General features: G+C 72.4%; 182 protein-coding genes, 17 tRNA genes, 1 other RNA gene, 4 pseudogenes and 2 riboswitches. Of the genes and pseudogenes, 106 read left to right on the forward strand and 98 right to left on the reverse strand.

Features of this window, described 5'->3' with window-relative positions; all coding sequences use genetic code 11:
* Nucleotides 1–420: 420 nt before the first annotated feature.
* On the reverse strand, nt 421–978 hold the full coding sequence (locus ACGFS9_RS08865) for a MarR family winged helix-turn-helix transcriptional regulator (protein ID WP_393251660.1): 558 nt from the start codon (nt 976–978) through the stop codon (nt 421–423).
* A 183-nt stretch (nt 979–1,161) separates the two neighbouring features.
* On the opposite strand from ACGFS9_RS08865, the gene ACGFS9_RS08870 reads away from it, so the two are divergent.
* Nucleotides 1,162–2,436 (forward strand): MDR family MFS transporter, encoded by a 1,275-nt coding sequence (locus ACGFS9_RS08870; protein WP_393251661.1) that lies wholly within the window; start codon nt 1,162–1,164, stop codon nt 2,434–2,436.
* 138 nt (nt 2,437–2,574) lie between these two features.
* On the opposite strand, the gene ACGFS9_RS08875 is transcribed toward ACGFS9_RS08870, so the two are convergent.
* Nucleotides 2,575–4,224 (reverse strand): SpoIIE family protein phosphatase, encoded by a 1,650-nt coding sequence (locus tag ACGFS9_RS08875; RefSeq protein WP_393251662.1) that lies wholly within the window; start codon nt 4,222–4,224, stop codon nt 2,575–2,577.
* A gap of 130 nt (nt 4,225–4,354) precedes the next feature.
* Entirely contained in the window at nt 4,355–5,719 is a 1,365-nt protein-coding gene (locus ACGFS9_RS08880) for an NAD(P)/FAD-dependent oxidoreductase (RefSeq protein WP_393251663.1), read from the reverse strand.
* Nucleotides 5,720–6,091: 372 nt separating this feature from the next.
* Here ACGFS9_RS08880 and ACGFS9_RS08885 point away from each other — a divergent pair, with 372 nt between their 5' ends.
* Nucleotides 6,092–6,865: a TetR/AcrR family transcriptional regulator gene (locus ACGFS9_RS08885; protein ID WP_393251664.1), complete on the forward strand. Its 774-nt coding sequence runs from the start codon at nt 6,092–6,094 to the stop codon at nt 6,863–6,865.
* A 462-nt stretch (nt 6,866–7,327) separates the two neighbouring features.
* On the forward strand, nt 7,328–9,520 hold the full coding sequence (locus ACGFS9_RS08890; protein ID WP_393251665.1) for a sigma-70 family RNA polymerase sigma factor: 2,193 nt from the start codon (nt 7,328–7,330) through the stop codon (nt 9,518–9,520).
* Between the two features lie 293 nt (nt 9,521–9,813).
* Here ACGFS9_RS08890 and ACGFS9_RS08895 read toward each other — a convergent pair whose 3' ends face one another.
* Nucleotides 9,814–13,230, reverse strand: a complete 3,417-nt coding sequence (locus ACGFS9_RS08895) for a BTAD domain-containing putative transcriptional regulator (protein ID WP_393251666.1) — start codon at nt 13,228–13,230, stop codon at nt 9,814–9,816.
* A gap of 249 nt (nt 13,231–13,479) precedes the next feature.
* Nucleotides 13,480–15,591, reverse strand: a complete 2,112-nt coding sequence (locus ACGFS9_RS08900) for an asparagine synthase-related protein (RefSeq protein WP_393251667.1) — start codon at nt 15,589–15,591, stop codon at nt 13,480–13,482.
* A gap of 828 nt (nt 15,592–16,419) precedes the next feature.
* On the opposite strand from ACGFS9_RS08900, the gene ACGFS9_RS08905 reads away from it, so the two are divergent.
* From ACGFS9_RS08905 to ACGFS9_RS08920, 4 genes are all read left to right on the forward strand, one after another.
* The gene (locus ACGFS9_RS08905; protein WP_393251668.1) at nt 16,420–17,844 is read left to right on the forward strand and encodes an MFS transporter; all 1,425 of its coding nucleotides are present in this window, start codon (nt 16,420–16,422) and stop codon (nt 17,842–17,844) included.
* 112 nt (nt 17,845–17,956) lie between these two features.
* On the forward strand, nt 17,957–19,162 hold the full coding sequence (lhgO, locus tag ACGFS9_RS08910; RefSeq protein ID WP_393251669.1) for an L-2-hydroxyglutarate oxidase: 1,206 nt from the start codon (nt 17,957–17,959) through the stop codon (nt 19,160–19,162).
* A gap of 401 nt (nt 19,163–19,563) precedes the next feature.
* Complete coding sequence (gene trmB, locus ACGFS9_RS08915) at nt 19,564–20,400, forward strand: tRNA (guanosine(46)-N7)-methyltransferase TrmB (RefSeq protein ID WP_393251670.1); 837 nt, start codon at nt 19,564–19,566, stop codon at nt 20,398–20,400.
* A 96-nt stretch (nt 20,401–20,496) separates the two neighbouring features.
* The gene (locus tag ACGFS9_RS08920) at nt 20,497–21,828 is read left to right on the forward strand and encodes a PrsW family intramembrane metalloprotease (RefSeq protein ID WP_393251671.1); all 1,332 of its coding nucleotides are present in this window, start codon (nt 20,497–20,499) and stop codon (nt 21,826–21,828) included.
* Between the two features lie 85 nt (nt 21,829–21,913).
* Here ACGFS9_RS08920 and ACGFS9_RS08925 read toward each other — a convergent pair whose 3' ends face one another.
* From ACGFS9_RS08925 to ACGFS9_RS08945, 5 genes are all read right to left on the reverse strand, one after another.
* Complete coding sequence (locus ACGFS9_RS08925; RefSeq protein WP_393251672.1) at nt 21,914–22,861, reverse strand: aldo/keto reductase; 948 nt, start codon at nt 22,859–22,861, stop codon at nt 21,914–21,916.
* Nucleotides 22,862–23,039: 178 nt separating this feature from the next.
* Complete coding sequence (locus ACGFS9_RS08930) at nt 23,040–24,080, reverse strand: M23 family metallopeptidase (protein WP_393251673.1); 1,041 nt, start codon at nt 24,078–24,080, stop codon at nt 23,040–23,042.
* A 9-nt stretch (nt 24,081–24,089) separates the two neighbouring features.
* A riboswitch (cyclic di-AMP (ydaO/yuaA leader) is annotated at nt 24,090–24,245 on the reverse strand.
* A 215-nt stretch (nt 24,246–24,460) separates the two neighbouring features.
* On the reverse strand, nt 24,461–25,621 hold the full coding sequence (locus ACGFS9_RS08935) for a PP2C family protein-serine/threonine phosphatase (RefSeq protein WP_393251674.1): 1,161 nt from the start codon (nt 25,619–25,621) through the stop codon (nt 24,461–24,463).
* A 216-nt stretch (nt 25,622–25,837) separates the two neighbouring features.
* Nucleotides 25,838–25,911: transfer RNA gene (locus ACGFS9_RS08940), tRNA-Met, on the reverse strand.
* 104 nt (nt 25,912–26,015) lie between these two features.
* On the reverse strand, nt 26,016–27,176 hold the full coding sequence (locus ACGFS9_RS08945; protein WP_393251675.1) for a dihydrofolate reductase family protein: 1,161 nt from the start codon (nt 27,174–27,176) through the stop codon (nt 26,016–26,018).
* An 88-nt stretch (nt 27,177–27,264) separates the two neighbouring features.
* Between ACGFS9_RS08945 and ACGFS9_RS08950 the strand changes: the two genes are divergently transcribed.
* Together ACGFS9_RS08950 and ribA are read left to right on the forward strand one after the other, a co-directional pair.
* On the forward strand, nt 27,265–27,774 hold the full coding sequence (locus ACGFS9_RS08950) for a MarR family winged helix-turn-helix transcriptional regulator (RefSeq protein WP_393251676.1): 510 nt from the start codon (nt 27,265–27,267) through the stop codon (nt 27,772–27,774).
* Nucleotides 27,775–27,933: 159 nt separating this feature from the next.
* Entirely contained in the window at nt 27,934–28,587 is a 654-nt protein-coding gene (gene ribA, locus ACGFS9_RS08955) for a GTP cyclohydrolase II (RefSeq protein WP_393251677.1), read from the forward strand.
* A gap of 76 nt (nt 28,588–28,663) precedes the next feature.
* Here the strand turns inward: ribA and ACGFS9_RS08960 are convergent.
* The 4 genes from ACGFS9_RS08960 to ACGFS9_RS08975 form a co-directional block, all read right to left on the reverse strand.
* A tRNA-Lys gene (locus tag ACGFS9_RS08960) sits at nt 28,664–28,736 on the reverse strand.
* A gap of 121 nt (nt 28,737–28,857) precedes the next feature.
* Nucleotides 28,858–30,393 carry an amino acid permease gene (locus tag ACGFS9_RS08965; protein WP_393251678.1) on the reverse strand — a complete coding sequence of 512 codons (1,536 nt, stop codon included), beginning with the start codon at nt 30,391–30,393 and terminating at the stop codon, nt 28,858–28,860.
* Nucleotides 30,394–30,586: 193 nt separating this feature from the next.
* Entirely contained in the window at nt 30,587–32,746 is a 2,160-nt protein-coding gene (locus tag ACGFS9_RS08970; protein ID WP_393251679.1) for a DEAD/DEAH box helicase, read from the reverse strand.
* A 206-nt stretch (nt 32,747–32,952) separates the two neighbouring features.
* On the reverse strand, nt 32,953–33,495 hold the full coding sequence (locus ACGFS9_RS08975; protein WP_393251680.1) for a hypothetical protein: 543 nt from the start codon (nt 33,493–33,495) through the stop codon (nt 32,953–32,955).
* Nucleotides 33,496–33,752: 257 nt separating this feature from the next.
* Here ACGFS9_RS08975 and ACGFS9_RS08980 point away from each other — a divergent pair, with 257 nt between their 5' ends.
* From ACGFS9_RS08980 to ACGFS9_RS09050, 15 genes are all read left to right on the forward strand, one after another.
* Nucleotides 33,753–34,103 (forward strand): metallopeptidase family protein, encoded by a 351-nt coding sequence (locus ACGFS9_RS08980; RefSeq protein ID WP_393251681.1) that lies wholly within the window; start codon nt 33,753–33,755, stop codon nt 34,101–34,103.
* Between the two features lie 133 nt (nt 34,104–34,236).
* Entirely contained in the window at nt 34,237–35,850 is a 1,614-nt protein-coding gene (locus ACGFS9_RS08985) for a metallophosphoesterase (RefSeq protein WP_393251682.1), read from the forward strand.
* Nucleotides 35,851–35,930: 80 nt separating this feature from the next.
* Nucleotides 35,931–36,003: transfer RNA gene (locus ACGFS9_RS08990), tRNA-Glu, on the forward strand.
* A 49-nt stretch (nt 36,004–36,052) separates the two neighbouring features.
* Nucleotides 36,053–36,127, forward strand: a tRNA-Asp gene (locus tag ACGFS9_RS08995).
* Between the two features lie 24 nt (nt 36,128–36,151).
* Nucleotides 36,152–36,225 (forward strand) — tRNA-Phe (locus ACGFS9_RS09000).
* 481 nt (nt 36,226–36,706) lie between these two features.
* Nucleotides 36,707–37,006 (forward strand): hypothetical protein, encoded by a 300-nt coding sequence (locus ACGFS9_RS09005; RefSeq protein WP_393251683.1) that lies wholly within the window; start codon nt 36,707–36,709, stop codon nt 37,004–37,006.
* Nucleotides 37,007–37,011: 5 nt separating this feature from the next.
* Nucleotides 37,012–38,421 carry a putative T7SS-secreted protein gene (locus tag ACGFS9_RS09010; RefSeq protein ID WP_393251684.1) on the forward strand — a complete coding sequence of 470 codons (1,410 nt, stop codon included), beginning with the start codon at nt 37,012–37,014 and terminating at the stop codon, nt 38,419–38,421.
* A gap of 212 nt (nt 38,422–38,633) precedes the next feature.
* Entirely contained in the window at nt 38,634–39,104 is a 471-nt protein-coding gene (locus tag ACGFS9_RS09015; protein ID WP_393251685.1) for a hypothetical protein, read from the forward strand.
* Entirely contained in the window at nt 39,101–39,763 is a 663-nt protein-coding gene (locus tag ACGFS9_RS09020) for a hypothetical protein (RefSeq protein WP_393251686.1), read from the forward strand. The genes ACGFS9_RS09015 and ACGFS9_RS09020 overlap by 4 nt, the downstream gene beginning before the upstream one ends.
* Nucleotides 39,760–40,458 (forward strand): hypothetical protein, encoded by a 699-nt coding sequence (locus tag ACGFS9_RS09025; RefSeq protein ID WP_393251687.1) that lies wholly within the window; start codon nt 39,760–39,762, stop codon nt 40,456–40,458. Before ACGFS9_RS09020 ends, ACGFS9_RS09025 begins: the two co-directional genes overlap by 4 nt.
* Nucleotides 40,459–40,573: 115 nt before the next feature.
* A tRNA-Asp gene (locus ACGFS9_RS09030) sits at nt 40,574–40,648 on the forward strand.
* 24 nt (nt 40,649–40,672) lie between these two features.
* Nucleotides 40,673–40,746: transfer RNA gene (locus ACGFS9_RS09035), tRNA-Phe, on the forward strand.
* A gap of 113 nt (nt 40,747–40,859) precedes the next feature.
* Nucleotides 40,860–44,837, forward strand: a complete 3,978-nt coding sequence (hrpA, locus tag ACGFS9_RS09040; protein WP_393251688.1) for an ATP-dependent RNA helicase HrpA — start codon at nt 40,860–40,862, stop codon at nt 44,835–44,837.
* 95 nt (nt 44,838–44,932) lie between these two features.
* Nucleotides 44,933–45,007: transfer RNA gene (locus ACGFS9_RS09045), tRNA-Asp, on the forward strand.
* Between the two features lie 381 nt (nt 45,008–45,388).
* Nucleotides 45,389–45,592 carry a DUF6274 family protein gene (locus tag ACGFS9_RS09050; RefSeq protein ID WP_393251689.1) on the forward strand — a complete coding sequence of 68 codons (204 nt, stop codon included), beginning with the start codon at nt 45,389–45,391 and terminating at the stop codon, nt 45,590–45,592.
* Between the two features lie 464 nt (nt 45,593–46,056).
* Here the strand turns inward: ACGFS9_RS09050 and bldC are convergent, their stop codons facing one another.
* A complete protein-coding gene (gene bldC, locus ACGFS9_RS09055; protein WP_003949541.1) occupies nt 46,057–46,263 on the reverse strand; it encodes a developmental transcriptional regulator BldC in 207 nt (68 codons plus the stop codon).
* Between the two features lie 739 nt (nt 46,264–47,002).
* Nucleotides 47,003–47,851, reverse strand: a complete 849-nt coding sequence (locus tag ACGFS9_RS09060; protein ID WP_393251690.1) for a hypothetical protein — start codon at nt 47,849–47,851, stop codon at nt 47,003–47,005.
* 222 nt (nt 47,852–48,073) lie between these two features.
* Here ACGFS9_RS09060 and ACGFS9_RS09065 point away from each other — a divergent pair, with 222 nt between their 5' ends.
* Both ACGFS9_RS09065 and ACGFS9_RS09070 read left to right on the forward strand, forming a co-directional pair.
* Complete coding sequence (locus ACGFS9_RS09065) at nt 48,074–49,168, forward strand: Leu/Phe/Val dehydrogenase (RefSeq protein WP_393251691.1); 1,095 nt, start codon at nt 48,074–48,076, stop codon at nt 49,166–49,168.
* Between the two features lie 301 nt (nt 49,169–49,469).
* Nucleotides 49,470–49,724: a DUF3073 domain-containing protein gene (locus ACGFS9_RS09070; RefSeq protein ID WP_164369483.1), complete on the forward strand. Its 255-nt coding sequence runs from the start codon at nt 49,470–49,472 to the stop codon at nt 49,722–49,724.
* 154 nt (nt 49,725–49,878) lie between these two features.
* Here the strand turns inward: ACGFS9_RS09070 and purM are convergent, their stop codons facing one another.
* The 6 genes from purM to purS form a co-directional block, all read right to left on the reverse strand.
* Nucleotides 49,879–50,979 (reverse strand): phosphoribosylformylglycinamidine cyclo-ligase, encoded by a 1,101-nt coding sequence (purM, locus tag ACGFS9_RS09075; RefSeq protein ID WP_393251692.1) that lies wholly within the window; start codon nt 50,977–50,979, stop codon nt 49,879–49,881.
* 43 nt (nt 50,980–51,022) lie between these two features.
* Nucleotides 51,023–52,549 carry an amidophosphoribosyltransferase gene (gene purF, locus ACGFS9_RS09080; protein WP_393251693.1) on the reverse strand — a complete coding sequence of 509 codons (1,527 nt, stop codon included), beginning with the start codon at nt 52,547–52,549 and terminating at the stop codon, nt 51,023–51,025.
* A gap of 347 nt (nt 52,550–52,896) precedes the next feature.
* Nucleotides 52,897–53,694 (reverse strand): sterol carrier family protein, encoded by a 798-nt coding sequence (locus tag ACGFS9_RS09085; protein WP_393251694.1) that lies wholly within the window; start codon nt 53,692–53,694, stop codon nt 52,897–52,899.
* A 97-nt stretch (nt 53,695–53,791) separates the two neighbouring features.
* Complete coding sequence (purL, locus tag ACGFS9_RS09090) at nt 53,792–56,050, reverse strand: phosphoribosylformylglycinamidine synthase subunit PurL (protein WP_393251695.1); 2,259 nt, start codon at nt 56,048–56,050, stop codon at nt 53,792–53,794.
* Nucleotides 56,047–56,727: a phosphoribosylformylglycinamidine synthase subunit PurQ gene (purQ, locus tag ACGFS9_RS09095; RefSeq protein ID WP_393251696.1), complete on the reverse strand. Its 681-nt coding sequence runs from the start codon at nt 56,725–56,727 to the stop codon at nt 56,047–56,049. The genes purL and purQ overlap by 4 nt, the downstream gene beginning before the upstream one ends.
* Complete coding sequence (purS, locus tag ACGFS9_RS09100; protein WP_393251697.1) at nt 56,724–56,987, reverse strand: phosphoribosylformylglycinamidine synthase subunit PurS; 264 nt, start codon at nt 56,985–56,987, stop codon at nt 56,724–56,726. The genes purQ and purS overlap by 4 nt, the downstream gene beginning before the upstream one ends.
* Before the next feature lie 360 nt (nt 56,988–57,347).
* Here purS and ACGFS9_RS09105 point away from each other — a divergent pair, with 360 nt between their 5' ends.
* From ACGFS9_RS09105 to ACGFS9_RS09140, 8 genes are all read left to right on the forward strand, one after another.
* Nucleotides 57,348–57,665, forward strand: a complete 318-nt coding sequence (locus ACGFS9_RS09105) for an Lsr2 family protein (protein ID WP_393251698.1) — start codon at nt 57,348–57,350, stop codon at nt 57,663–57,665.
* A gap of 143 nt (nt 57,666–57,808) precedes the next feature.
* Nucleotides 57,809–57,880, forward strand: a tRNA-Gly gene (locus ACGFS9_RS09110).
* A 79-nt stretch (nt 57,881–57,959) separates the two neighbouring features.
* Nucleotides 57,960–58,035, forward strand: a tRNA-Gly gene (locus tag ACGFS9_RS09115).
* A 253-nt stretch (nt 58,036–58,288) separates the two neighbouring features.
* A complete protein-coding gene (locus ACGFS9_RS09120) occupies nt 58,289–59,308 on the forward strand; it encodes an ABC transporter ATP-binding protein (RefSeq protein WP_393251699.1) in 1,020 nt (339 codons plus the stop codon).
* Entirely contained in the window at nt 59,305–60,111 is an 807-nt protein-coding gene (locus ACGFS9_RS09125) for an ABC transporter permease (RefSeq protein ID WP_393251700.1), read from the forward strand. Before ACGFS9_RS09120 ends, ACGFS9_RS09125 begins: the two co-directional genes overlap by 4 nt.
* Before the next feature lie 20 nt (nt 60,112–60,131).
* Nucleotides 60,132–61,619 (forward strand): sensor histidine kinase, encoded by a 1,488-nt coding sequence (locus tag ACGFS9_RS09130; protein WP_393252072.1) that lies wholly within the window; start codon nt 60,132–60,134, stop codon nt 61,617–61,619.
* 4 nt (nt 61,620–61,623) lie between these two features.
* A complete protein-coding gene (locus ACGFS9_RS09135) occupies nt 61,624–62,259 on the forward strand; it encodes a response regulator (protein WP_393251701.1) in 636 nt (211 codons plus the stop codon).
* A 23-nt stretch (nt 62,260–62,282) separates the two neighbouring features.
* A tRNA-Gly gene (locus tag ACGFS9_RS09140) sits at nt 62,283–62,355 on the forward strand.
* Between the two features lie 342 nt (nt 62,356–62,697).
* Here ACGFS9_RS09140 and ACGFS9_RS09145 read toward each other — a convergent pair.
* From ACGFS9_RS09145 to ffs, 6 genes are all read right to left on the reverse strand, one after another.
* Nucleotides 62,698–63,597, reverse strand: coding sequence for a phosphoribosylaminoimidazolesuccinocarboxamide synthase (locus ACGFS9_RS09145; RefSeq protein WP_393251702.1), 900 nt, complete (start codon nt 63,595–63,597; stop codon nt 62,698–62,700).
* 137 nt (nt 63,598–63,734) lie between these two features.
* Nucleotides 63,735–65,267 (reverse strand): N,N-dimethylformamidase beta subunit family domain-containing protein, encoded by a 1,533-nt coding sequence (locus tag ACGFS9_RS09150; protein WP_393251703.1) that lies wholly within the window; start codon nt 65,265–65,267, stop codon nt 63,735–63,737.
* Nucleotides 65,268–65,620: 353 nt separating this feature from the next.
* Entirely contained in the window at nt 65,621–67,756 is a 2,136-nt protein-coding gene (locus ACGFS9_RS09155) for a hypothetical protein (protein WP_393252074.1), read from the reverse strand.
* Nucleotides 67,757–68,128: 372 nt separating this feature from the next.
* On the reverse strand, nt 68,129–69,382 hold the full coding sequence (gene purD, locus ACGFS9_RS09160) for a phosphoribosylamine--glycine ligase (RefSeq protein WP_393251704.1): 1,254 nt from the start codon (nt 69,380–69,382) through the stop codon (nt 68,129–68,131).
* 429 nt (nt 69,383–69,811) lie between these two features.
* Nucleotides 69,812–72,100 (reverse strand): DNA polymerase III subunit gamma and tau, encoded by a 2,289-nt coding sequence (locus ACGFS9_RS09165; protein WP_393251705.1) that lies wholly within the window; start codon nt 72,098–72,100, stop codon nt 69,812–69,814.
* Between the two features lie 370 nt (nt 72,101–72,470).
* Nucleotides 72,471–72,569: signal recognition particle sRNA small type (ffs, locus tag ACGFS9_RS09170), an RNA gene on the reverse strand.
* Between the two features lie 71 nt (nt 72,570–72,640).
* On the opposite strand from ffs, the gene ACGFS9_RS09175 reads away from it, so the two are divergent.
* Nucleotides 72,641–72,728 (forward strand) — tRNA-Ser (locus ACGFS9_RS09175).
* 79 nt (nt 72,729–72,807) lie between these two features.
* Here ACGFS9_RS09175 and ACGFS9_RS09180 read toward each other — a convergent pair.
* Nucleotides 72,808–73,542 (reverse strand): annotated as a pseudogene (locus tag ACGFS9_RS09180) (tyrosine-type recombinase/integrase); the annotation flags it as partial.
* Between the two features lie 554 nt (nt 73,543–74,096).
* Here ACGFS9_RS09180 and ACGFS9_RS09185 point away from each other — a divergent pair.
* From ACGFS9_RS09185 to ACGFS9_RS09195, 3 genes are all read left to right on the forward strand, one after another.
* Complete coding sequence (locus ACGFS9_RS09185; RefSeq protein WP_393251706.1) at nt 74,097–74,567, forward strand: hypothetical protein; 471 nt, start codon at nt 74,097–74,099, stop codon at nt 74,565–74,567.
* A 235-nt stretch (nt 74,568–74,802) separates the two neighbouring features.
* The gene (locus tag ACGFS9_RS09190) at nt 74,803–75,216 is read left to right on the forward strand and encodes an Imm10 family immunity protein (RefSeq protein ID WP_393251707.1); all 414 of its coding nucleotides are present in this window, start codon (nt 74,803–74,805) and stop codon (nt 75,214–75,216) included.
* Between the two features lie 329 nt (nt 75,217–75,545).
* The gene (locus ACGFS9_RS09195; protein WP_393251708.1) at nt 75,546–76,160 is read left to right on the forward strand and encodes a hypothetical protein; all 615 of its coding nucleotides are present in this window, start codon (nt 75,546–75,548) and stop codon (nt 76,158–76,160) included.
* Between the two features lie 267 nt (nt 76,161–76,427).
* Here ACGFS9_RS09195 and ACGFS9_RS09200 read toward each other — a convergent pair.
* The 6 genes and pseudogenes from ACGFS9_RS09200 to ACGFS9_RS09225 all read right to left on the reverse strand — a co-directional run.
* Nucleotides 76,428–76,598, reverse strand: a pseudogene (locus ACGFS9_RS09200) (site-specific integrase); the annotation flags it as partial.
* A gap of 309 nt (nt 76,599–76,907) precedes the next feature.
* Nucleotides 76,908–77,309: a PIN domain-containing protein gene (locus tag ACGFS9_RS09205; protein ID WP_393251709.1), complete on the reverse strand. Its 402-nt coding sequence runs from the start codon at nt 77,307–77,309 to the stop codon at nt 76,908–76,910.
* On the reverse strand, nt 77,306–77,530 hold the full coding sequence (locus ACGFS9_RS09210; protein WP_393251710.1) for a hypothetical protein: 225 nt from the start codon (nt 77,528–77,530) through the stop codon (nt 77,306–77,308). The genes ACGFS9_RS09205 and ACGFS9_RS09210 overlap by 4 nt, the downstream gene beginning before the upstream one ends.
* Nucleotides 77,531–77,934: 404 nt before the next feature.
* Nucleotides 77,935–79,863, reverse strand: a complete 1,929-nt coding sequence (locus tag ACGFS9_RS09215; RefSeq protein WP_393251711.1) for a copper resistance protein CopC — start codon at nt 79,861–79,863, stop codon at nt 77,935–77,937.
* Between the two features lie 65 nt (nt 79,864–79,928).
* Complete coding sequence (locus ACGFS9_RS09220) at nt 79,929–80,813, reverse strand: GNAT family N-acetyltransferase (RefSeq protein ID WP_393251712.1); 885 nt, start codon at nt 80,811–80,813, stop codon at nt 79,929–79,931.
* Nucleotides 80,800–82,869, reverse strand: a complete 2,070-nt coding sequence (locus ACGFS9_RS09225) for a penicillin acylase family protein (protein WP_393251713.1) — start codon at nt 82,867–82,869, stop codon at nt 80,800–80,802. The genes ACGFS9_RS09220 and ACGFS9_RS09225 overlap by 14 nt, the downstream gene beginning before the upstream one ends.
* 129 nt (nt 82,870–82,998) lie before the next feature.
* Here ACGFS9_RS09225 and ACGFS9_RS09230 point away from each other — a divergent pair, with 129 nt between their 5' ends.
* Nucleotides 82,999–83,592 (forward strand): HhH-GPD-type base excision DNA repair protein, encoded by a 594-nt coding sequence (locus ACGFS9_RS09230; RefSeq protein ID WP_393251714.1) that lies wholly within the window; start codon nt 82,999–83,001, stop codon nt 83,590–83,592.
* Between the two features lie 11 nt (nt 83,593–83,603).
* Nucleotides 83,604–83,735, forward strand: a complete 132-nt coding sequence (locus tag ACGFS9_RS09235) for a hypothetical protein (RefSeq protein ID WP_393251715.1) — start codon at nt 83,604–83,606, stop codon at nt 83,733–83,735.
* A gap of 469 nt (nt 83,736–84,204) precedes the next feature.
* Here the strand turns inward: ACGFS9_RS09235 and ACGFS9_RS09240 are convergent.
* A pseudogene (locus tag ACGFS9_RS09240) lies at nt 84,205–84,611 on the reverse strand (helicase HerA-like domain-containing protein); the annotation flags it as partial.
* 90 nt (nt 84,612–84,701) lie between these two features.
* Here ACGFS9_RS09240 and ACGFS9_RS09245 point away from each other — a divergent pair.
* Together ACGFS9_RS09245 and ACGFS9_RS09250 are read left to right on the forward strand one after the other, a co-directional pair.
* Complete coding sequence (locus ACGFS9_RS09245; RefSeq protein ID WP_040251609.1) at nt 84,702–84,998, forward strand: type II toxin-antitoxin system VapB family antitoxin; 297 nt, start codon at nt 84,702–84,704, stop codon at nt 84,996–84,998.
* Between the two features lie 89 nt (nt 84,999–85,087).
* Nucleotides 85,088–85,747: a LytR C-terminal domain-containing protein gene (locus ACGFS9_RS09250; protein WP_393251716.1), complete on the forward strand. Its 660-nt coding sequence runs from the start codon at nt 85,088–85,090 to the stop codon at nt 85,745–85,747.
* 87 nt (nt 85,748–85,834) lie between these two features.
* On the opposite strand, the gene upp is transcribed toward ACGFS9_RS09250, so the two are convergent.
* Nucleotides 85,835–86,470, reverse strand: a complete 636-nt coding sequence (gene upp, locus ACGFS9_RS09255) for a uracil phosphoribosyltransferase (RefSeq protein WP_393251717.1) — start codon at nt 86,468–86,470, stop codon at nt 85,835–85,837.
* Nucleotides 86,471–86,609: 139 nt separating this feature from the next.
* On the opposite strand from upp, the gene ACGFS9_RS09260 reads away from it, so the two are divergent.
* The 8 genes from ACGFS9_RS09260 (at nt 86,610) to ACGFS9_RS09295 (ending at nt 91,907) form a co-directional block, all read left to right on the forward strand.
* On the forward strand, nt 86,610–86,792 hold the full coding sequence (locus tag ACGFS9_RS09260; protein WP_393251718.1) for a hypothetical protein: 183 nt from the start codon (nt 86,610–86,612) through the stop codon (nt 86,790–86,792).
* Nucleotides 86,793–87,235: 443 nt separating this feature from the next.
* Nucleotides 87,236–87,775, forward strand: a complete 540-nt coding sequence (locus tag ACGFS9_RS09265; RefSeq protein ID WP_393252076.1) for a hypothetical protein — start codon at nt 87,236–87,238, stop codon at nt 87,773–87,775.
* Nucleotides 87,776–88,180: 405 nt separating this feature from the next.
* Nucleotides 88,181–88,612 (forward strand): tRNA adenosine(34) deaminase TadA, encoded by a 432-nt coding sequence (gene tadA / locus ACGFS9_RS09270; RefSeq protein WP_393252078.1) that lies wholly within the window; start codon nt 88,181–88,183, stop codon nt 88,610–88,612.
* A 100-nt stretch (nt 88,613–88,712) separates the two neighbouring features.
* Nucleotides 88,713–88,800: transfer RNA gene (locus ACGFS9_RS09275), tRNA-Ser, on the forward strand.
* A gap of 175 nt (nt 88,801–88,975) precedes the next feature.
* Nucleotides 88,976–89,155 (forward strand): hypothetical protein, encoded by a 180-nt coding sequence (locus tag ACGFS9_RS09280; protein WP_393251719.1) that lies wholly within the window; start codon nt 88,976–88,978, stop codon nt 89,153–89,155.
* A gap of 28 nt (nt 89,156–89,183) precedes the next feature.
* The gene (locus ACGFS9_RS09285) at nt 89,184–89,477 is read left to right on the forward strand and encodes a Dabb family protein (RefSeq protein ID WP_393251720.1); all 294 of its coding nucleotides are present in this window, start codon (nt 89,184–89,186) and stop codon (nt 89,475–89,477) included.
* A 320-nt stretch (nt 89,478–89,797) separates the two neighbouring features.
* The gene (locus ACGFS9_RS09290; RefSeq protein WP_393252080.1) at nt 89,798–90,766 is read left to right on the forward strand and encodes an RNA polymerase sigma factor SigF; all 969 of its coding nucleotides are present in this window, start codon (nt 89,798–89,800) and stop codon (nt 90,764–90,766) included.
* Between the two features lie 244 nt (nt 90,767–91,010).
* Nucleotides 91,011–91,907: an RNA polymerase sigma factor SigF gene (locus ACGFS9_RS09295; protein ID WP_393251721.1), complete on the forward strand. Its 897-nt coding sequence runs from the start codon at nt 91,011–91,013 to the stop codon at nt 91,905–91,907.
* A 485-nt stretch (nt 91,908–92,392) separates the two neighbouring features.
* Here ACGFS9_RS09295 and ACGFS9_RS09300 read toward each other — a convergent pair whose 3' ends face one another.
* The gene (locus ACGFS9_RS09300) at nt 92,393–92,590 is read right to left on the reverse strand and encodes a hypothetical protein (RefSeq protein WP_393251722.1); all 198 of its coding nucleotides are present in this window, start codon (nt 92,588–92,590) and stop codon (nt 92,393–92,395) included.
* A 368-nt stretch (nt 92,591–92,958) separates the two neighbouring features.
* Between ACGFS9_RS09300 and ACGFS9_RS09305 the strand changes: the two genes are divergently transcribed.
* The 3 genes from ACGFS9_RS09305 (at nt 92,959) to ACGFS9_RS09315 (ending at nt 96,914) form a co-directional block, all read left to right on the forward strand.
* Nucleotides 92,959–93,456 (forward strand): MarR family winged helix-turn-helix transcriptional regulator, encoded by a 498-nt coding sequence (locus ACGFS9_RS09305; RefSeq protein ID WP_393251723.1) that lies wholly within the window; start codon nt 92,959–92,961, stop codon nt 93,454–93,456.
* 20 nt (nt 93,457–93,476) lie between these two features.
* Nucleotides 93,477–96,002: an MFS transporter gene (locus ACGFS9_RS09310; protein ID WP_393251724.1), complete on the forward strand. Its 2,526-nt coding sequence runs from the start codon at nt 93,477–93,479 to the stop codon at nt 96,000–96,002.
* 90 nt (nt 96,003–96,092) lie between these two features.
* Complete coding sequence (locus tag ACGFS9_RS09315; protein WP_393251725.1) at nt 96,093–96,914, forward strand: YceI family protein; 822 nt, start codon at nt 96,093–96,095, stop codon at nt 96,912–96,914.
* A gap of 7 nt (nt 96,915–96,921) precedes the next feature.
* Here the strand turns inward: ACGFS9_RS09315 and ACGFS9_RS09320 are convergent, their stop codons facing one another.
* On the reverse strand, nt 96,922–97,650 hold the full coding sequence (locus ACGFS9_RS09320; protein ID WP_393251726.1) for an ANTAR domain-containing protein: 729 nt from the start codon (nt 97,648–97,650) through the stop codon (nt 96,922–96,924).
* A 154-nt stretch (nt 97,651–97,804) separates the two neighbouring features.
* Between ACGFS9_RS09320 and ACGFS9_RS09325 the strand changes: the two genes are divergently transcribed.
* On the forward strand, nt 97,805–98,275 hold the full coding sequence (locus ACGFS9_RS09325) for a PPOX class F420-dependent oxidoreductase (RefSeq protein WP_393251727.1): 471 nt from the start codon (nt 97,805–97,807) through the stop codon (nt 98,273–98,275).
* 43 nt (nt 98,276–98,318) lie between these two features.
* Here ACGFS9_RS09325 and ACGFS9_RS09330 read toward each other — a convergent pair whose 3' ends face one another.
* From ACGFS9_RS09330 to ACGFS9_RS09360, 7 genes and pseudogenes are all read right to left on the reverse strand, one after another.
* Nucleotides 98,319–99,092 (reverse strand): TetR/AcrR family transcriptional regulator, encoded by a 774-nt coding sequence (locus ACGFS9_RS09330; protein WP_393251728.1) that lies wholly within the window; start codon nt 99,090–99,092, stop codon nt 98,319–98,321.
* Nucleotides 99,093–99,470: 378 nt separating this feature from the next.
* The gene (locus ACGFS9_RS09335; RefSeq protein ID WP_393251729.1) at nt 99,471–101,744 is read right to left on the reverse strand and encodes an ArnT family glycosyltransferase; all 2,274 of its coding nucleotides are present in this window, start codon (nt 101,742–101,744) and stop codon (nt 99,471–99,473) included.
* Complete coding sequence (locus tag ACGFS9_RS09340; RefSeq protein ID WP_393251730.1) at nt 101,741–103,273, reverse strand: glycosyltransferase; 1,533 nt, start codon at nt 103,271–103,273, stop codon at nt 101,741–101,743. Before ACGFS9_RS09340 ends, ACGFS9_RS09335 begins: the two co-directional genes overlap by 4 nt.
* Before the next feature lie 13 nt (nt 103,274–103,286).
* The gene (locus ACGFS9_RS09345) at nt 103,287–104,927 is read right to left on the reverse strand and encodes a sensor histidine kinase (protein WP_393251731.1); all 1,641 of its coding nucleotides are present in this window, start codon (nt 104,925–104,927) and stop codon (nt 103,287–103,289) included.
* Nucleotides 104,924–105,664: a response regulator transcription factor gene (locus tag ACGFS9_RS09350; RefSeq protein ID WP_393251733.1), complete on the reverse strand. Its 741-nt coding sequence runs from the start codon at nt 105,662–105,664 to the stop codon at nt 104,924–104,926. The genes ACGFS9_RS09345 and ACGFS9_RS09350 overlap by 4 nt, the downstream gene beginning before the upstream one ends.
* A gap of 292 nt (nt 105,665–105,956) precedes the next feature.
* Nucleotides 105,957–106,837: pseudogene (locus tag ACGFS9_RS09355) on the reverse strand (amidohydrolase family protein).
* Between the two features lie 742 nt (nt 106,838–107,579).
* Nucleotides 107,580–108,455: a DUF2797 domain-containing protein gene (locus tag ACGFS9_RS09360; protein WP_393251735.1), complete on the reverse strand. Its 876-nt coding sequence runs from the start codon at nt 108,453–108,455 to the stop codon at nt 107,580–107,582.
* 122 nt (nt 108,456–108,577) lie between these two features.
* Between ACGFS9_RS09360 and ACGFS9_RS09365 the strand changes: the two genes are divergently transcribed.
* Entirely contained in the window at nt 108,578–109,102 is a 525-nt protein-coding gene (locus tag ACGFS9_RS09365) for a hypothetical protein (protein WP_393251737.1), read from the forward strand.
* A gap of 201 nt (nt 109,103–109,303) precedes the next feature.
* Here the strand turns inward: ACGFS9_RS09365 and ACGFS9_RS09370 are convergent, their stop codons facing one another.
* From ACGFS9_RS09370 to ACGFS9_RS09380, 3 genes are all read right to left on the reverse strand, one after another.
* Nucleotides 109,304–109,720, reverse strand: coding sequence for a DUF6234 family protein (locus ACGFS9_RS09370; protein ID WP_393251739.1), 417 nt, complete (start codon nt 109,718–109,720; stop codon nt 109,304–109,306).
* 196 nt (nt 109,721–109,916) lie between these two features.
* Nucleotides 109,917–109,989, reverse strand: a tRNA-Arg gene (locus ACGFS9_RS09375).
* Nucleotides 109,990–110,247: 258 nt separating this feature from the next.
* Nucleotides 110,248–110,338, reverse strand: a tRNA-Ser gene (locus tag ACGFS9_RS09380).
* Nucleotides 110,339–110,505: 167 nt separating this feature from the next.
* Here ACGFS9_RS09380 and ACGFS9_RS09385 point away from each other — a divergent pair.
* Both ACGFS9_RS09385 and ACGFS9_RS09390 read left to right on the forward strand, forming a co-directional pair.
* Entirely contained in the window at nt 110,506–111,078 is a 573-nt protein-coding gene (locus ACGFS9_RS09385; protein WP_393251740.1) for an SSI family serine proteinase inhibitor, read from the forward strand.
* Nucleotides 111,079–111,403: 325 nt separating this feature from the next.
* Nucleotides 111,404–115,831, forward strand: a complete 4,428-nt coding sequence (locus ACGFS9_RS09390) for a PAS domain-containing protein (RefSeq protein ID WP_393251742.1) — start codon at nt 111,404–111,406, stop codon at nt 115,829–115,831.
* 480 nt (nt 115,832–116,311) lie between these two features.
* Here ACGFS9_RS09390 and ACGFS9_RS09395 read toward each other — a convergent pair whose 3' ends face one another.
* From ACGFS9_RS09395 to ACGFS9_RS09405, 3 genes are all read right to left on the reverse strand, one after another.
* The gene (locus tag ACGFS9_RS09395; protein ID WP_393251744.1) at nt 116,312–117,988 is read right to left on the reverse strand and encodes a long-chain fatty acid--CoA ligase; all 1,677 of its coding nucleotides are present in this window, start codon (nt 117,986–117,988) and stop codon (nt 116,312–116,314) included.
* Between the two features lie 626 nt (nt 117,989–118,614).
* Nucleotides 118,615–119,169 carry a SigE family RNA polymerase sigma factor gene (locus tag ACGFS9_RS09400; RefSeq protein ID WP_393251746.1) on the reverse strand — a complete coding sequence of 185 codons (555 nt, stop codon included), beginning with the start codon at nt 119,167–119,169 and terminating at the stop codon, nt 118,615–118,617.
* A gap of 787 nt (nt 119,170–119,956) precedes the next feature.
* Nucleotides 119,957–120,265 (reverse strand): hypothetical protein, encoded by a 309-nt coding sequence (locus ACGFS9_RS09405; RefSeq protein ID WP_393251748.1) that lies wholly within the window; start codon nt 120,263–120,265, stop codon nt 119,957–119,959.
* A gap of 381 nt (nt 120,266–120,646) precedes the next feature.
* Between ACGFS9_RS09405 and ACGFS9_RS09410 the strand changes: the two genes are divergently transcribed.
* From ACGFS9_RS09410 to ACGFS9_RS09425, 4 genes are all read left to right on the forward strand, one after another.
* A complete protein-coding gene (locus ACGFS9_RS09410) occupies nt 120,647–121,522 on the forward strand; it encodes a bifunctional DNA primase/polymerase (RefSeq protein WP_393251750.1) in 876 nt (291 codons plus the stop codon).
* 492 nt (nt 121,523–122,014) lie between these two features.
* On the forward strand, nt 122,015–122,320 hold the full coding sequence (locus tag ACGFS9_RS09415; RefSeq protein WP_393251752.1) for a hypothetical protein: 306 nt from the start codon (nt 122,015–122,017) through the stop codon (nt 122,318–122,320).
* 258 nt (nt 122,321–122,578) lie between these two features.
* Complete coding sequence (locus tag ACGFS9_RS09420) at nt 122,579–122,842, forward strand: hypothetical protein (protein WP_393251753.1); 264 nt, start codon at nt 122,579–122,581, stop codon at nt 122,840–122,842.
* A gap of 74 nt (nt 122,843–122,916) precedes the next feature.
* Nucleotides 122,917–123,183: a hypothetical protein gene (locus ACGFS9_RS09425; protein ID WP_393251754.1), complete on the forward strand. Its 267-nt coding sequence runs from the start codon at nt 122,917–122,919 to the stop codon at nt 123,181–123,183.
* Nucleotides 123,184–123,498: 315 nt separating this feature from the next.
* On the opposite strand, the gene ACGFS9_RS09430 is transcribed toward ACGFS9_RS09425, so the two are convergent.
* From ACGFS9_RS09430 to ACGFS9_RS09450, 5 genes are all read right to left on the reverse strand, one after another.
* Nucleotides 123,499–124,134 carry a hypothetical protein gene (locus ACGFS9_RS09430; RefSeq protein ID WP_393251756.1) on the reverse strand — a complete coding sequence of 212 codons (636 nt, stop codon included), beginning with the start codon at nt 124,132–124,134 and terminating at the stop codon, nt 123,499–123,501.
* Nucleotides 124,135–124,830: 696 nt separating this feature from the next.
* Nucleotides 124,831–126,014 (reverse strand): IS3 family transposase gene (locus tag ACGFS9_RS09435; protein ID WP_393251757.1). Its coding sequence is split into 2 segments (ribosomal slippage): nt 124,831–125,724 and nt 125,727–126,014, totalling 1,182 coding nucleotides; the frame shifts between segments, so codons are not numbered across the junction.
* 251 nt (nt 126,015–126,265) lie between these two features.
* Nucleotides 126,266–126,640, reverse strand: coding sequence for a hypothetical protein (locus ACGFS9_RS09440; RefSeq protein ID WP_393251758.1), 375 nt, complete (start codon nt 126,638–126,640; stop codon nt 126,266–126,268).
* A gap of 288 nt (nt 126,641–126,928) precedes the next feature.
* Nucleotides 126,929–127,195, reverse strand: a complete 267-nt coding sequence (locus tag ACGFS9_RS09445; protein ID WP_393251759.1) for a DUF6959 family protein — start codon at nt 127,193–127,195, stop codon at nt 126,929–126,931.
* 135 nt (nt 127,196–127,330) lie between these two features.
* Nucleotides 127,331–127,816 carry a hypothetical protein gene (locus tag ACGFS9_RS09450; RefSeq protein WP_393251761.1) on the reverse strand — a complete coding sequence of 162 codons (486 nt, stop codon included), beginning with the start codon at nt 127,814–127,816 and terminating at the stop codon, nt 127,331–127,333.
* 250 nt (nt 127,817–128,066) lie between these two features.
* On the opposite strand from ACGFS9_RS09450, the gene ACGFS9_RS09455 reads away from it, so the two are divergent.
* Nucleotides 128,067–128,381 carry a hypothetical protein gene (locus tag ACGFS9_RS09455; protein WP_393251762.1) on the forward strand — a complete coding sequence of 105 codons (315 nt, stop codon included), beginning with the start codon at nt 128,067–128,069 and terminating at the stop codon, nt 128,379–128,381.
* A gap of 1,149 nt (nt 128,382–129,530) precedes the next feature.
* On the opposite strand, the gene ACGFS9_RS09460 is transcribed toward ACGFS9_RS09455, so the two are convergent.
* From ACGFS9_RS09460 to ACGFS9_RS09480, 5 genes are all read right to left on the reverse strand, one after another.
* Nucleotides 129,531–129,833 (reverse strand): hypothetical protein, encoded by a 303-nt coding sequence (locus ACGFS9_RS09460; RefSeq protein WP_393251764.1) that lies wholly within the window; start codon nt 129,831–129,833, stop codon nt 129,531–129,533.
* Nucleotides 129,830–130,573, reverse strand: coding sequence for a GntR family transcriptional regulator (locus ACGFS9_RS09465; RefSeq protein ID WP_393251765.1), 744 nt, complete (start codon nt 130,571–130,573; stop codon nt 129,830–129,832). Before ACGFS9_RS09465 ends, ACGFS9_RS09460 begins: the two co-directional genes overlap by 4 nt.
* Complete coding sequence (locus ACGFS9_RS09470) at nt 130,570–130,794, reverse strand: hypothetical protein (RefSeq protein WP_393251766.1); 225 nt, start codon at nt 130,792–130,794, stop codon at nt 130,570–130,572. The genes ACGFS9_RS09465 and ACGFS9_RS09470 overlap by 4 nt, the downstream gene beginning before the upstream one ends.
* Nucleotides 130,795–130,996: 202 nt before the next feature.
* Nucleotides 130,997–131,137, reverse strand: a complete 141-nt coding sequence (locus ACGFS9_RS09475) for a hypothetical protein (protein ID WP_393251768.1) — start codon at nt 131,135–131,137, stop codon at nt 130,997–130,999.
* Between the two features lie 171 nt (nt 131,138–131,308).
* On the reverse strand, nt 131,309–131,587 hold the full coding sequence (locus ACGFS9_RS09480; protein ID WP_393251769.1) for a hypothetical protein: 279 nt from the start codon (nt 131,585–131,587) through the stop codon (nt 131,309–131,311).
* Nucleotides 131,588–131,665: 78 nt separating this feature from the next.
* Here ACGFS9_RS09480 and ACGFS9_RS09485 point away from each other — a divergent pair, with 78 nt between their 5' ends.
* Both ACGFS9_RS09485 and ACGFS9_RS09490 read left to right on the forward strand, forming a co-directional pair.
* Nucleotides 131,666–132,421: a GntR family transcriptional regulator gene (locus tag ACGFS9_RS09485; protein ID WP_393251771.1), complete on the forward strand. Its 756-nt coding sequence runs from the start codon at nt 131,666–131,668 to the stop codon at nt 132,419–132,421.
* Nucleotides 132,422–132,461: 40 nt separating this feature from the next.
* Complete coding sequence (locus ACGFS9_RS09490) at nt 132,462–132,809, forward strand: hypothetical protein (RefSeq protein WP_393251773.1); 348 nt, start codon at nt 132,462–132,464, stop codon at nt 132,807–132,809.
* A 150-nt stretch (nt 132,810–132,959) separates the two neighbouring features.
* Here the strand turns inward: ACGFS9_RS09490 and ACGFS9_RS09495 are convergent.
* Both ACGFS9_RS09495 and ACGFS9_RS09500 read right to left on the reverse strand, forming a co-directional pair.
* Nucleotides 132,960–133,046, reverse strand: a tRNA-Ser gene (locus ACGFS9_RS09495).
* A gap of 63 nt (nt 133,047–133,109) precedes the next feature.
* Nucleotides 133,110–134,606, reverse strand: coding sequence for a S1C family serine protease (locus ACGFS9_RS09500; RefSeq protein ID WP_393251774.1), 1,497 nt, complete (start codon nt 134,604–134,606; stop codon nt 133,110–133,112).
* Between the two features lie 256 nt (nt 134,607–134,862).
* Here ACGFS9_RS09500 and ACGFS9_RS09505 point away from each other — a divergent pair, with 256 nt between their 5' ends.
* The 3 genes from ACGFS9_RS09505 (at nt 134,863) to ACGFS9_RS09515 (ending at nt 137,659) form a co-directional block, all read left to right on the forward strand.
* Nucleotides 134,863–135,675, forward strand: a complete 813-nt coding sequence (locus tag ACGFS9_RS09505; protein WP_393251776.1) for a glycerophosphodiester phosphodiesterase — start codon at nt 134,863–134,865, stop codon at nt 135,673–135,675.
* 223 nt (nt 135,676–135,898) lie between these two features.
* A complete protein-coding gene (locus ACGFS9_RS09510; RefSeq protein WP_393251777.1) occupies nt 135,899–136,441 on the forward strand; it encodes an ATP-binding protein in 543 nt (180 codons plus the stop codon).
* A gap of 252 nt (nt 136,442–136,693) precedes the next feature.
* Nucleotides 136,694–137,659, forward strand: coding sequence for a DUF5926 family protein (locus ACGFS9_RS09515; protein ID WP_393251778.1), 966 nt, complete (start codon nt 136,694–136,696; stop codon nt 137,657–137,659).
* 233 nt (nt 137,660–137,892) lie between these two features.
* Here the strand turns inward: ACGFS9_RS09515 and ACGFS9_RS09520 are convergent, their stop codons facing one another.
* Together ACGFS9_RS09520 and ACGFS9_RS09525 are read right to left on the reverse strand one after the other, a co-directional pair.
* Nucleotides 137,893–138,477, reverse strand: a complete 585-nt coding sequence (locus tag ACGFS9_RS09520; protein ID WP_393251779.1) for a hypothetical protein — start codon at nt 138,475–138,477, stop codon at nt 137,893–137,895.
* A gap of 56 nt (nt 138,478–138,533) precedes the next feature.
* Nucleotides 138,534–139,199 carry a bifunctional DNA primase/polymerase gene (locus ACGFS9_RS09525; RefSeq protein WP_393251780.1) on the reverse strand — a complete coding sequence of 222 codons (666 nt, stop codon included), beginning with the start codon at nt 139,197–139,199 and terminating at the stop codon, nt 138,534–138,536.
* Nucleotides 139,200–139,680: 481 nt separating this feature from the next.
* Between ACGFS9_RS09525 and ACGFS9_RS09530 the strand changes: the two genes are divergently transcribed.
* Together ACGFS9_RS09530 and ACGFS9_RS09535 are read left to right on the forward strand one after the other, a co-directional pair.
* Nucleotides 139,681–141,186 (forward strand): PP2C family protein-serine/threonine phosphatase, encoded by a 1,506-nt coding sequence (locus ACGFS9_RS09530; protein ID WP_393251782.1) that lies wholly within the window; start codon nt 139,681–139,683, stop codon nt 141,184–141,186.
* Nucleotides 141,187–141,285: 99 nt separating this feature from the next.
* Nucleotides 141,286–142,767 (forward strand): aminopeptidase P family protein, encoded by a 1,482-nt coding sequence (locus ACGFS9_RS09535; RefSeq protein WP_393251783.1) that lies wholly within the window; start codon nt 141,286–141,288, stop codon nt 142,765–142,767.
* 85 nt (nt 142,768–142,852) lie between these two features.
* Here ACGFS9_RS09535 and ACGFS9_RS09540 read toward each other — a convergent pair whose 3' ends face one another.
* Complete coding sequence (locus ACGFS9_RS09540) at nt 142,853–143,308, reverse strand: ATP-binding protein (RefSeq protein ID WP_393251785.1); 456 nt, start codon at nt 143,306–143,308, stop codon at nt 142,853–142,855.
* A 255-nt stretch (nt 143,309–143,563) separates the two neighbouring features.
* On the opposite strand from ACGFS9_RS09540, the gene ACGFS9_RS09545 reads away from it, so the two are divergent.
* The 9 genes from ACGFS9_RS09545 to ACGFS9_RS09585 all read left to right on the forward strand — a co-directional run bounded on the left by ACGFS9_RS09545 (nt 143,564) and on the right by ACGFS9_RS09585 (nt 154,038).
* Nucleotides 143,564–144,394, forward strand: a complete 831-nt coding sequence (locus ACGFS9_RS09545) for a hypothetical protein (protein WP_393251787.1) — start codon at nt 143,564–143,566, stop codon at nt 144,392–144,394.
* Nucleotides 144,395–144,597: 203 nt separating this feature from the next.
* Nucleotides 144,598–145,341: a YcnI family protein gene (locus ACGFS9_RS09550; RefSeq protein ID WP_393251788.1), complete on the forward strand. Its 744-nt coding sequence runs from the start codon at nt 144,598–144,600 to the stop codon at nt 145,339–145,341.
* Between the two features lie 201 nt (nt 145,342–145,542).
* Nucleotides 145,543–146,193 carry an SCO family protein gene (locus tag ACGFS9_RS09555; RefSeq protein WP_393251790.1) on the forward strand — a complete coding sequence of 217 codons (651 nt, stop codon included), beginning with the start codon at nt 145,543–145,545 and terminating at the stop codon, nt 146,191–146,193.
* A 62-nt stretch (nt 146,194–146,255) separates the two neighbouring features.
* Entirely contained in the window at nt 146,256–146,690 is a 435-nt protein-coding gene (locus ACGFS9_RS09560; protein ID WP_393252082.1) for a copper chaperone PCu(A)C, read from the forward strand.
* Nucleotides 146,691–146,703: 13 nt separating this feature from the next.
* Nucleotides 146,704–148,857: a copper resistance CopC/CopD family protein gene (locus tag ACGFS9_RS09565; RefSeq protein WP_393251791.1), complete on the forward strand. Its 2,154-nt coding sequence runs from the start codon at nt 146,704–146,706 to the stop codon at nt 148,855–148,857.
* An 8-nt stretch (nt 148,858–148,865) separates the two neighbouring features.
* Nucleotides 148,866–150,212 carry an iron uptake transporter deferrochelatase/peroxidase subunit gene (efeB, locus tag ACGFS9_RS09570; protein WP_393251793.1) on the forward strand — a complete coding sequence of 449 codons (1,347 nt, stop codon included), beginning with the start codon at nt 148,866–148,868 and terminating at the stop codon, nt 150,210–150,212.
* A gap of 107 nt (nt 150,213–150,319) precedes the next feature.
* Nucleotides 150,320–151,255, forward strand: coding sequence for a prephenate dehydratase (gene pheA / locus ACGFS9_RS09575; protein ID WP_393251794.1), 936 nt, complete (start codon nt 150,320–150,322; stop codon nt 151,253–151,255).
* A gap of 654 nt (nt 151,256–151,909) precedes the next feature.
* A complete protein-coding gene (serS, locus tag ACGFS9_RS09580; RefSeq protein WP_393251796.1) occupies nt 151,910–153,187 on the forward strand; it encodes a serine--tRNA ligase in 1,278 nt (425 codons plus the stop codon).
* Complete coding sequence (locus tag ACGFS9_RS09585; RefSeq protein WP_393251798.1) at nt 153,184–154,038, forward strand: HAD family hydrolase; 855 nt, start codon at nt 153,184–153,186, stop codon at nt 154,036–154,038. The genes serS and ACGFS9_RS09585 overlap by 4 nt, the downstream gene beginning before the upstream one ends.
* A gap of 439 nt (nt 154,039–154,477) precedes the next feature.
* Here the strand turns inward: ACGFS9_RS09585 and ACGFS9_RS09590 are convergent.
* The 6 genes from ACGFS9_RS09590 to ACGFS9_RS09615 form a co-directional block, all read right to left on the reverse strand.
* A tRNA-Ser gene (locus ACGFS9_RS09590) sits at nt 154,478–154,564 on the reverse strand.
* A 276-nt stretch (nt 154,565–154,840) separates the two neighbouring features.
* On the reverse strand, nt 154,841–155,104 hold the full coding sequence (locus ACGFS9_RS09595) for a hypothetical protein (RefSeq protein WP_393251799.1): 264 nt from the start codon (nt 155,102–155,104) through the stop codon (nt 154,841–154,843).
* 148 nt (nt 155,105–155,252) lie between these two features.
* Nucleotides 155,253–155,972, reverse strand: a complete 720-nt coding sequence (locus ACGFS9_RS09600) for an ABC transporter permease subunit (RefSeq protein ID WP_393251801.1) — start codon at nt 155,970–155,972, stop codon at nt 155,253–155,255.
* A gap of 10 nt (nt 155,973–155,982) precedes the next feature.
* Complete coding sequence (locus tag ACGFS9_RS09605; RefSeq protein ID WP_393251802.1) at nt 155,983–156,894, reverse strand: ABC transporter ATP-binding protein; 912 nt, start codon at nt 156,892–156,894, stop codon at nt 155,983–155,985.
* Nucleotides 156,891–157,796 (reverse strand): ABC transporter permease subunit, encoded by a 906-nt coding sequence (locus ACGFS9_RS09610; RefSeq protein ID WP_393251804.1) that lies wholly within the window; start codon nt 157,794–157,796, stop codon nt 156,891–156,893. Before ACGFS9_RS09610 ends, ACGFS9_RS09605 begins: the two co-directional genes overlap by 4 nt.
* A complete protein-coding gene (locus tag ACGFS9_RS09615) occupies nt 157,786–158,802 on the reverse strand; it encodes an ABC transporter ATP-binding protein (RefSeq protein ID WP_393252084.1) in 1,017 nt (338 codons plus the stop codon). Before ACGFS9_RS09615 ends, ACGFS9_RS09610 begins: the two co-directional genes overlap by 11 nt.
* A 256-nt stretch (nt 158,803–159,058) precedes the next feature.
* On the opposite strand from ACGFS9_RS09615, the gene ACGFS9_RS09620 reads away from it, so the two are divergent.
* The 5 genes from ACGFS9_RS09620 to ACGFS9_RS09640 all read left to right on the forward strand — a co-directional run bounded on the left by ACGFS9_RS09620 (nt 159,059) and on the right by ACGFS9_RS09640 (nt 165,965).
* The gene (locus tag ACGFS9_RS09620) at nt 159,059–159,901 is read left to right on the forward strand and encodes a M24 family metallopeptidase (RefSeq protein WP_393251806.1); all 843 of its coding nucleotides are present in this window, start codon (nt 159,059–159,061) and stop codon (nt 159,899–159,901) included.
* Nucleotides 159,898–161,667, forward strand: a complete 1,770-nt coding sequence (locus ACGFS9_RS09625) for an SDR family oxidoreductase (protein WP_393251808.1) — start codon at nt 159,898–159,900, stop codon at nt 161,665–161,667. The genes ACGFS9_RS09620 and ACGFS9_RS09625 overlap by 4 nt, the downstream gene beginning before the upstream one ends.
* A 189-nt stretch (nt 161,668–161,856) precedes the next feature.
* Nucleotides 161,857–162,954 (forward strand): MerR family transcriptional regulator, encoded by a 1,098-nt coding sequence (locus ACGFS9_RS09630; RefSeq protein WP_393251809.1) that lies wholly within the window; start codon nt 161,857–161,859, stop codon nt 162,952–162,954.
* 175 nt (nt 162,955–163,129) lie between these two features.
* Nucleotides 163,130–163,678 carry an RNA 2'-phosphotransferase gene (locus ACGFS9_RS09635; RefSeq protein WP_393252086.1) on the forward strand — a complete coding sequence of 183 codons (549 nt, stop codon included), beginning with the start codon at nt 163,130–163,132 and terminating at the stop codon, nt 163,676–163,678.
* A gap of 268 nt (nt 163,679–163,946) precedes the next feature.
* Nucleotides 163,947–165,965 carry an NHL repeat-containing protein gene (locus ACGFS9_RS09640; protein WP_393251811.1) on the forward strand — a complete coding sequence of 673 codons (2,019 nt, stop codon included), beginning with the start codon at nt 163,947–163,949 and terminating at the stop codon, nt 165,963–165,965.
* Between the two features lie 139 nt (nt 165,966–166,104).
* Here ACGFS9_RS09640 and ACGFS9_RS09645 read toward each other — a convergent pair whose 3' ends face one another.
* A complete protein-coding gene (locus ACGFS9_RS09645; RefSeq protein ID WP_393251812.1) occupies nt 166,105–167,016 on the reverse strand; it encodes an LLM class flavin-dependent oxidoreductase in 912 nt (303 codons plus the stop codon).
* Between the two features lie 404 nt (nt 167,017–167,420).
* Between ACGFS9_RS09645 and ACGFS9_RS09650 the strand changes: the two genes are divergently transcribed.
* Nucleotides 167,421–168,290 carry an HAD hydrolase family protein gene (locus ACGFS9_RS09650; RefSeq protein ID WP_393251814.1) on the forward strand — a complete coding sequence of 290 codons (870 nt, stop codon included), beginning with the start codon at nt 167,421–167,423 and terminating at the stop codon, nt 168,288–168,290.
* A 113-nt stretch (nt 168,291–168,403) separates the two neighbouring features.
* Here the strand turns inward: ACGFS9_RS09650 and ACGFS9_RS09655 are convergent, their stop codons facing one another.
* The 5 genes from ACGFS9_RS09655 to hisC form a co-directional block, all read right to left on the reverse strand.
* Nucleotides 168,404–169,447 carry a peptidoglycan DD-metalloendopeptidase family protein gene (locus ACGFS9_RS09655; RefSeq protein WP_393251815.1) on the reverse strand — a complete coding sequence of 348 codons (1,044 nt, stop codon included), beginning with the start codon at nt 169,445–169,447 and terminating at the stop codon, nt 168,404–168,406.
* Between the two features lie 555 nt (nt 169,448–170,002).
* Nucleotides 170,003–173,545 carry a thiol reductant ABC exporter subunit CydD gene (gene cydD / locus ACGFS9_RS09660; RefSeq protein ID WP_393251816.1) on the reverse strand — a complete coding sequence of 1,181 codons (3,543 nt, stop codon included), beginning with the start codon at nt 173,543–173,545 and terminating at the stop codon, nt 170,003–170,005.
* A gap of 60 nt (nt 173,546–173,605) precedes the next feature.
* Nucleotides 173,606–174,613, reverse strand: coding sequence for a cytochrome d ubiquinol oxidase subunit II (gene cydB / locus ACGFS9_RS09665; protein ID WP_393251817.1), 1,008 nt, complete (start codon nt 174,611–174,613; stop codon nt 173,606–173,608).
* A 20-nt stretch (nt 174,614–174,633) separates the two neighbouring features.
* Complete coding sequence (locus ACGFS9_RS09670; RefSeq protein WP_393251819.1) at nt 174,634–176,142, reverse strand: cytochrome ubiquinol oxidase subunit I; 1,509 nt, start codon at nt 176,140–176,142, stop codon at nt 174,634–174,636.
* A 327-nt stretch (nt 176,143–176,469) separates the two neighbouring features.
* The gene (hisC, locus tag ACGFS9_RS09675) at nt 176,470–177,546 is read right to left on the reverse strand and encodes a histidinol-phosphate transaminase (RefSeq protein ID WP_393251820.1); all 1,077 of its coding nucleotides are present in this window, start codon (nt 177,544–177,546) and stop codon (nt 176,470–176,472) included.
* A 467-nt stretch (nt 177,547–178,013) separates the two neighbouring features.
* Here hisC and ACGFS9_RS09680 point away from each other — a divergent pair, with 467 nt between their 5' ends.
* The 3 genes from ACGFS9_RS09680 (at nt 178,014) to ACGFS9_RS09690 (ending at nt 181,514) form a co-directional block, all read left to right on the forward strand.
* Nucleotides 178,014–179,126 (forward strand): LacI family DNA-binding transcriptional regulator, encoded by a 1,113-nt coding sequence (locus ACGFS9_RS09680; RefSeq protein ID WP_393251822.1) that lies wholly within the window; start codon nt 178,014–178,016, stop codon nt 179,124–179,126.
* Nucleotides 179,127–179,312: 186 nt separating this feature from the next.
* A complete protein-coding gene (locus tag ACGFS9_RS09685; RefSeq protein WP_393252089.1) occupies nt 179,313–180,467 on the forward strand; it encodes a metallophosphoesterase in 1,155 nt (384 codons plus the stop codon).
* Between the two features lie 183 nt (nt 180,468–180,650).
* Entirely contained in the window at nt 180,651–181,514 is an 864-nt protein-coding gene (locus ACGFS9_RS09690) for a hypothetical protein (RefSeq protein WP_393251824.1), read from the forward strand.
* Nucleotides 181,515–181,655: 141 nt separating this feature from the next.
* On the opposite strand, the gene ACGFS9_RS09695 is transcribed toward ACGFS9_RS09690, so the two are convergent.
* Together ACGFS9_RS09695 and ACGFS9_RS09700 are read right to left on the reverse strand one after the other, a co-directional pair.
* Nucleotides 181,656–183,164, reverse strand: a complete 1,509-nt coding sequence (locus tag ACGFS9_RS09695) for a VWA domain-containing protein (RefSeq protein WP_393251825.1) — start codon at nt 183,162–183,164, stop codon at nt 181,656–181,658.
* Nucleotides 183,165–183,336: 172 nt separating this feature from the next.
* Nucleotides 183,337–184,224 (reverse strand): LysR family transcriptional regulator, encoded by an 888-nt coding sequence (locus ACGFS9_RS09700; RefSeq protein WP_393251827.1) that lies wholly within the window; start codon nt 184,222–184,224, stop codon nt 183,337–183,339.
* Nucleotides 184,225–184,441: 217 nt separating this feature from the next.
* Between ACGFS9_RS09700 and ACGFS9_RS09705 the strand changes: the two genes are divergently transcribed.
* Both ACGFS9_RS09705 and ACGFS9_RS09710 read left to right on the forward strand, forming a co-directional pair.
* A complete protein-coding gene (locus tag ACGFS9_RS09705) occupies nt 184,442–184,804 on the forward strand; it encodes a DUF1801 domain-containing protein (RefSeq protein ID WP_393251829.1) in 363 nt (120 codons plus the stop codon).
* A gap of 5 nt (nt 184,805–184,809) precedes the next feature.
* The gene (locus tag ACGFS9_RS09710; RefSeq protein ID WP_393252091.1) at nt 184,810–185,196 is read left to right on the forward strand and encodes a VOC family protein; all 387 of its coding nucleotides are present in this window, start codon (nt 184,810–184,812) and stop codon (nt 185,194–185,196) included.
* Between the two features lie 90 nt (nt 185,197–185,286).
* Here the strand turns inward: ACGFS9_RS09710 and thiC are convergent, their stop codons facing one another.
* The gene (gene thiC / locus ACGFS9_RS09715) at nt 185,287–187,107 is read right to left on the reverse strand and encodes a phosphomethylpyrimidine synthase ThiC (RefSeq protein ID WP_393251830.1); all 1,821 of its coding nucleotides are present in this window, start codon (nt 187,105–187,107) and stop codon (nt 185,287–185,289) included.
* A riboswitch (TPP riboswitch) is annotated at nt 187,100–187,256 on the reverse strand. Its footprint overlaps the gene before it by 8 nt.
* A gap of 71 nt (nt 187,257–187,327) precedes the next feature.
* Between thiC and ACGFS9_RS09720 the strand changes: the two genes are divergently transcribed.
* Entirely contained in the window at nt 187,328–188,989 is a 1,662-nt protein-coding gene (locus ACGFS9_RS09720) for a YibE/F family protein (RefSeq protein WP_393251832.1), read from the forward strand.
* An 87-nt stretch (nt 188,990–189,076) separates the two neighbouring features.
* On the opposite strand, the gene ACGFS9_RS09725 is transcribed toward ACGFS9_RS09720, so the two are convergent.
* From ACGFS9_RS09725 to ACGFS9_RS09740, 4 genes are all read right to left on the reverse strand, one after another.
* Nucleotides 189,077–189,514, reverse strand: coding sequence for an SsgA family sporulation/cell division regulator (locus ACGFS9_RS09725; RefSeq protein WP_393251834.1), 438 nt, complete (start codon nt 189,512–189,514; stop codon nt 189,077–189,079).
* A 98-nt stretch (nt 189,515–189,612) separates the two neighbouring features.
* Complete coding sequence (locus tag ACGFS9_RS09730) at nt 189,613–190,350, reverse strand: IclR family transcriptional regulator (protein WP_393252093.1); 738 nt, start codon at nt 190,348–190,350, stop codon at nt 189,613–189,615.
* Between the two features lie 534 nt (nt 190,351–190,884).
* Entirely contained in the window at nt 190,885–191,097 is a 213-nt protein-coding gene (locus ACGFS9_RS09735; RefSeq protein WP_393251835.1) for a DUF5326 family protein, read from the reverse strand.
* A gap of 165 nt (nt 191,098–191,262) precedes the next feature.
* Entirely contained in the window at nt 191,263–191,580 is a 318-nt protein-coding gene (locus ACGFS9_RS09740; protein ID WP_393251837.1) for a cupin domain-containing protein, read from the reverse strand.
* Nucleotides 191,581–191,663: 83 nt separating this feature from the next.
* On the opposite strand from ACGFS9_RS09740, the gene ACGFS9_RS09745 reads away from it, so the two are divergent.
* From ACGFS9_RS09745 to ACGFS9_RS09765, 5 genes are all read left to right on the forward strand, one after another.
* The gene (locus ACGFS9_RS09745) at nt 191,664–192,041 is read left to right on the forward strand and encodes a phage holin family protein (protein ID WP_393251838.1); all 378 of its coding nucleotides are present in this window, start codon (nt 191,664–191,666) and stop codon (nt 192,039–192,041) included.
* A gap of 9 nt (nt 192,042–192,050) precedes the next feature.
* Nucleotides 192,051–192,542: a low molecular weight protein-tyrosine-phosphatase gene (locus ACGFS9_RS09750; protein ID WP_393251840.1), complete on the forward strand. Its 492-nt coding sequence runs from the start codon at nt 192,051–192,053 to the stop codon at nt 192,540–192,542.
* Nucleotides 192,539–193,735 carry a cystathionine gamma-lyase gene (locus ACGFS9_RS09755; protein WP_393251841.1) on the forward strand — a complete coding sequence of 399 codons (1,197 nt, stop codon included), beginning with the start codon at nt 192,539–192,541 and terminating at the stop codon, nt 193,733–193,735. The genes ACGFS9_RS09750 and ACGFS9_RS09755 overlap by 4 nt, the downstream gene beginning before the upstream one ends.
* Before the next feature lie 220 nt (nt 193,736–193,955).
* Entirely contained in the window at nt 193,956–194,861 is a 906-nt protein-coding gene (locus ACGFS9_RS09760; protein WP_393251843.1) for a LysR family transcriptional regulator, read from the forward strand.
* Nucleotides 194,862–194,965: 104 nt separating this feature from the next.
* Nucleotides 194,966–195,448: an NUDIX domain-containing protein gene (locus tag ACGFS9_RS09765; protein ID WP_393251844.1), complete on the forward strand. Its 483-nt coding sequence runs from the start codon at nt 194,966–194,968 to the stop codon at nt 195,446–195,448.
* A gap of 27 nt (nt 195,449–195,475) precedes the next feature.
* Here the strand turns inward: ACGFS9_RS09765 and ACGFS9_RS09770 are convergent, their stop codons facing one another.
* The gene (locus ACGFS9_RS09770; protein ID WP_393251846.1) at nt 195,476–197,251 is read right to left on the reverse strand and encodes a globin domain-containing protein; all 1,776 of its coding nucleotides are present in this window, start codon (nt 197,249–197,251) and stop codon (nt 195,476–195,478) included.
* A gap of 735 nt (nt 197,252–197,986) precedes the next feature.
* On the opposite strand from ACGFS9_RS09770, the gene ACGFS9_RS09775 reads away from it, so the two are divergent.
* The gene (locus ACGFS9_RS09775; protein ID WP_393251847.1) at nt 197,987–198,853 is read left to right on the forward strand and encodes a GNAT family N-acetyltransferase; all 867 of its coding nucleotides are present in this window, start codon (nt 197,987–197,989) and stop codon (nt 198,851–198,853) included.
* Between the two features lie 98 nt (nt 198,854–198,951).
* Here ACGFS9_RS09775 and ACGFS9_RS09780 read toward each other — a convergent pair whose 3' ends face one another.
* Nucleotides 198,952–199,371, reverse strand: coding sequence for a heme-binding protein (locus ACGFS9_RS09780; protein WP_393251848.1), 420 nt, complete (start codon nt 199,369–199,371; stop codon nt 198,952–198,954).
* Between the two features lie 100 nt (nt 199,372–199,471).
* Nucleotides 199,472–200,680 carry an MFS transporter gene (locus ACGFS9_RS09785; RefSeq protein WP_393251849.1) on the reverse strand — a complete coding sequence of 403 codons (1,209 nt, stop codon included), beginning with the start codon at nt 200,678–200,680 and terminating at the stop codon, nt 199,472–199,474.
* Between the two features lie 139 nt (nt 200,681–200,819).
* On the opposite strand from ACGFS9_RS09785, the gene ACGFS9_RS09790 reads away from it, so the two are divergent.
* A complete protein-coding gene (locus ACGFS9_RS09790; protein ID WP_393251850.1) occupies nt 200,820–201,308 on the forward strand; it encodes a MarR family winged helix-turn-helix transcriptional regulator in 489 nt (162 codons plus the stop codon).
* Between the two features lie 9 nt (nt 201,309–201,317).
* A complete protein-coding gene (locus ACGFS9_RS09795; RefSeq protein ID WP_393251852.1) occupies nt 201,318–201,770 on the forward strand; it encodes a GNAT family N-acetyltransferase in 453 nt (150 codons plus the stop codon).
* 160 nt (nt 201,771–201,930) lie between these two features.
* Here ACGFS9_RS09795 and ACGFS9_RS09800 read toward each other — a convergent pair whose 3' ends face one another.
* The 3 genes from ACGFS9_RS09800 to dnaB all read right to left on the reverse strand — a co-directional run bounded on the left by ACGFS9_RS09800 (nt 201,931) and on the right by dnaB (nt 206,072).
* Nucleotides 201,931–203,316 carry a serine hydrolase domain-containing protein gene (locus tag ACGFS9_RS09800; RefSeq protein WP_393251854.1) on the reverse strand — a complete coding sequence of 462 codons (1,386 nt, stop codon included), beginning with the start codon at nt 203,314–203,316 and terminating at the stop codon, nt 201,931–201,933.
* 210 nt (nt 203,317–203,526) lie between these two features.
* Entirely contained in the window at nt 203,527–204,429 is a 903-nt protein-coding gene (locus tag ACGFS9_RS09805; RefSeq protein ID WP_393251856.1) for a DUF3626 domain-containing protein, read from the reverse strand.
* Between the two features lie 167 nt (nt 204,430–204,596).
* On the reverse strand, nt 204,597–206,072 hold the full coding sequence (gene dnaB / locus ACGFS9_RS09810) for a replicative DNA helicase (RefSeq protein WP_393251857.1): 1,476 nt from the start codon (nt 206,070–206,072) through the stop codon (nt 204,597–204,599).
* Nucleotides 206,073–206,531: 459 nt separating this feature from the next.
* Here dnaB and ACGFS9_RS09815 point away from each other — a divergent pair, with 459 nt between their 5' ends.
* Nucleotides 206,532–207,869 carry an MATE family efflux transporter gene (locus ACGFS9_RS09815; RefSeq protein WP_393251858.1) on the forward strand — a complete coding sequence of 446 codons (1,338 nt, stop codon included), beginning with the start codon at nt 206,532–206,534 and terminating at the stop codon, nt 207,867–207,869.
* Nucleotides 207,870–208,058: 189 nt separating this feature from the next.
* On the opposite strand, the gene rplI is transcribed toward ACGFS9_RS09815, so the two are convergent.
* The 4 genes from rplI to rpsF form a co-directional block, all read right to left on the reverse strand.
* Nucleotides 208,059–208,505, reverse strand: coding sequence for a 50S ribosomal protein L9 (gene rplI, locus ACGFS9_RS09820; RefSeq protein ID WP_217457141.1), 447 nt, complete (start codon nt 208,503–208,505; stop codon nt 208,059–208,061).
* A gap of 18 nt (nt 208,506–208,523) precedes the next feature.
* Nucleotides 208,524–208,760 (reverse strand): 30S ribosomal protein S18, encoded by a 237-nt coding sequence (rpsR, locus tag ACGFS9_RS09825; RefSeq protein ID WP_003949403.1) that lies wholly within the window; start codon nt 208,758–208,760, stop codon nt 208,524–208,526.
* A gap of 58 nt (nt 208,761–208,818) precedes the next feature.
* The gene (locus ACGFS9_RS09830; protein ID WP_393251859.1) at nt 208,819–209,415 is read right to left on the reverse strand and encodes a single-stranded DNA-binding protein; all 597 of its coding nucleotides are present in this window, start codon (nt 209,413–209,415) and stop codon (nt 208,819–208,821) included.
* Between the two features lie 77 nt (nt 209,416–209,492).
* Nucleotides 209,493–209,783, reverse strand: a complete 291-nt coding sequence (rpsF, locus tag ACGFS9_RS09835) for a 30S ribosomal protein S6 (RefSeq protein ID WP_005482942.1) — start codon at nt 209,781–209,783, stop codon at nt 209,493–209,495.
* A gap of 288 nt (nt 209,784–210,071) precedes the next feature.
* Between rpsF and ACGFS9_RS09840 the strand changes: the two genes are divergently transcribed.
* From ACGFS9_RS09840 to ACGFS9_RS09850, 3 genes are all read left to right on the forward strand, one after another.
* Nucleotides 210,072–210,383, forward strand: coding sequence for a hypothetical protein (locus ACGFS9_RS09840; RefSeq protein WP_393251861.1), 312 nt, complete (start codon nt 210,072–210,074; stop codon nt 210,381–210,383).
* Between the two features lie 164 nt (nt 210,384–210,547).
* Complete coding sequence (femX, locus tag ACGFS9_RS09845) at nt 210,548–211,669, forward strand: peptidoglycan bridge formation glycyltransferase FemX (protein ID WP_393251863.1); 1,122 nt, start codon at nt 210,548–210,550, stop codon at nt 211,667–211,669.
* Nucleotides 211,670–211,797: 128 nt separating this feature from the next.
* Nucleotides 211,798–212,829: an alanine racemase gene (locus ACGFS9_RS09850; protein ID WP_393251864.1), complete on the forward strand. Its 1,032-nt coding sequence runs from the start codon at nt 211,798–211,800 to the stop codon at nt 212,827–212,829.
* Nucleotides 212,830–212,935: 106 nt separating this feature from the next.
* On the opposite strand, the gene ACGFS9_RS09855 is transcribed toward ACGFS9_RS09850, so the two are convergent.
* Together ACGFS9_RS09855 and ACGFS9_RS09860 are read right to left on the reverse strand one after the other, a co-directional pair.
* Entirely contained in the window at nt 212,936–214,447 is a 1,512-nt protein-coding gene (locus ACGFS9_RS09855; RefSeq protein WP_393251865.1) for a glycosyltransferase family 87 protein, read from the reverse strand.
* A 121-nt stretch (nt 214,448–214,568) separates the two neighbouring features.
* Nucleotides 214,569–217,277: a transglycosylase domain-containing protein gene (locus ACGFS9_RS09860; protein WP_393251866.1), complete on the reverse strand. Its 2,709-nt coding sequence runs from the start codon at nt 217,275–217,277 to the stop codon at nt 214,569–214,571.
* Between the two features lie 374 nt (nt 217,278–217,651).
* Between ACGFS9_RS09860 and ACGFS9_RS09865 the strand changes: the two genes are divergently transcribed.
* From ACGFS9_RS09865 to ACGFS9_RS09880, 4 genes are all read left to right on the forward strand, one after another.
* Complete coding sequence (locus ACGFS9_RS09865; RefSeq protein WP_393252095.1) at nt 217,652–218,335, forward strand: PadR family transcriptional regulator; 684 nt, start codon at nt 217,652–217,654, stop codon at nt 218,333–218,335.
* Between the two features lie 43 nt (nt 218,336–218,378).
* Nucleotides 218,379–219,461, forward strand: coding sequence for an inositol-3-phosphate synthase (locus ACGFS9_RS09870; RefSeq protein WP_393251867.1), 1,083 nt, complete (start codon nt 218,379–218,381; stop codon nt 219,459–219,461).
* Between the two features lie 87 nt (nt 219,462–219,548).
* Nucleotides 219,549–220,811, forward strand: a complete 1,263-nt coding sequence (locus ACGFS9_RS09875; RefSeq protein WP_393251868.1) for an MFS transporter — start codon at nt 219,549–219,551, stop codon at nt 220,809–220,811.
* Nucleotides 220,812–220,910: 99 nt separating this feature from the next.
* Nucleotides 220,911–221,438, forward strand: a complete 528-nt coding sequence (locus ACGFS9_RS09880; RefSeq protein ID WP_393251870.1) for a hypothetical protein — start codon at nt 220,911–220,913, stop codon at nt 221,436–221,438.
* Nucleotides 221,439–221,529 lie beyond the last annotated feature (91 nt).

Consider the following 221,529-nt stretch of genomic DNA (forward strand, 5'->3'; position numbering starts at 1 on the left):
CCTCTCGGGCTTTCCTCCGGGCAGTTTCCCTTCGGTCTTGCGTTTCCGACTCTATCAGACCGTTTCCGTATCCGATTTCCTCGGTGCTTTCCAGGTTCCCGCTTCCGCGTTTCCCTTTCCGGCGAGTCCGACTCTATCAGATCCTTTCGGGCCTGACTCCCAGTCAGCGGGCTTTGCCTTCGCGGCTGTTGGGCCGTTCCGACGTCCCAAACGTTAGCGGATTCCCCCGGCAGTTCCTAATCGGGCCGCCGGCTCCGAATCGAATTCAATTCGGGCACGCCGAATGAGACCCGGGTGGGAGATCGTGCTGATGGTTTGGGTGCCGCATCCGCGGCGGATGTGCTGTCGCAGAACCGTTCCGGCCCCGTGGCAACTCGAAGAACCTTACGGACCGGGGGGAGCAGTGTCAACCCCAGGCTGTCAAGATCTTTCTTCGAGGTCGCTGAGCCGGCCGCCGGAGTCCGGCTGCGCGTCCTCGACCCTGCGCAGGAGGCGGGTCAGCACCTCTCCCAGGGCGCCGCGCTCCTCTCCGGAGAGGTCCTGCAGCAGGTCCTCCTCGAAGACCGTGGCCATCCGCATCGCCTCCAGCCACTTCTCCCGCCCCTCGTCCGTCAACTCGACGATGACGCGGACCCGGTTCGACTCGTCCCGCTCACGGGTGACGAGCCCCTCGCCGACCATGCGGTCGATCCGGTGGGTCATGGCGGCCGGGGTCAGCCCGAGGCGCTTGGCCAGCTCGCTCGGGCCCAGCCGGTACGGGGCGCCGGAGAGCACGAGGGCCTTGAGGACCTCCCACTCGGCGTTGCTGATGCCGAGGGCCGCGGTCTGGCGTCCGTAGGCGACGTTCATCCGCCGGTTCAGGCGGGACAGCGCCGAGACGATCTCCTCGACCTGGGGATCGAGGTCCTGGAACTCCCGCTGGTACGCGGCGATCTGTTCTTCGAGTGTCGGCTCGCTGACGCCGGAGGTATCGCCCATGGCCCGAGTATGGCACGGCGCCGCTTGGCGTCGAAGTCCTTCGGGGTGTACAGTTCAACATCTAACTTTAGCTTCGAAGTCTTCACCCCTACATCCATGCGAGGGAACGTGTCTCCGGCACGTCTCCTCCCGGGCGGGGGTGCGGGGGCTTCACGACCAAGGCAGGTGAAAGTGACCAGGGCGATGGGCGCAGCGATGCGCCGGATTCACGTGGGCAACGCACTCAGCGCGTTCGGGCTCGGCTTTACCGTCCCCTTCCTCTACGTCTATGTGGCGCAGGTGCGGGGACTCGGCTCCATGACGGCGGGCATCGTGCTCGCCGTCTTCGCCGTGGCCGCTCTCGTCGTGCTGCCGTTCGCGGGGCGGGCGATCGTCCGCCGCGGTCCGCGGCCGGTGCTGCTCACGGCCCTGGGCACCGCAGCCGTCGGAGCGCTGAGCCTCGGACTGGCGGGCGGCACGACGACCGTCCTGCTGTCGGCCGCGGCGCTCGGTGCGGGTCAGGCCGTGATGCAGCCGGCGCTGGCGACGATGATCGTGGACTGCTCGACGGCCGAAACCCGTTCGCGGGCGTTCGCGATGCAGTTCTTCCTCCAGAACCTCGGTCTCGGTGTCGGGGGTCTCATCGGCGGCCACATCGTCGACACCAGCAGCACGGCCTCGTTCACGCTGCTGTTCGCGATCGAGGCGGCGATCTTCCTGCTGCTCGTGGTGATCATGGCGACCGTGCGGATGCCGCACGCGCCGCGGATCGCGCAGGACGCTCCGCGGGGCGACGGGGGCGGCTGGCGGCAGCTGCTGGGCAACCGGGCGATGGTGCAGCTGTCCGTGCTGGGGTTCGTGCTGTTCTTCGCCTGCTACGGCCAGTTCGAGTCGGGTCTGTCCGCCTACGGCGTGGAGGCGGCCGGCATCTCCACGTCCGCGCTGGGCACGGCGATGGCGGCGAACACGGCGATGATCGTCGTGGCGCAGTTCGCGGTGCTGAAGTTCGTCGAGCGGCGCAAGCGGACCCGGGTGATCGCCGCGGTCGGGCTGATCTGGGCGGTGGCCTGGCTCGCCGCCGGTTACGCCGGTCTCGGGCACGGCAGCCAGACCATGGCGACGGCGGCCTTCGTCTCGACGTACGCGCTGTTCGGGCTCGGTGAGGCGATGCTGTCGCCGACCGTCGCCCCGCTGGTGGCCGATCTCGCGCCGACGGGTCTGGCGGGTCAGTACAACTCGGCCTTCGCCCTGGTGAAGCAGCTCGCGCTGGCCGTGGGTCCGGCGGTGGGCGGCCCGATGGGCGCCTCGTGGCACGGCCCCTATGTCGTGGTCTTCCTGCTGTTCTCGCTCGGCATCACGGTGCTCGCCGTGCGGCTGGGGCGGCAGCTCACGCCGGTGCAGAACCAGCCGTGGCTGGCGAGGAGCCGGGTGGTCGCGCAGGGCGGGGCTCCGGCCGAGCCCCTGCCGGCGAACGCCTGACCGCCGCGGTCCGCGAGCCGGGGCGCGCTCCCCCGGGTCGTTCCGGTCCGGGGGCCGGGCTCCGGCGCCCCGGGCCGCCGTGCGGAACACGAACGGCGGTCCGGACGGGCCTGCCCGAACACCCGCGTGCCCCGCGGCTCAGTGCGCCGTGCGCGGCAGGGTGAACTCGCACCACACGGCCTTGCCGCCGCCCGGTGTCCGGCGCGAGCCCCACGTGGAGGCGATCGTGGCGACGATGGCGATGCCGCGCCCCGCCTCGTCCGCGGGTTCTGCGCGGCGCCGCAGCGGGAGGTGGTCGTCGCCGTCGGTCACCTCGATGATCAGCCGGCGGTCGGTGCGGCGCAGCCGCAGCCGCATGGGCGGGGTGCCGTGCTGGAGGGAGTTGGCGACGAGTTCGCTGGCGGCCAGCACGCCGAGGTCGTGCAGCTCGGTGGGGAACCGCCAGCTGGTCAGGACGCCGGAGGCGAACGCCCGCGCGCGCGGGGTGGCCTCCACCCCGCCGAGCAGTTCCAGGGCGGCGTTGCGGAAGAGCTCGCCGTCGTGGCCGGTGCGGGAGGGGTGCTGGAGCACGAGCACGGCGACGTCGTCGTCGTGCTCCGCGGTGACACCGGCCGCGCGGACCAGCCGGTCGCAGACCACCTGGGGCGTCCCGGTGGCCCCGGCCAGGGCGCGCTCCAGGGACGCGATGCCCTCGTCGAGGTCCTCGTCCCGGCGCTCGACCAGACCGTCGGTGTAGAGGACGGCGGTGGAGCCGGGGCCGAGGGGCAGCGAGCCGGAGGCGTGCATCCAGCCGCCGGTGCCCAGCGGCGGCCCGGTCGGCTCGTCGCCGCGGTGGGTGGTGCCGTCCTCGTCGCGGACCAGGATGGGCAGGTGGCCGGCCGAGGCGTACACCAGCCGGCCCTCGTTCGGGTCGTGGACGGCGTAGACGCACGTGGCGATCTGGTTGGCGTCGATCTCGGTGGCGAGGCCGTCGAGGAGCTGGAGGACCTCGTGGGGCGGCAGGTCGAGTCGCGCGTAGGCGCGGACGGCCGTGCGGAGTTGGCCCATCACCGCGGCGGCCCGGACCCCGCGCCCCATGACGTCGCCGATGACGAGCGCGGTGCGGCCGCCGCCGAGGGTGATGACGTCGTACCAGTCGCCGCCGACGGCCGCCTCCGTGCCGCCGGGCAGGTAGGTGGCGGCGATGCGCAGGTCGTCGGGCTCCTCCAGTTCCTGCGGGAGCAGGGAGCGCTGGAGCGTCACGGCGGTCTCGCGCTGGCGGCGTTCGCTGGTGCGCAGCCGCTCGGCGGCCTCGGCGTGGTCGGTGACGTCGGTGGCGAAGATCAGCACCCCGCCGCCGTGTCCGTCGGGGGACTCGTCCACGGGGGTGCAGGTGAAGGTGTACGAGCGGCCGGTCGCGGCCTTGCGCGACTTGACCGTGCGGGGTCTGGCGCTGCGCAGGACCTGGTCGAGGAGGGGCAGCAGGCCCAGCTCGTCCAGTTCGGGCAGTGCTTCCCGCGCGGGCGCGCCGAGGGGCCGGGCGCCGAACGCCGTGGCGTAGGTGTCGTTGACGTAGGCGACGCGGTGGTCGGAGCCGTGTACGAGGGCGACGAGCGCGGGGACGCGGTCGAGGACCCCGCGGACGGGGAGTTCGTCGACGGCGAGGCCGGGCGGGCCGTCGCGCCGCTCGGCGCGGGCCGCGGGAACGGAGCCTTCCCCGCGCCGGTCCGGGGCGTCCGTGTGCTCGGTCCGCGCTGCGGCGCGGCGCTGCGTTCCGGGGAGCCGGGCGCTCCAGCGCGTGAAGTTCACAGTGGGGAAAGCCTCGTGTTAGAAGGGCGAGCGGTGCACCCGCCCACAGTCGTGGACCAGTCTGGCAGTGCGAGCGGCCGGTCCGGCATCCTTCAGACGCCGGACCGGCCGGTGCAGTTCCTGCGTCCGGTCAGGACGACCCCTTCGGGTCGGTGGGAGGCTTTCCACCGGCCGCGAGTTCGAACTCCGCACGGGGGTGTTCGAGTGAGCCGAGGGACACGATCTCCCGTTTGAAGAGTCCCGCCAGCGTCCATTCGGCGAGCACACGGGCCTTGCGGTTGAAGGTCGGCACCCTGCTGAGGTGGTAGACGCGGTGCATGAACCAGGCAGGATAGCCCTTCAGCTTGCGTCCGTAGACGTGTGCGACACCCTTGTGCAGGCCCAGCGAGGCGACCGAGCCCACGTACCGGTGGGAGTACGTCTCCAGTGGTTCGCCGCGCAGCGTGTGGGCGAGGTTGTCGCCGAGGACCCTGGCCTGGCGTACGGCGTGCTGGGCGTTGGGCGCGGTCTCCCTGCCCTCCTCCGCCGTCACGTCGGGGACGGCGGCGGCGTCGCCCGCCGCCCACGCGTGCGGGGCTCCGTCGACGGTCAGCCGGGCGGTGCACCGGAGCCGGCCGCGCTCGTTCCGCGGCAGGTCGGTCTCGGCGAGGACCGGGTGGGGTTTGACGCCGGCCGTCCAGACGACGGTGCGGGTGGGGAAGCGGGCGCCGTCGCTGAGCACGGCGACCCGGTCGGCGCAGCTGTCGAGGCGGGTCTCCAGGCGGACGTCGATGTTGCGGCGGCGCAGTTCGGTGACCGTGTACCGGCCCATCTCCTCGCCGACCTCGGGGAGGATGCGGTTCGACGCCTCCACGAGGATCCATTTCATGTCCTCGGGACGGATGTTGTGGTAGTAGCGCGCCGTGTAGCGGGCCATGTCCTCCAGTTCGCCGAGGGCCTCGACGCCCGCGTAGCCGCCGCCGACGAAGACGAAGGTCAGGGCGGCGTCGCGGATCGCGGGATCGCGGGTGGACGAGGCGATGTCCATCTGCTCGATGACGTGGTTGCGCAGCCCGATGGCCTCTTCGACCGTCTTGAAGCCGATGGCGTACTCGGCGAGTCCGGGGACGGGCAGGGTGCGGGAGACCGATCCGGGGGCGAGGACCAGTTCGTCGTAGGTGATCTGCTCCTCGCCCGCGCCCTCCTCCTCGGTGGCGAGGGTGGTGAGCGTCGCGGTGCGCTTGGCGTGGTCGATGCGGCGCACCTCGCCGATGACGATCCGGCAGCCGTCCAGGACGCGGCGCAGCGGGACCACCACGTGCCGCGGGGAGATGGAGCCCGCGGCGGCCTCGGGAAGGAACGGCTGATAGGTCATGTAGGGGTCGGGGGAGACCACGACGATCTCGACGTCTCCCCGTCTGAGTTCGGCCTTCACCTTCTGCTGGAGACGCAGAGCGGTGTACATCCCGACGTAGCCGCCGCCGACAATGAGAATGCGCGCACGTTCCTTCACCATCCCATGACGCACCTCTCTCCGGAGTTTGTCCACAGCCCCGGCAATGTGTGTGACCGGTCGCGGACAACGTGCAGAGTTGGCCGATTTGCCGGAGTCCCGGACGGAAGGCCAGGTCAGGGTGGGTGAGGGGGGTACGCGGAGGGGGAGCAACCGGTACGTAACCGGCCCGTACTCCGATCGGGGGGCGCTCCGTGCGGAACCTGCCCCTTCTGAATTGACCCCCACTCAACTATGTTCGTGTGTCGACGGGGTGTAGGGGGATGCGCTCGGTGGGCCGGCACGAGGGCCCGCGCACAGGCTTGTTCCACGCGCTCCGGCAGTCGATGGCGGGGAGAGTCTCCGGGGGGAGACGTCATTACCGGGGGAACACTCATGCATATTCAGGACTCTCATTGGTCCACCGCGGCCGCCGTCGCGCCCGGTGGCGCGGGGGGCCCGGCGGGCGGGGGCGGGCGGGGTCCGGTGGACGGGCCGCGCACGACACCGCTGCGGGTGGACGCCCAGCGCAACCTGGAGCACGTGCTGCGGGCCGCGCGCGAGGTGTTCGGCGAACTCGGCTACGGCGCGCCGATGGAGGACGTGGCGCGTCGCGCGCGGGTCGGTGTGGGCACGGTGTACCGGCGCTTCCCGAGCAAGGACGTCCTGGTGCGGCGGATAGCCGAGGAGGAGACCTCCCGGCTGACCGACCAGGCGCGCTCCGCGCTCGGCCAGGAGGACGAGCCGTGGTCGGCGCTCTCGCGTTTCCTGCGGACGTCGGTGGCCTCGGGTGCCGGCCGGCTGCTGCCGCCGCAGGTGCTGCGGGTCGGGGTCGCGGAGGACGGTCCGGAGGCGGACGGGGCCCGGGTGCCGCAGCAGCGGTCCCAGCTCGCGCCGGAGCTGCGGCTCGTGGAGCAGCGCCCGGTTCCGGAGGACGAGGTGATCGCGGAGGTGGACGACGCCGGCGCGGCGGCCCTGCTGGAGGTGGTCGGCCGGCTGGTCGACCGGGCGCGTGCGGCGGGCGAGTTGCGTACCGACGTCACCGTGGCGGACGTGCTGCTGGTCATCGCGACGGCGGCGCCCTCGCTGCCGGACCCGGCTCAGCAGGCCGCCGCCTCTTCACGGCTGCTCGACATCCTGCTGGAGGGCCTGCGTTCGCGTCCGGCCTGACCGCCGGCTCCGGGTCTCGCCCGGGGCGCCCGCGGCCCTCGCCCCTGTCTTTCTCCGGGCGAGGGCCGCTCCCGCGCCCGGTCGCGCGCGGGAGCCGCCGCCTCGCTCGGGCGCTCTCGTCCCCCGGTGACCACCACCCGGGGCGGCCACGCCGCGGACCCGGCACCCGACGCGCGGACGGAACGCTCGCGCGGATGCGCCGCCGGGGCACCCGGGGGTTTCCCGCGCACACCGCCCCGCATCACCACCCGCGCGGGGCACAGGACGCGGGCACCGGGCGCCGGGCGCTGTCGCCCGGGGGGCGACCGGTGAGCCTTCCCCGAAAGGGTGAGCACCAGCACGGCCGAACGGCTCAAACCCCTCGGACGAGTGGTCGATCCGTACGAACGGGTCCCGCATGGGAAGCCTGTGGCACGCTGGCCCGGTATTCGGGTCCGAGTGTGCAGGCGGTGGCTTTCCGCGATGAGCGTTGACGGACGGGACGAGTCCCTCGGTGACGGTGGCGCCGACGGCGGGACGGAATCCGGCGGCCCGCTCCCGCACCAGGTACCGGGCCAGGGCGGTCCCCGTGGCGGCACCACCCGGGTTCCTCAGCCCGGACCCCCCGCCGACGCCCCTCCCGGCGCCCACCAAGACCCCGGGCCGGCCTCCGCCTCCGTTCCGCACCCCGCCTCGGGCACCGGCGGGCCGCCGGACGACGGACCCGCCGCCGGGGACCCGACGTCCGCCGGCCCGGACGGCGCGCCCGTGCCCGGCCCGGCGGCGCCGCCGGCGGCCGAGTCGGGCGAGGGCCGGCCGACCGGGCCCTTACCCGCCGCTGCCGAGGGACCCGACCCGAGCGTGCCCGCGCAGCGGGACCGCTTCGACCGGCGCGGCCCCGGCGTCCTGCCGCCCCCGGTGGACCTGCCGCCCCCCGACGCGGACCTCATCGAGCGGATGCGCGCGGGCGACGACACCGCTTACGAGGAGCTGTACCGACGGCACTCCGGCGCCGTCCGCCGCTACGCGCGCACCTGCTGCCGCGACGCGCACACCGCCGAGGACCTGACGGCCGAGGTGTTCGCCCGGATGCTCCAGGCCGTCCGCGGCGGCAGCGGCCCCGAGCACGCCGTCCGCGCCTATCTGCTCACCACCGTGCGCCGGGTCGCGGCGCAGTGGACCAGGACCGCCCGGCGCGAGCAACTGGTCGACGACTTCGCGGTGTTCGCCGCCCAGGCCGCCCGCGGTACCGAGGTCCGTGACGACGACACCCTCGACCTCGGCGCGGACGTCCTGGCCCTGCACGAGGCCGAGCAGTCGATGGCCATGCGGGCGTTTCGTTCGCTGCCCGAGCGGTGGCAGGCGGTGCTGTGGCACACCGAGGTCGAGGACGAGTCGCCGAGCGAGGTCGCCACGCTCTTCGGCCTCGACGCCAACGGCACCCGCGTCCTCGCCAGCCGCGCCCGCGAGGGTCTCAAACAGGCCTACCTCCAGGCGCACGTGAGCGCGACGCTGACCACGGACGAGGAATGCGCGCGCCACGCCGACCGGCTCGGCGCCTACGCCCGCGGGGGCCTGCGCAGCCGGGCGGAACGCGGACTGCGCAAGCACCTGGAGGAGTGCGCCCGGTGCCGGCTGGCCGCGGGCCAGATCAAGGAAGTGGCCGGCGGCATCCCCGCGGCCGTCCCGGTCGCGGTGATCGGCTGGTTCGGGGCCGCCGGATACGCGAAGGTCGCCGCGCTGGTCGCCGGAGGCGCCGGAGCGGGCGCGGCCGGAGCGGCCGCGGCGGCGGGCGCGGGCTCGTCGGGCGCCGGCGGCGCGAGTGGTGGTGGCGGCGCCGCCGTGTCCGAGGGGATCGGCGCACCGGTCAAGGCGGGGATCGCCGCCGGCGTCGTCGCGGTGGCCGCGGCGGTGGTGGCGCTCGCTCTCGTGGGTGACGGGAAACCGGCCGGGCACCCCGAGGCCCGGCCGCCCGCCTCCCCCGCCGTCGAGGCGCCCGTCCCCTCCCCCGAACCGCCGGAACGGACCCCCGCGCCCGCCCCGCCCGCCGTACGCGCGGCGCCGCCCGCGCCCACCCCGCCCCCGGCGCCGCGGCCGGAGCCGCGGCCGGAGCCGTCCCCGCGGGTGAAGCCGAAGCCGGCCCCGGCACCGGCCCCGACGCCCACCCCCGCACCGCCGGAGCCCACGCCGCCGCCGACGCCCAGCCCTTCCCCACCCTCGTCACCCCCGGCGCCTCCCGCACCGGCCGTCTACCGGTGGAGCGAGTTGGACTACGACGTCGCGGGCGACCACACCCGGCCCGAGATGCGGCTGGGCGGGAGCGGCTGGGTGTGGCAGCGCGACGGCCTCTCCATCGGGGGCACCGCGTACGCGCACGGTGTGACCGTCCACGGCAGGTCCTCCGTCACCATCGACCTCAACCGCGACTGCACGGCCTACGACGCCCTGGTCGGCGTCGACGATCTCGCCCACGGCCTGGGCCGGATGCGCTTCTCGGTGATCGCGGACGGCGTCCCGCTCTGGCGCTCCCCCGTGATCGAGGGCGGCGACCGCGCGGTGCCCGTCCACGTGGACCTCACCGGCCTGCGGACGATCCGGCTGGTCGTCGAACCGCGCGGCCCGTTCGCGGCGGCCGCTCCGGCCGACTGGGCGGAGTCGGCGTTCCGCTGCCGGTGACTCCCCCCGTGCGCGCCCCCGGTGGAGGCCGGCCGGCGGGAACGGACCGTACGGGGTGCGGCGGCGGGCGGGAGGCGCCGCGGGGACGGGGGCCCGCCGGCCCCGGGCGCCCGCCGACGCGTCGACCGGCCGGTGCCGCCACGTCCCGATCCGCGTGCCGCGCGGCGCCCGCGGCGCCACCGCCACCCGCACGAGAACGCCGGCGCGGCACCCGACCGCCGCGCGGCGCCCGGACCCGCGTGCCGTTCCCCGGCACCGGCTCCGAACGGCCCCGGCGTCCTCGCGGGACCCGGTCACCCGGCGGGGTGGTCCGCCAGGAGGGCGGCGAGCTCGTCGCGGACGTCCTCCTTGGTGGCGGCGGAACCCCTGGCCCGCTCCGCTTCGTAGGCGTCGGGGCCGAGCGCGGCGAGCGCCGCCGCCTCGGTGCGCCGCGCCTCGGCACGTTCCCGAGGGGGCCGCGGGTGGCCCCCTCGCCAGCGGGTGCCCGCGGCCATCAGCCGGGTCGCGGCCGGGTGCGCGCCCAGCTCGCCGAGGAAGCGCGCCGCGGTCTCCACGAGACCGGCGACCACGACGTCGGCGCAGTGCTCGTCCACCGCCGCGCGGACGGCGTCGCACACCGTCCGCAGTCCCTGCGCCGGACCCGACTCGGCGGCCGTGAGCAGGGCGTCGACCCAGCGCAGCCCGGCCGTGAACTGCGGTGGCGGAGTGCCGCGCGCCGCGTCCTCGCACGCCGTGCGCCACAAGGAGCGCGCCAGCTCGGTGCGGCCGTCCTCCAGAACGACCCGGGCGCGCAGCAGATGGACGAACGCGCGGGAGTCCGTCACGCCGTACCGGTCGGCGGAGGCGCTCGCCTCGTCGAGCAGGGCCAGCGCCTCGGCCGGCTCGCCCGCCTGGTGGGCGACCTCGGCGAGCCGCGCCTGGAGGAACGGTGTCTCCGCGAACGCCCCCACCTCGACGGCGAGTCGCAGCGCCTCGGCGAACTCCTCGCGCGCCTCGCCGAACCGGCCCCGGGCCATGGCCGCCTCACCGGCCGCGCTGCACACCTGGGCGCGCATCCAGCGGTCGCCGACGCGCCGGCTGAGCACGCGCAGTTCCGCCAGGTCGTCGTCCACGCCGGGCATGCCGCCCGGCGCGTCCACGGCGACGTGGGTGCGGAACATCAGCGCGACGCCGATCTCCCACGCACCGCCGTAGGCGCGGCAGTTGGCCACCGCCGCGTCCAGCGCGAAGCGCATGTCCTGCGTGACGCCGAGGAAGTACGCGGCCAACGGCCAGATGATCCCCGGCATGCGCGCCGCGTCCGGACCGCCCTTCTCGAAGTGGGCGCGTACGTGCTCCACGTACTCCCGCGTCCGCTCGTCCCTCCACTCGTCCAGCGGGACGGCGTCCACCTTCAGGAAGAGGTGGAACATGCGCAGCCGCATCCGCATCGCGTGCAGCGGGTGCCGCTCGTCGCGCGCCGGGTCGTCCAGCAGACGGGCGACGGGGTCGACGGCGTCCGGTCCGGCCGGCGGGCCGCCGACGGCGCAGCCGGTGCCGCCGACGGCCCGGGTGTCGAGCCGTGCGCCGAGCGTCAGGACGCGTTCGGTCCACTCCATTCCCTCACGGCGGAAGTTGCGCAGCCACCAGAACCAGCCCATGGCGAGGACGAGGGCACCGGCCTCCTCCTCGTCCCCGGCGACGAGCGAACGGTGCAGGGCCGCCCGGATGTTGTCGAGTTCGGCCTCCACCCTTCGCATCCAAGGGAGTTGGGCCCCCGAGCGGAGCAGCGGCTCGGCCTGCTCCGCCAGGGAGCGTGTCCAGGCGCGGTGCCGCCGCTCGGCCGCCGCGAGCCGTTCGGGCGCCTCCGCGGCGCGCTCGCGCGCGTACTCGTGGATGGTCTCCAGCAGCCGGTAGCGCATCGCGCCGGCCGGTGCGTCCTCCGGGCTCCCGCCCCCTGCGCTCCGGGCACCAAAGGACCCGCCTTCCCCGCCCGGTCCGCCGTCGCCGCCCTCCGCCGGGCCGTCGGGCGTGGCGACGACGAGGGACTTGTCCACGAGGGCGCCGACGAGGTCGGCGGCGGGTCCGGTGCACACGGCCTCCGCCGCCGCCAGGTCCCAGCCGCCGGCGAACGCCGACACCTCGCGCAGCACCGTGCGCTCCTGCTCGTCGAGCAGGTCCCAGGACCAGTCGACGACCGCCCGCAGGGTCTGCTGGCGGGGCAGCGCCGTGCGGCTTCCGGACGTGAGGAGGCGGAAGCGGTCGTCGAGCCGGTCGGCGATCTGCCGCGGGGTGAGCAGCCGCAGGCGCGCGGCGGCCAGTTCGATGGCGAGCGGCAGGCCGTCGAGCCGGCGGCAGATCTCGTCCACGGCGGCCGGGTCGGGGACGGTGGCCGCGCCGCCGGGGCGGACGACCGCGGCTCGCTCCAGGAACAGCCGGCGCGCGGAGCCGGGCCGGAGTGGTTCGACCGGGCGCACCATCTCGCCGGGCACGCCGAGGGGTTCACGGCTGGTGGCGAGGATCGTGAGGCCGGGGCACCGGGTCAGCAGCGTCTCGGCGAGGCGGGCCGCCGCCTCGACGACGTGCTCGCAGTTGTCGAGGACCAGAAGCAGACCGCGCGGGGTGCAGTGCTCGACGAGGAGGGCGACCGGGTCGGCCCGCGCCACCGCCGTCTCATGGGTGATCAGCGCGGTCTCGCGCAGGCCGAGGGCGCTCACCACCGCGCCCGGCACCGCCTCGGGCCGGTCGAGCGGCGCCAGTTCGACCAGCCACGCCCGCCCGAGCGCGGCGGCGGCCTCCTCGGCGAGACGGGTCTTGCCCGAACCGCCGGGCCCGGTCAGCGTGACCAGACGGGCCCGGCCGAGGTCCGAACGGATCGCCGCGACCTCGGGCCCGCGCCCCACGAACGAGTTCAGCCGGGGACGGATGTTGCCCGTCCGCCCGTCCCGGGACGGGCGGACGGCGCCGGGCGCCGGTCCGGTGCCCGCCGCGTCGGCCGGCCCGTCCACCTGCTCCGGCGCGCCCAGCAACGTGGTGTGCAGGGCGCGGAGTTCGGGGCCGGGGTCGGTGCCGAGGCCCTCCGACAGCGCGCGCCGCACCTCCTCGTACGCGGCCAGTGCGTCGGCGCCCCGGCCCGCCTCGTGCAGGGCGCGGACGAGCAGCGCGTGCAGCGCCTCGTCGTAGGGGTGGCCGGCCGTCAGTTCCCGCAGTTCCGGGAGGACGTCCCCGGCGCGCCCGAGCCGCAGCTCGGCCTCGACGCGGCTGCGTCTGGCCTCCCGTCGCAGGGCCTGCGGTCGGGTCGCCGCCGTGCGGTCGGCGAGGTCCGCGAGGGCCGGGCCCCGCCACAGGGCGAGGGCCTCGCCGAGGCGGGCCGCGGCGGTGGCGGCGTCGTCGTGGCCGAGTGCGGTCCGGCCCCGCGCGACCAGGTCCTCGAACACGTACAGGTCGACGTCGTCGCGGCCGGCGCGGAGGCGGTAGCCGCCGGGCTCGGAGGTGACCGTGTCCCTGCCGACGGCCCGGCGCAGGCGGCCCACCAGCGCCTGGAGGGCGGCCGGGGCGTCCCGGGGCGGCCGGTCGCCCCACACCTCGTCGATCAGGGTGTCCGGGCCCGCCGTCCGGCCGGGGCGGCGGGCGAGGGCGGTGAGCAGCGCGCGGACCCGGGGGCCGCCGACGGTGACCAGGGCCCCCCGGTCGTCCTCCACCTGGGTGACCCCCAGAATCCTGTACCGCACGCCCCCATTCTCACCGGCGGGGCCGCGCCGGGTCACGGCATCCCCGCGGCGAGCCACCGGCGGAACGCCCTCGCGGGCGGGAGCGCCCCGGGCCGCACCGCCGGTCCGCCGAAGGCCGGCCCCGCCCTCCGGCCGGCCGCCGTCGTCGACGTCCCGCCCGGTCGGCCGCCCACCCGGGGCGCTCCCGCCGGGACGGCGGCGTCGGGTGGACGCGCGGCGGGCCCCGGCGCGCCGCCCGCCGCGTCGCGGTCACCCGCGCTGGACGACCGCCCCGGTCGCCGTGCCCGATCCCAGTGCGCGCCCCTGCGGCACGATGCCCGCGGGAACGGCGCGCTGGCGGGCCGGCGTTCCCGTCCAGCACGTGCCGCGCCGCGCGAGCAGGCGCCGCAGCCACAGTTCGAGCGCCACCAGGTCGGCGAGCCCGTCGAGCGGTAGCGGCTCTCCTTCGGCGGCGGCGCGCAGCGCCTTGCGGACGACGCGGGCCTCGACCAGCCCGGCCTGCGCGAGCAGCGGGGTGTCGAAGAGGGCGATCAGGGTGTCGGCGGCGATCCGCAGGCCCGTGCGCGCGGCGGCGGCGGAGGAGGCGTGGGAGGGAGCGCCCCACCCCGGGGGGAGGTCCGCGACGCCGGCCCCCTCCAGCACGGTGCGCAGGATCGCCGCCCGCGCCCCGGGCTGCACCCGCAGTGCCTCGGGCAGCGCACGGCAGGCACGGACGACCTGGTTGTCCAGGAACGGCGTGTGCAGCCGCTGGAAGCGGATCTCCGCGGCCTGCTCCAGGATGCGGACGTCCGCCGCGTGGCGGGCGAGCGCGGCCCGCGCGCGGTGGTCGCCGGGCCGCTGGCCGGGTCCGATCATCGGGCGTCCCCCGCCGCCCTGAAGGCGAACCGATACTTCGGCCAGGGCCTCACCGGTCAGCCACCGTGCGGCGGGTCCGGGTCTGGCCCAGCCGAGCGCGGCGAGCGAGGCGCCGACCGCTCCGCCGGGCTCGTCGAAGCGCCGCTGGAGCAGGCGCTCGGCGAGGTCGTCGATCCCGGTGCGGTAGGGGGTGCGGGCGAGTTTGCGGGCCGCGCCGTACACCCGGGCGGGGACCATCACCGAGCCGTCGGCCTTGGTCAACGCGGCGACGGGGCGCACCAGATGGCGCCGTTTGCGGTCCATCAGCAGGTCGGCGAGCCGCGCGGGGTGGGCGTCGAGGACCTGGCGCGCGCCGTAGCCGGTGAAGTGGTCGGCGCTGCCGGCGGCGAGCCGCGCACGGTGCCGGGCGGCCGTCACCAGGGTGGGGGCGGGCTCGTCGGTCAGCGGGCCGTCCAGGTCGGCGTAGGGGAGCGTCTCCTCGCCCCCGGCGACGACGACGTGGTGCAGCCGGGGGTTCGCGGCGAGCGTGCCGGCCCGCTCCAGTTCGGCCTCGCGGCCCTGGACGGCGAGGTCGTTGAAGGTCACCGCGAGCAGCCGCTCGCCGGCGCCGGTGCCGTGCCCGAGGACGGTCCCGGGCGCTCCGGGCAGCCCGGCGGCGAGCAGGGCGAGGGTCCCGGAGGCGGGCCCGCCGGAGAGGTCGGCGCCGATCCCGGGGACGGGCATCCCGCGCGCGGCTCGCCGTTCGGCCGGCCCCATGCCGGGCACCGGCCCGGGGTCCACGTCGGCGCCGGGGACGTGGCGGGGCGCGGCGAGGCGGGTGCGGACGGCTTCCACCAGCGCGTCCCGCACGGCGTCCACGGCGAGTTCGGGGTCGGCGGCGGGAGCGGCCACGGCGAGGGAGGCGACGGGTTCGTAGCCGGCGATCTCCCGTGCTCCGGCGCGCAGGATGAGGGTGTGCCCCGGCGGGATGCGGCGCACGCCCTCGTACGGGGTGGAGTCGTGCACCGCGGCCGGCACGTCGGGGGCGGCGAGCAGCGCGGCGAGGTGGCCGAAGTCGAGGTTGGCCTCGACGAGGTCGGCGAGCGGGAGCGCGGCGGTCGCGTACGCCGTGCCGCCCGCCCACGGGGTGTGGAACACGGGCCGGGCCCCGGCGAGGTCGCCGCAGACGGTGACCCGGCGGCCGACCTGGACGACGGCGGTGTAGCTGCCGGGCCAGTTGGTGAGATGGCGCAGGGCTCCGCCGCGTGCGGCGAACAGGCCGACCCGCAGCTCCTCGTCGGAGGCGCCGCAGGTGCCGAGGACGGCGATGCGGTTCCCGGCGTCGGCCTTCACCACGCGCACCTCGTCGGGGCGCCAGTCACCGACGGCCCACAGCGGATCGGGGTCGCCCCACAGCAGTTGGGAGCCCACCGGGTGCACGGTCTCGCCGTCGTTCCCGGTGGCGCCCGCCGAGCCGATCCCCTGCGCTCCGGCGACGGCGCTGCTCCACCCCACCAACCACCGCATCGCCGCCTCCACAGGCTGTGGACAACCAGTGCCCGTACGAACTCGGCACCATGCTGCCACGAAGGAAGCGCGCGGGAGGGCCCCTGCGGCGGCTTGCGCTCCCCGAAGTGCGCCCCCGTGCCGCCGATCGCGCCGCCGCGGCGCGCCGACCGCACCTCCCGCACCGCGCCCGAGGGGCACGTGGACGGGGCCACCGGACCGGAACGCCGCTCGGGACCGAACGGGCGGCGCGGGTACCGTCGTTGGCGCGGGGGCGGGCTCGGCACGGCCGGGCTCCCGGCGCGTCGCGAGTGCGGCCCGGCCGCCGTCCGGCCCCTGCCGGGTCGACGTGAATGCGCCCCCGGTACGCTCCCCGAAGACGCCTTTCGCGCCCTCAACTGTCGTGGTGGGACGGCTGATCCCCGGCAGGAGCGAGCATCGGTTTTCAGCCAAATCGACGCTCGATGGACACGTTCGGACACGCTCCGTACAGGCCCTGCGCACCACTTCGGCATCGCACAGTCCGGGAGGCGGAGTGCGCCTCCCGGACCGGTCCGCCGCCCGCGGGGATGTAGGCGGCGGTGTCCCCCAGCCCACCGGATCCAGTACAGCGGGCCGACCCACGCACGATCCATGGAAGCGCTTCCGCGAGGGCCGGAGAAGAGCGCACGCACAGGCGCACGGCCACACACCAGGAGCACGCCGCGACAGTCCGTACAGCCGTACGGACCACAATCCCGCCAACCGGACCTACGCCCCTTAACGCTGGGAGTCGGGCGAACTACGCTGGGTTTACGAATGCCGCGTGGTTATGCCAGTGCGGCAGCCGTCTGTGTCGAGGGGTGGCGCATGTCCAGGGAGCAACGCGGGCCGAACGAAAAACTCGGCGCCGTTCTCGCCCTCGCGGGAATCAGCAACGCAGGACTCGCGCGTCGCGTCAACGACCTTGGCGCCCAACGCGGGTTGACTCTTCGCTACGACAAGACGTCGGTGGCGCGCTGGGTGTCGAAGGGCATGGTGCCGCAGGGTGCCGCGCCCCACCTCATCGCGGCCGCCATCGGCCAGAAGCTCGGCCGGCCCGTGCCGCTGCACGAGATCGGTCTGGCGGACGCCGACCCGGCGCCGGAGGTGGGCCTCGCCTTCCCCCGCGACGTCGGCCAGGCGGTGCGCTCGGCCACCGAGTTGTACCGTCTCGACCTCGCCGGGCGCCGGGCCGGCGGCGGTGGCATCTGGCAGTCCCTGGCCGGCTCCTTCGCGGTGAGCGCCTACGCCACCCCCGCGTCCCGCTGGCTGATAACCCCGGCCGACAGTTCGGTGGCGCGCGACGTGAGCCCCGGTGAGGACTCCGGCGCACCGCAGAAGGTCGGCCACAGCGACGTGCTGAAGCTGCGCGAGGCAGCCGAGGACGCCAGGCGCTGGGACTCCAAGTACGGAGGCGGCGACTGGCGTTCGTCCATGGTGCCCGAGTGCCTGCGGGTCGAGGCGGCACCCCTGCTGCTCGGCTCCTACTCCGACGAGGTCGGCCGCGCCCTGTTCGGCGCGTCCGCCGAACTCACCCGCCTCGCGGGCTGGATGGCCTTCGACACCGGCCAGCAGGAGGCCGCGCAGCGCTACTACATCCAGGCTTTGCGCCTGGCCCGGGCCGCCGCGGACGTCCCCCTCGGGGGCTACGTGCTCGCCTCGATGTCCCTCCAGGCGACCTACCGCGGCTTCGGCGACGAGGGCGTCGACCTCGCCCAGGCCGCCCTGGAGCGCAACCGCGGCCTGGCCACGGCCCGCACGATGAGCTTCTTCCGCCTCGTCGAGGCGCGCGCCCACGCGCGCGCGGGCGACGCCCAGGCGGCCGGCGCCGCGCTCAAGGCCGCCGAGGGCTGGCTGGAGCGCGCCCGCGACGGGGACCACGACCCGTCCTGGCTCGGCTTCTACTCCTACGACCGCTTCGCGGCCGACGCAGCCGAGTGCTACCGCGACCTGAAGGCGCCGCGCCAGGTGCGCCGCTTCACCGAGCAGGCGCTGTCGCGGCCGACGGAGGAGTTCGTCCGCTCGCACGGACTGCGCCTGGTGGTGTCCGCGGTCGCCGAACTGGAGTCGGGCAACCTCGACGCGGCCTGCGAGCAGGGCGTCCGGGCGGTGGAGGTCGCGGGCCGCATCTCCTCCGCGCGCACCACCGAGTACGTGAAGGACCTGCTGCACCGGCTGGAGCCGTACGGCGACGAACCGCGCGTGGTGGAGCTGCGGGAGCGGGCGCGACCGCTGCTGATGGCACCGGCGTAGCCGCGGCCGTCGCGCCGCGCTCCGGCCGGCCGCGGCGCGACGGGGCGTGATTCTCGGGTTTGAGGGCATTGTCAGTGGCGCAGTGCACTATCGAGGCCGGGAGGTGGTGCGGATGCGGAGCGCGTACGACTGCGATGTGCTGGTGATCGGCGGCGGGATCGTCGGCCTGTCGACGGCCTACGCCCTCACGCGCGCGGCGCCGGGCACCCGGGTCACCGTGCTGGAGAAGGAGCCCGGCCCGGCCCGGCACCAGACCGGCCGCAACAGCGGGGTGATCCACAGCGGTGTGTACTACCGCCCGGGCTCGCTGAAGGCGCGCTACGCGGTGCGGGGCGCGGCCGAGATGGTCAAGTTCTGCGCGGAGTACGACATCCCGCACGCGGTCACCGGCAAGCTGATCGTCGCCACCGAGAAGGCCGAGCTGCCCCGCCTGCACGCGCTGGTGCAGCGCGGCAGGGAGAACGGCATCCCGGTGCGGGAGCTGGGTCCGGCCCAGATCGCCGAGGCCGAACCCGAGGTGCGCGGCCTCGCCGCCATCCACGTGGCCACCACCGGCGTCTGCGACTACGGGGCGGTCGCCCGGCAGCTCGCGGACGCCTCCGGCGCCGACGTCCGCTACGGCGCCGACGTGGTGCGGATCGACCGGCGCCCGGACCTCGGCGCGGCCGTCCGCACCCGGGACGGCGCCGTCGTGCGCGGCCGGGTGCTGGTCAACTGCGCGGGACTGCACTGCGACGTCACGGCCCGGCTGACCGGCGACGACCCGGGCATGCGGATCGTGCCCTTCCGCGGCGAGTACTTCACCCTGGCGCGGCCGGAGCTGGTGCGCGGCCTGGTGTATCCGGTGCCCGACCCCGGCTTCCCCTTCCTCGGCGTCCATCTCACCCGGGGCATCGACGGCGGCGTCCACGTCGGCCCCAACGCGGTGCCCGCCCTGGCCCGCGAGGGATACGGGTGGGGCGTGGTCCGCCCGCGCGAGCTGGGCGCGACGCTGGCCTGGCCGGGTTCCTGGCACACGGCCCGCCGCCACTGGCGCTACGGCGCCGGGGAGCTGCGCCGGTCCCTGTCGAAGACGGCGTTCACCGAGGCGGTGCGCCGTCTGCTGCCGGCGGTCACCCCGCAGGACCTGCTGCCCGCCGCGGCCGGGGTCCGCGCCCAGGCCGTCCTGCGGGACGGCACCCTGGTCGACGACTTCCTGATCAAGGAGGGTCCGCGCACCGTGCACGTGCTGAACGCGCCGTCCCCCGCGGCGACGGCGTCCCTCCCGATCGGCCGGGAGGTCGCCCGCCGGGCGCTGGCGGCGCTGGCGGCCGGCTGACCGGAGCGCCCGAGCCCCGCACAGACCGCCCGCCAGCCGCCGGGCGGCCCCCGGCGACGGCGGACCGACCAGCGCGGCGAGTCCCGGCGTCCGCCACGGCAGGCGGCCCCGAGACATCACGGCGACGGCACACGAACAGGCCGGGTCAGTCCCGGCGACGGCGCACCGACAATTCGGGCCGCCCCCGACGACGGCCACGGCGGGTCGGGCGGCCGGGCGGATCGCGACGGCGGCCCCGCCGGGTCGGCCGCGGCCCGGCGACGGTCGTGGCCGGTCCGACGCGTGCCCGCCGCTTCGGGCACGGCGGAGCCGGCGCGGGGCCGCCCGGCAGCGCGGGCCGCTCCGCGCGCGGCGCCGGGCCGGACCCCCTCCTGCGCGGTCCCCGTAAAATCGAGGGCACTGTGTCTGACTTCCTCGACTCCTCCGAAGAGACCCGGCCCGCCTCCGCCGAGGACGGCCCGCCGCGTCACCACCGCTCCAAGGGCGAGCCCCGGTTCCCCGACGGTCCGCAGGCCGACCCCGCCGGATCGCACTTCGAGCGGCGGATCAGGAGCTTCCAGCCGCGCCGCAGCCGGGTGACCGCGGGCCAGGGCGAGGCCCTCCAGCGGCTGTGGCCCCGGTGGGGACTCGACGTCGACGGCCGGCGCACGCTCGACCTCGCGGAGCTGTTCGGGGCGGACCTGCCCGTGGTGCTGGAGATCGGTTTCGGCATGGGCGAGGCGACCGCGCAGATGGCGGCCGAGGACCCGGCCACCGGCATCCTCGCCGTGGACGTCCACACCCCGGGCCAGGGCAACCTGCTCGGCCTCGCGGAGCGCGGCGGCCTGACCAACGTCCGGGTCGCGAACGGCGACGCGATCATCCTGCTGAGGGAGATGCTCGCGCCCGGCTCCCTGGCCGGCCTGCGCGTCTACTTCCCCGACCCCTGGCCCAAGAAGCGGCACCACAAGCGGCGGCTGATCCAGCCCGAGTTCCTGGACCTCGCCGCGACCCGCCTGAAGCCGGGCGCGCTCGTGCACTGCGCCACCGACTGGGAGCCGTACGCCGAGCAGATGCTCGACGTGCTGGGCGCGCACCCCTGCTTCGAGAACACCCGGCCGGACGGCGGTTTCGCGCCGCGTCCGCCGTTCCGGCCGCTGACCCGTTTCGAGGGCCAGGGCCTGGACAAGGGACATGTGGTGAACGACCTGCTCTTCCGGCGCGTACAGCACCGGGACCAGCACGCCCCGGGCAGCTGACCCGCGCGCGACCTCCGGTGGCCCCGGGCGCTCCGCCCGCCGGGACCGCCCCGGTCACCGTCGCGGGCCACGCCCTCCCTCGTTAGGGTCAATGCCGTGGCCATCCGTCCCCCGTACCCTCCGCAGCCCGGCGCCCCCGCCGGGCCGCCCGCGCCGCGCCATCCGCACTGGTGGCAGCGCAGATGGGTGCGGTACGGAGCACCGATCACCCTGCTGGCGCTGTCGGGCCTGGTCATCCTCGCGCTGGTCCGCGAACAGACCGGCACCGAGGGCTTCCTGGTGGGCCTCGGCCTCGCCGTGTTCCCGGTGCCGCTGCTGGTGGCCGCGTTCCGCTGGCTGGACCGCGTCGAACCGGGGCCCTGGCGCACCCTGGTCTTCTGCTTCGCCTGGGGGGCCTGTGCGGCGGCACTCATCGCGATCGTCGCCAACAGCTTCGCCACCCGCTGGATAGCCACCGCGACCGCGGACCCCTCCAGCGCGGACACCCTCGGCGCGACCGTCATCGCCCCGGTGGTCGAGGAGTCGGCGAAGGCGGCGGCCGTCCTGCTCGTCTTCCTCTTCCGCAGACGCGACTTCACCGGGATCGTCGACGGTGTCGTGGTCGCCGGAGTCACCGCCACCGGCTTCGCGTTCACCGAGAACATCCTGTACCTCGGCACCGCCTTCGGCACCGACCGGCTCACCGGCGACCACGGGCTGGCCTCCGTGACCGCCGCGACCTTCTTCGTGCGCGTGGTGATGTCCCCCTTCGCGCACCCCCTGTTCACCGTGCTGACCGGGATCGGCTTCGGCGTCGCGGCCCTGTCCGGCGACCACCAGCGCGTCCGCCGCGTCCTCGTGCCGGCGGCCGGCCTGCTGCTCGCGATGGGGATGCACTCGGTGTGGAACAGCTCCTCGGACTTCGGGGAGTTCGGCTTCATCGCGGTCTACGCGGCCTTCATGGTGCCCGCGTTCGCCCTGCTGACCTGGCTCGTCGTCTGGACCCGGCAGCGCGAGCTGCGCACCGTGCACACCGAGCTGCCCGCGTACACCGCGGCGGGCTGGCTGGGCACGGCCGAGCCGTACGTCCTCGGCTCGATGCGGGCCAGGCGGCTCGCCCGCGAGTACGCCGGGCGGCAGTGGGGAAAGGGCGCGGCCCGCTCGGTCGCCGAGTACGAGGCGTACGCCACCTCGCTGGCGTTCCTGCGGCACCGCGGCCGGCGGGGCCGCGCGGGCGGCGACTTCGTCGTCCGGGAGCGGGAGCTGCTGCACGAGCTGTGGCGGCGCCGCGACATCGCCCGTCCGTCCCTCGCCTACGCGGCCGGGGCGACCGCCCCGCTGCCGGTCCCGCCGCCGTGGCCGGCGCACGGCTGGGGCTACGCCGCCCCGCCGGCGCGGCCCTTCTCACCGCCGGTGCCGTACCCGGCGTACAACCCCTACCGCTCGTGACCCCCGCGCCGCCGCGGACGCCCGCCCCGGCCGGCCCGCGGGCGGGGCGGGCGGCCCCGCGGGGCCGCCGCGGGGGTCCGGCCGGTCAGGCCGACGCCTCGGACAGGCGGGACAGTTCCGCCTCCGTCAGGGACAGCTCCGCGACGCCGAGGAGTGCCGGGAGCTGCTCCACGGTGCGGGCGGAGGCGATCGGCGCGGCGACGGTCGGCCGGGCGGCCAGCCAGGCGAGCGCGACGGTCGGGACGGCGGTGTTGTGGGCGCCGGCGATCGCGTCGAGCGCGGTGAGGACCCGCTGCCCGCGTTCGGTCTCCAGGTGCTTGGCCGCTCCCGCGGCCCGCGGCGAGTCCACGGTCGCCCCCGGACGGTACTTGCCGGTGAGGAAGCCGGCCGCGAGCGCGAAGTAGGGGACGGCGGCGAGCCCGGCACCGGAGGCGACGTCCCGCAGCGCGCCCTCGTAGGTGTCGCGCGAGACCAGGTTGTACTGCGGCTGGAGCGCCACGTACCGGGCGAGACCCTCGCGGTCGGAGAACTCCAGGGACTCCCGCAGCCGCTCCGGGGAGATGTTGGAGGCCGCGATGTGACGGACCTTGCCGGCCTTCACCAGGTCGTCGAGCGCACCGATGATCTCCTCCACCGGCACCTCGGTCTTGTCGAAGTGCGTGTAGTAGAGGTCGATGTGGTCGGTGCCCAGGCGGCGCAGCGAGGCGTCGGCGGCGGCCTTGATGTTGGCGGCGGAGAGGCCGGGGAAGGCGGGGTGCTGGCTGACCTTGGTCGCCACGACCATGTCCTCGCGGTTGCCGCGGGCGGCGAGCCACCTGCCGATGACGGTCTCGGACTCGCCGCCCTCGTTGCCGTCGGCCCAGGCCGAGTAGGAGTCGGCGGTGTCGAGGAAGTTGCCCCCGGCCGCCGCGTAGGCGTCGAGCACGGCGAAGGACTGCGTCTCGTCCGCCGTCCAGCCGAAGACGTTGCCGCCGAGGCAGAGCGGGAAGACCTCCAGGTCGGAGGAGCCGAGCTTGCGAAGAGGGGAAGTCATGCCCGGCTTCAACGCCCGCGCCGGATGCCTCTATTCCGCAGGTGAACGGCACGGCGGGGACCGGCTCCCGCCGGCCGGGGTGCGGCGGTGCGCCGGCGTGCCGCGCCCACCGCCGTGGCGCGGGTCGGCCGCCGGCCGGGCCGGGCCGGGGGCCGCGCCCGCGCGGACGCCGCTCGGATCAGGGGGTGAGGCCCTTGCTCTGGAGCCAGGCCATCGGGTCGATGCCGGTGGGGGCGCCGTCCGGGTGGACCTCCAGGTGCAGGTGCGGCCCGGTGACGTTGCCCGTCGCGCCCACCCGGCCGATGACGTCACCGGTGGCGACCTTCTGGCCGGTGCTGACGCTGATCGACGACTGGTGGCAGAACCAGAGTTCGGTGCCGTCGTCGAGGGTGAGCACCGTGCGGTAGCCGTAGGCGCCGGCCCAGCCCGCCTCGGTGACGGTGCCGCTGTGGACGGCCTTGATCAGGGTGCCGGTGGGGGCCGCGAAGTCGAGACCCGTGTGGTAGCCGGAGGACCACATGGAGCCGGCCTCCCCGAAGGTCGAGGTCAGCGTGTACGAGGAGGTGGGCAGGGAGTAGCTCTTGGCGAGTTCGGCGAGGCGCTCCGCCTCCGCCTTCGCCGCGGCCTCCTCCTCCGCCTTCTTCTTCGCGGCGGCCTCCTTGGCCTGCGCGGCGTCCTGCTGCTTCGCGGCGAGCGCGACCGCCTGCTTCGCGGCGGCCGTCTCCGCGGCCTTCTGCGCGGCGCTGTCGACCTGGTTCTGCTGCGACTCGGCCTGCTGCATGATGCGGGCGCGCAGGGCCTCGCCGGCGTCCGTGGCGCCCTGGGCGGTGTCCGCGGTGGTCAGACCCGCGCCGGTGAGCGGAGCGGCCTGGGTCTCGGGTGCCTCGTCGGTGTCGTCGGCGACCAGGGCCTTGGCCGAGTGGGTGACCGAGGACAGGTCGGGCAGCGAGATCGAGACGGGCGCCTTGCCGGGCGCCGCGGTGGCCATGCCCCCCGCTCCGACGGCCGCCATGACGCCGACGCCGAGGACGGTGGAGCTGCGGGCGAGTCCTCCGCCGCGCTGCTTTCCCACGCGGTGCCGGCCGCGCACGGGGCGGACGGACTCCTCGGTGGGGTTCCACTCCTCCCAGGGACCCTCGTCCTTGCCGTGGACGAAGCCGAAGGAGTGGGCTTCGCCCGGGGCGAACGAGGTGGGCCGGGCAGGCGGGTTGGACGCCACGTGGGCGCTCCTTTCCTTCCTTCTCGCCTACCGGGTTAGCTGACGGGTTCGGAGCAGGAAGGTCTCCTACGCGCGTAAACCGCCGTGTGACCACGGCCGCATACGCTCGATTCACCCCAAATGGTGGTTCCCCGGTTCCCTCGCGGGATTCGGCGCGTGCGCACGGAGCCGTCGCTGGTGACGGCTGGGACGACCGCGCTGCGTTATCGAACGTTAATAGACACGGCCACCGGATTCCAAGCTGTTCCGAGTGATCGTTAACGGTTTCCGGCCAGGACTTCTGGGTCACGAGCGGTGAAAAAGGGGCGAGTTGACCTCCGTGCGTGCACCACCCTTTACTTGACGGTGCGTCAGTTGTTATGCGGAGGGACAGCGCCCCGTCACCCCTCGTGACAGGGCCCGAGCAGGCCGGCGGCCGGCCCGCGCAGGACGGCGAGCAGCGCCATGTCGTCGGCCAGCGCGCCACCGGTGTGCCGGCGGACCTCGCCGGCGACCTCGTTCAGCAGCGCGCCCGGGCCGGGGAACACCCGACCGGTCAGCCGTGCGGCCGGGTCGTAGAACGCGCCGGACCGGTCCCGGGCCTCGGAGAGGCCGTCGGTGTACGGCAGCAGCGTCGCCCCGGACGGAATACGGGCCGGCACCGCCCGGTCGGGCGCGCCGGCCAGGTCGCTCATCCCGAGGGGCAGGGCGGCGGGCTCGACCGTGAGGACGCGGAGCGTGCCGTCGGGATGCAGCAGCAGGGGCGGGGGGTGCCCCCGGTTGACGATCCGGACGATCCCCTCGTCGTGCGGGATCTCGGCGAGGACGGCGGTGGTGAAGCCCTCGACGGCGTCGAGGCTGTCCCGCCGGGCGCCCTCGCGCCGCAGCGCCCGCTCCAGCCGCCGGGCGACCGCCTCCAGGGTGCCCTCCTGCTCGGCGGCCTCGCGGAAGGCACCGATCACCACGGCGACGGCGGCGACCGCCGTCATCCCCTTCCCGCGCACGTCCCCGACGACCAGCCGTACGCCGTAGGCGGTGTCCTGCACCGCGTACAGGTCGCCGCCGATGAACGCGTCGGCTTGCGCCGCCTCGTAGCGGGCGGCGACGTCGAGGCCGCCGATCCGCGCCTGCGGTTCGGGCAGGACGGCCCGCTGGGCGAACTCGGCGATCTCCCGGACGGAGGCGAGCCGCTGGTCGCCGCGCCGGACGAGGATGTTGATGAGGACGGCGAGCACGGCCGCCGTGGCGACGGTGACCGCCTCGGTGATCGCGTCGATCCGCAGGACGATGCCGTAGCGCGCGTGCACGAGGAACACCGCGGCGACGGCGGCCGAGGAGACGAGGACCGTGCCGCGGAGCGAGGAGAGGGGCGCGGCGACGAGCACGGCGGCGGTGAAGAGGGGCGCGGCGGTGAACTCGCCGGGCGTGAAGTAGTCGTACAGGGTCGCGGCGACGACGAGGAGCACGGGCAGCGCCCGCACGAAGGCCCGCGCGACGGAGATCCTGCGGGTGCGCCGGCCGACCGGGGCGGGGGCGGCGACACCGGTCGCGCCCGAGGCCACGGCGCGTCCCGGGGGCCGCGGTCCGGCGGACGGGCGGTCGGCGCGGTCGTCGCGTTCCCCGGTCCGCTCGTCACCTCCTGGCCGGCCCACCCGTCCAGCAGACCCGGAGCGGCGGCGCCGGGCGACCGGTGTGGACCGACCGAGGGATGCACCCCGGGGGAGACCTACGCCAAGGGCCGGAATCCGTGTTTCAGGATTCCGGCCCTCGGCCTTCAGTAGCGGGGACAGGATTTGAACCTGCGACCTCTGGGTTATGAGCCCAGCGAGCTACCGAGCTGCTCCACCCCGCGTCGGTGAAACCAGTCTACGCCATCCGCGGGACCGCCCTGACCACTTCCTCCCCGCGCCCCCGGCGGCCTCGAACGGGGGGCGGGGCCGGGCGGCGGGCCGCCGCTCAGGCCCGGCCGCGGGGGGCGTCGCCCGGCAGGTGGCGGTTCGGCGCCTGGGCGCGCTCCTCGTACTCGGGCAGCAGGACGACGTCGGCGCCCGCCGCGGCGAGGACCGCGCTGCCGTCGGCCTGCGGGACGAAGGTGTCGGGCTCGCGCCAGGCGGTGACGACGCGCCGGACACCGGCGTCGAGGACGAGCCGGGCGCAGGGGGCGGGGCGCGAGGCGCGGCGGGCACACGGCTCCAGGCTGCTGTAGACGGTGGCGCCGGGCAGCCTCGGGTCGGCCGGGTCGATCTTGGCGAGCGCGGCCTCCTCGGCGTGCGCCACGGCGTCCCCGCCCTCGCGGGAGTGGCCGCGGGCCAGCTCGGTGCCGTCGGCCGCCACCACCACGGCGCCCACGCTGAACGCGGTCTCCGAGGGCGGGCACGCGGCGGCCAGCTCGCACGCCAGGGCCAGCCACCGGCGGTCCGCGGCGGAGGCGGCGCCGCCGGTGCCGGGCGCGGTGGGGACGTACCGGGCGAGGACGACGTCGCCGACGGGCCGGGTCTCCACGAGCCGCATCCGGCCGGGCGGATAGGCCCCGGGCCCGAACAGCCGCGGCGCGTCCGGCTGCCCGACGAAGAGCGGCGCGAGGGCGAGCTGGAGTTCGTCGGCGAGCCCCTCCGTCACGAGCTGGGTGTGGACCCGGCCGCCGCCCTCGACCATCAGGCGCCGCACACCCCGGACGTCGTGCAGGTGCTCCAGCAGGACCCGCCAGTCGACGTCGGGGCCCGTGGTGACGACCTCGACACCCGGCAGGTCGCGCAGCAGGTCCGCCGCGAGCCGGGCGCCCGCGTCGGTGGTGTAGAGGACCTTCTCCCCGCCCGTGTGCCAGAACCGCGCCCGCGGGTCGAGGTCGCCGGAGCCGCTGACGGTCGCCTTCAGCGGGTACGCGGGGCGCCCTTCGGCGACCCGGGCCGCCCGGCGCTCGGCGGAGTTGACCAGGAGCCGGGGGTTGTCGGCACGCAGGGTTCCGGCGCCGACCAGGATCGCGTCGCAGGACGCCCGCACCTCGTCGACCCGGTCGAAGTCGGCCGGCCCCGAGAGCAGCAGCCGTTCGGGCCCGGTGTCGTCCAGGAAGCCGTCGAGGGAGACGGCGGCGGACAACAGGACGTGGGGTCGGGGCATCGGGCGTTTCCTCCGGTGGCGTTCACTGAGCGGTCGTGCGGCGGTCCATCATGTGGTTCAAGTTTTAAACAATACCTACACTGGCCCCATGACGACCCGCTGGCTCTCCCCCGCCGAACAGCGCGCCTGGCGCTCGTACGTCTCCGCGAGCTCCCTCCTGGAGGACACCATCGATCGCGGGCTCCAGGCCGAGGCCGGCATGCCCCACCTTTACTACTCCATCCTGGCCACGCTGTCCGAGGCGCCGGAGCGGCGGATGCGGATGACGGAGCTGGCCGAGACGCTGAAGATCACCCGCAGCCGCCTGACGTACGCCGTGACCCGGCTGGAGAAGGACGGCTCGGTCCGCCGGCAGGGCTGCCCGACCGACCGGCGCGGCCATCTGGCCGTGCTCACCGACGCGGGCATGGACCTGGTCGCGCGCGTGGCGCCGGGCCATGTGGAGACGGTCCGGGCCGCGGTCTTCGACCGGCTGACCCCCGAGCAGGTGGGCCAGCTGGAGGAGATCTGCGGGGCCATCACGCGGGCGATCCAGGACGAGAACCCGGCGGCCCGCGGGGCGGAGCTGCCCTGGCGGCGACGCTCCTGCTCCTCGTGACGGGAGCGGGCGGGGCGGGCGGGGCGCGGCGGGCGGCCCCGAAACCCGTTGCTTGAACTTTGAAGCAGATGTAGGGTCACGGACGGACGGTGTGCTTCAAATCTGAAGCAGTGCCCGGGACCCGCCGTTCCGTACGAACCCGCTGGACGGAGAGAGACCATGCGCGACCACCCCACCGCCACGGTGCGCACCCGTGTCCGGGTACCCCTGCGCTTCGGCGACGGCTACACCGTGGACGCGGACCTCGTCACCTTCCACGGGCTGGTCGACGGCGCGGAACACCTGGCCGTCGTCCTCGGCGACCCCGGCCCCGAACCGCTCGTGCGGCTGCACTCCGAGTGCCTGACCGGCGACGTCCTCGGCTCGGCCCGCTGCGACTGCGGACCGCAGCTGCGCGAGGCGGTGGAGCGGATCGCGGACCGGGGCGGCGTGCTGCTCTACCTGCGCCAGGAGGGCCGCGGCATCGGCCTCTACAACAAGCTCGACGCGTACGCCCTCCAGGACGAGGGCCTCGACACCTACGCGGCCAACGCGGCCCTCGGCCTGCCGGAGGACGACCGCGACTACACGGCCGCCGCCCAGATGCTCCAGGCCCTCGGCATCGACACGCTCGACCTGCTCTCCAACAACCCCGACAAGGCCGAGCAGCTCCGCGACCTCGGCGTCACCGTCGCCCGGCGCGTGCCGACGGGCGTCTTCACCACCGCGCACAACGTCCGGTACCTGCGCGCCAAGGTCCTCCAGACCCGGCACACGCTCCCGCTGCCGGACCTCGCCGACCGGACCGGCCTCACGGACCTCACCGCGGGCTGACCCCCGCCGGGGCCGGGCGCCCTGACGACATGACAGCGCCCCGCCGGCCGAAGCCGGACGGGGCGCTGTCGCGCGGTAGACCCTGTGGGACTCGAACCCACAACCAATGGATTAAAAGTCCACTGCTCTGCCAATTGAGCTAAGGGTCCCCGCACCGGCTCACGCCGGTACGGCGCACCGGACCGCGCCGATGCATCCCCGAGCATAGCCGGACGAGACCGCGACGCCGATCGGGTATCGGCGACCCGGCCGCGCCGGACGCGCACAAGGTCAGGGATCGACCGGTTCGGGCGCTCCCGCGCGCGCCGCCTCGCGGGCGATCGTGCGCTCGTGCTCGGGGTTGAGGAACCAGTGCCGGGCCGAGGCCAGCCACCAGGCCGCCGCGAATCCGAGGACGACGAGGACCGCGACCGGGGCGTAGTTGAAGGTCTCCCAGGTGACCGGCGAGACCTGCGGCAGCATGAACAGAACCGTGATGACGACGACCCAGCCGACCGCGACCATCCCGACCGGGCGGGACCAGCGGCCCAGGTGCCAGGGCCCGCGCCGGAAGTCCGCGCCCTTGCGCACCCGCAGGAACGTCGGGATGACGTAGGCGACGTAGAGGCCGATGACCGCGATCGACGTGACGGCCGCGTAGGCGGTGTAGTTGATCAGGTACGGCAGGCCGAGGGCGAGGGCGCCCAGCGCGGCCAGCCAGACCGCCGCGACGGGCGTGCGCGTGCGCGGGTTCACCGTGTGCCAGACGCCGGAGAAGGGCAGCGCGCCGTCCCGCGAGAAGGCGTAGATCATGCGGCTGTTGGCGGTCACGGACGCCATGCCGCAGAACAGCTGGGCGCCGATCACCACCAGCAGCAGGAGCTTGCCCGAGGTGGCACCGAGCGCGTCGAGCAGGATCTGCGCCGGGGGCGCGCCGGTCGGCGAGTTCAGCGCCCCGTCGTAGGACTGGATGGCGAACGTGAACCCGAGCAGCAGGACGAAGCCGGCGATCCACGAGGTCCAGATGGACCGCACGATGCCCCGCGGGCCGGCCGTCGAGGCGTCGTGCGTCTCCTCCGTCATGTGGGCGGAGGCGTCGTACCCGGTGAACGTGTACTGGGCCATGAGCAGGCCGAGGAGGACCACGTAGACCCCGCTGCCCCAGCCCGTGTTGTCGACGAACCTCGTGAACACGAACGACGCCGACTGGTGGTGGTCCGGCACGAAGGTCAGCGCGCCGACGATGACGGCGACACCGACGACGTGCCACCACACGCTGATGCTGTTCAGGAGGGCGACGATGCCCACGCCGAAGGTGTTCAGGAGGCCGTGCAGCAGCAGGATCGCGGCGAACAGCAGGACCGTGCGGCCCGGTGTCACCTCGAAGTCGAACTGGAGGTTCAGATAGGCGCCGAGGAAGGACGCGGCGCCGAAGTCGATGCCCGCGGTCACGGCGACCTGCCCGAGCACGTTGAACCAGCCGGTGAACCACGCCCAGGCCGCGGCGCTGCGTTCCGGGGCGAGCCGGTGGGCCCAGAAGTACAGCCCCGCGGAGGTGGGATAGGCCGAGCAGATCTCGGCCATGGCGAGCCCGACGAACAGCGTCATCAGGCCGACGGCGACCCAGCCCCAGGTGATCACGGCGGGGCCGCCGGTGTTCATCCCGAACAGATACAGCGTCAGACAGCCGGACAGGACCGAGATGATCGTGAAGGACACCGCGTAGTTGGAGAACGCCGACATCCGGCGGGCGAGCACCTGCGTGTAGCCGAGCTCGGCGAGCCGCTCTTCGTCGGACAGCCCGCCGTCCGTCGCGTCATGTGTCATGTCCCCAGCGATTCCCTCGCGGGGGCCGCGCCATGCGCGGGACGGACCGTCGAGTCGGCCGGAGGGGGCCGGGGCGCCCGGACCGGGGCGCGGGGACGCCGAAGGGCCCGCACGACCGGAGTCGTACGGGCCCTGGACGGGTTCACGGGCCGCCGGCGGCGTCCGCGAACGGCGTCACACCTCGGACGGGGCGTCAGCCGTTGCGCTTCCAGCGGGGCTTGTCGTCGCGGCGGAAGGAACCGGCGCCGGCACCGCGGTGGTCGTCGCGACGGCCGTAGGGGCGGTCGTGACCGCCGGAGCGGAAGCCTCCGCCCGAGGGGCGGTCGCCCTGACGGTCGCGGTTGAAGGGACGGTCGCTGCCGCGGTGGCCGCCCCGCTCGTCACGGCGGTCGAAGGACCGGCCGCCGCGGTCGTTGTCCCGGCGAAAGCCACCGCCGCGGTTGTCGTCCCGGCGGTCGTTGTCGCGCCGAAAGCCACCGCCGCGGTTGTCGTCACGACGCTCGAAGGACCGGCCGCCGCGGTTGTCGTCCCGGCGGTCGTTGTCGCGCCGAAAGCCACCGCCGCGGTTGTCGTCACGGCGCTCGAAGGACCGGCCGCCGCGGTCGTCGCGGTTGAAGCCGCCGCCCCGGTGGTCGTCCCGGCGGAAACCGCCGCGGTCGTTGTCCCGGCGGAAGCCGCCGCGGTCGCCGTCGCGGCGGTCGTCACGACGGCCGCCGCGGTCGTCGCGGTTGAAGCCGCCGCGGTCGTTGTCCCGGCGGAAGCCGCCGCGGTCGTTGTCCCGGCGCTCGTAGTTGCCCCGCTCGTCACGGCGCTGGCGCGGCTCGTAGGCGGGACGCTCGGCCGGGGCCTCGGCGACCGCGGACTCGGCGGCCGGCGCCTCGGCGACGGCGGCCTGCTCGGCCGCCTCCGCGGCGGCGGCGACGGCCACCTCCGGGTCGTCGCCCCGCTCACGGGCGGCACGCGCGACCAGCCGGTCGGCCTCGCCGCGCAGCTCGGCGGCGCGGCGCTGCGCCCGCTCCAGCTCCTTAGTGAGCTGGGTGACCTCGCGCTCGGCCTGCTGGGCGGCGTCGCCCGCGGACTGCGCCTGGACCTCGGTCATCGACCGGGCGCCGGTGATCTCGGCGACGTCGGGCTCGAAGGCCGTGCCGGAGTTGATGATGTGACGCGCGGCGTCGACGCCCGCGTCCTCCATCAGCCGGAAGATCTGCCGGCGCTGGTGCGGCAGCGACAGCGACACCACGGTGCCGGAGCGGCCGGCGCGGGCGGTGCGGCCGGAGCGGTGCAGGTAGTCCTTGTGGTCGCCGGCCGGGTCCACGTTCAGGACCAGGTCGATGCCGTCGACGTGGATACCGCGGGCGGCGACGTCGGTCGCGACGAGCGCGTTGACGTAGCCGTCCTTGAAGTCCGCCAGCGTCCGGGTGCGGGCGCCCTGCGTCATTCCGCCGTGCAGCGCGTCGGCCTTCACCCCGGCGTCGCGGAGCTGCTCGGCGATGCGGTCGGCGCCCAGCTGGGTGCGGACGAAGATGATCGTGCGGCCCTTGCGGGAGGCGATCGCGGCGGTGACCGGCGCCTTGTCCTTGGGCTTCACGATGAGGATGTGGTGCGACATGGTCGTGACGTTGCCCTGGGCGCTGTCGACCTCGTGCGTGACCGGGTCGTTCAGGTAGCGCTTGACCAGCGTGGAGATCTCGTTCTCCATGGTGGCGGAGAAGAGCATGCGCTGGCCGCCGGCCGGGACCTGGTCGAGCAGCTCGGTGACCTCGGGCAGGAAGCCCAGGTCCGACATCTGGTCGGCCTCGTCGAGGACGGCGATCTCGGTGTTCTCCAGCGAGCAGGCGCCGCGGTTGATGATGTCGCGCAGCCGGCCCGGGGTGGCGACGAGGACGTCGACGCCGCGCTCCAGGGCGTAGATCTGGTTGCCCATCGACGTACCGCCGCAGACGACCTTCATCTTCAGGCCGAGGACGTCGCCGTAGGGCTGGAGCGCGTCGGCGACCTGCATGGCCAGCTCACGGGTCGGGGTGAGGATGACGGCGCGCGGCTTCTTCTTCTCGGTGTGGCCGCCGGCGAGCTGCGCCAGGGTCGGCAGACCGAAGGAGAGGGTCTTGCCGGAGCCGGTGCGGCCGCGGCCGAGGATGTCCTTGCCGGCCAGGGCGTCCGGGATGGTCGCCGCCTGGATCGGGAAGGGGGTGGTCACGCCGTTCTGCGCGAGCTTGCGCACGACGCCCTCCGGCAGACCGAGGTCCGCGAAGGTCGTCTCGGGAGCGGACTCGACGGTCTCGACGACCTCGGTCGCCGGGTCGTTCTGGCCGTTCTCGGGCACGACGGCGTGATCAGTACTGGAAACAGACATGCGAAATGCGAACCTTCCGGAGTTCTTCGGCACGCGCCCAAACTCCGTGAAGTCGCAATCGACCGCCTCAATGCGGTCCGGCCACGGCAAGGGAGAGTACGCGCCACGCGGCGCTCTCTGCGGCGGCGCCGGGCAAATGGGATCAAACGATCTACCACCATACGCACCCTCCACCCTCGAAGGCAAACTCGACCCGTTCGCCCAGGTCAGGACTGCGCGAGGGCACGGGCCGGGGCGGGGGAGCCGGCCTCCGGCGCCGGCTCCCGCTGCACGAGCTGGGTCGCCGGCTGTTCGTGCGCCGACGACGACGGCTCGGCGGTCCCCGGATCGGACGACGGCGGCGGCGACACCGGCGGCGGCTCGGGCGTCGGCTCCGCCGTGGTGCGGGTGGGCGTCGGCTCGTCCGGCGGCTGGGGCTTCTCGGACGCGTCGCCGGCGGTCTTGTCCGTCGCCTTCGCGGTCGGCTTGCCGCCCTTCGACGCCGACGCCGACGGCGACGCCCCGTCCGACTCCGACTCGCCCGGCTTCGGCGACTTCCCGCCGCCCCCGCCGTGCTTCCCCCCGTGCGATCCGACCGCTCCCCCGCCCACCGAGGTCCCGCCGCCCGGCGCCTCCCCGACCCGCCGCCCCGCCGAGTGCGAGGGCCCCGGCCGGCCGTCCCCGTCGTTCCCCACGCTCATGCAGCCTGCTGCTGCGGCGACGGCCACGACCGTGGCGGCCAGACGGACGGGTACGTACAAGGCGCGCACGGGCGGCCACCTCCGGAGGGGGCGTCCCCCGCTCGGGCGGAGCCGGGCGCGGGGGAGGAACGGGCGTTCCCCCTGTCCAACTCCCGCCGCCCGCGAGAGGACACGCGCCCCGGCCCGGGACCCGCGGGCGCCGCCCGCCGCGCGCCCGCCGAGACCCCCCGAGGGCGCGGGCGGGCGGTGCGCGGTCCGCGGCCGGTCCGGGCGGCCGGTCGCCGCGCGGACCGGCCGCGCACGCCCCCGTCCCCGACAATGGCCGTGTGCTGGAGATGACGCGCGAAACCTTCGAAGAGCTCGTGAGCCAGGCCCTCGACAAGATCCCGCCCGAGCTGACCCGGGTCATGGACAACGTCGCCGTGTTCGTCGAGGACGAGCCCCCCGCCGACGACCCCGAACTCCTCGGCCTCTACGAGGGGACCCCGCTCACCGACCGCGGCGAGTGGTACGCCGGCGTGCTCCCCGACCGCATCTCGATCTACAAGGGCCCCATCCTGCGCCTGTGCACGACCCCGGACGAGGTCGTGCACGAGGTCGCCGTGACCGTCATCCACGAGATCGCCCACCACTTCGGCATCGACGACGAGCGGCTGCACGAGCTGGGCTGGGGCTGACGCGGCGGCGCCAGGGCCGCCGTCGCGGGGCCGGCGCGGGCCGGACGGGGCCACGCGGCACGGGACCGGGATCATCGGCCCGGGAGCGGGGAGCCCCGGCATACCCGGCCCGGCCGCTGGGCATACGGGCCCAATGGTCCGCGCCCCCGCCGCCGCAACCGCCCCTGTCCGCCGCACCGCCGACCGCGCCCGCCGGGCGCTGCGCGTCCTCGGCCGCCGCAGCGCGCGCCGGCGCGCGGTCCCGGAACTGGCCGCCCGCCCGAATCCGTACGCGCGCGCCCTCGGGCTGCTGTGCGTGGTGCTCCTCGGCGCCTGGCTCGGGCTGCTGGTCGTGGGGAACGTACGGGTCCCCGTCGGGCCGATGGACACCACCATGACCCTGCGCCCCTCCTTCACCGGCGGAACGAAGATCAACGTCTCGCCGCTCGGCGCCCTGGAACTCGGCAGCCACCGGGCGCCGCTGCGCCTCGACGTGGACGTGGACCAGCTCGACCCCGACCGGGCGCAGGCCCTGGTCGACCACCCGGAACGGCTCTCCGGTCTTCAGGACGAGGTGGCCCGGGACGTCGAGGACGGCACCATCGACCTGGCCGTGCGCTCCTGCATAGCCGTGGTCGTCGGCGCGACCGCCCTCGGCCTCGGCGTCTACCGCCGGCCCCGCCGGGCCCTCGCCGCCGGCGGCCTCGCCCTCGCCCTGCTGGCCGTCTCCGGGGCGACCGCCTTCGCCACCTGGAACCCCAAGTCGGTCCTGGAGCCGAAGTACTCGGGCCTGCTGTCCTCGGCGCCCTCGCTGGTCGGCAACGCCCGCAGCATCGTCAGCGAGTTCGACGTCTACCAGAAGGAGCTGGCGCGCCTGGTGACGAACGTGACGAAGCTCTACGACGTCACGTCCACCCTGCCCGCCTACCAGCCGGACCCGACCACGATCCGCGTCCTGCACGTCTCCGACATCCATCTCAACCCCGCGAGCTGGAAGATCATCGCCTCGCTCGTGAAGCAGTACTCGATCAACGTGATCGTCGACTCGGGCGACACCATGGACCACGGGACGGCCGCCGAGAACGGCTTCCTCGACCCCGCGGCCGACCTGGGCGCGCCCTACGTCTGGGTGCGCGGCAACCACGACTCGCGCCTCACCCAGCGCTACCTGGAGCACCTGAAGAACGTCCACGTCCTGGACGACGGCCGGGCCGTCTCCGTCGCGGGCCTGCGGTTCGCCGGGATCGGCGACCCGCAGTACACCCCGGACCGCTCGGTGGAGCCCGGCGGCGACGCGGCGGAGGACCTGGCCGGCGCCCGCCTCGCCTCGGCCCTGCGCGACCAGCGCGCCGCCGGCACCCCCGCGGACGTGGCGGTCGTCCACGAACCGGCCGCCGCACGCGGGACGGACGGCGAGGTGCCCCTGGTGCTCTCCGGGCACCTGCACCACGAGGACATGGAGGTCATGCGGTACGGGACCCGGCTGCGGGTCGAGGGCTCCACGGGCGGCAGCGGGCTGCGCGCCGTCGAGGGGAAGTACCCGGACCCGATCGAGGCATCGGTCCTCTACTTCGACCGGGACACCCGCCGCCTCCAGGCCTGGGACGAGATCAAGCTGGGCGGTCTCGGCCTCACCAGCGCCGAGGTCAGCCGCCACCTCCCCAAGGAGAACCAGCCCGGCGCGTCCGCGTCGCCCTCCCCTTCGGGGAGCCGGTCGGCGACCGGGTCGCCGACCCCGTCCCCCGGCCCCACCGGGACCGCTCGGTAAACCGTTTTGGCGATACCTCCCGCCATCCCATATGCTTCTCACGTCCCCGACGCGCTGAGAAGCGCGCAGGCGGGCCGATAGCCCTCATCGTCTAGCGGCCTAGGACGCCGCCCTTTCAAGGCGGTAGCACGGGTTCGAATCCCGTTGGGGGCACGCAACACCGTGTGCGAGACTTGCCTCGCCTGTTCGCACACAACAGCTTGGTCCTGTGGAGCAGTTTGGAGTGCTCGCCACCCTGTCAAGGTGGAGGCCGCGGGTTCAAATCCCGTCAGGACCGCTGAGGTTTCCCCGGAAGCCTCGTGGCTGGGTAGCTCAGTTGGTACGAGCGATCGCCTGAAAAGCGATAGGTCGCCGGTTCGACCCCGGCCCCAGCCACCGCAGTGACGACGTCCCGGACAGCACCGCTGTCCGGGACGTCGTCGTTCCACGCCCGGGCGAAGGCCCCCGTGACAACAGCCCGCTCCGGGGACCTCAAGGGCAGCGCGGTGCCGACGTCCCGGCACGCACCGCCGTGATGCCGTGCAGCCGAACGCCTCCCGCTCCCGTCCGCCCCCCTGCCGCGCCGGCGCTCGGCCCCGCGCCCTGACAGGCACACGGCAAGGCGACGGCACCCTGATTCCCCGCGCCGTCACCCCCCGGTACTACGCTGCGAACGCCTGCGCGACTCAAGCGGGCAGCCGTACCGGTTGAAGGTGTCAACCAGGTGGCAGGTCTCGTGGGAAGGGTCCGAAGGCGCGAACGGTGGTCTGCCGGACGGCACGTGCGAGACCGCACAGGACAGGACGGGGCAGAGGGTCCGGTCCGTCGACCGCCGAGCGGTGGACGGCACCGACCGCCGAGAGCCAACGGGGGAGCCATGAGCGATCTGATCGTCGACGACGATCTTCTGAAGAAGTCGGCCAGGAGCCTGAAGAAGATCCGGCACGAGTTCGAGGACACAGAGAAGCATCAGGAGGACCTGAAGGGTATCTGGGGCTCCGGGGAGATCGCCGGTGCGATGGACGACTTCGCCGACAACTGGGACTACCACCGCAAACAGTTGCTGGAGTCCATCGAGGCGGTGGGTGGGCTGGTCGAGGCGTGCCACAAGGCATTCCAGGAGCTGGACCGGAAGTTGGAGAAGTCCACCGAGGGCAAGAAGGGGTCGGGGAAGTAGCGGCGATGGCACGACCTGTCGACTGGAGTCCGCTGGCGGAGCAGGATCCCGTCCCCGGCGATGTGGAGGACATACGCCGGGAGTCGAAGCGGCTGGGCGGACTCGCCACGATGATCAGTGAGCAGGTGGAACGGCTGCAGGCGATCGGCCGGGACACCAACGCCCTCAAGGGCCGCTACGCGGACTCGTTGCGCGACCAGGCCGACGAGCTGGCGGGCCGGCTGGGCAAGACCCATCACCGCTACAACAACGTCTCGGGCTATCTCGGCCACTGGGCCGACGACCTGGAGGACTGCCAGAAGCAGGCGGACGAAGCGCTGGAGGACGCCACGGAAGCGCAGCGCCGCGTCGACGCGCACCAGCCGCCCGAGACGGGCGGCAAACCGGACGACCACACGCCGACAGAGGCGGAACGCCATGCCGAGACGACACGGCGGCACGCGCTGGAGCGCGCCGAGGACGATCTCGGAGACGCACGGCACAAGCTGGACAAGGCGGTCGGTCACCGCGACGAGCGGGCCGGTCACTGGGCGGGCAAGATCAGGCGCTGCATCAGCCGGGACGGACTGCACGACAAGGGCTGGGACAAGTTCAAGGACTGGGTGAGCGACCACTCCCGACTGCTGAACGACCTGGCGAACGTGCTCTGTTGGGTGGCCACCGCCTGCGCGGTCATCGCCTTGTTCATCCCCGGGTTGAACATCATCGCGATGATCGCGCTGGGAGCGACGCTCGGCGCCCTGCTGCTCCACTCGACCACCGCGCTGGCCGGCGAGGGCAGTTGGATCGACGTGGGACTGGACGTCTTCGCGCTGGCCACCATGGGGCTGGGCCGGCTCGCCGGACCGGGCATGAAGGCAGCGGAGAAAGGCGTACGGACCGCCATGCGCGGCGCCGGCGCGATCAGGCTCGGCAAGGCCGCGTGGAACGCGGCCAAGCTGGAGAACCTCACCGACCTGTCCAGGGCGGGAAATATTTTCAGGAACGGCGTCAAGGGCAGCGAGCAGTGGAAGGCGGCCCAGAAGATGATGAGCGGCGGCATGAAGGCCATGTGGGCGGCGAAGAAGGGTGCGCTGGCCGATGCGAAGGCGCTGTCGGGGAAGGCCCTGCCGGAGATGGGCGCCCTGAAGAACCTCCTTGGCGGCGGCCCGGAGGCGGCCTCGCTGAGGGCGTACCTCAACGGGGCGGCGTCGCGGTTCCCGGAGTCCACGAGGATCGCCGGCGAGATCGCGAAGGGAGCCGGATCCATCCGGCTCAGCCAGGGCGCGTTCTTCGCGGGGACGGCGGTGGACTCGTTCGACAAGGCTGTCGGGATGGTCGGGCCCTACTTCAACGAGATTCCCAAGGTGGGCGGCGACAACTTCTGGACGGACACCAAGGGCTGGGCGACCGTGGAGACGGGATCGACGTGGTGAGGAAGGTTGCCGGGATGATGGCACGAGAACCCAGCGGTGGGTCCCGGCCCTCCCCGGTCGAGGCTGCGCTCGCTCGGCGCGCCGCCGAACAGGACAGAGCGAGAACAGGGAAAGGACGGCCTCTGCCTCCGCTCGTTCGTGAATACGGATACGTCGTCCTGACCGGTAGCTTCCTCGGGTTCTGGGTGTGGGCCGGCCTGTTGGCGCTAGGGATGTGGCTTCTGGGTGCCGACCACCGCGGCCGAGCCGGCGGGAACCTGCTCCTCGCCGGATGGAGCGTCTGCTGGCTCCTGCTCCTCCCCGCCACTTTCCTCTGGCATTCGCCCGAGCTGCTCAAGCGCGAGCCGGGCCCCCGGCCGAAAACAGCCAAGGGGTTGCCCGGTTACCTGTTGCGCAACGCCGACAAGGGCGTGTTCGACGGGTCCCTCCCCTTGAAACTCGACGCCAGCGCGCCGCCGCCGCATTTCTGGCTGGTCGGGGGACTGTTCACGTTCTTCAGCGGGTGGGGGGCCGTGGCCAGCTTCGGGGAGCCCGCATTCGACCTGTGGGCGGGACTTTACTGGGCGGCCTTCGCCGCCTGCGCTGCCTCCCTCGGCATCCTCACCCACGGCGCCCTGACCCGGCGCGCGGCCCGCAGGAGGGCGGCCCGGGAGCGGCACGAGACGTCGGGGGCGCCGCGATGACCACGCCTCGGGAGTCCTCCGCGCCGCCCACCTCGTACGGCCTCGTCCTGCCACCCGGCTGGCGGCAGATCCCGCTCCGCCACGGCACCGAGAGCGCCCTCAAGCGCCTCCTCGACCACGCCTTCGAGCACCTGCCGCGCGACGAGGTGTTCACCTACCGCAGGGATCTCGAAGCGGACCTGTGGCAGCGCATCCGGGAAGCCCGGAAGGCCGACGGACTGGACCTGTACCTGCCGGTGGAGCTGATGCACGGCATGTCCGTACCCGCGTCGATCCTGGTCTCCGAGACACGGATGCCGTCGGCGGGGGACGTGGATCCGGGCGAGCTGGCGCTGTTCATGGCCAGTTCCGAGGAGGGCCGAGAGGTGGTGGACCTCGACGGTTCACCCGCCGTGCGTGCCGAGAGGACGGAGCAGCCCGATCCGGGGCGCGGGGTCGAGTTCCCGTCGAGGCGGGTCGACTACCAGGTGCCGATACCGGGCGAGCCGTGGCGGTGGCTGACCGTCGCCTTCTCGACCGTCGGCGCCCCGGACGCGGACGGAGACCTGTCCCTGCTGCTCGTCGATCTCTTCGACGCCGTGATGACCACGTTCCGTTGGCGTTCCGCCGACGACACCCGACCGCCGCGACGATCCCAGAACACCCGGGGTGTGCGATGACCGACCTTCCCTCGCCGATACCGCCGCTGGTGCCCGAGCCCGAGGGCTGGCCGCACGCTCCCTCCCGCTTCGGGCTGGAGGCCGGCGACCCGGGGCCCGCGTGGGTCGCGCTGCCCGCCGTCTTCGAGGGCACCGACTGGGCGGATTCGGCGGAGTACGCCGAGCAGATGGCGTCCGCTCTGGTCGTCCGGCAGCGGGAGTTCGTCGGCGGCAGGATCGACGACGACCTGGGCGAGCGGGCCGCCGCCCAGATCCTCGACGTCTACAACCGGCTGTTCGACCTCGTGGAGGCCCAGTACCACCTGCTGTACTGGCCCGATCTGCGCAAGCCGCCGCTGCCGGTCTTCCTCGGCGCCTGGAAACCGGAGCGCGACCGGACATCGGCCGAGGTGCACTACGCCGGATCGTTCCACCATCTCGAAACGGGCGGGCCGAGCTCGATCGAGGAGCGGTTCGCCACGGATTCCCTCGGAGCCGGGTTGCGCAGCCTGGCGTTCGTGCCGCTGAACGCCGACGAGCCCGAGGACCCCGACTGCCTGGTCGGCGTCCTCACCTACTTCTGGCGTGCGACGTCCCGTCCCGCCGATGTCCGGCTCGTCGTCTTCACCAACGAGCTGGGGCAGCTCTACGCGGCTCTCCCCGACCTCGACGCCTTCGCCCGGACCCTCGTGCTCACCGGCGAGCCGGCGGACTGACCCGGGAAAAGGGCGGAGGGAGGCGGCCACTCACCGTGAGGACCGTTCGCGGCCCGTTGTGAGGCACACGACACCGTGTGCGAGACTTGCCTCGCCCGTGCACGCACGGCGGCTCGGTCCTGTGGAGCAGTTTGGAGTGCTCGCCACCCTGTCAAGGTGGAGGCCGCGGGTTCAAATCCCGTCAGGACCGCCGAGGTCTCCCCGGAGACCTCGTGGCTGGGTAGCTCAGTTGGTACGAGCGATCGCCTGAAAAGCGATAGGTCGCCGGTTCGACCCCGGCCCCAGCCACCGCAAGAGGCCCCGATCCGACGGATCGGGGCCTCCTTCGTCCGCCCTCCGCGCGCCCGCCCCCGCAAAAGCGCTCGCCAGTCGTTTCGCCGAGGTGAGATCCTGGACCGCGTATGTCTACGCACCCTGCCCCCGCCCTCGGCGATCTCGCCCCCCGCCTGGCCCAGCTGTCCCTGCGCGAAGCGCACCGGCTCGGGCGCAGGCTCGACGGCGCGCGCAAGATCCGCAAGCCCGAGGCCCGCTCCGCCGTGCTCGCCGAGATCGAGGCGGAGGTCGCCCGGGGCGAGGCCCGCATGGCCGAGCGCCGCGCCCGGGTACCCGAGGTCACGTATCCCGAGCAGCTCCCGGTCAGCCAGAAGAAGGACGAGATCGCGGACGCCATCCGCGACCACCAGGTGGTGATCGTCGCCGGTGAGACCGGCTCCGGCAAGACCACCCAGATCCCGAAGATCTGCATGGAGCTGGGCCGGGGCGTGCGCGGCATGATCGGGCACACCCAGCCCCGGCGGATCGCCGCGCGGACCGTGGCCGAGCGGGTCGCCGACGAGCTGGGCACCCCGCTCGGCGAGGCCGTCGGCTGGAAGGTCCGCTTCACCGACCAGGTGAATCCGGACGCCACCTTCGTCAAGCTGATGACGGACGGCATCCTGCTCGCCGAGATCCAGACCGACCGCGAGCTGCGCGCCTACGACACGATCATCATCGACGAGGCCCACGAGCGGTCCCTGAACATCGACTTCCTGCTCGGCTACCTCGCCCAGCTCCTCCCCCGGCGCCCGGACCTCAAGGTCGTCATCACCTCCGCGACCATCGACCCGGAGCGCTTCTCCCGGCACTTCGGCGACGCCCCGATCGTCGAGGTGAGCGGCCGGACCTACCCCGTCGAGGTGCGCTACCGGCCGCTCCTCGAAGAGGACTCCGAGGACACCGACCGCGACCAGATCACCGCGATCTGCGACGCCGTCGAGGAGCTCCAGGCCGAGGGCAAGGGCGACATCCTCGTGTTCCTCTCCGGCGAGCGCGAGATCCGCGACACCGCGGACGCGCTGGAGAAACGGAAGTACCGCTTCACCGAGGTCCTCCCGCTGTACGCGCGCCTCTCGCACGCCGAGCAGCACCGCGTCTTCCAGCAGCACACCGGACGCAGGATCGTTCTGGCGACCAACGTCGCCGAGACCTCGCTCACCGTCCCCGGCATCAAGTACGTCATCGACCCGGGCACCGCGCGGATCTCCCGCTACAGCCACCGCACCAAGGTGCAGCGGCTCCCCATCGAACCCGTCTCGCAGGCCAGCGCCAACCAGCGCAAGGGGCGCTGCGGGCGCACCTCCGACGGCATCTGCATCCGGCTCTACTCCGAGGACGACTTCCTCGCCCGGCCGGAGTTCACCGACGCCGAGATCCTGCGCACCAACCTGGCCTCCGTCATCCTCCAGATGACCGCGGCCGGCCTCGGCGACATCGAGAAGTTCCCCTTCATCGACCCGCCGGACCACCGCAACATCCGCGACGGCGTCCAGCTCCTCCAGGAGCTGAACGCGCTCGACCCCGCCGAGAAGGACGCCCGCAAGCGGCTCACCCCGACCGGCCGCAAGCTCGCCCAGCTGCCCGTCGACCCCCGCCTGGCCCGGATGGTCCTGGAGGCCGACCGGAACGGCTGCGCCCGCGAGGTCATGGTGATCGCCGCCGCGCTCTCCATCCAGGACCCGCGCGAGCGGCCCTCCGACAAGCAGGCGCAGGCCGACCAGCAGCACGCCCGGTTCAAGGACGAGACCTCCGACTTCCTCGCCTTCCTCAACCTGTGGCGCTACCTGCGCGAGCAGCAGAAGGAGCGCGGCTCGTCGGCCTTCCGCCGGATGTGCAAGCAGGAGTACCTCAACTTCCTGCGCATCCGCGAGTGGCAGGACATCTACAGCCAGCTGCGCACGGTCGCCAAGCAGATGGGCATCCATCTGAACGAGGACGACGCCCCCGAGCAGAGCGTGCACGTCTCCCTGCTCGCCGGCCTGCTCTCGCACGTCGGCATGAAGGACGTGAAGGAGACCGGCGGCGAGAGCGGACGCGGCTCGGGCAGGAACGAGTACCTCGGCGCGCGCAACGCCAAGTTCGCGATCTTCCCCGGCTCGGCCCTCTTCAAGAAGCCCCCGCGCTTCGTGATGTCCGCGGAACTCGTCGAGACCTCCCGGCTCTGGGCGCGCGTCAACGCCCGCGTCGAACCGGAGTGGATCGAGCCGCTGGCCGGGCACCTGCTGAAGCGCACGTACAGCGAGCCGCACTGGGAGAAGGACCAGGCAGCCGTGATGGCGTACGAGAAGGTCACGCTGTACGGCGTGCCGATCGTGGCGCAGCGGAAGGTGAACTACGGGCGGATCGACCCCGAGGTCAGCCGCGAGCTGTTCATCCGCAACGCGCTGGTGGAGGGCGACTGGCGCACGCACCACAAGTTCTTCGCCGACAACCGCAGGCTCCTCACCGAGGTCGAGGAGCTGGAGCACCGGGCCCGCCGCCGGGACATCCTGGTCGACGACGAGACCCTCTTCGACTTCTACGACCAGCGGGTGCCCGAACACGTCGTGTCCGGCGCGCACTTCGACTCGTGGTGGAAGCACAAGCGGCGCGAGGAGCCCGAACTCCTCGACTTCGAGCGCTCGATGCTGCTCACCGAGCGGGCCGGGCAGGTCACCAAGGACGACTACCCCGACTCCTGGCGGCAGGGCCCGCTGAAGTTCCGCGTGACCTACCAGTTCGAGCCCGGGGCGGACGCGGACGGCGTGACCGTGCACATCCCGCTCCAGGTCCTCAACCAGGTCACCGACGAGGGCTTCGACTGGCAGATCCCCGGACTGCGCGAAGAGGTGGTCACGGAGCTGATCCGTTCCCTGCCGAAACCCATCCGGCGCAACTACGTGCCCGCCCCGAACGTCGCGCAGAAGTTCCTGGAGCGGGCGGTCCCCCTCCAGGAGCCGCTGACCCAGACCATGGCGCGCGAGCTCAAGCGGATGGTCGGCGTCCCCCTGACGGCGGACGACTTCGACTGGTCGCGGCTCCCGGACCATCTGCGGATCACCTTCCGGATCGTCGACGAGCGGCGCCGCAAGCTCGCGGAGGACAAGGACCTGGAGGCGCTGCGGCTCCGGCTGAGGCCGAAGGCGCGCAAGGCCATCTCGCAGGCCGCCGCCGCGACCGCGGAGCGCTCCGGCGGGGAGACCCTGGAGCGCGCGGGACTGACGGACTGGACGATCGGCTCGCTCAGCCGCCTCTTCGAGACGCGCCGGGCGGGCCAGCCGGTGAAGGCCTACCCCGCGCTGGTCGACGACGGCCCCGCGGCCAACACCGTGTCGGTGCGGCTCTTCGACACGGAGGCCGAGCAGGCCGAGGCGATGTGGAAGGGCACCCGCCGGCTGATCCTGCGGAACATCCCGGTGAACCCGGGCAAGTTCGCCTCGGACAAGCTCACCAACGCCCAGAAGCTCGCGCTGTCGGCCAACCCGCACGGCTCGGTGCAGGCCCTCTTCGACGACTGCGCCATGGCGGCGGCGGACAAGCTCATCGGCGACTTCGGCGGCCCGGCCTGGGACGAGGAGTCGTACCGGAAGCTGTACGACAGGGTGCGCGCCGAGATCGTCGACACGACCGTGCGCACCGTCGGGCAGGTGGAGCAGGTACTGGCCGCCTGGCAGGCCTGTGAGCGCCGTCTGAAGGGGGTCCGGAGTCCGACGCTGCTCGCGAACCTCACGGACGTCCGCACGCAGCTGGACGCCCTCGTGCGGCCCGGTTTCGTCACCGCGACGGGACTGCGGCGGCTGCCCGACCTGATGCGGTATCTGGTCGCCGCGGACCGCCGCCTCCAGCAGATGCCGACCGGCGTCCAGCGGGACACCACCCGGATGGAGAAGGTCCACGAGATGCAGGACGAGTACGCCTGGCTGCTGGAGCAGCTGCCGCAGGGGCGGCCGGTGCCCGCCGCGGTCCGGGACATCCGCTGGATGATCGAGGAGCTGCGGGTCAGCTACTTCGCGCACGCGCTCGGCACGGCCCACCCCGTCTCCGACAAGCGGATCGTGAAGGCGATCGACGCCGCGGCACCGTGACGGAGCCGGTACGCGGGGTGAGTTCGACCCCGGGCCCACCCTCCTGTACAGTCTCTTTTCGCAGCACAGCGCACCACCAAGTCGCTGCGAAACCTGGTCCTGTGGAGCAGTTTGGAGTGCTCGCCACCCTGTCAAGGTGGAGGCCGCGGGTTCAAATCCCGTCAGGACCGCATCAGGAAAGGCCCGGAGCTTCGGCTCCGGGCCTTTCCGCCGTTTCGGGCCCTTCGTTCCCGCCGTCTCCCGTCTGCCGTCTCCCGTCTCCCGTCTGCCGTCAGCCGTCAGCCGTCTGCCGTCTGCCGTCTGCCGTCTGCCGCCGGAGAACGCCGCGGGCCCGTCCGCCGTCGCGGTCTCGCGCCCCGCCCCGCGGACGTCCACGGCGCCGGACGCCCGGCTCCGCCTCCCCGCTCCTCGCGCCCGCCGCGGCCACGCGTGCGCCCGCCGGCGCCCCAACGGCCGCCCCCGCGGGGCGTTCCCGCTTCTTGACGGCGTCACATTCCAGCGAGTACTCCGGAAGCCAGGGCGCTCGCCCTGCCGGCCCCCTGGAGGTGTGTATGGCGCTGTCCGCCCGGCACGAGACGCGAGCTCTGCTCCGAGCCCATCTGGCGGCCGCCTCGGGCTACCGCCACCGGACAGGGCACTGCCCCGTCTGCCGCCAGTTGCTCCGGCTGGCGATGGAAGCCGCCCCCGCCGGCGAGGAGGAGCCCGAGGACTTCGCCGGCGGCGTCCCCGAGGAGGAGAGCTCCGCCACCGCGTGACCGGGCCCGGCCGGCCGGTCCGCGCGAGCCCGCCGCCCCTCCGCGAGAGGCCCGCTCGACACCAACTCCCCTAGCGCAGACGGCTCGACGGCGACAAGGACTCTGGCATGTGACGGGAGTCACCGCATAAGTTTTCAGAACTGCGGAACTTACCCCCCTCCTACAACCAGTCAATTTAATATGTGCAATTGCACTCCACATCGGGGCAGCTCACCGTCGATCCGACACCCGCCCCCACACTCCGACAAGGCCGCTCACCGGCCGGCGGCCACGGGGCGCCGAGCGCACAAAAAAGATCGCGCTGGACCCGGCGGAGTCCAGCGCGATCTACGACGCACCCTGTTCATACGGCGGAAAAGCTGGGGCGTGGGCCCTGTTGGGGCAGAACCCGCGTCGCTTGGAGCTGAGGTTCGGGCGCCTCGACGGATTGGGGGGTCCGGCGAGTTGCCCGGTTATGCGGTGCTTCAGGCCTCGCTGCGCTGCTGCGGGATACCCGCGAGCAGTGCGCGGACCTCAGCCTCGCGGTAGCGGCGGTGTCCGCCGAGCGTGCGGATGGACGTGAGCTTGCCGGCCTTCGCCCACCGCGTGACCGTCTTGGGGTCGACGCGGAACATCGTGGCGACCTCAGCCGGGGTCAGCAGCGGCTCGGCATCAGGGGTGCGAGCGGTCATGAGCGGCCTCCTCGGGAGAACCGAACCTTCTCGGTTCTTTCCTCTAAATTCTGCACCTTGACCCGCGTTGCCCGAAATGGCGGACGCGAGTCGAGTCGGTTATAGGACGAACGGCTTGTCCTCGGCACTACAACTACACCATCCGTCCAGCCGCGTCGGCCAAACCGATGGAATTGCCCTCCCAGGTGTTCATCAGCGACGGAAGCCGATGGACCATGCCATAGCGGACAGTCACGCCACTGTGACGATCAGTCACAGTGGCGTCAGGAGTCACCAGACCCCCCATAGCGTGCAATGCTGAGATTCCGCCCATACAGGGACGGACGGAGCCCTCCCCCGGACTCCTTGTCCTATTTTGGCACGAGGAGGGGCAAGCGATGCAAGAGCCAGGTAAGTGCCATCCATCACGCTTGCCACTCGTTGGCGCAAAAGCCCGGATCGGGACCTACGTCCTGGAGTGAGGGTTCTTCAGCGTGTGAGGACCATACGCGAGTTCGACACGTTTCCTGTGAGAAGCAGATCACATCGAACACCGGATCGGGAATCCCTCCCGTCCCACCCGAACCTCCCGGAACAGCCCTTTGGGCTGAATCGTCCGGATGTGTCCCTCATGTGCGGCCCGCGGCGGCAGCCGCCGGACACCGCGGGCGGCCGCATGGCACCCGGGAACGGCGACGCGAGGGGGCCGCGGCGCGGCGGCGGCCGGGATGTCCGGCGCCCGCTGCCCCGCCGGGGGCGTTCAGTTCGCCGAGCGCCGGTCCCTGACCGTCCGCCAGCGCTCCACCAGCCGCCCGTAGGCCCGGCCGGCCCTCTCGCCGTCCCCGGTGCGCAGCGCCTCGATGCCCTCCGCGACGTCCGCGGCCGAGTGGTCGTCCTCCAGGTGCCCGGCCGGCAGCGCGTGCACGAGGCCGCCGTAGTCCAACTCGACCAGGGACCGCGGATGGAACTCCTCCAGCCAGCGCCCCACGTCCACCAGCCCGTCGATGAGCGGCCCCTCGTCGAGGGTGTCCCGGAGCGTGCGCAGCCCCCGCGCCGTGCGCCGTCGCGCCTGGACCATCGGCGTCCGGTAGCGCAGCCGCGGCGGCGCCCCGCCCGGGCCCGCCCCCTTCTCGTACTCGCGCTCCTCCTCGGAGACGAGCACGAACCAGTTCAGCGGCACCTGCCAGGTCGAGGTGCGGATCCAGGGGCGGGCGTCGGGGTTGCGGGCCAGCCAGCGCTCGTAGTCGAGGGCGGCCTGGCGGCGCACGAGGGGCGGGAGCACGGCGTCGAGCACCGGGGCCGGGAGCTCCTCGCCGATCCCGTCGAGCGCCTGCCAGCCCCGCAGCCGGGTGCGCCAGGGGCAGACGCACACCACCCCGTCCACCTCGGCCACGAACGCGTCGGCGCTCTCGTGCACCGGCACCGGCACCGGCGGCGTGGGCAGCAGGTCGGCCAGCGAGCGGCGCAGCTCGTCCTGGTAGGAGGGGCGCTCGGTGCGCCGGGCGTAGCGCGCCCAGTGGCCGCGCTCCGGCTCCGGGAAGGCAGCGAGCGGCTCGTACACGCGCAGGTACGACGTGTAGGGCACGATCACCGCGGACACCTTGGGCACGCCTGCTCCCTCCCCCGAAGACCACCGGGAAAACCAGCGAGAACCGCTCAGAACCTGAAGAGAAATCTATGCAAATCGAACCATGGCCGTACCCCGTCGGTGGGTGATCCTGAACACTGCGCCGAAGGCGGGTCGGCGCAGGCCCTACTCTCATGCCCACGGAGCCCGCCATCCGCACGGGCCCCGCACCCAACCGCCGCTCATTACCTGGGAGTCACCACAGTGACCGACGTAACCGGCGCGCCTGCTGATGTACTGCACACCCTGTTCCACTCGGACCAGGGCGGTCATGAGCAGGTCGTGCTCTGCCAGGACCGCGCCAGCGGCCTGAAGGCCGTCATCGCCCTCCACTCCACCGCCCTCGGCCCGGCCCTCGGCGGAACGCGCTTCTACCCGTACGCGACCGAGGCGGAGGCCGTCGCCGACGCGCTCAACCTCGCCCGCGGGATGTCGTACAAGAACGCCATGGCCGGTCTCGACCACGGCGGCGGCAAGGCCGTGATCATCGGGGACCCCGAGCAGATCAAGACCGAGGAGCTGCTCCTCGCCTACGGCCGGTTCGTCGCCTCGCTCGGCGGCCGGTACGTCACCGCCTGCGACGTCGGCACCTACGTGGCCGACATGGACGTGGTGGCGCGCGAGTGCCGCTGGACGACCGGCCGCTCCCCGGAGAACGGCGGCGCGGGCGACTCCTCGGTGCTCACCGCCTTCGGCGTCTTCCAGGGCATGCGGGCCTGCGCCCAGCACCTGTGGGGCGACCCGACGCTGCGCGGCCGCCGGGTCGGCGTGGCCGGGGTCGGCAAGGTGGGCCGGCACCTGGTCGACCACCTGCGCGCGGACGGCGCCGAGGTCGTGATCACCGACGTGCGGGCGGACGCGGTGCGGCGGATCCTCGACCGGCATCCCGCCGGTGTCACGGCGGCGGCCGACACCGAGGCGCTGATCCGCACCGAGGGCCTGGACATCTACGCGCCCTGCGCGCTGGGCGGGGCGCTCGACGACGCGACGGTGCCGGCGCTCACCGCGCGCGTCGTGTGCGGCGCGGCCAACAACCAGCTGGCGCACCCGGGGGTGGAGAAGGACCTCGCGGACCGCGGCATCCTGTACGCGCCCGACTACGTGGTGAACGCCGGCGGTGTCATCCAGGTCGCGGACGAGCTGCACGGTTTCGACTTCGACCGGTGCAAGGCCAAGGCGGCGAAGATCTTCGACACCACGCTGGCCATCTTCGCACGTGCGAAGGAGGACGGGATTCCGCCGGCCGCGGCGGCGGACCGGATCGCCGAGCAGCGGATGGCGGAGGCGCGCGCTCACTGACCTGTCCGCGGGTCGTCCGAGCTTGTCAGGGACCCGCCGACGGCCGTCGGGGAGACAACTCTCACGTCTGTCGGCGGGTCGGGCGCCGAGAAGAGGTTAAAATCGCGGTTGACCAGCGAGGACGGGGCACTTCGCTGGCCCTGGGCAGGGGCGCGTGCTGCGGGCGACGTACCGTATGGGCGCGGGCTCAGGTACCGTGGAAGCCCTACGGACCGGTCTCTCCATGGAGAGTCCGTTCCAGATCATGAACGCGTGTCAAGACTCTGGGGCCGTCGAGCCCCGTATCCGAGGGGGTCGAGCCATGGGGCGCGGCCGGGCAAAGGCCAAGCAGACGAAGGTCGCCCGCCAGCTGAAGTACAGCAGCGGCGGGACTGACCTCTCGCGTCTGGCCAATGAGCTGGGCGCTTCGACTTCGAGCCAGCCGCCGAATGGCGAGCCGTTCGAGGACGACGACGAGGAAGACGACCCGTACGCGCAGTACGCGGATCTCTATAACGACGACGACGAGGACGACGACGATCAGTCCGGTCCTCAGTCGCAACGCCGCGGCGCTTGACGCCTCAGCGCCCCTCGCAGTTTCCGCGATCTTCTCAGCGGGTCTCCCGAAACGGTTTTCCGGTGGCTCCCGCCTGGCGGATTTCTCGTAGCGACTGCACGTCACCCGGTCCGGGGCCTCAGCGCCGGACCGGGTTTCGTGCTGCCCGCGGGCATCAGCTCGCGTAGTCGCCGACCAGTTCCGCCCCCGTGGCGCGGTCGCCGCGCTCGGTGATCTCACCGGCGATCCAGGCGTCCACCCCGCGGTCGGCGAGGGTGGCCAGGGCGACCTCGGCCGACTCCTCCGGGACGACCGCCATCATGCCGACGCCCATGTTCAGCGTCTTCTCCAGCTCCAGGCGCTCCACGTCACCCGTCCTGCCGACCAGGTCGAAGACCGGGGCGGGGGTCCAGGTCTCCCGGTCGACCACGGCGTGCAGGCCGTCCGGGATCACCCGGGCCAGGTTGGCCGCGAGACCGCCGCCGGTGATGTGGCTGAACGCGTGCACCTCGGTGGTCCGCGTCAGCGCCAGGCAGTCCAGCGAGTAGATCTTGGTGGGCTCCAGGAGCTCCTCGCCGAGCGTGCGGCCGAACTCCTCCACGTGCTGCTCCAGGCCGAGCTTCGCCCGGTCGAGCAGGACGTGCCGGACGAGTGAGTACCCGTTCGAGTGAAGACCGGACGCCGCCATGGCGATCACCGCGTCACCCGTGCGGATACGGTCCGGGCCGAGCAGCCGGTCGGCCTCCACCACGCCCGTGCCGGCGCCGGCGACGTCGAAGTCGTCCGGGCCCAGCAGGCCGGGGTGCTCGGCCGTCTCGCCGCCGACCAGGGCGCAGCCGGCGAGCACGCAGCCCTCGGCGATGCCCTTCACGATGGCCGCCACCCGCTCCGGGTGGACCTTGCCCACGCAGATGTAGTCGGTCATGAACAGCGGCTCGGCGCCGCACACGACGATGTCGTCCATGACCATGGCGACCAGGTCGTGGCCGATGGTGTCGTACACGCCGAGCCGGCGGGCCAGGTCGACCTTGGTGCCCACGCCGTCGGTGGCCGAGGCGAGCAGCGGGCGCTCGAACCGCTTGAGGGCGGAGGCGTCGAAGAGGCCGGCGAATCCGCCGAGGCCGCCGAGGACCTCGGGGCGCTGCGTCTTCCTCACCCACTCCTTCATCAGTTCCACGGCGCGGTCGCCGGCCTCGATGTCGACGCCGGCGGCCGCGTAGGAGGCGCCGGCGGGGCTGCCCGCCGCCGGAGATGACTGATCAGACACAGAGGACATGGCCTGGGATCTTTCGGGTTGGTGAAACGGGGCTCTGCGGCGCTTACGGGCGACGGATGGCGTCAGCCGCGGCCGTGGCTGCGGGACCCGCGGCCAGCTCGGTCTCCAGGAGCTGCTTGCCGAGCAGCTCGGGGTCCGGAAGGTCCATCGGGTACTCGCCGTCGAAGCAGGCCCGGCAGAGGTTCGGCTTGTCGATGGTGGTGGCCTCGATCATGCCGTCGATGGAGATGTACGAGAGGGAGTCGGCACCGAGCGAGGTGCCGATCTCCTCGATGGTCATGCCGTTCGCGATCAGCTCGGCGCGGGTCGCGAAGTCGATGCCGAAGAAGCAGGGCCACTTCACGGGCGGCGAGGAGATGCGGATGTGGACCTCGGCGGCCCCCGCCTCGCGCAGCATCCGGACGAGGGCCCGCTGGGTGTTGCCGCGCACGATCGAGTCGTCGACGACGACCAGCCGCTTGCCCTTGATGACTTCCTTCAGCGGGTTCAGCTTCAGGCGGATGCCCAGCTGGCGGATGGTCTGCGAGGGCTGGATGAAGGTCCGGCCCACGTAGGCGTTCTTGACCAGTCCGGCGCCGAAGGGGATGCCGGAGGCCTCCGCGTACCCGATCGCGGCCGGCGTGCCGGACTCCGGGGTCGCTATCACCAGGTCGGCCTCGACCGGGGCCTCCTTGGCGAGCCGGCGGCCCATCTCGACCCGCGAGAGGTACACGTTCCGGCCGGCGATGTCCGTGTCGGGACGGGCCAGGTAGACGTACTCGAACACACAGCCCTTGGGCTTCGCTTCCGCGAATCGAGAGCTGCGCAGGCCGTTCTCGTCGATGGCGACGAACTCGCCCGGCTCGATCTCGCGCACGAAGCTGGCGCCGCAGATGTCCAGGGCGGCGGACTCGGAGGCCACCACCCAGCCGCGCTCCAGGCGGCCGAGCACCAGCGGGCGGATGCCCTGCGGGTCACGGGCCGCGTAGAGCGTGTGCTCGTTCATGAAGACGAGGCTGAAGGCGCCCTGGACCAGCGGGAGGACCCGACCGGCGGCCTCCTCGACGGTCAGCGGCTTGCCGTCGTCGTCGACCTGGGCCGCCAGCAGCGCGGTGAGCAGGTCGGTGTCGTTGGTGGCCGCCACCCGTGTGGTGCGGCCCTCCTGCTTGGGCAGGTCGGCGACCATCTCGGCGAGCTGCGCCGTGTTGACCAGGTTGCCGTTGTGGCCGAGCGCGATGGAGCCGTGCGCGGTGGCACGGAACGTCGGCTGGGCGTTCTCCCACACGGAGGCGCCGGTGGTCGAGTAGCGGGCGTGACCGACCGCGATGTGACCCTGGAGCGAACCGAGCGAGGTCTCGTCGAAGACCTGGGACACGAGGCCCATGTCCTTGAAGACGAGGATCTGGGAGCCGTTGCTGACCGCGATTCCCGCGGATTCCTGGCCCCGATGCTGGAGGGCGTAGAGCCCGAAGTAAGTGAGCTTGGCGACCTCTTCGCCCGGAGCCCAGACACCGAAGACGCCGCAAGCGTCCTGGGGGCCTTTCTCACCGGGGAGCAGATCATGATTGAGTCGACCGTCACCACGTGGCACGGCACCGAGTGTAGGCGAGATCGACCACTGGTCCGAATTGGGGATACCGGGCCCGAGTGGATCATCGAGCGGGCACCGCGCCGACGGCCAGGACGTTTCAGCAGGTCAGCGAGGTGCACTGACGGCCCGGGCGGCACAGGAGGCGGCCGGCGGACGACTCCGGCGGCGCCGTCAAGGCCCTCATGAGTGAGGGGTCGCACATCGTACGGACGGTCCGGGCCGAGCCGAGGGTGATATGTCCGTCGCGCACGGTGGTCCGCGCACGCGCGGCGCGGCCGAGGAGCCCGTCCCCGACCGCCCCGCGCGGCCCCGGCCACCCGGCGGCGGGGCCGCGCGGGGACGGCGTGTCAGCCCATGAGGGGCAGCAGTGCGGACAGGTCGGCCCGTTCCCCGGAGGCGCTGACCTTCGCCTCGTCGAGCGCCGTCCTCCACTCCGTCCTCCCCGTGGCGAGCCGGATCCAGGTCAGCGGGTCCGTCTCCACGACGTTCGGAGGGGTGCCGCGGGTGTGCCGGGGGCCCTGCACGCACTGCACGACCGCGTACGGCGGAATCCGCACCTCGGTCGACGCGCCGGGCGCCTTCACCGCGAGCGCGTCGGCGAGGAGCCGGGTGCAGGCCGCGAGGGCCTGCCGGTCGCAGGGGATGGCGAGGCCGGGTACCGCGCGGTTCAGGTCGTCGGTGTGCACGACGAGTTCGACGGTCCGGGTGACGAGGTGGTCGGCGAGGGTCATCGCACCGGCGCGGGTGGCGAGCAGCCGGCCGTCCGGGGCGGCGGCCAGACGCTCGGCGACGCGCTGTCCGGCCCGGGCGTACAGCGCGTCGAGGTCGGGGCTGCGCGCCGCGAGCTCCCGGGCGTCCTCGGCGATGCCGGCCGCGCGCCCGGCGGTGGCGAACGGCCAGTCGAGCAGGGCCAGCTCCCGTGCGGCGGGCTCGGGCAGGTCGAGCCCGCGGCTCACGCTCTCGACCGCCGACGTCACGTGCGCCGCCAGTTCCCGCACGGTCCACCCGCCGAGGGGCGCGGGCCGCGCGGTCTGCTCCTCCGTCAGGGTGCGGACGCCCTCGCGCACGTTCCCGAACTGGGCGAGGACCGCGGCACGGATCTTGGCGGGGTCGTAGGCACGGGCGCGCTTCTTGGCGGGAGGCATGATCCTCACCTTAGGACCGGGGACCGCGGGGCGGGAGGCACGAAGGCCCCGTCCGGACGCCGGACGGGGCCTTCGCCGGGGTCACCGGATCACCGGATCACGCCAGCAGCGCCGGGATCGTCCCCTCGTGCGCCGTGCGCAGCTCCTCCAGGGAGAGCGCGAACTCGCCCTGGACGTCGACCGCGTCACCGTCGACGACGCCGATGCGGGTCACGGGCAGGCCCCGCGCGCCGCACATGTCGGTGAAGCGCAGCTCCTCCGAGCGCGGGACGGCGACGACCGCGCGGCCCGCCGACTCCGAGAAGAGGAAGGTGAACGCGTCGAGCCCGTCGGGCACGACCAGTCGCGCCCCCTTGCCGCCGAGCAGCGCCGACTCGACCACGGCCTGGACCAGACCGCCGTCGGACAGGTCGTGGGCCGCGTCGATCATCCCGTCGCGCGAGGCGGCGACGAGGATCTCGGCGAGCAGCCGCTCGCGCTCCAGGTCGACCTTCGGCGGCAGACCGCCCAGGTGGTCGTGGACGACCTGCGACCAGGCCGAACCGCCGAACTCCTCGCGGGTGTCGCCGAGCAGGTAGAGGAGCTGGCCCTCCTCCCGGAAGGCGACCGGCGTACGGCGGGCGACGTCGTCGATGACGCCCAGCACGGCCACGACGGGCGTGGGGTGGATGGCGGCCTCGCCGGTCTGGTTGTACAGCGAGACGTTGCCGCCGGTCACGGGGGTGCCCAACTGGAGGCAGCCGTCGGCCAGTCCGCGGATCGCCTCGGCGAACTGCCACATCACCGCCGGGTCCTCCGGCGAGCCGAAGTTCAGGCAGTCGGACACGGCGAGCGGTGTGGCACCGGTGGTCGCCACGTTCCGGTAGGCCTCGGCGAGGGCCAGCTGCGCACCGGTGTACGGGTCGAGCTTGGCGTACCGGCCGTTGCCGTCGGTGGCGATGGCGACACCCAGCCCGGACTCCTCGTCGATGCGGATCATGCCCGAGTCCTCGGGCTGGGCCAGCACCGTGTTGCCCTGCACGAAGTGGTCGTACTGGGAGGTGATCCAGGACTTGGACGCCTGGTTCGGGGAGGAGACGAGCCGCAGGACCTGGTCCTTCAGCTCGGCGCCCGTGGCCGGGCGGGGCAGCTTGCCGGCGTCGTCGGCCTGCAACGCGTCCTGCCAGGCCGGGCGGGCGTAGGGGCGCTCGTAGACCGGGCCGTCGTGCGCGACCGTGCGCGGGTCGACGTCGACGATCTTGCCGCCGTGCCAGAAGATCTCCAGCCGGTCGCCGTCGGTGACCTCACCGATGACGGTGGCGATGACGTCCCACTTGTCGCAGATCTCCAGGAACCGGTCGACCTTCTCCGGCTCGACGACCGCGCACATGCGCTCCTGCGACTCGCTCATGAGGATCTCCTCGGGCGAGAGCGTGGAGTCGCGCAGCGGGACGTCGTCCAGCGTCACGCGCATGCCGCCGGAGCCGTTGGACGCCAACTCGCTGGTGGCACAGGAGAGTCCGGCCGCGCCGAGGTCCTGGATGCCGACGACGAGCTTCTCGGCGAAGGCCTCCAGGGTGCACTCGATGAGCAGCTTCTCCTGGAAGGGGTCGCCGACCTGGACGGCGGGGCGCTTCGAGGGCTTGGCGTCGTCGAAGGTCTCCGAGGCGAGGATCGACGCGCCGCCGATGCCGTCGCCGCCCGTGCGGGCGCCGTACAGGATGACCTTGTTGCCCGCGCCGGACGCCTTGGCGAGGTGGATGTCCTCGTGCCGCATGACGCCGATGGCACCGGCGTTGACCAGCGGGTTGCCCTGGTAGCAGGCGTCGAAGACGACCTCGCCGCCGATGTTGGGCAGGCCAAGGCAGTTGCCGTAGCCGCCGATGCCGGCGACGACGCCGGGCAGGACGCGCTTGGTGTCGGGGTGGTCGGCGGCGCCGAAGCGCAGCGGGTCGACCACCGCGACCGGGCGGGCGCCCATCGCGATGATGTCGCGCACGATGCCGCCGACACCGGTGGCCGCGCCCTGGTAGGGCTCGACGTACGACGGGTGGTTGTGCGACTCGACCTTGAAGGTGACCGCGTAGCCCTGGCCCACGTCCACGACGCCGGCGTTCTCGCCGATGCCGACGAGGAGGGCGTCGGACTGCGGGGCCTTCTCGCCGAACTGGCGGAGGTGGACCTTGGAGGACTTGTAGGAGCAGTGCTCGGACCACATGACCGAGTACATGGCCAGTTCGGCACCGGTGGGCCGGCGGCCGAGGATCTCGACGACCCGCTCGTACTCGTCCTTCTTCAGGCCCAGTTCGGCCCAGGGCAGCTCGACGTCGGGGGTCGCGGCCGCGTTCTCGACCGTGTCCAGAGGCGTGCGGCTCATGCGGTGACCAGCTTCTTGAGGATCGAGGTGAAGAAGGGAAGGCCGTCGGTGCGGCCGGAGCCGACGAGCGGCTCGACGGCGTGCTCCGGGTGCGGCATCAGACCGACGACGTTGCCCGCCTCGTTCGTGATGCCGGCGATGTCGCGCAGCGAGCCGTTCGGGTTGACGTCCAGGTAGCGGAAGGCGACGCGGCCCTCGGCCTCCAGCATGTCGAGCGTGCGGGAGTCGGCGACGTAGCGCCCGTCCATGTTCTTGAGCGGGACGTGGATCTCCTGGCCGGCCGCGTAGTCGGCGGTCCAGGCGGTGTCCGCGTTCTCCACCCGCAGCTTCTGGTCGCGGCAGATGAAGTGGAGGTGGTTGTTGCCGAGCATCGCGCCGGGCAGGAGATGCGCCTCGGTGAGGACCTGGAAGCCGTTGCAGATACCGAGAACGGGCATTCCGGACTTCGCCTGCGCGATGACGGTCTCCATCACCGGCGAGAAGCGCGAGATGGCGCCCGCCCGCAGATAGTCGCCGTAGGAGAAACCACCCGGGAGCACGACGGCGTCGACCTGCGACAGGTTCTTGTCCTTGTGCCACAGCGCGACGGGTTCGGCACCCGCGAGCCGGATCGCCCGCTGCGTGTCGCGGTCGTCGAGGCTGCCCGGAAAGGTGACGACTCCAATACGAGCGGTCACTTTCCGGCCTCCGCGACTTCCTCGACCTTGACGCTGAAGTCCTCGATCACGGTGTTGGCGAGGAAGGATTCCGCGAGTTCGTGGATGCGGGCGAGCGCGGCGTCGTCCACCGGTCCGTCCACTTCCAGTTCGAATCGCTTTCCCTGACGGACGTCGGAGACACCTTCGAAACCGAGGCGCGGCAGTGCACGCTGCACCGCCTGGCCCTGGGGGTCGAGGATCTCCGGCTTGAGCATGACGTCGACTACGACGCGTGCCACTGGCACTCCCGGTGTGTGGTGCTGAGCAGGTTCCTTCAGACTACCCGTACGAAATTTCTACTCGCGTAGATTCGTAGAATCCTACGTGACCCCCATCACGATCCCGCATCGGCGAGGGGTCCCCCGCGGAAAATCCTGGGAAAACAGCGGAAGAGCGGCAGGATGGCATTGCCGCCGGACACGCGGGAGGATTTAGTCGGGCTTCACAATGCAATGCCGGGCACTGTACAAAGGAATTGGCATTAGCCGATACTTTGCCCAATAACAGCCGGACAGTCGACATCTCCCCGACAACTCCGTGACGTCCGCGCACGTCATGACCGTTGATCGCAGAGCTGTCGCACGAAGGGACCGATATTCGTGGCGCAGCGTGTCGTGGTCACTCTCTTTGACGACATCGACGGCTCGGAAGCGGCGGAGACGATCGCCTTCGGACTCGACGGCACGTCGTACGAGATCGACCTCAATCCAGCCAATGCCAAGAAACTGCGCACGGCCCTCGCGCCGTTCGTCGAGGCCGGCCGCAAGCGGGCGAGATCCGGGAAGACCTACACACACACCGCGCTGAACCCCGACCCCGCCGCCGTCCGCGCCTGGGCCCGCTCCCACCGGATGGACATCCCGCCGCGCGGCCGCATCCCCAAGAAGGTCTACGAGGCGTTCGCCGCCTCGCACTGACGCCCGGCGGGCCCGGCGGGCGACCCCGGCGGCCCCGCCACCGGACCCCCGGGGCAACCGACTTGCGCTGACCCCCCGCTGATCAGCTAGAGTCTGGAGCACGCCGAGGGGCCAGGCCGAAAGGCCGAAACCCACGGAGTCTTGCGGGTGTAGTTCAGTAGTAGAACATCCCCCTTCCAGGGGGAAGGCGCAGTGTGCAATTCCTGTCACCCGCTCTGCATCTCTTACCGATCGCTCTTGTCGATCAGGTAGGGTGGTGCTCGCGCCGATCGGTGGAAGCCGGTCGGAGGCAATGCGGACGTAGCTCAGTTGGTAGAGCGCAACCTTGCCAAGGTTGAGGTCGCGAGTTCGAGCCTCGTCGTCCGCTCCAGAAAGTGAAGGCCCCGGTCGGTCGACCGGGGTCTTTCTCGTGCTCCGCACCCTGCCGAGCGGCGGAACGGAAGCGCGGCCGACGGCACTCGCGGACCGCAGCCGCCGGCCCGGCCCCGTGAACGGCCCCTCCCCTCCCGCCTTCCGCTGCCGTCCGGGCGCCGTCCCCCGCGTCCCGCCCCACTGACATTTGTCATGCGGAGCGATGACACGGCGCACTGCCCCGGCGCCCGGCCCGCCCGGAGGCTGAACCCATGGAAACGAACGGGCACGACCACGTGATCGAGGTCACCGACCTGCGACGGGTGTACGCGGGCGAGGGCGGGGCGTTCACCGCGGTGCGCGACGTCACGTTCTCGGTCGCCCGCGGCGAACTCTTCGCCCTCCTCGGGACGAACGGCGCGGGCAAGACGTCCACCGTCGAACTGGTCGAGGGCCTCGCGCCCCCGGCCGGCGGGCGGGTGCGCGTCCTCGGGCACGACCCCCACCGGGAACGGGCGGCGGTGCGGCCCCGGATCGGCGTGATGCTCCAGGAGGGCGGCTTCCCCTCGGAACTGACGGTCGCGGAGACCGTGCGCATGGGCGCGGGCTGCACCAGCGGGGCCCGGTCCGTCGCGGAGGCGCTGGACCTCGTCGGCCTCGACCGGCGGAGCGGGGTGCGGGTCAAGCAGCTGTCCGGGGGCGAGAAGCGGCGCCTGGACCTCGCCCTCGCGCTCCTGGGACGCCCCGAGGTGCTCTTCCTCGACGAACCCACGACCGGGCTGGACGTCGAAGGGCGCCGCGCGACCTGGGAGTTGGTCCGCGAACTGCGCCGGGCCGGGACCACGGTCCTGCTGACCACCCACTACCTGGAGGAGGCCGAGGGCCTCGCCGACCGTCTCGCGATCCTGCACGAGGGACGCGTCGCGGCCATCGGCACTCCGGCCGACGTCACCGCCGCCCAGCCCTCGCACATCTCCTTCGAGCTGCCCGAGGGCTACTTCCCGGGCGACCTGCCCCCGCTGGCCGAGCTGGGCGTGAGCGGCCACGAGACGGTCGGGCGGGTGACCAGGCTCCGGACGGACGAGCTCCAGCGGACGGCGACCGCCCTGCTGGTCTGGGCGCAGCGGGCGGGCGTCGAGCTGCGCGGGCTCGACGTGCGGGCGGCCTCGCTGGAGGAGGCGTTCCTGCGCATCGCGCGCGACGTCCCGGACGGGGACGGCCACCGACGCGAACCGGCGCCGGCCACCACCCGGCGGAAGCGGATGAAGCGGACGAAGGAGACGGCGGCATGAGCGGCATCGCACACGTCACGGAGCCGGACCGCCCGGCCCGGACCACGGCGGCGGGGCGGATGACGGCGCTGGCCCGCGCCGAGCTGATCCTGCTGGGCCGCAGCAAGGCGACCCTCGCGGCGGCGCTGTTCGTCCCGCTGGTGATGCCCTTCTCCCTCCGCTCGACCATCGGGCAGATGGACCTCGCGGACACCGGGCTCACCGTCGGATCGGTCCTCCTCCCCGCCTCGATCGGCTTCTCCCTGCTCTTCGCGGTCTACGGCTCGCTGGTGAGCGTGTACGCGGCCCGCCGGGAGGAACTCGTCCTCAAGCGGCTGCGCACCGGGGAGGCACGCGACGCGGAGATCCTCCTCGGCGCCGCCCTGCCCTCGATGGCCGTCGGCCTGGCCCAGTGCCTCGTCCTGGTCGCCGCCTGCGCCGCGACCCTCGGTGTCGGGGCACCCCGGTCGCCGCTCCTCGTCCTGCTGGGCCTGCTGCTGGGCTGGGGCACCTGGCCGGTGCTCGCCGCCGTGACCGCGAGCTTCAGCCGCAGCGTCGAAGGCGCCCAGGTCGCGGCGATGCCCCTGACGCTCGTGTCGCTGGCGGGCTCCGGCACGTTCGTCCCGATGGAGATGCTGCCCGACCGCGTCGCCTCGTTCTGCGAGCTGCTCCCCCTCACCCCGGTGATCACGCTGATCCGCGGCGGCTGGAGCGGGCACCTCTCCGCCCACGCGACGCTGGGGGCGCTCGTCACGGCGGTGGCCTGGTCGGCGCTCGCGGTGTTTGCTGTACGGCGGTGGTTCCGCTGGGAGCCACGCCGATGACCACGGACCTGGGAGCGGGCATGGACGAGCCGACCGGCTGGTGGCGCGGCAAGAGCACCCCGGCCAAGGTCGAGACGTACACCCGCTGGTCGTTCCACTTCTTCGCCGCGATCGAGATCGTCACCTTCGGTCTGCCCGCCTTCGGCAACATCCCGCGCGGCCTGTCCTGGACGCTCTTCCTGCTGATCTGCGGGCACGCCGTGCTCTGCGCGGTGACCGCGTCCCGGTCGCTGGACTGGACCCGCGGCACCCGGGAGCAGCCCCGGCGGATGCTGTTCGCCGTCGCCGCCGGCACCGCCGCGGTGGCGGTCACCTCGCTCGTGCTGTCCGGCACCGACTGGCGCCCGGCGACCGCCGACGAGGTACGGGTGGCCTTCACCCTCTTCGTCGGGGTCACCGGCTGCGGCACGGGCACGCTGGCGCTCGGCACCCGCGACCGGCGCCGGATGGTCTCCGCCGTGGTGGGCGCCGCCCTGGGCGCCGGGCTGGTCTCCTTCCCGCTCGGCTTCCCCGGTCCCGCCGCCCTGATCACCGCCGTCGCGGTCCTGCTCACCGCCGGGTTCTTCACCTTCACGGCGGCCTTCTCGGTGTGGCTGCTGAACGCCGTCTACGAACTCGACGCGGCCCGCGAGACCCGGGCCCGGCTGGCCGTGGCTGAGGAACGGCTGCGCTTCGGCCGCGACCTCCACGACGTGATGGGCCGCAACCTCGCGGTGATCGCCCTCAAGAGCGAACTGGCGGTGCAGCTCGCCCGGCGCGGACTGCCGCAGGCCGTGGACCAGATGACCGAGGTGCAGCGGATCGCCCGGGAGTCCCAGCGCGAGGTGCGGGCCGTGGTCCGGGGGTACCGGGAGGCGGACCTGAAGGCCGAACTGGCCGGGGCCCAGGGGGTGCTGACGGCGGCCGGCATCGACTGCACCGTCACCGGCGCGGCCACGGTGCTGCCCGCCCCGGTCCAGTCGGCGCTCGGCTGGGTCGTACGGGAGGCGACGACGAACGTCCTGCGGCACGGGGACGCCCGGTACTGCGCCGTCTCCCTGCGGGTGGCGGCGCGGCGGGTGACGCTGACGGTCGAGAACGACGGCGCGCCGGCCGTGGAGCCCGCGCGTACGCCACCGGACCGGGCCGCGCGGCCGGCCGGCGGATCGGGACTCGTGGGGCTGCGGGAGCGGCTGGCGGAGGTGGACGGTGTCCTGCGGACCGGGGCGAGCGGGGGACGCTTCCTGCTGACCGCGGAGGTCCCCCTGCCCCCGGACCCGCACGAGGGGCCGGCCCCGGCCGGCCGGCCGACGGACCGGCCCGCGGCGGACACCGGGGCGGCCGGCGGCACGGAACCCGGTGGCCGGGACTGCGCCCCCGCCGCCGTGCGCGCGGACGCCCACAGGGACGAACCGGACGACGACGAGAGGGGCGGGGCCGTGGACGGCGACGGCGGTGCGAGGGGCGGCGCGTTCGGGGACGGCGGGGACGGGGGGCCCCGGCCGGGCCGCACGGGGCGGGAACGGTGAGGTCGTGACGCCGGTTCCGGAGAACGCGCCGACACCCGTACGGCTGCTGCTCGCCGACGACGAGCACCTGATCCGCGGCGCGCTCGCCGCGCTGCTCGGGCTGGAGGACGACCTGGTGGTGGTCGCGGAGGCGGCGAGCGGACCCGAGGCGCTGGCGATGGCTCGGGCCCACGCGCCCGACGTCGCCGTCCTGGATCTTCAGATGCCGGGGGCCGACGGTGTGAGGGTGGCCACATCCCTGCGCACCGAACTGCCGGACTGTCAGGTACTGATCGTCACGAGTCACGGCAGACCGGGACATCTGAAGCGGGCGCTCGCGGCGGGGGTGCGCGGGTTCGTCCCGAAGACGGTCAGCGCCCAGCGGCTCGCGGAGATCATCCGCACGGTGCACGCGGGAAGCCGTTACGTGGACCCCGAGTTGGCGGCCGACGCCATCTCGGCCGGGGACTCGCCGCTCACCGCGCGCGAGGCCGAGGTGCTCGAATTCGCCGCCGACGGGGCGTCCGTGGCGGAGATCGCGGAACGCGCCGCGCTGTCCCAGGGGACGGTGCGGAACTATCTGTCGTCCGCCGCGTCCAAACTCGGCGCCGAGAACCGCCATGCGGCGGTGCGTCTCGCGCATCGGCGAGGTTGGGTATAGTGGCTGTCGCGCCACGGCGCAGTGCGGACGTAGCTCAGTTGGTAGAGCGCAACCTTGCCAAGGTTGAGGTCGCGAGTTCGAGCCTCGTCGTCCGCTCCGGAGAAGAAGCCCCCCGACCTCGGTCGGGGGGCTTCGTCGTGCGCGCCACCGGAGGACCGGCCCCCAACGCACGCACCCGGCGATCGGGGCACCGCCTGGACGCGCCGGCGATCCGGGCGAGTGGACGGGGATTCACCGGCGGACGGGCCGGCGCCCGGGGGAACGGGCGCACGGCGACGCGCTCCGGCCCTCCGCGTCCGTCCACCGCGGGCGTGCCCGCGAGGGACGGGCACGCCCGCGGGCGACGGGCCGGACGGCGGCGGACGGCGGGCCTCCGGACAGGGCCGGGACCAGGACGACGAAACGGCCGCCCCGCACCAGGTCCGGCTGGCGCCGGCATCAGGTCCAGCTGGTGCCGGTGAGGCGCTCGAACGCCTCGACGTACTTCGCCCGGGTGGCGGCCACGACGTGCTCGGGCAGGGCCGGCGGCGGCTGCTCGCTCTTGCGGTCCCAGCCGGACTCCGCGGAGGTGAGCCAGTCGCGCACGTACTGCTTGTCGAAGGACGGCTGGGCGCGGCCCGGTTCCCAGGCGTCGGCCGGCCAGAAGCGGGACGAGTCCGGCGTCAGCACCTCGTCGGCGAGCACGAGCGTGTCGCCGTCGTACCCGAACTCGAACTTCGTGTCCGCGAGGATGATCCCCCGCTCGCGGGCGATGTCACGGGCCCGGCCGTAGACGGCGAGGGTCGCCTGCCGCAGCTCGGCCGCGCTGTCGGCGCCGACCTGACGGGCCACCTCCTCGTAGGACACGTTCTCGTCGTGCTCGCCCACGGCGGCCTTGGTGGCGGGGGTGAAGATCGGCGAGGGCAGTTCCGAACCGTCGACGAGGCCCTCGGGGAGGGCGAGACCGCAGACGGTGCGGGAGGCGTTGTACTCCACGAGGCCCGAGCCGGTCAGGTAGCCGCGGGCCACGCACTCCACCGGCGCCATGCGCAGGGACTTGCAGATCAGGGTGCGGCCCGCCCAGTCGGCGGGGGCACCGGGCGGGAGCTCGGTGCTCAGCACGTGGTTCGGCGCCAGCTCGGCGAGCTGGTCGAACCACCACAGCGAGAGCTGGGTGAGCGTACGGCCCTTGTCGGGGATCTCGGTGGGGAGAACCCAGTCGTAGGCGGAGATGCGGTCGCTGGCCACCATCACGAGGTCGCCCGCCTCGTTCCGGTACAGGTCGCGCACCTTGCCGGTGTGCAGATGCACCAGACCCGGCACCTGCTGCGGCTCGGGCTTTTCGACGAATCCGGACACGGTTCCTCCCCGTGGTTCTGTCCAAGTGGCTCGATTCTCCCGTATGGGACGGGCGGCGGCGGACCGGGGGCGCGCCGCGACCGGGATGCCGACGCCCTCGGACCGCGGGTCCGGCGGCGTGGACGGGCGGGCCGGCCTCAGTCGTGTTTGCAGATGCGGTCGAGGAGGTTGGCGGTCGCCCGCTGGATGCGGGCGTCCACGTGCCCGGGCCGGTCGAGCGCCGGCGACCACGCGAACGTCCCGGACGCGAAGACGAGCGCGCCGGACGGAGCCCGGTAGAGCGAGGTCTCCTGGTGCCGGGAGACACCCTCACCGTCCGGATACGGGGAGTGGGCGAGCAGGATGCGGGCCTGGTGCTCGGGCAGGGGGGTGCGCGGGAAGTAACGGTCCGCCTCACCGGCGACCATGCCGTCCACCTCGTCGCCCTCGTGCGCGCCGGTGGCCTCCCACAGCCAGTGGTCGGCGTTGCGCACGACGAGGGGCCGCGGTTCGGGGACCCGGCCCGCGTACTGGATGCCGATGAGCTGCTGTTCCGGGCGGTCGATCTCGCGCCACAAGGCGGGCCTGCCCGGACCGCGACGCTTGCGGCAGGTCAGCAGCCGGTCCGGGACACCCGACGGGGACGGCCCCAACTCGACCTGCCAGTACATGGTGTTGGCGGAGAGGAACACCAGCGAGGTGCCGTGCTCGCGGGCGCGCTCCGCGGTGCGGCGCATCTGCTGCGACCAGTACTCGTCGTGGCCCGGGAAGACCAGGCCCCGGTAGCGGGTCGGGTCGACACGGCCGGCGTGCAGGTCGCGGGCGTCCGCGTAGGCGAGGTCGTAGCCGTAGCGCTCGGCCCAGCGGATGAAGTCGTAGGCGTGGCCGACGTGGAGGGGCAGGCCCGCGCCGGCGTAGGGGCGGTCGAAGGAGACCGTCGTCGCCGCGTCGGCCTCGCCGAGCAGCCGGCCGTTCGCGTCCCAGGCGTGGTAGAGGCTCGCCCCGGTGCGGCCGTCCTCGGGGTACAGGTTGTACGCCTGCCACGTGATGTCCGGGAGCAGCAGGAGCAGGTCGGCCGTGCGGTCGTCGCGGACGGTGAAGGGGACGTGGGAGCGGTAGCCGTCGGCCGTGGTGAGGACGGCGACGTACGCGCCCACGCTCCAGTAGGAGGGGATCTGCAGGCGCCAGGACAGCCACCAGTGGTGGCAGGAGACCGTGCGGTCGGCGGCGAGCGGGGCGGGCTGCACGATGCCGGACAGCCGCGGGCTCGTGGTGATCTTGCTGGCGCCGTCGCCTCCGTAGTGCCCGATGCGGTAGATGTCGACGGCGAATTCCTGTGGTGGGTCGACGGTGACGTGGAAGTCGATGGACTCGCCCGGGGCGGCGGCACCGGTGCTGGTGAACCCCTTGATCTGCCGGTGCACGTCGTCCGCCGAACGCGGGCCGCCGGGACCGGAGCGCGTCGCCCGGTTCCCCGAGGTGGCGCGCGGCGCCGGGATGCGCGACCCGGCGGTGCCGGGAAGCGGGGCGGGGGCGGTGTCGGTGTCCAGGTACCAGGGAACGACATGGCCGGTGTCGTCGAAGTACGTCTCGCTGCCGCGGAGCCAGGGGACCGGGCCCTGGCCGAAGGGGTCCGTGACGGCGTGTGCGAGTGCGCCCGACTCCCAGCGGCGGATCTGCTCCGACCCCATGCCGGTCCCCTCCCTCGTGCCCCCGTCGTGCGGCAAGCCCGCGCGCTCGCGCGCGATCGGTCCCAGCACATCACATTACGCACGCACCCCGTCACCGTTCGTCGCGAATTGGCGTGAGGGGAACGGACCGCTCCGACCCGGTCACCGGCGGCTGCGAACAGTGTGCGGCCGAACGACCGGCGAAGCACCGCGCAGGACCGGACGAACCGGATGTACGGGCCGTCGCGGGCGGGCCTTGCCGAAGCACGTGCCGCAGGCCGCCCACCCCCCGCCGCCCGGTCCCGCCCGACACGGTCCGCCCGACGCCGGCCCAACCGGGGCAGCTCGCAGCCGCTCGGGTCGGCCGGCCCGGGTCAGACCAGCCTGACCGGCTTCTCCGGGCGGACGCCGAGCCGGCGGAGCCACTCCCGCAGCGGGCCGGGGTCGCCGGTCTCCACGAGAGTGAGGACGCGGGGCCCGAGATCGGCGGCCCGCTCGCCGGCGACGAGCAGGGACGGACCGTCCAGCCAGTCGAGCCCCGGGGTCGCCCCCGCGGTGTCCATCGCGGCACAGCAGACCATCGCGGTGACGTGATCGGCGAGCAGATCACGGCCGCTGCGGGGCGGCTGGAGCGGGAACAGGGGCAGGGTCCCGTCGTCCCAGAGGACGTGGTCGGGCCCCTGCTGCTCCGCCGCTCCGCCGGTCGGCGCCGGAGCCGCGGCCTCCTCGCGGGCCACCTCGGCGGTGAGCCCGGCCGCGAGAGCCGCCGTCCGTTCGTTCCCGACGGCGAGATCCGGGTCGTCGTCCTCGGTCTCGCTCTCCGGGACGGCCGCGGTCGGCGCGAGGCCGTCCCCGTCGGCGCCGAACCCGCCCGCTTCCTCGCGACCGACAGCGGTGACGGCGCCGTCGCCGGTGTCCGGAGCGGTGTCGGGAGCGGCGGTGCCCCCGGCGTCCGGGGCGTTTCCGTCGCCGGTGTCCGGAACCGTGTCGGGGGCGGCGGTGCCCCCGAGGTCCGGGGCGCTTCCGCCGGCCGTGTCGGCGATGGCGACCGTGTCGTCGGCATCCGGGGCGGTGCCGCCGGTGGCGCCGGGTGTGATGCCGCCGGCGGTGGTGATCGCGTCGTGCTCCTCCGGCCGGGGCGACCCGGCGGCGGTCTCCGGCGCGGGCTCCGGTGTCGGCCGCTCCTGCGGTGGTGGCGACGTGGTCAGGTGGTCCAGCACTCGCGCCAGCGTCGGGCCGCCCGCCTCGGGCAGGCCGGGACCGGCGGGGTGCCGGACTCCGAGCGCGTCCAGCACCCGGTGCAGCCGCGCCGCGTCGGTACGCCAGGTGCGGTCGACGACCTCGTCCGGATAGTCCTGCCAGTCCACGGGCGCCCAGTCCGGGCCGACCTCGGCAGGACCGCCGTGGAAAAGCCGGGCGGCGAGCAGCGAGGTGGCCTCGTCGACCGCGCCGGGCTCCTCCAGCAGGTCGCACGCGGGCCGCTCCCCGAGCCGGGAGGTGAACCCCTCGGCCAGCCGGTCGCGGCGGGACAGCTCGGTCAGCGCGGCGACCACGCCCACGTCCAGGCGGGAGGGCCAGCGCCCCATCCGCCAGGCGGGCAGCGCGACCCGGGTCAGCAGGCGGTCCCAGCCCGCGTAGGCGAGGCCGACCTGTTCCTGCGCGACGATCCGCACGCCGTAGTCCACCGCCTGTGCCCGTTCGGCCGCCGCGGCGGCGACACCCCGCTCCATCTCGGCGGCGTGGACCCGGCAGCCGCGCAGCAGCAGGCGCGTCACCCAGCCCACCGCGGCCGGGACCGCACGGGCCAGCGGGCCCCGGCCCGACGCGGAGGTCACGGCCACGGCCGCGTCCAGCCCGCGGACGAAGCGGCGGGCCGCGGCTATGTCCGGGTGGGCCGAGGGGCCCGTACCGGCGACGACCGGGGCGAGGACCGCGCGCAGTTCGCCGACGCGCATCCACCACAGGAACGGAGAGCCGATGACGAGGACGGGAGCGGCCGGTGCGCGCCGCCCGCCGTCCGCCGCCCCGGATCGGCCGGTGCCCGGACCGGCGGTTCCCCCGGATTCCGGGCCGTCCGTCCGAGCGGCGCCCGGTGCGAAGCGGCGGTGCGCCCGGTGGGTGCGGTCCTCCAGCCAGCTGTCGCAGTCGGGCGTCAGGGCTATCGCGGACGGTGCGGGGACGTCGAGGCGGTCGGCCAGGTCGCGGACCATGCGGTACAGATCGGGGGCCGACGCCTCGGACACCGGGACCGTCGGGCTCATCGCGGGCCGCGCCCGGGTGATCACCAGCGCCACACCCGCCGCGGCGAGCAGCACGACGGCGGCGACGACCGTCACGACCCGGCGGACGGTCCCCCACGGCCCGCCGGCGATGTGGCCGGTGGCGCCACCGACGAGCAGCACGACGGCGAGGGCCGCGGGCAGCAGGGCGACGGCCACCGCCCGGCTGCGGATGCGCAGCACGGCGAGAGCCCGGGAGCGCGCGGCCTGCGCGCCCACCTCCACACCCATACCGGTCACGACCGGACGTCACCCCCTACTGTCCGCCGGTCCCCGGCCTTCACGCGGCCGGTGCCGACGGCTGTCCTGGCGTTGGTCACTCCCCCACTGTGGCACTCGCCGCCGACATCGCAATGCCGGTGGGCCAAGTGCCGGAATGCTTTCGCCGCACCCTAGTTGGGGGCCCGGCCCCAGTCAGCCGGATAGGCCATCGGTCACCCGATGGAATGGCTCTGGGGAGAGGTGGATGACAGTCGGCGATGATCAGGCCCCCGGTTTCCGTGCGGAAACAGCCAGGTGGAGGGGGCGGGATCCGGACACGACGGAGCCCCGGACTCCACCGCCTGGGGTCCGGGGCCCGCTCTCGCCGTACGGGGCCGGGGGCTATGCCTCGGCCGCCGCCTTCGCCGCGATGTCCGTGCGGTGCTGCGAGCCGTCGAGACCGATGCGGGCGACCGCCGCGTAGGCGCGCTCGCGGGCCTCGGCGAGGCCGGAACCGGTCGCCGTGACCGAGAGCACCCGCCCGCCGGCGCTGACCACCGTGTCACCGTCGTGCCGGGTGCCGGCGTGCAGGACGTACGCGTGAGGGGCGTCCTGGGCGGCCACCGCCTCCAGGCCGGTGATCGGATCTCCCGTGCGCGGGGTGTCCGGATAGTTGTGCGAGGCCACGACCACGGTGACGGCGGCGTCGTCGCTCCAGCGCAGCGGTTCCAGATCGGCGAGAGTGCCGGTCGCGGAGGCCAGCAGGACACCGGAGAGCGGGGTCTTGAGCCGGGCGAGGACGACCTGCGTCTCGGGGTCGCCGAAGCGGGCGTTGAACTCGATGACGCGTACGCCGCGACGCGTGATCGCCAGGCCCGCGTAGAGGAGACCGGAGAACGGGGTGCCGCGGCGGCGCAGCTCGTCGACGGTCGGCTGGAGGACGGTGTCCATGACCTCGTCCACCAGCTTCGGGTCCGCCCAGGGCAGCGGAGAGTACGCGCCCATGCCGCCGGTATTGGGGCCCTCGTCGCCGTCCAGCGCCCGCTTGAAGTCCTGGGCGGGCTGGAGCGGGACGACGGTGGTGCCGTCGGTGATCGCGAAGAGGGACACCTCGGGCCCGTCGAGGAACTCCTCGACAACCACGCGGTCGCAGGCCGCCGCGTGCGCGCGGGCCGCGTCGAGGTCGTCGGTCACGACGACGCCCTTGCCCGCCGCGAGTCCGTCGTCCTTGACGACGTACGGAGCGCCGAAGGCGTCGAGCGCCTCCTCGGCCTCCTCGGGGGTCGTGCAGACGTAGGAGCGCGCCGTGGGGACGCCGGCACCCGCCATCACGTCCTTGGCGAAGGCCTTGGAGCCCTCCAGCCGCGCGGCCTCCCGGGACGGGCCGAAGCAGGGGATGCCCGCCGCGCGCACGGCGTCGGCGACACCGGCGACCAGCGGGGCCTCCGGACCCACGATCACCAGTCCGGCGCCGAGTTCCGCGGCCAGTGCGGCCACGGCGGCGCCGTCGAGGGCGTCGACCGCGTGCAGCTCCGCCAGCTCCGCGATCCCCGCGTTGCCGGGAGCGCAGTGGAGGGCGGTGACGCCGGGGTCGAGGGACAGGGAGCGGCACAGGGCGTGTTCGCGGGCGCCGCCACCGATGACAAGGACCTTCACGGGGTCAGCCTAGCCGCCGCCCGAGGCTGCCCTTGTGCGGGCTTCCGAAGACGCCCGCCCGCGGGGTTGGTGCGATCCTCCGAGCGGAAGGGGCCCGAGGCGGAGGGAGACGAGGCGCCGGGGCACCGGCGCGGGGCGTGCCTGGGCACCGGCACGGGCAGCCGAGAAGCCGGGAGCGGGAGACACAGGTGAGCTGGCCGGCCGCCCGATCGGACCGGCGGAACCGAGCGGGCGGAGGGCACCCCGCGTGGACGGAGGCGGCGGCCGACCGGACGGCCCGACGAACCCGGCCGGCACGACCGGACGTGGGGGCCGACCGACCGGACGTGGGGCCGACCGACCCGACGCGGCGGCCGTCCGGGCGTCGTCGCGCGCGGGAGCCCCGCCGCCCCGGCGGGCGGGCCGTGAGCCGGCGGACCGGCCCGGCGCTCACTCGTTGGAGAACTCCTCCATGACCGTGGCGCCCAGTTCGCGGACGATCAGGTCGTGGCCCGAGAGGGCTGACTCGTCCAGGTCGGGGTCGTCGTCCTCCGGGATGTCGTCCTCGGGGGAGACCGGAGGGGGTTCGGGGGCCGGCGGGGGCGTCGGCGCGGACGAGCCCCCGCCCGGCGCGTGCCCGGCGGGCGGTCCGCTCTGCGGGGCGGGCGACGGCGGTGCCGGTGCCGACGGCTGGGGAGCGGGGCGCCGGCCCGACGCCGGCGCCCCGTGGCCCGCCGCACCCTGGCCGCCTCCGCCGCCGTAGCCGCCTCCGCCGTAGCCGCCTCCGGCCGGCGGGGCCGCCGGGGCGGCGCCGCCGGCGGCGTCCACGACCGCCTCGACCTTCCACTGCACGTTGAACTGCTCCGACAGCGCCTGGCGCAGCACGTCCTCGCTGCCGCTGCTCGCGAAGTTGTCGCGCGCTCCCGCGTTCACGAAGCCGATTTGGAGGGTCGAGCCGTCGAAGCCGGTGATCTGTGCGTTCTGGCTGAGCAGGATCCAGGTGAAGCGGCGGCGGTTCTTCACCGCCTCCAGGATGTTCGGCCAGAGCGTGCGGGGGTCGGGGCCGCCCGGGGCCGGCGCCTGCGCGGGCGCCGTGGCGGCGGGCTGCTGAGGGGCGGGAGGCCCGGCGGGGGTCTGCGCCTGCTGCGGCGGGCGCCCGCCGCCCGCCGGGGCCGCGGTGGGCCAGCCGCCGGGCCGCCTGCCGCTGCCGGCGGGCGCCGCGGTGGGCCAGGCACCCGGAGCGGCTCCGGCGGCGGGAGCGGCCGGAGCCTGCTCGGGCGGGGCGGGGGCAGGCTGCGGGACGGGCGCGGGGGCCGGCGTCGGGGGGCCGGTCGGCGCGCTCTCGGGCGGGGGCGCGGAGGCCGGTCCGGCTCCCGTGCCGGCGCCCGCCGGCGCTGCTCCGCCCGAGCCGGGTCCGCCCCCGGCGCCGCGCGCCGCGGCGCGGGCCGCCGCGAGACCGCCGCCCGCCGGAACGGCCGGTCCGGCGGCCTCGGCCGGCCCGGCCTGGTGCGCCGCCGGGCCGTGCGCCTCGGGACCGGGGACGTACCCCATGGCGGGGGCGGTCGCGCCCCCGGAGAAGTTCACCCCGCGCTCGATGCGGTCGAGCCGGGCCATGACGGACCGCTCGTCGCCGTAGGCGGCGGGGAGCAGGACGCGCGCGCAGATCAGTTCGAGCTGGAGGCGGGGCGAGGTGGCGCCGCGCATCTCCGTCAGCCCGTCGTTCACGAGGTCGGCGGCGCGGCTCAGCTCGGCGGCGCCGAAGACTCCCGCCTGGGCCTGCATCCGCTCCACGACGTCGAGCGGGGCGTCGATGAGGCCCTTCTCCGCGGCGTCCGGCACCGCCGCGAGGATCACCAGGTCCCGCAGCCGCTCCAGCAGGTCGGCGACGAACCGCCGCGGGTCGTTGCCGCCCTCGATGACGCGGTCCACCACCTCGAAGGCGGCGGCGCCGTCCCCCGCCGCGAACGCCTCGACCACGGAGTCCAGCAGCGAGCCGTCCGTGTACCCGAGGAGCGACGTCGCCATGGCGTACGTCACACCGTCGTCGGCGGCGCCGGCCAGCAGCTGGTCCATCACGGACATGGAGTCCCGCACCGACCCGGCGCCGGCCCGGACGACCAGGGGCAGCACGCCGTCCTCGACGGGGATGCCCTCCTGCCCGCAGACCTGGCCCAGGTAGTCCCGCAGGGTGCCGGGGGGCACGAGCCGGAAGGGGTAGTGGTGGGTCCGCGACCGGATCGTCCCGATGACCTTCTCGGGCTCGGTCGTGGCGAAGATGAACTTGAGGTGCTCCGGGGGTTCCTCGACGACCTTCAGCAGCGCGTTGAAGCCGGCCGACGTGACCATGTGGGCCTCGTCGATGATGTAGATCTTGTACCGGCTGCTCGCGGGACCGAAGAACGCCTTCTCTCGCAGGTCGCGGGCGTCGTCCACACCGCCGTGCGAGGCCGCGTCGATCTCGATGACGTCGATCGAGCCGGGTCCGTTGCGTGCGAGGTCGCGGCAGGAGCGGCACTCCCCGCACGGTGCCGGGGTCGGGCCCTGCTCGCAGTTCAGGCAGCGGGCCAGGATGCGCGCGCTGGTCGTCTTGCCGCATCCGCGCGGACCGCTGAACAGGTACGCGTGATTGACCCGGTTGTTCCGCAGCGCCTGCTGCAACGGGTCGGTGACATGTTCCTGCCCGATGACCTCGGCGAACGACTCCGGGCGATAGCGGCGGTACAGCGCGAGAGACGACACGCCTACGAGGTTATAGGCGCCCGCTGACAAGCAGGACCGTCCGCGGGCCTTCCCCGACGTGACCCCGGACTCGGTCCCCGCCCTCGGGGCGCGACGGGGCGGAGCGGCCCCCGCCGCCCCTCTCGCCCCGGCACGCCGCGGGCGGCGGGCGAACCGGGGAGATGCCGGTGAACCTGGGAGGCACGGGTGAGCCGGGGAGATGCCGGTTGCCGGTGAACCTGGGAGGCGCGGGTGAACCGGGGAGATGCCGGTGAACCCGGGAGGCACGGGTGAACCGGGGAGATGCTGGTGAACCGGGGAGATGCCGGTGAACCCGGGAGGTGCGGTGAACCGGGGAGCACGGGAGCGGGGCGGCGACACCCGGTCCGGGAACGCAAGCGCCCCCCACGCACCCGCCAGAGCCAACCTACCCTTGCTGCCTTCCGGCCCTGGGGGAGTTCAGTCAGATAGCGCCACGTGAGGGGCTCCACACAGGGTACAGGATCCCGCGGGCGGGAACGAGTTCGCGAGCACTCCTCAACGTCTTGTATTGTTTGCCGCGGAGGATTCGCCTAGAGGCCTAGGGCGCACGCTTGGAAAGCGTGTTGGGGGCAACCCCTCACGAGTTCGAATCTCGTATCCTCCGCCAGTGCCTCACCGGGCACGATGTCGAAGGGCCCCGCTGCTTGCAGCGGGGCCCTTCGTCGTTGTCCGTCTCAGTTTTCGTCTCAGTTGGATTTTTCCTGGGCTCCGGGCAGCTCCCACAGCGCTTGCCCGACCTGCTGCGCGACCTGCCGGAGCATCGGTCCCGTGACGTGCATGTACCGAGCGCGCATCCGGGCCGCTCCCCCGGGCTCCCATCCCATGATCGCGTCGACCACGACGTCCGGGACGCCGAGAATCAGGAGCACGGTCGCCGCAGTGTGGCGAGCATCGTGCAGCCGCCCGTCCCGAACGCCCGCATCCCCAAGAAGCCGCTTCCAGACGTGGAAGTCCGTGTTCGGGCTCAGCGGCCCACCGATCGGCGAGGCGAAGACGTACCCCTTGCCCTCCCAGTCCGCAACGGCCGCGATCCGCTCGCGCTCCTGGACCTCCTGGTGCTGCCGGAGAATCTTGATCAGCGGATCTGGCAGACCGATCGTCCGGCGTCCTGCCCGCGACTTCGTGGACTTGTGCTCACGCCGGGTCTGCTCCCGCGTCGGGCAGTAGCCGGCCTTCCGGCCGCATGGATCGTCCCCACAGCCATGCGCGTACTTGGGTCGAAGTCTGTTCTTCCGGATGCGGACGTATCCCGCGTCGAGGTCGACGTCCTCCCAGTGCAGCCCGAGCGCTTCCCCCTGCCGAAGCCCGAGCGCCAGGGCGACCACCCAGCGCGCGCTGTTGCGGAGCTTGGCCGCCTCGACGAGCAGGCTCTGCACCTCCTCGATCGTGAACGGCTCGATGTCCTCCTCCTCAAGCCCCGGCTGCGCTCCGCTCTGCCGGGCGCGCTCCCGGCTCCGCTGCGGGCGCCGCTCCTGCCTTCGGCCCGCTCCGCCCGCGCTGCGCCGACGCGCGCCGACATGTGGATAGGGCCGGTGGCCATGAGGTGATCACCGCATAGAGCGACCCGCGGTCAAGACAGTGCCTCCGGCGGGGGATCGGCCGGCACCGGGATGGAGGGGGCGCCGTTCCCGACCGCGGGGCCGTAGGGGCGTGCGTGGGGAGCTCCCATCCCGTCCACCGCCGACCCAGGCAGAGCCGAGCGGACGAGGCCCAGGGCGTCAAGGTCGTTCGTACAGTGGCGCGCTCCACCTTGACGCCCTGAACCACGCCCGCTCCACGGTGTGTGGGTCGACGACGGACGGGATGGGAGCGGGGTAATTGGTGGTGACGGTTGTGTCTGTCCGTCTGGCGTGAGACAGCACGTCAAGACACCGACCGCCCGCGCCCCTAGACTGGCAGATAGAAGATGACGATCCACCCAGATCGCCCCTCACGGCCGCATGCAGGCCGATCATCCAGACAAGGACGAGGGGAAATGTTCAAGCGCAACCCAGATAAGGCAGCCGCTCGTGCCGCCCGACGCGAAGTGCAGCACAGCGAGGAAGCCGCACTGAAGACGTGGCGGGCGGCCCACCTCGCCGAGAAGGAACTGAATCAAGCGGCCTTGCTGCACCTCTGGCCCCGTTCCCGCCAGGGCATGACTCCCTTGGGCCCGATACAGGGCGGCAGCGCTGAATTCTTCGATGCCGATGCCCATAAGGCATGGACCGCAACACGACTCATCGCAGGTGCTACCACCATGGGTACGGCTGCGATCGCCGCAGGCCGGAAGAATAAGGGCGCTGCCGCAATCAACATCCGATTCGGCAACGGAGCCGTGCAGTCCTTCACTGTCAAGCCCGACCCGACATCCCTGCGCGCAGCGAACAGGTACGTGACGGCCTTCAACGCCCTGGCGGCTCAGTTGGCGACCGAGGGGCCTCCAGCGTCTGACACCAATGCCTGACACCAACAGGCGCGGACTCCGGCGGTCAGCTCTGGACCCCGGCGGATCATCGGTCGAGGGTTTCAGGCTGTCGGCCGACGCCATTACCACCCCGTGTCGACCTGATAAGGATGAGGCCACAGGTTCAAGTGTCGGACCAGATGGGTGGCGCATCTTGCTGGGGTGCACCCGAGGCGCGGTCGGCCGGCCGAGCGATGCGAGCCCGGCTGTCAGCCCCAAGTGCTAGAACACCCGTATGACGTACAGATTCACGGCGCAGTTCGCATGCGGGCTCGACGATCCGGACCAGGATGACTGCATGATGGCCGGGGTGGCCGAGTCGGACGCCGAGGAGGCCTTTTCCCTGTTGTTCATGTGCGACTTCGACGAGCCCGACGCGCAGGAAGTAAGCCTCGGCACGGACACACACTGTCTCGTTACACCCGACCAGGGCACCGCCTATGGCTGTGTGCGGGAAGTGGAACTGGACGGCGATGTGCTGCGGGTGACCTTGGACCCCTCGTCCTTGGATGCCCTTGGCTTGGCCGATCCCGTCGTGGAGGCCTTGCTTCGGGCGCCGACAGCGGACGTGGCGCGTATGCGCGAGGTTCTGCCGCGCATCCTGGCGTACGGGCGTACGGATGCTCGCCCAAGCCTGATCAAGCTGTAGCGCGTTACAGCAGCGGAGTACAGCAACCACAGCAACCGCGCGCACTCGGCAGTGCCCTCGAAAGGTCGCGCCACGACCGGTACGACCGTTCGCGACCGACCTGCATAGAGCTACGGATCAGAAGGCTGCCGCCTGGACGTGAACTTACGGTTCTCTGGCCAGACACCTACCTTTGGCCCGCAGCTTCCAAGCCTGAGTGGCCTCGACTGCGGGTGGGGCTGCCGAGCCGGTTTGTCGAAGCCGACGGCTACAGTCCGGGCATGCTGCTGCCACGCCCGGACGAGGAGGCCGAAGGCCCGTACGACGCCGGGTACCACCCTCGCTTGGAGATGACGTTCCAGCCTGTCGAGGAGCCCATCACCGAGCCCGTCGCCAAACTGGGTGGTGAGCCCGTGTGGCTGGATGAGCCTTGCTGGCCGGTGCACCCCCACACCGCGGAGCCCCTGGACTTCATCGGACAGTTTCCCGTCCCCATGGAACCGGGCGAGGAGCGGCGCATGGCGTACCTCTTCCTGTCCTATGACGACTACGAGACTGGTGGGGCGGACCCGGAAGACGGCGAGGCTGTCCTGCTCATCCAGCCCGGTGGCCGGGTTCCCGAGTTCGCCGCCATCGGGCCGGCCGGGACGAAGGGGCGTTCCCTGTGGCGGTTCGGCCCCGACGAGGAGCAGGTGTCCGTCCAGTTCCAGATCCGGACCACAGCCGTCCCGGAGGCGGTGGAGCGCAGCCTGGAAGAGGACGGCACGGTCGATGTCCGGGACTACCTGGGAGGCAAGCCTGCCTATCCGGACTGGGCCGCAGTGGAGGCACCGTGGCGCTTCTTCTTCTGCCTCGGTGGGATGGAGGACGACGGACCGTACTTTCTGAACTTCGCGTACGGCAGCGGATTCGCCTACCTCAGCCCCGACCGCTTGGAGGGCCGCTTCAGTTGGGAAGCTGCCTAGAACCGTGTGCGGCCGTCTCAGTTTCCGTCTCATTCAGCACCATTCACGGACGTTCAGACAGGACCGGGGCCTGAGGACCACCGGCAGCCCAGGCGCCGATGGACGCAGGTGAACGCCCGTGTACACCGCCCCGCACCCCACCAACACAGTTGGAAAGCGTGTTGGGGGCAACCCCTCACGAGTTCGAATCTCGTATCCTCCGCCAGTGCCTCACCGGGCACGATGTCGAAGGGCCCCCTGGAAACAGGGGGCCCTTCGTCGTTGTCCTCAGACCCCGTTGTCCTGGTATTTGTCCACAGCGGGTGTCTCCGGGGCTCCCCAGATCGCTTCGGCGATTTTCCGGGCCACGTCCTTGAGCATCGCGTCCGGCACGTGCAGGTACCGCGCCCGCATCCGGGCGGCGCCGCCCGGCTCCCACCCCGTGATCCGGCCCATGACCACGTGTTGTTCGCGGTTTTGGTCGCGTCTGCAGGCGACGTTCGGGTCATTGCCTCAAGCGGGAGACGTGCACGCTCACGTTCTACGGGCGACCGGCGCAGACTGCGGGGAACCACGCCATCCGACGGGACACGTCACGTTGGCCACCGGCCACCAACCGACGTCGCACCCTGACGAGCTTCGACGCTGGACGCAGTCGTGCCCCCGCATCCGTCGATGCCTCGTTCGCCCGTCGCGGGTTGGCTGGCGGTGACTCCGGTCTCGGGGGGATCCACGCGCATCTGTCCATGCTCCCGGGACATGTCGCGGTCACAGCCCGATCATCCGGAGCTTGCCGCCGCACAGCCGGGCCATGTCATCGACATCCGACGTGAGGATGACGACCGGGCCAGGCTGACGCAAGGCCGCTTCCGCGACAGTGGCATCGATCGCGTACTTGTGTCCGTGCAGACCGGCACCCTTGAGCAGTTGGGCCGCCGCCTTGGCCGCTGCCTCCGTGATCGGCTCCACCTTGACCCGGGAGAGTGCCCATTGCAGTCGAGGCAGGTTCACCGTTGCGTGACTCACCTCCACGACCGTGTTGGCGCTGACAACAAGGTCCGCTCCCATGTCGTGGAACACCTGGAACATCGCCAGAACCTTGCGGTCCTGTGCCACCCAGGCCGACAGCCCCTCGCTGTCCAGGACGACGGTCTCGATGTGCCCGCTCACGCGGCGCTCGCGCCGCCGGCAGCCGACGTCGTACCGAAGATCCGCGCCCGCGCCTCGGCCAACTCCTCCTCACTGAAGGCCCCGTGCTCGTCTGCGTGGCTGCGCAGGTCGTCCCCGAGGAGCTGGTGCCGGATCTGCCTGGCAACCGCTTCGGCCACGTAGCCGGAGACGTTGTCCGTGATCTTCTTCAGCTCCGCCACCTGCTCGGTGGGGAGCGTCACGGTGATGCGTGTGTGTCAGCCATAGACGCAAGCATACTGCGGTATGCGCGCCGCGTGCCGCCTGCTTCCCATAGCCGGTCGGCCGGCAGCGATCGCCGGCTCCCCCACACTCCTCGGAACCTGGCATGCCGAAGGGCCCCCTGGAAACAGGGGCCCTTCGTCGTCGTCCCGCCGCTGCGTGCGGCGGGCCGCACCCCCGTCGCCGAAACCGCCGGGGGAACGGTGCGCGTCGAGCCCTCCGTGGCGGACCCCCGCCGTCCCGCCCCGCGAGGGAGCGCCGAGCGGCGTGGCCCTCGGACCGGCGCGGCCCACGCCGCGGACCCGCCCGCCCGCGCGGGAGTCCTCGCCGCTCCCGTGCCGGGCGACGCCGAAGGAGCCGGCGGGGGAAACCGGGTCCGGGCGCCTCAGAGGACCCGGATCTTCTTCTCCACCGTGACCTGGTCGATCTCGGTCGTGCGGACCGTGACCTTCATGGTCCACAGCCCGGGCAGCGGCAGGGTGACGAAGTCGGCGGTCCAGTAGCCGCCCCTGTCCCTGATCTCGGCGTCGATCGGGCCGACGTTCCGGGACTCCAGGGTGAAGGTGATGCGCACCTCGGGGACCGTCGTGACGCCGCCGTCCTGACCGAACACCAGGGCCTGGACGGCGTTCTCGCCGACCCGGCCCGGCGTCAGCTCGACCTGGACCCTGCCGCGGCCGCCGGGCGTGCCGACGTCGAAGGGGACCAGCGTCGTCAGCGCGTTGGGGCGGTCGGCCGCCGCGGTGGCCGCGGCGGTCTCCTCCTCCGTGCGGCCAGGCTGGGTGCCCGTCAGCATGGTCGTGATCAGCAGCACCAGGATGCCGACGGTCACCTCCGCGAGCACCGAGCGGCGCAGCCCCCGGTGTCCTTCCGTGTCGGTCCGCGCGGACGTCCCGCCGGCCGGGTCGTCCGCCGTGTCGGACGGATCGTCCTCCCGCCCGGTGCCGCGGTCGTCCCCCCGCCCGGCGCCGCCTTCGTCCGTCCGCCCGCCGCTTTCCGCCCGCCCGCCGGCGCCGGCGTCCGCCTGCGGCTCCGCCGGCGCGGGCCCGCCGCCCGCCACCACCGGCACCGGGACGCGCGGGGCGGGGACCGCTTCCGCGGTGGACGGCGCCGCGAGCCGTGCCGTCCACCGGCGGGAGAGGGCCGCGCCGGCCAGCAGCACCACCACCGCGCCGGTCTTGAGCAGCAGGAGACGGCCGTACGCGGTCGAGGTGAGCGCGTCCCAGGAGCCGAGGCCGCGCCAGGACTGGTAGACGCCGGTGACGGCGAGGACGGCGACGGAGGCGAGGGCCAGCCGGGAGAAGCGGGCGACGACCGGCGCGGGGACCGGTTCGTCCGGGCGGTGGAGCGCGGTCAGCACCATGGCCAGCCCGCCGAGCCAGACGGCCATGGCGAGCAGGTGGAGCACGGAGGAGACCATCGCCACCGGGACCTGGATGCCGGCCGACGCGTGGTCCCCGGCGGCCCAGGTGACCGCCAGACCGAGGGCGAGCAGTCCGCCGAGCGCGAGGACGCCGCGGCCCGGCAGGCCCTCCTCCCGCATCGGGGCCCGCGCCGGGACGAGGAGGGCGGCGGCGAGCAGCGCCAGACGCACCACCAGCACGATGCCGGACCGGCTCGTCAGGGTGTCGCCGAGGACCGCGGGGTCGAGGGCGTCGGCCAATCCGGTGCCGCGCTCGTAGGGGCCGCGGAGCAGGAGCAGGGCGAGGGTGGAGCCGAGGAGGGTCCACCAGCCGATGAGCAGCGGCCGGCGGACGGACCCGCGGTAGCCGCAGCCGAGGACGAAGACCGCCGCCCCGATGAGCAGCGCGAGTCCGCTGTACGCGACGTAGCGGGCGATGTCGTAGAGGGCGGTGGCGGCGGGGTCGCCGTCGTCGGCGGTGGGCAGCGGCGCGGCGGTCGCCGATGGCTTGCCGATGGAGAAGGTGTAGGCGCCCGAGACGGGGTGGCTGTCGGCCGAGACGACCCGCCAGGCGACGGTGAAGGTGCCGGTCCCGAGGCCGCGCGGCAGGGTCACCGCGACGGTGTCGGACCGGCCGTCCGCGTGACGCGGCGCTCCGGTGTGGACGCGCCGGTTCTCGGGGGTGAGGACGCGCACGGAGTCGTCGAGCAGCGCGACCGACTCGCTGAACCGCAGCGTCACGGCGCGCGGCGCCGTCGCCGCCACGCTGCCCTCCTGCGGGTTGGCGCCGGTCAGCGCGGCGTGCGCGGACGCGCCGCCCGCCCCCGCGAACAGCACCAGGGTCAGCACCCCGCCCAGCAGGGCCAGGAACCGTGCTCCGCGCCGCCGGTTTCGCCGCCCGCGTCCGTTCACTCGCCGTCTCCGTCATCCACAGGGGGCAGGGTCTCGGTTAGGTACGGACGCGGTCGCCGTCGCGCTCACCGGATCGCGGCGCGACCTTGGCCGGAATTCTCTCCCGGAGGCCCAGCCGGCGCCTTCGCGCGGTTCGTCTCGAAGGACGCGCGGGTCAGGAAGGCGAGCCGGGCGTGCTTCTCGGGCAGGTGGACCTCGGGCAGGTCGATCTCGGGGAGCACGATGTCGCCGGCGGGCTCGAAGCCCTGCCGGCGCAGCCGTTCGACGGCCCGGGTGTTGCGGACGTCGGGTTCCACGACGGCGCGCCGCCGGTCGAGTCCGGTCAGCGCGTACCCCAGGAACACGGTCAGCAGCGAAGCGGACCAGCCGGTGCGCGCGCCGTCGGCCGTCGCCGGCGGGCCGATGAGCAGGTGGACGCCGATGTCGCCGGGTGCGACCTCGTAGCAGGTGCCGACGCGGTCGGCGGCGGGCTCGTAGGTCTGGAACAGCGCGGCCGGCACCCCGTCCTTCACGGCGAGGAAGGCGTGGTGGGTGTCGAGCGAGTCGAGGTGCAGGAAGGTCTCCAGGACCTGCCGGCGGGTGAACCCGGTCATGCCCCAGTACGCGGCGTGCTCGTCCGCGACCCAGCCGTGCACGACGTCGAGGTCGGCGTGCGGGTCGACGGGCAGCACCCGGACGGTGCCGAACCCGTCGACGGTCTCCTCGTGCACGGCGGCCCGGTGGCCCGCGTAGGGCCGCGGGGCCGGCTCCGCGCCGGCCGGTGCGACCGCGGCATCCGGTGAGACCCCGGGGTCCGCCGCGCCCGGTACCGGTGCGGGGGCGTCCGGTCGGGCCCCGGGGTCCGCCGCCCGCGTCGTGCCCGGGACCGGGGCGGAGTCCGGTGCGGGGGCGTCCGGTGTGCGGGCGGGGTCCGCGGCGCGCTTCGTGCCCGTGCCGTCAGCGGTCGGCATCGCTCTCCTCCTTGGTCAGCGCCGCCCAGTCGGTGGTCACCGGGGCGAGTTCCCCGGCGAGCCAGAGGGCGAGTTGGTCGCGGTGGTGGCGGGCGCCGGGCACGCCGTCCGCGCCGAAGGGCACCACCCAGCGGCTGGCGTCCCGGTCGGCGAGGTCCCAGACGTAGCGGGCGGCGGGTCCGCGCACGCTGAGGTCGGTCAGTCCGGGCACCGACGAGGTGCTCAGCACGCAGTCGGTGTCCCCGGAGAGCGCCGGTTCGTCGCCGGGGGCGCCGGGGAGCGCCCGCCAGGGGGCGAGGCGGTGGGTGTCGCCCCAGGTGGAGCCGGTGGACGGGGTGGCGGCCACCTCCTCGACGGCCTCCCGGACGACGGCGTCGCGGTCGATGCCGTACAGCTCCCGGGCGGCGAGCAGGTTCTCCAGGGCGAGGCCGACGCGCGGGAGGAGCGCCAGCCAGGGGCGGAAGACGTCGGGGCAGGCGGGCGGTCCGGCCAGGACGGCGAGGGCCGGGTGAGCGGCGATCCGGCGCACGACCGCGCTCCGCACCCGCGCGTACGCCGCGGCCTCCTCGCTGTCGGCGTCCATGTGCCGGTCCCAGCGCAGCAGGCGGTCGCGCAGTGCGGTCGCGGGGCCGGACAGGCGGAGGCCGGGCAGCCGGTCGAGCAGGGCGGCGGCGGAGGCGAGACGGGTGTCGCGGTGCACGGCCGGCATGTCCGCGGCCGAGAGCGCGCGCCCGTCGTCGAGCAGCCGGCGGATGCGGTCGGCGCGGTGCGGCGGGGCGAACTCGATGCCGAGCGGGGCGGCGGGACCGCGCTGGTTCGCCATCACGGCGAGGCCGTCCTCGATCGGGCCGTGCGGCATGGTGTGCCAGCCGGTCCACTCGTGGCCGGGCTCCCAGGCGGGCACGATCCGCACCCGGTTGTCCCCGGCGCGCACCGGCACCCGGCCCGCGACGCGGTGCAGCAGCCCGCCCTCGGTGTCGGCGGCCTGTACGACGTTCACGGGTTCGGCCCAGCGGTCGAACGCCCGGTCCACGTCGGCGACCCGGCGGGCCCGCAGCAGGGGCAGCAGCGCGCCGAAGCCGAGGTCGCGGGTGACGCGCGGCGGGTAGCGGAGGCTGACGGCCTGCCCGTCGTCCACGCCCCCGGCGACCACGGGTCCGCGGGCGGTCTCCACCACGTCGACCGCGACGGGCGCGCCCCCGGCCACCTCGACGTGCTCCACGTGCCGGTCGGCGGGCCGCCACACCCCGTCGGGGTCGAGGGCCTCCGCGGTCCCGTCGGCGGCGCTCCGCAGCCGCTCCCGGTAGAGGTCCTGGTAGTCGGCCATGGCGTTGGTGATGGCCCAGGCGACGGTGCCGGTGTGGGCGAAGTGGGCGATGCCCGGGATGCCGGGGACGGCGATCCCGACGACGTCGAACTCCGGGCAGGACAGGCGGATCTGCTGGTAGACGCCGGGGTCCTCGATGAAGCGGTGCGGGTCGCCGGCGACGATCGGCCGTCCGGTCGTGGTCCGCTCGCCGCTCACCAGCCATCCGTTGCTGCCGGCCGTTCCGGGGCCGTCCATGGCGAACAGGCCGACCGCGTCCGCGCCGAGGCCGCGCGCCACCTCCTCGCGCCACATCTTCGCCGGGAAGCCGGCGAACAGGATGTGTGTGGCGAGCCAGACGGCGAGGGGGCTCCAGGGCTCCCAGCACCCCGGCACGAGTCCCGTCGCGGCGAACTCGGGAGCGCGCCGGGCTCCTTCGGGCAGTCCGGCGTTGACGCCGTCGACGTAGGCGGCGAGCCAGGCGGCGGTCTCGGGGTCCCGGTCGCGGAGGGCCACGAGGCAGCGGCGGGCGGTGTCGGCGAGCCGGGCCTGCCGGGCGAACCGGTCCCAGCCCACCTCCTGCGGGCCGAGGAACGCGGCCGAGGTGCCCTGGGCCCGGTGCCGCTCCACCTCCAGCTGCCAGGCCCGGTCCCGGGCCGTCACGCGCCCCTGGGCACGCGCCAGTTCCTCGGCGCTCCCGGCGCGCAGATGCGGGATGCCCCAGGCGTCCCGGTAGGTCTCGGCGGTCACGATCCACCCCCCTCATATAAGGCTAGGCTCACCTAACTCTGCTGTCCGCCGATCGTACGTGCCCGCCGCGGCCGACCGGACCGGGGCCGTGACCGAGCGGCCGGAACACGCAGGCGGGATCATCGGTCCATGGACGTCACCCTTCACCTGGCCCAGCAGCCCGAGGCCGACGAGCTCCTCGGCCGCAGCCCGCTCGCCGCGCTCGTCGGCATGCTGCTCGACCAGCAGGTTCCGATGGAGTGGGCCTTCGCGGGGCCCTACACGATCGCCCGGCGGATGGGCTCGGACGATCTCGACGCGCACGAGATCGCCGCGTACGACCCGGAGAGGTTCGCCGAACTGCTCTCCGAGAAGCCGGCCGTGCACCGGTACCCCGGTTCCATGGGCAAGCGCATCCACCAGCTGTGCCAGTACCTCGTGGAGCACTACGACGGGGACGCCGCCGCCGTGTGGCGGGACGCCGGCACCGGCGCGGAGCTGCTCCGCCGGCTCAAGGACCTGCCCGGCTTCGGGGCCCAGAAGGCCCAGATCTTCCTGGCCCTGCTCGGCAAGCAGCTCGGCGTACGGCCGGCGGGATGGCGGGAGGCCGCGGGCGCCTACGGCGAAACCGGGTCCTTCCGCTCCGTCGCGGACATCACCGGGCCGGAGTCGCTGGCGAAGGTGCGGGCGCACAAGCAGGAGATGAAGGCTGCCGCCAAGGCCGCGAAGGCCGCGGGGTCCTGAGCGTGCCGATCGTGTCGCCGTTCGCGTCCGTGGCCGTCCTGACGGTGGTGGGCGGTGTCTGGCTGGTCGCGGTCGGCGTCACCGAGATCGTCGTCGCCCTGCGCATCCGCTCCGGGGCCCGGCCCCTCCCCGGGTCCGTGTGAGATGTGGGCCGAGCGGGTGCATCTCGCGGCCGTCCCGGTGCCTCCCGCCCGGGCGGGGGAGATGACGCTCATGAGTCCCGCCCCGCGCCGCCCGCACCCGCCGCGCCGCCGCGGGCGAGCGCGGAGTGGGACACGCGGGGCTCCTCGGGACCGCGCCCGGACCGGGGCGCGGACACCGGTGCGCGGAGGGGCTCCGGCCGCTCCCCGACCCCGGCGGACAGCGGCCCGACACTGCGCCGGACACCCCGCGCGGCTGACGCGGAACGGCGGCCGGCCCACCCGGGACGGCCGCCTCCGCCGTCCGGCCGGCGCCCTGGCCGGAAGGGTTCACCGGCTCGCGGCGCCCGGCACGGCACCACGCCGCGTCGCCGGATCACCCGAGGACATCCCGTAGACGAGCGGCGCTCCGCCGTGCGATGCGCACCGGAGACCGCGAGCCTTCCGGCGGACCCTTCCCGTCCCGGCCCTGACGCCCGCGCCGCGCCGTCCCGAACGGGGGCCGGGTGATCTCCCGCCCGATCCGGGCGCCCACGGACCGTGCGAGCGACCGCAACGTCCCGCTGCCCACGACCTGCTCGACGACCGACGGCGGCTCCCCTCGGGCCCCTCCCCGGCCGCCGTCCGGGCCTCCGGCCGGCACGCGTTCCCCGTCGTCCCGGCCGTCCCGGCCGGGGGAACCCGGCCGGCCGCCGCGCCGCCCGCCGGGGCCGCCGTGAGCTTCTCGGAGGCCGGCTCCCGGTCCACCGCCTCGGCGCAGCGCCCGTCCAGCGGCGACTCCCGCACGGCCCGGTCGAGCACGTCCGGCGGGAGCGGGCCCATCAGGGACCGCGGCGCCCGCAGCCGGGTCGCCGCGACCGGCGCCGGCGCGCCCCGTTTCCGTTTTGCGCTGCTTTGCGGCGCCTTTTCCGGCGTGGCACTCCGTCGCCGCGGCTGCGCCCGGAACGTCTCGACCGGTAGGCTTTCCGTGTGATCTTCAAGCGCATCGGAAACTCCCGGCCGTACCCCGACCACGGCCGGGAGAGCACCCGGCAGTGGGCGGACGTCGCGCCGCGCCCGGTCCGCCTCGATCAGCTCGTGACGACCAAGGGCCAGCTGGATCTGGAGACCCTCCTCGCCGAGGACTCCACCTTCTACGGCGACCTCTTCGCCCACGTCGTCAAGTGGCAGGGGGACCTGTACCTGGAGGACGGCCTGCACCGCGCCGTCCGCGCCGCGCTCCAGCAGCGCCAGGTGCTGCACGCGCGCGTCCTTGAACTGGACTAATGGCCACGGCTTGACCCCAATGGGTTGATCCGGCCGCCGTGAATGATCATTTAGTAGGCATCGCCGCCCCGGCGCACTACGCTGCGCCCATGAGCATGCTCACTCCCCCTGGCATGGGTGGCCAGTACCGGATCACGGGGGACAAGTACCCGCGGATGCGCCGGCCCCGTGGGCGGCGCCGAATCGCGCTGCTGGTCGTCGCCTCCGTCACCGCGCTCGGGCTGATCGGGTGGGGGACCCTGCAGCTCATCGACGTCTTCACCGGGGGCGGCAAGGCCGCCGCCGCGGGCACGAAGGCGGACTGCGGGTCCAAGGCCTCCCCGGCGCCGAGCGCCTCGCCCTCCGTGGCGGCCGCGGTCGCGGGCACCCTTCCGAAGCCGGGCCAGATCACCGTGAACGTCCTCAACGCGACACCCCGCAGCGGGCTCGCGAAACGGACGGCCGACGAGCTGAGGAAACGCGGCTTCAAGATCGGCGAGGTCGGCAACGCGACGGCCGCCTACGACAAGAAGGTGGAGGGGCCGGGACTGCTGCTCGGCGCCGCGGACGCCGAGCGGGCCGCACTCCCCGTCCTCAACACCCAGCTCTCCGGCGCCCGGCTGAAGACCGACGGCCGCAAGCAGGCGACGACCGTCGACCTCGTCATCGGCAGCGGTTTCAAGGAGCTGACGAAGAAGGAGGACGCCGAGAAGGCGCTGACCGTCCTGGCCCAGCCCCGTCCGACGCCCTCCGCACGCAAGGGCTGCTGACCCCGGTCCCCGCGGGCGGGCCGGAACGGCACCCCGGGTCCGGTGGAACCTCGGTTCCGCCGGACCCTCACGCGAGGCGCCGGACGGCTACTCGGCGGCCCCGTACATCCGGTCCCCCGCGTCGCCGAGGCCCGGCACGATGTAGCCCTGCTCGTTCAGCCGCTCGTCGACCGAGGCCGTGACGACGGTGACCGGGGTGCCGGCCAGGTCGCGCTCCATCACCTCGACGCCCTCCGGCGCGGCCAGCAGGACGACGGCGGTGACGTCGTCCGCGCCGCGCTTGATCAGCTCCTGGATCGCCGCGACGAGCGTGCCGCCGGTGGCCAGCATCGGGTCCAGCACGTACACCTGACGACCGGAGAGGTCGTCCGGCATGCGGGTCGCGTACGTGGACGCCTGCAGCGTCTCCTCGTCGCGCACCATGCCCAGGAAACCCACCTCGGCGGTCGGCAGCAGCCGGACCATGCCGTCGAGCATGCCGAGACCCGCGCGCAGGATCGGCACGACGAGCGGACGGGGGTGGGAGAGCTTGACGCCGGTGGTCGGGGAGACCGGGGTCGTGATGTCGACCTGCTCCGTCCGCACGTCGCGGGTGGCCTCATAGGCGAGCAGGGTGACCAGCTCGTCGGCGAGCCGCCGGAAGGTCGCGGAGTCGGTGCGCCGGTCGCGCAGGGTGGTGAGCTTATGGGCGACCAGAGGGTGGTCGACGACGTGGAGACGCATGTCCCCCACAGTAGCCGGGCCCCGGAGCCCCGCCGATTCCCCGCCCGGCACACCCCCACCCCCCGCATCACCCGTTCACCGGCATCAAACCCGCCGTCGGAGGGAAGGTGGGATGCACGGACCTGGGGTGGTGTGCCACATGCGGAACCCGGAAGAGCAGATCTCCGAGCGGCAGGAGAACGAGGCCGAGCGCCGGAGGCGCCGGGCCCAGTTCCTGCGCGACCTGGCCGAGGCGCGCGCGCTGCGCGACCGCGTCCAGCCGCGCCGGGCCAAGACGGCCCGGCTGCGCCACGCGATGCGCATGCGGACGTTCCGCTGGTAGACCCGGTCACGCGGCGGCGCACGCCCGCGCCCCGCGGAACCCCGGCGACGCGCCACCGCGGGCGAGGTCCCGCCGCTCGGGGACGCCCGTCGCCGAGCCGGTCCCGCACCCGCCCGCGTCCGAGCCGGAGCGGGGGCGGCCACGGCACCGGGAGCGGCCCGCGACCCGCCCGCGACGCGCCCGCCCCCGCTCCGGCATCGTGCCCCGCGCCGCACCGCCTGCACGCCGTCGGACCCCCCGGGAGGCGCCCGCGGGACACGGGCAGCCGCGTACGATCCGCTGTCAGCGATCAAAAGAGGCAGACACAGCACGCCGAAGACGTCCCCTGAGCGCTCTGTTTCTGCCACGATTCCGAGTGGACGGGGCCCAGAGCAGCACTCCCCGCCCACATCCTCCGCCGGGGAATCCCAACCGGCACGCCTATGACCAGTGGGAGAGTCACGGTGTACTTCGCCGCACTGCTCGCGCGCACCGAAGACGGGTGGGAAGCGAGCGACACGGAGCTCGACGATGTGGAGACCCTGTCGGATCTGACCGACCTGGCCCGGGAAGTCTCGGACGAGGACACGGTGCTGCTGCTCATCGAGCAGGAGGACGCGTGGTTCGGTGTCGTCCGCGTGGACGGCGAGGAGGACCCCCGTATCTACGTGTCGGACGCCGCCGCGGCCGCGCGCAGTTCGTACGGCGAGATCCTGCTCACGGACGAGGTGATGGGGCGGGAGCCGGGCGGCGACGACGCCGACCTGGACGCCCTCGACCTGGACGGCACCGAGGACGGTGAGCCCGCGGACTCCGAGGACGACGAGGAGGAGGCGGGGAGCGCGGGCGGCGACGCCGTGTCGCACAGCCCCGTCGGCGACCGCCAGATCCTCGCGGACTTCGGGCTGGGCGAGCGCGAGTTGCTGGCCCTGCACGAGGGCGAGGCGCTCGGCGCGATCGCCGAGTCGCTCGGCGCGGCCGAGATCCTGGAGACCGTCCGCTGAGCCACCCGCACCGCGCCGCCGCCCGCACCGAGGGCCCGCCGGCGTCGGGTGCGTTCCAGCAGGCAGCCCGGGCCGCCGGCCCCGTACGCACGCGTACGGGGCCGGCGGCCCGCCGCCGTGCGCGGTCCCTTCCGCGGCCCGGACGGCGGGACCGCGACCGCGGGTGAGAGCCCCCGGGCGGGACGGCCGTCCGTCGCCGCGCCGGGGACCTCGTCCGAATATCCCGAAGGCCCACCGGCGCCGGGGTACGCGCCCACGGTCCGCGGTGTCCCCGCCGCCCCCGCCGTCGCCCCGAACGGCGGGTCCCCGCGCCCGGGCCCGGCGGGCTTCCGCTAGGTTCCCCGGGTGAGCACCCCCCTTCCGCCCTCCCCGCCCGATCCGGTACGCGCCCCCTGGCGGGACGCGATGCGGCGCGCGCTGGAGGAGGCGCGCCGGGCGGTCCCGGGCGGGGACGTCCCCGTCGGGGCCGTCGTCCTGGCGCCGGACGGGACGACCGTGCTGGCGACCGGGCACAACGAACGCGAGGCCACCGGCGACCCGACCGCGCACGCCGAGATCCTCGCGCTGCGCCGGGCCGCCGCCCGGTCCGGCGCGTGGCGGCTGACCGGGTGCACGCTGGTCGTCACCCTGGAGCCCTGCACGATGTGCGCGGGCGCCCTCGTCCAGTCGCGGGTCGAGCGGGTGGTCTACGGCGCCCGCGACGAGAAGGCCGGGGCGACCGGGTCCGTCTGGGACGTGGTCCGCGACCGGCGGCTGAACCACCGCCCGGAGGTCGTCGAGGGCGTCCTCGCCGCGGAGTCGGCCGCGCTGCTCACCGCGTTCTTCCGCGACCGCTGAGCGCGCCACGGGCGCTCGCCGGGCCCCGTCGCGTGCGGACGTTCCGGGATCGCCGGAACGGATTTCGGACCACGGCCCCCTGTGGGGTAGTGTCTTCCTCGGTAGCGTGTCCGAGCGGCCGAAGGAGCTCGCCTCGAAAGCGAGTGTGGCGTAACCCGTCACCGAGGGTTCAAATCCCTCCGCTACCGCTTCGGAAGGGCCCCGTCGAGAGACGGGGCCCTTCGTGCGTTGCCGTCAGGCCGGGCGGAGCGGGTCAAGACGGCTCGATCAGCGGGCCGTTGGTCGCCACGGAACAGGTGAAGGTTAAACTCACCGCCGGCTCTTGGAGGCCCACCAGGCTCAGCAGTCACAGGGGAGGCCGCCATGGCGGTGCAAACGAAGAAGATCGCCGTCTACGTCCTCGTGGTCTTCGCGCTCTACGTGATCATCACCGATCCGAAGAAGGCCGCCGACTACGTCGAGATAGGCTTCGAGGGCATATCGAGCGCAGCCGGGGCGATCGGTGACTTCATGACCTGGGTCGCGGACGGCGCCCGGGACTGACGCCGGGCGTCACCACCAAGGAGTCCGCGTGATCCGCCATCTGGTCCTCTTCAAGCTCGACGACGGCGTCCGGCGCGACGACGCCCGCGTGGTCGAGGGCGTCGCCGCCTTCCGCGCGCTCGGCGACCGGATCCCCGAACTGCGGTTCTGGGAGTGCGACTGGAACATCACCGACCGGCCCATCGCCTACGACTTCGCGATCAACTCCGCCGTCGACGACGCCGACGCCCTCCAGCGGTACCTGGACCACCCCGCCCATCAGGCGGGCGTCGCCCTCTGGCGCGAGTTCGCCACCTGGGTGATCGCCGACTATCCGTTCTGACCGGCCGCCCGGCGCCCGCTCCGCGCCCGGCCCGGCCCCGCCGCGCCCGACCGGATCGGATCGGTTCCGACCGGTCGGATCGCCTCGATCGGTCCGACCGGCCCTCCTGGTCGGACCGCCGCACGCGTCGCCGACCCCCCGCCTCCTCCACCCCTGACCGCGACCGGCCAGGGGTTCTTTCCGTCCCGGGTCCCAACTCGCGCCCAACACGGCAATATGCGGTGCTTGCACACAGTGCACATGTCTTGTGATGCTATGACCGCTTTTGACGGATGAGTTGACGGATACGTTGACGGACGTTGACGAATGACGAGGTGGCGTTGACCGTGTCGGCCAGTACTGCGCCGCCCCAGGAGGAAGCCCCGGCCACGGCCCCGGCACCGGCCCCCGCACACGCCCAGGCCAAGGCCAAGGCCAAGGCCCCGGCCCAGAGCACCGCACCGGACGCCGCGGGCGCGGGCACCACCGCACCGGGCACCCCGGAGACGGAGACGGAGACGGCCGCACAGGTCGCGCCCGAGCGGCGCCGGGGCGCCGACACCCGGGCCCTGACCCAGGTCCTCTTCGGGCGGCTCAAGACACTGGAGCCGGGCACCGCCGAGCACGACCGGGTCCGCGGAGCCCTGATCGAGGCGAACATCCCGCTCGTCCGGTACGCGGCGGCCCGCTTCCGCTCCCGCAACGAGCCCATGGAGGACGTGGTCCAGGTCGGCACCATCGGCCTGATCAACGCGATCGACCGCTTCGACCCGGACCGGGGCGTGCAGTTCCCCACCTTCGCGATGCCGACGGTCGTCGGCGAGATCAAGCGGTACTTCCGCGACAACGTGCGCACCGTCCACGTGCCGCGCCGGCTGCACGAGTTGTGGGTGCAGGTGAACGCCGCGACGGAGGACCTGACGACCGCCTTCGGGCGCTCGCCCACCACGGCGGAGATCGCCGAGCGGCTGCGCATCACCGAGGAGGAGGTGCTCTCCTGCATCGAGGCCGGCCGCTCCTACCACGCGACCTCGCTCGAAGCGGCGCAGGAGGGCGACGGGCTGCCGGGCCTGCTGGACCGGCTCGGCTACGAGGACCCCGCCCTCGACGGGGTCGAGCACCGCGACCTCGTCCGGCACCTGCTCGTACAGCTGCCCGAACGCGAGCAGCGCATCCTGCTGCTGCGCTACTACAGCAACCTCACGCAGTCGCAGATCAGCGCGGAGCTGGGCGTCTCCCAGATGCACGTGTCAAGGTTGCTGGCCCGTAGTTTCGCGCGTCTTCGATCCGCAAACAGGATCGAGGCGTAACCGACACGAGCGAATCGTCCAGGAACGTTTTTTCCGGTCGTTGAGCGCTGATAAACCGTCAGACCCCCTTTTTCCAGGGCCGATCCACCGTTCCCATGTCGACATGTCACTACAGCGTGTTGCCGACATGTGACATTCTTCCGGAGACGCGTTTGCCGCGGCCCCGCCTCCGGTATTCAGGTGGAGGCTGCGTTCCTCCGACGGGAGCGACTGCCGCGACCGTCCGCGACCCAAAGGGGGTGGCATGTCCGCAGATCAGGGCAGCTCGAAGGTGCTCACGCTCGTGAAGAGCGACACAGCGTCCGAGGCGCACGCCGCACTTCACGATGTCCCCGCCGCCCCGACCCCGGAGGCCGTGCCGGTCCCCGAGTCCTCCGGTGCCATCGACACCCGCACCCTGTCCCGCTCCCTCTTCCTGCGGCTCGCCGCACTCGACGAGAACAGCCCGGAGCGCGTCTACGTCCGGGACACCCTCATCGAGCTGAACCTCCCGCTCGTCCGGTACGCGGCGGCCCGCTTCCGCTCCCGCAACGAGCCGATGGAGGACATCGTCCAGGTCGGAACGATCGGCCTGATCAAGGCGATCGACCGGTTCGACTGCGAACGCGGCGTGGAGTTCCCGACGTTCGCGATGCCCACGGTCGTGGGCGAGATCAAGCGCTTCTTCCGCGACACCTCCTGGTCGGTGCGCGTGCCGCGCCGGCTCCAGGAGCTGCGGCTCGCCCTCACCAAGGCCAGTGACGAGCTCTCGCAGAAGCTCGACCGCTCGCCCACCGTCGCCGAACTCGCGGGCGCGCTCGGGGTGTCCGAGGAGGACGTGGTCGACGGCCTGGCCGTCGGCAACGCCTACACGGCGTCCTCGCTCGACTCGCCCGCGCCCGAGGACGACGGCGGTGAGGGCTCCCTCGCGGACCGCCTCGGCTACGAGGACACCGCGCTGGAGGGCGTGGAGTACCGCGAGTCGCTGAAGCCGCTGCTGGCCAAACTGCCGCCCCGGGAACGCCGGATCATCATGCTGCGCTTCTTCGCCAACATGACCCAGTCGCAGATCGGCGAGGAGGTCGGCATCTCGCAGATGCACGTCTCCCGCCTCCTGACCCGCACGCTGGCGCAGCTGCGCGAGGGCCTGATCTCGGACTGAACGTCCCCCGTGGGACACGTACGTGACGGGTTGTCAGAACCGTCGCCGTGGCGCCGGTGCCTCACGCACCGGCATCCGGCCGCCGGGTACGTCGGCGGTCGTGCTGCCGAACCGACGACGAGGACGCCACCCTCGGGCGCGTGACGGGTCGGCGGCACCGTGGGGAGGCCGCCGTGGCGTTCCACGGCGCCGCCGACACGGTGCCGCGGTGGCGGCGTCGGGGACGCACGGCACCGTCGCGCCGGGAGGGCCCGGGCGACGGCCGGGGCCGCGGAGGCGCGGCGCGCGCGGATCGCCGCCGGAGCGTGCGAGGCCGGGGCCGGGACGGTGCGCGTCGAGGAGCGGCGGGGCCCGCCGGGTCCGCGCGTCGCGACCCGGGAGACTGCCGTCCTGAGCGCCCGGCGGGTGGGACCGACCGGGAGGAAACCCGCGGGCGGGGCAGGCTCCGCGCGCGGAGTGCGGGGCCGTCGGGCGGCCCCGCGCGCTTACATGAACGCGAGCCAGGCCACCGCGGCGACGACCGCGACGGCGACGACGACGCCGACGATCAGACCCACTCGGGGCCCACCGGAGGCCGCCGGCTGCTGCTGCCGGCCCTGGGGGGACTCGTCGACGAACGCACGGAACATCTGGGTGCTGCCCGCGGGGTCGTAGTTGCCCTCGGGGCCCTGGGTGTTTGCCATAGGCCAGGACCCTAGCGAATCCGCGGGGTCAGCCCAAGTGCGGGGTTCCGCTTTCCCGCCGCTCCGGGGGGTGTTGGACCCGAGGGGCGGCAGCAGCATGCCGACTGCCCGCCGGCCCTCCGGGCGCCGGACCGGACGGGTCCGCGCCCCGGTCGCAGGCCGTCGCCCCCGCCACGGGGGAGCGTGACCGCTCCCCGCCCGCCGGCCCGGCACAGCGGACGCACAGCCTTCCACCGCATCCCACCTGCGCCTTTACGGACGACTGGACGCCGCTTTGCCAAGTTTTTGACCCCGGAGCCGCCAATTAGTTTGCCTGCGGCAACCAACTGCTTTTATGGTTGCCCTAAGCAACGAATGGGAGGTGGACGATGGCCGGGCAGGCGCAGTACGAGGAACTGGCCCGTCAGCTCAGTGCCATCGGCGCCGTGAAGCGGGACATGGGCCGCATCCTGCCGCCCGACTGCCCCGGAGGCTCCGCCACCGTGCTCACCCTGCTCGGCCGGTACGGCGAGATGCGGATGAGCAGGCTCGCGGAGCACCTCTCCGTGGACATGTCGGTGACCAGCCGCCACGTCGCGCACGTCGCCGAGCGGGGCTGGATCGAGCGGCTCCCGGACCCCGCCGACAGACGCTCCCGCATCCTGCGCCTCACCGGCTCCGGCCAGGAGCAGCTCGACGAGCTCTCCCGGCGCACCTCACGGCTGCTGGCCGACCGGCTCAGCCACTGGTCCGACGACGAGGTCGAACAGCTCATCGCGCTGATGGGCCGGCTGCGCGAGAGCTTCGGCGACTGCCGCTCCCCGCAGCGGCCCCCGGCGCCCCCTCCCCCGTACACAGCAGAACCGACCACCCGTACACCCGCTTAGTACGCAAGAAAAGGAACCCCATGGCAACGACCACACCAGCCGGTGTGCGGGGCTCTCACGCCAAGCACGGAGGCGCCGCGGACGGCGCTCCGATGACGCACCGGCAGATCATGGAGGCACTCTCCGGGCTGCTGCTCGGCATGTTCGTCGCGATCCTGTCGTCGACGATCGTCTCCAACGCGCTCCCCGAGATCATCGGCGACCTGGGCGGCGGCCAGTCCGCCTACACCTGGGTCGTCACCGCCGCGCTGCTCTCCATGACCGCGGCCACGCCCCTGTGGGGCAAGCTCGCCGACCTGTACAGCAAGAAGGCGCTCGTTCAGATAGCGCTGGTCGTCTACGTGCTGGGCTCGGCCGCGGCCGGCCTCTCGCAGAACGCCGGCACCCTCATCGCGTGCCGTGTCGTGCAGGGCATCGGCGTCGGCGGCCTGTCCGCGCTGGCGCAGATCGTGATGGCCGCGATGATCTCCCCGCGCGAGCGCGGCCGGTACTCGGGCTACCTGGGCGCGACGTTCGCCGTCGCCACGGTCGGCGGCCCGCTGCTCGGCGGTGTCATCACCGACACCAGCTGGCTCGGCTGGCGCTGGTGCTTCTACGTCGGTGTGCCGTTCGCGGTCATCGCGCTGATCGTGCTCCAGAAGACGCTGCACCTGCCCGTCGTGAAGCGCGACGTGAAGGTCGACTGGGGCGGCGCGTTCTTCATCTCCGCCGCGGTCTCGCTGCTGCTGCTCTGGGTCACCTTCGCCGGTGACAAGTACGACTGGATCTCGTGGCAGACGTACACGATGGTCGGCGGCTCGATCGTGCTCGGCCTGCTGTTCGTCCTCGTCGAGTCCAGGGCCAGCGAGCCGATCATCCCGCTGCGGCTGTTCCGCAACCGCACCATCACCCTGTCGTCGCTCGCCTCGCTGTTCGTCGGTGTCGCGATGTTCACCGGCACCGTCTTCTTCAGCCAGTACTTCCAGCTGGCGCGGGACAAGTCCCCGACGATGTCGGGTGTCATGACGATCCCGATGATCGGCGGCCTGTTCATCTCCTCGACCGTCTCCGGCCAGGTCATCACCCGCACCGGACGGTGGAAGTACTGGCTCGTCGCCGGCGGCTTCCTGGTCACCGCCGGACTCGGCCTGCTCGGCACGATCCGCTACGACACGGCCTACTGGCACATCGCGATCTTCATGGCGCTGCTGGGTCTCGGCATCGGCATGATGATGCAGAACCTGGTGCTCTCCACGCAGAACCAGGTCGCCCCCTCCGACCTGGGCGCCGCCAGCTCCACGGTGACCTTCTTCCGCTCCCTCGGCGGAGCGGTCGGCGTCTCCGCGCTCGGCGCGATCATGGCGAACCGGATCACCGACTACGTGAAGGACGGGCTCACCGACCTCGGCCCGAAGTACGCCTCGCTCGCCTCCGGCTCGGACTCCAGCTCCTCCATCCCCGACATGGACGCGCTGCCCGCGCCGCTGCGCACCGTCATGGAGAGCGCGTACGGCCACGGCATCGCGGACATCTTCCTGATCGCCGCCGGGATGGCGCTGATCGCCTTCCTGATCGTGCTGTTCATCAAGGAGGTCCCGCTGCGGACGTCCGGCGCGCTGGCCCAGGCCGCCGCCGAGCAGTCCGCCGAGCCGGCCGCCGGCACGACGGCCGGCGAGAGTGTCGAGCTGCCGGCCGGCACCGAGACCCCCGTGCGGACCGTCGCCGACACCGAGCCGGCCGCCGAGGAGGCGCAGCCGCTCGCCGCCGTCGCCACCGCCACCCCCGAGAGCGTCCCGCCGCCCGCCGCCGGCATCCCGGTGCGCGGCCAGGTCCGCGGCGCGGAGAGCGCGCCCGTGCCGCAGGCCGCCGTCACGCTGATCTCGCTCGCCGGGCGCCAGCTCGGCCGCGCGGTCGCGCAGGCCGACGGGTCCTACGCGGTGGACGCCCCCGGCGTCGGCTCCTACGTCCTGATCGCCTCCGCCGACGGCTTCCAGCCGCAGGCCTCGACGATCGTCGTGAACGGGGAGCCGCTCGCCTACGACATCCTGCTCAGCGGCACGAGCGGCCTGAGCGGGGTCGTCCGGGCCGCCGAGGGCGCCACCGCGGTCAAGGACGCGATGGTCATCGTGACCGACGTCCGCGGTGACGTGCTGGCCACCGGCACCACGGGCGAGCAGGGCGAGTTCTCCTTCGCCGAGCTGGTGCCCGGCCAGGTCACGGTCGCGGTCAACGCGCCGGGACACCGGCCGCGCGCCCTGCCCGTCGAGGTGGGCGGCGCCGGGGTCACCCGGATCGAGGTCGACCTCGACGCCGGCTCCCGGGTCCAGGGCGTGGTCCGGGCCCCGCACGGCCCCCTCTCCGACGCCCGCGTCACGCTCGTCGACGCGGCCGGCAACGTGGCCGGCACGGCCAGGACCGGCATCGACGGCGCCTATGCCTTCACCGACCTGGACGGCGGCGAGTACACCGTCATCGCGACCGGCTACCCGCCGGTGGCGACGGCCCTGACCCTCGCCGGCCCGGGCGTGGACGGCCACGACATCGAACTCGCCCACCCCGGCGAGTAGTCCGAAGCCCCGGCCCGCGGGGGCGCACTCCGAGCGGAGGTGCGCCCCCGCGGGCCGGTTTCATTGCCGCACCGCAAGGAGTTACTGCACATGGGACTGACCGCGAAGATCCGCACGCGGGACGGATGGGCCGTGTCGCACGCGGTCGTCACGGTGACCGACGCCGCCGGCACGCAGGTGCTGCGGTCCGAGGCGGACGCCGACGGGGCCGTCCGGGACACCGCGGACCTCGCCCCCGGCGCGTACACGGTGATCGTGACGGCGGTCGGCTACGCGCCCGCGGCGGCCGGCGCGATCGTCACCGCCGCCGGCCGGGCCGACATCGGCCAGGTCACGCTGGCCCGCCAGGGCGGCACCGAGCTGCCCCCGCCCGGGCCCTGGACCATCGACCCGGCGCACTCCTCCGTCGCGGCCGTCGCCCAGCACCTGGGCATCTCCAGCGTGCACGGCCGCTTCACGGACTTCGGCGGCCGGATCGACATCGCCCCCGGGGACGTGACCGGGTCCCGGGTCGAGGCGGTGATCTCCGCCGCCTCGATCGACACGGGCAACGGCATGCGCGACGGGCACCTGAGGTCCCCGGACTTCCTGGACGTCGAGACGTACCCGCACATCACCTACCGGTCGACGGGCGTGGCGCCCGCCGGCCCCGACCGCTGGACCGTCCACGGGGAGCTCGCCCTGCACGGTGTCGTCCGCCCCGTCGATCTCGACCTCGCCTACCTGGGCACGGGCGCCGACCCCTGGGGCGGCACCCGCGCCGCCTTCCGCGCGACCGCGGAACTGCGCCGCGAGGACTTCGCCCTGCGCTACAACCAGGTCGTCCAGGCGGGCATCTCCGCCATCGGCACGACGCTGCGGGTGGAACTGGACGTCCAGGCCGTGCAGGGGGAGTCGCTGCCGGCCGGGTGAGCGCCGCTCACTCGCCCTCGCTGGCGTCGACGATCCGCCGGGCCAGGTCACGGAGCTTGACGTTCTCCCGCTGGGAGGTGCGCACGAGGCTGTCGAACGCCTCCGATGCGTCGATGCCCAGCCGCTCCATCAGGATGCCCGTGGCCTGCCCGATCAGGTCGCGGGTGCGCATCGCCTCGGTGAGCTGCTCCCGCATGGTCGCGGTGTCCAGCGCGATGCCGACGTGCGCGGTGAGCAGCCGGCCGATCCGGGTGGCCTGGTCGTCGAAGGCGCGCGGCTTGCCCGCGTACGCCGTCAGGACGGTCAGCCGGCGCCGGTCGGCCCGGAGTCTGAGGGAGAGCACCGACCGCAGCCCGAGGCCCGACAGGGCGAGATCCCCGTCACCCTCCACGGCGGAGCTGTCCTCGATCCGGGCCACCGGCGCCGTCCACAGCCGGTTCCAGTAGTGCCCGTGCTCGCGGCCCGCGTTCAGCGCGTCGGCGGAGCGGACGACCTCGTCCGTCCAGGCCAGCGTCTCCCGGTGGGCCTTGCGCTCGATGACGGAGATCCCGGCGTGCTCGGCGCCCGGCAGGAGGTGCACGGCGAGCCGCACGGCGGTGCGCAGGGTGCTGTGGGTGCTCACGGTGTCGTGCAGTTGCTGAGCGGCGACGGTGAGGGCATCGGCCAGCTCGAAACCCGCAGCAGAACGGGGCAATTCGGAAAACTCGGACGCAGCCACCACGAACCTCTTCGGCATGCACGGCCATACGGCCATGCGCAGGAGAGCTCCGCAGCACATTCCCGACTGCGAGCACAGGACGAACAGCACTTTAACTGTTCGCAGGGGGTGGGGTGACGCGCACCGGCACAGCCCGCGGGCGGCGCGGGCGCGTCCGGCCTACGCTGATCGCATGGCAGCCAACATCGCGACGAACACCTCGGTCTCCCTGGACGAGTTGCTGGACTTCGTACGGCCCCGGCACCGGGCCGTCCTGCTCACCCGCCGCGCCGACGGCGGACCGCAGGGTTCCCCGCTGACCTGCGGGGTCGACGACTCGGGCCGCATCGTGGTGTCGACCTACCCGGAGCGGGCCAAGACGCGCAACGCCCGGCGGGACGAGCGGGTCGGGCTCATCGTCCTGAGCGACGACTGGAACGGCCCGTGGGTCCAGGTGGACGGCACCGCCGAGGTCATCGACTCCCCCGACTCCGTCGAGCCGCTGGTCGAGTACTACCGCACCGTCGCCGGGGAGCACCCCGACTGGGACGAGTACCGCGCGGCGATGCTCCGGCAGGGCAAGTCGATCATCCGGATCACCCCGACCCGCTGGGGCCCGGTCGCCACCGGCGGCTTCCCCGCCCACCTGGCCCCGCAGGAGTAGGCCCCGGCCTGCCGCCGCCGACCCGGCGGCGGCCGGGCCGGCCTCAGCCCCGCTCCACCATCGCCTCGATCCCGGCGACCAGCAGGTCCAGCGCGAAGCCGAAGTCCCGGTCGCGCATCTCCGCCACGGTGTCCCCGCCCCGCGCCTCCATCAGATCCGCCGCCGCCGCGAAGTCGTCCCGCAGCTGCGGCTGTTCGCCGATCCTGCTCACGGCCGCCCGGAAGTACTCGTCCTGCGAGACCCCCGCCGCGGCACACCGCTGCACGAAGTGCCCCTCGATCGTGCCGAATCCGTACACGAACTGGAAGACCGCCGACATCGCCCCGGTCCGCTCGCGCGGCGGCAGCCCGGTGTTCCCGATCACCTCGCGCACGCACGCCGAGAACGCCCGCGCGTGCGGCCCGATGTTCAGGAAGCTGCCGATGAGCGGCGACACCCACGGGTGGCGCACCAGCAGGGCCCGGTTGCCGACCGCCAACGCCCGCAGCTGCTCCCGCCAGCGCTCCGCGGGCTCGGCCGCCGGCAGCTCCAGCTCGCCGGACACCGCGTCGAGCGCCAGCTCCAACAGGTCGTCCTTGGTGTCGACGTACCAGTACACGGACATGGCCGTGACGTCCAGTTCCGCGGCGAGCCGCCGCATGGAGAACCTCGCGAGGCCCTCGGCGTCCAGGAGGCGGACGGTGGCCGCGGTGATCCGCTCCCGGTCGAGCCCCGGCGGCTGCCCGCCGCCCCGGGCGGTCCCGCCCCGGGGTGCCCTGCCCTCCAGCCAGACGCTGGTCCGCGCCGGACGCCCGGTCCTGTCGGCTGCCCTCGCCATGGCGCACCTTCCTCGGAACTCGGCTCTCGCGGCGGGCCGTGGACTCCCCGGACCGCCGCACTGTCGATGCCAGGGGTGCCCTCCACACCACCCGCCCTGTCCGGTCTGTCCTCCCCGCCACCTGCGAAACACCCGTCGCACCGATCGTGTGCGGCCCGCACGCGGCGATCACCTCGCGGAGTCTGCCCCCTCCGCCCGCCGCCGCAACCCGCGCGCCGGGGCCGCCCGGCGGCACGGGCGGTCCGGCACCCCCCGGGGGAACCGGAGGCGGGCCCGGGACGGGGTGGCCCCCGGCCGCGAACGGGCGGTGGCCCGGAGCGCGTTCGCTCCGGGCCACCGTTCCGGGTACGCGCGACCGCGATGGGGCGCGCGCCGCGCTCAGCTGCCGCTCGTCGGCCGGGTCAGGTCGTAGAAGGTGGCCGAACCGACCGTGACCTTCTCGAAGTTGGCGGTCACCCAGGTACTGATCTGCGAGGAGGTGGAGGAGCTCGCGTTGCCGCCCCTGCCGCCGCCCGAGATGAAGTAGTGGATCTTGCCGTCGGCCACATACGTCTTGAACCGGGCCAGGGTCGGCGACGGGTCGGTGCCGTTGAAGCCGCCGATCGCCATCACCGGCTTGCCGGTGGCGAGCTGGTAACTCGCCGAGTTCTGCGAGCCGACGGCCGCCGCCGCCCAGGTGTAGTCGCCGGCGTTCTCCGACAGCAGGGCCTTGGCCTCGGAGCTGACGTTCGCCCCGTTCAGCAGGCCGCCGGCGCCACCGCCGCCGGGCATGCCGCCCTCGCCCGCGGCGCCGCCGGGCATGCCGCCCTGCCGGTTCCCGCCCTGGGTGCCGCCGTTGCCCTGCGGGACCCCGTTGCCCTGCCCGTTCCCGCCGGGCAAGCCGCCGGTGCCGCCCGTCGGCGGCAGACCCGTGCCACCGCCCTGCCGGCCGTTCTGCCCGCCCTGGCCGGGCTGCTGGTTCGGGCCGCCGCCGGGGAAAGCGCCCCGCATGCCGCCGCCCCTGCCCCCGGGTCCGCCCATCGTGCTCGCCCCGGCCGGACCGGCCGTCACGATCGAGCCCGAGTGACCGGTCCCCACCGTGGACAGGGTGTACGCCGCCGGCCCCGCCAGCGCGGTCAGGGTGCCGAGCCCGGCCGCCGCGAGCGCCAGGTGCCGGCCGAGCCGCGTCACGAAGATCAGGCCGAGCGCCGCGGTCAGCCCCCCGACCAGGACCGGCCACTTGAGCCAGGGCAGGTAGTCGGGGGTGCGGTCGAGCAGGACGTACCCCCAGGCGGCGGACGCCGTCACCGCCGCGGCCAGGGTGAGCGCCGCCCACGTCCGGCCGCGCTCCTCCCACAGCACGGTCGCGCCCATGCCGACCACGGCCGCGATGTAGGGGGCGAGCGCCACCGTGTAGTACTGGTGGAAGATGCCGGCCATGAAGCTGAAGACGAGCATCGTCATCAGCAGCGCGCCGCCCCACGCGAGGAACGCGCCGCGGGCCGGGTCCGTCCGCGGGGCCTTCCGGGTCAGGACGACGCCCGCCACCAGCAGGATCAGGGCCGCGGGCAGCAGCCAGGAGATCTGGCCGCCGATCTCGGAGTTGAACATCCGGTCCCAGCCGGTCTCGCCCCACCGCCCGGTGCCGCCACCGCCGCCTCCGCCGCCGACGCTGCCGGTCTCGTCGCCGTTGATCCGGCCCAGGCCGTTGTAGCCGAAGGTCAGCTCCAGGAACGAGTTGTTCTGCGAACCGCCGACGTAGGGGCGCGAGGACGCGGGCCAGAGCTCGACGATCGCCACCCACCAGCCGCCCGAGACGAGCATCGCGCCCGCGGAGAGCCCGAGCTGCGCGAACCGCTTCCGCAGGCCGACCGGCGCGCACACCGCGTACAGCACGGCGAGCGGCGGCAGGATCAGGAACGCCTGGAGCGTCTTGGTGAGGAACGCGAATCCGACGGCGACGCCCGCCCACACCAGCCACTTCGTCCGGCCGTCCTCCAGCCCCCGGACCACGCAGAAGACCGTGACCGTCATGAGCAGCGCGAGCAGCGCGTCCGGGTTGTTGAACCGGAACATCAGCGCGGCGACCGGGGTGAGGGCGAGCACCGTGCCCGCGATCAGGCCCGCTGCCGGGCCGAACCGGCGGCGCAGGGCGGCGTACAGGACGCCGACCGTGGCGACGCCCATCAGCACCTCGGGGACGAGGATCGCCCAGGAGCTCAGGCCGAAGACCCGAACCGACAGGGCCATCGGCCACAGCGCGGCCGGGGGCTTGTCGACGGTGATGGCGTTGGCCGAGTCGAGCGAGCCGAAGAAGAACGCCTTCCAGCTCTGGCTGCCCGCCTGCACGGCCGCGGAGTAGAAGGAGTTGGCGTACCCGGAGGCGCTCAGGCCGTACAGGTAGAGGACCGCGGTGGCGAGCAGCAGGCCGAGGAGCGCCGGGCGGGCCCAGCGCGGGTCCTCGGGCCGCCCGCGCAGGACCCGGTGGACGAAGGGCCGCGCGGGGTCGCCGGCCCCGGCCGCGGGCTCCGCCGGGTACGCGGGCCCGGCGGGCTCCGCCGGGTAGGGGGTGGCCGGCGGCCCCCAGGAGGGGGCGGTGCCACCGGTGGACCGGGCGTCGGCGGGTGCGGCGCCCGGTGCGCCGTTCCTGCTCGTGTCGGGCTGCGTCGTCATCGCGCGTTCCTCGGGTCGTGGTCGTGCGGTCGCACGGCTCGCATGGGCAGGGTCGGGTCCCCCGGTCCGCGGTCGGCGCCGTCACGGGCGCGGGACCCGGCGGTGCCGTACGCGTCGTACGCGGGGGGAGCGGCGGTGGCGGCCGGCGTCGGGGACGGCCGCCGCGGCGGCGGGCGGTGCGCCGTGCCCGGCCGCACCGGCATCGGGTACGGGCCCGCCGGGCGCGCCGCGGCGGAGTCCGGCCGGTGCGCGGCCACCACCGGCGGCGGTGCCGGCGTCCCCGGCTCGTCGTGCCCCTCGGGGAAGACCCAGGCGCGGAAGAGCAGGAACCGCAGCACGGTCGCCGCGAGGTTGGCCGCGATCAGCACGGCCAGTTCGGTGGAGTGCGCGGGATCGCTCGTCGCCGCGTTCAGGGCGGCGAGCGAGCCGCTGGTCAGGGCGAGCCCGATGCCGAACACGACCAGGCCCTGCGCCTGGTGGCGGACCACGCCGCCCCGGCCGCGGACGCCGAAGGTCAGCCGCCGGTTGGCCGCCGTGTTGGCGACGGCGGAGACGAGCAGCGCCGCCGCGTTGGCGATCTGGGCCCCGCAGAACGAGCGGAAGCCGCTGTAGAGCAGCAGGTAGAAGAGCGTGGAGAGCCCGCCCACGACGCAGAAGCCGACGAGCTGGCGGGCCAGTCCCCGGGGCACGTCGGTCAGTTCGCGGTCGCGGGGATCGTCCCCGAAGGGCCGGGCCAGCCGGTCGAGCGCGAGCGAACCGGTGGCCAGGGCGCGTCCCACGCGCCACACGCCTTTGAGGTCGTCCGCCGCGGTCCGGGCGATGTGGACGGTCGAGTCCGGGTCGTCGACCCAGTCGACCGGCACCTCGTGGATGCGCAGCCCGGCCCGCTCGGCCAGCACCAGCATCTCGGTGTCGAAGAACCAGCCGGAGTCCTCCACCAGCGGCAGCAGTATCCGCGCGACGTCCCCGCGGATCGCCTTGAACCCGCACTGCGCGTCCGAGAAGCGGGCCTGGAGCGAGCCGCGCAGGATCAGGTTGTAACTGCGGCTGATGAACTCCCGTTTGGCACCGCGCACCACCCGCGAGGAGCGGGCCAGCCGCGAGCCGATCGCGAGGTCCGAATGGCCGGAGATCAGCGGTGCCACCAGCGGCAGCAGCGCGTTCAGATCGGTGGACAGGTCCACGTCCATGTACGCGAGGACGGGCGCGTCGGACGCCGACCACACGGTCCGCAGCGCCCGGCCGCGGCCCTTCTGCTCCAGCCGGACGGAGACGACCTCCGGCAGCCGGGCCGCCAGCCGCGCCGCCACCTGCGGGGTGGTGTCCGTGGAGGCGTTGTCCGCCACCGTGATGCGGAAGGCGTAGGGGAACGTGCGCCTGAGGTGCTCGTGGAGCCGGAGCACGCACGGCTGGAGATCCTTCTCCTCGTTGTAGACGGGGATCACTACGTCCAGGACAGGCGTACCGGCGTCCGCGGCCGGGAGATGCTCCCGCGCCGGCAGATCGCCGGGAGAAGAGTCGGTTCGCATGGAACGACTCTCGTCACACGCCCTGTCGTGCCCATGTGGTGGCGCTGTGGTCCGCCTGTGAGTGCCGCCGCTCCTGCGATGCGGCGGTGAGCGCGGGCAGGTGCAGGGTGAACACGGTCCTGCCGGGAGCGCTGTCCACGGTCACCGCACCGCCGTGCGCCGCCGCCACGGCCTGCACGATCGCGAGCCCGAGACCGGTCGAACCGGAGGCCCGGGAACGCGAGGTGTCGCCGCGCGCGAACCGCTCGAAGACCCGGGGCAGCAGGGCCGCCGGGATGCCGGGCCCGTCGTCCTGGACGTCCACGCACAGCCACGGGCCGTCCCGGCGCACCCGCGCGGTGACGGTCGTCCCGGGCGGGGTGTGGGTCCGGGCGTTCGCCAGGAGGTTGACCAGCACCTGGTGCAGCCGGGCCGCGTCCGCGGCCACCGGGGCCGGCTCCGCGGGCAGCGCGAGCCGCCACGCGTGGTCCGGGCCGGCCGCCCGCGCGTCGCTCACCGCGTCGACCACCAGGGGCACGAGGTCGGTCTGCTCGTACTGGAGGGGTCGTCCGGCGTCGAGCCGCGCGAGCAGCAGCAGGTCCTCCACCAGGAGCGTCATCCGTCCCGCCTCGGACTCGATGCGCCCGAGCGCGTGCCGGGTGTCGGGGCCGGTCTCCTCCCGGCCGCGCCGGGTGAGTTCGGCGTAGCCGCGGATGGAGGCGAGCGGGGTGCGCAGCTCGTGGCTGGCGTCCGCGACGAACTGCCGTACCCGCGTCTCGCTCTGCTGCCTGGCGTGCAGCGCGCCGTGCACGTGGTCGAGCATCCGGTTGAGCGCGGCGCCGACCTGCCCGACCTCGGTGCGCGGATCGGACTCCGCCTCGGAGACCCGCTCGTGCAGCGCCACCTCCCCGGTGTGCAAAGGGAGTTCGGAGACCCGGGTGGCGGTGGCGGCGACCTTGCGCAGCGGGCGGAGGGCGACGCCGATGAGGACGCCGCCCGCGATGGTGGCGGCCACGAGCCCGGCCACCGTGACGCTCACCTCGACGAGGACGAGGGTGCCGATGGTGTTCGTGACGGACTCGGTGGGCAGGCCGACGTAGAAGCTGCCGTGCGCCCCGGTCACGTACGCCACGTGGTACGTGCCGAGTCCGGGGAGGTCCGCGGAGTGCGGCTTGCCGTCGCGGGCGACGGAGGCGAGCGCGTTCTTCTGCGCGCCGGTGAGCGGCACGGCCTTCATCCGCTGGAAACCGGCACTGGTGCTGGACTGCTCCGCCGCGACCGCCGCCTCGCCGACCCGGCCGTCGGCGGCGACCGTCGCCGCTATGGTCCTGGTCTGGGTCGGGCCCAACGTGACGAAGCTGTCCAGCCGGTCCTCGGCGGAGCCGAATCCGGCGGCGGCACCCGCCCCGCCCGCCGGGCGTCCGGAGTCCTCGCCGTCACCGGCCGGGCTGCTGCCCCGCAGGCCCTTCGGGGGACCCGAGAGCCGGTCGCCGGCGTCCTTCAGCTGGCTGTTCAGCTGCTCGTACAGGTGCTGGTCCAGCGCGATCGTCGTCACCGTGCCGATCACGGCGCAGACCACGGCGATGAGCGCGACCGCGGAGACGACGAGCCGGGTCCGCAGCGTGCGCGGCTGCCCTCGCCTCCACTGCGTCCGCGGCCGTCGTCGTCCGCTCATGACGCGGCGGGCTTGATCAGGTAGCCGGCCCCGCGCCGGGTGTGGATCATCGGCTCCCGCCCGGCGTCGATCTTGCGGCGCAGATAGGAGATGTACAGCTCGACCACGTTGGCCTGGCCGCCGAAGTCGTAGGACCACACGCGGTCGAGGATCTGGGCCTTGCTCAGCACCCGGCGCGGGTTGCGCATCAGGAACCGCAGCAGCTCGAACTCGGTCGCGGTGAGGTGGATGCCGGCGCCTGCCCGCGTCACCTCGTGGCTGTCCTCGTCGAGGGTGAGGTCGCCGACGACGAGCACGGACTCCGAGCGGCGGTCCGAGGCGCCCGCACGGCGGATGAGTCCGCGCAGCCGGGCCACGACCTCTTCGAGGCTGAACGGCTTGGTGACGTAGTCGTCGCCGCCGGCGGTGAGTCCCGCGATGCGGTCCTCGACCGCGTCCTTCGCCGTCAGGAACAGCACCGGGACGTCCGGCAGATCCCGGCGCAGCCGCCCGAGCACGGCCAGACCGTCCATGTCCGGCAGCATCATGTCGAGCACGACGGCGTCGGGCCGGAACTCGCGCGCGGTCTGCACCGCGCCCGTCCCGTCGCCCGCGCTGCGGATCTGCCAGCCCTCGTAGCGAAGGGCCATGGAGAGCAGCTCGGTGATCGACAGCTCGTCGTCCACCACCAGCACGCGGACGGGGCTCCCGTCCGGCCTGAGCAGTTCGGTGCGCCCCTGGGGCGAGGTCGTGGTCATGGTGGACACCCTGCTCGGCGCCGCTGAGAACACCCTTGCGGCAGGCTGTGATTTGTCTGAGAAACGCACAGCCGCCTCTCAGGGAACTCCTGGGAAGGTCACGCGCCGCTCTTACCTCCGGACGCTCCCACGCGCCCGCCGGCACCCCGCCCCGCGGCCCCGGCCGGCCCGCCCGGAGCGCGTGGCGGCACGGCCGGAAGGCCCGGCAGCACGGCCGGAGGGCCCGGCAGCACGGCCGGAGGGCCCGGCGGCACGGCCGGAGGGCTCGGCGGCACGGCCGGAAAGCGCGGCCTCACTCCAGGCCGAACAGCCGCGCCCCGTTCCCGTGGCAGACCGCCCGCAGCCACTCCCGGCCCAGCCCGAGCCGCTCCAGCGCGCGCAACTGGTGCACGTACGGGTACGGGATGTTCGGGAAGTCGGTGCCGAGGAGGACCCGGTCCCCGAGGTCGGCGAGCCGGGGCAGCAGCGCGGCCGGGAAGGGCGCGAGCCGCTCGCTGAAGTCCGTGAACGCCATCGTCGTGTCGAGCCGCACCTCGGTGTACCGCTCGGCCAGGCCGAGGAAGTCCTCGTACTCCGGCATGCCGAGGTGCGCGACGACCAGGCGCAGCCGGGGATGCCGGGCGAGGACGGCGCCGACCGGTCCGGGCCCGGTGTACGCGCCGCGCGAGGGCCCCGATCCGCAGTGGATGACGATGGGGACACCGGCCTCGGCGAGCAGGCCCCAGACGGGATCGAGGAGTTCGTCCGCCGGATCGTACGCGCCCACCTGCACATGGGCCTTGAACACCCGCGCGCCCGCCTCGACCGCCTCGCGCACGTAGCGGTCGACGCCCGGTTCGGGGAAGAGGGTGGCGGTGTGCAGGCAGTCGGGGGTGCGGCGCGCGAAGTCGACCGCCCAGGAGTTCAGCCAGGCGGCCATGCCCGCCTTGTGCGGGTAGAGCATCGCGGTGAAGGCCCGCACCCCGAACTCCCTGATCACCGAAAGGCGTTCGTCCTCGTCGGCACGGTAGGTGATGGGCCAGGCGATACCGCCGGTCAGCTCGCCGAGGCCGTCGAAGTAGTCCCAGACCTTGCGCAGCACCCGCTCGGGCATGAAATGCGTGTGCACGTCGACGAGTCCGGCAGCCCGAGGCCCTCCCAGAAACCCCGCACCTCCAGCGCCTCCCGGGACACCTCCGCCGCCGGGGTCGGGCCCGAGGGCCCGAGAACGACCGGCGACGGCACGGAGGCGGCGCCCGCGTCGGGCCGCGACGGCACGGAGGCGGCACCCGAAGAGAGAGGCCACGGTGCGGACGCCGGGCCCGAGTTGGGCCGCGACGGTACGGAGGCGGGGCCCGAAGAGAGAGACCACGGTGCGGACGCCGGGTCCGAGTTGGGCCGCGACGGTACGCACGCGGGGCTCGACTCAGGCCGCGACGACGCGGGCGCGGGGCCCGACCCGGCCGGTGCGGCGGCCGACGGGTCCGGGTCCGGGGGCGGAACCGGCCGTGCGGACGGGGGCGTGGCCGACGGTGCGGCCGGAGGCGTGCCCCGCGGTGAGGGCGGCGACGTCCGGTCTCCGGCCCGCGCCTCGACGGGCACGTGGGGGTGATCGCTCATGCCCGCCACTCTCCGCCCGCCGCTCCCCCGCCGTCCACCGTGCGCCCCGGGACCTCCCCACACTCGACCGGCAGGGCGCCCGGACCCGTCGGCCCCGCCGATCCGGCACCGCCGCGACCCCGTCAAGTTGCCCACCGCCCGACCCCGGGCCCGGCACACGCTCCCAGGGTCACCACCGCAACTGTCCGACCTGCTGGGCCTGATGGGGTGAAGCGCCTGAGGGGACCGGTGGATCCGCACAGGCCAGTGGGGTGCCGGGACCCGTCCGCGGGCGGTCCTCTCAGAGCCCGTCGCCCCCTGCGCCGGGGCGGTCTCCTCAGAACAACCCGTCCTGCACCGCGCTCCCGACGGGCGCCTCCCGCACGGGAAAGCCGCGTACGCCGCTCTCCTCCTCCGATCCGGTCAGAGCCCAGCCGGTCAGCAGCCGGGTATCGAGGACGACGGCTCCGCCCGCGGTGGCGAGATGGAGGTCGGGACCGGCTGCGGCGATCAGCTCACCGCCGATCGCCCCTCCGGGGGCCAGCCCGCCGACGACCGCCCCCACGGAGGAGAGGGAGTCGAGCCCGAACACCGCCGTGTGGTCGACGGGTTCGAAGGGTGCGCGGCGCAACGACTCCGGCCAGTCGCCGAGCGCCTCCACGCGTGCGTGGAGTTCCCCGATCTCGGCCACGCGTTCGTCCGGGCCCGGCAGCGCGGCCCGCACCGCGCGCTTGCGGGCGTACGGAATCCGGTCCGGTACCCCGAGGGCGGCGCGCAACAGCTCCTCGGCCCGGCGTGCGGCCATCAGCGGTCCCCGACCCAGCCAGCTGAAGGTGACCGCCCCCTGCTCCAGGAGCCGCGCGGACCCGCGCTCGACACGGGAGATCCCCACCTTCACCATGCCGGGACCGAACCACGCGAGGTACACGTGGTACGGCCTCGGATCGTCGGCCAGGGTGTCGGCGGCAACCGAGTGCGCCCGGTCCAGCCGCGCGCAGTCCTCGCACCGCGCGCCCGTGCTGCGGGCGGAGACGACGGCCCGCACGGCGCAGGCGTGCCCGCGGGCCCCCACGCACGTCCGCACACCCCCGTCGGGCACGCCGAACGCCACACGCCGCCCCCTGGCCAGCGGACTCTCCCGCCCGCCGGCCCACACGAGCACGGCTCCGTCCCCCGACCACCGCATCCCCGAACACACCCACGCCTGCCGCACCCCACCGACACTAGAGCCCGCCACCGACATCGGACCGGGGACGGCGAGGGCGCGGGGGCGGAGGTGATGCGTCCGGGGGTCTCCGAGTCGCGCACCCGGAAGGGATGTCACACGCTGTGCCCATGAGCGAACCCTTCTCCGGGGAGCCGCCCCGGCCCGGTCCGACGCAGCCGCAGTGGGGACAGGAGCCCCGGCAGCACCAGCCACCGGGATGGGGGCAAGCTCCTCCGGGTGGCGGATCGCCCTACGGAACGGCGCCCAAGAAGAAGCGGCGGAAGTGGCCGTGGGTACTCCTCGTGCTCGTCCTGCTGATCGCGGGTGGGTGCGCGGCCCTCGTGGCGAACGTTTCACACGAGGTGACGAAGACGGTCGAAGTCGAGTACGCCGTCACCGGCGACGCGCGGAACGTGAACATCTCGTACTCCGTGTGGAACGACGATGGCGTGTCCACACGATCCGAGACCGTCACGTCCCTGCCGTGGCGCAAGACTTTCAAGACGAAGGGCTTCACGAAGGGGGGATCGCTACTTATCAGCCTCAGCGGCGCGGGAGGCACCGCCACCTGCTCGGTGACCGTGGATCACGGCACCCCCACGACATCCGTGGCGTCCGGACCCTCGGCGGCGGCCACCTGCTCCGGCTTCTGAGGTCGGTGCAGCCGGGCCGTGCCGCCGGGGACGCACCGTCCGCCCGGGCGATCATGTGCGCCCGTGTGCCGTCGTTGCCGTCAAGGCTGCCGTACGGCTCGACTCCCAGCGCTCCGCCTTCGACCGCGTCGGGGACGCGCTCAGGGGTGACGGCAACGGACCTGTCGACGGCGACGGCATGACCGGTGCTCCCGAAGCCCTCTAGCTTTTGCTCTTACAGCCCGCCGCTGACGGCATGTCACGGCACAACTGATCCTGGTGGGACTGAGCCGCAGCCCCACCAAAGACAATGACGCAGATCAGAGCAGCAATGATGCCCTGGGTGACAACCGTTACGACGGCCCCGGCTCGCGCGGCGATCGCGGCCGCCGCAATGGCGAGGACTCCGACCCCGCCAGCGGCGGCCAGGTAGTTCCACAACGAGTCGGTCGTGACGGTCTTGCCCGGGTCGAGGTTGAACCCGGACAGGAACCAGAGTCCAAAGATCACCGCCAAGGCGATTAGCTCCAGGAACACCAGCCCGCAGCCTGCTCCGATGTCGGCGCCCAGGTCGGCACGGTGATGCTTTCCCGGGCCGGTGGTCGCGTCGAAGGCCGGCGGGGCGACGGGTAAGTTCATACTCGCCACCCTGCTCGTGCGGGCGAGGCGGGCGCATGAGTAGGAGTACTCAGCTCCGCCCGGGTGAGTCCCATGATCGACCTGGCACCCCTTGATCGGCCCCCACCCGCCTTCTGAGGCGGTTGCCGTCAAACACTGCCGTCAACGTAAAAGCCAGAGGCCCCAAGGAATGATCCTTGGGGCCTCTGGCCTGCTGTGCACTCGGCAGGATTCGAACCTGCAACCTTCTGATCCGTAGTCAGATGCTCTATCCGTTAAGCTACGAGTGCTTGTTTTGTTGTTCTTTCGTCTTCGCTTCCCGGGGTTTTCCCCCGCTCGCGGCGACAGGAAGAACATTACATGACTGCCGCCGCCATGTGAAATCCGTTTGCCTCACCCCTTGTGAGCTGCGAAAACGTTGTTCCGGCCGCCTCGGGGCGGGCCGTCCGGGCGGGTCGGCTCCGAGGTCGCGGAGGGGTCGGCGGCGGCTCGCCCGGCGGGAACGACGAAGCCCCGGTCCAGGGGACCGGGGCTTCGGATTCTTCGCGCGGAGGCGGAGGGATTTGAACCCTCGATGGGATGTAAGTCCCAAACCGCATTAGCAGTGCGGCGCCATAGACCGGACTAGGCGACGCCTCCCGCACAACCGCCCACGCGAGCGCGAGTGGTGCGTGCAGATGATGACACAGACGAGCGCCGCGTCACCAATCGCCCCCTACGGTACTAGGCAGGCAGGCCGGAGGGCAAAGCCCGCCACCGGCCGGAACCGTACGCAACCAGGGAGGACGCCTCGCGTTAGGCAGGCCATGTTGCGCCGACTGCTCCTCACCGCCGCCGCGTCCGCCACCGCCGCGCTCTGCGCCGTGCCCAGCGCCTCCGCGGGCACCCCTGCGACCGCGATCACCGGGCCCCCGGGGCCGGTGGTGCTCCCCGGGCCGGTGGCGCCCACCGCCTTCCCGGGCCGCCCTGCCGGCGTCCCCGCACTCCTCACCGTCGCGCACGGCGTCCGGCCGCCCGCCGCGATGCCCCCGCCGGCCCGCCCGGAGGACTCCGGGGACCGGCTGACGGTGACGGTCGAGGGCACGGGCGGCGGCGTGGACGGCACGTACGAGCTGGACTGCCATCCCGCGGGCGGGAGCCACCCGCGCGCCGCCGAGGCCTGCGAGCTGCTCGACGGGCGCACCACCTGGGGCAAGGACCTCTTCGCCCCGGTCCCGCCGGACTCCCTGTGCACGATGCAGTACGGCGGTCCGGCCACCGCGCACGTCACGGGGACCTGGGCGGGACGGCCCGTCGACGCCCGCTACGACCGTACGAACGGGTGCGAGATCTCCCGCTGGGACGCCATGGTCCCGTTCCTGCCCGACCCGGCGGCCTGACCCCGCGCCCGCCCCCGCCGGAGGAGCCCGGACCCTTCCGGCGGGGGCGGCGCACGGGTGGCCGGGGAGCGGAGAGAGGGGACGGAGAGCCGGAGAAGAGAGGGAGAAGAGAGGGAGAGGAGGGACGACGGGGCCGAGGTGGGGTGAAAACACGTGGTCACAGCTTCTTCGTCGGTTCTGCGTGCGTTCTGCGTGCGACCTCCCTCTCATCCGGCACCGTCGGCGGGACCTCTGCCCGTAGACTCCCTCGCGTGACACGCCGCGGACCGGTTGGCAAGATGGCATCCGCGGTCGGCAAGGTGCGGTAACAGGGAGGAAGCGTCTCGTGAGCAGCAGGCCATCCCGAGGCGCTGCTCGCCTCGCAGCCATACTGGACGCCCTCCCCGACGCCTTGTTGCTGGTCAACGCCAACGGCACCGTCGTCAACGCCAACACCATCGCCCTGGAGGCCTTCGAGACCCCGGGCACGGCGCTGGTGGGCCGCGGGCTCCTCGACCTGCTGCCCGAGTTCGACTCGCGGCTGATCCCCGGCTCCATGCGGCGGCCCGACACCATCGACCGGAGCGGGCGGACCAAGCCGACCCGGATGACCGCACGGCGCACCGACGCCTCGGAGTTCCCCGTCGAGGTCACCAGCGCGAACCTGGAGGACGGCCAGCAGGCGTACGACAGCTACGGCCCCACCCCGGACGAACTGCTCATGCTCGTCGTCCGCGACCTCTCGGGCACCGTGGACACCGAGGCCGAACTCGCCCGCTCGCAGCGCCAGACCGAGATGATCCTGCGCGCCGCGGCCGAGGGCGTGGTCGGCACGGACACCGAGGGCCGGGTCGTCCTGGTCAACCCGGCCGCCGCGCAGATCCTCGGCTACCGGGCCAGCGACCTCGGCGGCAAGGACCTGCACGAGCTGATCCTTCATTCGCGCGCCGACGGCGAGCCCTTCCCCTATCCCGAGTCCCCGCTCGCCGACACCCTGCGGTCCGGACGCAAGCACCGGGTGCGCGGGCAGGTGCTGTGGTCGAAGTCGGGCGACCGGGTGCCCGTCGACCTGACGACCTCTCCGGTGCGGGACGGCGACCAGCTCGTCGGCGCCGTCATGACGTTCACCGACCGCAGGCCGTACGACACCCTCGTCCAGGAGAAGGAAGCCGAGGCCGCCCGGCACGCCGAGGAACTGGAGCGGCTCGGCGCGGAGCACGCCGCCGAGCTGGCGGCCCTGGGCGAGCGGCACACCGCCGAGATCGCCGAGCTGACCGAGCGGCACGCGGAGGCCATCGCCGCCGGCGACGAGCGGTACGCGTCCCTCGGCGAGCGGGAGAAGGACCGCTACGAGGCCCTGACCGCCCGGCACGAGCAGCTCCTCGCCGTCCTCGACCAGTCCCTGCGCGGGCCGCTGGACCGCCTGCGCGGCGACCTCGCGCAGCTCGCCGCCGACGACGCCGGGCAGCTGTGGCCGGAGGCGAACCAGGTCCTCCACCACCTCGCGGCCGGCTACTCGCGGATCACCACGCTCGTCGACAACGTGCTCGGCTACCAGCGCCTCGACGCCGGAGCGGAGAGCATCGCCCGCGAGAACGTCATGCTGGACGCCGTCGTGGCCGCCGGTGTCGACGGGGCCGTCGACCTGATCGGGCCCGGGCGCGTCCAGTTCGCCGTGCACGCCCCGCCCATCGAGGCCGAGGTGGACGCGCAGCGCCTCGCACGCGCCCTCGCCCACCTCATCGCGGATGTCGCCGGGGTCGACGCGACCGGCAACGCGCCCGTATCGGCGGGCGGTTACCTGGACAACACCGTCGTCGTGGCGGCGGCCCAGCGCGGCGAGGTCGTGCGCATCGAGGTCCGCGGTCCGTACGCCGGGGGCGATCCGGTGCACGAGCCGATCGTGCGCGGGATCGTGCGCGCCCACGGCGGCGTGCTCCAGACCCACGAGGTGCCGGGGATGAGCGGCAACGCCTTCGTCCTCGAAGTGCCCATCGGCGGCGGGGCCGGAGCGGTCGCGCCGGTGATCGCGCCGGCGGTCTCGACCGAGGTGGCCCTGCCCGAGCAGGCCGCGCAGCAGAGCGGTGGCCGGCGCCGGGCGCGGCGTTCGTCCGTGGACGCGTTCCTGGACGGCGACGGCACAGCCGAGCAGGACCCGCAGGCGGAGGAGAGCACCGGGGCCGGCGGCGCGGCGCCCACCGGACGGCGTCGCCGGCGCGCGGCGGGCGAGGCACCGGGCGGCGACGTGCCGGTCCCCGCGCAGGGGGTCGCGGAGGAGCCGGGTAGCGGGGCGTCCGGGGGCACCGGGCGGCGGCGCGGCCGGCCCAGCCCCGCCGAGGACGCGGGCGCCGCGCCGGCACCGGGCGGCGACGACGTCTCCGAGGGCGCGGTCGTCATGGCCGGCGAGCACGCCGCGGGAACGGCCGCGGCGGGAACGGGTCTGGGCGCGACGGTGCCTCCGCAGGGGGTGCCGGTGCCCTCGGGCCGACGCGCGCGCCGCACCGGCGAACAGCACGCTCTTCCGGCCGCGTTGCCCGCGCCGACCGGTGCGCAGGCGCCGGCCGGGGACGGCGGCGCGCAGCCGGGCACGGGACAGGCCGCGGACGGCGGCCAGGCCGACGCGGGGCAGCCGACCGGGCGGCGCCGCCGTGCGCTGGCCGCGGCGGCCGAACGGGCCGCCGCCCAGGAGGCGGGCCCCCGCCCGGTGTTCGCCCTGCCGCCCGCCGAGGCGGACCGTTCGCCGGAGTACGTCCAGGCCGAGGCGCAGGCGCAGGCGGCGCAGGTCGAGGCGGCTCGGGCGCAGGCCGAGCGGGTCGCCCTGGAGGAGCAGGCGGACGGGAGCGTCGCCGGTCCCGGCCGAGGTCAGGCCGACGACGGCCGCCACGACGCGATCCCGCACGCCCAAGACGACGACCACACGCCGCCGCAGCCGCATCCCGTCTCCGGGCCCGGTCGCCGCCGCGCCGCCCCGCAGGTCCCGGCGCAGGGCCTTCCCGGGCAGCCCGGTCCGGCCGGCCGGCCCGACGGGACCGGTCAGCCGGGCCGGCCGATGGCTCCGACGTCGACGACGACCGGGACGTCCGGCGCTCCCGGCGCTCCCGGCGCTCCCGGCCAGAGCCTTCCCGGACAGCAGGTACCGGGGCGGACGGGCCCGGGGCACGCTGTGCCCGGGCAGCCCGTTCCCCCGCAGTCCGTTCCCGCGCAGCCCGTTCCCCCGCAGTCCGTTCCCGCGCAGGCGGGGCCGTCCGAGGGGAGCCCGGTTCAGGGAGTCCCCGCTCAAGGGGGACCGGCCCAGGCGGTCCCGCCGCAGGGTGCCCCGGCTCCGGGCGTGCCCGCGCAGGGAGTGCCCGCCGCAGCCGGTGCGCAGGCCGCCCCCGCCGGTCAGGCCGGTCCCGGCGCGCTGCCGGACGCGTCCGACGCGGCGGTCCGGCAGCCGTGGCCCGACGCCAACAGTGCTCCCGGTGCCGACGACACCGCCGGCGCCGGCACTCCGGCGGCCGGTACCGGTCACCCCGCTCCCGCCGGGCAGCCTGCCACCGCCCCGCTCCCCCCGGAGCGGCCGCTGCCGCGGGCCGCGCAGCCGCTGCCCGCCGAGGCGACGGCGGGCTCCTCCCCGGTCGACCCCCACTCGACGCAGGGCCGGGCCATCAGCGTGCGCACCCTCGGGCAGGGCGTTCCGTTCGCCCGCCAGGTCGCCGCGGCCCAGCCGGGCGGCGCGGCCCAGGCGGCCGGCGGACTCCAGCCCGGTGGCGGGGTGCAGGCGGCCACGCCTCCCCCGCACCAGACGAACGGTTCGGGCCGCCGCCGCAAGCTCGGCACTCCGCCCGAGCCCGTCGCCGAGCGCCCGGAGAACGGCGCCCGGTCGCACCCGCAGACCGGTCAGCCCACGGGCGGAGGACCCCGGCGGCCCGCGGCCACCGAGGGCGCCGGACGCTCGTACGCCATAGGAGCACCGGACGAGAACGCCGACGAGGGGCCCGAGCCGCTCGACGGTCCGGGCGGTGCCGTCGAGGTCGCCGACCAGCCGCAGCCGCGCCCCGTGGACGACGAGTTGCCCCCGGAGCCGCTGGACAACCCGCGGCGGCTGCTGGTGTGGCCGGCTCCGGACGTGACCACCCAGCAGGCGCTGAGTGACCGCGGCTACCGCCCGGTCATCGTGCACTCGCGCGAGGAGGTCGACGCCCAGATCGCCGCCTTCCCGGCCGCCCTGTTCGTCGATCCGCTCACCGGCCCGATCACCCGCACGGCCCTCCAGTCGCTGCGGCAGGCCGCCGTGGCGGCGGAGGTGCCCGTCCTGGTGACGGCCGGTCTCGGCCAGGCGACGCGGGAGGCGGCCTACGGCGCCGACCCCGCCGTCCTCCTGAAGGCCCTCGCGCCGCGCGACTCCGAGCAGCACCCCCCGCGCGTGCTGCTCATCGAGGAGCACGCGGAGATCGCGCTGGCCCTCACCGCGACGCTGGAGCGCCGCGGGATGCAGGTGGCACGGGCGTCCACGGACGAGGACGCCGTCACGCTGGCCGCGCAGATGCGGCCGAACCTGGTGGTCATGGACCTGATGCAGGTCCGTCGGCGGCGTGCCGGGATCGTCGACTGGCTGCGCGCGAACGGGCAGTTGAACCGCACGCCGCTGGTCGTCTACACCGCCGCCGTCGACCCGGCGGAGCTGCCGCGGCTGGCGGCGGGGGAGTCGGTGCTGTTCCTCGCCGAGCGCTCCACGAGCGACGAGGTCCAGGACCGGATCGTCGACCTGCTGGCCCGTATCGGCACGAACTAGCAAGGGCCCTGGCCGGAAACGTTCACCGGCTCACGACGCCCGGCACGACGATGGATCCGGTCCGCCCCGCCGGCTCGGTTCGGACCGGTCGACCCGGGCTCACCGGATCGGGTCCGGGCGGGGCTTGGCGGGCCGGGCGGGAGCGGGCGCCGGGACGAAGTGGCGGTGAGGCGCGGCCGTCGGGCCCGATCGGGCCGGGGACGCACCGATCGGAGCCGGGTCGGAGAGGCATCGGCGGTTCGGCGCCACCCCCGTCCGCGCGCCGCGGTCGCCTGCCGGTCCGAACCGTCGCGAGGAGGCGGGTCCGGGCCGCGAGGGTGTCGGGCCGTACGGGGAGGTCCGGTCCAGGCCCCCGGCGGCGTGTCCGGGCGGGGCTCGGGAACGGCGCACGGCCCGTGGGCCGAAGGAGCCGCCGGGCCGCCCGCGGGCACAAGCAGCCGCCGGACCCCGGTCGGGGCCCGGCGGCGCCGGAGACCCGGGTCAGAGCCGGGTCACGTCCAGGCCGCCCTCGGCGTAGCGGCGGCGGAGCACCTTCTTGTCGAACTTGCCGACGCTGGTCTTCGGGACCGCCTCGACGATCGTCCAGCGCTCCGGGAGCTGCCACTTGGCGATCTGGCCCTCCTCGGCGAGGAAGGCGCGCAGCGACGCGAAGTCGGCGGTGGAGCCCTCCCGGAGGACGACGGTGGCCAGCGGGCGCTCGCCCCACTTCTCGTCGGGGACGGCGACGACCGCGGCCTCGGCCACGTCCGGGTGGGACATGAGTGCGTTCTCCAGGTCGACCGAGGAGATCCACTCGCCGCCCGACTTGATGACGTCCTTGGCGCGGTCGGTGAGGGTCAGGAAGCCGTCGGCGCTGATCGTGCCGACATCACCGGTCTTCAGCCACCCGTCCTCGCTGAACTTGTCCGCGGGACGCAGCGGCTCGGCGCCGTCGCCGCCGTAGTAGGCACCCGCGATCCAGGGGCCCCGGACCTCCAGTTCGCCGGCCGACTCGCCGTCCCAGGGCAGGCGCTCCCCGCCGGGGCCCGTGAGCCGGGCCTCGACGCCGGCCGGGAAACGGCCCTGCGTGAGGCGGTAGGCGAACTCCTCCTCCGTGCCGGCCGCGTGAGCCGGCGGACGGGCGACGGTGCCCAGCGGCGAGGTCTCCGTCATGCCCCACGCGTGGCAGACCCGCATGCCCAGCTCGTCGAACGCGGCCATCAGCGAGGGCGGGCAGGCGGAACCGCCGATCGTCACCTGCGTGAGCGAGGAGACGTCCCGCGGCTTGGCGGTCAGCTCGGCCAGCAGACCCTGCCAGATCGTCGGAACGGCCGCGGCGTGCGTCGGCCGCTCGCTCTCGATCATCTCGGCGAGCGGACCCGGCTGGAGGAAACGGTCCGGCATCAGCATGCCGACGCCGGACATGAAGGTGGCGTGCGGCAGGCCCCACGCGTTGACGTGGAACTGCGGGACCACGACGAGCGTGGTGTCGGCGTCGGTGAGGCCCATCGACTCCGCCATGCAGACCTGCATGGAGTGCAGGTAGATCGAACGGTGCGAGTACACGACGCCCTTGGGGTCCCCGGTGGTGCCCGAGGTGTAGCACATGGCCGCGGCCTGCCGCTCGTCCAGCTCCGGCCAGTCGTAGGCCGTCGGCTTCCCGGCGAGCAGGTCCTCGTACTCGTGCACCCGCACGCTCGCCCCGTCGAGCAGCGCCCGGTCGCCGGCGCCCGAGACCACCACGTGCTCCACCGTCGGCAGATGGGGGAGGAGCGGCGCGAGCAGCGGCAGGAGCGAGCCGTTCACGATGATCACGCGGTCGGCGGCGTGCCGCACGATGAACGTGAGCTGCTCGGCCGGGAGGCGGAGGTTCAGCGTGTGCAGCACGGCGCCCATCGAGGGGATGGCGTAGTACGCCTCGACATGCTCGGCGTTGTTCCACATCAGGGTCGCGACCCGCTCGTCGCCGGTGACCCCGAGGTCGTCGCGCAGGGCGTACGCGAGCTGGTTCGCGCGCTCGCCGGCCTCGCGGAAGCTGCGGCGGTGCGGCTCGCTCTCCCCCGTCCAGGTCGTGATCTGCGACCCGCCGTGGACCAGCGCCCCGTGCGCGAGAATGCGGGTCACAGTCAGCGGTACGTCCTGCATCGTGCTCAGCACGGCGTCCTCCCGGGGCGACATCGCCTGCGCGGTAGTAATGGGTTCCGCTGATTCTGCTCACATACCGCGCGGTATGTCACTAGGCGCAGGAATGATCGATCAGCGCCGCACCGGTCGGAGCAGCTCGCAGGGGACACCGGATCGGGCACCACGCCACAGCGCGACGGGCCGAACGGGACGGCGGAACGGCCGGGGGGCGGCCGAGGAGGGCGGGACGACAGAAGGGCCGGGGGCGCCGTGGAGATCCGGGCGGGGGCCGGAACGCGGAGGGCACGGGCGGCCTCGGCGGGCCCGGGAGACGGAGCACGGGCGGTCCGGGCGGGTTCCGGGTCGGCGGGCCGGGTGGAGTCCACGGGGCCGGGAGCCCGGAAGGGCGGGCCCGGACGGGTCCGGGGGCAGGAGGTCCGCTCCGGGGCGGGAGGGTGCGGATAGGCAGCGGCCCGGTCCACGGCAGGCGCGGCCTGACGGACGACAGCCCGGTCCACAGCAGGCGCGGCCTGACGGACGACAGCCCGGTCCACAGCCGGGGTTCCGAACCGACGGCGGTCCGTTCCGCGGCCGGGGTCCGTACGGACGGCGGCCAGGTCCGCGGCGAGGGGTCCGGACGGGCGGGCCCGGACGGACATCGGCCCGGTCCGGAGCGGGCGTCACGCGGCCGGGGCCAGTTCCGGGTCCTCCCGGAGCTTGCCGAGCGCACGCGACACCGCCGACTTGACGGTGCCGACCGAGACCCCGAGGACCGCCGCCGTCTGCGCCTCGCTCAGGTCCTCGTAGTAGCGCAGCACGACCATCGCCCGCTGCCGGGCGGGCAACTTCGTGATCGCGCGCCACATCGCGTCCCGCAGCGCCTGCTGTTCGGCCGGGTCCGCCGCGGGGAACCTCTCCGGCTCGGGCAGTTCCTCGCACGCGAACTCGTCGACCTTGCGCTTGCGCCACTGCGACGTACGGGTGTTCAGCAACGCCCGCCGCACATAGCCGTCCAGCGCCCGGTGGTCCTCGATCCGGTCCCACGCGACGTACGTCTTCGTCAGCGCCGTCTGCAACAGGTCCTCCGCGTCGCTCGGGTTCGCCGTGAGCGACCGGGCGGTCCGCAGCAGCACCGGTTGGCGCGCCCTCACGTAAGAGGCGAACGACGGGTACGAGCGGGTCTGCGTCGCCGGGGTGGCGGCGGCCGAGGCGCTGGTGCAGACGGGTGTGGTCATGGCTCCACGCTAGGTTCACCGCCTCCTGGCGCGGATCGGCCGCAGGTCCCGAAGGCATGTCCGCCTCAGGTCGGAGGGAAGGGGGTGGCCGCACCTCCTGAAGGTGGACACGCGGTGACCGGCCCCTTGCGGGTTCACCCCCGAGAAGGACCCGGACCGGCTCCGGCGGGAAAGGCGAGTGCACCCGCCCGCGCCACCCGGGCGGACCGCCCCGCCCCTCCGCCGGCGGCGGCGCGCTGCGGCGTCACCTGGGCCCCGCGCCCCTGACGCGGCGGCCGATGCAACGGGCGCCGAGCACGCGTCCCGTGACGGCTTCCTCGTCGCCCTGCTCGAACGTGGCCCTTGCTCGAACGTGGCCCTTGCTCGATCGTGCCCTTGCTCGATCGTGCCCTTGCTCGATCGTGCCGGTCGACATGGTGTCCCCCAGGCGGTCCGGGGGTGCGGGGCGCCGAACCGGACGCGGGCCGCGGAGCACCGCGGCCGGACCGGGGCGAGCGGCCGGATACCGGGCAAGCGGACCGTGGGCCGTTCGCACGGCTCCCGAGGTCCCACCTCGGAGAGTCCGCCGTCCGCCGCGCGCCGCGCGCCGCGCGCCGCGCGCCGCGCGCCGTGCGCCGTGCGTCGCGGGGCGATCGGCCCGAACGGGAAGGGGCCGGCGGAGACGGGAACGGGCTGTGCGACGGCACCGAAGCGCCGTCGCACAGCCACCGTGAAGCCCCCCGACCTCACAGACCCCCCTGCGCACACACCCCCGCCCTCGGACCGGCGGCGCCCCCCGGCCCCGGTCTCACCAGAGGTCGGTGAAGTTCACCAGAACGTTGGAGTTGCCCTGGTTCACGGCCGTGACGGCGGATCCGCGGACCTGGGCGGTGTTGTTCTGGTTCGAGGCCCCCGCCCCGACCGCCTGCTGTTGTGTGGTGGAGGAGTTGCCGCTGTTGTCGCGCCCGACGCCTCCGCCGACGGTCGCCGCCCCCGCGTTCGATCCTCCGCTCGCGATTCCGCCGGTGTCCGCCGCCGCGACGCCCGTGCAGAGCGCGGCCGCCAGGGGAAGGGCCGTGACGGCGGCGAGGACGCGAGCGGTACGGATGCCTGCCATGTGTGAATCCTCCAGAACCAGGGTGCTCGCACCGGTGACGAACCGGTGGCACGTGAAGTACGGCTTGGACCAAGGCAGTTGGCCGACCGCCTCGGCGCTGTGCACGACGTCGCGATTCCAGAGTTGCCCACGGAATCGTCGCCAACCACTCCTGAACAGATGATTCCCCCTCAAGCGTGACCACATGTCGATAAACCCGCCCATCGCGAGGAAACCCCTGATCAGACCCGCACCGATGCCCGGGCGCGCACCCACCCCGGGCGCCGCACGCGCTGAAGCGTTTCCGCACCGTCACGCCCCGCCGCCCCGCCATCGCGCCACGCCCCCTCTCCCCGTCGGCGCACCCTTCCCTTTCTCGAACACTCGTACGAAAATAGAGCCATGGCCACCACCGACCGGCAGGCCACCACCCTGACCCTGGCCCATGCGCTGTCCGCCGCCGAGCGGGGACTGGCGGTGATCCCGCTGTCCCGAACGAAACTCCCGGCCCTGCGATCCCCCCACCGCGACGACCCCGCACCCGCCCGCTGCCACGGCGAGTGCGGACGCTTCGGCCACGGCGTCTACGACGCCTCCACCGAGCCCCGACGCATCCGCGACCTGTTCGCGGCGGCCCCCTGGGCCACCGGCTACGGCATCGCCTGCGGCCTCGAACCGCACCGCCTCATCGGCATCGACCTCGACACCAAGACCGGCACGGACTCCTCGACGGCGCTGCGCGAACTGGCCCTGCGCCACCTGTTCACGATCCCGGAGACCGTCGTCGTGCTGACCCCGAGCGGAGGCCGGCATCTGTGGCTGAGCGGCCCGCCCGACGTCGTCGTCCCCAACTCCGCGAGCCGACTGGCCCCCGGCATCGACGTCCGCGGCGCGGGCGGCTACCTCGTCGGTCCGGGCTCCCGCACGGAGCACGGCGTGTACGGCACGGCGCCGGGCACCGCACGGCTCGCGCCCGCACCCTGCCCGCGCGAACTCCTGGACCTGCTGCTGCCCCCACCCCGCCGACACCACCCCGTCTCCTCCGCTACCGGACAACACGGCCAAGGGCTGGTCCGGTTCGTCCTCGCGGCACATCCGGGCCAGCGCAACACCCGCCTCTTCTGGGCCGCCTGCCGCGCCTACGAGAACGGCATCGGCCCCGAACTGATCACGCCGCTCGTCCGGGCCGCCGTCCGCACCGGCCTCACCGAAAGCGAGGCCCGCTCGACGATCGCCTCCGCGGCCCGCATGACATCCTCCGCGCCCGGCCCGCACTGAGCCGACCCCGTCCGCCGGAATCCGAGACGGCCCGACACCCGTCGTGCAGACCGGAAACTCCACGCCGGGAAGGGACCGACGGAACGGAACGGCACAGCCAGGACCACGGGACCGCGCCGGTGGCGGGGACGCCCGCATTCCGCCTCCGGCGAGGAAAGGGCTCGTGAAGCGGATACCTCAATTCCACCTCTGAACCCCGGCGAAGGCTCACCGGCCGCCCCCGGGCGGGCCTACGGTCGTCCCGTCCGAAGCGGAAGCCGCGCTCGCGGCCGTCCGCCCCTCTGCGAAGTCGGCGAGTCCCTGGTGTCGTCGAGAATCCTGAAATCCGTTCCGGTCGCCGGCGTCCTGGCGGTGGTCACCCTCGCAGGATGCGGCGGCGGTGCCCCGACGGCAGAGCCGGAGGCCAGGCCCCCCTCCACACGCGCGTCGGCATCGGCCCCGCCGACGGCCCGGGAAGCGTCCGGTCGGCCCTCCCACGCACCGGACGACGGCGTGACCAGGGCTCCCTACGTGGACGGAACGGCCGTCGCGCGCGTGACCGACGCGCACGGGAACCGCCAGGTGGACATCCCGGGCGGCCTACGGGACGGCCTGCTGTCCGTCGCCGTGGACTGCCGGGGCGAGGGAACCATGACCGTGTCCGTACGGGTCGTGGGACTGAGCTTTCCCGTGGAATGCACGGCGGGGGAAGTCACCGGCGTCTACAACAGGTTGCGCCTCCACGAGGGCCGCGACCGGGGCACCGTGTCCGTGTCCGCCCCCTCGGGCGTCCACTGGGCCCTCACGGTCGGACGCTAGCCTCCGACCGCACGCCCTGCGGTGCGCCCGCCGCCTTCGCCAGGGGGTGCCCACGAGGAGCCGGCTCATCCCGTGCGTCTCCGACTCCGTACGGACGCCTCCGGCCCGGCGACGCAGCCTCGGTTCGATCCCTCTCAGGCCGTCGGGGCGATCCACGGTGAAGCCTGCATCCGTGCCCCGCCGACGCGGGCTGCCGCAACGGCCGGAACGGTGCCGCGGCTCGGGCCCGAGGGGCCGTATTCGCTTAGGGGTTCAGCGGTGGCCGAGGGGGACGCTTTTCCGCCGCCGGGTCCTGAAATCAATCATCTTTTTATTGCCCTCGTCGTCGGATTAAGCACGAAACCTCTGCGATTGCTCAAATATATTGATTATTCTGCCAAGATCGATAGTGTTCCGGCAGCAGGGCCGCCCCGCCCGTTCACCGGTGACAGCGTGACCGGCAGCGGCTTGCGACAGCAGCAGAACCACGACGAACACGGCAAGTTGACGCACACGACAAGCAAGACAAACGCCGGCCGGTGATTCCCCAAGGGGAGCACGGCCGACCGTGATGGCCGGATCGACACATCCCGGCTCCGATCCTGAAAGGTCGCGGAATGGACACCCTGACGGTTCTGGCGTCGGCCGCTTTCGGCTCCACTCTGTGTCTCACGACGCTCTCGACCCTGAGGTGGCTGGACCGGGCGACCTCACCCACCAGGATCATCGGCCTGGTGGTGACCGCCTTGGTTCTGTGCGCCACCGTCGCCGTCATCGCCGACGCGAGCCGCGGCGTCGTGGTCGGATTCATCGCGGGTGGCCTCATCACACCCCCCGTCCACCGGTGGATCGTGCACCGCCGCGGCAATACCGCGAGGCCCTGACCTGACGGCACGGGCGGTACTCGAACACTGCGCAGCGACCCCGGCAGCCAGGCCGTTTCGTCTGGATCATCTGATCGTTAGCCTGGGCGTGCCGTTGACTGACGTGCAGTGGGCGCGGATCCAGCCGTTGTTGCCGGACCGGACGCCGCAGCGGGATGGCCGGTGGCGGGATCACCGTGAGGTGATCGATGCGATGTGCATCAACCGCTTGAAGCAGTGGCGGGGCATCGCCACCCGCTACGAGAAGACCGCAACCATCTACCTGGCCGGACTCTACGTCGCCGGCATCTTTCTCTGGTCTGCCAGGCCAACGGCTCAGGAGCAGGAGCGAAGCGCTTCGTCCCAGGCGCCAGGGCTGCGGTGGTGATTCTTGTGCCCGGCGGCAAGTACGTGGCGCAGTTCGGCAAGGTGCCGGGTGTTCGTGGGGAGATCCAACTGGCCGAGGAAGGCCAGTGCGGCAGCCGGCTCCAGGTCGCCGTAGACGTCGTGAAAGCTCGCCAGGAGGCCGCGGAAGAGGGCCGAGTGCAGGGCAGGAAGTCGCATGGCGGTGCGGTACGTCAGCTCCTTCACCGTCCATCGCACCGGGCCCGAACACTCCAGAACCCGACGGGCTCGGCGGAGCAGGGCCTCGGATCGCTCGGCCGCTATCCGGTCGATGTCGTTGCCGAGAACCTCGGCGAAGGCCGTCGCGGAAGTGGCGTGGTCCTCGAACCAGTCCACCCACAGCGAGTAGGTGACGGCCTCAGAGTCCCGGTCCGCCTCAAGTCGTTGACGGTAGCCGTCCCACATCACGTCGACCGGCAGGGGACCCTCCACACCTTCGTTCGCGAACCGGATCTCGCACGTGACCCAGTACTCGTCGAGGAGGTCCAGCAGCCCGAAAGCCAACCTCACCTGGTCGGCTGCATCCAGGTCTTCGGCGAACACGTCACCGGCCCAGGAGAGCGCCACCTAGTTGGCGGTGAGCAACGCGTCCGGCTTCTCGTCGCTCACCCACCCGTCGCGCACTTGGCTGACACCCTGATCAGCCAGCCAACGCCGCGCTGCCTCCTCGGCTTGCATCTCCACTCGGAAAGTATGACAAGTCTTGCAAGATCCAAACGAAACGGCCTGGGTGCGGTTCGCGGGTGACTGAGATGGAGGCCGTGGCAACGGATTCCGTCCCCCATGTGCCCCTCCGTGCCCGATCGGCCGGTGGAGCACGGGGAACGGCGGTGTTCGGCAGGTACCGCACACGACAACGGCCCCCGACCACAAAGCCTGGTCAGGAGCCGTATCACCGCGGTGGGTGTGGGATTTGAACCCACGGTGACATCGCTGCCACGACGGTTTTCAAGACCTTTCGGGCGTCAGCCGATCTTGAGCCTCCCCAGCAGGTCAGACGGGTACCGGCGATCCGACCGAGGCGTCGTCGGGGACATCGTGCCCGCTGCGTGCCCCTCAGGGACGATCGCGCCTCCGAGCCAGTTCGTCACCGGCCGTCTGCCTGTCCACCCTCATGCCAGGCGTAGACACGGGTCGGGTCGAGGTGGAGTTCATTCGGGCCCATGCAGTCGGCTGCCCAGGTGGCCACGCGAGAGCCACACGAACACGCCAGGTTGGGACCGTGAGCACGGGACTGCTGCGTGATCGGGTGACAGTTGGGGTTTACGCAGCGAGTGCTGTGTGAGGGGTCATGATGGTTTCGTACTCGACGGGCGTCAATCGGCCCAGGCGGATCTGGCGCCGTCTGCGGTGGTAGGTGCGCTCGATCCAGGTCACGATGGCGATCCGGAGTTCGTTCCTGGTCCGCCAGGGTCGGCGATCGAGGACGTTCTTCTGCCGCAGCGCGAAGAAGCTCTCCATGGCCGCGTTGTCGCCTGCCGCACCGACTCTGCCCATCGAGCCGATAAGGCTGTGACGTGCGAGAACGGCCACGTACTTCCTTGCGCGGAATTGAGATCCGCGATCGGAGTGGACGATGCATCCGGCGACCTGGCCGCGGCGGGCGACGGCGGACTCCAGGGCGGAAACCGCGAGGCTGGACTTCATCCTCGAATCGATGGAGTAGCCCACAATCCGGCCGGAGTACACGTCCTTGACCGCGCACAGGTAGAGCTTGCCCTCGCCGGTGGCGTGTTCGGTGATGTCGGTCAGCCACAGCCGGTTCGGCGCCGGGGCGGTGAAGTCCCGACGGACCCGGTCGTCGTGGACGAGCGGGTCCGCCTTGGCGTTCTTGCCGCGGCCTTTGCGTTTACCGAACACGCTCCACCAGCGGTTGTCGCGGCAGATTCTCCATCCGGTCCGCTCGGCCATCACCTGGCCAGCGGCCCGGGCCTCGTCGACGAGGAAGCGGTGGCCGAACTCGGGATCGTCGCGGTGGGCGTCGAACAGGGCGTTGGCCCGGTGGGCCTCGGTCAGTTCCGCGTCGGTGACCGGTGAGACCAGCCACCGGTAGTACGGCTGGCGGGCCAGCCCGAGCACCCGGCACGTCACCGTCACCGGCACCCTTGCAGGGGCATCGGCGGCGGCCAGCTCGCGGACGAGCGGGTACATCATTTTGCCGGCAGGTTCGCCTGTGACAGATAGGCCGCGGCCTTCCTGAGGACCTCGTTCTCCTGCTCGAGCATCCGGATCCGCTTGCGGGCCTCGCGCAGTTCGGCCGACTCGGCCGGCGCCGTCGCGGGCCTGGTGGTGGTGTTCCCGGTCTCCGCGTGGAGCAGCCACTTCGTCAGCGAGGCCGGGTGGACTCCGAAGTCGGCGGCCCCCAGTTCCAGCGTGACGCCGGGCCCGCGGTTGCGCGCGACCCGCACGACGTCCTCGCGGAACTCCTTGGGATAGGGCTTGGGCACTGCAACATCCTTCCAGGCCGCTTCTCAACAAGCCAGGTCAGGTGTCACTCAACCCTGCAGCAGTCCCCTTCCCGATCGTGCGGGGAACCGCAGTGGCGAGCAGGCATCGCGTAACAATGCGGCCCCTGACCGATTTACCTGGTCAGGGGCCGCTCGCCTGTGGCGCTGGGTTTGGGATTTAGGCTCATGGCGACCCGTGCTGCGATGTTTTTCAAGATCGCCGCATTGACCCGCCAGTCGGTCCACCAACGTCAGCTTGCGTCACGCTCCTGGTTCACCACGATCTTGGGCTTCCTGACCGGTCCTTTACGCAGGCGATGGATGAGCTGTTCCACCATCTCGACATCTTCATCGGACAGGGAGTCAATGGCGTCAGCGAGCTGCTGCACACGTCCACTGATGCCATCCTTCGGAGTGACCCCGTACCACTCCTCAGCCGCCATCTCTGCTACGCGGCGCTCGGTGACGCCCATCATCCGAGCAAACTTCGGGAATAGATCTTTGGGCGGCGGGTTGACAAGTAACCTGTTGGCGACCTGATTCCACCAAGCTGCCGAACGCGCATCGTCGCTCTTTACCTGCATGTCGATGAACCGCATGCCCTTGCGGTTGAGGTCCTGCACCATCTGCTCAAATGGATATCCCATAGCTCGCAGAGATTAACCGAGTTGAACGAGTCATGCAATCCGCTGAACCGACGAACTGTATTTCGTGGGCGCGTCGTTGGAGAAGAAGCCGTGCCATAGCCGTGCCACATCGTGCAGTCAGCCACGGTCAACGACGGTTCGCCGCAGTCGAGATGCGCCGTTCACCTGGGCTGCCGCTACAGGCAGACTGACCTGGGGAACGGCGTTACCGGTCACGTCCGCCCTTACAAAGCAGCGATCCAGCTCTTGAAGACCCGAGCCCTGTGATCAGTACGGCCGCGGGACCCGGTGGGCGTCAAGCGCGGCGCTGTAACGCGCCAGCACCTCATCGAGGCCAGCCAGTAGAAGGCCGGCGGTTTCCCGTGCCCCGGCGAGGTCTCCTTGGTCGCAGGCTTCAACGACATCGGCAACTTCACTGCGGATGGCGGAGAGGGAGTCCCCTTGGATCAAGACGCCGGGGAACCGGCGTGGAGGCAGGCGCACCACAGCGTTGTTCCCACCGTCCGTGAACAGCTCTGCCTCAACACGTTCCATCGCACTATCCAACCTGACATCACCGGCTGACATCAACGAGGGCGTACACAGGCAGCCTTGAGCAGCCGAAGGGCCCGACGAACGAGGGTCTAAGAGCTCCAGATCGGCTGTTGGACCGAACTTTCAAGGCGAGTGTCAGTCTTCGCCGACCTGTAGCAGCACCGCGGTGAAGCCGTGGCCAGTGCCGGCTACCACGCCGTCGAAGGTGTGACGAGTGACGGAACTCCAGCCGCGTACTTGCTCCGAGAGATCGCTGATGTTCGTTTGCCAGACGGATCCGTAGCCAAGCAGTTCGACCACGCGTTCCGCTGCCCGACGTGCATGGGTTCGATCACGTCGTGGACTGCCGGGGAATACCAGGTCATCTGCTGCGAGGTAGGTCATGAGATCCGTCGCGTATTTCGAGTCGACCTCGATGAGCGCTTCAGCCACCTCGGCCGGCGAGTCGGGGCCAGTGGCCCCGGGCGCGGCGTATTGCTCCCAATCCCGTTCGGCCTCGACAACGAGAGTCCGGATCTGCTCCTCCACTGAACCCTGGGCCTCAGGCGAGACGCGGCCGAAGACCCCTTCTTCCCGAGCCAGCGAGGCAAGCAGCCCACGAAGCTCCCACTCGATGTTCATCGCACCATGTTCCCAGGCCACTGGGGATAGCCATGCCAGAGGCTCTGTGGTCGCGCTGCTGCATACGGCAACCAACAAACGTGCCACATCCGTGCCACATTGGTCGGTCAGTCACGGTCAACTGCGGTGTGCATCGGTCGCGGAACCTCGCTTAGCTCGATCGCCACCATCTGCCCTGCGGCCTGCGCGTCTTCGAGGGGCCCAACCGCCGGGCTTACTAGGCGGCCTTCGACACAGTCATGCTCTAGCCGTGGATGAGTTCAGATTGCCCGCAGGTTCTGGAGTGCCGGCGGCGGAGGCAGTTCGACAGAGCTGGACAGCAACCGTCACGGCGCTGCCTGAGGGTGCCCGCATCAGAGGAGAGGTCATGGGCCGTCAGCGGTTCGGTGTCTTCATCCGGATTCATGGGATGCCCGATGCCGTGGGGCTGGCCGAGATCAGCGGCATGCCGCATGATCTGGAGCTGCCCGCCATGGGCGCCGGGGTGTCAGGCGTGGTCATCTGGCATGCAGATCACAACCACCAAGTGAAGATCAAGTTGGATGAGTGGGACCGACCTGAGTGATCGCGCTGGGTCGTCCTTGGGCCATGCAGGGACGCTCGGCGACAACCAGTGACGGATCAGCTACTAACAGGGGAACGGCAGGTCGCAGCCGCCCGAGGAGACACGGAAGAGACGGAGAGTGAGTCCGTGGCGGGGGAGGAAGCAGCAGTCCGTGTCGTGGCACAGTTCGCTGACCATGTGCACTGGGTCTGGGAGTGGCCGGACAAACCGACCTGGCGGGACCGGCTCCGCCGATTGGTGTCGCCCGAGTCCTACCGCTTCGAGCCGTCCGCCCCGCCGGCGAAACCCTGGGTCGACCGGCCCGCCGGGCACTATGAGCGGACAGGCTGGCGTATCCGAGCGGCCTACTACAGATCCGATCTGGCTTTCGAGGTCGAGTACGTAGTGTGCGATCAATGCCGGATCGGCTGGGTGGAATCGCCCTATACCTACGAGGGCTACAAGCGCTGCGGCCTGGCCTCAGCCGCTCTCCGGTCTCTGCGCCGCGCGTATCCCGGGCTTCAGTGGCACACGGGAGGCGGGCACTTCAGGGAGTCCGCGCCCTTCTGGGATTCCGTCAGCGTGGACGTACCCGGGGGCTATGCCCAACAGGAAAGGTGTCATCACGTGGAACCGGGGCGAGCACGGTAGGCGTGTGCACGACCTCGCGCCAGGGGTGTCAGGAGCCCCTGATGAAGGAGTTCGGTGACACGGGCGCACCACAAGCGCACCACAACGAGCGGGGAACAGCGGGGAGTCACGGTGAATGCAAGCGTGGCTTACTAGACCATAGTCCAGCCGTTCGCCCAGGTCGGCCACCGAATCAGCCTCAAATGCACGCAGCTTCCCGAGCTGCTAGCTCAGCAACGATTCTCACGGACCCGTCGATTCTGCTTCTGAGGTTCAAGGACGGCAGCGTGGCCAAGGCCGATGGGGTGCGGCGAGACATACGCGTGCGTGATCGGTCGGCGCACTCAGCGCCGTGGCTGACTTTCGTTGGCTGAGGTTCATGCGGCCCACTCGGGGAGGCGTCCGGCATCAGTGCACCGCCGCCGCATTGGCCGGGCTCCGCGCAACGCAGCGGGGAGGGGAACCCTGGCACGTTGTCGGGTTCCCCTCCCGGCCGGAAAGGTCGTGACGGGCGGGCGGCGAGCGTTCTCGCCCAGTTGTTCAGGCGTCGTGCGAGTCGGTCACCGTCAAGAGGTCACCGCGACTCGTCGCGACGCGGAGGACGTCTCGCAGGGAGCCAGCCAGTTCGTGTGCCAGCCGGCGGATGTCCTCCGGGTCCGCGTCCTGGTCGTCGAGCGCTTCGCCAGCATGCTCCAGCAGCTCGGCTGCCGAGCCGAGTTGGACCGACTCGATGCCGTCGGCCAGGCGGGACATGAAGCCGTTCCGGTCGTCAGTGCTCAGGTAGCAGGGCTTGCCCTCCGGTCCCGCCCATGGGAGGAGTCGCAGTTCGTTCGGCGCCGTCATCCTTGCGTCTGCCTCTCGTCGTTCGTCGGGTGCGTGATGAAGACCGCGTCGATCCGGTCACCTGGGAACACCAGAAGTGCGGCTTCAATGGTTCGGCCGGTGGTGTCGGTCGCTACTCGGGTGATCGCGAGGACGGACGGGGCCGAGCCCATCCGCAGGGCCGAGGCTTCGTCCGGCGTCGGCGGGCGGGCGCACACGGTCTCCCGGATGTCCGCCGGCAGCGGACCGAGAACGCCGAATCGCGTGATCGGCCCCCGGCTCGGGGAATCGTGATCGGCCACGCCCGTCGGTGCCAGGTCATTCGGGATGTAGATGCGGGCCAGCCCATGCGGCGTGCCACCTTGGAGGCTCACGCAGGAGAACTCAGCAAGCAGGCTGCCCGTCGGTACCTTCAGCAAGGTCGTCAGGTGTCCCTCAGCCCGCACGGTGGCGCTGCGGACGGTGACGCGGAGGGAAGTCTCGGCAGCAGTCCAAGGGTCCAGGGTTCCCCATCCGCCGACATACACGATCTTGCGATGGGGTCGGCGGGCGAAGTTGCCCTTGCCGTGGATCTTCTCGACGAGCCCTTCCCCCTGGAGCACCGCGAGGGCGTGCCGCAGCGTCACCGTACTGACGCTGTAGCGATCGGCGAGCGTGGCTTCGGACGGAAGGCGTTCGCCGGCCTGAACGCGGCCGGTGGTGATCTGGCGCCGAAGGTCGTCGGCGATCTCATGGTGGCGTGGTGGCATGGATGGGGTCACCGCCTTCGCATCGTTCTCACGGCGGAGAGCCGGGTCCGCGTGTGTATGGTCAGCAACTCACCGGACTCGAAGAGGAGCTGCTTGGCGCCCTGGGAGAGTTGGAACAGGTCTTGCACTCGGTAGGCACGGCCGCCGAGTTGGATCACGTCGCCCCGCTGCACCGTGGTCGAAGTGACCTCGATGTGAGAGACCAGCGCACCGCCGGGAAACCGTTCGTTCATCGCGCCACCTCCACTGGGGTGAACTGCTGGCCCTCCGAGTGGCACGAGCAGCCACACGCTTCATAGATCACGGGCAGGTCGGATGGCGCCGCGGCCGGAGAGGCTTCCGCGCAGACGAGGTGTGTGCCGATGGAACAGGCCACCGACCGGTAGGGGGTCGCCAAGGAGGCCGTGATGTGCGGTGGCTGTCGACGGGTAGGCATCAGCGGACCCCCGTGAGGGCCGACCAGGCAGCCGCCGGCAGGTGGGGGGAGACGAGCACCGGACGTGACCGCCGCCGCGTCTCCCAGGCCAGGACGTACGGGCGGACGAGGGCGACGTCCTCGCCTCTCAGCAAGGGCATCTCGTGCGGGACGGCGGCACAGGCCGGGCCCGGAACGACAGTCGCCGCGTCGACTGTCCCGGGAGATGTGGCGGTGGACGCTAAAGGGCGCCGGTGCCTGCCCTTGGAGGAGTTCCGCACCCTGGTGAGAGTGAGAGCGCGGCGGATACGGTTGAGCACGCTGATCAGCCCCTATCGCTGATGGCCCGGTCCCCCGACATCGCCCGTCGTGGGGACCGTTCTGCGTACGACCGCCCAGAGGGTGCGGCCGTTCAAGCTGGTGGCGAGGAGCCCGAACCGGTCGGCCTCGGCCACCACGTCCAGGACCTCCCGCCACGATTCGACGGAGAGCCCGTCCGGCACCTCCGCTTCGACCGAGGTGTGACGGCGGTGTTCCTCCACTCGCGTGGCAAGCCCGAGGGCGGACAGCCGGGCGGCGATGGCCGCCGCGCTAACTCCCGAAGCGGGCACAGGGCAGCCTCCGTCACGAGCGATCACTTTGAGTGAAGCTAGTTAACTAGATTAGAGCTAGTGGACTAGATTTTCCATATGCCTGAGCAGCCGCCCTATCTCCGCATCGCCGACGAACTCCGGCGCCGCATCGCGGAGCACGTCTGGGAGCCGGGTGATCGCCTGCCCTCCCGCGCCCGGATCGGCCAGGAGTGCGGTGTGGGCGAGAACGTGGTGCGCCGGGCACAGGAGTTGCTCATCTCCCATGGAGTGCTCGAAGGCCGCGCCGGGTCCGGCACCTATGTCGCCGAGCCCCGGCAGCGAGTGAGAGTCGTGCGGTCGTCGGCGCGGGAGCACCTCGCCGAGTCGCCCTTCCGGACCGACATGAGAGCCGTAGGCAAGCTGGGCGACTGGGAGAGCCGGACCGATGCCAAGGTGCCGGCGCCCGCCGACATCGCCGCACGGCTCGGGATCTCCGAGGGCGAACTGTGCGTCCGCACGACGTACGAGTTCCTCGCGGACGGCAAGCCCGTTCAGCTCTCGACGAGTTGGGAGCCCTACGACCTCACCGCGGGCACGCTCGTCGTCCTGCCCGAGGGAGGCCCTCATGCGGGGGCCGGGGTCGTGAACCGCATGGCCGCGATCGGAGTCACCGTCAGCCATGCCGTGGAGCAGCCGGAACCGCGCACGGCCACCGCCGAGGAAGCGTCTCTACTCGGAATCCAGAAGGCCGCACTCGTGACGCACATCCGGCGGACGTACTACAGCGACCAGGGGCGCCCCGTGGAGACGGCGGACATCGTCGTGCCCGTCGCCCACTGCGAGATCGTCTACGAGATCCCGATCAATCGCTGAGCGGAAACGCACAGGCACGAGTCTCGTCGTGACATGCACGATGACCGGCGTGGGAATCGACGTGGAACTGCACTCCGCCCGGCCGGCGCGCAACTGGAAGAAGGCTCGCACGACGTTCCTGCGGGGGTGCTACGACCCCGCAGACGCGTTGGCCGATGCGTTGGGGTCGCTTCACTATCTCGGGGTCTCTGGGCGACTCACCGCCGTCGACCTCTACGGGGACACGGTGATGAACGAGCAGGAGGCCGCAGCCGCCCTCACCGAGGTGCCCGACCTGATGGAGCAGTGCACGGACGAGCGGCAGCGCGCAGCGCTGGATGATCTCGCCGCGGTGCTTCAGGAGTGCGCCTCCACTCCGGGCAGTTACGTGTGGTTCGCGGGCGACTGAGATGCGGGAACCGGCGCTGATCGCCGTGCCCCCGGCGTGCCCCATCCGTGCCCGATCGAGCGGGAAACCAGGGGGAACAGCGGTGTCTCACGGGCACCGGAAACGACAACGACCCCCGACCATACGTACTGGTCAGGGGCCGTTCACCTGCGGTGGGTGTGGGATTTGAACCCACGGTGACATCGCTGCCACGACGGTTTTCAAGACCGTTCCCTTAGGCCGCTCGGGCAACCCACCCCGCGCCGTCGTTGATCGGCGGCGCGGGGACAAGAGTAACGGGTCCGGCGGGCGGGCCGGGGGTCAGCTGTCGCCCTCGCGCGAGCCGAGGGTGACGTCCGTGGTGCGGGTCTTTCCGTCGCGGGTGTAGGTGAGCTTCACGGTGTCGCCCGGCTTGTGCGTCCAGATCTCCCCGATCAGGGTGGGGCCGCTGTCGATCACCATGCCGTCCAGCTTGGTGATCACGTCGCCGGGCTTGAGGCCCGCCTTCGCCGCCGGGCCGCCGGACTCGACCGCCGCCGAGCCGCTCGCGCCCTGCTCGGTGATCTTCGCGCCGCTGGTGCCCTCCTCCAGGGAGACCGAGGCGCCGATCTTCGCGTACACCGGCTTGCCGTTCTTGATCAGCTGCTGGGCGACGTACTTGGCCTGGTTGATCGGGATGGCGAAGCCCAGACCGATGGAGCCGGACTGGCCGGAGCCGCCGAGGCCGCCGCTGCTCGACGACTGGATCGCCGAGTTGATGCCGATGACCGCACCGGAGGCGTCGAGCAGCGGGCCGCCGGAGTTGCCGGGGTTGATCGAGGCGTCGGTCTGCAGCGCGCTCATGTACGAGGCCTTGCTGCTGGCGCTGCCGTCGCTGGAGGCCACCGGGCGGTTCTTGGCGCTGATGATGCCCGTGGTCACCGTGTTGGACAGGCCGAAGGGCGCGCCGATCGCGATCGTGGAGTCGCCGACGGCCACCTGGTCGGAGTTGCCGAGCTTCAGGGGCGTCAGGTCGCCCGAGGGCGCGTTCTTCAGCTTGATGACCGCGACGTCGTAGCCCTGCGCGTGACCGACCACCTCGGCGTCGTACTTCTTGCCGTTCGGGAAGGTCGCCGTGAGCTTGCCGCCGTCCACGGCCTCGGCCACCACGTGGTTGTTGGTGAGGATGTGGCCCTGGGTGTCGAAGACGAAGCCGGTGCCCGTGCCGCCCTCGCCGCTGGTGCTCTGGGCCTCGATGGTGACGGTGCTGGGCAGCGCGGTGGCGGCCACGTTCGCGACCGTGCCGGAGGCGCGCTTGACCTGGCCGCTGGTGCTCGGGGCCGAGACGGTCGTCGAGCCGGTCGCGTCGTCGTTGTTCTTGGCGAGCGAGTAGCCCAGGCCGCCGCCGACGCCGCCGGCGACCAGCGCGGCCACCAGCACCGCGGCGACCAGTCCGCCGCGGCCGTTCCTCGGCTTCGGCGCGGGCTGCTGGTAGGAGGAACCCCACCCGCCGGGCCCGTGGCCGCCGCTGTCGGCGTACGCGGGGGTGGCGGGGGGCGGGGGCGGCCAGCCGGCGTCGGGGGCGGAGCCCTGCGACCCGGCGCCCGGCCCGTACGGGTCGTGTCCGTGCCCGGCTCCGGCCGAGGCGTACGCCGGTGCGCCCGTGGGCGCCGCGGCGTGCTCCGGTGCGCCGGGGGCGCCCTGCGGAGCCGCCGGATGCGGAGCGGTCGGCGCGCTCCCGTCGTGGGCGGCCTGTGCGGAAGCAGCGGGAGTGTCCACCGGCACAGGAGGTGCGGACGGGGCCGGGGGTACCGCGGTGCCCTCGTTCTCGGTGCTCACAGCTCTTCTCCTCGATCCACGGCTGTTGTTCTCGGTCGCACTCGGTCGCACCACTCACGCTGGTCGGTGGCCCGGTGCGATGCAGCTGTGCATGTGCTTGTGTACGCCATCAGCTTTTCCCACCGGGCGTCAGAGCACCATAAGCGGTGGCTGTGCGTCCAGGGCGACTCTTTACAACGGACCATCGGCACGAAAAAGGCGGAAGGGTGACGCCTTCCGTCTCACGCCTACCCCGTGACGGTGGCACCATGACGCGGTGACCCTCGCACGACAGCAGCACCCGATCCAGGTGATCGCCCACCGCGGAGCCTCCGAGGAGGCGCCGGAGCACACACTGGCCGCGTACAGGAAGGCGATCGAGGACGGTGCGGACGCCCTCGAGTGCGATGTGCGCCTGACCGCCGACGGCCACCTCGTGTGCGTGCACGACCGTCGGGTCAACCGTACGTCCAACGGCCGCGGCGCCGTCTCCGCCCTGGAGCTCGCGGAACTCGCCGCCCTGGACTTCGGTTCCTGGAAGAACCGCGACGAGTCCCCCGACTGGGAGCAGCTGCCCGGAACCGCCGAGCACACCTCGGTGCTCACCCTGGAGCGGCTGCTCGAACTCGTCGCCGACGCCGGCCGGCGGGTGGAGCTGGCCGTCGAGACGAAGCATCCGACCCGCTGGGCCGGACAGGTCGAGGAGCGGCTGCTGGTCCTGCTGAAGCGTTTCGGCCTGGACGCCCCGGCCTCCGCCGCCGACTCCCCGGTCCGTGTGATGAGCTTCTCGGCCCGCTCCCTGCACCGTGTCCGGGCGGCCGCCCCGACCCTGCCCACCGTCTACCTGCTCCAGTTCGTCTCGCCCCGGCTGCGGGACGGACGGCTGCCCGCGGGTGTCCGGATCGCGGGGCCCTCGATGCGGATCGTCCGGGGCAACCCGGGGTACATCGAGCGCCTCAAGCGGGCCGGGCACCAGGTGCACGTCTGGACCGTTAACGAGCCCGAGGACGTGGATCTCTGCGTCGAACTGGGCGTCGACGCCATCATCACCAACCGCCCGCGCGCGGTGCTCGGGCAACTGGACCGCTGAGGAAGGGGCCACCCCCGGACCGTCCGGCCCGGACCTTTACGCGCAGCAACGGGTTCGTCCCTCGGAAACCCTCGAAATCCGGACAGGCGTCACAGGGAGTGCACCGGCGCGTTCTTTCCGTGTCCGATCGTGACAAGTGCGTCAGCAGACGTCGATTGGCCGGTTTCCGGTTCAGTCCGGAGGGGCATCCACACCGTGGCGTGGGGCGAAGGAGGTCTCGGGGGTGGCGTTGGTGGTGGCACAGGAGGTGCCCACGTCGTCGAGCATGGCCGTACCCCACGGTCCTGCGGGCGTGGGAGAAGCGCGGCACCGGATGCGCGATCAGCTTCGGTCCGGCGGCGTGGCGGAAGCGGTCATCGACGACGCCGTACTGATCCTTTCCGAACTGCTCAGCAATGCCTGCCGGCACGGCAGGCCCCTGGGCGACGCCCTCGCGGGCGACGGTGACGTGCGGGCGACCTGGCGCGTCGATCCGGCGGGACGGCTGACCGTCGAGGTGACCGACGGCGGCGGCCCGACCCGCCCGGTGCCGTCGACGCCCTCGGTCACCGCCCGGGGCGGCCGGGGGCTGAACATCATCACGGCACTGGCGAAGGACTGGGGCGTCCGGGACGACGTCCACGGAGAGGTCACCGTGTGGGTGGTCGTCCAGGGCGACGTCGAAGCCGCCCGCAGACGCGACGACTTCGCTACGCGCGTCGCGTCACCGGCGGTGTCCGCGCTGCCCGGCCTGGACTTCGCCGACGCGTTCGACGACCTCGACTGAAAGCCGTCCCGAACCGGCGCCGGCATCGCGGCGGACCCCGGGCCGGACGGCGTCCGCACGAGGTCGCGCGGCGCGGGACACCGCGGGGGACGCGGCGCGCCGGCCGCCCGCCGGCAGGCGATCGCGGCTGGGGAGGCGCCGGGCGGACGCGTCGTCCGATCCGGTGCGTTGTCCACAGGGTCCCGTCGGCTTCCGGACGAACGGCTAGGCTCGCGCCCGTACGAGACGAGCCGTGATCGGGAGACACCCACGATGGCCAAGAAGCGACCCCAGACGAGGGCCAAGCAGCCGCAGCTCAAGGACGGAGAGATCCCGGTCGTCGGCGCTCGCGAGCCCTGCCCCTGCGGCAGCGGCCGCCGCTACAAGGCCTGCCACGGCCGAGCTGCCGCGCACGCCGTGACCGAGCTGGTGCACCGCCCGTTCGAGGGCCTGCCGGGCGAGGGGGACTGGGTCGCGCTGCGCGAGCTGGTGCCGGCCGCCACGGTGGAGCTGAAGCTGAAGGAGAGCCTGCCCGAGGGGGTCCCCTCGGTCACCCTCGCCACCGTGCTGCCCATGGCCTGGCCGGCGCTGCGGCGCGACGACGGCTCGGTGCTGATCGGCCTGCAGAACGACACGGCCTCCGGCGACATCAGCCGCGACCTGGCCGACACCCTCCAGCGGGCACTCACCGCGCGGCCCGGGTCCCCGGTCGAGGGCCGCCGCGCCCCCGCCGACGGTCCGCGCCTACAGGACCTGCTCGACCCCGAAGGCGCCTTCGAGCCAGTTGTGCACAGTGGCTTCGAGTTCTGGGTCCCGGACGCGGAGAACGCGACGGCGGAGGTGACCGCGTCCCTGGAGCGGGCCAACGCCGCGGCCATCCCGACCGTGAAGCTGTCCGGGGTGGACGGCGCCTACTGGTGCGAGACGCCCGACAAGAACCACCTGCGCTGGGTCATGCCCCACGAGGAGGAGCGGCTTCTGGACGCCCTCGCGCGGCTGCACGCGGCGGGCCGTTCGGGCCTCGGGGAGGGCACCCGCCTGGTCGGTTCCTTCCGCGCCCACGGGCTCACCGTGCCGGTCTGGGATCTGCCCACCGGGGTCGGCGCGGACGACGTCGAGAAGCCGGCGGCGGAGTTCGCCGAGCGGCTGGCCGCGGCGCTGGCCACGGACGAGCCGCTGACGGCGGACGAGCGTCGCGCGCGCGGCGGGCTCACCAACCGACAGGTGACGCTCAGCTGACACACAGGCTCGGGGACTGACCGGCCGGTCAGCCGGACGCCCTCGGAAAATCGGGTGACTCCGGTCACAACTCCCCGTCGTGACAGGGAAATCCGTGTCCGAATAGCCGAGATCGAATTTGCGAACCGCCGATCTCTTGTTACCGTTCGAGTAGCCCGGTTGCTGGTGCATCCCCCGTCGCCAGCAACCGGGTCTTTTCATGCCCGGCATCGGACGGTCAGTCAACAGCCTTGCTACGAAGGCGAGTTGCTTCCCGAACGCAGCAGCAGCGGCGCGTCGGCACCCGAACCGTTCGCGAACTCGGCGACGGCGGTATACGCGTCCGCGGCCCCCGCCGTGCGTTCCCGAGGAGTCTCGCAGACCTCCGGATCGTCCTCGGCGCCCACCGCGCAGTGCGCCTGCACCGTGCGTCCGCCGGGGCCCATCAGACTCAAGAGCGACCGCAGCCCCGTGCCCGTCGCGTTGCGGTAGTACGTGCGCGCCCAGGTCCGATCACCCTGCGTCATGACGCAGGTCTGCGCCTCGACGCCCTCGGGCGAGGTCAGTTCGGGACCGCACCGGGCGGCGGTGGCCGGGCCGAGGCCGAGCAGGCGCGGAGAGCCGGAGGGCGCCGGGGCGGGCGGCCGGTCATCGGTGCGGGCCGCCCCCGGCGGGCCGGTCCGCCGGCCGTCGCGGACGGAACCGGCGGAGGCCACGGCGAGCGGAAGGGCGAGGGCCGCCGCCACGACCCCCACGAGCGCCACGAGGCGAACCCTTCGGGGGTCCGCCCCGCCACGCGACGGCGTCGAGGCGCCGTGCCCCCCGGAAGTGCGCTGCATGGGTCGGACGATAACGAGCGGGAGCGGGCGCGCGGCCCACCGCGCGCCGGTCGCCCCTACAACTCGGGCGCGCTCACACCCGTACGAGTGAGTGCTTCGACGGCGGCGTCCACCACGGCCTCCACGTCGGGCACCCAGGGGGCGGCCGAGCCGGGCAGCGGGGCGCGCTCCCAGCGGACCCGGCCCTGGCCCGTCTCGGACGGCGGCAGCGCGATGTATCCGCCGTCGCCGTGGAAGCGCAGCGAGCCGGGGACGAAGTCCTTGGCGTAGAGCAGCTCGCCGAGCCGCTCCATGGAGTACGGGGCGACCAGGATCGCCCAGCGGTCGGGGGAGGCGACGACCGGGCCGAGGCGCATGCCCGCCTGGTCGAGGGCCGTCAGGGCGCGGGCCGCGGCGGGGGCCGGCAGGCTCACCGCGCACGGGGCGCCGCCCCCGGTGGCCAGCACGACGGGCGCCGTGGGCCGGTTGGTCCACCACCAGCGCACCATGCGCTCGTCCGTGGTGGCCGCGAGGAGGCCGGGATCGAAGGGATGGGCACCGGGCACCGCGCAGTCCGGGTCGGGGCATCCGCAGCGGGCACGCCCCTGCGGGTCGGTCGCCACACCCGGGAGAACGGGCCACTGCCAGGCGGTCGCGAAGGTGAGGGCCGCGCCGAGCATCTCGGGCCTCCCGTCGTTCCGCCCGGACAGGAGCCTGCGTCGCCTTCCGAGGATCTCGCGCATGAGCGCTCGTCCTTTCCGTTGCACGCCTGGCAACACCGAGGATCACATCACACCATGTGTCGATCACTTCACTGTGCGTACCTGCTGGCGCATCACACCCCTGTCGAAGACAAGGGAAACCCCGCCGGGTCGAGCATGTGGCTGCGTCCGCACCCACATCGCGTACATCCGAAGCTTGGGTATGGCGTGGGGTGGCGGCGCCTGGCGTTTTGCGTCCCGCGGTGTTTCTCGCCGCCTCCGCCACGGGAGGATGGGGCACGGTCGTCGGTGGTTAAGACGCCCGGGTCCGCCGCCAGGTTCCGGGCGGATCACACCGCCCCTGGCCTTCACCGAGTACGTACCCAACACGACCGCTGTGACGCTCCGTCGAACGAGGTCAGTCGACCTCAATCAGCCGTTACCCGAGTAAGTTTTAGGCCAACTTGGTTTTCTCGCAAGGGTTACCGACGGTCTCACGGACACCAGGAATCCCTGCAGGACAATGCTGGACATCTCCTCACGACTGCGTGTACATGTGGAGACACTGCTAGCGGCGCAGAACTACATGGGGGTTTGCGATGCTATCGAGCCATACGCGCCGGTCGGAAGGCCGGACGTCATGAACGCCCCTCACCTTCCGAAAGTGGCCGGAATCGATTCAACGGTTCCCGCACCCGCACACACTGTCGCGCCCGCGCCCACGGGTGCCGCCTCGGTCGCGCCGCCCATCGGCCCCGGAGCCGTACTCCAGGACCGGCTCGCGGGCTGGGTCTCGGACCTCACGACCCTCCACGAACTGACCGAGCGCCTGGCCCGCACCTCGGCACTGGACGAGGCGCTCCGGGAACTGCTGCACGCCGGAGCCGCCCTGGTGGGGGCCCGGCGCGGCCTCGTCGTCCTGGAGCCGGCCGACGGGCTCGGGCCCGACACCACGATCGGCCTCGGCCTCGGGCGCGCGGACCTCGGCCACATCGAGACCGTCCCGCGCAGCTCCCTGCCGTACGGCAGGATCCTCGACGGCCTGCCCGGCGGCGAGGGCGAGATCGCGCAGCCGGACCTGCTGGCGGAGGACGGCCTCGACCCCCGCCACCGCGAGGTGGCCGCCCGCCTCGGGTACGCGGCGAGCTACGCGCTGCCCCTGTCGGCCGAGGCCGCCGGCTCCCTGGGCGCCGCCGTCTGGCTCTACGACGAGCCCGCCGAACCGTCCGAGCGCCAGCGCCACCTGGCCGGCCTGTACGCCCGGTACGCCGCCGAGCACCTGGCACGGCTGGTGGAACTGGAGCGGACGCGCGCGTGCATGACGACGATCTCCACCGAGCTTCTGCCCCCGCGGCTGCCGCGGGTCCCCGGCGTGCAGCTCGCCGCCCGGCACCGCACCGGTCCGCGCGGCGGCGGCGACTGGTACGACGCGCTCCCGCTGCCCGACGCCGCGCTCGGTCTCGCCGTCGGTTCCGTCACCGGGTCGGGGCCGAGCGCCGTCGCCGCCATGGGCCGGCTGCGGGCCTCGCTGCGGGCGTACGCGGTGATGGAGGGCGAGGACCCGGTGGCGGTGCTCTCCGACCTCGAACTGCTGCTGCGGCTGACCGAACCGGCCCGTTCGGCAACGGCCCTGTTCGCCTACTGCGAGCCCGCCCTGCGCAGACTCACGCTCGCCGGGGCCGGCCACAGCCCTCCCCTGGTCATCGGCCCGCGGCGCACCGAGTTCGTGGAGACCTCCCTGTCGGCGCCCCTGGGGATGCTCGCCTGCTGGGAGGCGCCGAGCGTCGAGATGACGGCCGAACCGGGCGAGACCGTGCTCCTCTACACCGACGGGCTGCTGCACCGCACGGGCGACCCGATGGACCGCGCCTTCGCCCGGCTGCACGCGGCGGCGGCCGGGGTCCCGAAAGCCGTCCGCGACGACCCCGGGGCGATCGCCGACCACGTGCTGCGCACGGTGCTGCCGGACGGCCTCGACGCGGCGGACAGCGACGAGGACGTCGTCCTGCTGGCCGCGCGGTTCGAGTGAGCGCGCGGCCACCTCGTGTAACGGGCCTTCCGGGCCTGGGCCCCCTTCACCGCGACCGTACGATGGAGGAGGTCCAGAGTCGTATCTAGGAGGCAGACCGTGTCGGAGGCGCTCACCCCGGAGACCCCGGAAGCCGTGCTCGACGAAATCGCCGACGGCGAGGAAGAGCCCATCAAGCAGCGCAAGAACGGCCTGTACCCGGGCGTGTCCGACGAGCTCGCCGACAGCATGAAGTCCGGTTGGGCCGACACCGAGCTGCGCGGGCTCGCGCCCGTCGAGCAGGCCGAGCACACCGCCGCCCGCCGCGCCGCGCTGTCCGCGCGCTTCCCGGGCGAGCGCCTGGTCATCCCCGCGGGCAACCTGAAGACCCGCTCGAACGACACGGAGTACCCCTTCCGTGCCTCCGTCGAGTACGCGTACCTGACCGGCAACCTCACCGAGGACGGCGTCCTCGTGCTGGAGCCGGCCGCCGAGGGCCACACGGCCACGATTTACCTGCTGCCCCGCTCCGACCGGGAGAACGGCGAGTTCTGGCTGTCCGGCCAGGGCGAGCTGTGGGTGGGCCGCCGGCACTCGCTCGCCGAGGCCGAGCAGCTGTACGGCATCCCCGCGTCGGACGTCCGCGAACTGCCCGCCGCGCTGGCGGAGGCCACCGGCCCCGTCCGTGTCGTGCGCGGCTACGACGCCGCCGTCGAGGCCGCGCTGACCGACAAGGTCACCGCCGAGCGCGACGCCGAGCTGCGGGTGTTCCTCTCCGAGGCGCGCCTGGTGAAGGACGCGTTCGAGGCCGGGGAGCTGCAGAAGGCCGTCGACTCCACCGTCCGCGGCTTCGAGGACGTGGTGAAGGTCCTGGACAAGGCCGAGGCCACCAGCGAGCGCTACATCGAGGGCACCTTCTTCCTGCGCGCGCGGGTCGAGGGCAACGACATCGGCTACGGCTCGATCTGCGCCGCCGGACCGCACGCCTGCACCCTGCACTGGGTGCGCAACGACGGCCCGGTCCGCTCCGGCGACCTGCTGCTGCTCGACGCGGGCGTGGAGACCCACACGCTCTACACCGCCGACGTCACCCGCACCCTGCCGATCAACGGCAGGTACACGGAGATCCAGAAGAAGATCTACGACGCCGTCTACGAGGCCCAGGAGGCCGGGATCGCGGCCGTCCGGCCGGGCGCCAAGTACCGCGACTTCCACGACGCGGCCCAGCGGGTGCTGGCCGAGAAGCTCGTCCAGTGGGGCCTCGTCGAGGGCCCGGTCGAGCGGGTCCTGGAGCTCGGCCTGCAGCGCCGCTGGACCCTGCACGGCACCGGCCACATGCTCGGCATGGACGTGCACGACTGCGCCTCGGCCCGCACCGAGACCTACGTCGAGGGCACCCTGGAGCCGGGCATGTGCCTGACCGTCGAGCCCGGCCTGTACTTCCAGGCCGACGACCTGACGGTGCCGGAGGAGTACCGCGGCATCGGCGTCCGCATCGAGGACGACATCCTCGTCACCGAGGACGGCAACCGGAACATGTCGGACGCCCTGCCGCGCCGCTCGGACGAGGTCGAGGCCTGGATGGCGTCCCTGAAGGGCTGACACCGCGCCCCGGCAGGGGCCCGGCACGAAGGGCCGGCCGGCCGTCCCCGCGGGGGGGGCCGGCCGGCCCTTGTCCGTGCGGCGCTCAGGCGGGCAGCAGGGCGGGGGACGTTCTCCACTTGAGGACCCTGCCGAAGCTGACGACCGCGCCGCCCGGGCCGGGCTCGTTGCCGATGTGGACGTGGTCGGCCAGTTCGCGGATGAGGCACAGTCCCCGGCCGTGTTCGGCGTCCCCGTCGGCGGGACGGAGCGCGAAGGGGCTGCCCCCCGCCGGGAAACCGGGGCCGGAGTCGGCGACCTCGATCCTGCACCGGTCGCCGTCGAGGTAGGCCGTCACCCGGTACTCCTCGCCCGCGCCGTCGAGCACGGCGGCACCGCCGTGCTCGACGGCGTTGGCGCAGGCCTCGGTGAGCGCCACGGAGAGGTCGTAGGAGATGTCCGGGTCGACCCCCGCGCTCTCCATCGTGCCGAGCAGCAGGCGCCGGGCGAGCGGAACGCTCGCAGCCTCGCGCCGCAGATGGAGTGACCACCAGATGCTCATGCTCCAGCCTCCCGGCCGCGGCTCGACATACCGATACGTATTGCCGCGGGCGACCGTGCGCAATCGCGTACGGGGCGGGACACCGCCCGTACGGCGGACGCGCGAAGCCGGCGGCCCGGTGTATGCGGTCGCGAGCCGGCAACAGGAACCGGGCGTTCCCCGCCACGTCCCCCGTGATGCCGGCAGACCGGTCGTACCGCACCGTGCGGACCTGCCGTCGGTGGCGGGTGGGCCCAGTGCGATGATGAGCCCGCCATGACTGCCCCCCACCCGCGATCGGCGCCCTCCGGAGCCGGCTTGCGCATCCTCCGGGCCGCGGTGTTCGCCGCGGTCTGCGTCGCGCTGGCCGCGGCCGGGCACGGTCTCGCCTCCTGCGCGGTGGTCCCCCTGTGGACCCTCGGGGTGGGCTTCCTCGCGGTCTTCGCGGTCGCCGCCGCACTCGCCGGACGCGAGCGGGCCCTGCCGGGCATCGTCGCGGTCCTCGCGATCGGCCAGACCGCGCTCCACACGCTCTTCGCCGTCGGCCAGACCGGTACGGCGGCCGGCGCGTCCATGGGGGCGATGGCCTCGGGCGCACCCGTGCCGGACGCCGCGGTCGTGGCCCGGGCGGCCCGGCTGGTGTGCGGGACGACCGCCGCCGCGATCAGCCCGGCGCACGCCCGGAAGATCCTCGACGCGGCCCGGCTCACCCCCGGCACGGGTGGCACGCCGGCCGTGCGGCACGCCGCGGACGCGCTCCCTGCGGCCGGGGACACCTCGATGCCGCTGCTGCCGTCCCTCCCGATGCTGCTGGCCCACCTCCTCGCGGCCATCGCCGCGGGCTGGGTGCTGCGCCGCGGCGACCTGGCGCTGCTGCGGCTCCTGCACCTGTCGGCGCAGGGCGTCGCCGAACGGGCGCTCATGGGGTCGCTGCGCGCCGCTCTGGTCCTGGTCCGCGCCCTGCGCACGGGACTGCGGGGGGCGCCCGAGATCGCCCGCCCGCGCCGGACCGCGCCGCGCGCTCTGCGCACTCCGCGCACGGCGGCGCTCCAGCACACCGTGGTCCGCCGCGGGCCGCCCTCCCGGGCTCTCGTCCTCGCCGCCTGACACGACGCGCCACCTCACCGAGCCGCAGCCCGGTGTCCCGCCACCGCGGGACCCCCCGGGCCGCCCGGCTCCCGCGGAGGGGACGCGGTCGTGCCGCTCGCGCGCACCCGCCGGGTCCCCGGCCCGGGCCTCTCCGGACCGCAGGGCCGAGGCGTCCGCGCGCCCCCTTCGTCATCAGAACCGAGAGTGGAGTGTTCCCTTCCATGAAGGCTTCCCGTATCACCGTCGTCGGCGCCGTCGCCGCCTCCGGCCTGCTCGCCCTGTCCGCCGCGCCCGCGTTCGCGCACGTCAGCGTCTCGCCCGACGGCGCGGCGGCCAAGGGCGGCTACGCCGTCGTGAACTTCAAGGTCCCGAACGAGCGGGACGACGCCTCGACCACCAAGCTCGAGGTAAACCTGCCGGCCGACCACCCCCTCACCTCGGTCATGCCGCAGCCGGTCCAGGGCTGGACCGTGAAGGTCACCAAGTCGAAGCTCGACAAGCCCCTCACCGCCCACGGCGAGACGATCGACGAAGCCGTCACCAAGGTGACCTGGACCGCCGACGGCAAGGGCATCGAGCCCGGCTTCTTCCAGAAGTTCCCGCTCTCCCTGGGGGCGCTGCCCGAGGACACCGACCAGCTCGTCTTCAAGGCGATCCAGACGTACGACAACAAGGAGGTCGTGCGCTGGATCGAACCGCAGAAGGAGGGGGCCGACGAGCCGGAGAACCCCGCCCCGGTGCTGGCCCTGTCCGCGGCGACCGACGACCACCACGGCTCCGCCGGTGCCGCGGACGCCTCCGGCACGGACGCGTCGAAGGGGACCGACGAGCACGACGAGCAGGCGGCGGCCTCCTCGGACGGCAGCGACACCACCGCGCGCGTGCTCGGCGTCGTGGGCATCGTCGTCGGCGTGCTGGGCGCGGCGTACGGCGTGTTCGCCGGACGGCGGCGCACGAACGCCTGAGGTGCCGCACGGCATCTGAGGCGCCGACACACACTCGCCTCGGTGCGCACCGGGGAGCCGCGGGACGGCGGCTCCCCGGACCGCTCCGGCCGCCGGTTCCCGGCCGGGTCCGGTGCGGCGCTCCCCGCCGCACCGGGTCCGGCCCTCGGCCCGGCCGCCCCCCGGTGCACACCCGGGCGCTCACATCTGGGACATTTTTCTATGCGCAAGAAGACGTACGCGGTGGCCGCCCTGTTCGCGGCCGCCGCACTGACCCTCTCCGCCTGCGGCGGCGACGACGGCGGCAAGCCCGTCGCCGACGTGTCCGTCGAACCCGGCTCCACCAAGGTCGCGACGGTCCTCGACCAGCCCTTCGAGAAGCCGGACCTGGTGCTGACCGACACGCACGGCAAGAAGTTCGACCTGCGCGCGCGGACCAAGGGCCGCCCCACGCTGGTCTACTTCGGCTACACGCACTGCCCCGACGTCTGCCCGCTCACGATGAACAACCTGGCGGTCGCCAAGAAGCAGCTCCCCCAGGCCGAGCAGGACGCGCTGCGCGTCGTGTTCGTCACCACCGACCCCGGCCGCGACACCCCTGCCGCGCTCGGCACGTGGCTCAAGGGGATCGACCCCGACTTCATCGGCCTGACCGGCGACTTCGCCACCATCCAGGCCGGCGCCCGCACGCTGGGCATCTCCATCGCGCCGACCTCGAAGGACAAGAACGGCAAGCTCGTCTCGGTGCACGGCACCCAGGTGATCGCGTTCTCGCCGAAGACCGACCGGGGCTACGTGGTCTACGGCAAGGACGCCACGGTCGACGACTACACCAAGGACCTGCCCAAGATCGCCGCGGGGAGGAACCCGTGAGGCGCCGATCCGGGCGTCCGGCACGCTCCCTCGTCCTCGGTGCGCTGGCCGTGGCCGGCGCGATGGCGCTCGCCGGCTGCGGCTCGGGGGGCGGCGGGTCCGCCGGATCGTCGTCCGCCGCGGGCCGGCCCGACCTCACGGTCACCGGTGCCTACATGCCCGCCCCGACCATGGGCACCATGGCGGCGGGGTTCTTCACCGTCACCAACTCCGGCGGCGCGGACGAGCTGACCTCCGTCACCAGCGATCTCACCGACGACGTGACCCTCCACTCCACGAAGAACGGCGCGATGGAGGAGGAGACGTCCTTCCCGGTGCCCGCGCACGGCACCCTGACCCTCGCCACCGGCGGCAACCACCTGATGTTCGCGAAGCTCACCCACAAGCCCCGGCAGGGCGAGAAGGTGGCCGTGGAACTGCACTTCGCCAAGTCCGGCACGGTGCGGGTCTCCATGCCGGTGAAGTCCGCGACCTACACCCCCGGCTCCGGGCACTGAGGGAGGCAGCACCGTGACACCGACCGTCGCCCCCCGCTTCCGGACGCTCCTGCTGCTGTTCCTCGCCGTCGCCGGCGCCCTGCTGGCCTGCGCGGCGCCCGCCTCCGCGCACGCGGCGCTGACCGGGAGCGACCCGAAGCAGGGGGCGGTGGTCGCCCGGGCACCCGCGCGGATCTCGCTCACCTTCTCCGAGCAGGTCTCGATGAACGACCGCTCGCTGCGGGTGCTCGACCCGCGGGGCAAGCGGGTCGACACCGGCGGGCGGAGCGACCTGGGCGGCAGCACCTACGGCGTGAAGCTGCGGACGGGGCTACCCGACGGCACGTACACCGTGACGTACCAGGTGGTGTCGGCGGACAGCCACCCCGTCTCCGGTGCCTTCACCTTCTCCATCGGGGCGCCCTCGCAGACCACGGTCGCGGCGTCCGGCCAAGCGGTCGGCGGCGGCGTGGTGGGCCTCCTGTACGGGGCGGGCCGCTACTTCTCCTACGCCGGGTTCGTCCTGCTCGTCGGGGGCGCCGCGTTCGTGCTCGGCTGCTGGCAGCGCGGCTCCGGGGTCCGGGCGGTGCAGCGGCTGGTGGTGGCAGGCTGGCTCACCCTGACCGTCTCCACCCTGTCCCTGCTGCTGCTGCGCGGCTCCTACGTGGGATCCGGCAAGGTCGCCGACGTCTTCGACCTGGAACTGCTCGGGCAGGTCCTCTCGACCAAGTCCGGCGCGGCGCTCGTGTCCCGGCTGCTGCTGCTCGCCGCGGCGGCGCTGTTCATCGCGGTGCTCTTCGGCGCGTACGCCAAGCGGGACGAGGACGCGCGTGCCGCCGCGGCGGCCCTGACCGCCGCCACCAGGAAGGCGAACCGGAAGGCCGCCCGAAAGGCGAACGGCGCCCGGGGCGGACGCGCCCGCGGCGCCGCGTCGAAGGCGACGGCCGGGGAACCGGCGGCCCGGGAGGCCACGGCGACGGGGACGGCGGCCGGCACGGACGACGAGAGGGCCGCCGCCCCGGCCGGCACGGGAGTCGCGGAGACCGGCCGCCGCGGGGCGGACGAGATCGCCGACCTCGCCGCGGAGGCGGCGGACCTGGCCGCGGAGAAGAGGGACCTCACCTTCGGGCTGGCCGTCGGCGGCGCGGTCGTCGCGGCGGGCCTCGCCGCGAGCTGGGCCATGGCCGAACACGCCTCCACCGGGGTCCAGGCGGGCATCGCCATGCCCGTGGACGTACTGCACCTGCTGGCCGTCGCCGGCTGGCTGGGCGGTCTGACGGCCCTGCTGACGTCGCTGTTCCGGGCACCGGCGGAGGCGCAGATCGGGGCCGCGGCCGTGCGCCGGTTCTCCCGCCTCGCGTTCGGCAGCGTCCTCGTGCTGGTCGCCACCGGGATCTACCAGTCGTGGCGGCAGGTCGGTTCCTGGTCGGCCCTGACCGGCACGGCGTACGGGCAGCTGCTGCTCGTCAAGATCGGTCTGGTGGCCGTGCTGGTGGGCATCGCCTCGATCTCCCGGCGGTGGACCGGCCGGCTCGCCGACGGCACGACCGAACGGGCCGGGGCCGCCCTCGTGGCCCAGCGGTCGGCGCGCGGCGAGACCGCCGCCGCCCCCGTCGACGCCCGCCGCGCCGCCCAGCTGGCCCGGCAACGGGCCGCCGTCGACACCGCGCGGGCCCGGCGCGTCCGCGACGCCGACCCGAACCGGAGCGGCCTGCGGCGCTCGGCCCTCGCCGAGGCGGCGGTGGCCGCCGTCCTGCTGGCCGTGACGACCGCCCTGACGGCCACCGAGCCGGGGCGCACCGAGGAGGCCGTCCGGCAGGCCGGCGCGGCCGCCGCGCAGCGGACCGGCTCCCTGTCGCTGAAGGTGCCCTTCGACACCGGGGGCGAGGACGGCGAGGGGACGGCCGAGATCACCTTCGAACCGGGCCGGGTCGGCGGCAACGAGCTGCACGTGTTCGTGCTCCGCCCGAACGGCAAGGCGTTCGACGTCCCCGAGGTCAGGCTCGCGCTCACCCTCGCGGCGAAGGCCGTCGGCCCGCTCCCCGTGACACCCGACCGGATCGCCACCGGACACTGGACGGCGAGCGATGTGCAGATCCCCATGGCGGGCGACTGGAAGATCGCGGTGACCGTGCGCACCTCCGACATCGACCAGGTCACCGTGAACAAGAACGCGCAGATCGGCTGAACTCCACCATGACCGACCAGTCCACCCCCGGGACCTCCTCCGACACCGCCGGCGAGAGCCGCCGCGGCACCACCGCCGCGCCCGGCGCCTCCGCCGTCCCGCCGGCGCGGGCGGCCTCGCCGGAGCCCACCGCGCCGGCCGGCATGTCCCGGCGGCGGCTGCTCGGCACCGCCGGCGCCACCGGGCTCGCCCTCGGGGCCGCCGGGGCCGCGGCGGGCTACGCGGCGGCTCCCTCGGGCGACCCGTCCGCACCGCTCGCGTCGGTCGGGACGGACGCGGTGATGTTTCACGGGAAACATCAGCCCGGCATCACCACCGCGCTCCAGGCGCGCGGCCATCTCGTCGCGTTCGACCTGGTGGCGGGCGCGGGCCGCCGGGAGGCCGCCGCACTGCTGCGCCGCTGGTCGGCGACGGCCGAGCGGCTGATGGCGGGCGAGCCCTCGGAGCACGGCGACACGGACGTCGCCCGCGACGCCGGCCCGTCCTCCCTGACCCTCACGTTCGGCTTCGGCCACAGCTTCTTCACGCGCACCGGGCTTCAGAAGCAGCGTCCGGTGGCGCTGGACCCGCTGCCCGACTTCTCCTCCGACCACCTCGACAAGCGGCGCAGCGACGGCGACCTGTGGGTGCAGATCGGCGCGAACGACGCCCTCGTCGCCTTTCACGCGCTGCGCGCGATCCAGAAGGACGCGGGCGCGGCGGCACGGGTGCGATGGCAGATGAACGGGTTCAACCGCTCGCCCGGGGCCACCGCCTCCCCCATGACCGCGCGCAACCTCATGGGCCAGATCGACGGCACGCGCAACCCGAAGCCGGCCGACGCCGACTTCGGCCGGCGCGTCCTCGTGCCCGCGACCGGCGATCCGGCCTGGATGGCGAACGGCTCGTACGCGGTCGTCCGGCGGATCCGCATGCTGCTCGACGACTGGGAGAAGCTCTCCGGCACGGCCCAGGAGGACGTCATCGGGCGGAAGAAGTCCTCGGGGGCTCCGCTGAGCGGCGGCACCGAGACGACGCCGATGGACCTCGACAAGACCGACGCCGAGGGGAACCTGGTCGTGCCGATCAACGCGCACGCCCGCATCAGCCGCCCCGACCAGAACGGCGGCGCCGCGATGCTGCGCCGCCCGTTCTCCTTCCACGACGGCATCGACTCCGACGGCGTGCCCGACGCGGGCCTGCTCTTCGTGTGCTGGCAGGCCGATCCGCTGCGCGGGTTCGTCCCCGTGCAGCGCAAGCTCGACCGCGGCGACGCCCTGTCCGAGTACATCCGGCACGAGGCGAGCGGCCTGTTCGCGGTGCCGGGGGGCGCGGAGCGGGGCGAGTACGTGGGGCAACGGCTGCTGGAGGGCTGAGCGGAACCGGGTCGGGCCGGTCCGCGGGCCGCCTCGGGCGTTCATCCCTGCGGGCGCTGTTCGCCCGGGCACGAGCCTGGTGCGGGACGGCCCATTAGGGTGACGGTATGTCGGCGACGCGCTACACCTATCTCGGCCCCGAGGGAACGTTCACCGAGGCCGCCCTCCGTACCCTTCCCGAGGCCGCGACGCGGGAGCTGGTGCCCATGGTGTCCGTGCCGGCCGCGCTCGACGCGGTGCGCGGGGGCCAGGCGGCGGGTGCGCTCGTCCCGATCGAGAACTCGGTGGAGGGCGGTGTCACGGCCACGCTCGACGAGCTGGCCAAGGGCGACCCGCTGATGATCTACCGCGAGGTCGTGCTGCCGATCGCCTTCGCCCTGCTGGTGCGGCCCGGCACGGCGCTGACGGACGTCAAGACCGTCACCGGCCACCCGGTCGCCCAGCCGCAGGTGCGCAACTGGCTGGCGGCGCACCTGCCCGACGCCCTGTGGGAGTCGGCGGCGTCGAACGCGGACGGCGCCCGGCTGGTCCAGGAGGGCCGGTACGACGCGGCCTTCGCGGGCGAGTTCGCCGCGGCGACGTACGGTCTGGTCCCCCTGGTGACCGAGATCCACGACGCGGCGAACGCCGAGACCCGCTTCGTGCTGGTCGGCCGCCCGGCCCGGCCCGCCGCGCCGACCGGCGCCGACAAGACGTCCGTGGTCATCTGGCTCGGTGACGACCACCCCGGCGCCCTGCTGGAACTGCTCCAGGAGTTCGCCGTGCGGGGCGTCAACCTCATGCGGATCGAGTCCCGGCCCACCGGGCGCGGCATCGGCAACTACTGCTTCTCGGTGGACGCCGAGGGCCACATCACCGACCGGCGGGTGGGCGAGGCGCTGATGGGGCTCAAGCGGATCTGCCCGCAGGTCCGCTTCCTCGGTTCGTATCCGCGGGCCGGTGTCGCGCGCGAGGACGTCGGCCCGCTGCGGCCCGGCACCTCGGATGAGGCGTTCTCCGCCGCGTCGGACTGGCTCGCGCGCTGTCAGGACGGCCGTTTCTGACCGAGGGCCCGTCCGGCCCGTCGAGAGCCGCACACCGGTTCGCCCGTCCCCTTCGGCGTGCCCGGCGCTTCTGCGCGCCCTGGCCGGCGGATCCACAGTCGTCCGGGGCAGGCCGTCCGGTGCTACCTGGTGATTTTCGCCATCCACAGAAGTTATCCACAGCCCCGGTTCTCGACCTGGGGACAAGTCGACAACGAACTACTGCATGGTCGACAAATCGGCCTAGAGGGCCCACCTCCCTCCACAGGGCCGCAGGTCACCCTTCGTCCACTCTTTTCCCTTGATCAACTCCATGGAGCGAATCGTTTCCACCCGAAAGTGCGTGTACGCAGGGTTTGGACCGGGAATTCCTCAGCCGGACAAGAGCCCTCGGAATGATCAATTCCGGAATCCACAGATCTTCCACACAGCCTGTGGATAACCGCCCGATCCCCTGAATCCCTGTGGACAACCTCGACCCAAGTTCCGCCTCCGGCAAGGAAATCCGGTCAACCGGCGGCCGGACGCCTGCTCCGTTCCGGGGAGTAAGGTCGGATTCCTTGACGTGAGTGGCGATCAAGCAAAACGCCGCGACATTCCGCGCATAAGGTGACAGACCTGACGCAGCGGAATATCGGGTCGTTCACCGGAAGCACGCACCGGTAGCCTTGAGGGGTGATTGACCTTCGCCTGCTCCGTGAGGACCCCGACCGTGTTCGCGCCTCCCAGCGCGCCCGTGGAGAGGACGTCGCGCTCGTCGACTCCCTCCTGTCCGCCGACGAGCGGCGCAGGTCGTCCGGCGTCCGCTTCGACGAGCTGCGTTCCGAGCAGAAGTCGCTCGGCAAGCTGATCCCCAAGGCCACCCCCGAGGAGCGTGCCGAGCTGCTCAGGAAGGCCGAGCAGCTCAAGGCCGACGTCAAGGCGGCCGACGTCGAGCAGCACGAGGCCGACGAGGAGGCCAAGCGCCTCCTCCTCCAGCTCGGCAACCTCGTGCACCCGGACGTCCCCGTGGGCGGCGAGGAGGACTTCGTCGTCCTGGAGACGCACGGCACCATCCGCGACTTCGGCGCCGAGGGTTTCGAGCCCAGGGACCACCTGGAGCTCGGCGAGGCGCTGGGCGCCATCGACGTGGAGCGCGGCGCGAAGGTGTCCGGCTCGCGCTTCTACTACCTGACGGGCGTCGGCGCGCTCCTCGAACTCGCCCTCGTCAACGCCGCCATCGCCCAGGCCACCGAGGCCGGCTTCACCCCGATGCTGACCCCCGCGCTGGTCCGCCCGCGCGCCATGGAGGGGACCGGCTTCCTCGGCCAGGCCGCCGAGAACGTGTACCACCTGGAGAAGGACGACTACTACCTGGTCGGCACCTCCGAGGTCCCCCTCGCGGCCTACCACATGGACGAGATCCTCGACGCCGACCAGCTGCCGATGCGCTACGCCGGCTTCTCGCCGTGCTTCCGCCGCGAGGCCGGCACCTACGGCAAGGACACCCGCGGCATCTTCCGCGTGCACCAGTTCGACAAGGTCGAGATGTTCTCGTACGTCGACCCCGAGGACGCGGAGAACGAGCACCGCCGCCTCCTCGACTGGGAGAAGCAGTGGCTCACCGGCCTCGAACTGCCCTTCCAGGTGATCGACGTGGCGAGCGGCGACCTCGGCTCCTCCGCCTCGCGCAAGTTCGACTGCGAGGCGTGGATCCCCACCCAGGGCAAGTACCGCGAGCTGACGTCGGCCTCGAACTGCGACGGCTTCCAGGCCCGGCGGCTGTCCGTCCGCATGCGCGACGGCAAGAAGGTCCAGCCGCTGGCGACGCTGAACGGCACGCTGTGCGCCGTGCCGCGCACCATCGTGGCGATCCTGGAGAACCACCAGCTCGCCGACGGTTCGGTGCGCGTCCCCGAGGTGCTGCGCCCCTACCTGGGCGGCCGTGAGCTTCTGGAGCCGATCTCCAAGTGAGCACCACTCCTGGGCCGGCGGGACCGTCCGCCGCCACGGACACCAAGACGTTCCCGTACCGGCTGGTCGCAACCGATCTCGACGGGACCCTGCTGCGTTCCGACGAGAGCGTCTCGGCCCGCACCCGCGATGCGCTGGCCGCGGTCACCGAGGCGGGCGCGGCGCACATCGTCGTCACCGGCCGCGCGGTGCCCTGGACCCGGCACATCCTCGACGACCTCGGCTACCGCGGTCTCGCGGTCTGCGGCCAGGGGGCCCAGGTGTACGACGCGGGGGAGCACCGGCTGCTCACCTCGGTGACGCTGGACCGGCAGCTCGCCGGCCTCGCCCTGGCCAAGATCGAGGCCGAGGTGGGCCCGCTGCTGCTCGCGGCGAGCCGGGACGGCCTCGACGGCGAGGTGCTGGTGGGCCCGGGCTACCGGGTCCAGGACGGCCCCCTGCCGGTCGTGCCCATCCGGGACGCGGCCGACCTCTGGTCGGCGCCGCTCAACAAGGTGTACGTCCAGCACCCGACGCTCTCGGACGACGAACTCGCGTCCGTGGCCACCCGGGTGGCGGGCGGCCTGGTCGGGGTCACGATGGCCGGCGCGGGGATAGTGGAACTCCTCCCCCTCGGCCTCTCCAAGGCCACGGGGCTGTCGCTCGCGGCGCGCCGGCTCGGCGCGAAGGCGGCCGGCACCATCGCCTTCGGCGACATGCCGAACGACATCCCGATGTTCGCGTGGGCGGCCCGCGGCGTGGCCATGGCCAACGCCCACGACGACCTCAAGGCCGTCGCGGACGAGGTGACGGCCGGCAACGAGGAGGACGGCATCGCGGTCGTGCTGGAAGCGCTGCTCGCCCGGGCCTAGAGGCGGGAGCGGAGAGGTCCGCCGGACGGCCCGCGGCGTCCGGTGCGCTGTGCCGCACGGCGGAGCGCCGCCCGCGTACCGGGCGGACGGACGCGGGTGACGCGACGCCGCGGCGCGGTGCCGGGCGGCGCGGGCCGGTCGAACCGTTCCGGCCGCATCACCGGCGACCGGGCGCCGGCGGCCCGCCGGCTCCACCGCGGGTCCCTCCGGCCGCCGTGCCGGGACCGAACCGCCGTCGCGGGACGGGGAAACAGGGCGGGCGACGAGGGCCGCACCGCGACCGCGGTCCGTCGGGCGGGGCGGAGATCGCCGCCCCGGAGACCGGCCGGCCGACGCGCCCCTCGTGGCGCGGCCCCGCCGGGCAGGGCCGCGCAGCGGTTGTCGGCCGCGCCGACGGCGACGTCGCGCGGAGGGGGGCGGCTGCCCGTGGAACGTCGTGCGGAGGATGCGCGGATCGAACGCGCGCGGGGTGTCACCCCCGACCACGGCTTAGCAAGCCGGTGCCTTCCCACTCGGCCAATCCTCCGGGTGGGCGGCCCGCGCGACACACGCGCGCTCGAAGCGGCCGCCCCGGGCAGCCCCCCGTGCGGTGCGGGTTCGACGGAGGCGCAACTACTCCGGAACCCGCCGCGGGCTGCCCTGCCGGGAGCTCGACGAACTGCTCCTGACGAACATCGTCGCGCTCCTCTCCCGGACGGTGGCGCCGGCTCGATCCCGGCGACGTGGACACAACCACTGTGCCGGGAAGCGGACTTGGGCGCCACCGATTAACGGCAGCCGCGGGCGGGCCCGACCGGGCGCCTCAGCGGCGCCGCCATCGGCGCCGCCGCGCCTTGCCGAAGAACCAGCCGGCGGGCGGCTCGTCCGAGCGCCACGGCTCCGGTTCGGGAGCCGCGGCCCGCCACCGGGCGGCGAGCATCCGCGCCCGGGCCGAGGGCTCGGCCGTCTGCGCGGACCGCACGAAGTCCTCGTCGAGCACCAGGTCGTCCCAGGGCTCGCCGTCCGCCGATCCGGCTCCGTCCCCGGCCCGTTCGCCGCCGTCGTCCCGTGGTTCGCGCGCTGCCATCCCCGTCCTCCCGGCCGAGCGTCCCCTTTCGTCCAGTGTGCCCGGACCGGGGTGAAGGCCCCGTCAAGAACGGGACGGGCCCCCGCGCACCCGCGCCGTTTCCGGCGGCGTGCGCGGAGGCCCGTCCGCGGCGCTCACTCCCGGGTCCTCACTCCTCGCCGGCCAGCGTCAGCGACCGCAGTCGCTGCCCCGCGTACCAGGTGGCGAGGACGGTGACCACGGCCAGCAGGACCGTCGCGGTCGGCAGGCCGACGTCGGAGGTGACCAGGTCGCCCCCGGCCACCTTGTGGCCCACCGCGAGCGCCCACTGCTGGACGCTGAGGGTGCGGGCGCCGGACACCAGGGACCCGAACAGCGCCTCCCAGACGAGCGCGTAGACGAGCCCGAAGACCACGGCGTGCCGGGTCACGGTCCCGAGCAGCAGGAACATCGCGGCGTAGGCGATCGAGGCGACCAGCGCGGCGACCGTGTAGGCGACGGCGATCTGCTGGCCGTTGCCGTTGAGGATCATGCCCGCGACGAAGGTGGGCACGGCCGAGAACGCCATGGTGACGGCGACGGCGACGATCAGCTTGGTGAAGATGATCGTGGGCCGCTTCAGCGGCTTGGCGAGCAGGTACACCACCGAGCCGTCGTCGATCTCGGGGCCGATGGCCCCGGTGCCGGCGATGACGCCGATGATCGGCACCATGGTGGCGAGCGCGAACCCGCCGAGCAGGTCGGACGCCACCTGGTCGTCGGCTCCGGAGAAGCCGCGGACGGCCGCCGAGATGACGACGAGGAGCACGGGCAGGACGCCGAGGATGAGGGCCCGGCGGCGGCCGAGCAGGCCGCGGTAGGTGAGCCGGGCGACTGTGGGGTCGTACATCTTCGGCCTCCTACGCCGCGACGAGATACGAGAAGACGGATTCCAGGGACTCGTCGGACGGCGACACCGTCAGCAGCCGGATGCCGTGCTCGCGCGCGACCCGGGGCAGCAGGGCGGTGAACCGGCCGAAGTCGACGGCCTGGACGCGCAGCGCGCCCTCGGCGAGGTCGACCTCGATGCCGGAGGTCGACGGGTCGGCGATCAGCGCGGCGGCCAGCGCCCGGTCGTCGCTGGAGCGGACGAGGTAGCGGTGCGGGCGGTCGGTCATCAGGCGGCGGATGCGCCGGAAGTCGCCGCTCGCCGCGTGCCGCCCGGCGACGATCACCTCGATGTGGGAGGCGAGTTGCTCGACCTCCTCCAGGATGTGCGAGGAGAACAGCACCGTGCGGCCCTCGTCGCCCATGCGGCGCAGCAGTTCCATGAGCTGCATGCGCTGGCGGGGGTCCATGCCGTTGAAGGGCTCGTCCAGGAGCAGCAGCGACGGGTCGTGGACCAGCGCGGACGCCATCTTGACGCGCTGGCGCATGCCCTTGGAGTACGTGGAGATCTTCCGGTCCTGCGCGTACTCCATCTCGACGGTGGCCAGCGCCCGCCGGGCCGACGCGGCGCCGAGGCCGTGCAGTTCGGCGTTGGCGACGACGAACTCCCGCCCGGTGAGGAAGTCGTACATCGCCTCGCGTTCGGGGACGATGCCGATGTGCCGGTAGATGTCCTCGTTGCGCCAGGTCGGGACGCCGTCGAGGGTGACGGTGCCCGTGGAGGGGGCGAGGAAGCCGCCCATCATGTTGATCAGGGTGGACTTGCCGGCGCCGTTCGGGCCGAGCAGGCCGGTGACACCGGGGCCGATCGTCATGGTGATGTCGTTGACGGCCACCACGTTGCCGAACCAGCGTGAGACGTGGTCGATGGTGAGCGTGGTCACAGCCCGGCCTTTCGGTAGCGGCGCATCAGCAGGCCGTAGCAGCCGGCGATGAGTCCGAGGACGACGACGAGGTAGACGACGCCCTGGCCGGACGACGGACCGACCTCGCCGGGGAAGGCGGAGGAGGCGCCGAGGAAGGCCGTCTGCACCCCGTCGATGAGGGTGATGGGCGAGAACAGTCCGAGCCAGGGCACCGCCGCGCCGCTGGACTGCTCGAAGGCGATGGCCTGGACGGTGGAGACCGCTCCGTAGGAGATGGTCAGCGCGGCGATGACGGCCGCGATGCCGAATCCGCGGCGCGGGGTGACGGCGGAGATGACCAGGCCGATCCCGGCGAACAGCAGCGACAGCAACGCCACGGAGACGAGCCCCTGCCCGAAGCCCTTGGTCTGGTCGGCGAAGTCGAGCTTGGCGAGCAGCGCGCCCACGTAGAGCACGATCAGCGGGGCGGCCGTGAGGATGAACAGCGCCGACGCGAGCGCCGCGTACTTGGCGCGCACGTAGTCGGCGGTCTCGATGGGCCGCGAGAAGTACAGCGGAACCGTCTTGAAACGCAGGTCCCGGGAGACGGCCTGGGGCCCCTGCGAGGCGACGTAGAGGCCGATCACGGCCTGCATGATCACGGCGTAGCGGGTGTAGTCGACCGGGAGGTCCTTGGCCTTGGTGGCGACCGCGACGGCGACCATGATCAGCGCGGGGACGCAGATGACCACGAAGAGCAGCATCGGCAGGATCTTGGACTTGACCGAGCGGCCGAGACCGTAGGCGCCGCGCAGCGACTGGGAGTAGAGGGACCGGCGGGCGTAGGCGCGGCCGAGGCGCGGGCCGTCGTAGCTGCGGTAGCCGATGTTGTGGATGCGGGACTGCTCACCGGGCTGGGTGAGGGACTGCTCAACCGCCATGGCCGACCGCCTCCTTCCGCTGGTCGTCGCCGGTGGGGGGTTCCGTGGCCGCCGGGTGTGCGTCCTCGGCCCGCCGGCCGTCGCCGTCGTGGAAGACCTCGGCGATGTGGTGCCGGCGCTGCTCCATGCGGACCAGGCCGAGTCCGAGGTCGGCGACGAGGTCGCGCACGAGGTCGTAGGTCTCCTCGCTCTCCGTGGTCAGCAGCAGGACGTGCCCGGCGCCCGGCAGGCCGCTGCCGTCGTGGGTCTCGACCCCGCGCGCGTGGAGCGCGTCGCGCACCGCGCGGGTGCCGTCCGGATGCTCGTCGGTGTCGGTGACCTCGATGGCGAGGGTGGTGGTGGTCTGGGTGAAGTCGGTGGTGGAGCTGGAGCGCAGCAGCCTGCCGCCGTCGACGACCACCACGTGGTCGCAGGTGCGCTCCAGTTCGCCCAGCAGGTGCGAGGTGACCAGGACCGAGATGCCGAAGTCCGTGTGGATGCGCCGGATCAGCCCGAGCATGTCGTCGCGGCCGACCGGGTCGAGGCCGTTGGTCGGCTCGTCCAGGAAGACCAGCTGCGGGTCGTGCACCAGGGCCTGCGCGAGTTTCACGCGCTGCTTCATGCCGGTGGAGTAGCCGCCGATGGGGCGGTACCGCTCCTCGTAGAGGCCGACGTGGCGCAGGGTGTCCGCGGTGCGCTCGCGGGCCGCGGCCGGGGGGAGTCCGGACATGCGCGCCATGTGGACGACGAACTCGGTGGCCGAGACGTCGGGCGGCAGGCAGTCGTGCTCGGGCATGTATCCGACCCGCTCGCGGATGGCGGCGCCGTCGGTGGCGACGTCGAGGCCGAGCACGCGGGCGCGGCCCTCCGTGGCGGGGGACAGCCCCAGCAGGATCTTGATCAGTGTGGACTTGCCGGCTCCGTTGGCTCCGACGAGTCCGGTCACACCGGGCCCGACGTCCACGGAGAGCCGGTCAAGCGCGGTCACCCGGGGGAACCGCTTGCTCAGGCTTTCGGTCACGATCACAGTCACGTGTCCGACGGTAGTGGCGCGCGCCACAGCGGTCGTCAGCCCGTGGAGCTGGATCGGCGTCAGCCTCCAGTCGTACGGATCCGTAAGGGTCCCCCTGAGGTACGGCGCCGCCCGGGTCCCGCACGTCCCGTCCGGCCGTTGTCCACAGGCCGGCACCACCTATTGACGCAGCCTCTAACAACTGTCACATTCACCGGTGTCACGTTTCGGGCACGTACCGCGGTCGGCGCGGACAGGGTGGGGCGGTGGCATGACGACGGCAGTGTCAGGTGAACTCTCCGCGGACCTGCGGGGGTTCCGAGAGGTGCAGCGTCTGGCGTACGCCTGCGCGGAGGCGGTGGCGGGGCGGCTGGAGCCCGGCGTCACCGAGCGCGAGGCGGCGCGGATGCAGCGGGTGTGGCTGCGGGAGCGCGGGGTGCGGGACTGGTTCCACCTGCCGTTCGCCTGGTTCGGCGACCGCACGGCGTTCCGCGGCTTCCGGGTCCCCCTCCAGTTCTTCCCCACCGACCGTCCGCTGGAGCCGGGGATGCCGTTCATCCTCGACATGGCCCCGGTGCACCGCGGCTTCACCGCGGATGTCGGCTACGCGGGGTCGCTCGGGCCGAACCCCGTGCAGGACCGGCTGCTCGCCGATCTGGAGGCGCACCGGGAGCTGATCCTGCGGGAGGTGCGCGAGCGGCGGACGCTGCGCGAGATCTACGAGGACGTGGACCGGCTCATGGTCCGCCAGGGGTACGCCAACCGGCATCGCGCGTACCCGTTCGGCGTGATCGCGCACAAGGTGGACCGGGTGCGCGAGCGTGCCTGGTCGCCGCGCCTCTTCGGGTTCGGCCTCCGGTCGCTGAAGGGGCTGGCGAGCGACGCGCTGCACGGGCACCGGGACGGCTGGTCGCCCCTGTGGTCGCCGCACGCCTTCTCCGACCACCCGCCCCACCCGGGGCTGTGGGCGGTCGAACCGCACCTCGGGTTCCGGGGTACGGGCGCGAAGTTCGAGGAGATCCTGGTGGTCACCGACTCCGGGGACTTCGAGCAGAGCGCGTTCTGGCTCGACGACGATCTGCCGCACGTGCGGCGCTGGGCGGAGGACGAGTGAGTCTCGTGGGGGCGCGCGAGCGCCGGGTGCGGACGGGCGGGATCGAGCTGTGCGTCGCCGAGATGGGCGACGAGCGGCAGCCGACGGTCGTGCTGGTGCACGGCTATCCGGACTCCAAGGAGGTGTGGTCCGAGGTCGCCGCGCGGCTCGCCGAGCGCTTCCACGTCGTGCTGTACGACGTGCGGGGCCACGGCCGGTCGACGGCGCCGCGGCCGCTGCGCGGCGGGTTCACGCTGGAGAAGCTGACGGACGACTTCCTCGCGGTCGCCGACGCGGTCAGCCCCGACGAACCGGTGCACCTGGTGGGCCACGACTGGGGGTCGGTCCAGTCATGGGAATTCGTCACCGTCACGCGCACACAGGGCCGCATCGCGTCCTTCACCTCGATCTCGGGGCCCTCGCTCGACCACTTCGGCCACTGGATCAAACGGCAGGCGAAGCGGCCCACGCCCCGTGCGGCCGCCCGGCTCCTCGGCCAGGGCGCCAAGTCCTGGTACGTGTACCTGCTGCACACCCCGGTGCTGCCGGAGCTGGCCTGGCGCGGTCCCCTCGGCAGGCGCTGGCCGAGGATCCTGGAGCGGGTGGAGAAGGTGCCCGCGGGCGACTACCCGACGGCGTCGCTGCGCACCGACGCCGCACACGGCGCCTGGCTGTACCGCGACAACGTACGGCCGCGCCTGCGCCGGCCCCGTGACGACGCCTACGCGCACGCGCCGGTGCAGCTCGTGACGCCCCTCGGGGACGCCTTCCTCTCCGAGCACCTCTCCGACGGCCTGGAGCAGTGGGCTCCGGGGCTGGTCCGCCGCAGCCTGCCGGCCAAACACTGGGTTCCGCGCACCCGGCCCGACCAACTGGCCGCCTGGATCACCGACTTCGTGACCGCCAACGACGGGCGCGAAGCCGGGGTGCCGGCGTCCGCGCCCCGTGCCGCCGGGCCGTACGGCGAGCGGTTCGCCGGGCAGCTGGTGCTGGTCACCGGGGCGGGCAGCGGCATCGGCCGGGCGACGGTCTTCGCCTTCGCCGAGGCCGGCGCCCGCGTGGTGGCCGTCGACCGGGACGCGGAGAGCGCGGCCCGCACGGCGGAGTTGTCCCGGCTGATCGGCTCCCCTGCGGCCTGGGCCGAGGCCGTCGACGTGTCCGACGAGCAGGCCATGGAGAAGCTCGCCGAGAAGGTCGCCGCCGAGTACGGGGTGGTGGACGTGCTGGTGAACAACGCCGGGATCGGTCTCTCCGGCTCCTTCCTCGACACCACCACCGAGGACTGGCGGAAGGTGCTCGACGTCAATCTGTGGGGCGTGATCCACGGCTGCCGGCTGTTCGGGAGGCAGATGGCCGAGCGCGGACAGGGCGGCCACATCGTGAACACCGCGTCCGCGGCGGCGTTCCAGCCCTCCAAGGCCCTGCCCGCCTACAGCACCTCCAAGGCGGCCGTCCTGATGCTCAGCGAGTGCCTGCGCGCGGAGCTGGCGGGCCGGGGCATCGGTGTCTCGGCGGTCTGCCCCGGCCTCGTCAACACCAACATCACCGCGACCGCGCGCTTCGCCGGTGTCGACGCGGCCGAGCAGGAACGGCGCCGGAAGCGGTCGACGCGGCTGTACGGGCTGCGCAACTACCCGCCGGAGAAGGTGGCCGACGCGATCCTGCGCGCGGTCGTGCGCGACACGGCGGTCGTGCCGGTCACAGCGGAGGCGCGCGGCGCCCAGCTGCTGCACCGCTTCGCACCCCGGGCACTGCGCGCGCTCGCCCGCCTGGAGCCTCCCCTGTGACCGGCCGCGGGGGCCGCCGCCCCGCGCGGGACGGCGGGATGGCCGGCGTGATCCTCCGCGGCACGCGCCGTCGCGGGCGCGATCGCCCGGGCCACGGCCCATCTCGGCGGTTTCGGTGCGGGGACGTTCGGCGAACCCGGTGAGACGCGGCCCGAGAGAGCGGCGCGAGGCGGCAGAAGGGCGGCAGGCATGCGCGAGGAGCGGGGCGGTACGGCGCGGTGCGCGGAGGATGCGCGCCGCGCTGCGGACGACGTGCGCCCGGTGGGCGTTCCGCCGGACGCGGCCGACGGCGGGCACGGGGGCGAGGCCCGTCGCGGGGCCGACGCCCACCGCGCGACGGACCCGCGCCGTCCGGGCGACGCGTACCGCATCGAGGATCTGGCGCACCTCAGCGGTGCCACCGTGCGCACGATCCGCGCCTACCAGGACCGCGGGCTGCTTCCCCGGCCCGAGCGCCGAGGCCGCGCCAACCTCTACTCGGACGCCCACCTCACCCGGCTCGGGCAGATAGCCGGCCTTCTCGACCGCGGATACACCCTGGCCTCGATCAAGGAACTCCTGGAGGCCTGGGACGCCGGGCGCGGACTGGGCGGAGTCCTCGGGCTGGTCGCGGAGGTCGAGGGGCCGTGGACCGAGGAGGAGGCCACGCGGATCTCGCGGACGGAACTGGCCGAGCGGTTCGGGGGTTTGCACGACGACGCGGCCGTGGCGGACGCGGTGGAGCTCGGCGTGCTGGAGCCGGTCCCGGGAGACCCGGACGGCTTCCGCGTGCCGAGCCCCCAAGAGCTGGCCGCGGCAGCCGAGTTGCACCGGGCGGGCGTCCCCCTCTCCGTCATCGGCTCCCAGTTGCGGGAGTTGAGGGGCCAGGTGGAGCACATCGCCTCCCGCTTCCTGGAGTTCACCACCGAGCACGTCTTCGCGCGCTATCTGGGGGACAGCACCCCGAGTGACGCCGAAACGGCCGAGGCCGCCCAACTCGTCCGACGGCTGCGGCCTCTCGCGCGACAGACCGTCGACGCCGAACTCGCTCGGGCCATGAAGACGTTCGCGACCCTCCACCTGCGTCAGCACCTGAGGCAGGGCCCCGCTCCCCGGACCCGGGAGGAGGTGCGCACCGTGGCTCTGCCCGCGTCGACAATGCGCGCGGTGGAGAACCTGGTTGGGGCGGAGCATGTCGCCGAGTTCCTGACCCGTGCCGCCGAACGCGAGCTGCACAACAGGGCGATGGACCGCCTGACCTCACGACAACGTTCCGGAGAGGCAGTTGACGAACACCGCCCGGAGTGAGCCCAGTTGTCCACAGAGTGGTCAATCACCTTGTGGATAAGCGTAGTTGCCTGTGGATCAAACCTCCGCGGGAAAATCACCTGCGTGACCCGCGTCTCCCGGGCACGCTGATGAAATGCAGCACGAGAACGACGAGCGAACAGATGGTCCGACCGTAGAACCATCGGACGAGCCGATGGACGACCGGCGCATGGTGACGGTGTCGAAGTACCTGTCGAAGCACCTGCGGCACCAGCCGGAACGGATCGGCCTCACCCTCGGCGAGGGCGGCTGGGTCGAGATCGACGCCCTGATCACGGCGGCCGCCGCACACGGCTTCCGGTTCACCCGCGCCGAACTCGCCCACGTGGTCGACCACAACGACAAGCGCCGCTTCGCCGTCGAGGGAGCACGGATCAGGGCGAGCCAGGGCCACTCGGTGGACGTCGACCTGGGCCTGCCCGCGGCCACCCCGCCCGCGTACCTCCACCACGGGACCGTCGCCGGCCGTCTGGACGCGATCCGCACGCAGGGACTGCGGCCCATGGGCCGGCACGCCGTCCACCTCTCCGCGGACCGGGAGACCGCCGCCCGGGTCGGCGCCCGCCGCGGCCGGCCCGTCGTGCTCGGCGTGGCCGCCGCCGCCATGCACCGCGACGGTCACGTCTTCCACCTCAGCGCCAACGGTGTCTGGCTGACGGAGGCCGTTCCGGCACGCTACCTGCGGTTCCCCGGAGCGCGCTGAGAGGGCTCCGGAGGACGAGGCTCCGGGAAGCGGGGCCGGAGGAGCCGGCACGGGCCGGCCCCGGCGGTGCGCGACACGACCACGCCCGCACGGCCGTCCGGTCCAGTGGCGCGGTCACCTGAACGGGCGGCGGTCGCTCCCCTCCCGAGCGGCTGCCACCGATCGCCCGGCCCCGACTGGCACCGTGCGGAACAGGCACGCGGCACCGCGCCGCCGGCGGCTCGGTGCCGGCCCCCTCCCCTCTTCCCGCCGCGGACAAGGAGTTCCCGTGCGCTCTCGCCGCACCGTCCTGCTCACCGCCCTGCTGGCCTCCCTCGTGGTCGGCGCCTCCCTTCCGGAGCCCACCGGAGGGCCGCCCCCCGGCCACGGCACGCAGACCCAGCGCGGGGTCGTCCGCAGCGGCACGCGCGCGCTCGCCGGAACCGAGGTGACACTGTTGCAGGCGGGAGACCGGCCCGGTGCCGGTGCCCGCCCGCTGGCCCGCGCACGCAGTGGTGCCGACGGCCGCTTCACGCTGTCCTACCGGCCTCCGCGAGGCGCGGACGCCGTGCTGTACCTGACCGCGGACGCGGCACCGGCACGCGACGGGCGGCGCCGTGCGGCCCACCCGGGCAAGCCGGTCCGGCCGGTTCGCCTGGTCGCGATGCTGGGAACCGGCCGCCCCCGGGGCGCCGTCGTGCTGAACGAACGCACCACGGTCGCGGCGGGCTACGCGATGGCCCAGTTCACCCAGGGCGGCGAGGTGGCCGGCCGCAGCCCCGGACTGCAGAACGCCGCGGCCGTCTCGCACAACCTGGCCGACGTCACCAGCGGCGCGGCGGCCCGCATGCTCGCCACGGCCCCGAACGGCGACCGGACCTCCACCCTGCGCGCCTTCAACACGCTGGCCGACATCCTGTCCGGCTGCACCGCGGGCCAGACCTGCGGCAGGCTCTTCGAGCTGGCCGGACGTCCCGGAGGCGCCGCGCCCCGGGAGACCTTCCAGGCGACCGCCGACATCGCCCGCGCGCCCGGTGAGCACGTCGCCGGGCTGTTCGCCCTGGCCGCCCGCCGCGACACCTACCGTCCCCGGCTGCGCACGGCACCCGACGCCTGGACGCTGGCCCTGCGCTACAACGGCAACGGGCACGAGCTGGACGGGCCGGGGAACGTCTCGTTCGACGCCGAGGGCACCGCCTGGATCGCCAACAACTACCGGTACGACCCGGACCCCCGTCGCTCCGCGTGCGGCTCCCGCATCCTCTCCCGGCTGACGCCGGACGGCCGGGACGTCCCCGGCTCGCCCTACCGGGGCGGCGGGCTGTACGGCGTGGGCTTCGGCACCGCCATCGACCCCGAGGGCCACGTCTGGGCGGCCAACTTCGGCTTCCAGGGCACCGGCTGCCCGCTCGACCCCGACCGCCTGTACCGCAGCGTCTCGGAGTTCGGCCCCCACGGCCGCCCGCTCTCGCCGCGCACCGGCTGGCGGCGCGGGAACATCCTCCAGCCGCAGGGCGTCGCGGCGGACACCGGCGGGAACGTCTGGGTCGCGAACTGCGGCGGCAGAAGCGTGACACGGATTCCCGGAGGGGACGCGCGCCGGGCCAGGAACATCGCGCCCGGCGGGAACCGCCTGGTCAAGCCGTTCGGCATCACGGTGGACACCCGGGGCCGCGCCTGGGTGACCGGCAACGGCAGCGACAACGTGATGCTCCTCTCGCCGCAGGGCCGGCCCGTGAAGTCGGTCGCCGGAGGCGGGATCAAGCGGCCGATGGGCGTGGCGTCCGACAGCAGGGGCAACGTCTGGGTCGCCAACAGCGGCGTGGTGGTCGCCCCGTGTGAAGGCACCACACCCGCCATGGTCGCCGAGGCGGTCGGGGACATCGTCACCCGGCACGTCGACGCGTCGGTCACCATGGTCCGCCCCGACGGCACCACCCCGGCCAGGCCGTTCGTGAACGACGGACTGTTCCTGCCCTGGGGGATCGCCGTCGACGGCGCCGACACCGTGTGGGTGGCGAACTTCGGCGGCCACCGGCTGGCCAACCTGTGCGGCGCCCGCACGTCCGCGTGCCCCCGCGGCCTGCGCACGGGCGACCCGATCTCGCCGTCCGGCACGGGGTACACGAGCGACGGGCTCGAACGGAGCACGGCGGTGCAGATCGATCCGTCCGGCAACGTCTGGCTGACCAACAACTGGCGGAACGTGCCGGTGCAGACCAACCCCGGCGGCCACGAGATGGTGGTCTTCGTCGGGCTCGCCGCCCCGGTGCGCACCCCGCTGCTCGGTCCTCCGCGCTCCTTGTGAGCGACGGGGACGCGAGAGGGGTCGGTGCCTGCCGCGGCGCCGGCCCCCGCGCCGGCGCCGCGGAGTGCCGCGGCGCCGGTGCGCCCCACGCGCCGGCGGCACGAGGGCGTGGGCGGGGGGAGCCGGCCGCGAGGTCGTCTCAGCCGAGCTGTGCCGCCGCCTCCGTGGCGATCCGCTCGAAGACCTTCTGGTCCGCCGCGAAGTCCGAGTCGGGGATCGGCCAGTGGACGACGATCTCCGTGAAACCCACGTCCCGATGCCGGCCCGCGAAGTCCACGAACGCGTCGAGCGACTCCAGCGGCCGGCCCCGGTCGGGGGTGAAGCCGGTCAGCAGGATCTTGTCCATGTCCGCCGCGTCCCTGCCGATCTCGGCGCAGGCGTCGGCGAGCTTCTCGGCCTGCGCCCGCAGGGCCTGGACCGACTGCGCCGGCGTGCCGTCCTCGTACAGCCGCGGATCACCGGTCGTCACCCACGCCTGCCCGTGGCGGGCGGCGAGCCGGAGCCCGCGTGGGCCGGTGGCGGCCACCGCGAACGGCAGCCGGGGCCGCTGCACACAGCCCGGGATGTTGCGCGCCTCGTGCGCCGAGTAGAAGTCGCCCTCGTACGAGACACCGCTGGGCCCGCCCTCGGTCAGCAGCGAGTCGAGCAGGCGGACGAACTCCGCGAACCGGTCGGCACGCTCGCGCGGCGTCCACGGTTCCTGGCACAGGGCGGTCGCGTCGAACCCGGTGCCGCCCGCGCCCACGCCGAGGGTGATCCGGCCGCCGGAGATGTCGTCGAGGGAGATCAGCTCCTTGGCCAGGGGGACCGGATGCCGAAAGTTGGGCGAGGTGACGAGGGTGCCCAGGCGGAGCCGCTCGGTGGCCGCCGCCGCGGCGGTCAGCGTGGGCAGCGCACCGAACCACGGCCCGTCCCGGAAGCTGCGCCAGGCCAGGTGGTCGTAGGTGTAGGCGGCGTGGAAACCGAGTTCCTCGGCACGCTGCCACGCGGCACGCCCCCCCTCGTGCCAGCGACGGTAGGGCAGGATCACGGTGCTCAGGCGCAGACTCATGACTCGCGAGCCTACGCGCTGCCCGGGCACCTGCCGGACGGTCCGCGACCGCTCCGCCGGCGGCGGCCGGGGCGCCGTACCGGCCGTGCACCGTCGCAGCCCCGCAGCCGTGGGCGCGAACCCGGCCGGTTCCCCTCCGTCCGCGGCCACGCGCCGGTCGGGCGGGCGTCCGCGCCGGCCGACGGCGGGCCGGAACCGCCTGCCCGCCGGTCGGCCGGGCGCCGCGGCCATTCGGGCGCCCGGGACTGCCCGGCGGGACGTGGATCGGCCGCGGAGACCGCGCCCGCGGCCTCGCACGGGCGGCACGACGGACGGGAAGGGGGAATCGGGCCGGTGAGGAAGGTAACCACTCACGTGTGCGGACCGGCGCACGGCCGAGCACACCTGTGCGGGAGAATGAGCGCGTGACCTCAGCGACTCGCCGGCCCGAGACTCCGGCCTCCACCGTCCCGACCCGGCTGATCGCCACGGACCTCGACGGCACCTTGTTGCGCGACGACAAGACGGTGTCGGACCGTACGATCGCCGCCCTCGGCGCCGCCGAGCAGGCCGGCATCGAGGTCTTCTTCGTCACCGGCCGGCCGGCGCGCTGGATGGACGTCGTCAGTGACCACGTCCACGGACACGGTCTGGCGATCTGCGGCAACGGCGCCGCCGTGGTCGACCTGCACGGCGGCCCCGGCGCCCACCGCTTCGTCAAGGTCCGCGAGCTGGTCCCGGACACCGCCCTCGACGTCATCCGGCTGCTGCGCTCCGAAGCGCCCGGCACGGTGTGCGCCGTCGAGCGGACCTTCGGCCTCCACCTCGAACCGGGCTATCCGCTCATGCACATGGAACCCCCGGAGATCGTCTCCCCCGCCGAGAAGCTCCTCGGGAGGAACGCGCTGGACGCCGACCAGCCCGTTCTCAAGGTGCTCGCGTTCCACCCGGCCATGGACCCGGACGACTTCCTCACCGTCGCCCGGGCCGCCATCGGCGACCTGGCGGGCGTCACCCGGTCGAGCCCGAGCGCCCTGCTGGAGATCAGCGGCCCCGGCGTCTCGAAGGCCAGCACCCTGGAACTGTGCTGTGCCGAGCGCGGCATCGCCCCCGCCGAGGTCGCCGCCTTCGGTGACATGCCGAACGACGTCGAGATGCTCACCTGGGCCGGCCGGTCGTACGCGATGGGCAACGCCCATCCCGCCGCCATAGCCGCCGCCTCCGGACGCACCGCCCCGAACAACGAGGACGGGGTGGCCGTGGTGATCGAGCGCATCCTGGCGGAGCGCCTGTAGCGAGGCCGGCCGCGGCGACGGACCGGCCCGGGCGGTCCACCCGGGCGGCACGATCCCTCCCGCGGCCGGTGGCCGCGCGCCGGCCGCGTCCCCAACCTCACAGGGCGGTACACCTAGACGACGACCCCGTGGTCGGCCAGCCACGGCACGGGGTCGACCGCCGAGCCCATCTCGGGGGTGACCCGCACCTCGAAGTGCAGATGGGGGCCGGTGGAGTTGCCGGTCGTGCCGGACTGCGCGATCCACTCGCCGGCCGCCACGCGCTGCCCCTGGTCGACGGTCACCGCGGCGAGGTGCGCGTACTGCGTGTAGTAGCCGCCGGGGTGCTCGATGACGACCTCGATGCCGAACGCCCCGCCGCAGGACACCTTGACCACCCGGCCCGCACCGGCCGCGCGCACCGGGGTGCCGATGGGCACGGCGAAGTCCTGCCCGGTGTGCCGGTGCGCCCAGCGGTCGCCCCCGCTGCCGAACCCCGCCGACAGCGCGTACGTCTCCACCGGGGTGACCCAGGCCCGCGCCGGGTCCACCGGCGGCTGGTCGAGCCGCACGGCACCCCGGCAGGCACCCGCCGCGACCGAGGCGTCCGCCTGGCTCTCCAGCACCGCCCGGGCCCCTTCCAGCTTCGCCTGGATGGTCCGCTTCATCTCGGCGAGCGCGGCGGTCCGCGTCTCCAGTGCCTGCCAGGCGTCCCGCGCCTTGAGCTCGTCGGCGGCGAGCCGCTGCTCCGCCCTCCGGCTCTTCGCCACGGAGTTCCCGACCGCGAGGTCGGCACGCCAGACGGCCCGCTGACCGCGCATCAGGTCGTCGGGGTCCTTCGCGAGGAGGATCTGCGCCGTGTAGGGAAGGTCGCCGCCCTGCCGGTACTGGGCGCGCGCGATGCGGCCCAGGTCCTCGTGCAGCACGGCGATCTCGCGGCGCTCCCGCGTAAGCAACTGCTCGGCCCGTTCCGCCCGGCCGCGCTGTTCCTCCGCGTCCTTGCGTCCCGCCTCGTACTGGCGCGTCGCCACCGCGGCGTCCTCGTACAGCCGCGCCACCCGGGCGCTGACGCCGGGTTCCGCACCGTCGCCCTCGGCCGTCGCCGGGCGGGCGGCGAGCACCGCGACGGCGCACAACAGCGCGGGTGCGAACAGGGGATGACGACGAGGAGGGCGCATGCAAGCGATCGTGGCCCGCCCCGGCGGACCCGGCCTGTTCAGGAGGTGCACCCGGGGGACGGACCGTCACGGATGGCGCAGCGACCGCGGATCACGCCTCAGGCCGGCCCCCACCGCGCGGACGCCGGAGGAGCAGGCGGCGGACCCCGGATACACCCTCGGCTTCGACGACACGTCAGCTTCCGCGTGGACGACCGCTGTCGGGTCGGGCGGGGGCCGGAGGCGGAGTCCCGGGCTGCGGCGAGGGCAGTGGCAGGACCTCGCCTCCCGGGCCCCGGTGAGGGCGATGGCAGGATCGCGTTCCCGGGGGACCGGCGGCGTGACCACGCTCCCCGGGACCGGCGGCAGGACTCCGCCGACCTCGGCGTGCCGGAGGGCGTGGGACGGTGCCCAGCGCGGGTGGGACACCGGCTTTACCCCGACGGACCCGCGCCGATGCGCCGGTGCGGCCAGGGGGCACGCCGTCGCGGTGGATGCCCGCCGCGGCCGCAGAGCAGGGCAGCCGGCGACGGCGCGTCCCGGCCCGTCCCGCCGCCGGGGGAGGGCCGGGGTGGCTCACCTCCCGGCCGCGCCCACGAGCAGATCGCCCGCGGTCTCCCGCTCCACCATCTCCCGCAAGGGGCCCTCGACGGCCGACAACTCGGCGAAGGCGCCCCGCTGCACGATCCGTCCGTCGGCCAGCACGATCACCTCGTCCACGGCGTCCAGCCCGGCCAGCCGGTGCGTGATCAGCAGGGTCGTCCGGCCCTCGGTCGCGGCGAGCAGGTCGGCGGTGAGCGCGTCCGCCGTCGCCAGGTCCAGGTGCTCGGCCGGTTCGTCCAGCACGAGGACCGGGAAGTCGGCGAGGAGCGCGCGGGCGAGAGCGAGGCGCCGGCGCTGGCCGCCGGACAGCCGCGCTCCGTGCTCGCCGATCAGGGTGTCGAGTCCGTCGGGCAGCCCGTCCACCCAGTCGAGGAGCCGGGCCCGCGCGAGTGCGCTCCGCAGGGCGTCCCCGCTCGCGTCCTTGCGGGCGAGCAGCAGGTTCTCCCGCACCGTGCTGTCGAAGAGGTGCGCGTCCTGGGCGCACAGCCCGACCAGCCGCCGCACGGCGTCCCCGTCCATCGCGTCGGCGTCCGCACCGCCCAGCGTGTACGTTCCGCCCCGGGTGTCCAGGAAGCGCAGCAGCACCTGGGCGAGTGTCGTCTTGCCGGCCCCGGAGGCGCCGACCACGGCGATCCGCCGGCCCTCGTCCAGGGTGAGATCGAGACCGGTCAGGGCGTCCCGGTCCTGTCCGGCATGGCGCGCCCGCACTCCTTCGAGGCGCAGCGGGAACGGCGAGGCGGGGGCCTGCCGCGGCCGGGCCGGCTCCCGCACGGGGGCGGGTGCGTCCAGCACCTCGTACACGCGCTCCGCGCTGCGGCGCACCCGCTGCCGGTACTGCACGGCGAGCGGAAGGCCCGTGACGGCCTCGAAGGCGGCGAGCGGGGTGAGGACGACGACGGCCATCAGGACACCGTCCAGCCGTCCGGCGGCGACCGCCTGGGCGCCGGCCAGGGAGGTGGCCGCGACGGTGAGGCCGCAGACGAGCGCGGTGAGGCCGTCACCGAGGGCGGTGGCCGTGGCCGCCCGTGCGGCGATGCGGGTGAGGGCGGCGTCGGCTCGCCGGGTCCCGGCGGCGCGGACGGGCAGGGCGCCGGCGACGGTCAACTCGGCCGTCCCGGTGAGGAGGTCGGCCACCTGCGTGGCCAGCACACCGCGTGCGGGGGCGAGTCGCCGATCGGCGCGCCGGGCCACGGCGCCGGTCAGCAGGGGCACTCCGGCGCCGGCCGCCAGCAGCCCGACGGCGAGAGCGGCTCCGGCCTCGGGCAGCAGCCAGGCGGTGAAGCCGACGGAGACGGCGGAGACGAGGACCGCCGCACCGGCCGGGAGCAGCCAGCGCAGCCAGTAGTCCTGGAGCGCGTCGACGTCGGCCACCAGCCGGGTCAGCAGATCGCCCCGCCGGGTGGAGCGCAGTCCGGCGGGTGCCAGGCGTTCGAGGCGCCGGTAGACGGCCACGCGGGTGTCGGCCAGCATCCGCAGGACCGCGTCGTGCGACACGAGTCGCTCCGCGTACCGGAACACCGCACGCCCGATGCCGAACGCCCGGGTCGCGGTGACGGCCACCATCAGGTAGAGCACGGGCGGCTGTTGGGAGGCCCGCGAGATGAGCCACCCGGAGGTGGCCATCAGTCCTACGGCGCTGCCGAGCGCGAGACTGCCCAGCAGCAGGGCGAGCGCGAGCGGTCCCCGCCGGGGAGCGGCCATGGCGCGGACACGGGCGAGTACGCCGCGGCCGGCTCCGGCGCCGACCGGCGTGATCGCCTCGCTCCGCTGCCCTTCCGCGCCGCGGGGGCCGGTGCCCCGGTCCGCTGGGACGTCCCGGGTTCCGGCGGGCAGGGACGCGTGGGCCGGGTCGGCGGGCGGCTGCGCCGTCAGGGCGCCCCCGGGTGAACCGGCCTCCAGGCGGACCACGCGGTCCGCCACGTCGAGCAGGGCCGGGCGGTGCACCACCAGCAGCACGGTCCGTCCCACGGCGAGACGCCGCACGGCCTCGACGACCTCGGCCTCCGTCGCCCCGTCGAGGGAGGCGGTGGGCTCGTCGAGCAGCAGCAGCGGACGGTCGGCGAGGAACGCCCGCGCCAGTGCGAGCCGCTGCCGCTGGCCGGCCGAGAGACCGGCACCGTCCTCGCCGAGGAGGGTGTCGGCCCCGTCGGGCAGCGCGTCGACGAACCCGGCGGCACCCGCGTCGAGGAGTGCCGTGCGCACCGCCGCGTCGTCCGCCTCGGGACGGGCCAGCCGCACGTTCTCGGCGATGGACCCGGCGTACAGATGGGGCCGTTGCGGCACCCAGGCGATGCGGGACCGCCAGTCCACCGGGTCGGCCTCGGCGAGATCGACTCCTCCCACGCTCACCCGGCCGGCCGTGGGCCGCACGAAGCCGAGCAGCACGTTCACCAGCGTCGACTTGCCCACGCCGCTGGGTCCCACGAGAGCGACCGTCTCACCCGGCGCGATGCCGAAGGAGACGTCCGAGACGGCGTCGGCCGATCGTCCCGGGTAGCGCACGGTCACACCCCGGACATCGATCGCGCCCGCCGGCACCCGCACCGTTCCGGCGGCCGGCACGGGGGTCTCCAGCACCGCGAAGATCTCCTCCGCGGCCGCGAGACCCTCGGCGGCGGCGTGGTACTGGGCTCCCACCTGGCGCAGCGGCAGGTACGCCTCCGGCGCCAGGACGAGGATGACGAGCCCGACGTACAGGTCCATCTCTCCGTGGACGAGTCGCATACCGATGGTCACCGCGACGAGAGCGACCGAGATGGTGGCGAGCAGTTCGAGGGCGAAAGACGACAGGAAGGCGATCCGGAGGGTCCGCAGGGTCGCCTGCCGGTACTCGCCGGTGATCTTCCGGATCGACTCGGCCTGCGCCTTGGCCCGGCCGAAGACCTTCAGCGTCGGCAGTCCCGCGACGACGTCCAGGAAGTGCCCGGAGAGCCGGGACAGCATGCGCCACTGACGATCCATCTGGGTGCGGGTCGCCCAGCCGATCAGGACCATGAAGAGCGGGATGAGGGGGAGCGTCACGACGATGATCGCCGCCGACACCCAGTCCTCGGTGACGATGCGCGCCAGCACCGCGACGGGGACGACCACCGCGAGCCCCAACTGCGGCAGATAGCGCGAGAAGTAGTCGTCGAGGGCGTCGACCCCACGCGTGGCGAGGGCGACCAGCGACCCGGTCCGCTGACCGTCGAGCCAGCCGGGGCCGAGGAGCGCGGCCCGGTCCAGCAACCGGCCCCTCAGCTCCGATTTGACCGCGGCGCTCGCACGATGCGCGGCCAGTTCGGTGAGCCAGGCGACCGCTGCGCGGCCGACCGCGACCGCCACCAGAAGCAGCAGCGGCGTGCGGAGTTCAGCGGCGGAGGAGCCGTGCTGAAAGGCGCCCACCACCACATCGGCGATGAGCATCGCCTGGGCGATGACCAGCGCCGCTCCCACGACACCCAGCCCCACGACCGCCAGCAGGAAGAGGCGGGTGGCCCGGGCGTATCGGAGCAGACGCGGATCGATTGGTTTCACGTGAAACACACCCTTGACTCATCGGGCCCGTTTCACGTGAAACGGGCCCCGACACCGGACTCAGTGCGACACGTCCGCGGCGATGTGGTGCGTGCCGATGCGCTTGCGGAACACCCAGTAGGTCCAGCTCTGGTAGAGCAGGACGATCGGTGTGGCGATGGCGGCACACCACGTCATGATCTTCAGGGTGTACGGGCTCGACGAGGCGTTGGTGACCGTGAGGCTCCAGGCGTCATCGAGCGAGGACGGCATGACGTTCGGGAAGAGCGTCAGGAAGAGCATCGCGACCGCGGCCACGATGGTGACTCCCGAGAGCAGGAACGCCCAGCCCTCCCGGCCGGCGTTGACCGCCACCAGTGCCGCGACGAGCGCGGCCACGGCCACGACGAGGGCGGCCAGCGACCCGCCGTCACCGTTGTCGATCTGCGTCCAGAGGAGGAAGGCCAGCGCCAGCCCCGCGGTGACCAGACCGAGGCGCAGGGCGAGCTTGCGGGCCCGCTCCCGGATGTCACCGACCGTCTTGAGCCCGACGAACACCGTTCCGTGGAAGGTGAACAGGGCCAGGGTGACCAGACCGCCGAGGATCGCGTACGGGTTGAGCAGATCCCAGAAGTTGCCCACGTACTCGAGGTTCCGGTCGATCTTCACTCCGCGGACGATGTTGCCGAAGGCCACCCCCCACAGGAACGCCGGCAGCAGCGAGGTCCAGAAGATCGCGGTCTCCCAGTTCCGCTGCCAGTGCTCCTCGGACCGCTTCGCCCGGTACTCGAAGGCGACACCGCGGACGATCAGGCAGACCAGGATGATCAGCAGCGGCAGGTAGAAGCCGGAGAAGAGCGTGGCGTACCACTCGGGGAAGGCCGCGAAGGTCGCGCCGCCCGCCGTGAGCAGCCACACCTCGTTGCCGTCCCACACGGGGCCGATCGTGTTGATCAAGACCCGCTTCTCCGTGCGGTCCCGGGCCAGCAGCTTGGTGAGGATGCCGACCCCGAAGTCGAAGCCCTCCAGGAAGAAGTAGCCGGTCCACAGGACCGCGATGAGGACGAACCAGACGTCGTGAAGTTCCATGACTCAGCAGCTCCCTGGGCCTAGTAGGAGAAGGCCATCGGCTTGTCGGCGTCATGGGAGTCGCCGCCGATCTTGGTGGGCGGGTTGAGGTCGGCGTCCGTGAGTTCGGGCGGTCCCGCCTTGACGTACTTCACGAGCAGCTTGACCTCGACGACGGCCAGGACCGCGTAGAGCGCAGTGAAGATGATCATGGAGGTGAGGACCTCGCCCTGCGAGACGGTGGGCGAGACGGCGCTCCTCGTCTGGAGGACGCCGTACACCACCCAGGGCTGACGGCCCATCTCCGTGAAGATCCAGCCCCAGGAGTTGGCGATCAGCGGGAAGCCCAGGGTCCAGATGGCGATGCGCCAGGCCCAGGTGCTCAGCTTCGGTCCGAGCGCCTTGCTCGTGAAGAGGACCAGATGAGGCACCTCGTCGTCGCCGACTCTCAGATGCTGGGGGAGCATGAACTTCTTCCGCGTCAGCCAGAGCCCGAACAGACCGATGGCGAAGGACGCCATACCGAAGCCGATCATCCAGCGGAACGCCCAGAAGGTGACCGGGATGATGGGCCGGTAGTCACCGGGACCGTACTTCTGCTGCTCGGCCTGGTTGGTGTCGTTGATGCCCGGGACGTAGGAGTTGAAGTCGTCGTCGGCGAGGAACGACAGTATCCCCGGGATCGACAGCTCCACCGAGTTGTGTCCCTGGCTCACGTCCCCGTACGCGAAGACCGAGAACGGTGCCGAGTTCTGCCCGTCCCACAGCGCCTCGGCGGCGGCCATCTTCATCGGCTGCTGCTTGAACATGACCTTGCCGAGCAGGTCGCCGCTGACGGCCGTGAGCAGACCGGCGATCACCACGGTGACCAGACCGAGCCGCAGCGAGGTCTTCATGACGGCGATGTGCTTCTTGCGGGCCAGGTGGAAGGCGGCGATCCCCACCATGAAGGCGCCGCCGGTCAGGAAGGACGCGGTGAGGGTGTGGAACGCCTGGGTGAGCGCGGTGTTCTGGGTCAGCACGTGCCAGAAGTCGGTGAGTTCCGCGCGCCCCTTCGCCTGGTTGATCCGGTAGCCGACGGGGTGCTGCATCCAGGAGTTGGCCGCGAGGATGAAGTAGGCCGACAGGATCGTGCCGATCGAGACCATCCAGATGCAGGCCAGGTGGATCTTCTTCGGGAGCTTGTCCCAGCCGAAGATCCACAACCCGATGAAGGTGGATTCGAAGAAGAAGGCGATCAGCGCTTCGAAGGCGAGGGGAGCCCCGAAGATGTCACCCACGAAGCGGGAGTAGTCGGACCAGTTCATGCCGAACTGGAACTCCTGCACGATGCCGGTGACGACGCCCATGGCGATGTTGATCAGGAAGAGCTTGCCCCAGAACTTGGTCGCTCTCAGGTACTTCTCGTTCTCCGTCCTCGCCCAGGCCGTCTGCAGGCCGGCGGTGAGCGCGGCGAGCGAAATCGTCAGGGGGACGAAGAGGAAGTGGTAGACGGTGGTGATGCCGAACTGCCATCGCGCCAATGTTTCCGGCGCCAGAGCCAATTCCACGTCGCAGTCTCCTTACGTCGCCGTGGTCACAGCGGCAGTTTGCCCGCTTTGTACCAGACATCACGGGAACAACCAGGACACGTTTGTGAACGCGTTCACATTCACAAGCAATTATGACGCATGCCCGTTCGAGACAGGAGGGGTGGGGGGTCCCTCAGCGGGATCCGGGGGGCCCGCAGCCGCTGACCCGGTCGACCCCTGGCGTCCCGCACAAGATCACTGATAGGCGGAGTCAGCGACCGCCCGCGCCCCGGAAAGGTGCGCTGACCAGGGAAAAGCGACGGGGACCGATGCCGGCGACAGCCGGCACCGGTCCCCGTCCGCACGCTACGGCTGCAGGCGGAACCCCTCGCACGCCTTGAGGAAGATGTCGTTGGCCTCGGTCTCACCGACGGTCACCCGGACCCCCTCGCCGGCGAACGGGCGCACGACCACTCCGGCCCGCTCGCAGTGGGCCGCGAAGTCGACCGTCCGCTCCCCCAGCCGCAGCCACACGAAGTTGGCGTGCGTCTCGGGAACCGTCCAGCCCTGGCCCCGCAGCGCGTCGACGACCCGGGTGCGCTCCGAGACGAGGGAACCGACCCGGCCGAGCAGCTCGTCCTCGGCCCGCAGGCTGGCGACGGCGGCGTCCTGGGCGAGCTGGCTCACCCCGAACGGCACGGCCGTCTTGCGCAGGGCCGCCGCCACCGGCTCGTGGGCGATGGCGAAGCCGACGCGCAGGCCGGCCAGGCCGTAGGCCTTGGAGAAGGTGCGCAGCACGCAGACGTTGGGCCGGTCCCGGTAGACCGCCACGCCGTCCGGCACCTCGACGTCCCGGATGAACTCGCGGTACGCCTCGTCCAGCACCACCAGCACGTCGCTCGGCACCCGGTCCAGGAACCGCTCCAGCTCGGCCCGGCGCACCACGGTGCCGGTCGGGTTGTTCGGGTTGCAGACGAAGATCAGCCGGGTGCGGTCCGTGATCGCATCGGCCATGGCGTCCAGGTCGTGCCGCTCGTCCGGGGTGAGCGGCACCCGCACCGACGTCGCGCCGCTGATCTGCGTGATGATCGGGTACGCCTCGAAGGAGCGCCAGGCGTAGACGACCTCGTCGCCGGGGCCGCTCGTGGCCTGGAGCAGTTGCTGTGCGACGCCGACCGAGCCGGTGCCGGTGGCCACGTGCGAGACGGGGACGGCGAAACGGTCCGCCAGCTCGTTCACCAGCCCGGTGCAGGCCATGTCCGGGTAGCGGTTGAAGGCGTCGGCCGCCGCCGTGACGCTCTCGATGACACCGGGCAGCGGCGGATAGGGGTTCTCGTTGGAGGACAGCTTGTACGCCACGGCGCCGGCGGCGGCCGGCTTGCCGGGCTTGTAGGTGGGGATCCCCGCCAGCTCGGCACGCAGCTTGGGGCTCGTCTCGCTCACCGCAGTCCTCCTCGTGACGACCAGCGGCTCAGACCACCACCGGCTACCAATGCTTCTCACCTTATGAGGATTCCGCGCCGCTGCGAATGGGCTGTGGACAACCGGCCCGTCTCCGCCCGACGCCGCCGTGAGCGACCGGGGGAGCGTCTCCGGCCGGGGCGCCGCGCAGGTTGGCCGGGCATCGCCGTACGAAGGGGTACGAATGGGGGGCGCGTCGCCGTTCATCACATGCGCCGGTGGCCCGCGCCGTGGCGCGCATCCCTCGTACAGGTGAGTTGAGACCTCTTCGAAACATGGCCCACTTGGCAGGCCCATGCGCGCCGACAAGTCACGTAGTGACATTGGATCGTTCAACTACCTTTATTTCTAAGGCAGTTAACACCTTTTGACCATGCAGAAACGTGCCTGTCAACGCGTGCATATGCGTCCGCACTACCCCACCGCATGAGCCCTACTATCGGCTCGCCATGACAGCAGCAGGGAAGCACCAGGTGAGCCGGGCGGAGACCACCCGCCGAGGCGGCCGGCCGGGCCGGGCGGGCATCAGAGACGTGGCCGCGGCCGCCGGGGTCTCCATCACGACCGTCTCGGATGCCCTCAACGGCAAGGGCCGGCTTCCGGACGCCACCCGACGCCACGTCCGCGAGGTCGCCGACCGACTGGGTTATCGCCCGTCCGCGGCGGCCCGAACCCTCCGCACCGGAAAGTCGGGCCTCATCGGCCTGACCGTGACCACGTACGGGGATGAACCTTTCACCTTCACCGAGTTCGCGTACTTCGCCGAGATGGCGAGAGCCGCCACCTCGGCCGCCCTCGCCCGGGGATACGCCCTGGTGATCCTTCCCGCGACCTCCCGCCACGACGTGTGGTCGAACGTGGCGCTGGACGGAACCGTGGTCATCGACCCCTCCGACCAGGACCCCGTGGTCAGCGAACTCGTCCGCCAGGGCTTACCCGTCGTCTCCGACGGCCGCCCGGCCGGGGCGCTCCCGGTCACCGCCTGGGTGGACAACGACCACGAGGCCGCCGTCCTCGGCATCCTCGACCACCTCGCCGCCGCCGGCGCCCGCCGCATCGGTCTGCTCACCGGCACCACCACCGACACCTACACCCATCTCTCGACCACCGCGTACCTGCGCTGGTGCGAGCGTGTGGGCCAGGATCCGGTGTACGAGGCCTATCCGGCACACGATCCGTGCGCCGGGGCCGTCGCCGCCGACCGGCTGCTCGCGCGGCCCGACCGCCCCGACGCCGTCTACGGGCTCTTCGACCCCAACGGCACCGACCTGCTGGCCGCCGCCCGGCGCTACGGCCTGCGCGTCCCCGACGACCTGCTCCTGGTGTGCTGCAGCGAGTCCACGGTCTACGCCAACACCGAGCCGCCCATCACGACGCTCTCCCTCAAACCGCGCAGGATCGGCACGGCCGTCGTCCAGTTGCTGATCGACGCCATCGAAGGCGTCGAATCGGACCAACCGGTCGAGCAGGTGATACCGACGGAGCTGATCGTGCGGACCTCGTCGCAGCGCAGGCCCCCGCGGACGACGGTCAGTCCGCCCCGATCGCCCGAGAAGGACTGACGCCCGAAGCCACCGGGCGGGCGGAGGCCCGCCCATTTCGGTCGAAATCCACGGCGGAGCGGACTCGCGTTCCGATTCACCACCCCTGGGTCATCACATGGCGCGATCCGCATTCCTATGATGGGCGGACGACACCGCGGGCCGCTGCGACCAGGCAGTCCGAACAGGTGCAGATGCGGCGCGATGGTGGTGGAGGGGTCGATGACTCAGGGGGCCGGTCAGGGACCCGAGGTGATGCGGACGGCGACGTTGCGCGACTTCCGCGTGCCCGCCTACGTCCACGAGACCGGTCCGTACGCGCAGGACGCCCCGCAGGGGGAGGGCGCGGGACCGGCCGGGCAGTCCGTCGCGTACGCGGCGGCGGAGCCCACGCCGTACCGGGTCGCCGATCGCGCCGAGGAGGTGCCGGGCGAGTTCCCCGAGGGATACACGCCCACCGAGCGCGATCTGCCGGTCATCAACCGGGGTGACACCGTGCAGGTCTCCGTCGACCCCGACGCGGCCCCGGCTCCGGGTGCCGGCGCCGGCCCGCTCTACGTCGTCGGCGACGTGCACGGCTACCTCGACCAGCTCGTCACCGCCCTCCAGGAGCAGGGGCTGCTGGACGCCGCCGGCAACTGGTCCGCGGGCACCGCGCGCCTGTGGTTCCTCGGCGACTTCACCGACCGCGGCCCCGACGGCATCGGCGTCATCGACCTGGTGATGCGGCTGTCCGCGGAGGCCGCGGCGGCCGGCGGCTACTGCAAGGCCCTGATGGGCAACCACGAACTGCTGCTGCTCGGCGCCAAGCGGTTCGCCGACACCCCCGTCAACTCCGGCGCCGGCACCGCCACCTTCCAGGCCGCCTGGCTGCTCAACGGCGGCCAGAAGACCGACATGGACCGCCTCCAGGACCACCACCTGCAGTGGATGGCACGGCTGGACGCCATGGAACTGGTCGACGGGCACCTGCTGGTGCACTCCGACACCACCGCCTACCTCGACTACGGCGACTCCATCGAGGCGGTCAACGACACCGTCCGCGAGACCCTCACCCGCAACGACGCCGACGAGTGCTGGGACCTGTTCCGCAAGTTCACCAAGCGCTTCGCCTTCCGCGACGACGGCGGATCCGAGGCCGTCCGCGACCTGCTCGGCACCTACGGCGGCGCACGCATCGTCCACGGTCACAGCCCGATCCCGTACCTCCTCGGCGAGGTCGGCGCGGAAGAGGGCGAGGACAACGCGGGACCCGTCGTGGAGGGTCCGCACGTCTACGCCGACGGGCTCGCCATCGCCATGGACGGCGGCGTCACCATGGCCGGAAAGCTGCTGGTCCGGCGCCTCCCGCTGGACCTCTGACCACGGATCGGACCAGGGACGTCCCGGGCGGACCGCTCCGGCCCGGGAGGCCAATTTCCGGAAACCCCCTGTCACGGCGCACCGTCACCGCTCTACCATCGGGATATCCGTAGCAGGCTCCCCTCCGTTTCTGCCCAACGGCTCGTCAGCGTGCGAGCCATCAGCCCTACGGAGCATCGGGGGATGCAGATGAACAGCGTTCCGCAGCACCTGCTGAGCGAGGACCGCCGGGAATACGAGCGGATCCTCGATGAGGCGCTGCGCTCCGCACCACACCACCCGGAACTCGCCGCCGGCGGCCGGCGGCTCAACCTCGAACAGCTGCGCACGATGGCGCTCGCCGCCACCGCCCTCATCACGGCGGCGGCGGCGGACGAGTACACGCAGTACGTGAAGATCCGAGAGGAACTGCGCCGCCCGGCGCGATCCACCCCGGCCACGGGCGAGGCCACCGGCGCCGCGGGAGCGGGCACCGACGCGATGGGGCTCGCCGCCCAGGTGGGCGAGGCCACCGAGACCGCGGGGGCCGGCGCGGTCGCCGTCGTCGCGGTGCTCGCCCCCGTCCTCGCCGGAACGGCCGCGGGGATATTCCTGCTCGTGGGCTACATCCTCACCCTGCTCGACCCCGAACCGGCCATCGCCCGGACCCTCCTGACCACCGGGTGGGTCTTCGGCGCCGTCACCGCGGCGGCGATCCTCGTGGCCGCCGCCGGGCTGCTGCTGACGGCCCTGCGCAACGGTTCGTCCGCGCTCCTGGCGGGAGCCGCCGGCGAGTCGGGCGACCAGGTCGCCCGGGCCAGGGACGCCTGGCACGACGCCCTGCTGGAGCGCGGCATCCTGCCCTTCCTCCGGGAGGCCCTCGCCGATCCGGGGTCGGCGGCCCTGGACCGGACCGGACCGGCGCCCAGCCGCATCCCGCACCTGGGGTACGACCGGCCGGGGTTCAGCAGCCCCGACGGCGGCGACACGGCCGGACCGCGCCCGAGCTTCTCCAGCCCGGACTTCAGCAGCCCCGACTTCGGGGGACCGGAGCACCGGCCCGAGTGACCCCGGACGCCGACGGCGGGGCCGGCGGGAGCAGGTGCCCGCGCGAGGGCGCGAGGGCGCGCGGGCCCACCGGGCTGCCGCGGCGGACACGCCCTCGCGGCCTCCGGCCCGGCCCGGCCCCCGCTCACCGGACCGGACGGATCAGATGATGCCCAGCCGGCGCGCCTCGCGCGTCCACGCCGGGAACTCCGACAGCAGCCGGTCGTAGAGTTCCGCGTCCGGTACGTCGCCGATGTCGTCCACCGCGAAGAAGCCCACGTTGTCGACGCGCCGGTCCGGCAGGGTGTCGAAGCGCTCCAGCACCCCGTAGTTGGACCGGCCCAGCCCCACGAACTGCCAGAAGACCGGCTCCTCCACCGCCGCCCGCAGCTCCGTCTCGATCTCCTTGTTGCGGTACACCCCGCCGTCGGAGAAGAACAGCACCAGTGTGGGCGCGGCGGCCGGGTGGTCGCGAACGTACCCCCGGACCTCGGCGATCACCTTCTGTTCCTCGTTCTGGATGCCGACCGCGCGCATGTCCACCTGGCCCGGAAGCAGGCCCTTGCGCGGCTTCTTGCGCCGGAACAGGGTCAGTTCACCGACGCGAACGTGACGCTCCAGCCACTCCGGCAGTTCCCCGAGGACGAGGTCCGGCAGCCGAGCCGGGTTCGAGGCGAAGGTCCACGCCTGCATCTCGCCGTCGTCGTCGAGCTGAGCGGCCACGGCGGCCATCCGCTCCACGACGTCGGCCACGACCCCTTTCGAGTAGAGGAACGACATCGAGCCGGAGGCGTCCAGCACCAGGATGACGCGCGCGGTGACGCCTTCCGCGCCGTGCTTGCGCAGGCTCACGGCCACCTGCTCCTTGCGCAGCGAGAGCCGCTTGCGCATGTCCACCGGCAGCTGCTCCTCGCCCTTGACCAGCCGGGGCCCGGGTCCGCCGGCCGGGGCGGTGACCGCCGGGTTCCGCGGCGGTGTTCCGGCGGACGGCGAGGTGGGAGGCGCCGCGGGGACGGGCGGGGCCGCCGGCGCGGGCCGGGCCGGGACGCCGGACGCGGGTGCGGTCGACGGTGCGGAGGGAGAGATGGCGGGCGTCGGCGAGGATGCCGGCGACGGCCCGGGCCCGGAGGCCCCCGGTTCCTCGTCCACGCTGATCCCGAAGTCGGTCGCGAGGCCCGCGAGGCCGGACGCGTAGCCCTGCCCCACCGCTCGGAACTTCCACGCGCCGGCGCGCCGGTACAGCTCACCCCCGATGAACGCCGTCTCCGTCGTGGCCTCCATCTCGAACACCGCCAGCTCCTCGCCCGTCGCGGCGTCCAGCAGCCGCAGCCGCAGGCCCGTCAACCGGCCGAACGTGCCTCCGTCCGCCGAGGCGCCGAGGAGGACCCGCTCGATCTGCGGCTCCAACGCCGTCAGGTCCACGCCGACCGTGTCCGTCGTCCCGGCGGCCTCCCGCCGCTTGCCCAGATGGCGCACGGCGCCCGAGGCGTGCTGGGGCTGGTTGTAGAAGACGAAGTCGCCGTCGTCCCGCACCCGCCCGTCGGCACCGAGCAGCAGCGCGGAGGCGTCGGCGTCCGGCCCTCCGGGGCTGCCGGACCACCCGAGCTCGACCCGCACCGCCCCGGCGGCGACGGGAAGGTTGCCGCCCTTGCTCATCGATGTCCCTGTCATGCGCCCAGTCTGCCCAGAGAATCCGGGACCGGGGCCGAACAGGTGCCATCTCCGCACAGACGGCCCCGCCGATCCGGCGAGGGCGCGTCGGAACCGGCTCCGCCCGGGAGCGACCCGTCGCCCGGCCGCTTGGCGAAGGTGCGGTCACCGCGTCACGGGGTGGTGTGCGCACTCAGCGCCGTTCGGTCGCGTCGGTGGCCGCGCGCACGAACGCGCGCACGCGCTCGGTGGTGTTGCTCTCCTTCCAGATCAGCCCCCGCTCGATCGGTGCCGCGTCGCTGAAGGGCACGTAGGCGATGTCGGGCCGCGGGTAGTACCGCCGGGAGTGCTCCCCGACCGGGAGGACGCCCCGGCCCATCGCGACGAGGGTGAGCATCTGCGAGAACGACTCGCCCACCGGTCCCTTCGGAACGGGTCTGCCGGAGGGCGTGTGGTCCGGGGTACGGTCCCGTTTGAACCCCGCCGAGGTCACCTGCGGGTACTGGACCACGGGGTGATCGGCGAGCACTTCCACGGACAGCTCCTCCTCGTGCGCGAGGGGGTGCCCGGCCGCCACGGCGAGGACCCGTCTCTCCCGCAGCAGCACGGGTCCGCAGGCCATTCCGTCGAACGGGTACGAGGCGAGCAGGAGGTCGATCGAGTCGTCCAGCAGACTGGCCCGCGAGTCGGCCAGCTGCACCTCCCGCACCTCCACCCGGCAGCCGGGGTGCCGCTCACCGAACAGGGCGACAGCCCGGAGCAGTGCCGGAGCGGTCCACTCGCCGAGGAAGGCCACCCGCAGTTCCCCGGTGACTCCGCGACCGGCCCGCATCGCCCGATCCACCGCCTCGTCCATCGCCGCGACCAGGGGCGCGAGGTCGTCGGCCAGTCCGCGCCCGATCGCGGTGAGCCGGACGGAGCGGCTGTTGCGTTCGAACAGCGCGCCGCCCAGCCGCCGCTCCAGCTTTTTGATCACCTGGCTGACGCGTCCGGTCGTGATGCGCAGCCGCTCGGCGGTACGGCCGAAATGCAGCTCCTCGGCCAGCGTCAGGAAGGCCTCGATCTCCAGTCGCTCCAGCACAGCCCCTCCGGCGTTGAATCCGACTCAACGGTCGTATACCGATCATGCCTTGATGACACTCCCCGGACAGCGGATCGTGGAAGACGTCACCACGGCCCGCCGGACCGTCCGCGGCCGGGCTGCTCCGGCCTCCCCCGCACCGTCACACCCTCCCGACCGGCACCTCCCGGGAACACTCCCGCCGCGGCCCTCACCGGCCCGAACCGAACGGAACCCCATGTCTGCCTCGGAGATCACCTCCTACCTGGACACCCTCGACCACCCGCTGCGCGACATCGGCGAGCGGATCGTCACGGTCGTCGAATCGGTCCTGCCCGCCGCCTCGGGCGCCGTGTGGCACGGGCATCCCGTCTGGAGCCTCGGCGACAAACCCGGCCGGACCCCGGTCTGCCTGCTCAAGGCCCACACGTCCTCCGTCACCTTCGGCCTCTGGCGCGGCCGGGACGTGAGCGATCCGTCGGGCCGGCTCGTGCCCGGGGCCCGCCGGATGGCCTCGGTGAAACTCGGCCGCGCCGACGAGGTCGACGCCGCCCTCTTCGCCGAGTGGCTGCGCCTCGCGGTGGCCCTGGAGGCGGCATGACCCCCGTGCGCGTGAAGGCCTTCGACCACCTGGTCCTCACCGTCGAGGACGTCGAACGGTCCCTGGAGTTCTACGTCGGGCTGCTGGGCCTGGAGCCGGTGCGCGTCACCGAGTGGCGCCTCGGGCAGGCCCCGTTCCCGTCGGTGCGGGTCACCGGGGAGACCATCATCGATCTCGTCGCCGGAGTCCGCGCGGGGACCAACGTCGACCACATCTGCCTCGCCGTGGAGCCGCTCGACTGGGACGAGGTGATCGCCGCCGGCACCTTCACCGTGGTCGACGGTCCCGGCCCGCGCTTCGGCGCGCGCGGTACGGCCACCTCGCTGTACGTGCGCGACCCGGACGGCAACACCGTGGAGCTTCGCTGGTATCCGCAGGACAGCCCGGCATGACCGCCCGCGCCGCCCGCCCCGGCCGGGGCGCATCCGCCCCGGGCGCGGTCCGGGCAGGCTCACCTCCCCGGACCGCGCCCCGCGACCGGGTCAGTCGGCCAACGGCAGGTAGACCCGGTTGCCCGCCGCCGCGAACTCGCGCGACTTCTGGAGCATGCCCTCGGAGATCTCCTCCGCCGACGCACCCTCGGCGGTGTCCCCGCCGAACCGCTCGTTGATGCTCTGGCTGATCTTCATGGAGCAGAACTTCGGACCGCACATGGAGCAGAAGTGGGCCGTCTTGGCCGGCTCGGCGGGCAGCGTCTCGTCGTGGAACTCCCGTGCCGTGTCCGGGTCGAGGGCCAGATTGAACTGGTCCTCCCACCGGAACTCGAAGCGGGCGTCGGACAACGCGTCGTCCCAGTCCTGAGCACCGGGGTGGCCCTTGGCGAGATCGGCCGCGTGAGCGGCGATCTTGTACGTGATGACCCCGGTCTTGACGTCGTCACGGTTGGGCAGGCCCAGGTGCTCCTTGGGCGTCACGTAGCAGAGCATGGCGGTGCCCCACCAAGCGATCATGGCGGCACCGATACCGGAGGTGATGTGGTCGTACGCGGGCGCGACGTCGGTGGTCAGCGGGCCGAGCGTATAGAACGGAGCTTCATCGCAGATCTCCTGCTGAAGGTCGATGTTCTCCTTGATCTTGTGCATCGGGACGTGTCCCGGGCCTTCGATCATCGTCTGTACGTGGAAACGCTTCGCGACCGTGTTGAGTTCCCCGAGTGTCCTCAACTCGGCGAACTGCGCGGCGTCGTTGGCGTCCGCGATGGATCCGGGCCGCAGGCCGTCGCCGAGGGAGTACGTGACGTCGTACGCGGCGAGGATCTCGCAGAGTTCCTCGAAGTTCTCGTACAGGAACGACTCCTTGTGGTGCGCCAGGCACCAGGCGGCCATGATCGAACCGCCGCGCGAGACGATGCCGGTCTTGCGGTTCGCGGTGAGCGGCACGTACGCCAGGCGGACACCCGCGTGGACCGTCATGTAGTCCACACCCTGTTCGGCCTGCTCGACGACCGTGTCCTTGTAGATCTCCCAGGTGAGTTCCTCGGCCCGGCCGTCGACCTTCTCCAACGCCTGGTACAGCGGGACCGTTCCGATGGGCACGGGGGAATTGCGCAGCACCCACTCGCGCGTGGTGTGGATGTTGCGCCCGGTGGACAGGTCCATGACGGTGTCGGCGCCCCATCGGGTCGCCCAGGTCATCTTCTCGACCTCCTCCTCGATGGAGGAGGTGACGGCCGAATTGCCGATGTTGGCGTTGACCTTCACCAGGAACCGCTTGCCGATGATCATCGGCTCGATCTCGGGGTGGTTGACGTTGGCGGGCAGCACCGCCCGGCCTGCGGCGATCTCCGCCCGGACGATCTCGGGCTCGACGTTCTCCCGGACCGCCACGAACTCCATCTCCGGAGTGATCTCGCCGCGTCGCGCGTACGCGAGCTGCGTGACCGCCTGCCCCGAGCGCCCTCGCCGCGGCAGCCGGGGACGCCCGGGAAAGACGGCGTCGAGATTGCGCAGACCGCCCCGCGGCGCGGTGTGCTTGATTCCGTCGTCCTCGGGACGAACGGGTCGGCCCGCGTACTCCTCCGTGTCGCCGCGAGCGATGATCCAGTTCTCCCGCACCGGCGCCAGGCCCCGGCGCACATCGGTGTCGATGGACGGATCGGTGTACGGGCCGGAGGTGTCGTACAGCGTCACGGACTGCCCGTTCGTCAGGTGAACCTGACGGACCGGCACCCGCAGGTCGGGCCGCGAACCCTCGACGTACGCCTTGTGCCAGCCGATGGACTTCCCTGCCTCCTCGCCTCCGGACGGCGACGTGGCACCGTCCGACTGGCTGGAGGCAGGCGTGTTGACGTCCTTGATGGTCATGAGACCTACTCCCTACGCCGGCATTACCCGGTAACAGGTTCGGCGGTCGACGCAGCGGCTTCCGTTCACCGATGTTTCATGTGAAACATCGCGAAGACGGAGGTCAGCGCCCTCTCAGCCCGGTGCTCCGAGCTCCCGCGTGTACAAAGGTGCCACCACGCTAGCGTCATATCTGGCGCGGTGAACAGGGGGCCCTTGCCGTTCTTGCGATGATCGGTCGGTGACAACGACCCAGCAGCCCTCGTTCCCACCGTCCGAGCCGCCGCGCCGTCGAGGCGCCGGCGACGGCCGTGGACATGGTCCCGGTGCCGGTCAGGGGCATGGGCCGGGGTCCGCGTACGGCCACCGGCACGACACCGGGCAGGGAACGGCTCATGACCCCGCGGTCGGCGGCGGGAACGGCGGCCTCCTCGACGACAAGCCCGGTCCCGGACCGTACGACGGCCGCGGACCGGGCCAGGGCGGTGCACCGGGCCCCGGTGACGGTCACGGACCGGTCTCCGGTGGCGGACACGGGCAGGGCCCGGGTGACGGCCGGGGGCGCGGGTCGGGGGGCGGACACGGGCACGGCCCGAGCGGTGGACACGGCCACACGCACAGCCACGGCCCCGCAGCGCCCGTATCGATGCGTCTGCGCAGGGTCATCGCCGCGGTTCTGATCCCTTTCGCGGCCGCTGTCGCCGTGGGACTCGTGGTGTTGTGGCCCGGTGGCGCCCCGGCCCACGAGCGCACCGGTGTCGGTTTCGACCGGCAGACGCAGAACGCGACCGTCACGAAGGTCGTCGAGGTGGACTGCGCCTCCGTGAACGCCTCCGGGGGGACCCCGGGCGGTGACACCTCCGCACCGGAAGGCTCCTTGGGCCGGCAGCAGGCGAAGGGTGCGTGCAAGCGGGCGACCATCCGGATCGGTTCCGGAAAGGACACGGGCCGCACGTTCACCGAGATCGTCCAGCCGGACCAGTCACGGCAGTTGCACCGCGGCGAGAAGGTCATCGTCGCCTACGAGCCCTCTGCCCCCGAGAACCTCCAGTACTCGGTGACCGACGCGAACCGCCGGCTGCCCCTCTCCCTGCTCGCCGGCCTGTTCGCCGTGGTCGTCGTGGTGGTGGGCCGGATGCGGGGCATCATGGCGCTGATCGCCCTCGCCATCAGTTTCCTGATCCTGAACTTCTTCATCCTCCCCGCGATCCTTCAGGGGTCGAACCCGCTGATCGTGGCGGTCGTCGGCTCCAGCGCGATCATGCTGATCGCCCTCTACCTGTGTCACGGACTGTCGGCCCGGACCTCGGTGGCGGTGGTCGGCACGCTCCTGTCGCTGCTGCTGATCGGCATCCTCGGCTCGGTCTTCATCGACTGGGCCTTCCTGACCGGCAACACGGACGACAGCACCGGGCTGATCCACGGCCTGTACCCGGCCATCGACATGAGCGGTCTGCTGCTGGCCGGTGTCATCATCGGTTCGCTCGGTGTGCTCGACGACGTGACGGTGACACAGACGTCCGCGGTCTGGGAACTGCACGAGGCGAATCCCACCATGGGATGGCGCGGTCTCTATCGAGCGGGAATCCGGATCGGCCGGGACCACATCGCCTCGGTGGTCAACACCCTCGTCCTGGCCTACGCGGGCGCCGCGCTGCCGCTGCTGCTGCTGTTCTCGATCGCGCAGAGCAGCGTGGGCACGGTCGCCAACAGCGAACTCGTCGCCGAGGAGATCGTGCGCACGCTCGTGGGGTCGATCGGTCTGGTCGCCGCCGTGCCCGTGACGACCGCACTGGCCGCTCTGGTGGTCGCGGCCGACCGCACGGGAGGCCCGGCCGCCCCGCAACCGGCTGCGTCCGGGTCACCCGCGAAGAGCGGAAAGGGACGGCGGCGCAAACGCTGACCCCTGGTGGACAGGCCCGCGCGACCCTGCGGCGTTCACCGCGGAACCGCTGCCGCGGCAGCGTCACGGCGGTCGGGTCGCAGGCTCTCAGCCCGCGCTCTGCTCCTCGGCGAGGATGCGGTCGAGGGCCTCGTCCAGGCTGGTGCCGAAGCCGTCGAGGGACCGCTCCTGGCCCAGCGGCACGAGCCGGTCGGTCCGGTCGAGGAACGCCACGATCGGAGCCGTACCCGACCGGAACAGGGCATGGTCGGAACCGACCTGAAGGCGGATCAGCACCTCACCGAGCGTGTCCGGGTCGGCCGGCGCGATGTGCACGTCGCCGTCACCGCAGGCCCGGCCCACCCCGTCGATCAGCAGCTCCCGTCCGAACGCCCAGGTCACCGGCGCGTCACCGGGCAGATGGAAGGTCAGCCGCACGGCGTAGGGATCGCAGGTCTCGTAGCGCAGCTCCACCGGGATGCGGAAGGAGAGCTCCTCCGACACGAGGAAGCTCATCATGACCTCTGCCTGCACCGACTCGCGCATCGCCTACCCCGTCGTTCGCCGTCGTCTGGCCAGGAATCATCCCCCGACACAGCTGAAATATTGCGCAACGTGCACGGTAGATCACAAGGAGTGATTTTTCAGATGCTGATAGAGAGCCCGAGTGACCCCAGGACCTGGCCCATCTCGCTCTGCAGCCGCTGCGTGGCGAGAGGCAGCCGGTCGGCCTGACGGGAGGGCAGGGAAAGGCCGATCGCCCCGGCGGTACGGCCCACGGTGACGGGCACGGCGGCGCAGACGGCCCCCAGCGCGTACTCCTGCCGCTCGATCACCGGCTCCATCCGGGCGGTGCGTTCGAGCCGCCTGAGCAGCCGCTCGCCGTCACGCACCGTGTACGGGGTGAGGGATCGCACCGGATACCGGGCGAGGTGGTCGCGTCGAGCGGTCTCGTCGAGCTGGGACAGCAGGCACTGGCCGATCGCGTGCGCATGGCCGGTCTCCCGGAAATCGGCCCACTCCTCGACCGCGGGGGTCGCGGGGGAGTCGGCGACCCCCATGACCTCGATCTCGCCCTCGCGGTAGATCGCGTAGTAGACGGGAGCTCCGATCGCGTCAGACCAGCGGGCGAGGGTCTCGCGCACCGTGCTGCGACGTTTCTGCTGGGCTGCGCTGCCGCTCAGGCGCTCGGCGGCGTCCCCGAGGAAGAACAATCCCTTGTCGCGCCGCAGATAGCCTTCGTGGACGAGGGTGCGCAGCAGGTGGTAGGCGGTGGGCAGCGCGAGTCCGGCCTCCCGGGCAAGCTGTTTGGCGGGCGCCCCCTGGCTGCGCGAGGCGACCGCTTCCAGCAGTCGCATCGCCCGCTGGACCGAACCGATCAGGGTGGTGGGGTGCGGCTCCAGGGCGGCCGCGTCCGGTTCGGCGGACACGCCGTGTGCGGAGCCGGTCGTCCGCGGGTGCCGGGTCGCGGCCGGAGCGGTTCCGGCGCGTACCGATTCGCGCGAGGCCGCGGACCCGGCCGGCCGACCGCCCGGCGCGGTGCGTTCTCCCGGCGGGGTGACGACCACGGACGACGACGGGCGGGACAGCGTCTCGGCCGGGGAGGTCCGCAGTTGTGCCGGCGGGACGCGGGCCACCGCGGGTTCGGCCGATCGCTGCAGAGGTGGAGCTGCGGATGGTGCGGGTGCGGTGTCAACCGTGGCCAAGAGGCACTCCCGAAGCGCGAGGAGGACCGCCCGTGCGGGGGACACGGGAGGGGGTGTGCGCTGCCCGCGGGGATCGACCCCGCGTCGAATTCCGGACTTTAACGGCCCTCCCCCGCTCAGAGCCGTCCTCGCCGGAAACTTCCCTCGCCCGAGGGAACCTGGGGTTCCCTTTGCCGTCGTGCCGTTACCGATCGCCCACCGTCGCGCACGTCACCAGTCGCCGCGGGAGGACGAGCCCGCCATGAACTTCCGCACGATGTAGATCAGCCCGCCGACCAGCGCGACGAAGACGAGCAGCTTGAAGAGCAGGCCGATGACGAAGCCCACGACGCTCGCTATCAGGCCGCCGAACACCACCAGGGCGATGATCGGCACCGCGACCCACTTCACCCACCACGGCATCCCGTCGAAGATCTCTCGCATCGCCCTCGTCCTTGCCTCTCGTGCCCGTGGCCCCGCCGTCGGGACGCCGTCTCCGGGTCGTCTGTCGTCCTGCCACCGATGCTAGGTCGCCGAGGAGACCGCACGGGGCCCTCGCGCCCCTTGTCCTCCCCTGACCGTCCCCCTAGGGAACCCCGATACGCCGGATCAGCTCTCGGGGGGAGAGAACATCACCAGCACCCGGAGATCCTCGGTGATGTGGTGGAACTTGTGGGCGACCCCGGCGGGCACGTAGACGACGCTGCCGCGCGCGACCTGGGTGGTCTCCAGGCCGACCGTGATCGACGCCCGGCCGCTCACCACGAAGTAGACCTCGTCCTGGGCGTGCGGGCTCTGGGGATCGTGCCGACCCGCGTCGAGGGCGTACAGGCCGACCGACATGTTCCGCTCGCGCAGGAACTGCAGATAGGCACCATCATTGGCGGCTCGTTCCGCCTCCAGGTCGTCCAGCCGGAATGCCTTCATCGCCCTCGTCCGCTGTGTGTGCACGGCGGGCCTTGTCCACAGCCGCTGCGTGCTTGCCGATCTCGTCTGCCACGATCACACACATGATGAATTTCGTAGTCAAGACGATCGCCAACGCGGGGGCTCTGGCCGTGGCCGTGTGGCTGCTCGACAAGATCACCCTCACGGGCGACAGCACGGGCAGGAAAATAGGCACCCTGCTGCTCGTCGCGCTGGTCTTCGGACTGGTGAACTTCCTGGTCAAGCCCGTCGTGAAGGTCCTGACCTTCCCCCTCTTCATCCTCACGCTCGGCCTGATCACCCTGGTGGTGAACGCGCTGATGCTGCTCCTCACCTCGTGGCTGGCCGGCAAGCTCGACCTGGCCTTCCACGTGGAGGGCTTCTGGACCGCCGTCCTGGGCGGCCTGATCATTTCCATCGTGTCCTGGGCGCTGAACGTCGTCCTTCCCGACGACGACTGAGAGCGGCTCATGTCCTATCGCGTCTGCTTCGTCTGCACCGGCAACATCTGCCGGTCGCCGATGGCCGAGTCCGTCTTCCGTGCCCGAGTCGCGGACGCCGGGCTCGACGAACAGGTGGAGGTCGACAGCGCGGGCACCGGCGGCTGGCACGAGGGCGACGGAGCGGACGAGCGAACCGTCTCCGTCCTGGAGGCCAACGGGTACGCGAGCGACCACACCGCCCGCCGCTTCCGGGCGTCCTGGTTCGCGCACCTCGATCTCGTCATCGCGCTCGACGCCGGCCACCTCGCGGATCTGCGCCGGATGGCACCGACCCGCGAGGACGCCGAGAAGATCCGGCTGCTGCGGTCCTACGACCCCGCCGCGGGGGAGGACCTGGACGTCCCCGATCCGTACTACGGACAGCGGGACGGCTTCGAGGACTGTCTTGAGATGGTGGAGGCGGCGAGCCCAGGGCTGCTCGCCGCGGTGCGAGCGCAAGTGGAGGGACGAGCGGCATGACGTCTGGGGACCCGGTCACGGGAAACGGTACGAACACGGGCCGGACACGGCGGAGCGGGGACGGCGCGGTCTCCCCCGGGGACGGCACCCGCGCGGTACGGGCCGGCCTTCCCGAACCCGTGAAACACGAACCGACGCTGCCCGGCCCGGTCTTCGCCGCGCACTTCCACCTTCCCGGGGAACCGACCGGCCCCTACACCTACGGCCGTGACGAGAACCCCACGTGGACGCTCCTGGAGCGCGCCATCGGCGCGTTGGAGGCGCCCGGCGAGCACGGCGTCGAGACACTCGCCTTCCCGTCCGGCATGGCGGCGATCTCCGCGGTGCTCTTCTCCCTGCTGCGCGCCGGTGACGCCGTCGTCCTACCCGCAGACGGTTACCAGGTACTGCCTCTCGTCCGCGAGCAGCTGACGGCCTTCGGCGTCGAGGTCCGCACCGCCCCCACGGCGGGCGACGCGCAACTGGACGTGCTCGACGGAGCCCGGCTGCTGTGGATCGAGACACCGTCGAATCCCGGGCTCGACGTGTGCGACCTGCGACGCCTGGTCGAGGCCGCGCACGCCCAGGGCACACTCGTGGCCGTCGACAACACCCTGGCCACGCCGCTCGGGCAGCGCCCGCTGGAACTCGGGGCCGACTTCTCCGTGGCCAGCGGCACCAAAATGCTCACCGGACACGGGGACATCCTCCTCGGATACGTCACCGGTCGCGACGCCGCCCTGATGGCCCCCGTCCGCCGCTGGCGCAAGGTCGTCGGTGCCATCCCCGGCCCGATGGAGGCCTGGCTGGCCCACCGGTCGCTCGCCACGCTGCACCTGCGCGCCGACCGCCAGACGGCCAACGCCCGGGCGGTCGCCGAAGCGCTGCGGGATCGGACCGAGGTCACGGGGCTGCGCTACCCGGGGCTGCCCGAGGACCCTTCGCACAAGGTCGCCTCGCAGCAGATGCGCCGGTTCGGCTGCGTGGTGTCGTTCACCCTGCCCACGCGCGAACACGCCGACCGCTTCCTCGACGCACTGACCCTGGTGGACGACGCCACCAGTTTCGGCGGAGTACGGTCCACGGCGGAACGGCGCGGGCGCTGGGGCGGCGACGCCGTCCCGGAGGGCTTCATCCGCTTCTCCGCGGGCGCCGAGGACCCCGAGGACCTGGTGGCGGACGTGCTGCGGGCCCTGGACGTGTCGGCGGAGTAGGGCCGGAGGAACCCGACCGCGGTTCCGTTCCGCCCGCGGTGGACGACGGCGGTCCGAGCCTCCCCCCTCGTGGCTCGGACCGCCCCGGTTCTGCGCGCGAAGAACCGCGCGCACAAGGCTAGTTGACTCTGTGTCAGTGTCCAATCACCGTAGCGACAGAGACCTATCGACTTATTTATAGTTGGGGCTCGCGCGGGGGTGCTGAAAGGGGAGAGGCACCATGGACTTGGCCTTGCTGCGCACGTTTGTGACGGTGCACCGGGCCGGTTCCTTCACTCGCGCCGCCGCGTTGCTCGGATTGTCACAGCCGGCGGTGACCTCGCAGATCCGCACGCTGGAGCGGCAACTGGGCCGCCCGCTGTTCCTGCGCCAGGCCCGCGGGGTCACTCCCACCACCATCGGCGACGAACTGGCCCACAAGGCCGCGCCGCATCTCGACGCCCTCGTCGAAATCGCCGAGAGCGGCCCCGACGACGACTCCCCCGTCCGCACCCTGCACCTCGCCGGCCCGTTGGAGTTCACTGCCGAGCGGGCGCTTCCCGCGCTGACGGAACTGGCGGGAGAGGACGGCCAGGGCTTCGCCCTGCGTGCGTCCTTCGGCAACGCCGAGGAGACGTTGGAGGGGCTCGCCGCCGGACATCATGATCTGGCCATCACGACGGCCCGTCCGCGAGGTGCGCTGCTCACCGCGACTCCGCTCTGCGACGAAGAACACGTCCTGGTCGCCGCCCCTCGTTGGGCGTCCGTGGTTGGGCCGGGCAAACTCCGCCGCAAAGGCGCTCACGCGCTGGAGGGCCTGCCCGTCGTCGAGGTGCACGAATCGCTGCCACTCGTCGCCCGCTACTGGGCCTCGGTCTTCGACTGCCGACCGGCCGCGTCGGGAACCGTCGTCGTGCCGGACCTCCGTGCCGTCCTCGCGTGCGCCACGGCCGGGGCCGGGCTCGCCGTCCTGCCCGCCTACCTCTGCGCCGCGGCCCTCGCGCGCGGCGACATCGTGGCGCTTCTCGACCCCGCCGTACCACCCCTGCGGACCTATTTCCTGGTCGTCCGGACGGGAACGCTGGCGATGCCGCACATAGCCCGGGCTCACGAATGGCTCCTGCGGGCCGCAGCCGACTGGACCTGAGAGAGCCGACCCGGCGCCGAGCCCCACCGGGGATTCCGCGGGATGTACGGGAAATGGCGCCGCGCCGATGTTTCACGTGGAACAAGCCGGGCCACATTTCTCCCATGACCGTCCGACCCGTGGTCAAGCGCACCGCCCGCGCCATTCTGCTCGATGGCGACGACCTGATCTTGATCAAGCGCACCAAGCCCGGTGTCGATCCCTACTGGCTCACTCCGGGCGGCGGGGTCGAACCCGAGGACCCGACCGTCGTCGACGCCCTCCACCGCGAGGTTCACGAGGAACTCGGCGCCAAGGTAACCGACGTGGTGCCCTGTTTCGTGGACACGGTCGAGCACATCGGTGACGACGGTGGCGCGACCGGGGTGAAGGTCCAGCACTTCTTCGTCTGCCGCCTGGACACCATGGACCCGGCCCTGCGGCACGGACCGGAGATCGACGAGCCGTGCGGTGAGTACGAGATCGTCCGGATCCCGTTCACCCGCGTCGGCATCGCCTCGGTCCATCTCGTACCGCTGTCCTTGCGGCACTTCCTCGACGGGAACATCGAGGGCGTGCGCGCTCTGCACGCACGCGATCTGGGCTGACCGCCACTCGCGCCGGGCAGCGGCTCGTCAGTCCCCGGACGCGACGAGTTCGTCCACCGCGTCGTGGCGGATGCGCTCGAACGGGATACCCACGTCCCTGAGCGCGTCGACCCCGCTGCGGATCATGCCGGGCGGGCCGGACAGATAGGCGTCGTAGGCGTCCCAGGGCCCGTACCCGCGGACGACGTCGGGCAACTGCAGGTGTGCCTGCTGGTCGATGACCGGGCGTACCGCGAGCCAGGGATGGCTCTGCTGGAGGCGCAGCATCGTGTCGATGTCGTACAGGTCGTGGTCGGTGCGCGCCCCGTAGAAGACTTCGACGGGACGCCGGTGTCCGTGTTCGGCGACGTCCTCGACCAGCGCCTTGATGGGGGCGATGCCGGTGCCGCCGCCGAGGCAGAGCAGACCGCTGTCCGTCGTGTGGTCGACGGTCATCGAGCCTGACGGCGGACCGAGCCTGATCACGTCGCCCGGCCGGGCGCGGTGCACGAGCGCGTTGGAGACCCAGCCCGCCGGCACCCCTTTCACATGGAAGGTCAGCAGTCCGTCCGAGCGCGGCGCCGAGGCGAAGGAGTAGTGCCGCCACACCCGCGGCCACCAGGGCGTCTCCACGCTCGTGTACTGGCCGGCCAGGAACGGGTACGGCTGGTCGGGCCGCACGGTGATGACGGCGACGTCGGGGGTCCTCAGGTCGTGGGAGACCACTTCGGCGTACCACCAGGCGGGAGCCCGCAGTTCGTCGGCGGCCGCCGCGTCGATCATGACTTGGGAGATCGTGGTGTACGTACGGATCCAGGCGGCCTCGGTCTCCGGGTCCCAGACGGTCGACGCGTAGTGGCTGAGGGAGCCGATGAGGCACTCGCCGACGGCCGGATAGTGCTCGGGCCGGGTTCCGTACTTGCGGTGGCCCCGCCCGAGGTTCTGCAGGTACGCGACGAGGACCTCGGTGTTGTCGATGTGCTCGGCAGCGGTCAGCAGCGCCTTGAGCAGCCTGTCGCGCTGGGTGTCCATGGCGGCCGGGAACAGCGGGCGCAACTCCGGGTGGCGCACGAAGAGCAGGGCGTAGAAGTAGGAGGTGACCTTGTCGGCCACCGGCCCGACTTCGGCCATGGTCCGGCGGATCAGCACGGCGTCCGGCGAAGGCGGTCGGGCCGCGGTGGGCCGAGGAGCCGCCGCTCCGGGCCCGGGCAGGGAGGCGGATGCGGGAGAGCCGTGGAAAGGCGAGGCCGATCGGTGCGCGGGGCCGGAGGCGTCCGGGAGCCGCGGCGCCCGTCGCTCCGCCGGTTCGGAGGCGGCTCGGGGCTCCACGGCGTCGTGGGCGGGCTCCGGCTGGAGTCGCGGACCCACCGGTCCGGCGGACGGTGGGGTGCCCGCCTCCGCTTGCGAGGAGCCGGCGGGGCGCGCCGCGGACAATGCCGACTCGTGCGGCCCCAGGATGCGCTGCGGTGTTCGCTCCACCCGCGTCCTCCTCGAGGGTTCTGTGACGTCCGGTGAGAACAGCGTCTCCTCGCCGGGCGGAGACGTGGCCGTTTCGCCTCTGGATATTCGTTCCTGCACGGACGACGACGGTTCGGAGGCCACTCGCTCGGCAGTGGAGGAGGGCTGTTCGCCGGTCACTGCGGCGGACCGCCCCATCGGTCGCATCGCGGCCAGGCGAGTGCCGTCTGCCGGGGTCTGGTCGCCACCGGGAGCTTCGGGCTCCTTGCGGGGTGTGAACCAGCCGGCCCCGCCGTTGCCGCCTGGGGTGCCGTTGTCGGCCGACGTGGTGGTCGGAGCGTCCATGGTCTGCCTCGCCTCGAACATCTTTCGGTCGGTCTGCGCACCTTCACGAACGGAAGATGCCTGCTTTCCCCCGCAGACGGCTGGTTCTCTGTGCCCGTTCCGTTCCGATGACCCAATGCGGCACAGTGAAACCGGATTCCCGCCTCGTACGGACAAGTAAGGCGAGAGTGTGACATTGGCCGCAGTCCTCTGACCGCAGCATCCCACTCCAGGTCGGCGCTCGACCGCATAACGGAAAATACGGGTCTTCGATCTCTCCGTCCCGTTACGCTGCTTTGGCCTGCGTTCGCTCCACCGAATCGCACGTCCCGGTGGACCCGAACCGGAGTCGACCATACCGGCAGTGGCGCCCTGCACAAGTCTTCTCCGTCTGCATCACGGAAGAGGAGGGCCGGGGCCTCCGATTGCCTCAATTACGGTGCGCCATGCACCAATTGACGCGTGCATCGCGGATTCCTGCGGGACGGCCTCCAGCGCGAGAGCGCCACCTCAAAGATTGGTCACACAGCAAACGCGCAGCCCTCCGGGATGGAACGCAAAACGACAGTGCATGAGGCGGAGTGGGCGGTCCGACGCAGTTCATTCCCGTCCTCCCCGACTCTTCACCGAGTCGGTTCGCGATCTCCACTACTGGCGTTATGGACGGCTCGCGCGGGCGTTTCACGTGAAACGCCCGGTCGTCCCGGCGGATCCACATGAGCCGGGAGGGGAGAAAGTGGTGGACGGCGAGGCACCCTGTCGGACAGCCTGACCTCCGTGTCGATCTCGTCTCTCTCCGCGCTGCCCATCCGCCCCCTGACGCCCCGCGATCTCTCCGCGTGCGCCGATCTCTCCGAGGATCGGGGCTGGCCCCGGGAGGAGCACAAGTGGAGCCTGCTCCTCGCGGCCGGAACCGGTTTCGGTATCGACGACCCGGCCGGCGGGCTTGTCGCGGCATGCGTCGTCACGACCTATGGAACTCCCGGCCGTGTCGACCTGGGCGCCATCGGCATGGTCCTGGTCGCAGGGCGGCACGCTCGCCGGGGAGTCGGACGCCGCTTGATGCGGTACGTCATCGCCGAGATGGGCACCACACCTCTGACCCTGCACGCGACGGCGTACGGACGCCCGTTGTACGAGGAACTGGGCTTCACGGTCACCGGCCGGGCCGAGATGGTCCGGGGCGTCTTCCGCCCCGACGACACGGACTCCGAAGTCTTCACCCGTGCGGCCACGGCCGAGGACCTGCCCGCGATCCTCGGGCTCGACGCGGAGGTGTTCGGGACCGACCGGACTCACATGATCACGAGGCTGCCCGCCTTCGCCGACCAGCTGCGCGTTGCCGAGGAGCACGGCCGGATCACCGGATACGCGTCCGCCTGGCCCAATATGGACACCCACGTCGTGGGGCCGCTCGTGGCCAGGGACACCAACACGGCGAAGGCCTTGGTCACCGCTCTGGCCGCGCACACGAACGGCCCGCTGCGCACGGACGTCGACGTGCGGCACGAGGAACTGCTGGCCTGGCTGAAGGCCCGGGGGCTGGTCTCCCTGTCCTTCAACGCGGTGATGACCTACGGAGTCGCCGAGCTGCCCGGGGACTGGACGCGTCGCTTCGCCCCGCTCACGGTGGCCGCGGGCTGAGTCGCGCAGACGGCACAGAGGTACCGGTCCACCCGCGGAGAAGCGGGGGCGGGGTACCTCTGTGCGTCATGCGTCCGACGAGACAAGGTCCTGGGCCGTCATCCGAGAGAGCGGACCGCGCGGACGGCGATGTCGTGATCCTGATCGGGTGTGCCGCCACCGATTCCGATCGCACCGATCAGCCGGCCGTCACGGTGGACGGGCAGACCGCCGGCGATGAAGAGCAGAGGGCGGTCGAGGGCGGTCGCCAAGGTGTGGAAGGCGCCGCCGGGCTGTACGGCGTCGACGAGATCAGCGGTGGCCGAGTTCAGCTGGAGTGCCGTGTATGCCTTGCGGGTGCTGGTCTCCCCGGAGACGAGCACGGCTTGATCGTCACGCCGGAAGGCGAGCAGATGGCCACCGGCGTCGAGGACGGTGACGCCGACCCGCACACCGGCGGTGTCGGCGGCCCGCCGGGCGGCGGTGACCAGGGCCTCCGCGTCCTCGATGCTCAGCGGGTGGACGGCGGTGGTGTTCATGATCGGTCTCCTTGCGGGTGTTCTGACAGGGAAAGCTGAGCCGTCCCCGGGACGGCGACGACCAAGGAAGCGTGCGGCTCCTGCTGCGACGATGCGCCGTTCAGGAGTGCACAGCCGTTCGCCGGTCCGTGGGGTGAGCCCCGGCGGGGACGGTGCCGGCGGCGGGAGCGCGCCGTTCCAGTGCGGCGGAGAGGAAAGCCAGCACGAGGGCACCTCCGGCGAGAGCCGCACCGACCCCGTTGGGGGCGGTGTAGCCGAGACCGGCGGAGATGACGAGGCCTCCGAGCCAGGCGGAGAGAGCGTTGCCGAGGTTGAAGGCGCCGATGTTGACGGCCGAGGCGAGCGTGGGTGCGCCGTGCGCCTGGTCGAGGACGCGCTTCTGCAGCGGAGGAACGGTCGCGAAGCCCAGAGCGCCGATGAGGGCGATCGTCGCCGCTGCCAGGACCTTGTGGTGCGCGGTGACGGTGAACACGGCGAGGACGACGGCGAGACCGCCCAGGGACACGTACAGCATCGGCATGAGCGCCCGGTCGGCGAACCGGCCGCCGACGAGGTTGCCGCCGACCATGCCGAGGCCGAAGAGAACGAGCAGCCAGGTGACGGATCCGTCGGCGAAGCCCGCGACATTCGTCATCATGGGTGCGATGTAGGTGATCGCGGCGAAGACACCTCCGAAGCCGAGCACGGTCATCGCCATGGCGAGGAGTACCTGGGCGTTCCTGAACGCCGCCATCTCGTGGCGCAGGCGAACGCCCTCCGGCTTCGGCATGTCCGGGACCAGCCGGGCGATGCCCAGCAGCCCGACCAGGCCGAGCGCGGCGACGCCCGCGAAGGTCACCCTCCACCCCGCGGACTGGCCGATCAGCGTGCCCAGCGGGACACCGACGACGTTGGCGATCGTCAGGCCGCTGAACATCATCGCGATCGCGCCGGCCTTCTTCTCGGGAGCGACGAGTTCCGCGGCGACCACCGCACCGATGCCGAAGAAGGCACCGTGGGCGAGTGAGGCGACCAGGCGGCCGGCGAGCATCAGACCGAAGACCGGAGCGACGGCGGACAGCAGGTTCCCGAGGACGAACAGCCCCATGAGTGCCATCAGCATCCGCTTGCGGGCCACCTTCGTGCCCAGCGCCGTCATGATCGGCGCTCCGATCACCACGCCCAGCGCATAGCCGGTCACCAACAGCCCGGCGGTGGGGATGGAGACGCCGAAGTCTCCGGCGACCTCGGGTAGCACGCCCATGATGACGAACTCGGTCGTTCCTATGCCGAAGGCCCCGATCGCGAGGGCCAGAAGCGCGAGAGGCATGGTGCAGCGGACCTTTCAAGAGATTGCACGAGCGCTTACACGCAGAAACAATAGTTGCATGCGCGGGCTATGCGCAAGCGCGGTCTATTGCGGTCGTGCTCTATCCTGGACGCAACCAGGCCGGGACGGAGGAGACGCCATGACAGCCACGGACCCCGCGCTGACCGCCCTCGCTCAGGGCTGGTGCGCGCTCTCCCTGCTGCACGGGAGGATCGAGGCACACATCGAGCGGGCTCTGCAGGCCGAACACGGACTGAGCGTGCGCGAGTACTCCCTGCTCGACGTGCTCAGCCGGCAACACGACGGCGAAGGCGGCCATCTCCAGATGAAGCAGGTCGCCGATGCGGTCGTCCTCAGCCAGAGCGCCACGACCCGACTGGTCACCCGACTGGAGGACCGGGGGTTGCTCTCGCGCTATCTCTGCCCGACCGACCGCCGCGGCATCTACACCAACGTCAGCGACGCGGGCCTGGACCTGCTCGCCGCGGCACGTCCGACCAACGACACCGCCCTGCGTGAGGCGCTCGACACCGCAGCGGAGGTCCCCGAGCTGACACCGCTGGTCCGCGCCGTGGAATCCGTCGGCATCCCCGGACAACCGGTGCCGCCCGTCGGCGCGCCCTCATAGGGTGCGCTCATGTCTGATCTTGAAATACGAGCCGCTGTCACAGCCGACGTGCCCGAGATCGTCGCGATGCTGGCCGACGACCCGCTCGGTGCGCACCGGGAGTCCCCCGAGGACCTCAGCCCCTATCTGCACGCCTTGGAGCGACTGCGCGCCGATCCCCACCAACACCTCGTCGTCGCCGTCCGGAGCGATCGAGTCGTCGGAACCCTGCAACTCACGGTGATTCCCGGACTGTCCCGCAAGGGAGCGACCCGCTCCGTCATCGAGGGCGTCCGCGTACACGCCGAGGAGCGCGGCAGCGGCCTCGGTACACGGCTCATCGAGTGGGCCATCGCCGAATCCCGTCGCCTGGACTGCCAGTTGGTCCAGCTGACCTCCGACGCTTCCCGCAGCGATGCCCATCGCTTCTACGAGCGGCTCGGTTTCACGGCTTCCCACGTCGGCTTCAAGCTGCCGCTCTGAGAGTCGGGCGCTTCACCTCCGGCCTGCGCTGCCCGCTTCCCAGCGTCCGCCCGAGGTGGCTGCGTGCGGGGCCGGCCCTCTCCCCGTGCGACGCCGGCCCCCTCCCATGCGAGAGAGGCGGCTTGTTTCACGTGAAACGAGCCGCCCCTGCGCCGTGCTCCTACGCGATCCCCTGCCAACCGTCCGGATGCACTCCGCCCGGCACCGGGGCGTGCTCGTCGTACGGCTGACGCGTGAACACGAACGATCCGAGGTCCAGATGGCTCACCGAACCGTCCTCCCGCCGAACGGATCGGAGCAGTTCTCCCTCGTAGTATCCGTCGAGTCCGGTCCACGTCCCGTCATCGTTCGCCCTGAACCGGGCACCTCGACCGACGCCGGACAGGGGCCCGAGCACGAGCCCCCCGTCCGCCGGTGCACTCAGCCCGAAGGGCTGCGTACCCCAGTACCACTGGCCCACGAGCTCCAGCACCGCGGGATCGACCTCGCTCATGGGCCGCCACGGAGCGGGAATCCTCGGTTCGGCCTCCGCGACGATCCGCACCAGATCGGCGGCCACCGTGAACGTCGCCGGGCCAGAGGTGCAGTTGGCCAGCACGACGGCCGCCACGTCGTCCTCCACGCTGATCGCCAGTCCGGCGAGGAATCCCGGCAGCGAACCGGAATGCCCGACGAGGGAACGTCCACCCTGGTGCACGATCTGCAGGCCCAGACCGTAGGAGGCGCCCGCACCCCGCTCACCGAGCTCGGCGGGCGCGGCGGGTGTCCGCATCTCCCGAAGCGACTCCGCTCCCAGAACCCGGTCGTCGCCCTGGGCGAGGAACGCGGCGAAGCGCGCCAGATCTCCCGTGGTGGACCACAGCTGTCCGGCCGGGGCCATCCGCCCGAGGTCCTCCGCCGGCTCCGGCATCATCGCATCGGCCCAGGGATGGACCGCCCAGCCTCCCGCGTGCGGCGCCTGGGGCGTGACGGTCGTGCGGTGCAGGCCGAGCGGCTCCAGGACCTCACGGCGCAGCACCTCCTCCCAGGGCGCACCGCGCACCTCCTCGACGAGGGCACCGAGCAGGGTGTACCCGGGGTTGGAGTAGTGATGGCGGCGCCCGACCGGATGACACAGGGGGTGCGGGCCGAGCACATCGCCGAGTTCAGGACGCAGGGAACCAGGCGTGCGCTCCCACCACGGCGCGGGTGTCTCCGCCGCCAACCCACCGGTGTGGGCCAGGAGCTGGGCGATGGTGATCTCTCCCACCCCGGTCGACGGCACGTGCCGTTCCAGGGGGTCGCTCAGATCGAGCAGTCCCTCGTCTCTCAGCCGCAGCACCAGCACGGCCGTGAAGGTCTTGGTGATGGAGCCGATCCGGTACTGCACGTTCTCGTCCGGTGCGTGATCGTCCATCGACGTCCGCGCACCGTGCCAGACAGTGGTTCCTCCACGGACCACGGCCGCGACCAGGGACGGCGCGCGCCCGTCGCGCTGCGCGACGGCGATGCGGTGCAGCAGGGTTCGGCGTGTGGTCGCCAGCAACTCGTCCTGAGATCTCGTCATGACATCAGTCCACCCGGCCCGGCGGCGGACGTCGAATCGATAGAACTGCGACGCGCAGCTCCGGATGCCGGGCGCAGGACCTCGCCTCCTGGCAACAGACGCTGAGACTGCCGTTTCCTCTCCTCTCCCAGCCTCCCGATCGGTTGGGTCCGCTCCGTCTGTTGCTCGGGCCATCGGCCGGGCAGCCGCCGTGTGGCCGGGAACCGTGAGTCACCGGCTCCTCTGCTCCACGAGGCAGCAGGCCGGAAGCTGCTCCCCTGCCACGGCGTTCGCGCGGAGCGGGGAGCCGAAGCGGGCCAGGCAGTGCCAGACCTTCTTGAGCGCCTGTGGGTCGTAGCGGCCCGTCCGGGAGGCGTCCCCGAGGATGCGGGGATCGAGTCGCCCGCCGGCCGAGATCCGGGCGCCCAGATCGACGTACTCCTGCCCGCGGTAGTCCGGGTGGCGCCGTAGGTGGTCCGTGGTCAGCCGGAAACCTGAGTGCCACTCCAGGGCACACGGGAGTCGGCGGGCCATGGCTTCCACGGCCGTGCCGCGATAGCTGGGATCGAGGACCAGAGCCTCGACGTCGCGGTCGAACCTGACCGGCCCGTGAATCTGCGCCTCGATGTGGCCGTCCACGGCGTCAAGGCCGTCGGCCTCGGCCGGGTCGAAGAGCGAGAAACGCTGGGCGACTCCGAACGCCGAGGGGTCGGTGGAACTGTCCGGATAACAGAACGTGGCGCGCGCGAGAGTCTCGGGGGTGAGCCTCAGGTGCGCGGAGCCGAATCGAGGCGCGCCGCCGACGGCATCCCGCCGGTGGTTCAGCGCTCCGTACACGGGGCGCTCGCCCGGGGCGGCGTGGTCGTAGGCACCCCCGAAGATGCGGCTTTCCCAGCGCCACCGGTCGCCGCCCGGGTGGGCGGTCAGACCTCCGTTGCTCGTGCCGGTCACGAACTGCGACCGGTAGATTCCGGTCTCCCTCATGGCGCGCAGGATCGGCCGACCGCCCGCCACGCGGTCGGGGTGGAAGTTCATCGTCAGCCGCAGTCCGCGGTCGAGGGGTCTCCCCGAGGACAGCGCCGTGACGTGGCGCAGCGCTCTCTCCTGCGGGGCCCCGGCGGCATCGCTCCCCATGGGCGCAGTGTGCCGGAACGCCGTGCGGGACCACAGCTGGATTCAACCCGCCCGACGATCCGGCGCTTTGGCATCGGAGCAGTCCGAGGTCCTTCGGACAGACGGATGCCGCGGTTGTGTCCAGTGAAGCGACATCCGAGACCATCCGAGGCTGAACACGCCTCCCATCAGGTCTGTGCCATGTCCACGAACCGGGAGTAGTGGCCCTGGAACGCCACCGTGATCGTCGCGGTGGGGCCGTTACGGTGCTTGCCGACAATGATGTCCGCCTCGCCGGCGCGCGGTGACTCCTTCTCGTACGCGTCCTCACGGTGGAGCAGGATGACCATGTCCGCGTCCTGCTCGATCGAGCCGGACTCGCGCAGGTCGGAGACCATGGGCTTCTTGTCGGTGCGCTGCTCGGGGCCACGGTTGAGCTGCGACAGGGCGATGACCGGCAACTCCAGTTCCTTGGCGAGGAGCTTGAGGTTTCGCGACATGTCGGAGACCTCCTGCTGACGGCTCTCGGAGCGCTTGCCGCCCGACTGCATCAGCTGGAGGTAGTCGATGACGACGAGCTTGAGGTCGCTGCGCTGCTTGAGACGGCGGCACTTGGCGCGGATCTCCATCATCGACAGGTTGGGGGAGTCGTCGATGTACAGGGGCGCGGCGGATACGTCCGGCATGCGGCGGGCGAGCCGGGTCCAGTCCTCGTCGGTCATCGTGCCGGACCGCATGTGGTGCAGCGCCACACGCGCCTCGGCGGAAAGGAGGCGCATCGCGATCTCGTTGCGGCCCATTTCGAGCGAGAAGATCACGCTCGGCATGTTGTGCTTGATCGAGCAGGCGCGGGCGAAGTCCAGCGCGAGCGTCGACTTACCCATCGCGGGACGGGCCGCGATGATGATCATCTGACCAGGGTGCAGACCGTTCGTCAGGGAGTCGAGATCGGTGAAGCCGGTCGGCACGCCGGTCATCTCACCGGAGCGGGATCCGATCGCCTCGATCTCGTCGAGCGCCCCCTCCATGATGTCGCCCAGCGGCAGGTAGTCCTCCGTGGTGCGCTGCTCGGTGACGGCGTAGATCTCGGCCTGGGCGCTGTTGACGATCTCGTCCACGTCGCCGTCGGCCGCGTACCCCATCTGCGTGATGCGTGTGCCGGCCTCCACCAGGCGGCGCAGCACCGCGCGTTCGTGCACGATCTCCGCGTAGTACTCGGCGTTCGCCGCGGTCGGGACCGTCTGCACCAGGGTGTGGAGGTACGGGGCGCCGCCGACCTTGGTGATCTCGCCGCGCTTGGTGAGTTCGGCCGCGACCGTGATCGGGTCCGCGGGCTCGCCCTTCGCGTACAGGTCGAGGATCGCCCCGTAGATGGTCTCGTGCGCCGGCCGGTAGAAGTCGTGCCCCTTGAGGACCTCGACGACGTCGGCGATGGCGTCCTTCGACAGGAGCATGCCGCCCAGGACGGACTGTTCGGCGTCGAGATCCTGCGGGGGCACCCTCTCGAACGAGGAACCGCCGCTCTCCCACGAACCGTTGTCCCGATCGCGGTCGTGCTGCTCCTCGCGGCCTCCGCCGCCGCTTCCCCGCCGGCGGGACGAGGGCAGACGATCACTGGGACCACTGTCCGCCCAGGGGTCGTCCAAGGGCTCGGAAATACTCACCGAGCCACCTCCTCCCGTCCGCGGGGCGGACCTAGCCGTGCCCCTCATTTCTACGGCACGGCACTGACATCTGAGCTGCCCAACTCCGGTTCACACGCGTCGGTTTTGCGTGGATTCCGAGGACGGAGGAGAGAACGGGCGACGCACCACGTTAGGCCCGTCGGCACCGTCAGCCAATCTGGTTATCCACAGGCCATGTGGACGACGGCCCTGATGCTGTGGAGAAACCCGCAAAACCTGTGCACGATCCGGTGGACAGCCCTGTGAACAAGCCCTCACCCCATCCGGAAAACCCACGATGAGCTGCGCTTTTCGCATCCACCGGCTGTGCAGAAGAAAAACTTCGCCCTTCGGACCAAGATCGCTCCGGACCCTGCGCCGCGACACGCCGAACGGCGCTCATCGTAAGGGTCTTTCGCTGGTTGCATCTCTTACCTGTGGAAGATTACATTGGTGCGCATGACACAGGCTCCCGTGACGTCCCCGGGTGAACGGCGCCGGCACGACAGAGAGATCGTCGCGCTGGCCGTACCCGCGTTCGGCGCACTCGTCGCCGAGCCTCTCTTCGTCATGGCCGACAGTGCCATCGTCGGTCATCTGGGCACCGCTCAGCTGGCGGGCCTCGGCGTGGCCTCGGCCCTCCTGATGACCGCCGTCGGGGTCTTCGTCTTCCTTGCGTACGCCACCACGTCCGCGGTGGCGCGCAGGCTCGGCGCGGGAGACCTCCGGGCCGCGATCCGTCAGGGAATGGACGGCATCTGGCTCGCCCTGTGCATCGGGATCGCCGCCGTCGCCGTGACCCTCCCCAGCGCACCGTCCCTGATGGCCCTGTTCGGCGCCTCCGACACCGCAGCCCCGTATGCGACGACCTACCTCCGGATCTCGGCCTTCGGCATCCCCGCCATGCTGATCGTGCTGGCCGCCACCGGGGTACTGCGCGGACTCCAGGACACCCGGACTCCGCTGTACGTCGCCGTCGGCGGGTTCGCCGCCAACGCGGCGCTGAACGTGCTTCTCGTCTACGGGTTGGGCCTCGGGATCGCCGGCTCGGCCTGGGGCACGGTCATGGCCCAATGGGCCATGGCGGCGGTCTATCTCTCCGTCGTCGTGCGAGGCGCCCGGAAGCACGGTGCGTCCCTTCGACCGGACGGCCCGGGGATACGCGCCTGCGCCCAGGCTGGAGCGCCTCTCCTCGTCCGCACGCTGTCGCTGAGGGCGATCCTGCTGATCGCCACGGCGGTGGCCGCACGGCTGGGGGATGCCGAGATGGCCGCACACCAGATCATCCTGTCCCTGTGGAGCCTGCTCGCCTTCGCTCTCGACGCCATCGCCATCGCGGGTCAGGCCATCATCGGCCGCTATCTCGGAGCAGGTGACGCACGCGGCGCACGGGAGACCTGTCAGCGCATGATCCAGTGGGGCATCGCCACGGGGGTCGTCCTCGGCCTTCTGGTCATGGTCACCCGGTCCGCCTTCCTCCCCCTGTTCAGCGAGGACTCCGGAGTGCGCGATGCCGCGTTGCCGGCTCTCGTCGTCGTGGCCCTCGTCCAACCCGTCTGCGGGATCGCCTACGTGCTCGACGGGGTGCTGATGGGAGCGGGGGACGGGCCCTACCTGGCGCGGGCGATGCTGCTGACCCTCGCCGTCTTCACCCCCGTGGCGCTGCTCGTGCCGACGCTCGGCGGCGGACTGACGGCCCTCTGGGGGGCCATGGCGCTGATGATGGCCATGCGGATGCTGACGCTCTGGCTGCGCTCCCGATCGGGCCGTTGGATCGTCACGGGCGCGACACGCTGATCAACGAGCCTCTGGGCTCCGCCCCTTGGCGAGATCTCCCTCGTCGTTTCACGTGAAACGACGCACGGCGCCCGGGCGCGGAGGGCCACTGCCGACGGGCCCGACTCCGACGGCGGCACACGGAAACGCAGAAGGGCCGCACCTCCGAAGGTGCGGCCCTTCTGCACTCAGCTATGCCGAGCGCTGCACTCAGGCAGCGACAACCTCGATGTTGACCTTGGCGGCAACCTCGGGGTGCAGACGCACGGACGTCTCGTGGGCGCCCAGCGTCTTGATGGGCGAGCCCAGCTCGATGCGGCGCTTGTCGACCTCGGGGCCACCGGAGGCCTTGATCGCCGAAGCGACGTCGGCCGGGGTGACGGAACCGAAGAGACGACCGGCGTCGCCGGAGCGGACGGCCAGGCGGACCTTGACGCCTTCGAGGCGGGCCTTGATCTCGTTGGCCTGCTCGATGGTCGCGATCTCGTGGATCTTGCGAGCACGACGAATCTGCTCGACGTCCTTCTCGCCACCCTTGGTCCAGCGGATCGCGAAGTTCCGCGGGATGAGGTAGTTGCGAGCGTAGCCGTCCTTGACGTCGACGACGTCGCCCGCGGCACCGAGGCCGGAGACCTCGTGGGTGAGGATGATCTTCATTTGTCGGTCACCCTTCCCTTATCGCGCGGTGGACGTGTAGGGCAGCAGCGCCATCTCACGGCTGTTCTTCACAGCCGTGGCGACGTCACGCTGGTGCTGCGTGCAGTTGCCGGTCACGCGGCGGGCACGGATCTTGCCGCGGTCGGAAATGAACTTCCGCAGCATGTTCGTGTCCTTGTAGTCCACGTACGTGACCTTGTCCTTGCAGAATGCGCAGACCTTCTTCTTCGGCTTGCGCACAGGCGGCTTCGCCATGGTGTATCTCCTGTGTGATCAAGAAGTGGGGGTACGACCCACCCTCGGCCCCGAGGGCCTAGAAGGGGGGCTCGTCCGAGTAGCCGCCGCCGGAACCGCCGGAACCACCGGAGTTCCCGCCCCAGCCGCCACCGCCGCCGCCCTGGTTGCCACCGGCGGGAGCGCCGGTCGCCCAGGGGTCGTCGGCGGGAGCGCCGCCGCCCTGCTGGCCGCCGCCGGAGCCACCGCCCCAGCCGCCGCCCTGCTGGCCGCCGCCACCGCCGCCGCCGTAACCACCCTGGCCACCGCGACCCGTGGTCTTGGTGACCTTGGCCGTGGCGTTCTTCAGGCTGGCGCCGACTTCCTCGACGTCCAGCTCGTAGACCGTGCGCTTGACGCCCTCACGGTCCTCGTAGGACCGCTGCTTCAGCCGGCCCTGCACGACGACGCGCATGCCTCGCTGGAGCGACTCGGCGACGTTCTCCGCCGCCTGACGCCAGACCGAGCAGGTCAGGAACAGGCTCTCGCCGTCCTTCCACTCGTTGGTCTGACGGTCGAAGGTGCGGGGGGTGGACGCGACACGGAACTTCGCGACCGCCGCACCGGAAGGGGTGAAGCGCAGCTCGGGGTCGTCGACAAGATTGCCGACGACCGTGATGACGGTCTCGCCTGCCATGGGGGTACCTCTCGGCGGGTTTGCTGCTGGCTGCTGGTGCTGCTACTCGGAACCCGAGATCAGCTGAGCTGGGAGGCTCAGTGGGTCTCGGGACGGAGGACCTTGGTCCGGAGGACCGACTCGTTCAGGTTCATCTGGCGGTCGAGCTCCTTGACGACCGCAGGCTCGGCCTGCAGGTCGATGACCGAGTAGATGCCCTCGGGCTTCTTCTTGATCTCGTACGAGAGACGACGACGGCCCCAGGTGTCGACCTTCTCGACCTTTCCGTTGCCCTCGCGGACGACGGAGAGGAAGTTCTCGATCAGGGGGGCGACAGCGCGCTCCTCCAGATCGGGGTCGAGGATGACCATCACTTCGTAGTGACGCATGTGGAACCCACCTCCTTTGGACTCGGCGGCCACGGTCGTTCCGTGGCAGGAGGGTCGTGATGCGTACGCAACGGTATCGGCCGCCACTGACATTCGGGCCGCCGTCCGGAGAACCCGGACGGTGATCCCTGCCGTGACCTGGCCATGAGCCTGGGCAGACACCGGTGCAGAAGATACAGAGTACCTGCACCCCGGCTTCCGGTTGAAATCCGACCGGGTAGGGCGCCAGTCTGTACACATCGGGTGTGTACGGCGCTACGATGCGCCGCCTTCCGCAGGAGGTGCCCCATGGCACAGGCAATGCGACCCATGACCACCGGCTCACTCTTCGCCACGGACGGCAAGCCTCATCCCCTCCAGGACGCCCTGCTCGCGGTGACCCTGGTCCTCGGGACCCTGGCCTTCGTCACGTCGATGTTCCACAGCCTCCATCTCCTCAGTTCCTGGGCCGGCCTCGTCGGGATCCTCACCGGCGCCTACGGCCAGTTCATCTCCGTGACGACCCGGGAGCGGTTCGGCCTCATCCTGGGACTCGGCCTCTCGGGGGTCGGTTTCTACCTCGGCCTGGCGCACGGCGGCCTGTTCGGCGGGGTGTTCTGAGTCGAACGTCCGTTTTCCCCCGGGCCGCGGGACGCCGCGCGTCGGCTTCCCGTGGCCCGGGTTCCATACGGCCAGACGGGGCGCTCGCAGGGCGCAGTAGGCTTCGGCGCGAGAGCCGGAGCCCTTGTACCCATGGGGACACACCAGCCCGAGGAGCGCCCCTAATGAGCCTGACCCTGAGGACCATCAGCCGAGAGCAGCATCTGGCGTACATCCAGAGCCTGCCCTCGGCCAGTCACATGCAGGTCCCCGCATGGGCAGACGTGAAGGCCGAATGGCGCTCCGAGAACCTCGGGTGGTTCGACGACAGGACCGGCGAGATGGTCGGCGCCGGCCTGGTCCTCTACCGGCAGCTGCCGAAGATCAAGCGCTACCTGGCCTACCTTCCGGAGGGCCCGGTCATCAACTGGTTCGCGCCCAACCTGGACGACTGGCTGCAGCCGATGCTCGCGCACCTCAAGCACCAGGGCGCCTTCTCCGTGAAGATGGGCCCGCCCGTGATCATCCGCCGCTGGGAGGCCGCGTCCATCAAGGGCGGCATCCAGAGCCCGGACGTGAAGCGCCTGCGCGACATCGAGGCCGACTTCATCGAGCCGCGCGCCTTCGAGGTGGCCGACAAGCTGCGTCGGATGGGATGGCAGCAGGGCGAGGACGGCGGCGCCGGCTTCGGCGACGTGCAGCCCCGCTACGTCTTCCAGGTGCCGCTCGCCAACCGCTCGCTGGAAGAGGTCCACAAGAACTTCAACCAGCTCTGGCGCCGCAACATCAAGAAGGCCGACAAGGCGGGTGTCGAGGTCGTCCAGGGCGGCTACCAGGACCTGGAGGAATGGCAGCGGCTCTACGAGATCACCGCCGTTCGCGACCACTTCCGGCCCCGCCCGCTCTCGTACTTCCAGCGCATGTGGACGGCCCTCAACACCGAGGACCCCAATCGCATGCGGCTGTACTTCGCACGCCACAACGGCGTGAACCTGTCCGCGGCGACCATGCTCGTCGTGGGCGGCCACGTCTGGTACTCCTACGGCGCCTCCGACAACATCGGCCGGGAGGTACGGCCCTCGAACGCGATGCAGTGGCGCATGCTGCGCGACTCCTACGCGCTGGGGGCCACGGTCTACGACCTCCGCGGCATCTCCGACTCGCTGGACGAGACCGACCACCTCTTCGGACTCATCCAGTTCAAGGTGGGCACGGGCGGCGAGGCCGCCGAGTATCTGGGCGAGTGGGACTTCCCGCTCAACAAGCTGCTCCACAAGGCGCTCGACATCTACATGTCGCGTCGCTGAACCGGGCCCGGGCGGGTGTCGGACGGCCGTTCCGGCCCGGCGCCTCCCCATCGGCCCGACGCATACGCGACAATTTCCTTTCGTACCTCTGATACACGGCAGCCACGAGAAAGGTTCCGGGACCGGCCATGGCGCTCACGCTCTACGTCGACACCGCGCGCTGGCGGGCACACCACAAGCAGGTGTCCGAGCAGTTCCCGGGGCTCGTCCCCGTCTGCAAGGGCAACGGCTACGGCTTCGGCCACGAACGGCTCGCGGACGAGGCCACCCGCATGGGCTCGGACATCCTCGCCGTGGGCACCACGTACGAGGCCGCCCGGATCAAGGACTGGTTCGGCGGGGACCTCCTGGTCCTGACGCCGTTCAGGCGGGGCGAGGAGCCCGTGCCGCTGCCCGACCGGGTGATCCGCTCGGTGTCGTCCATCGACGGCGTGTACGGCCTCGTGGGCGCCCGTGTGGTCATCGAGGTGATGTCCTCGATGAAGCGGCACGGTGTGAGCGAGCAGGATCTGCCGCACCTGCACGCCGCCATCGAGAACGTTCGGCTGGAGGGTTTCGCGATCCATCTGCCGCTGGACCGCACGGACGGCTCGGACGCGGTCGAGGAGGTCATCGGCTGGATGGACCGGCTGCGTGCGGCCCGCCTGCCGCTGCACACGATGTTCGTGAGCCACCTCAAGGCCGACGAACTCGCCCGGCTCCAGCAGCAGTTCCCGCAGACGCGTTTCCGCGCCCGGATCGGCACCCGTCTGTGGCTCGGCGACCACGAGGCCACCGAGTACCGCGGAGCCGTCCTGGACGTCACACGCGTCGTCAAGGGCGACCGCTTCGGCTACCGGCAGCAGAAGGCGGCCTCGGACGGCTGGCTCGTGGTCGTGGCGGGCGGTACGTCCCACGGGGTGGGGCTGGAGGCCCCCAAGGCGCTGCACGGCGTCATGCCGCGCGCCAAGGGTGTCGCCCGGGCCGGCCTCGCCACCGTGAACCGGAACCTGTCGCCGTTCGTATGGGCGGGCAAGCAGCGCTGGTTCGCGGAGCCCCCGCACATGCAGGTGTCGATCCTCTTCGTGCCGGCCGACGCAGCCGAGCCGAAGGTCGGCGACGAGTTGGTGGCGCATCTGCGGCACACCACCACGCAGTTCGACCGGGTCGTCGAGCACTGACGGTCCGGGACCGACCTCGGTTCCAGACCGGCTCCTCCATAGGCGAAAGGCCGTACACGCTCTCCGTGTACGGCCTTTCGCCTATGGAGCACCCTGAGGTGTTCGCTCAGAGTGAACCCTCGTCGGACACCGTGCGGGCGCCGCCCCACTCCACCGGAGGCTGTCCCTCGACGAGGTGCGCCGCGTGCCGGGGTGGATGAGCCGCCGCGCCGAGGACGAAGACGTCCTCGGCGCCGTCGAGGATCCCGCCCGAGGGATCGTCGTCGCCGGCCCGCCGCACCACGTCCCGTTCGGGCAGGAGGATGTCCCGGAGGACCACCGCGCAGAGGTAGAGCGTGCCCAACAGGTGCACGGCGATGGCGACCTGGTAACCGTCGGTCGGCAGACCCTTGTGAGCGTCTCCGCTGGTCGTGTACGCGAGGTACATCCAGATCCCCAGGAAGTACGCGACCTCGCAGGCCTGCCAGATGAGGAAGTCCCGCCACCGAGGCCGGGCCAGCGCGGCGAGCGGAACGAGCCAGAGGACGTACTGCGGCGAGTACACCTTGTTGGTCAGGATGAAGGCCGCGACGATCAGGAACGCGAGCTGGGCGAAGCGCGGGCGCCGGGGTGCGGTCAGCGTGACGGCGCTCAGGCCGGCGCACAGGAGCAGCATCATGACCAGCGCCCACGCGTTGGCCGTGTCGGGCGTGATCGTGATCTTCAGCCACTGCGAGACGAACAGGAAGACCGAGCCGAAGTCGACACCTCGCTCCTGGCTGAAGGTGTAGAACTTCGACCATCCTTCGGGCGCGAAGTACATCACCGGCAGGTTCACCACGAGCCAGGCGCCGACCGTCCCGAGAAGTGCCGTCCCGAACTCACGCCACTTGCCGGCCCGCCAGCACAGCAGGAAGAGCGGCCCCAGCACCAGGAACGGGTAGAACTTGGCCGCCGTGGCGAGCCCGACCAGGATGCCGAAGGCCAGCACGCGGCCCCGTGACCACATCAGCATCGCGGCGGCCAGGAGCGCCACGGCGAGCAGATCCCAGTTGATGGTGGCCGTGAGCGCGAAAGCAGGCGCCAGGGCCACCAGGAGGCCGTCCCAGGGGCGCCGGCGGTGGATGCGGGCCGTGCACACGGCGATGACCGCCGCGCAGGCCATCAGCATCCCCGCATTGACCATCCAGTAGATCTGTTCCTGGTCCTGGATACTCCCCCCGCCCGGGGTCAGCCAGGCCGCGACCTCCATGAAGAGGCCGGTGAGCACCGGGTACTCCAGGTAGTCCATGTCGCCGGGGAGCTTGTCGAAGTACGGCACGAGCCCATCCGCGAACCCGCGCCCCTGATAGAGGTGCGGGATGTCCGAATAGCACGCGTGCGTGTACTGCGAACTGGCCCCGAAGAACCAGCCTCCGTCGTAGCAGGGCAGCTTCTGGACCAGGCCGAGGGCGAACATGCCGATCGCGACCAGTGCGACGACCCGCACGGGTGTCCACCACGACGTCCCGAGCAGGGCGCGCCGCCCGACGGGGCCACCGATCAGCTCACTCCCGCGGCGGGCCACCTCGTCGTCCTTGGTCGGCCGCACCAGCTCCGGCTCGTGCGCGCTCGCGCGCGTCGTCTCTGCACTGGGCATGCCGCACATCCTGCCGTACGGGCCCGGTCATGCGCTGAGGGCCGCCGCACCTGTCCGGTGCGGCGGCCCTCGTTTCACGTGGAACGGTGTGTTTCACGTGAAACACACACAGTGACAGGACTTAGTTGGCACCGCCCAGGAAGCCACCGTTGCCGTTGCCGTTGCCTCTGGTGGTTCCGTCGGTTGCCGTCGCCGTCGGCGATGACGTGACGCCCCCGTCGGTTCCTCCGTTGCCCGTGCCGCCGGTGTCCGTGCCACCGGTGTTGTTGCAGGTCCAGTCGAACTTGCCGCAGGTCTCACTCGCCGAGGGCGAGGGCGACTCCAGGGTCTCGCTGGGCGTGGGTGTGGGGGTGGGGCTGGGGGATTCGCTCTTGGTCACCGTGGGGGTCGGAGTCGGGCTCGGAGTGTCGTTGAGCACCGTTCCGATCTCCTCCGGCTTGGGGAAGGCCTCCGCCTTCGTACCCTTGAGAGCAACCTCCATGTAGTCCCGCCAGATCTGCGACGGGAACGAGGCACCGTGGATGGTCTTCTCGCCACCCGTGCCGTACATCTGCAGGAACTTGCGATTCTTGTTCTTCTCGTTGTCGTCCAGGCGGTACATGCCGATGGCCGTGGACAGCTGCGGGGTGTACCCGACGAACCAGGCGGACTTGTTGCCGTCCGTCGTACCGGTCTTGCCGGCCACCTCGCGGCCCTTCAGCTGGGCGTTGGTACCGGTTCCCCTGTCGACCACGGTCTTCAGGACGTCCGTGACGTTGTCGGCGACCTTCGACGTGAAGGCCTCCTGGGTCTTCGCCACGTCCTCGTGCTGGAAGACGTTGCCGTCCTTGTTCGTGATCTTCTCGACCGAGTACGGGTCGCGTTGCTTGCCGCTCGCGGCGAAGGTGGCGTAGGCACCCGCCATACGGATGGCACTCGGGGACGAGGTGCCCAGCGAGAACGAGGGGAACCGGGAGCTGGCGAGGCTGGACTCCTTGATACCGGAGGCCAGGACGGCTTCCTTCACCTTGTCCAGGCCGACGTCCATGCCGAGCTGCACATAGGCGGAGTTGACGGACTCCCGCATCGCCTCACGCAGGTCGATCTTGTAGCTGGGCGGGTTGTAGGACTGCTGGCCGTCGTTCTGCTGCAGCCACTCGTTGCCCTTGTCGTCCTTCCAGTCGGTCCCCGTGTAGTCCTTGATCTTCAGCTTGTTCTTGCCGCTGTACAGGCTCTTCGGGGAGACGATGGTGCGTTCGTCCTGTGCCTGGTTCTCGGGCCCGTCCGGGTTTCTGGCTCCCCAGGACATGGCCGCCGCCAGGACGAAGGGCTTGAACGTGGAGCCCACCTGGGCGCCGGTCTGGTCGGCGTTGTCGGTGAAGTGCTTCGTCGCGTCCGCACCGCCGTAGATGGCTTCGATCGCCCCGCTGGCGGGATTGATCGACGCGCCACCGAACTGGACGTACTTGTCCGTCTTCGGGCGCACATCGGGCTTGATGTTCGCCTTCCGCACCTTCTTCACCGAGGCTTCCAGAGCATCGACCTTCTTCTTGTCGAAGGTCGTGTGGATCTCGTAGCCGCCCTGCCGCAGCTTGGACTCGGTGATCCCGGTCTTCGCGCTGTTCTGCAGGATGTACGAGTTCGCCAGGTCGACCAGATACCCGATCTGACCGCCCAGGGCGGCGTTGGACCGAGGACTCTGGGGCTCGGGGAACTTGGTGTACTTGCCGCGCACCGCCTCCGGCAGACGCCCGTCCTTGACCTCTTCGTCGAGGATCCACCTCCAGCGGTCCTCGACACGCTTGCGGTTGGCCTGAGGAGTGGCGGCGGGGTCGATCGACACGGCGCCGGCCGGGTCGTAGTACGTGGCGCCCTTGAGCACGGCGGCCAGGAACGCGCACTGACTGGGGTCGAGTTCCTTGGCGTCCTCGTTGTAGTAGGCCCGCGCGGCGGCCTGGATCCCGTAGGCGTTCCGCCCGTAGTAGGCCGAGTTCAGGTAGCCGGCCATGATGTCTTCCTTCGGCACCGAGGCGCCGACCTTGACGGAGACGAACAGCTCCTTGAACTTGCGGGAGATCGTCTGCGACTGGTCGTCCAGCATCGCGTTCTTCACGTACTGCTGGGTGATCGTCGAGCCACCCTGGGTCTGGCCGCCCTTCGCCATGTTGACGAAGGCACGGGCGATGCCCATCGGGTCGACACCGCTGTCGGATTCGAAGGTCTTGTTCTCGGCCGACATGACCGCGAAGCGCATCTCCTTGGGGATCTGCGCGTAGCTGATGATCTGGCGGTTCGTCTCACCGCCGGTCGCGACCATCTGGGTGTCGTCGGCCCAGTAGTAGACGTTGTTCTGGGCCGTCGCGGTCTTGGCCTCGTCCGGGACGCCCACCAGGGCGTAGGCCACACCCGCCACGGCGATGAGACTGCCGCAGAAGCCGAGGAAGAGTCCTGTGACGAGCTTCCAGGAGGGCACCCAGCGCGCCGCGCCGTACTTGCCGGCGCGGGGGTAGTCGACGATGCGCTTCCTGGAGGGCTCGGGACGTCCGCGGCCCCGGCCCGGCCCACTGGACCCGGGCGGGCCACCACGCGCGCCGCCCCCTCCTCCGGGGCCACCGCGCCCCGCGCCATCGGCGGCTCGACGCCTGCCGCCGCCTCTCTGGGCGGCTCGGCGAGCCTCGGCACGGGTGCCGTACTGGCGCTCCTCACCCCCCGTGTCGTAGGAGTCGGAAGGAGACCCGGTGGCGCCTCGCGGTGCCGCGCTGCGGCCTGCGGACGGGTCGGGCTGACCGCGTCGGGCCGCGGCACGTCCGCCGCCCTGCGGCTGCGACGGTTTGCGACGGTGCTCGCTCATCGAACGATTACTCCTCGGGCAGGCGCACCTTTGCGCGCCTGGAAACGGCGGCTGGTTTCCGGTCCCCCCGAAGTACGGATGCGGCCGATCCCGCATTCACCCGTACTGCACCGAAGACGATGACGTCCTCGGTCGTCACTCGGTTCCCGGTGGTGTGCATGCCGCACAGACTACGCACCGGCAAAACCCGTCTAGCACCGAAGTTCACCCCAAATCAGGCAACTTGCTTCGTATGAATCGGTGATGTGACGCCGTTCACCATGGCCCCTCTTGTCGCATCCGCAGAGGCGTTCTATCGTGCTGATGTATCGAGTCGATACATCAGCACGACATAAGTGCCGTGCCGACGAGGCAGCGACAGGGAGGAGGCGACGATGAGCCGGCGTGCCGGGATCCTCGAGTTCGCCGTACTCGGCCTGCTCCGCGAGTCCCCGATGCACGGCTACGAGCTGCGCAAACGACTCAACACGTCACTGGGCGTCTTCCGTGCCTTCAGCTACGGGACGCTCTACCCCTGCCTCAAGACGCTGGTCGCCAACGGCTGGTTGATCGAGGAAGCCGGGTCCACACCGGAAGACGCGCTCACGGCATCGCTCGCGGGACGTCGCGCCAAGATCGTCTATCGATTGACGGCTGAAGGTAAGGACCACTTCGAGGAACTTCTCGCGCAGACCGGTCCCGACGCGTACGAGGACGAGCACTTCGCCGCTCGCTTCGCCTTCTTCGGGCAGACGTCACGCGACGTGCGCATGCGCGTGCTGGAAGGTCGCCGCAGCCGTCTTGAGGAGCGCCTCGAGAAGATGCGCGCCTCACTGGCGCGCACCCGGGAGCGCCTCGACGACTACACGCTTGAGCTCCAGCGCCACGGAATGGAGTCCGTGGAGCGCGAAGTGCGCTGGCTGAACGAGCTCATCGAGAGCGAGCGGGCCGGACGGGACATCAAGACTTCCGCCTCCGAAGGCTCCGCTCAGCAGGACAACACATCTGGAGAGACGGGCGGCCTGCCCCGGCACCGGGACAGCACCCGGCCGGATCCGTCCGACGACACCGCCATGTGAGACCCGTTCGGGGTTTCACCGATACACACAGGGAGCAACCGGAATGGGTTCGGTTCGCGTAGCCATCGTCGGCGTGGGCAACTGCGCCGCCTCGCTGGTTCAGGGCGTCGAGTACTACAAGGACGCCGACCCGGCGACCAAGGTCCCCGGCCTGATGCACGTTCAGTTCGGCGACTACCACGTCGGTGACGTCGACTTCGTCGCCGCGTTCGACGTCGACGCGAAGAAGGTCGGCCTCGACCTCTCCGACGCCATCGGTGCCAGCGAGAACAACACCATCAAGATCTGCGACGTCCCGAACAAGGGCGTCACGGTCCAGCGCGGTCACACCCTGGACGGTCTCGGTAAGTACTACCGCATGACCATCGAGGAGTCCGCCGAGGCGCCGGTCGACGTCGTCCAGGTCCTCAAGGACAAGCAGGTCGACGTCCTGGTCTGCTACCTGCCCGTCGGTTCCGAGGACGCGGCGAAGTTCTACGCCCAGTGCGCCATCGACGCCAAGGTCGCCTTCGTCAACGCCCTCCCGGTCTTCATCGCCGGCACCAAGGAGTGGGCGGACAAGTTCACCGAGGCCGGTGTCCCGATCGTCGGCGACGACATCAAGTCGCAGGTCGGCGCCACCATCACGCACCGCGTGATGGCGAAGCTGTTCGAGGACCGCGGTGTCCGTCTCGAGCGCACCATGCAGCTCAACGTCGGCGGCAACATGGACTTCAAGAACATGCTGGAGCGCGACCGGCTCGAGTCCAAGAAGATCTCGAAGACCCAGGCCGTCACCTCGCAGATCCCGGACCGCGAGCTGGGCGAGAAGAACGTCCACATCGGTCCCTCGGACTACGTGGCGTGGCTCGACGACCGCAAGTGGGCGTACGTCCGCCTCGAGGGCCGTGCCTTCGGCGACGTCCCGCTGAACCTCGAGTACAAGCTCGAAGTCTGGGACTCCCCGAACTCCGCCGGTGTCATCATCGACGCCCTGCGCGCCGCGAAGATCGCCAAGGACCGCGGCATCGGTGGTCCGATCCTCTCCGCGTCGAGCTACTTCATGAAGTCGCCGCCGGTCCAGTACTTCGACGACGAGGCCTACGCCAACGTCGAGAAGTTCATCAAGGGCGAGGTCGAGCGCTAAGCGCTGGAGCACAGTGTCGCGTGCTTGCCGTCGAAGGTCCCCGGGCGCTCCGCCCGGGGACCTTCGACGTATGTGAGGCTGTGCCCCATGGCTGTCGTGCGTGACCTGCGCGTCCTCCTGCGCTTCCAGGGGTTCCGGCGCCTGCTCGGCGTACGGCTGCTGTCGCAGGGCGCCGACGGCGTCTTCCAGGTCGCGCTGGCGACCTACGTCGTCTTCTCCCCGGAGAAGCAGACCTCGGCCGCCTCCATCGCCTCCGCGATGGCCGTCCTGCTGCTGCCCTACTCCCTGATCGGTCCCTTCGCCGGTGTCCTGCTGGACCGGTGGCGACGGCGACAGGTGTTCCTGTACGGCAATCTCCTGCGGGCGGGGCTCGCGTGCGTGACCGCCGTCCTGATGCTCGGCAACGTGCCCGCCTGGCTGTTCTACGTCTCCGCGCTCTGCGTCACCGCGGTCAACCGCTTCGTCCTGGCCGGGCTCTCCGCCGCGCTGCCTCGTGTCGTCGACGCGGAGCGTCTCGTGCTGGCCAATTCCGTGTCCCCCACCGCGGGCACCCTGGCCGCGACCACGGGCGGAGGAGTCGCGTTCGCCGTGCGCCTGCTCGGGGCGGACAGTGACGCAGCGGTGGTCCTCGTCGGAGCGGGCGTCTATCTCTGCGCGGCCCTCGCTGCCGCACGCATCGCGGCGGACCTCCTCGGACCTGATCGGGCGGAGGTTCACCCTCGTCTCGGCGAGGCCCTCACCGGTATCGCCCGGGGCCTCGGCGCCGGCGTGCGCCATCTCGCCCAGCCGCCGCGGCGACCGGCGGCCTGGGCACTGACGGCGATGACGCTGATGCGCTTCTGCTACGGAGCGCTGACCGTCATGCTGCTGATGCTCTGCCGCTACGCGTGGACGTCCGGATCGGATGACGGGCTCGCTCTCCTGGGTCTTGCCGTGGGGGTGTCGGGGGCAGGCTTCTTCGTCGCAGCCCTGGTCACCCCCTGGGCGGCCGGGCGGCTGGGCCCCGGCCGCTGGATCGCCGTCTGCGCCGGTGCCGCCGCGCTCCTCGAACCCGCACTCTGCCTTCCCTTCACGCCCGCGCCGATGCTGGTCGCCGCGTTCTTCCTGGGTGTGACCACGCAAGGAGCGAAGATCGCCACGGACACCGTCGTGCAGTCCACGGTCGAGGACGGTTTCCGGGGCCGGATCTTCTCCGTGTACGACGTGCTGTTCAATGTCGCCTTCGTGGGCGCGGCCGGAGTGGCGGCGCTGATCCTTCCCTCCGACGGCCGGTCGGTGGCCCTGGTCGTGACGGTGGCCGTCACCTACGCGGCCGTAGCTGCCGCTATGGCCCGCTTTGAGCGCCGATAAGTGTCACATCAGTGCCACAGTGCCGGTCTCGGCGGCCGCACTGTCACAGGCGCCGGATAACTTACGTGCGTCTTATGCGCAGCGCGCGCCTACGCTCCAATGGGGGGACTTCCCGTGACCACACCGCCACCTCAGGGCCAGAACCCGTTCGCCCAGGGCCAGCAGCCCTACGGCCCTCCGCCCCAGGGGCAGAACCCGTACGCGCAGCAGCCGCCGCAGGGCTATCCGCAGCAGCCGGGCCAGCCCGGCTTCCCTCCGCAGCAGGCACCCGGTTTCGCTCCGGCCCCGGCACAGCGGCCGAAGCGCGGCATCAAGCCCTACCTCCGCCTCATAGTGGGCGTCGTGATCGCCGTCATCGCCCTGGGCGGGTACCTGGTGAACAAGGATGGCGAGGATGCCAAGAAGCTCGCCGTCGGCGACTGCCTGTACAACAAGGGCAGCGAGAACGACCCGGACGTCATTCAGGTGGACTGCACCGACTCCAAGGCCACGCACAAGGTCCTGAAGAAGGCGGACGGGGCCGCTGTCCCGCAGTTGACGTGCCAGAGCGTCACAGGAACCACCGCGACGCTGACGTGGAAGGAAACGGGCGATTCCTTCACGCTCTGCCTGGGGGACAACAAGTAGTCCGCGGAAACCCAACGCGGAGGGGCGGTGTTTCACGTGAAACACCGCCCCCCCCCCGAGGCGGTGGCCGTTTTTTAACAGTCACCAACCG

Origin of the sequence: Streptomyces sp. NPDC048566, assembly GCF_043199735.1 — a bacterium.
GTDB lineage: Bacteria > Actinomycetota > Actinomycetes > Streptomycetales > Streptomycetaceae > Streptomyces.

Excerpts from the sequence above, each read along its gene's own strand:
- ACGFS9_RS08865 (WP_393251660.1), bottom strand. The coding sequence starts at position 978 with ATGGGCGATACCTCCGGCGTCAGCGAGCCGACACTCGAAGAACAGATC.
- ACGFS9_RS08870 (WP_393251661.1), top strand. The coding sequence starts at position 1,162 with ATGGGCGCAGCGATGCGCCGGATTCACGTGGGCAACGCACTCAGCGCG.
- ACGFS9_RS08880 (WP_393251663.1), bottom strand. The coding sequence starts at position 5,719 with ATGGTGAAGGAACGTGCGCGCATTCTCATTGTCGGCGGCGGCTACGTC.
- ACGFS9_RS08885 (WP_393251664.1), top strand. The coding sequence starts at position 6,092 with ATGCATATTCAGGACTCTCATTGGTCCACCGCGGCCGCCGTCGCGCCC.
- ACGFS9_RS08890 (WP_393251665.1), top strand. The coding sequence starts at position 7,328 with ATGAGCGTTGACGGACGGGACGAGTCCCTCGGTGACGGTGGCGCCGAC.
- ACGFS9_RS08900 (WP_393251667.1), bottom strand. The coding sequence starts at position 15,591 with ATGCGGTGGTTGGTGGGGTGGAGCAGCGCCGTCGCCGGAGCGCAGGGG.
- ACGFS9_RS08905 (WP_393251668.1), top strand. The coding sequence starts at position 16,420 with ATGTCCAGGGAGCAACGCGGGCCGAACGAAAAACTCGGCGCCGTTCTC.
- lhgO (WP_393251669.1), top strand. The coding sequence starts at position 17,957 with ATGCGGAGCGCGTACGACTGCGATGTGCTGGTGATCGGCGGCGGGATC.
- ACGFS9_RS08925 (WP_393251672.1), bottom strand. The coding sequence starts at position 22,861 with ATGACTTCCCCTCTTCGCAAGCTCGGCTCCTCCGACCTGGAGGTCTTC.
- ACGFS9_RS08945 (WP_393251675.1), bottom strand. The coding sequence starts at position 27,176 with ATGCCCCGACCCCACGTCCTGTTGTCCGCCGCCGTCTCCCTCGACGGC.
- ACGFS9_RS08950 (WP_393251676.1), top strand. The coding sequence starts at position 27,265 with ATGACGACCCGCTGGCTCTCCCCCGCCGAACAGCGCGCCTGGCGCTCG.
- ribA (WP_393251677.1), top strand. The coding sequence starts at position 27,934 with ATGCGCGACCACCCCACCGCCACGGTGCGCACCCGTGTCCGGGTACCC.
- ACGFS9_RS08965 (WP_393251678.1), bottom strand. The coding sequence starts at position 30,393 with ATGACACATGACGCGACGGACGGCGGGCTGTCCGACGAAGAGCGGCTC.
- ACGFS9_RS08970 (WP_393251679.1), bottom strand. The coding sequence starts at position 32,746 with ATGTCTGTTTCCAGTACTGATCACGCCGTCGTGCCCGAGAACGGCCAG.
- ACGFS9_RS08985 (WP_393251682.1), top strand. The coding sequence starts at position 34,237 with ATGGTCCGCGCCCCCGCCGCCGCAACCGCCCCTGTCCGCCGCACCGCC.
- ACGFS9_RS09005 (WP_393251683.1), top strand. The coding sequence starts at position 36,707 with ATGAGCGATCTGATCGTCGACGACGATCTTCTGAAGAAGTCGGCCAGG.
- ACGFS9_RS09010 (WP_393251684.1), top strand. The coding sequence starts at position 37,012 with ATGGCACGACCTGTCGACTGGAGTCCGCTGGCGGAGCAGGATCCCGTC.
- ACGFS9_RS09015 (WP_393251685.1), top strand. The coding sequence starts at position 38,634 with ATGTGGCTTCTGGGTGCCGACCACCGCGGCCGAGCCGGCGGGAACCTG.
- ACGFS9_RS09020 (WP_393251686.1), top strand. The coding sequence starts at position 39,101 with ATGACCACGCCTCGGGAGTCCTCCGCGCCGCCCACCTCGTACGGCCTC.
- ACGFS9_RS09025 (WP_393251687.1), top strand. The coding sequence starts at position 39,760 with ATGACCGACCTTCCCTCGCCGATACCGCCGCTGGTGCCCGAGCCCGAG.
- hrpA (WP_393251688.1), top strand. The coding sequence starts at position 40,860 with ATGTCTACGCACCCTGCCCCCGCCCTCGGCGATCTCGCCCCCCGCCTG.
- ACGFS9_RS09050 (WP_393251689.1), top strand. The coding sequence starts at position 45,389 with ATGGCGCTGTCCGCCCGGCACGAGACGCGAGCTCTGCTCCGAGCCCAT.
- bldC (WP_003949541.1), bottom strand. The coding sequence starts at position 46,263 with ATGACCGCTCGCACCCCTGATGCCGAGCCGCTGCTGACCCCGGCTGAG.
- ACGFS9_RS09070 (WP_164369483.1), top strand. The coding sequence starts at position 49,470 with ATGGGGCGCGGCCGGGCAAAGGCCAAGCAGACGAAGGTCGCCCGCCAG.
- purM (WP_393251692.1), bottom strand. The coding sequence starts at position 50,979 with ATGTCCTCTGTGTCTGATCAGTCATCTCCGGCGGCGGGCAGCCCCGCC.
- ACGFS9_RS09085 (WP_393251694.1), bottom strand. The coding sequence starts at position 53,694 with ATGCCTCCCGCCAAGAAGCGCGCCCGTGCCTACGACCCCGCCAAGATC.
- purL (WP_393251695.1), bottom strand. The coding sequence starts at position 56,050 with ATGAGCCGCACGCCTCTGGACACGGTCGAGAACGCGGCCGCGACCCCC.
- ACGFS9_RS09120 (WP_393251699.1), top strand. The coding sequence starts at position 58,289 with ATGGAAACGAACGGGCACGACCACGTGATCGAGGTCACCGACCTGCGA.
- ACGFS9_RS09125 (WP_393251700.1), top strand. The coding sequence starts at position 59,305 with ATGAGCGGCATCGCACACGTCACGGAGCCGGACCGCCCGGCCCGGACC.
- ACGFS9_RS09130 (WP_393252072.1), top strand. The coding sequence starts at position 60,132 with ATGGACGAGCCGACCGGCTGGTGGCGCGGCAAGAGCACCCCGGCCAAG.
- ACGFS9_RS09150 (WP_393251703.1), bottom strand. The coding sequence starts at position 65,267 with ATGGGGTCGGAGCAGATCCGCCGCTGGGAGTCGGGCGCACTCGCACAC.
- ACGFS9_RS09155 (WP_393252074.1), bottom strand. The coding sequence starts at position 67,756 with ATGGGTGTGGAGGTGGGCGCGCAGGCCGCGCGCTCCCGGGCTCTCGCC.
- ACGFS9_RS09185 (WP_393251706.1), top strand. The coding sequence starts at position 74,097 with ATGTTCAAGCGCAACCCAGATAAGGCAGCCGCTCGTGCCGCCCGACGC.
- ACGFS9_RS09190 (WP_393251707.1), top strand. The coding sequence starts at position 74,803 with ATGACGTACAGATTCACGGCGCAGTTCGCATGCGGGCTCGACGATCCG.
- ACGFS9_RS09195 (WP_393251708.1), top strand. The coding sequence starts at position 75,546 with ATGACGTTCCAGCCTGTCGAGGAGCCCATCACCGAGCCCGTCGCCAAA.
- ACGFS9_RS09220 (WP_393251712.1), bottom strand. The coding sequence starts at position 80,813 with ATGCCGACCGCTGACGGCACGGGCACGAAGCGCGCCGCGGACCCCGCC.
- ACGFS9_RS09230 (WP_393251714.1), top strand. The coding sequence starts at position 82,999 with ATGGACGTCACCCTTCACCTGGCCCAGCAGCCCGAGGCCGACGAGCTC.
- ACGFS9_RS09250 (WP_393251716.1), top strand. The coding sequence starts at position 85,088 with ATGAGCATGCTCACTCCCCCTGGCATGGGTGGCCAGTACCGGATCACG.
- upp (WP_393251717.1), bottom strand. The coding sequence starts at position 86,470 with ATGCGTCTCCACGTCGTCGACCACCCTCTGGTCGCCCATAAGCTCACC.
- ACGFS9_RS09260 (WP_393251718.1), top strand. The coding sequence starts at position 86,610 with ATGCGGAACCCGGAAGAGCAGATCTCCGAGCGGCAGGAGAACGAGGCC.
- tadA (WP_393252078.1), top strand. The coding sequence starts at position 88,181 with ATGCGGCGCGCGCTGGAGGAGGCGCGCCGGGCGGTCCCGGGCGGGGAC.
- ACGFS9_RS09280 (WP_393251719.1), top strand. The coding sequence starts at position 88,976 with ATGGCGGTGCAAACGAAGAAGATCGCCGTCTACGTCCTCGTGGTCTTC.
- ACGFS9_RS09295 (WP_393251721.1), top strand. The coding sequence starts at position 91,011 with ATGTCCGCAGATCAGGGCAGCTCGAAGGTGCTCACGCTCGTGAAGAGC.
- ACGFS9_RS09300 (WP_393251722.1), bottom strand. The coding sequence starts at position 92,590 with ATGGCAAACACCCAGGGCCCCGAGGGCAACTACGACCCCGCGGGCAGC.
- ACGFS9_RS09305 (WP_393251723.1), top strand. The coding sequence starts at position 92,959 with ATGGCCGGGCAGGCGCAGTACGAGGAACTGGCCCGTCAGCTCAGTGCC.
- ACGFS9_RS09310 (WP_393251724.1), top strand. The coding sequence starts at position 93,477 with ATGGCAACGACCACACCAGCCGGTGTGCGGGGCTCTCACGCCAAGCAC.
- ACGFS9_RS09315 (WP_393251725.1), top strand. The coding sequence starts at position 96,093 with ATGGGACTGACCGCGAAGATCCGCACGCGGGACGGATGGGCCGTGTCG.
- ACGFS9_RS09320 (WP_393251726.1), bottom strand. The coding sequence starts at position 97,650 with ATGCCGAAGAGGTTCGTGGTGGCTGCGTCCGAGTTTTCCGAATTGCCC.
- ACGFS9_RS09325 (WP_393251727.1), top strand. The coding sequence starts at position 97,805 with ATGGCAGCCAACATCGCGACGAACACCTCGGTCTCCCTGGACGAGTTG.
- ACGFS9_RS09330 (WP_393251728.1), bottom strand. The coding sequence starts at position 99,092 with ATGGCGAGGGCAGCCGACAGGACCGGGCGTCCGGCGCGGACCAGCGTC.
- ACGFS9_RS09335 (WP_393251729.1), bottom strand. The coding sequence starts at position 101,744 with ATGACGACGCAGCCCGACACGAGCAGGAACGGCGCACCGGGCGCCGCA.
- ACGFS9_RS09340 (WP_393251730.1), bottom strand. The coding sequence starts at position 103,273 with ATGCGAACCGACTCTTCTCCCGGCGATCTGCCGGCGCGGGAGCATCTC.
- ACGFS9_RS09345 (WP_393251731.1), bottom strand. The coding sequence starts at position 104,927 with ATGAGCGGACGACGACGGCCGCGGACGCAGTGGAGGCGAGGGCAGCCG.
- ACGFS9_RS09350 (WP_393251733.1), bottom strand. The coding sequence starts at position 105,664 with ATGACCACGACCTCGCCCCAGGGGCGCACCGAACTGCTCAGGCCGGAC.
- ACGFS9_RS09365 (WP_393251737.1), top strand. The coding sequence starts at position 108,578 with ATGAGCGAACCCTTCTCCGGGGAGCCGCCCCGGCCCGGTCCGACGCAG.
- ACGFS9_RS09370 (WP_393251739.1), bottom strand. The coding sequence starts at position 109,720 with ATGAACTTACCCGTCGCCCCGCCGGCCTTCGACGCGACCACCGGCCCG.
- ACGFS9_RS09385 (WP_393251740.1), top strand. The coding sequence starts at position 110,506 with ATGTTGCGCCGACTGCTCCTCACCGCCGCCGCGTCCGCCACCGCCGCG.
- ACGFS9_RS09395 (WP_393251744.1), bottom strand. The coding sequence starts at position 117,988 with ATGTCGCCCCGGGAGGACGCCGTGCTGAGCACGATGCAGGACGTACCG.
- ACGFS9_RS09400 (WP_393251746.1), bottom strand. The coding sequence starts at position 119,169 with ATGACCACACCCGTCTGCACCAGCGCCTCGGCCGCCGCCACCCCGGCG.
- ACGFS9_RS09405 (WP_393251748.1), bottom strand. The coding sequence starts at position 120,265 with ATGGCAGGCATCCGTACCGCTCGCGTCCTCGCCGCCGTCACGGCCCTT.
- ACGFS9_RS09410 (WP_393251750.1), top strand. The coding sequence starts at position 120,647 with ATGGCCACCACCGACCGGCAGGCCACCACCCTGACCCTGGCCCATGCG.
- ACGFS9_RS09425 (WP_393251754.1), top strand. The coding sequence starts at position 122,917 with ATGGACACCCTGACGGTTCTGGCGTCGGCCGCTTTCGGCTCCACTCTG.
- ACGFS9_RS09440 (WP_393251758.1), bottom strand. The coding sequence starts at position 126,640 with ATGGTGCAGGACCTCAACCGCAAGGGCATGCGGTTCATCGACATGCAG.
- ACGFS9_RS09445 (WP_393251759.1), bottom strand. The coding sequence starts at position 127,195 with ATGGAACGTGTTGAGGCAGAGCTGTTCACGGACGGTGGGAACAACGCT.
- ACGFS9_RS09450 (WP_393251761.1), bottom strand. The coding sequence starts at position 127,816 with ATGAACATCGAGTGGGAGCTTCGTGGGCTGCTTGCCTCGCTGGCTCGG.
- ACGFS9_RS09460 (WP_393251764.1), bottom strand. The coding sequence starts at position 129,833 with ATGACGGCGCCGAACGAACTGCGACTCCTCCCATGGGCGGGACCGGAG.
- ACGFS9_RS09470 (WP_393251766.1), bottom strand. The coding sequence starts at position 130,794 with ATGAACGAACGGTTTCCCGGCGGTGCGCTGGTCTCTCACATCGAGGTC.
- ACGFS9_RS09475 (WP_393251768.1), bottom strand. The coding sequence starts at position 131,137 with ATGCCCTTGCTGAGAGGCGAGGACGTCGCCCTCGTCCGCCCGTACGTC.
- ACGFS9_RS09485 (WP_393251771.1), top strand. The coding sequence starts at position 131,666 with ATGCCTGAGCAGCCGCCCTATCTCCGCATCGCCGACGAACTCCGGCGC.
- ACGFS9_RS09490 (WP_393251773.1), top strand. The coding sequence starts at position 132,462 with ATGACCGGCGTGGGAATCGACGTGGAACTGCACTCCGCCCGGCCGGCG.
- ACGFS9_RS09515 (WP_393251778.1), top strand. The coding sequence starts at position 136,694 with ATGGCCAAGAAGCGACCCCAGACGAGGGCCAAGCAGCCGCAGCTCAAG.
- ACGFS9_RS09520 (WP_393251779.1), bottom strand. The coding sequence starts at position 138,477 with ATGCAGCGCACTTCCGGGGGGCACGGCGCCTCGACGCCGTCGCGTGGC.
- ACGFS9_RS09525 (WP_393251780.1), bottom strand. The coding sequence starts at position 139,199 with ATGCGCGAGATCCTCGGAAGGCGACGCAGGCTCCTGTCCGGGCGGAAC.
- ACGFS9_RS09530 (WP_393251782.1), top strand. The coding sequence starts at position 139,681 with ATGCTGGACATCTCCTCACGACTGCGTGTACATGTGGAGACACTGCTA.
- ACGFS9_RS09540 (WP_393251785.1), bottom strand. The coding sequence starts at position 143,308 with ATGAGCATCTGGTGGTCACTCCATCTGCGGCGCGAGGCTGCGAGCGTT.
- ACGFS9_RS09545 (WP_393251787.1), top strand. The coding sequence starts at position 143,564 with ATGACTGCCCCCCACCCGCGATCGGCGCCCTCCGGAGCCGGCTTGCGC.
- ACGFS9_RS09550 (WP_393251788.1), top strand. The coding sequence starts at position 144,598 with ATGAAGGCTTCCCGTATCACCGTCGTCGGCGCCGTCGCCGCCTCCGGC.
- ACGFS9_RS09555 (WP_393251790.1), top strand. The coding sequence starts at position 145,543 with ATGCGCAAGAAGACGTACGCGGTGGCCGCCCTGTTCGCGGCCGCCGCA.
- ACGFS9_RS09560 (WP_393252082.1), top strand. The coding sequence starts at position 146,256 with ATGGCGCTCGCCGGCTGCGGCTCGGGGGGCGGCGGGTCCGCCGGATCG.
- efeB (WP_393251793.1), top strand. The coding sequence starts at position 148,866 with ATGACCGACCAGTCCACCCCCGGGACCTCCTCCGACACCGCCGGCGAG.
- pheA (WP_393251794.1), top strand. The coding sequence starts at position 150,320 with ATGTCGGCGACGCGCTACACCTATCTCGGCCCCGAGGGAACGTTCACC.
- ACGFS9_RS09595 (WP_393251799.1), bottom strand. The coding sequence starts at position 155,104 with ATGGCAGCGCGCGAACCACGGGACGACGGCGGCGAACGGGCCGGGGAC.
- ACGFS9_RS09600 (WP_393251801.1), bottom strand. The coding sequence starts at position 155,972 with ATGTACGACCCCACAGTCGCCCGGCTCACCTACCGCGGCCTGCTCGGC.
- ACGFS9_RS09610 (WP_393251804.1), bottom strand. The coding sequence starts at position 157,796 with ATGGCGGTTGAGCAGTCCCTCACCCAGCCCGGTGAGCAGTCCCGCATC.
- ACGFS9_RS09620 (WP_393251806.1), top strand. The coding sequence starts at position 159,059 with ATGACGACGGCAGTGTCAGGTGAACTCTCCGCGGACCTGCGGGGGTTC.
- ACGFS9_RS09630 (WP_393251809.1), top strand. The coding sequence starts at position 161,857 with ATGCGCGAGGAGCGGGGCGGTACGGCGCGGTGCGCGGAGGATGCGCGC.
- ACGFS9_RS09635 (WP_393252086.1), top strand. The coding sequence starts at position 163,130 with ATGGACGACCGGCGCATGGTGACGGTGTCGAAGTACCTGTCGAAGCAC.
- ACGFS9_RS09645 (WP_393251812.1), bottom strand. The coding sequence starts at position 167,016 with ATGAGTCTGCGCCTGAGCACCGTGATCCTGCCCTACCGTCGCTGGCAC.
- ACGFS9_RS09655 (WP_393251815.1), bottom strand. The coding sequence starts at position 169,447 with ATGCGCCCTCCTCGTCGTCATCCCCTGTTCGCACCCGCGCTGTTGTGC.
- cydB (WP_393251817.1), bottom strand. The coding sequence starts at position 174,613 with ATGGAACTTCACGACGTCTGGTTCGTCCTCATCGCGGTCCTGTGGACC.
- ACGFS9_RS09680 (WP_393251822.1), top strand. The coding sequence starts at position 178,014 with ATGACAGCAGCAGGGAAGCACCAGGTGAGCCGGGCGGAGACCACCCGC.
- ACGFS9_RS09690 (WP_393251824.1), top strand. The coding sequence starts at position 180,651 with ATGCAGATGAACAGCGTTCCGCAGCACCTGCTGAGCGAGGACCGCCGG.
- ACGFS9_RS09695 (WP_393251825.1), bottom strand. The coding sequence starts at position 183,164 with ATGACAGGGACATCGATGAGCAAGGGCGGCAACCTTCCCGTCGCCGCC.
- ACGFS9_RS09705 (WP_393251829.1), top strand. The coding sequence starts at position 184,442 with ATGTCTGCCTCGGAGATCACCTCCTACCTGGACACCCTCGACCACCCG.
- thiC (WP_393251830.1), bottom strand. The coding sequence starts at position 187,107 with ATGACCATCAAGGACGTCAACACGCCTGCCTCCAGCCAGTCGGACGGT.
- ACGFS9_RS09725 (WP_393251834.1), bottom strand. The coding sequence starts at position 189,514 with ATGCGCGAGTCGGTGCAGGCAGAGGTCATGATGAGCTTCCTCGTGTCG.
- ACGFS9_RS09735 (WP_393251835.1), bottom strand. The coding sequence starts at position 191,097 with ATGCGAGAGATCTTCGACGGGATGCCGTGGTGGGTGAAGTGGGTCGCG.
- ACGFS9_RS09740 (WP_393251837.1), bottom strand. The coding sequence starts at position 191,580 with ATGAAGGCATTCCGGCTGGACGACCTGGAGGCGGAACGAGCCGCCAAT.
- ACGFS9_RS09745 (WP_393251838.1), top strand. The coding sequence starts at position 191,664 with ATGATGAATTTCGTAGTCAAGACGATCGCCAACGCGGGGGCTCTGGCC.
- ACGFS9_RS09750 (WP_393251840.1), top strand. The coding sequence starts at position 192,051 with ATGTCCTATCGCGTCTGCTTCGTCTGCACCGGCAACATCTGCCGGTCG.
- ACGFS9_RS09755 (WP_393251841.1), top strand. The coding sequence starts at position 192,539 with ATGACGTCTGGGGACCCGGTCACGGGAAACGGTACGAACACGGGCCGG.
- ACGFS9_RS09760 (WP_393251843.1), top strand. The coding sequence starts at position 193,956 with ATGGACTTGGCCTTGCTGCGCACGTTTGTGACGGTGCACCGGGCCGGT.
- ACGFS9_RS09765 (WP_393251844.1), top strand. The coding sequence starts at position 194,966 with ATGACCGTCCGACCCGTGGTCAAGCGCACCGCCCGCGCCATTCTGCTC.
- ACGFS9_RS09770 (WP_393251846.1), bottom strand. The coding sequence starts at position 197,251 with ATGTTCGAGGCGAGGCAGACCATGGACGCTCCGACCACCACGTCGGCC.
- ACGFS9_RS09780 (WP_393251848.1), bottom strand. The coding sequence starts at position 199,371 with ATGAACACCACCGCCGTCCACCCGCTGAGCATCGAGGACGCGGAGGCC.
- ACGFS9_RS09785 (WP_393251849.1), bottom strand. The coding sequence starts at position 200,680 with ATGCCTCTCGCGCTTCTGGCCCTCGCGATCGGGGCCTTCGGCATAGGA.
- ACGFS9_RS09790 (WP_393251850.1), top strand. The coding sequence starts at position 200,820 with ATGACAGCCACGGACCCCGCGCTGACCGCCCTCGCTCAGGGCTGGTGC.
- ACGFS9_RS09795 (WP_393251852.1), top strand. The coding sequence starts at position 201,318 with ATGTCTGATCTTGAAATACGAGCCGCTGTCACAGCCGACGTGCCCGAG.
- ACGFS9_RS09800 (WP_393251854.1), bottom strand. The coding sequence starts at position 203,316 with ATGACGAGATCTCAGGACGAGTTGCTGGCGACCACACGCCGAACCCTG.
- ACGFS9_RS09805 (WP_393251856.1), bottom strand. The coding sequence starts at position 204,429 with ATGGGGAGCGATGCCGCCGGGGCCCCGCAGGAGAGAGCGCTGCGCCAC.
- ACGFS9_RS09815 (WP_393251858.1), top strand. The coding sequence starts at position 206,532 with ATGACACAGGCTCCCGTGACGTCCCCGGGTGAACGGCGCCGGCACGAC.
- rplI (WP_217457141.1), bottom strand. The coding sequence starts at position 208,505 with ATGAAGATCATCCTCACCCACGAGGTCTCCGGCCTCGGTGCCGCGGGC.
- rpsR (WP_003949403.1), bottom strand. The coding sequence starts at position 208,760 with ATGGCGAAGCCGCCTGTGCGCAAGCCGAAGAAGAAGGTCTGCGCATTC.
- ACGFS9_RS09830 (WP_393251859.1), bottom strand. The coding sequence starts at position 209,415 with ATGGCAGGCGAGACCGTCATCACGGTCGTCGGCAATCTTGTCGACGAC.
- rpsF (WP_005482942.1), bottom strand. The coding sequence starts at position 209,783 with ATGCGTCACTACGAAGTGATGGTCATCCTCGACCCCGATCTGGAGGAG.
- ACGFS9_RS09840 (WP_393251861.1), top strand. The coding sequence starts at position 210,072 with ATGGCACAGGCAATGCGACCCATGACCACCGGCTCACTCTTCGCCACG.
- femX (WP_393251863.1), top strand. The coding sequence starts at position 210,548 with ATGAGCCTGACCCTGAGGACCATCAGCCGAGAGCAGCATCTGGCGTAC.
- ACGFS9_RS09850 (WP_393251864.1), top strand. The coding sequence starts at position 211,798 with ATGGCGCTCACGCTCTACGTCGACACCGCGCGCTGGCGGGCACACCAC.
- ACGFS9_RS09855 (WP_393251865.1), bottom strand. The coding sequence starts at position 214,447 with ATGCCCAGTGCAGAGACGACGCGCGCGAGCGCGCACGAGCCGGAGCTG.
- ACGFS9_RS09860 (WP_393251866.1), bottom strand. The coding sequence starts at position 217,277 with ATGAGCGAGCACCGTCGCAAACCGTCGCAGCCGCAGGGCGGCGGACGT.
- ACGFS9_RS09865 (WP_393252095.1), top strand. The coding sequence starts at position 217,652 with ATGAGCCGGCGTGCCGGGATCCTCGAGTTCGCCGTACTCGGCCTGCTC.
- ACGFS9_RS09870 (WP_393251867.1), top strand. The coding sequence starts at position 218,379 with ATGGGTTCGGTTCGCGTAGCCATCGTCGGCGTGGGCAACTGCGCCGCC.
- ACGFS9_RS09875 (WP_393251868.1), top strand. The coding sequence starts at position 219,549 with ATGGCTGTCGTGCGTGACCTGCGCGTCCTCCTGCGCTTCCAGGGGTTC.
- ACGFS9_RS09880 (WP_393251870.1), top strand. The coding sequence starts at position 220,911 with ATGGGGGGACTTCCCGTGACCACACCGCCACCTCAGGGCCAGAACCCG.